The sequence below is a fragment of the Cognatishimia activa genome, from assembly GCF_026016445.1.
Classification (GTDB): Bacteria; Pseudomonadota; Alphaproteobacteria; order Rhodobacterales; family Rhodobacteraceae; genus Cognatishimia; species Cognatishimia activa_B.
In genome coordinates, this window is sequence record NZ_CP096147.1 from 115,539 (window position 1) to 346,224 (window position 230,686).

Sequence of the window (230,686 nt, forward strand, 5' to 3'; positions counted from 1 at the left end):
CGCTTTCTAAGCGAACGGACGGCGCAGCACTCGCCGACAAACCTCTTGAATTCGCCGGGCTTCCCCGGTAGCACACACAGTACTTTCGAATAGGCGCGCGGCGATTCGGTTTGCGCGCCGATTTTTTGTTCGGAAGCGGGCACAGGCGCCCACAGTTTTATAAGAATGTCGGCCTCGCGCCGAACGGACGGGAAAGAACGGTCATATGGCAAAGCGTTGGTACTCTGTTAGCGTCCTCTCAAACTTTGAGAAGAAGATCGCCGAGCAGATCCGCCAGTCCGCTGAAGAAAGCGGTCTTCAAGATCAGATCGAAGAAGTACTCGTGCCGACCGAAGAGGTCATCGAAGTACGTCGCGGCAAGAAGGTGACCACGGAACGTCGCTTTATGCCGGGTTACGTTCTTGTGCGCATGGAAATGAGCGACCAAGGCTACCACCTGATCAGCTCCATCAACCGCGTGACTGGCTTCCTGGGTCCACAGGGCCGCCCAATGCCAATGCGTGATGCAGAGGTTCAGGCGATCCTGGGCCGTGTTGCTGAAGGCGAAGAAGCTCCGAAGCTGATGATCTCCTTCGAGGTCGGCGAGAAGGTCAAAGTGAACGATGGTCCATTCGAAGGCTTCGACGGTATGGTCGAAGAAGTTGACGAAGAGAACCAGCGCCTGAAAGTGACCGTATCCATCTTTGGTCGCGAAACTCCGGTTGAGCTGGAGTACACGCAGGTTTCTAAAGAAGCGTAAGATCTTCGGAATGCCTAATATTGGAGCCGCCCATAGGGCGGCTTTTTTTTGTGATCCAACCTAGCGTTGAGAACTGATTAATCATGCTTGTTCGTCTTCAGGATGGCGGGTAGTGGATGCGCAAAATGGGGATGAATGTGATGAATAAAGTTCTTGGCTTGACCTTCGCAGCTTTGCTGCCGAGCGCTGCCTTTGCGGATCAGCCATATTTCGAGTTGGATTTTGGTGTTTCTAACGATTTTCGCGGTGGCGAGGCTCTAAATTCAAGCGGCGGCGGAGATGAGCTAGCAGAGTTCTCTCTCGTAAATCTCGATGGTCTTGCGGCGTTCTCACTTGATTCAGGTTTGCTGTTTCAGGCGGGTCTGAAGCTTGATCGAAACTTTGCCAACGCTGCATCAAGCACAATTGCGTCGACCGATGATACATATCGCTTGGGCTCGCAATTCTCCCTGCAGATCGGCCAGCAACTTGAGCGCCACTATTTTGGCGCCTATGCAGTTGTCGGCCGCGTTTCATTCAACCCCGATGATGATGATCAGGACGCCAATTTCCAGAGCTATGGTGTGCAGGGCGCGTGGTACGGGGAGGGGTGGTCCTTGTCTGCGAGCCTAGGTCGGTTGGACAGTTCCGCGGACAACCCTGAGACAATTTCGAATGCCTTTGTTGTCTCTGCGGCAGGAACCCATGATCTTGCACAAGACACGCGATTAACTGGTTCGATAACTCTTATGGATGGAGAGCAGGATATCGATTCAGGCAGCACACCTGATCCGGTTAAGTCTTTGCAGGTTGGATTTGAGATCGAACATATGGTGCGCGAAACCAGCTATGGCTCTTTGGCAGTCTATGGCGGTTTGTCGTTGATTAACGTATGGGAAGACAGCAGCAGCCTTTCAACAGATCACGTAAACGATACAATCCTGAGCGCAGGTATTCGTATGCAATTTGGCGCAAATAGTGCTGGCGCTTCGGATCGACGAAAATCACCGCCGCTGCCTGAGATGCTGCGCGCGCTCGGAGCCGTGCCTGCTGTCGACTAGGCAATCATTGTAAGCGAGGCCTAGTGCCTCGCTTTTTTCATTGCGTGACACAGATGTTTATGTAATTTCCTAAATTGGTAATTTTAAGTTACCAAATTGGAGGGATTATGCGTCTGTCAGATTGTCACAACTTTGGTGATTTCCGCCGCCTTGCCAAGAAGCGCCTTCCTGGGCCGATCTTTCACTATATCGATGGCGCAGCAGATGATGAGCTGACCTATCGTCGAAACACGACTTCCTTTGATGATGTGGATTTGGTGCCTAATGTTCTGGCAGGGGTGGAGAATGTCGACATGTCCGTTGAGGTCATGGGGCAGAAATTGGACATGCCAATCTATTGTGCCCCGACAGCATTGCAGCGGCTCTTCCATCATGATGGCGAACGTGCGGTGGGTAAAGCTGCGACCAAATACGGCACGATGTTTGGCGTGTCGTCTCTGGCCACCGTTACCGTTGAAGAAATCGAAAAGCTCGCGCCGGGACCAAAGATGTTCCAGTTCTACTTCCACAAGGATCGCGGGTTGAATGACGCATTGCTGGAACGCGCGCGGGCTGCGAATTTCCAGGTGATGGCGCTGACTGTGGACACAATCACTGGGGGCAACCGCGAGCGAGATCTGCGTACTGGCTTTACTTCTCCTCCCAAATTGACAGCCGCTTCGGCGCTTAGCTTTGCGATGCATCCTCAATGGGCGTGGAATTTCTTCACCAAAGAAAAGTTCGATATGCCGCATCTTTCTGGCCACGTCAGTGCTGGTACGAATTTGGCTGTTTCGGTTGGGGACTATTTCTCGACCATGTTGGACCAGTCGATGAACTGGGATGATGCCGAGAAGCTCTGTGCGCAATGGAACGGACAGTTTGCGCTGAAAGGCATCATGAGCGTTGAGGATGCGAAACGCGCGGTGGAAATCGGCTGTACAGGTATAATGGTCTCAAACCACGGGGGCCGCCAACTCGATGGCAGTCGCGCACCATTTGATCAGCTGGCGGAAATCTGTGATGCGGTTGGCGATAAGATCGACGTGATTTGTGAGGGCGGTATTCAGCGAGGCTCGCACGTTCTTAAAGCGCTGTCTGTGGGTGCAAAAGCCTGTTCTGGAGGGCGTATGTACTTGTATGCTTTGGCCGCCGCAGGGCAGCCGGGTGTTGAGCGCGTCCTTGGCAATTTCCGAACTGAAATTGAACGCGACATGAAGCTGATGGGTGTGACTTCGCTTGATCAGCTCTCTCGCGAAAATCTGCGCTGGCGATAACTCAAATCGAAATAGGAAGCGCGCAAAGACGGCGCGCTCCCTAATCTGTCACTGAACATTGAGCAGCTTCCCACGTCGCAGGGCGTTACTGTAACGCTCATCATGTTCCATTAACAGATCATGCACCCAATGATGCTCGGCTTCTGGGATATTGGGGAACAGGTGGTGAATGACGTGATAGGCGTCATTCTTTGGGTGGATCAGCAGACGATGAAGCCAGCCATCGTTGGTGAAGGTGGTTTCAAATTCCGTGTCTCCAGCCTCATAGTCATGCTCTTCGGTCTCTGCAATTGATCGAATGACAGGGAGGAACACCATCGCTGGGAGAACCCAAAAGATCACCCAGCCAAAGAGTGCCAGCGCCATGCCGACCTTGAGTTCGAAGCCCAGTCCGAGTGTCAGCAGAGCTGCCAAGGGCGCGACCAAAACGCAAAAATGCCATGTGATGAATAGCGTCCACTGATAGGCGGATTGGCTGCCGATCTCGCGGTAGTAAGCCGCGTTATAGCTGGGCAACCATGCAACGACGGCGCGGGCAATCTTCCAATGGGTCGACAAGTCGATGTCATTCACGCCCATGTCTGTGAAACGTTGCAGGCAGGGATCTTTGTGTGATCCATACTGGCCATGGTGAATACGGTGTGACTTCCAGTATTCTTTTACAGAGCTCAGCACAGGTGCACCGACAAACAGGTCCGCCAGAAAGTGGTTCAGCTTTGGTTTTGAGCGTACCCAGGTCAAATGAGACGCGTCATGTACCATGATTTCAAGACCACGCAACTGACGCGCGATCGCCACGCAGGCCACAAAATACGTGAAAATAGACGCGCCAAACTGGATCGGCACTGAGATATTCGCATTAAACAGAGCCAGAATGCCCGCGACGGTCAATGCCGCCACAGCTGGTATACTGGCAATTGTCAGCGTTGCTTCTCTGATGCGTGCCCAGGGTTTGCAGGCTTCGGCATCTTTCAGAGTTGCCCTAATGTCTGCACTCAGATGCTGGGTGTCGTAGCCCCGTTTGTACCGGCGCTCAGGTTTAATGGGTGTAGCCTCTTTGGGCATAGTATTAATACTTTGTGCCATGTGCTCAGGCGCATGGCGATCAGAACTCACAAAGTTCAATGGTCTCGTCCTCTAATTCGGAAGACTGAGCACATCTGCTATACCGCCATTGTGGCGTATGTTCTATTCGGACGTTGATGTGCTCAATCTGCCCCCAGGTTGAAAAGGCCCAGTCCGATTTAAGGCCTGACTTGTTTTACGCTTCAACCTAGCGCTGTGCCAAAATATTTTTGTAAAGCGTCTGATTGTGAGACTGAAAGGGCAGGGCAGTTTAACTCTTGCCAACGTATGACTTCGGGCGTATTCAGCGCGCTCATCGTCTTCGGGCGAGATTCTCTCGTGGGAGATTGAGGGATCGCGATCTCAAAATCGGACCACGCAACATAAACCGGACGACACGCGTGTCGTCTTCGTTGAAAGGAACAGCAGATGGCTAAGAAGCTTGCTGGTACTATGAAGCTGCAGATCCCTGCGGGCGCAGCGAACCCATCCCCGCCAGTTGGCCCGGCACTGGGTCAGCGCGGCATCAACATCATGGAATTCTGTAAAGCGTTTAACGCAAAAACACAGGACATGGAAAACGGCGCGCCGTGCCCAACCGTGATCACCTATTATCAGGACAAGTCCTTCACCATGGACATCAAGACGCCTCCTGCGTCTTACTACCTGAAAAAAGCCGCTGGCCTTAAGCCAGTCGGTAAGCGTAACCGTCCTCGTGGTGCGGAAGCACCTGGTCGTGAGGTCGTTGCCTCCGTAACCGTCAAGCAGGTTCGTGAAATCGCTGAAGCGAAAATGAAAGACCTGACTGCGAACGACGTAGAAGCAGCAATGCAGATCATCATGGGCTCCGCACGCTCCATGGGTATCGAGGTGAAAGGTTAAGTCATGGCTAAACTCGGTAAACGTACAGCAGCAGCACGCGAAGCTTTCGCAGGCAAAGATAACGTTTCTGTTGAAGAAGCAGTTGCTCTGGTCAAAGGCAATGCAACAGCGAAATTCGACGAAACTGTAGAAATTGCAGTTTGTCTCGGTGTTGACCCACGTCACGCAGACCAGATGGTCCGCGGCGTTGTAGGTCTGCCAAACGGCACAGGTAAATCTGTTCGCGTTGCAGTCTTTGCACGCGGCCCGAAAGCTGAAGAAGCTCAAGCAGCTGGCGCAGACATCGTCGGCGCAGAAGATCTGATGGAATCCATCCAAGGTGGCAACCTGGACTTCGATCGCTGTATCGCGACTCCAGACATGATGCCAATCGTTGGTCGTCTGGGTAAAATCCTTGGTCCACGCAACCTGATGCCAAACCCAAAAGTTGGTACCGTGACCATGGACGTGAAAGCGGCTGTTGAAGCGGCAAAAGGCGGTGAAGTACAGTTCAAAGCTGAAAAGGCTGGTGTTGTACACGCAGGCGTCGGCAAAGCGTCCTTCGGCGAAGACAAGCTGGTTGAGAACGTGCGCGCCTTCATGGACGCGGTTCTGAAAGCCAAGCCAGCTGGCGCGAAAGGTGCTTACGTTAAGAAGGTTGCACTGAGCTCCACAATGGGCCCAGGTGTTTCCATCGACGTGGACAACGCTGCAGCACAATAAAGCTGAAGCAAAAGCGAATTTAGAAAGGCGTCTGCGTAAGCAGGCGCCTTTTTTCTGTTCGAGTGCTGATTTTATGTTATTATGTCTTCGCGCTCGTTGATTTAGGCGCTTGGCAATGTGCAAATTGGCGCATGTTGCCACTTGCGCTATGCGTTAATCCAAACTAAATGATCCTGTACGAACCAGCGTGCGATTCTTCGTGCGCTGTTTTGTATTTCGTCCAAGACGGTGAGTGTGGGTTGCCCACTTAATTTCTTGCCTGAGACGGGAAAGACCAGATTAGCTGAGGATTTCCTCGGGTGATATTGGCTCAGCCCCGTGTTGCGGACCTGAACGCCGGGCTTTGTCCGGCAAATATGAGCCGGAGGACGTAAGTCTTCCAAATTTGGAGTGAAACTGTGGATAGAGCACAAAAAGAGAAAGTCGTCGAGGAACTCGGCCAAATCTTTGAAAGCTCTGGCGTTGTAGTGGTTGCACACTACGCGGGTCTCACTGTTGCTGACATGCAGAACCTGCGCGCGAAAGCGCGTGATGCAGGCGCTGCTGTTCGCGTTGCCAAGAACCGGCTCGCCAAAATCGCCCTGGAAGGAAAGCCTTGCGAAAGCATGAGCGAATACCTGACAGGTATGACTGTTCTGACCTACTCTGAAGACCCTGTTGCGGCTGCTAAAGTTGCGCAAGACTTCGCAAAAGAGAACGACACTTACCAAATCCTTGGTGGTGCCATGGGTGAGAACGCTCTGGATGTTGCCGGCGTTGAAGCCGTGTCCAAGATGCCATCTCGCGAAGAGCTTATTGCTACTATCGCAGGCATGCTGGGCGCACCTGCTTCCAACATCGCTGGCGCAATTGGCGCACCTGCTTCGAACATCGCGGGCATTCTGTCTACCATCGAGGACAAGGCAGAAGCTGCGTAAGCAACTTGAGAACCGCGTTTGGGTAATCGCCTAGACGTTGGAACACATATCTTAAACGGAAAGAGTCTTAAAATGGCTGATCTGAAAGCACTAGCAGAAAGCATCGTGGGTCTGACCCTGCTGGAAGCACAAGAACTGAAAACAATCCTCAAAGACGAGTACGGCATCGAGCCAGCAGCTGGCGGCGCCGTAATGGTCGCAGGCGCAGCAGGCGGCGACGCAGGCGCGGCAGCTGAGGAAAAAACTGAATTTGACGTAATTCTGAAAGCCGCAGGCGACAAGAAAATCAACGTCATCAAAGAAGTCCGCGGCATCACTGGCCTGGGCCTCAAAGAAGCAAAAGAGCTTGTTGAAGCTGGCGGCAAAGCTGTCAAAGAAGGCGTCGACAAAGCTGAAGCAGAAGACATCAAAGCGAAGCTGGAAGCAGCTGGCGCAGAAGTCGAGCTTAAGTAATCTAATCCGGGATTTTCCCGGAGTGATTAGTGAGCAGGGTGCGGATTTCCGTACCCTGCTTAACCTGTCTTAGAAAGACCCTTTTCTGTAAGGGGTTTTTCTAAGGCGAGTTACGGATCGGGTGGCCTCTGGTGGGACAGAGGCCGGGAATGGATCCAACTTGTCTGTCTCGAAAGGGAAAGGTGCCGGGGCCCGACGGCATGCTGACCCGATGAGAAATTGAAAGGTGTCATCGAACATGGCTCAAACTTTTCTTGGCCAGAAACGCTTGCGCAAGTATTTCGGCAAAATCCGCGAAGTGCTGGAGATGCCGAACCTGATCGAGGTTCAAAAATCCTCTTACGATCTTTTCCTTCGCTCCGGCGATGCAGATATGCCGCTGGACGGCGAAGGCATCAAAGGTGTGTTCCAATCGGTGTTCCCGATTAAGGACTTCAACGAAAACTCCATTCTGGAATTCGTCAACTACGAGCTGGAAAAGCCGAAGTATGACGTCGAAGAATGTATGCAACGCGACATGACTTACTCAGCGCCGCTGAAAGTCACTCTGCGTTTGATCGTGTTTGATATCGACGAAGATACAGGCGCGAAATCTGTTAAAGACATCAAAGAACAAGACGTCTTCATGGGCGACATGCCTCTGATGACACCGAACGGCACATTTGTCGTAAACGGCACCGAGCGTGTGATCGTTTCTCAGATGCACCGTTCCCCAGGCGTGTTCTTTGACCACGACAAAGGCAAAACACACTCTTCCGGTAAACTGCTGTTTGCTTGCCGCATTATCCCATATCGCGGCTCTTGGCTGGACTTCGAATTCGACGCAAAAGACATCGTCTTTGCCCGTATCGACCGTCGCCGCAAACTGCCTGTGACCACTCTGCTTTATGCACTGGGTCTGGACCAGGAAGGCATCTGTGACGCCTATTACGACACCGTTGATTACAAACTGGACAAGAACAAAGGTTGGGTCACCAAGTTCTTCCCAGAGCGCGTGCGCGGCACACGTCCTGCCTATGATCTGGTGGATGCAGCCTCTGGCGAAGTAGTCGCGGAAGCGGGCAAGAAAGTAACACCTCGCGCGGTTAAGAAACTGATCGAAGAGGGCGAAGTTACAGAGCTGCTGCTGCCTTACGATCAGATCGTTGGCAAATTCGTTGCGAAAGACATCATCAACGAAGAAACCGGCGCGATCTATGTCGAAGCTGGCGATGAGCTGACATTCGAATACGACAAAGACGGCGATATCATTGGCGGTTCCGTCAAAGAGCTGTTGGATGCGGGCATCACCGACATTCCTGTTCTGGACATCGACAACGTCAACGTTGGTCCTTACATCCGCAACACACTGGCGCAAGATAAGAACATGAACCGCGAAACCGCGCTCATGGATATCTACCGTGTGATGCGTCCGGGTGAGCCTCCGACCGTTGAAGCGGCGTCTGCGCTGTTTGACACTCTGTTCTTCGATTCCGAGCGTTATGACCTCTCCGCGGTTGGCCGCGTGAAGATGAATATGCGTCTGGCTCTGGATGCAGAAGACACTCAGCGTACCCTGCGCAAAGAAGACATCGTGTCTTGTATCAAAGCGCTGGTTGAATTGCGTGACGGCAAAGGCGACGTGGACGACATCGACCACCTCGGAAACCGTCGTGTACGTTCCGTTGGCGAGCTGATGGAAAACCAATACCGTGTTGGCCTGCTGCGCATGGAGCGCGCGATCAAAGAGCGTATGTCCTCTGTCGAAATCGACACTGTCATGCCTCAGGATCTGATCAACGCGAAACCGGCGGCGGCGGCCGTTCGTGAGTTCTTCGGCTCTTCACAGCTGTCTCAGTTCATGGACCAAACCAACCCGCTGTCTGAAGTGACGCACAAGCGTCGCCTCTCGGCGCTTGGCCCAGGCGGTCTGACCCGCGAACGTGCTGGCTTTGAGGTGCGCGACGTGCACCCAACCCACTACGGTCGTATGTGTCCGATTGAAACGCCGGAAGGTCCAAACATTGGTCTGATCAACTCTCTGGCGACATTTGCACGCGTCAACAAATATGGCTTCATCGAAACACCTTATCGTAAGGTTGTAGACGGTCAGGTCACCGACGAAGTGCACTATATGTCCGCCACCGAAGAGATGCGCCACACTGTCGCTCAGGCGAACGCGCAGCTCGACGGCGAAGGTCGTTTCCAGAACGAAATGGTGAACACCCGTCAGGCGGGCGATTACACCATGGCCTCAGTGAACAACGTTGACCTGATCGACGTATCACCAAAGCAGTTGGTTTCTGTTGCGGCATCCTTGATCCCGTTCCTTGAAAACGACGACGCGAACCGCGCTCTGATGGGCTCGAACATGATGCGTCAGGCTGTGCCTCTGCTACGCGCAGAAGCGCCGCTTGTTGGTACAGGTATCGAAGGCAAAGTTGCGATCGACTCAGGTGCGGCGATCCAGGCGAAACGCGCAGGTATCATCGACCAAGTTGATGCGCAGCGTATCGTTATTCGCGCAACCGAAGACCTCGAACTGGGCGACGCGGGCGTTGACATCTATCGTCTGCGCAAGTTCCAGCGTTCCAACCAAAACACCTGCATCAACCAGCGTCCGCTGGTGAAAGTAGGCGACAAGGTTGGCAAAGGCGAAGTGATCGCTGACGGTCCATCTACCGATCTGGGTGAACTGTCCCTCGGTAAAAACGTGGTCGTCGCGTTTATGCCTTGGAACGGCTACAACTACGAAGACTCCATCCTGATCTCCGAGCGTATCGCGCGTGACGACGTCTTTACTTCGGTGCATATCGAAGAATTCGAAGTCGCGGCACGTGACACGAAGCTTGGCCCAGAGGAAATCACCCGCGACATTCCAAACGTCGGTGAAGAAGCGCTGCGTAACCTCGACGAGGCAGGCATCGTTTACATCGGTGCGGACGTAGAACCGGGTGACATCCTCGTCGGTAAGATCACTCCGAAGGGCGAAAGCCCAATGACGCCAGAAGAGAAGCTTCTGCGCGCCATCTTCGGTGAGAAAGCATCCGACGTGCGCGACACATCTCTGCGTGTTAAGCCAGGTGACTTCGGTACTGTTGTGGAAGTGCGCGTCTTCAACCGCCACGGCGTTGAAAAAGACGAACGTGCGCTTCAGATCGAACGCGAAGAAGTGGAAGCACTGGCGCGTGACCGTGACGACGAGCTGGCGATCCTGGATCGTAACATCTACGCCCGTCTGCGCGATCTGATCATCGGCAAGGTTGCTGTGAAAGGCCCGAAAGGCGTCAAAGCGAACTCCGAGATCACTGAAGATCTACTGTCCATGCTGACCCGCGGTCAGTGGTGGCAGCTGGCTCTGGCAGAGGAAAGCGACGCACAGATCGTTGAAGCGCTGCACGAACAGTACGAAGCACAGAAACGTGCTCTGGACGCGCGCTTTGAAGACAAGGTCGAAAAAGTCCGTCGCGGCGATGATCTGCCGCCAGGCGTCATGAAGATGGTCAAAGTCTTCATCGCTGTGAAGCGTAAGCTTCAGCCGGGCGATAAGATGGCGGGTCGTCACGGGAACAAAGGTGTTATTTCCAAGGTTGTGCCTATGGAAGACATGCCGTTCCTCGCAGACGGTACACCTGTCGACTTCTGTCTGAACCCACTGGGCGTTCCGTCCCGTATGAACGTTGGTCAGATCCTTGAAACGCACATGGGCTGGGCAGCCCGTGGTCTGGGTATCAAGATTGACGACGCTCTGGGTGACTACCGTCGCACAGGCGATCTGACACCAGTTCGCGAAGCCATGGCGCTTGCTTATGGCGAAGATGTCTACAACGAAGGCATCGCGGGCATGGAAGAAGATCAGCTGATCGAAGCAGCGGGCAACGTGACCCGTGGTGTTCCAATCGCGACACCAGTCTTTGACGGCGCGAAAGAGGGCGACGTGAACGACGCTCTGGTCCGTGCTGGCTTTGACCAATCCGGTCAGTCCATCCTGTTTGACGGTCGTACCGGTGAACAGTTTGCACGTCCTGTGACTGTGGGTGTGAAATACCTGCTGAAACTGCACCACCTTGTGGATGACAAAATCCACGCGCGTTCCACTGGTCCATACTCGCTGGTTACTCAGCAGCCATTGGGCGGTAAAGCGCAGTTCGGTGGTCAGCGTTTCGGGGAAATGGAGGTCTGGGCTCTGGAAGCTTACGGCGCTGCATACACCCTGCAGGAAATGCTCACCGTCAAGTCGGACGACGTTGCAGGCCGGACCAAGGTCTACGAAAGCATCGTCAAGGGCGAAGACAACTTCGAAGCGGGCATCCCAGAGAGCTTCAACGTTCTCGTGAAAGAAGTCCGCGGTCTCGGCCTGAATATGGAACTCCTGGATGCGGAGGTTGAGGAATAAGGACCTCGGTCCTTCTTCCCTTCCACCCTTCCGCACGAATTTGAGGTAAACAAATGAACCAGGAACTGACGAATAACCCGTTTAACCCTCTGACACCGCCAAAAGTCTTTGACGAAATCAAAGTCTCCCTGGCGTCTCCAGAGCGGATCCTGTCTTGGTCTTACGGCGAAATCAAAAAGCCAGAGACCATCAACTACCGTACGTTCAAACCAGAGCGTGACGGTCTGTTCTGCGCACGTATTTTTGGCCCAATCAAAGACTACGAATGTCTCTGCGGCAAATATAAGCGCATGAAATACCGCGGTGTTGTCTGCGAAAAATGTGGTGTTGAAGTTACGCTTCAAAAAGTACGCCGTGAGCGTATGGGCCACATCGAGCTGGCAGCACCTGTCGCACACATCTGGTTCCTGAAATCGCTGCCATCCCGCATCGGCCTGATGCTGGACATGACACTGCGTGATCTGGAACGTGTTCTGTACTTTGAAAACTACGTTGTCATCGAGCCGGGTCTGACCGACCTGCAATACGGCCAGATGCTGACCGAAGAAGAGTACATGGATGCGCAAGACGCATACGGCATGGATGCCTTCACTGCCAACATCGGTGCGGAAGCGATCCGTGACATGCTGTCTATGATCGATCTGGAAGCAGAAGCCGAGCACCTGCGTGCGGAACTGGCGGAAGCGACAGGCGAGCTGAAGCCTAAGAAGATCATCAAGCGTCTGAAAGTTGTGGAATCCTTCCTGGAATCCGGCAACCGCCCAGAGTGGATGGTTCTGACCGTGATCCCAGTGATCCCACCAGAACTGCGCCCACTGGTGCCTCTGGATGGTGGTCGTTTTGCGACATCTGACCTGAACGACCTTTATCGTCGTGTGATCAACCGGAACAACCGTCTGAAGCGTCTGATCGAACTGCGCGCACCTGACATCATCGTCCGCAACGAAAAGCGGATGCTGCAAGAGTCTGTTGACGCTCTGTTTGACAACGGTCGCCGTGGCCGCGTGATCACTGGCGCGAACAAACGTCCTCTGAAATCCCTTTCCGATATGTTGAAAGGTAAGCAGGGTCGTTTCCGTCAGAACCTTTTGGGTAAACGCGTCGACTTCTCTGGTCGTTCCGTGATTGTGACCGGTCCTGAATTGAAACTGCATCAGTGTGGTCTTCCGAAGAAGATGGCGCTGGAGCTGTTCAAGCCGTTCATCTACAGCCGCCTTGAAGCCAAAGGCCTGTCTTCCACTGTGAAGCAAGCCAAGAAACTGGTGGAAAAAGAGCGTCCAGAAGTTTGGGACATCCTTGATGAGGTGATCCGCGAACACCCGGTTATGCTGAACCGTGCGCCTACGCTGCACCGTCTTGGCATTCAGGCGTTCGAACCGGTTCTGATCGAAGGTAAAGCGATCCAGCTGCACCCGCTCGTATGTTCTGCGTTTAACGCGGACTTCGACGGTGACCAGATGGCGGTACACGTACCACTGAGCCTTGAAGCTCAGCTGGAAGCCCGTGTTCTGATGATGTCCACCAACAACGTACTGTCACCTGCAAACGGTGCACCGATCATCGTTCCTTCTCAGGACATGATCCTGGGTCTCTACTATGTGACCATTGCACGTGACGGCATGAAGGGTGAAGGCATGGTCTTCTCTTCCGTGGAAGAGGTAGAGCACGCACTGGACTCCGGTGAAGTACACCTGCACGCAAAAATCCAAGCGCGTATCCCACAGATCGACGAGAACGGTCTGGAAGTGATGAAGCGCTACGAGACCACTCCTGGTCGCGTGAAGCTGGGTGCACTGCTGCCACAGAACGCAAAAGCGCCATTTGAGCTGGTGAACAACCTTCTGCGTAAGAAGGACGTTCAGAAAGTCATCGACACCGTCTACCGTTACTGCGGTCAGAAAGAGTCTGTGATCTTCTGTGACCAGATCATGTCCATGGGCTTCAAAGAAGCCTTTAAGGCCGGCATCTCGTTCGGCAAAGACGACATGGTTATCCCTGATGACAAATGGGGCATCGTTGATGACACCCGTGCGCAGGTGAAGGACTTTGAACAGCAGTACATGGACGGCCTGATCACTCAGGGCGAAAAGTACAACAAAGTTGTTGATGCGTGGTCAAAGTGTAACGACAAGGTCACCGACGCGATGATGGGCACCATCTCTGCGGCGAAGACCGAAGAGAATGGCGCTGAAGCAGAGCCAAACTCTGTTTACATGATGGCTCACTCCGGTGCGCGTGGTTCCGTTACTCAGATGAAGCAGCTGGGTGGTATGCGCGGTCTGATGGCAAAGCCGAACGGCGACATCATCGAGACACCGATCATCTCGAACTTTAAAGAAGGCCTGACCGTTCTTGAGTACTTCAACTCCACCCACGGTGCCCGTAAGGGTCTGTCGGATACGGCGTTGAAAACTGCGAACTCTGGTTACCTGACACGCCGTCTGGTGGACGTTGCACAAGACTGTATCGTTCGTATGGACGATTGTGGCACCGAAAACGCGATCACTGCGGAAGCAGCGGTCAACGACGGTGAGGTTGTCGCAACTCTGGCAGAACGTGTTCTGGGTCGTGTGGCCGCAGAAGACATCAAGCGTCCGGGCTCCGATGAGATCCTGGTGGCTGAAGGTCAACTGATCGACGAATTGATGGCGGATGCTATCGATGAAGCGGGTGTTGCTTCTGCACGCATCCGCTCACCTCTGACCTGTGAAGCGGAAGAGGGCGTCTGTGCCAAGTGTTACGGTCGTGACCTTGCACGCGGCACCATGGTGAACACTGGCGAAGCTGTCGGCATCATCGCGGCACAGTCCATCGGTGAACCTGGTACACAGCTGACAATGCGTACATTCCACATTGGTGGTGTTGCGCAGGGTGGCCAGCAGTCCTTCCAGGAAGCAAGCCAAGAAGGCACCATTCGTTTCGAAGGCACCAACGTGCTGGAGAACGCGAATGGCGAAACTCTGGTGATGGGCCGCAACATGAAGCTCGAGATCATCGACGGCAATGGCGACTCCCGTGTTACTCACAAGCTGGGTTACGGCTCCAAGCTGTTTGTCAAAGACGGTCAAAACATCGGTCGTGGCGACAAGCTGTTTGAATGGGATCCGTTCACACTGCCAATCATCGCTGAGAAAGCCGGTAAAGCGAAATACGTGGACCTTGTGTCCGGTATCGCTGTTCGTGACGTGACCGACGATGCAACTGGTATGACCCAGAAAATCGTTTCTGACTGGCGTTCCGCGCCAAAAGGCAACGAGCTGAAGCCAGAAATCATTCTGGTCGATGCAGATGGTGAGCCAGTACGCAACGATGCGGGCAACCCTGTCCACTACCCAATGTCTGTCGATGCGATCCTGTCCGCTGAAGATGGCCAAGAGGTTCAAGCTGGTGACGTTATCGCGCGTATTCCACGGGAAGGCACGAAAACAAAAGACATCACCGGTGGTCTGCCACGGGTTGCGGAACTGTTCGAAGCACGTCGTCCAAAAGACCACGCGATCATCGCCGAAATCGATGGTTACGTGCGCTTTGGCCGCGACTATAAGAACAAGCGTCGTATCTCGATCGAGCCAGCAGATGAGTCCATGGAGCCAGTGGAATACATGGTGCCAAAGGGCAAACACATCCCAGTTGGCGAAGGTGACTTCATCCAGAAGGGTGAATACATCATGGACGGTAACCCAGCGCCGCACGACATCCTGTCTATCATGGGTGTCGAGGCTCTGGCTGACTACATGATCGACGAAGTGCAAGAAGTTTACCGCCTCCAAGGTGTTAAAATTAACGACAAGCACATCGAAGTCATCGTGCGCCAGATGCTGCAGAAATGGGAGATCCAGGACTCTGGTGAAACCACGCTGCTCAAAGGCGAACATGTCGACAAGCAAGAGTTTGACGCTGCAAACGAGAAAGCAATTTCCCGTGGTAAGCGTCCGGCGAAAGGCGAGCCGATCCTGTTGGGTATCACTAAAGCCTCCCTGCAGACACGTTCGTTCATCTCTGCGGCGTCCTTCCAGGAAACCACACGTGTTCTCACCGAGGCATCTGTCCAAGGTAAGAAAGACAAGCTGGTTGGTCTGAAAGAAAACGTCATCGTGGGCCGTCTGATCCCAGCCGGTACCGGTGGTGCGACCCAAGCGGTTCGTCAGGTTGCGCAGTCTCGCGACAACGTGGTGATCGAAGCACGTCGCGAAGAAGCTGAAGCAGCGGCTGCCCTGGCGGCACCATCTGCGGATGACTTCGGCGCAGCGGATGTATTCGAAACTGCTCCGGTCGACACACCAGAGAGCCGTGAAGAGTAATCTTTGCCTCAATCAAATTAGAAAGCCCCGGCCAATGTGCCGGGGCTTTTTGTTTTCAGACACATATTGTGAACGCACCTATCAAGAAACGCGATTTGCCTTTTGGTCAAAAACAAGCAATCTCCGCCTGGTGGTAATGGAGCAGGTGAATGGCGGTAACAGATAACACGCGCGGTGCGATGTTCATGATAGCGCTGATGGCGGCCTTTTCATCTGGTGATGTACTGACAAAGATCATTCTAGTGGATGTACCTTTGCCGCAGTACCAAGCTTTGCGTGGCGTCCTATGCAGCGCATTGATCGCTTTGCTTGCTTGGCAACAACGCGCCCTCGTGCTGAACGTTTCCAAGCGTGATGGCAAATTGATGTTGATCCGAAGCGTGGCTGAGGTGATCGCCGCCTATCTGTTCCTCACCTCGCTCACATTGCTTCCGCTCGCGAATGCAACGGCGATCCTGCAGGTGCTCCCGCTGAGCCTCGCGTTATCAGCAGCACTTTTTTTCAAAGAACCGCTCGGTTGGAGGCGCCTGACAGCCATTTTGATCGGTTTTTGCGGGATGTTGCTGATCGTTAGACCAGGACCTGAAGGCTTCTCCAGCGGCAGTCTATATGCTTTGGCGACGGTCTTCTTTGTGACGATCCGGGATCTTGCTGCCCGGCGAATGTCAAAATATGTGCCGTCACTGACAGCTGCGCTTGCGATGTCCCTGGCCGTGACGCTTTACGGCTTTGTCGCCATGACCCAAACCGGATGGCAACCAATGACCTTCGAGATTCAAACCATGATCGCTGCGGCCGCTTTTTTACTGGGATTGGGTTATGTATTCTCGGTTTTGGCGATGCGGATCGGAGACGTCTCTTTTGTTGCGCCATTTCGATATACAGGCCTGATCTTTGCCCTAATATTCGGTCTCGTATTTTTTGATGAATGGCCCGACTTCCTCACCCTAATTGGTGCGGCCATCGTCGTTGGGACAGGCATCTTCACGCTTTATCGGGAGGCCAAAGTTAAATCCCGAAAATTGGAGGCTTAGCCAAAGGTGCTTCGGATCTGGTCACTATCAATAGCGAAGCGTTCTTTGAAATGCATCTCGCCTGAAAAATCCAATGGCTCTAGATTGACCCGTTTCACATTTGCCTTCTGGCGGGAGTCGTTAAAGTCGTTGTGACCCCGCACAAACATGTCTTCATCTGAAAAGGTCACCGTCGGCATCACTTGATTGAGCTTATTGTGGCTGAAATTCATAATAGTCTGGTCTACGTATGGGGCGACTGAAAGCCCAAGTGCCACACCGTAATAGGGCATGAAAGAGGGCGTTGAGAGCATGCCACTCGCTGTCGGTCGTGCCGAATACCCTCGGTTGAAGTCGATCCCAACTGTCGGAGCCTTTGCGAGCAGACCGCTGCAATCCGCAGCCGCCTCGCGGAAGCGTTCGACAAAGTTTACAGCAACCGCGTCGTCATCGTCATGACGAAACTGCAAACTTGGCAGGATTGAATTCTCGCGCAGATGTCGGTTGATCACGCGTTTCATCACCGGGCGATGTTTCGCAGGTTCCTCAGCGACGATTTTGGCTTGAGGCATATCGGCGATCATCGCTTCGAGTTGCGCGCGGTAATGGGACGGTAGACAGGTCCCAACGACGATCAAGAATTCGAAATTTTGATCCGTCTGTGCCTTTAAACCGGGCAGGGCGATGGTTTCGAATGTTCGCATCCGGTCATCCATGCGCTCCGGGGCATAAAGGTAGGCACGACGTTGTTCGATGCTTTCATGTTCAACTTGAAAGCCGCCATAGGCAGGATAGGAAAAGCGACAAAGCCCGATGACCTGCATGTCCTGACTGTTCAAAGTTGTGCCCTCAATGTCTGTTCGATAAATTGCCCAAAGAATGCCAGCGGGACAGGATAAGCGCAACAAAGATCCCTTCGCCCCTGCAGCCCGCATTTGTATCCTTTCTTTCCTTCTGAGATATGCGCATGGTGGCGCGGACGTTCCGTTCAGATGATAAGAGGCAGGTTATGGGCCAATTAAGTGAGTTTCCGGAGTTTAACCGCGCATACAACCGGACCTTTCAGCCGGGACGACTGACGATTGGCCTGATCAGCCCTTTAGAGGCCTACACAATTGGCGACGCGCCTACGATGGAGCGTCACATAGAGCGCGCGCAACTGGCCGAGAAACTTGGCTTTTCGGCGCTTTGGCTGCGCGACATTCCTTTTAATGTTCCTGCATTTGGCGATGTCGGTCAGATGCTTGACCCATTTGTTTATCTCGGTGCATTGGCAACGATGACGAAAGATATCGGGCTTGGTATCGCCAGTGCAGTCTTGCCTTTGCGCCATCCTGCGCATGTTGCCAAAGGTGCAGCGTCTGTCGATATGCTTTCTGGCGGTCGTATGCTTTTGGGTGTTGCGTCAGGGGATAGGCCTGAAGAATATCCAGCACTGGCGGCAGACTATGAGGGCCGTGCCGCGCGCTTTCGAGACAGCATCAACTATATCCGTGCCACCTTTCAGGATTTCCCAGAATTTGAAGGTCAACAGGGGCGACTGAATGGCCATATGGATATGCTGCCGAAACCGGATTCTGGACGTATTCCTTTGCTTATGACCGGCGGAGCTCAGCAGACCCCGGAATGGGGTGCCGAATTTGGAGATGGTTGGATGACCTATCCACGTAGGTTGGACGCGCAAGAGCAGGCCATTGATGCGTATCGCGAAAACGTTCGGGCAGTTTGTTCTTCAGATAAACCCGTGATGCAATCTCTCTACATTGACGTCATGGCCACGAATTCGGCACCCGCGCGACCAATTGCCTTGGGATATGCTGCTGGTACAGACTTTCTGCGTGATCACCTCAAGCAGCTCGAAGAGATTGGTGTAAACCACGTGGCGCTCAACCTGCGTTACAACAATGCAGATATTGAAGAGACGTTGTATCGCTTAGCGGAAGAGGTTTTGCCTCATTTCACTGCAGCGGTTTGATCACCAGCTTTCGGCAAATCAGAATTTTAAGCTTTGTATCGCTTTTCCTTCGCAATTTGGCCTTGACCCTGACGCTAGTGTCAAGCCGCTAGGCCTGTCTGCTCAACACGATTGAATCGTTCGCAGATAGGAGACATTGCGAGATGACACAAAGTAGTATTTGGCAAGATAAAGTGGCGATTGTGACGGGTGGAAGCTCGGGCATTGGTCGCGCTGCAGCTTTGGAGCTTGCCGAATTGGGCGCAAAGGTTTTGATCACCGGGCGCAATATGGAGCGGCTTTCGAGCGTTGCAGAGCTGTCTTCCTCTATTGAAGGACTTCAGATCGACAGCGCTGATCCAGACAGTGCAGAGCAGATCGTCAGTAAGGCCATGGCTTTATGGGGGCGGATAGATCTTGTGGTGAACAATTCTGGTGCGGGTCACCCGATGCCATTAGAAGCCTATGATCCGGCTGCAATCGTGAACATGTCAGAGGTCAATATCGTTGCACCGTCGCTTTTGGTGAAGGCAAGCTTTGAGGCGTTGAAAGAAAGTCGCGGCGCGATTGTGAATATTACCACTGCAGTTTCGCAAAATGCTGCACCGATGGTTGCGCATTACGGCGCTACAAAGGCTGCTTTGGAATACCTCACGCGATCTTGGGCGGTGGAACTCGCGAGTCATGGAATCCGCGTTAACGCGATTGCGCCCGGTCCGGTCAAAAGCGGAGCGCTGACCGGCATGATGGGATTGCCGCCAGAGATGGCTGCGCAGATCGAACAGCAGGAAGCCGAACAGGTGCCGTTGGAGCGTCGTGGTACTCCTGAAGATATTCTACCCTGGATCCTTCGCCTTGGAAGCTCGGCAAATGAGTGGCTGACAGGTCAAGTGATTGTTGTCGACGGTGGTTGGTCGCAGCGAGTGTAGTTCTTTGCCGGTCAGATATCATGTGTCTGACCGGCGCAATTCTTGAACCAAGACCACGGAGATCACATTTGATCTCTGCTGATGAAGGAATTTCCGAATGCAAGCCAAAGAAGCTGCCGAAAAGCTCGGCATCACACAGCGTATGTTGCGTCACTATGAAAACGAGGGCCTGATCGAGATTGATCGCTCTGAAAACGGGTATCGCCGTTACAGTGAAAGCGATCTGCGCAGAGCTGGTCGAATTCGTGACTTCATAGCGACAGGGTTCTCAACCCGCGAAATCAAATCGATGAGTGCCTGTTTGTCGGATGAAGGGGCAGGGCCGTGTGAGGGCGGGGTTATCAAAATGCAGGAAAAACTGGAGCATATCGAGCGACTGCAGGCTGACCTAGACGCGCGTAAGCAAGCTGTGCTTGACCGGATCGAAGAATTGAAACAAGGTCTGGCTGCGGAACCGCTTGAGCTTTAAGCCCGAGCAGGCTTCACTCCATTGGACACTTGGCATGCTGTTGACATGCCTCCCGACTCCCCCTATACGCGCGAACCATACGGCTAAGGGGAGATGTCCCTGTCGCCGCAATCAAAATTTCAGTGGCTAAGGTCCGCGCTACTTTGAAGCGTGCACCCTCTGGAAACTAACCGCGATGTTCGCCTCGGTACGGGAACATTTGCGGCTTTTGCGCTATGTGGACACACGCGGCGCAGCACATATGAGCGTATGGGGACACCCATGCATAAATGAGTTAGGAACGGGAAACCCCTATGCCAACGATCCAACAGCTGATCCGCAAACCGCGTCAGCCAAAAATCAAGCGCTCCAAGTCCATGCACCTGGAGCAGTGCCCACAGAAACGCGGCGTTTGCACACGCGTTTACACAACAACTCCTAAGAAACCGAACTCCGCGATGCGTAAAGTTGCGAAGGTTCGTCTGACCAACGGTTTCGAAGTTATCTCTTACATCCCAGGTGAATCCCACAACCTTCAGGAACACTCTGTGGTTCTGATCCGTGGCGGCCGTGTAAAAGACCTTCCGGGTGTCCGTTACCACATCCTCCGCGGTGTTCTGGATACCCAAGGCGTTAAAGATCGTAAGCAACGTCGTTCCAAGTACGGCGCGAAGCGTCCTAAGTAAGAAGGATATTTATAAATGTCTCGTCGTCACGCTGCTGAAAAACGCGAAATTCTGCCAGACGCAAAGTTTGGTGACCGCGTTCTGTCCAAGTTCATGAACAACCTCATGATCGATGGCAAAAAATCCGTTGCAGAAAAAATCGTTTACAACGCGCTGGACCGTGTTGAAAACAAAGTAAAACGCGCCCCTGTCGAAGTGTTCCACGAAGCACTGGACAACATCAAACCATCCGTCGAGGTTCGCTCCCGTCGTGTTGGTGGTGCGACTTACCAGGTTCCTGTTGAAGTTCGCCCAGAGCGCCGCGAAGCACTGGCCATCCGCTGGCTGATCTCCGCATCCCGTGGTCGTAACGAAAACACCATGGAAGAACGCCTGGCGGGTGAGCTTCTGGATGCTGTGAACTCCCGTGGTTCCGCTGTTAAGAAGCGCGAAGATACTCACAAGATGGCAGAAGCTAACAAAGCCTTCAGCCACTATCGCTGGTAATTCCAAAAGGTATTCTGACCAATGGCACGCGAATATACGCTTAATCACTACCGTAACTTCGGTATCATGGCGCACATCGATGCGGGTAAAACAACCTGTTCCGAGCGCATCCTGTACTACACAGGTAAGTCCCACAACATCGGCGAAGTGCACGATGGTGCGGCGACCATGGACTGGATGGAGCAGGAACAGGAACGTGGTATCACCATCACTTCCGCTGCGACCACCACTTTCTGGGAGCGCACAGAGGACGGCCAAACAGCCGACACTCCTAAGCACCGTCTGAACATCATCGACACTCCAGGCCACGTTGACTTCACCATCGAAGTTGAGCGTTCCCTGGCGGTTCTCGATGGCGCGGTTTGTGTTCTTGACGCAAACGCAGGTGTTGAGCCTCAGACTGAAACCGTTTGGCGTCAGGCTGACCGCTACTCCGTTCCACGTATCGTGTTCGTTAACAAAATGGACAAGATCGGCGCGGACTTCTTCAACTGCGTTAACATGATCGAAGACCGTACAGGGGCACGTGCTGTACCTGTTGGTATTCCGATCGGTGCAGAAACCGAGCTGGAAGGCCTGGTTGACCTCGTGACCATGAAAGAATGGGTCTACGAAGGCGAAGACCTTGGCGCATCTTGGGACAAACGTGACATCCGCCCTGAACTTCAGGACATGGCGAATGAGTGGCGTGAAAAGATGATCGAGACTGCTGTTGAGCAGGACGAAGAAGCAATGGAAGCGTATCTGGAAGGCGAAGAGCCATCCGTAGAAAAGCTGCGTGAGCTTCTGCGCAAAGGCACACTGGCTCTGGACTTCGTTCCGGTTCTGGGTGGTTCCGCGTTCAAAAACAAAGGTGTTCAGCCGCTCTTGAACGCTGTGATCGACTATCTGCCGTCCCCACTGGACGTTGTTGATTACATGGGCTTCAAACCAGGCGACGAAACAGAAACACGTGACATCGCCCGCCGCGCGGACGACGAAATGGCGTTCTCTGGTCTGGCGTTCAAAATCATGAACGACCCGTTCGTTGGCTCCCTGACATTCACACGTATCTACTCTGGTACGCTGAACAAAGGCGACACCCTGCTGAACTCCACCAAAGGCCGCAAAGAGCGCATCGGTCGTATGATGATGATGCACTCCAACAACCGTGAAGAAATCACCGAAGCATTTGCTGGTGACATCATCGCGCTGGCGGGTCTGAAAGACACTACAACCGGTGACACACTTTGTGCTGTCAACGACCCTGTTGTTCTGGAAACCATGACCTTCCCAGATCCGGTGATCGAGATCGCGGTTGAGCCTAAGACAAAAGCTGACCAAGAGAAAATGTCTCAGGGTCTGCAGCGTCTGGCAGCAGAAGATCCATCCTTCCGTGTTGAGACTGACCTGGAATCCGGTCAGACCATCATGAAAGGCATGGGCGAACTGCACCTGGACATCCTGGTGGATCGTCTGAAGCGTGAATTCAAGGTTGAGGCGAACATCGGTGCACCGCAGGTGGCATACCGTGAAACCATCGGCCACGAAGTCGAGCACACATACACCCACAAGAAACAGTCTGGTGGTTCTGGTCAGTATGGTGAAGTTAAACTCATCATCACACCAACTGAGCCAGGCGAGGGTTACTCCTTTGAATCTCGCATCGTTGGTGGTGCGGTTCCGAAGGAATACATCCCAGGTGTTGAAAAAGGCATCCAGTCTGTCATGGATAGCGGCCCTCTGGCTGGCTTCCCAGTGATCGACTTCAAGGTTGCTCTGATCGACGGTAAGTTCCACGACGTTGACTCTTCCGTTCTGGCCTTCGAAATCGCATCCCGTATGGCAATGCGTGAAGGTATGAGACTGGCGGGTGCGAAACTGCTGGAACCAATGATGAAGGTCGAAGTTATCACTCCTGAGGAGTATACCGGCGGCATCATCGGCGACCTGACATCCCGTCGTGGTCAAGTGTCTGGTCAGGAACCACGTGGTAACGCGGTTGCGATCGACGCATTTGTGCCTCTGGCGAACATGTTCGGCTACATCAACACCCTGCGTTCGATGTCTTCTGGCCGCGCGCAGTTCACTATGCAGTTTGACCACTACGACCCAGTGCCAAACAACATCTCTGAAGAAATTCAGGCGAAATACGCTTAACGGGGGCGGCGGGGAAACCCGCCCTACCCACCCACTGTAGGCCGGGCGTCTGCCCGGCATCCCCAAATAGGAGGCCATTATGGCTAAGGAAAAGTTTGAACGTTCCAAACCGCACTGCAACATCGGCACAATCGGCCACGTTGACCACGGTAAAACAACACTGACAGCGGCAATCACCAAGCAATTTGGTGACTTCAAAGCGTACGACGAAATCGACGGCGCACCAGAAGAAAAAGCACGCGGCATCACCATCTCCACAGCGCACGTGGAATACGAAACCGAAGCACGTCACTACGCACACGTTGACTGCCCAGGCCACGCTGACTACGTGAAAAACATGATCACCGGTGCGGCGCAGATGGACGGCGCGATCCTGGTTGTGAACGCAGCTGACGGCCCAATGCCACAGACTCGTGAGCACATCCTGCTGGGCCGCCAGGTTGGCATCCCTGCGATGGTTGTTTTCATGAACAAAGTTGACCAGGTTGACGACGAAGAGCTGCTCGAGCTGGTTGAAATGGAAATTCGCGAGCTGCTGTCTGAGTACGAATTCCCAGGCGACGACATCCCTGTGATTGCAGGCTCCGCTCTGGCGGCTCTGGAAGATCGTGACGACAACATCGGCAAAGAGAAAATCGCTGAGCTGATGGCGGCTGTTGACGAGTACATCCCACAGCCACCACGTGCGACTGACCAGCCGTTCCTGATGCCAATCGAAGACGTGTTCTCGATCTCTGGCCGCGGTACTGTTGTGACTGGCCGTGTTGAGCGTGGCGTGATCAACGTTGGCGACGAAATCGAAATCGTTGGCATCAAAGACACTCAGAAAACCACATGTACTGGTGTTGAAATGTTCCGCAAGCTGCTGGACTCCGGTGAAGCGGGCGACAACATCGGCGCGCTGCTGCGTGGTGTTGACCGTGAAGCGGTTGAGCGTGGCCAGGTTCTGTGTAAGCCAGGTTCCGTACAGCCTCACACCAAGTTCGAAGCAGAAGCATACATTCTGACCAAAGAAGAAGGTGGTCGTCACACCCCATTCTTCGCGAACTACCGTCCGCAGTTCTACTTCCGTACAACAGACGTGACCGGCACTGTTAACCTGCCATCCGGCACAGAAATGGTTATGCCAGGCGACAACCTGAAGTTCGACGTTGAGCTGATCGCACCAATCGCGATGGAAGCAGGTCTGCGCTTCGCGATCCGCGAAGGCGGCCGCACCGTTGGTTCCGGTGTTGTTTCCAAAATCACTGAGTAATTCCTGACGTCGTCAGAAATTATGAAAGGGCGTCCCTAGGGGCGCCCTTTTGCTGTTGATACTCTAAGTTTGTTCAATTGATATTAGTCTGAATTTAAAACCCAATAGGATTTAAAGTGCAGTTTTTAGAATGGTCTGTCGTCGGACTGCGTTCTGCAAAGTATGAGCTGGTAAACGTCGAACGCGGTATAACTATCACAATTTTCCCAATGGTTCACATCGCGGAACAGGCGTTTTACGACGCGGTTTATACTGATGCGGCAGAACATGACCTTGTTATTTTAGAGGGGATTGGCTCCAAGGTCGCGACGCGAATTACGCGTTCCTACCGTTGGCTTAAACCTGAGAAGTTAGGCATGGTGGTGCAACCGAAATTTCCAAAAGGCAACGCTCAAACAATTCTCGGCGACCTGCCAGGTGAAGACTTTGATGCAATCTGGAACGAAGCACCGTTACGAACAAGAGTGCTATTGGAATTGGGCGCAGGGGTGCTAGGAATTTGGAAGCGATTGACCGCAAGACGTTCGTCGATCGGGCGTAAGCTCAACTCAAATGATTTAAAAGACCGAGATTGGATAATGTCTTGGAATGAAGAGGTCGCAGCGGTTTTCAGTGCACTTAGCGAAACCCGAGATATGCACCTTCAAAAAACTATTTTTGAAGTTTTGGATGATGCAGAACCCATCCAGTCGATCGCTGTGATCTTTGGGGCGGCGCATATGGGGCCGCTTGTGCATTGTTTATCTAAAAATGGGTTTAATGTGTCTAGCAGTGATTGGTTGCTGGCCTTTAGTTCGTAGACCAAGTCGTAGTACGCGATAAGTACTCGCCCGGAACAAGGCGCGTAGCGCCGCCGGGCAGCGCCCGACCTCCCGCCGGGAGGGCGCTTTCGCAACCTCTCGCCATACGCATCGTCCGATCAAAAGCGGATAAATAAACTGCCCCACGAGAGTGGCTCGATGCCCACCCGAGGTCGGGCGCTGCCCGGCTTTGTTGAAGTGTTTTACGTCTGTATAGGCGGTTCGCGGGCTGCAAAATCTTTGACTTTGCGATCGACGAGAGCTCTGAAGCGTTTCACTCTAGGGTTGTGGCTTGTGTCGTGTTGATCGTGCCACTAGAAGTTCAACAACTAATTTTCGAACGAGGATACAATGAACAAGTTTATTTTGGTCGCATTGCTGTTGGCCGCTACGTCTGTGCAGGCTGGCTCCAAAGACAACATGCTAAACGTTTCTCATCACGGCGCGGAATTCAAAGGCAAAGCAGGACCAGGTTGGACCAACGAAGACCTGCAGAATAATGCGTTTGGAGCGCTATGCCCGAAGGGTACGCGAGTTACTAATTTGCAGATAACACGTAACAAAAAAGGTGTGGGCAAATTTACTGGAACTTGCGCAAAGTAACCGGGAATTGAGGGTGAATGGTGCGGGGTGATTTTCGGTTTCTTAAGTGCGTGAAATCACGCACCCTACGTTTGCCTTCGTGGTTAACGCATTCCAACCCCATCGCACTCAACAAACGCAACTGTTTCGCAACAAAACCCCTTGCCAGCAAGGCGTTCTAGCCGTATATCGCGCGAGTTCTCTTTAAGAACAGTGAGGCGGGGTGATTCCCGCCTTTTGGGTTCGATGAGGGTTTGCGGTGGTCGCAGGTCCTCCTCTCAACTCAGACGCCAATAAAGGCTGACGAAATGCAAAGTCAAAACATTCGCATTCGGCTGAAGGCATTCGATTACCGCGTGCTGGATGCAAGCACTCAGGAAATCGTAAACACTGCAAAGCGCACCGGCGCTGACGTACGTGGCCCGATCCCACTGCCAAACAAAATCGAGAAGTTCACCGTTCTGCGTGGTCCACACGTTGACAAGAAATCTCGTGACCAGTTCGAAATTCGTACGCACAAGCGTATGCTGGACATCGTTAACCCAACCCCACAAACCGTGGACGCGCTGATGAAGCTCGACCTGGCGGCTGGCGTTGACGTTCAGATCTCAGTTTAAGGGGTTCTGATATGCGTTCCGGTATTATCGCAAAAAAAGTGGGCATGACCCGCTTGTTCATGGAAGACGGCAAGCAGATCCCTGTGACCGTTCTTTCTCTCGACGGTCTGCAAGTTGTAGACCAGCGCACCAACGAGCGTGACGGCTACACAGCTGTTCAGCTGGGTGCAGGTTCCGCAAAAGCAAAGCGCACTTCCAAAGCCATGCGTGGTCACTTCGCAAAAGCGAAGGTTGAGCCTAAGCGCAAGGTTGCAGAATTCCGCGTTGACGAAGCAAACCTGATCGAAGTCGGTGCAGAGATCTCTGCAGAGCACTTCGTTGACGGTCAGAAAGTTGACGTTGCGGGCACATCTATCGGTAAAGGTTTTGCCGGTGCGATGAAGCGCCACAACTTCGGCGGTCTGCGTGCCTCTCACGGTGTTTCCATCTCTCACCGTTCCCACGGTTCGACCGGTCAGTGTCAGAACCCAGGTCGCGTTTTCAAAGGTAAGAAAATGGCGGGTCACATGGGTGCGGTACGCGTGACCACACAAAACCTGGAAGTCGTCAAAACTGACGCGGACCGCGGTCTTGTGTTCATCAAAGGCGCCGTACCTGGCTCCAAAGGTGGCTGGGTCACAGTGAAAGACGCCGTGAAAAAGAAACTGCCTGAGAACGTTCCGTTCCCAGCGGCTCTGAAATCTGCAGCAACTGAAGCACCAGCTGAAGAAGCGCCTGCGGAAGGTGGTGAAGCATGAAACTAGACGTCATCAAACTGGACGGCGGCAAAGCGGGTTCCGTTGAGCTGTCTGAAGATCTGTTCGGTCTGGAACCGCGTGCGGACATCCTGCACCGTGTTGTTCGCTGGCAGCGTAACAACGCGCAGGCGGGTACTCACAAGGTTAAGACACGTTCTGAAACTTCTTACTCCACCAAAAAGATCTATCGCCAAAAAGGCACCGGTGGCGCACGTCACGGTGACCGTAACGCGCCGATCTTCCGCGGTGGTGGCATCTACAAAGGCCCAGTTGTCCGTTCCCACGGCCACGACCTGCCTAAGAAGTTCCGCAAGCTTGGTCTGAAGCACGCCCTGTCCGCAAAAGCGAAAGCTGGCGAACTGGTTGTGATCGAAGACGCATCCGCAGAAGGCAAAACCGCTGCTCTGGCGAAACAGGTTGCAAACCTGGGCTGGAAACGCGCGCTTGTTATCGACGGTGCAGAAGCGAACGCAAACTTCAAACAAGCAGCTGCAAACATTGAAGGTCTGGATATCCTGCCAACAATGGGTGCAAACGTTTATGATATCCTGAAGCGTGACACTCTCGTGATCACCAAAGCGGGTATCGAAGCACTGGAGGCTCGACTGAAATGAGCGCGAAGGCAGAACACTACGATGTGATCCGCAAGCCGGTCATCACCGAGAAGGCCACCATGGCGTCCGAGAATGGCGCAGTGGTTTTCGAAGTGGCAATCGACAGCAACAAACCTCAGATCAAAGAAGCTGTTGAGGCTCTGTTTGGTGTGAAGGTGAAAGCTGTGAACACCACGATCACTAAAGGTAAAACCAAGCGTTTCCGTGGTACCATGGGTAAGCGCAAAGACGTTAAAAAAGCATATGTGACGCTCGAAGAGGGCAACACAATCGACGTCTCCACCGGTCTCTGATTGGTGCGCTGGTAAACTTTACGGAAGCCCCTGCGAGAGCGGGGGCTTTTGTTTTTCGAGCTTTGGACCAGATCGAATTTAGGTCGTCGCCATAAGGCCGCGTCGCTGAATACTAACACTAAGAAGCGGGCGCATGTTTGACCTAAACGCTACACCATCCACTGACTCAGAATCTGTCTCCGCCCGGGAATGGGCCAAGATACTGATTAAATACCGCACTCCGAATTTCTCGCGCAGCATGTTTGAGCTTGTCGTCACGCTGCTGCCTTTCGTTGCGATCTGGGCGGCAGCTTGGTGGGCCATGTCTGTCAGCTACTGGCTGAGTTTTGCCATGGCGTTGCTCAATGGTCCAATCCTCGTGCGGCTCTTTATTATCCAGCATGATTGCGGCCACCGGTCCTTTGTTGAGAACCGAGCCCTCGGCGATTGGATTGGCCGTCTGACTGGCGTGTTGACCGTGACGCCCTATGAGATGTGGCGCTACGCGCATGCGGTGCATCATAGCGGCTCCGGCAATTTGGACCGCCGTGGTCTGGGTGACATTCGCACGATGACGGTGCGCGAGTACAATGCAGCGGGCTGGATCGAGCAGCTTTACTACCGCATCTATCGCAACCCGATCATGACCTTCCTCATCGCCCCAGGGATTTTGTTTCTACTGGTGAACCGTTTGCCCTTTGGCTTTATGGATCAGCGTAAATTCTGGATCAGCGCCATGGGCAATAACCTTGGGATTCTGGCACTGCTTGGTCCGATCTATCTGGTTGGGGGCTGGGCGCCGATCCTGTTGATCTTCTTGCCGTCGACTGTTCTGGCCGCTTCGTTAGGCGTCTGGCTGTTTTACGTCCAGCACCAGTTTGAGCATACCCATTGGGAGAACGAACCCGACTGGGACATGCATGAAGCCGCGCTGCATGGCAGCTCGCATTACCTGCTGCCGCCAGTTCTGCAGTGGCTCAGCGGCAATATCGGCATCCATCACGTACATCACCTGAACAGCCGCATTCCGTTTTATCGATTGCCGGAAGTTCTGCGGGATCATGGGGATTTGGCCGTGGGTGCAGAGTTGACCATCCGGGAAAGCCTTGCGACGGCGAAGCTGCATCTGTGGGACGAGGAGGGCAAGCGGCTCTTGTCTTACAAAGAGGCGCGGGCTTTGGTGGGGTAAAACCCCATCCTACAAAAAGTTGGTAGGCCGGGCTTCAGCCCGGCTTTTTTATTGGCGGTGGTGGTGCCGGGCTGAAGCCCGGCCTACGATGCCAAACATTTGTTGGCGATATGGGCTTGTGTGGATGTAACGCCATCATGCGGTTCTAGCCAACGATGTGTTTTCCCATCTATGTAAAGGAATTCGACCCGAAATTGGCCGGTAATGCCGGCTTGTTTGCGACAGGGGGTAAGCTTCTCTGAGAATGCCCGGCGGCTCCCTTCGAAAGTGTATACAGGAACTTTTACGCGCAGTTTTTCTGCTGTGCTTTGGCTCTCGCCAGTAGAACCAGCAGGTCTCGTTAAGTTTGGTGCTAGGGGATTTGTATCGTTTGGTAGCGGTGTATAGCCGCCGCGTTCCCCACTGAGGTAAGCGTCAAACCCAATGGGTCTGCTGTTTTCGATGGCAGGCGGGACGCATCCGGCTAGGGTGGTGGCGACGAGGGCTGAGAGGAAAAGGCGCATGGTCAAAATCCGAAGGTTTGAAATTTCTTGGATTGGGTTTGGCCGCTCTATGTGGAGAATTTGAGCGAAGAATTTGTTGATTTGGAGACAGGGTAGGGTGCGTGATTTCACGCACCGGTATTGCGTTTGGCTTGGGCGGAGCGGTGCGTGTGAACACGCACCCTACGGATTGAAATTATCCAACGGTCGCGCCTTTTTTTGCGCATGTTGGTGGAAGCTTAGGTTCAGGGTGGCACCCCATGTCACACCCGATTTTCAAAAATGAACTTTGCCAGCATCTATCCGCACAACGTAAGCAAAGTCGAAAAGATAGATCGCAGCAAAGCGCAACTGGATGAAATCATTGCGTGGCTGACGGGATATGATGCGACAGGACTTGAAAAGGCTCTGTATGATGAGCGGGACTTTGAGGCGTTCTTTGCTGAACCGTCGCAGATGAACCGGAAGCGAGACTTGATCAAAGAGGCGGTCTGCGGTGTGCGGGATATGGAGATTGAAGACCCGTTGATGCGGGAAATCCGGAATTTAGATAGGCTGTTGGATGAGCTTGCCCTTGGAAAGAACTTTAATAACATTTTGCGAGGGTAAGGCGCGATAGCAGCTCTCTAATCTAGTTAGAGGCAACGTTACTCGATGTCTAATGTGCTGCGCCTGACAACCGGCTGCAGTCAGGCGTCTTGCGATGAGGGCTGTCTCGATCGGAAATGTAAGTACTTCTAGTAACTTCTCAGATTGTTGTTAAAAACGGTCAAATTATCAAAAAAGAAATATGACAGGCCAAGTACATGTGTGACAGCGCAAAATCCGAACTTGAGGCGAACGAAATAAGTCATTTGGATGCTAAAGCAAAAGCTGAAGTACGTGAATTTGCGTTGTTGGAATGGGGTAGCTGCCGAGATCAATTGAATGCACTTTTATCCGCAATCTGGCGGTTGGAAATTACAGTTATTTCCGGGTACGCAGTGTTCTACGCTTGGCTTCTAGGGAAGATGACCGGCAAGACAATCGGCTTTGATCCGACGGTCGTGCTTTTTGCGTCCACCGCATTCAGTATGCTCATATTTATACGATTGAAGGTCGAATATGGTATTCTGTTAACACTTGGTAACTATAGCAAAAAATTAGAGTCTTTTTTGTATCATAAGGTCGGTTGCGAAGCTCCAGAGTCTTGGGAGCATTACCTCAAAGAACACAGGCCCGATCGTCTTTGGCCTTGGGAGGTATTCTTTGTCTACTGGAACACTGGACTAATTTTCTTGTTACTTTTCTGTTTCAACTTGTTCATGTTTCTCTGGCTAAGCGAAGTTGATTTTTTGTCATTGTTCTGGCCGCCTGAACACGTGGGCGGATCTGTGGACGTGTAGTCCGGGTTCAGAATCTTTTTGAACGTGCGATTTTTATATGAACTGAAGGTAATGAAATACAGTCGGTATTTTGTTGCCACGCCCTCCAAACCCTGATACTTCGCGCGAGTGGAAATCGGCCTCAGATTCGTTCTGGGGCTGATTGCCTTTTATACCGGGACCTTCGGGGCCCTTCATACGGTCACCCATTCTTCCAAGATGGGGGGCTAACATCGCGGGTACCGGCACCTCATAAGGCCAGCCCGCATTGCTAAACGGAAGACAGTAAACATGGCACTCAAGTCGTATAAACCGACGACGCCGGGCCAGCGTGGGCTGGTTCTGATCGACCGTTCGGAGCTTTGGAAAGGACGTCCAGTCAAGTCCCTCACAGAGGGTTTGACCAAATCGGGCGGCCGGAACAATACCGGACGGATCACTTCTCGTCGTCGTGGCGGTGGCGCAAAGCGTCTGTACCGGATCGTTGATTTCAAACGGAACAAGTTTGATGTCGCGGCAACTGTAGAGCGGATCGAATACGACCCGAACCGGACCGCGTTCATCGCACTCGTGAAATACGAAGATGGCGAGCAAGCTTACATCCTGGCGCCTCAGCGTCTGGCTGTCGGTGATCAGGTCATCGCGTCTGCAAAAGCAGACATCAAACCAGGTAACGCAATGCCGTTCTCTGGTCTGCCAATCGGTACCATCGTGCACAACATCGAACTGAAGCCTGGTAAAGGTGGTCAGATCGCACGTGCAGCGGGCACCTACGCTCAGTTCGTAGGCCGTGACGGTGGCTACGCTCAGATCCGCCTTTCTTCTGGCGAACTGCGCATGGTCCGTCAGGAATGCATGGCAACCGTTGGTGCGGTATCCAACCCAGACAACTCCAACCAGAACTACGGTAAAGCTGGTCGTATGCGCCACAAAGGCATCCGCCCATCCGTCCGTGGTGTTGTTATGAACCCAATCGACCACCCGCACGGTGGTGGTGAAGGTCGTACCTCTGGTGGTCGTCACCCGGTTACTCCTTGGGGTAAACCGACAAAGGGTAAGCGCACTCGCAACAAGAACAAAGCGTCGCAAAAGCTTATTATCCGCTCGCGTCACGCCAAGAAGAAGGGACGTTAATCTATGTCTCGTTCAGTCTGGAAAGGCCCTTTTGTTGACTCTTATGTCCTCAAGAAGGCAGAAGCAGCTCGCGAAAGCGGCCGCAACGAAGTGATCAAAATCTGGTCCCGTCGTTCCACCATCCTGCCACAGTTCGTTGGCCTGACATTTGGTGTGTACAACGGTCAAAAACACGTACCAGTTTTGGTTTCCGAAGAAATGATCGGCCAGAAGTTTGGTGAATATTCACCAACCCGTACCTACTACGGTCACGCGGCTGATAAAAAAGCGAAACGGAAGTAAGTCATGGGCAAGGCAAAGAATCCCCGCCGCGTGGCAGATAACGAAGCAATGGCAAAACTGCGCATGCTCCGTACTTCCCCGCAAAAACTGAACCTGGTTGCTGGCATGATCCGCGGCAAGAAAGTTGAGAAGGCTCTGACCGACCTGACTTTCTCCAACAAGCGTGTCGCTCAGGACGTGAAGAAATGCCTTCAGTCCGCCATCGCCAATGCTGAAAACAACCACAACCTGGATGTGGACGAACTGATCGTGGCAGAAGCTTACGTTGGTAAGAACCTGACCATGAAGCGCGGTCGTCCTCGTGCACGTGGCCGTTTCGGCAAAATCATCAAGCCATTTGCTGAGATCACCATCAAGGTGCGTCAAGTAGAGGAGCAAGCCTAATGGGACATAAAGTCAATCCGGTCGGCATGCGCCTGCAGATCAACCGTACTTGGGACAGCCGCTGGTACGCGGACACCAAAGACTACGGCGATCTTCTGCTTGAAGACCTGAAAATCCGTGAGTTCATCAAAAAAGAGTGCAAGCAAGCTGGTGTTGCACGTGTGATCATTGAACGTCCGCACAAGAAGTGCCGCGTGACAATCCACACTGCACGTCCTGGCGTTATTATCGGCAAGAAAGGCGCGGACATTGAAGTTCTGCGTAAGAAGATTGCTGCGATGACCGAAAGCGAACTGCACCTGAACATCGTTGAAGTACGTAAGCCAGAGCTCGACGCTCAGCTGGTTGGCGAGTCCATCGCTCAGCAGCTGGAACGCCGTGTATCTTTCCGTCGTGCGATGAAACGTGCGGTTCAGAACGCAATGCGTATGGGTGCTCTGGGCATCCGCGTGAACGTTGCAGGTCGTCTGGGCGGCGCGGAAATCGCGCGTACCGAATGGTACCGTGAAGGTCGTGTGCCTTTGCACACTCTGCGTGCAGACATCGATTACGCACACTCCGAAGCGATGACACCTTACGGTATCATCGGGATCAAAACCTGGATCTTCAAAGGCGAGATCATGGAACACGATCCAGCGGCGCGTGACCGTAAAGCACAAGAACTCCAGGACGGCCCAGCACCTCGCGGTGCAGGCGGTCGCCGCTAAGGGAGATTTGAAAGATGCTTCAACCAAAGCGTACTAAATTCCGTAAGGCGCACAAAGGCCGGATCAAGGGCGATGCGAAGGGTGGTTCCACTCTGAACTTCGGTTCTTTCGGTCTGAAAGCGACCACTCCAGAGCGTGTCACTGCGCGTCAGATTGAGGCGGCACGTCGTGCGATGACCCGCCACATGAAACGTCAGGGTCGTGTATGGATCCGCATCTTCCCAGATGTGCCAGTAACTGCAAAACCTATCGAAGTTCGTATGGGTAAAGGTAAAGGCTCTGTTGACCGTTGGGTCTGCAAAGTCAAGCCTGGCCGCGTGATGTTTGAAATCGACGGTGTGTCCGACGAAGTTGCGCGTGAAGCGCTGCGTCTGGCCGCAATGAAGCTGCCGGTGAAAACACGCGTTGTTCTGCGCGAAGACTGGTAAGTGGTTGGTGGGGTGAAACCCCACCCTACGACGAGATTGACCTCCGGCGCGCAAGCGGCGGGGGTTTTTTATGGCCTGAAGAGAGGGCGGTGCGGCATCTATCTCACTCCGCTTAAACGACTGATACGTCGCTTAGAATTCTTTGGTAAGTGACGCGGTACAGCTTGTTGTTTTGTAGGTATACAGGTCGATATTTGACTGGTTAGAAGTGTGCTTGCAGGTTGCGACAGGGCTGAACCCCCAGATATTCCACTTAGCATTGCGTAATTGTATTGAGAGCTCAGCATAATTGTCCGCTCTTTCGTGGCTGAGCAGCGGGAAATCCTCATCGAATTTTCGTCGTCCGAAAGCGATTCGAGCATGGCTGACGACACCGGATGGAAAAACGTAACCGAGAGAGAGATGGAGCAGGCCTCCTCGATATTGGTTATGGGCCAGACCTGACAAGTTCCGCTCGAGCGCTGCGCCAAACGTAAGTGCTGTGCGCTGAGATAGAAGTTTCTGATATGACAGATGCAAATTGGTTTTCAGGCCGTTCCGATCTGGTTGTCCGGACACTTCGACATATTCTGTACTAACGCGAGTTTGAATGTCTGAATCTGAAGTCAGTCGCTTACGCCAATCAAGTTCAACACCGAAACCTGTTTCGCGAGGCAAGGAATCTGTCTCGGTTTGGTGCCAGTTTGGGCGAATGCTGATTTTTGAGAATTCGTCTTCGAACCGGTAGGATATCCCGAAATTTAGGTTTTCCTTCCCATTGGCCTGTTCAACAGAATATCGGGTTGCCGAAATCCCGATGTCGAATTCGATATTCGTATTAGCGCGTCTTAGAACTGAGTATTTGCCAAGCAAGATGGCTGTGAGGCCTATGCCTGACGTCTCGCGAGACGCATCATCAATGCGAATAGAAGTGGTCGGTGTATAGAATTCATCGGAAGAAGAGCCATTCACGATATTTGTAGACGGCTCTAACGCGAGTGTCAGCCCGAATGAGCCAGGGCGTTTGTTGCGAATTGTATTCATCATTGAAAGATAGCTTTGCCTAAGCAACGGGTCGCCATCTTGTCTTACAAGTTTTTGCAAATGTGCCTGTGCGCGTGAATATCGTTGGGCAAGGAACAGGGTGTGCGCAAGTTCTCGTCGAATAACAATATCAGAGGGACGGAGTCTTAGCGCCTTATCCAGAAAGTCGACTGCCTTATCTAGGTCGCCACTTAGCTTGTAAACACGGCCTTCAAATAGAAGTTTGTCCGCCTCTTCATGCGGGTTTTCCGCCAGCAACTCGCGCGCTTCTGAAATTAGCCCTTGGTTCATAAGGCCGGTTAACTCAGCCTCTAAGGGTTTGCTCAGTGAGATAGTATCACTAATCGCTGGCGTACCGTGCAACGCCAGCAATATAGCCAGCGTTGTCACTATCTTTTTAGAAGAGCGCATCTGCACTGTTGAAGATACCTTCTAGGTCTTCTGCAAGTGGCAACAGACTTTAGTCCGCCGTACCCACCAGACCGCCAGCCATGACTGTGTTACTGTCGGAACCGTGGAATGTTCCGATCACACCGTCCCTTCCGATTGAACCCGCAAGGTTGCCATTGATGCTTCCTCGCAAGGTCGAATACGAGTAGGTGGCGGTGACACTGCCGCCAACTGTGCTACCAGAAATCGTTCCGTTGACAGTCAATTCACTGTTGGAGCCAGTTAAAGTCCCAGCATCGAAATCAGCGGCAAGGCTCATCGAGCCTGTTTCGCTGCCTTGTACTCCGCTGATAGTGGTGCTTGTGCGGGACACATTGTCAATAACACCATATCTGTAGTTGGTGCTGTAGGTTCCGCTCCCGGATGTGCGAGCTGTCCCAACGCTAGGCGTTCCGGAAATACCGGCGGCAGCAACCATTTGACCTCTATCGCGGTCAACTCCAGTGACATAGGCGACAGTTCCAACACCAGCTGCTGAAACTGAACCATTCTGCTCACTGCTCAAAGATTCGTTTACTGTACCGCCCGAAACGCTCGAAATTCGAGATGTGGTGGGGGAACTTGCTACGCCTGCAACGCAAGCGCTTAACGTGGATGCTGCAAGCATAGCGATGGTGAATTTAGCCTTCATTAATATATCCTAATATCAGTTGAATATTTAAACGCTTTGCATTTAGCGCGTGATATCTATCTAATTTAGTGCCGTTTTGGTTGTGAGATTGAGTAGTGTCAAGCTATCCAGCGATTGTTCGCGTTGATTTCTTAATCAGGTGCTTTTTAGATCAAGGTTCAGGATTGAAATTGCTACTGTCCCATGATTGTTTGCACCTTGTGAACTAGGACGCATCCCATGGAAACCCTCACCCCTTACCTTGCCTATATCGCCGCGCTCGGTATTGCCGCCGTCATTCCCGGTCCAGGGATTGCCGCCTTAGTTGGGCAGGCGCTTGGGGGAAATCAGCGGGCGTCTTCGATGTTTTTGGCCGGGATCGCGCTGGGGGATGTGACCTATTTGACGGTTGCGGTCGTAGGATTGGCAGCGATAGCGAAAGCTTTCGCAGGGGCATTCATCATAATCAAGTTCCTCGGCGCGGCCTATCTGCTCTATCTCGCCTACAAATTCTGGACAAGCGACGCCGGGTTGACGCGTGTGCAGAAGGCAAAAAACCAATCAGACGGTGGGTCGTTTCTGGCGGGCTACTTTGTGACGCTCGGCAACCCGAAAACCATCGTGTTCTACCTTGCCCTGCTGCCCACGGTTCTGAACCTCAACAACGTGCATGTCGCCCAATGGGCGGTTCTGTCGGTGCTGACCATTCTTGTGATCTTCGCGGCGCTGGCGCCCTATATGCTGCTCGCGTCCAAGGCGCGGAATATGATGACTCAGCCCAAGGCGCTGAAGCGGCTCAATCGTTTTGCGGCAGCGTTTATCGGCGGGGCAGGGTCTTTGATCCTCGCCGAAGCTGCTCAAGCAGCCATTCGGCGCGCATAAGGAAAGAGCGGCTATTGCGCCGCTCTGATCACTCTACCCATTTGTAATTGAAGCTGACCGAGATGCGCTCGTCTTCGGCCATGTTCATCGGCACTTCGTGGCGCAGCCAGCTTTCCCACAAGAGAACGTCACCCACATTGGGCTCCATGTAAATGAAGTTCTTCATCTCGCGACGCGCGCCCTTCAGGCGGGCTGGGGCGCCCATCATCATTGCGTGACGCGGATCTTCGAGCTTTAGCGCGCTGGTGCCTTCGGGCATGGAGACATATGTCGTGCCGGAGATTACAGAATGCGGGTGAATGTGAGAACCGTGTGAACCGCCTTCGGGCAAGATGTTGATCCAGAGGTCTTCAAGCTCCAGTTTGCCTTCGCCCAGATCAAACTCGAGGTCTTTGGCGAAGGCCGTGACGTGTTGGTCCAGTACTTTTACCAGGTCAGCAAAGATCGGAAAGCGCCAGGGGAGGTCGGTGAGCGACGCATAGGATGTGTAGCCCGGGTAGCCCTGTTCTTCGCACCAGGCGTGGCCCGCTTCGTCGTCTTCAGCGATGACGATGCAGGAGGTCTCTAGTTCTTGCGCATCGATGCTTGGTTTGAATTCCGAAAGCGCGGCGCGGTAGAGGCGGGTGACGAAGAGTGATTCAATCTGTGACATGGCGTTTCTATAGCGCGCGGGGGCAGCGCGGAAAACCTTTGCATGACACGCATCTTTTAAAGCTGCTGAAATCGTGTGGCAGTAATGATGGGGCATGTTGCGACGAACGATTGATTTGCTCCTGCCTGCGCTGTTTCCGAGCTGGCGGTTTTTTAAACAGGTAGGGCCGTCTCCGCGCGTGGAATACCGCGTGCTCACGGGTGGGTGCGAAAGTGAATGGCGCGAAAGCCACCCGATCCCTGAGAATGTTGGGTTAAAGCGCATGGTGCGTCGGATGTTTTGGAACCCCGCAAGGAATACACAGCTTTATATGGTCTCCCTGTCTGAACGACTGGTGTCGGGGCTGGTGGAACACTCTGCGGCGGAACTGAACCGGTTGATTGCTGAGAAGATTGGCGAGCAGGATGGAGAGCTTCAGTTCCGACTGATGTTCATGGCGCCCGAAGGTGATCAAATCGTTGGGACTGTGGTCTATGAAAGCGAACCCGTGGCTTTGCAGGAGCTGCGCGTATGAGTTTTGACGCGATGATGCGGCTGACCGAAGTGATGCTGGCGCTGGTGATCCTGCAGACTTGTGTTGAGCACTACTGGATGGGCCGGGATCGGGTTTTGTTTGCCGCGCGGGCCTTGGCTTGTGTTTGGCTATTGGTGGGATGGCAGAGCGGCGGCGCTGTTGGCGCGCTTTGGATCACACATCTCATTCTGCTGCATCGGTTTGGCGGGCCTTATAATGGCGGCGCGGATAAGATGACGATGCTAATCACCACTTGCCTCGGCGCAGCGCATCTCTTTCCAGCGTGGCAAGAGCTGGCGATGGCTTATCTGGCGGTGCAACTGGTGCTGTCTTACTTCGTATCGGGCTATGTGAAACTTGTGAACCCGGAGTGGCGGTCGGGGCAGGCTTTGGTCGATGTGTTTCGCTTTTCGGCCTATCCTGTGTCGGAACGGCTGCGGGGCTGGGCGGATCAGCCAAGATTGCTCTGGTTGATGAGCTGGAGCGTGATTGGCTTTGAGGTGATTTTCCCGCTGACCCTGCTGCATCCGTTTGCACTACTTGGTGGGATGGTCGTGGCGGGGACCTTCCATCTCGCCAATGCGTTCCTCTTTGGCTTAAATCGGTTTTTCTGGATTTGGCTCTGCGCCTATCCAAGCCTAATCTGGTTTCAGGATCGGATATTCGGTTAACTTGTCATTTAGCTAATAAATATTGGGATTTTCCGATTCTTTTCCTTGCCCTAACCACGCGACACTCCTATAGAGGCGCATCTCACGGATTCCCGGCGACGGGATTCGCGTGTTTTGTTTTGGTCCACCAGATCAAAGGGTCACCCTGAACATATCGTCAGGCGCCCTCTGGTGTAAGAAAGGAATAGGCGACATGAACGCCAATGAACTTCGCGAGAAGTCCGCAGATCAACTGCGTGAAGAGCTCGCAAACCTGAAAAAAGAAAGCTTCAATCTGCGCTTTCAACAGGCAACCGGTCAGCTGGAAAACACTGCAGGCATCAAAGCGGCTCGCCGCAACGCTGCACGCGTGAAAACCATCCTGAACGAAAAAGCCGCGCAAGCCGCAGAATAAGGAGCTTTGAGATATGCCTAAACGTATTCTGAGCGGCGTTGTCACAAGCAACGCAAACGAACAGACTGTAACTGTTTCTGTAGAGCGTCGCTTTACACACCCAGTTCTGAAGAAAACCATCCGTAAGTCCAAAAAATACCGGGCTCACGATGAGAAGAACGCTTTCAACGTTGGTGACAAAGTCAAGATCATTGAGTGCGCACCAAAGTCGAAAACGAAACGTTGGGAAGTTCTGGAAGCTTAAGTCACACTTAGCTTCCCGGACGACTTAACAAAGTCGAAACCCTAGGACCAAATGGCACGCATCGCCGGTCCTAAAGGTCGGGAGAAACCACATGATCCAGATGCAAACAAACCTGGATGTTGCTGACAACTCCGGCGCTCGCCGAGTTCAGTGCATCAAGGTACTGGGTGGCTCCAAGCGTAAATACGCTTCTGTAGGTGACGTTATCGTCGTCTCAGTTAAGGAAGCCATTCCACGTGGTCGCGTTAAAAAAGGTGACGTCCGTAAGGCCGTTGTCGTACGCACCGCTAAAGAAGTTCGTCGTGAAGACGGTACAGCGATCCGTTTCGATCGCAACGCTGCAGTGATCCTGAACAACGCAGGTGAGCCAGTGGGTACACGTATCTTTGGCCCAGTTGTTCGTGAACTGCGCGCAAAGAACTTCATGAAAATCATCTCACTCGCGCCGGAGGTGCTGTAAGATGGCTGCTAAGCTGAAAAAAGGCGACAAGGTCGTCGTTCTGGCCGGCAAGGACAAAGGTAAAGAGGGTACAATCTCTTCCGTTGATCCGAAAGCAGGCAAAGCAGTGGTAGACGGCATCAACATGGCCATCCGCCACACCAAGCAAACCCAGACGTCTCAGGGCGGTCGCCAGCCTAAGGCTATGCCGATCCAACTGAGCAACCTGGCATTCCTGGACGCAAACGGCAAAGCAACTCGCGTTGGCTTCAAAGTAGAAGACGGCAAAAAAGTTCGCTACGCAAAAACCACAGGAGATGTGATCGATGCTTGATAACGCTGACTACACTCCACGTCTGCAGTCTCTGTACAAAGACAGCATCCGTGCCGCTCTGAAAGAAGAGTTCGGCTACAAGAACGACATGATGATTCCTAAGCTGGAAAAAATCGTTCTGAACATCGGTTGCGGTCGTGCGGCTGTGAAAGACTCCAAAAAAGCCAAATCCGCTCAGGCAGATCTGACTTTGATCGCTGGTCAAAAAGCGCTGACAACTGTTGCGAAAAACTCCATCGCTGGCTTCCGTGTTCGTGAAGGCATGCCAATGGGTGCAAAAGTGACACTGCGCGGCGAACGCATGTACGAATTCCTGGATCGTCTGATCACCATCGCGATGCCACGCATCCGCGACTTCCGTGGTGTGAAGCCATCCTTTGACGGTCGTGGCAACTTTGCCATGGGCCTGAAGGAACACATCGTCTTCCCAGAAATCGATTTCGACAAAGTCGACGAGAACTGGGGCATGGACATCGTAATTGCAACCAACGCTAAGTCCGACGCTGAAGCAAAGAGCCTGTTGAAAGCTTTCAACATGCCATTCAACGCTTAAGCGCGGGAGAGGATATCATGGCTAAAAAATCTATGATCGCACGCGAGAAAAAGCGCGAAGCTCTGGTTGCTAAATACGCTGCCAAGCGCGCTGAACTCAAAGAGATCGCAAACGACGAAAGCAAGCCAATGGAAGAGCGCTTCAAAGCGCGTCTGAAACTGGCGAAACTGCCACGCAACAGCTCTGCAACTCGTTTGCACAACCGTTGCCAACTGACAGGCCGTCCACACGCTTACTACCGTAAGCTGAAGGTCAGCCGTATCGCGCTTCGGGAACTTGGCTCCAACGGCCAGATCCCAGGCATGGTTAAATCTAGCTGGTAAGGAGAGAACATTATGAACGATCCTATCGGTGATATGCTGACACGCATCCGCAACGGTCAAATGCGCGGCAAGTCCACAGTGTCTTCCCCTGCATCTAAACTGCGCGGCTGGGTTCTGGATGTACTGGCTGACGAAGGCTACATCCGCGGCTACGAAAAGACGACTGATGCAGCGGGCCACCCGGCTCTTGAAATCAGCCTGAAATACTACGAAGGCACCCCTGTTATTCGTGAAGTGAAGCGGGTTTCTAAACCTGGCCGTCGCGTTTATATGGCTGTCAATGACATCCCAACCGTCCGTCAGGGCCTGGGTGTGTCGATTGTCTCCACCTCTAAAGGTGTGATGTCGGATGCAAACGCTCGTGCCAACAATGTTGGTGGCGAAGTGCTTTGCACAGTCTTCTAAGGAGAAGCTGAATGTCTCGTATTGGTAAGAAACCGGTCGAGCTGCCAGCAGGCGTTACCGCCTCTGTCTCCGGCCAGACGATCGAAGTGAAAGGTCCAAAAGCGACCCACAGCTTCACCGCAACCGACGATGTGACACTGGCTGTCGAAGAGAACGCAGTTACTGTGACTCCTCGCGGCAAGTCCAAGCGCGCACGTCAGCAGTGGGGCATGTCCCGCACTGTTGTTCAGAACCTTGTTACCGGCGTAACCGAAGGCTTCAAAAAAGAGCTGGAGATTGTTGGTGTTGGTTACCGTGCACAGATGCAGGGCAAAGTCCTGAAACTGGCGCTGGGTCTGTCTCACGACGTTAACTTCGAAGTTCCAGAAGGCGTTACGGTCACTGCACCAAAGCCAACTGAGATCATCATCGAAGGCACCGATCCACAACTCGTTGGCCAAGTCGCGGCAAACATCCGTGAATGGCGTAAGCCAGAGCCTTACAAAGGCAAAGGCATCAAATACAAAGACGAGTATATCTTCCGCAAGGAAGGTAAGAAGAAGTAAGGACCAGCAAAATGGCAAACAGCAAACGGGAACTGTTCCTAAAGCGCCGCCTGCGCGTCCGGAACAAACTTCGCAAGGTCAACGTTGGCAAGCTTCGCTTGTCCGTGAACCGTTCGAACAAGAACATCAGCGCACAGCTGATCGACGACGTTCAAGGTATCACCCTGGTATCTGCTTCCTCTCTGGAAAAAGATCTGGGCGTAGTTGGCAAAAACAACATCGAAGCAGCGTCCAAAGTTGGCGCGGCAATCGCAGAACGTGCGGTCAAAGCTGGCCACACCGAAGCGTACTTCGATCGCGGTGGTCGTCTCTTCCACGGCAAGGTGAAGGCTCTGGCCGACGCTGCGCGTGAAGGTGGCCTGAAAGTCTAATCGTTGCGGAGGGCGCCTCGGTGCCCTCCCGATGATCCGGGTCGGGTTGGTTGTGCCTGCCTGACACCAGGATTGGATTTAACGGCGCCGAACGCGCCAGAAATTAAAGGAATGCCAAATGGCAGAACGTGAAAATCGTCGCGGCCGCGGCCGTAAGCGCGAAGAGGAAACTCCTGAATTCGCAGATCGCCTGGTTGCGATCAACCGCGTCTCTAAGACCACCAAAGGTGGTAAGAACTTTGGCTTTGCAGCTCTGGTTGTTGTTGGTGACCAAAAAGGTCGCGTAGGCTTCGGCAAAGGTAAAGCGAAAGAAGTACCTGAGGCGATCCGCAAAGCGACTGAGCAAGCAAAACGCCAGATGATCCGCGTCCCTCTGCGTGAAGGCCGTACTCTGCACCACGACATCGAAGGTCGTCACGGCGCAGGTAAAGTCATCATGAGGACTGCACCTGAAGGTACTGGTATCATCGCCGGTGGTCCAATGCGTGCGGTATTTGAGATGCTGGGTGTGAAGGACGTTGTTTCTAAGTCCATCGGTTCTCAGAACCCATACAACATGATCCGCGCAACCATCGACGGTCTGAAAGGCGAAGCAAGCCCTCGCCAAGTGGCTGCTCGTCGTGGCAAAAAAGTTGCTGACATCCTGCGCAAGGACGAAGCACCTGCGGAAGCAGAAGCGTAAGGAGACCGGACAATGGCTAAAACTATCGTTGTTAAGCAAATCGGTTCCCCGATCCGTCGTCCAGCTGACCAGCGCGCGACTCTGATCGGTCTGGGTCTGAACAAGATGAACAAAACCCGTGAACTGGAAGACACACCTTCCGTACGTGGCATGATCAACAAGATCCCACACATGGTGAAAATCATCGAAGAAAAAGACTAAGTCTTTCTCGCTTAAGTGATTGAAAACGCCCTCGGATTTCCGGGGGCGTTTTCTTTTTTGAACTTTTTTCATTTTCTCGGGAATAAACTTGGATTGCGCGGCGTATGTCTTGTACCTGCACCACGCAGGGCAACCCATTAGGAGCCATTAGGAGCCCGCCATGACCCGTATTTTAATGATCACCGCCGCAGCTGTTTCCCTGTCTGCATGTTCCGCTTACGCCGCGGGCCACGCATCCTCGGATGTGAAAACCTCTGACGCAGGCTATTTCACAGATGGCCATGACATGACGCTTTATACATTCGACAAAGACGAAGCAGGTAAGTCAAACTGCTACGCGGGCTGCGCCAAAGCATGGCCACCTCTGCTGGTTGAAAGCGACAAACCGCTACCGGCTGGGTTCAGTGTAATCTCTCGTAAAAACGGCGATCAGCAGATCGCGTACAAGGACCAGCCTCTTTATCTCTGGATCAATGACAAGAAGCCTGGTCAAACCACGGGAGACGGCGTGAAAGGCGTTTGGCACATCGCTAAGCCTTAACTTACCTAATAACCGGCTGGTTTCCCCGAACCAGCCGGTCCATTCTATCTCCATCGATTGGTAAAGGTGTTTTCAGTGTCATTTGACAGCCAGCTAAAAGATGCGCTTCCGCATTTGTGGAGATATGCGTTTTCCCTGACGAGGGATCGGGCGATGGCCGACGACTTGGTACAAGACTGCGTTGAGCGTGCCATTCGCAAACGCAGGCTTTGGGATAAAGGCCAACCTCTGCGCCCATGGATTATGAAGATCTTGCTGAACGTCTTCAGAGATCGCTTTCGTGCCCGTAATCGATTGGCAGAAGTGCCCTATGACCCGGAATATAGCGGAAGCGTTGAAGATCGCAGTGTCGAAGATAGATCTGAGCTGAATGCTGTGATTTCTCGCATGCAGAGTTTGCCGGAAACACAGTTGCAGGCTCTGCAACTGGTTGCCTTCGGTGGATTAACTTACGCGGAATGTGCTGAGGTTCTAGCTGTCCCGACAGGTACCATCCTCTCGCGCGTGGCGCGTGCGCGCGCTAAACTGAACCAAGATCAATCTCAAGCCGCCCCTACACTCAGGAGTGTCACATGACCGACTTCAAAAACATCGAAGAACGTCTCACCGCTTATCTGGATGGTGAAATGAGCCCGGAGGAGCGCGCGGCATTCGAAGAACAGCTAGAGCAAGATCCTGCTTTGTCAGAGCGGGCCGCCTCGTGGGGGCAAACCGATGATCTCCTGCAGTCGTTGGTGCCGGCCCCGTCAGACACCCATATGCAGGGGCTTCTGACGGCCAATCAGACGTCAGAACCCCGATGGGCGAAACGCCATATTGCAGCGGCCCTTCTCACCTTCATTGTTGGCGGGGCGGGGGGGTATGGCATCAACCTGATGACAACACCAGATCCGCAGATTTTGGTGGTGCAAGCGACGATTGATGCTGCCGACGCGCACCGGTTGTTCACGGCAGAGGTACGCCATGCGGTGGAGGTCAGGGCGGATGAAACCGAACATCTGCAAACATGGCTGACCAAGCGTATGGGCCGCGAGATGACGGTGCCACAGCTTGAAGACCATGGTTTCAATTTCGTAGGCGGGCGCATGTTGCCTTTCGAAGGCAAGGCGGCTGCGCAATACATGTATGAAACAGCGGAAGGGGAACGGCTTACCCTGTTTATGGCGCGTACCAACGACGAGGCTCAAACGTCTTTCCGATTTTTGGAAGATCAAGACCTCAACACCATCCGCTGGCAGGAAGGTCCGTGGGTTTTTGTGGTCGTTGCGCCTGTTGAGAAGGAAAAACTCTCTCCAATCGCTGCCAAAATGCACGAAACGCTTATTTAAGCTGCAGTGCAGAAACAGCCATGCTGCACATGCATAACGGCCAGACCGTAATGTGCGTTGTTTGCGGTAACAGCGCGTTCTATCTGTGTGTCACGAGGAGAAACAAAGTGAAACTCACCGAGAAATAGGTCTCGGTCCTCTTTTAAGGAAACGTGAAAATGGCAAACGTAGCAACAACTTCTTACAACGCCATCAGCTTCGCAGACCGCATCCGCGCTGCATACGAAGACTTCAAAGCAGCACGCGCCCTGCGCAAGCAGTATGTCGAAACCGTTCGTGAACTCGAAGACCTGTCTGACCGTGATCTGGCAGACCTGGCGATCTCTCGTTACGATATCACTCGCATCGCTCGCGAGCACGTCTACGGCGCATAAGTCAGCCGAGACAAATTGGAATTTCACGCCTCCCAATCGGGGGGCGTTTTGTTTTTTGAGCAAATGAATATAGGCATGGTGCCAGAGAAGGTCTGTTGAAAGCCACTTGTCTCCGATGCTGCAAGCTGCGTGCCCATAGCCAATCGAGCTTCCAATAGTTAGAAGACATCATATGCAAGACTTTCAAGACGTTGAAAATCAGGATTTCAGTGTGGACCTCTTTTGGTCCATGCGTAGTCCGTACTGCTACTTTCTCATCGACCGATTGATCGAGTTGAGACGACAATACAACGTGAACATAGAATTCAAGGTGATCTATCCGATAGCAATCCGGGATCCGAATTTCTTTTCAAAGCGGGCTTCGAAACACTATCGATCCTATCATTTGCTGGATAGCTCAAGGGTCGCTGAAAGGCTTGAAATTCCTTATCGGCGTCCGATACCGGACCCAGTTGTTCAAGTTTTAGAAACCGGCAAAATTGCTAGCGAACAACCCCATATTCACTTGATTACGCGTCTTGCCCAACTGGCGGCAGAAGATGGAAAAGCGCTGGACTTCCATGATAAGATTTCCCGCCTGATTTGGAACGGAAAGACGGATGGTTGGAACGAAGAACACCATCTGGAACGCGCTTTGATGAGTGCCGGATTTAAACCTTCAGAAATGATCATTCGCGCCAATCAAGAAGCGCAACGTATTGATGCTGCAATCGATAAGAACCAGGCATTGCACGATGCGGCGGGCCATACTGGCGTACCGTTGTTTTCCTTTCGGGGAGAACCATTTTTTGGTCAAGACCGCTTCGAAGACCTAAAATGGCGGTTGCTGCAGGCAGGAGTTCAAAGCCAACATTAATTCCTGAACTTGTATGAGGCAGTTCTTTTACTGGGTGGTTGTGTCCGCACGACGAAAATAATGCTGCAACGCAAAGCAGGCATTTGATTCGCTGAACTGATCTACAGCTTTGTCTTTAAAGCCGGGTTTCACAAACCCTTCTGGCGAGGCCCTGCATCAATGCTTGATTCCCCAAAAGACTCCGCATATACGCGCGCAGTGGCTTTCATTTGCCACAGAATCACAAACCAAGAAAAGCCGTGTTTGGCCCGCTTACGCTTCAGGGGTCAGTTCCGGCAAGGAGAAGCGATATGAAACTGCATGAATTGCGTGACAACCCAGGTGCCGCCAAGAAACGTATGCGCGTTGGCCGTGGTCCGGGTTCCGGCAAAGGTAAAATGGGTGGCCGTGGTATCAAAGGTCAGAAATCCCGTTCCGGTGTTGCGATCAACGGTTACGAAGGCGGCCAAATGCCTTTGTACCAACGTCTGCCTAAGCGCGGCTTCAACAAGCCAAACCGCAAGGCATTCGCTGTTGTAAACCTGGGCCTGATCCAGAAATTCATCGACGAAAAGAAACTGGACGCATCCGCACCTATCACCGAAGAAGCACTGGTAGCTTCTGGCCTGGTGCGTCGCGTGAAAGACGGTGTTCGTGTTCTGGCAAAAGGTGAAATCACCGCAAAAGCCAACATCGAAGTCACCGGGGCGTCCAAATCCGCTGTTGAAGCTGTTGAAAAAGCAGGTGGCTCTCTGAAGGTCACTTCCGCGCCAGCGGCTGAATAAGAGGTTGTGAGCGCAGACACATGCGCTTACATACACTCTAGTTTTCCTATTTGACGCCGCCGGAGCTGGAAAACGCTCTTGGCGGCGTTGTCATTTGAAGAGAGATCCGAATGGTATCTGCAGCAGAGCAAATGGCGGCCAACACAAGCTGGGCCGCGCTTGGTAAAGCGACCGATCTTCGCAACCGCATTCTGTTCACCATCGCGCTTTTGATTGTTTATCGTCTGGGAACCTACATTCCGGTACCCGGCATTGACGCAAACGCGCTGCGTGAGTTCATGGAAGGTGCGGCGCAAGGCATCGGTGGCATCCTGACCATGTTCACCGGTGGTGCGCTGGGTCGTATGGGCATCTTTGCTCTGGGCATTATGCCGTATATCTCGGCGTCGATTATTGTTCAGCTTTTGACATCGATGGTTCCTGCGCTGGAGCAACTGAAAAAAGAAGGCGAGCAGGGTCGCAAGAAAATCAACCAATACACCCGCTATGGTACGGTTTTCCTTGCGACATTGCAGTCCTACGGTCTGGCGGTCTCTCTGCAATCCGGTGATCTTGTCACGAACCCAGGTACGTTCTTCCTTGTGTCCTGCATGGTGACACTGGTTGGCGGCACCATGTTCCTGATGTGGCTGGGTGAACAAATCACCGCGCGCGGCATCGGCAACGGTATCTCGTTGATCATTTTCGTTGGCATCATCGCTGAAGTTCCAGCCGCTCTGGCACAGTTCTTTGCCTCCGGTCGTTCCGGTGCGATCAGCCCAGCGGTTATCGTGGGCGTGATTGTTATGGTCGTTGCGACCATCGCGTTTGTGGTCTTCATGGAGCGTGCTCTGCGCAAGATCCACATTCAGTACCCACGCCGTCAGGTCGGTATGAAGGTCTACGACGGTGGTTCATCCCACCTGCCAGTAAAAGTGAACCCAGCCGGCGTTATCCCTGCGATCTTCGCGAGCTCACTGTTGCTGTTGCCAACCACGATTTCGACCTTCTCTGGCAACCAGACCAGCCCGATCATGTCGACCATTCTGGCCTATTTCGGACCTGGTCAGCCTCTGTATCTGCTGTTCTTCACAGCCATGATCGTCTTCTTCGCCTTCTTCTATACGTTCAACGTATCTTTCAAAGTGGACGAAGTGGCGGACAATCTGAAAAACCAGAACGGCTTTGTACCTGGCATCCGTCCGGGCAAGAAGACCGCCGAGTATCTGGAATACGTTGTGACGCGCATTCTTGTGCTGGGTTCCGGCTACCTTGCGGCAGTTTGTCTCCTGCCTGAGATTCTCCGTGGCCAATTGGCAATTCCTTTCTATTTTGGCGGGACTTCGGTACTGATCGTTGTTTCTGTGACCATGGACACAATCCAACAGGTCCAGAGCCATCTGCTGGCACATCAGTATGAAGGTCTGATTGAAAAATCGCAGCTGCGTGGAAAGGGTTCTAAGAAGCGCGGGAGAAAGGGAGCTGCTCGTCGATGAATATTATTCTGCTTGGCCCTCCGGGTGCCGGTAAAGGAACGCAGGCAAGCCATCTGGTTGAGACCCGCGATATGATCCAACTGTCCACTGGTGACATGCTGCGCGAAGCAAAAACCAGCGGTTCTGAGATGGGCAAGAAGGTTGCGGCCATTATGGACGCAGGCGAGCTGGTCACAGACGAAATCGTGATCGGTCTGATCCGCGAAAAGCTGGAAGGCAACAAGAAGGGTGGGTTCATCTTTGATGGTTTCCCACGCACTTTGACCCAAGCCGATGCTTTGGAAGAGCTGCTGGAAGAGACCGGTGAAAAGCTGGATGCTGTGATTGCGCTAGCTGTGAACGACGAGGTTCTGGTGGACCGTATCGTTGGCCGTGCAGCGGAAGCTGTGGCTGCTGGTGGTACAGCCCGTGCAGACGATAACGAGGAAAGCCTCAAGATCCGTCTGATGGAGTACTACAAAAAGACCAATGCGCTGATCGGCTACTACCACGCAAAAGGCAACCTGACCTGGGTCGATGGTCTGGCGGAGATCGACGCAGTGAAAGCAGAGATTGCAGAAGCGCTGGGTTAAGGTAGATCCAAGATAGTTTCAGAGAGCCCCGCGTAGAAATACGCGGGGCCTTTTTTCAGAGCGTTGGACACCCGGTGACCCCACCATCAACGACTAACTCCTGTCCCATCACAAACTGGCTTTCTTCTGAAGCAAGATACAGGACAGAAGGGACTACATCTGTGACCTGTGCCATCCGTCGCATCGGGATGCTCGCGGATACGGCTTCTTTGACCTGATCAAACGCTTCTCCTTCCAAGCCCATCTTGGCAAAGATGGGAGTCTCAGTAGGGCCGGGGCTCACGGCGTTCACACGGATACTACGCGGTGCAAGTTCTGTGGACAAAGTTGAAACGAGAGATTTGGCCGCTGCTTTGCTTGCTGAATAGGCGGCGGAATTGGGCTCTCCCATTTGGTTTGCGATCGAAGTTGTTAGGATGATACTCGATCCCGCGCTCATGATCGGTAGCGCCTCTTTGATCGTGTTGAGCACACCAAAGAAGTTCACTTCCATTACCCGTCGAAAGTGAGCCGTGTCTGTCGCATCAAGCGGCAGGAATTCGGCGATGCCGGCGTTGGCGAATAAGACATCAAGCTTCCCTTCGGAGATTTTTATCGTTTCAAAAAAATCTGCCAGAGAGTCTGGTTGGGTGACGTCGGCATGGATCGGGTGAATGTTTTGTTGATCCATGTCGGTCTGGAATGCCGTAGCACTACGCCCCGCTACATAAACCGCTCCGCCTTCTTTAGCGAATGCCTTTGCAGCTCCTAATCCAATACCTGAGGTGCCACCTGTAATAGCGATGGTCTTTGATTTAAATCGCATCTGTCTTCCCTTTGCGTTCGATAGAGTTGAAGTAGACGCGAAAAAATCATTGTTGAAATTGATGTTCCAAATCTCAATATTCGCCTGATGAATAATGTAAGAAACTTAAGAAACTTAGATCTGAACTTGCTGGTGATTTTTGATGCCGTTTATCGCGAACGCCATGTCACCCGGGCTGCTGAGCGCCTAAACATGTCGCAACCTGCCGTGTCCAATGCGTTGCACAGGCTTCGACACAGTTTAAAGGATGATCTGTTCATCAAGACGCAGCAGGGGATCGATCCAACGGAGCGGGCCCACAGGTTGGCGACGCCCATTAGGGCAATCTTAAAAGAGCTTGAGGAAGTGCTGGCTCATCAATCTTTTGATCCATTCGCCTCTGACGGTGAAATCACAATTGCAGCCGTGGACTATGTGAATATTGCGCTTCTGCCAGAACTCTTGACGGTGCTTTCAAAGAAAGCCCCTGGCTTACGTGTTCGCATGATGCCAACCCATGGCCGGTCCTATGATCTTTTAGACCGCGGTGAAGCTGATATTGCATTGGCTAGCTTTGACTCGGTGCCCTCGCGGTTTCGCAAAGAGACGCTCAAAATCGAAGATTATGTCTGCGTTGTAAGATCGGACCATCCGGTGTTGTCAAAAAGCTTTGACGCAGCGGCCTATGCAGGATTGGATCACATTCTGCAAAGCCCGAAGGGTGATTTGAAGGGCAGCACCGACAAGTCACTCTCAGAGCTTGGGCTAGAGCGGAAGGTGAAACTCAGCATCTCCAGTTTCGCGCATGCACCGGAGATATTGGTTTCGACCGATATGGTGTTGACCGCGCCACGCTCTGTCGCACAAACGCTGTGCAAGGACATGCGTTTATCGATGTGCCCTTGCCCGGTCGCCGTTGATGAGGCGGCTCAAAGATTGGACATGTTGTGGCACAATCGTCTTGGGTCGCGGCCTCTTGCTGAGTGGATACGGCAAGAACTTCGCAATCTTTGATGTCATGAGGGGTTTGCAACCACGCGCAACTATGGTGCACTTACGGCGTGAACGGGGAATAGACTATGACTGATTTTTTACTACTGGCCTTTGTCTTTTTGATTGCCGGGGTGGTTGCGGTGCCGATTGCATCACGACTGGGGCTGGGCTCTGTCCTCGGATATCTGATCGCTGGCATCGTGATCAGCCCAATCTTGGCGTGGCTGCATGTGGATGTGATCTCGATCCAGCACTTCGCTGAATTTGGCGTGGTCATGATGTTGTTTCTGGTGGGCCTGGAACTCGAACCAAAACTGCTTTGGTCGATGCGGGCCAAACTCTTAGGGCTGGGTGGCGGACAAGTGGGAATAACGGCTGCTCTGGTGATGGCTGTGGCCATGGCGTTTGGGCAACCTTGGACTGTGTCATTGGCCATAGGTTTGGTCTTTGCACTCTCTTCAACAGCGATTGTTTTGCAGACCCTTGGAGAAAAGGGGCTGATGAAAAGCGATGGCGGGCAGTCGAGCTTCTCGGTTTTGCTTTTCCAGGATATCGCGGTGATCCCAATGCTGGCTTTGGTGCCGCTTCTTGCGATGCCAGAAATCATGGAAGCGATGAGCCATGCAGCTGATCATGCTGGCGATCATGGCGGAGATGATCACGGAGATGGTCATGGGTCATCTATGAGCTTGGTTGATGGGCTGCCGGGCTGGGCCGTTGCGCTTGTGACGCTCGGATCCATTGCGGTTGTTGTTGGTGGTGGGATGTTCCTGACCAGTCCGATCTTTCGTTTCATCGCCGGTGCGCAGCTGCGGGAGCTGTTTGTGGCGACCGCTTTGATGATAGTGATTGGTATTGCACTGCTAATGTCTCTCGTGGGATTGTCCCCAGCATTGGGAACTTTTCTTGCCGGTGTGGTTTTAGCCAACAGCGAATATCGACACGAGCTTGAAAGTGACATCGATCCCTTCAAAGGCCTCCTGCTAGGCTTGTTCTTCATGACGGTCGGCGCAGGTATCAACTTTGGGCTGCTGTTTGATAACCTCGGAGCCATCGTTGGGCTGACTTTGGGTTTGATGCTTCTAAAGTCTGCAGTGCTACTCGCGCTTTCCTTCGTCTTCAAAATTCAGGGCGCCGACCGCTGGCTCTTTGCCCTGGGTCTTGCGCAGGCGGGTGAGTTTGGATTTGTGCTGCTGTCTTTCACCGTCGCAAATGCTGTGATCCCCGCGGAGCTTGCCGATCGGCTGTTGTTGATCGTGGCACTCTCGATGCTGCTGACACCGGCTTTGTTCATCATCTACGACAAGATCATCGCACCGCGATATTCGGATGCTGAAGAGCGTGAGATGGATGAAATCGCCGAACATAGCGATATTATCATTGCTGGTCATGGGCGTGTTGGCGGGATTGTCAGCCGTATACTTCGCGGGGCTGGGATGAACCCGACCGTGATCGATTACAGCTCCAAACAACTTGAGATGCTGAAGGCTTTCAATGTTCAGGCCTACTACGGCGATGCAACGCGACCTGATCTGTTACATGCGGCAGGCATTCATCAAGCGAAGCTTTTGATCATAGCCATCGATAACAAAGAGCAGACCACAGAACTGGTGCACTACGTCAAACACCACTACCCGGACCTTCATGTGGTCGCGCGTGCTGTGGATCGGAACCACGTTTACGATCTCTGGGCAGCAGGGTGCCGCGATATCATACGGGACACATATGATAGTTCGCTGCGCATGGGGCGGTCTGCCATTGAAGCACTGGGTTATTCTGCTGATCAGGCGACCCGCATGGTCGATGCGTTTAACGAGTTGGATCGCCGCAGCATGTTGGCGCTGGCCAATGAATATGATCCGGCGATTCCAGCCATGGAAAACGAGGACTACATGAACGCCGTGCGCGAGATGCAAGGGGATTGGCAAGCGGAATTGGAAACCAAGATGAAGGGGATCATGGCCGGGAAAACCTAGCCAGCGATCGGGAGAATGCGGAGGGCGCGCTTGTCGCCCTCCACTTTGCTTAGAAGTCGTATTTGACGCCGAAGCTGACCTTGTTAAGGGAAATCCGATTTGGATTAACCCGGCCTGTGCCGCCAGCGACTTCGGGGATGCCGTCAAATGAGACATCGGCAACTTGTGTGAATTCGGTGAAGACAGAGAATTGGTCGTTCACCGCGTAACGCGCGCCAGCACCGAAAGAGACCGCGCCTTCACGGCGAGAGTCTGTTCTGACTGGTGGAGCAAAAGTATAGGAATTGCGCAGGTCGAAATCCAAAGTGGTGTAGCCGACGTGACCGTACAGCGATAGTTTCGGAGCAACTTCGACACCTGCCAGAATGCGCGCACCGTAGCTTGCATTCAGGCTAACATCGGTCGCAAGAACGCCGACGATGTTTCGAGAGCTTGCGTCTTCGAAGTTATAAAATGCCTCCGCACCAAGAAAGAATGGCCCGTTGCCGATATTCCGCTCGTAACCCAGTGCAAGACCTCCTGAGAAATCGGTGGTTTCGGAAAAACCGACGCCTGCTGTGTCAGGGACCGGAAGCCCGGGGGTGGAGTCGTTGCGCTCTAGTGTGTGACCGCTGGTTGTCGCGCTGATATTACCGCTGATGTAAAACCCATCAGCCTGAGCAGTCGCTGCCGACAGGCCGAGCGCCACTGTTAGGGCGAGCCCCTTATGGATGTTCATTTCAAATCTCCAACTGTTTTGAATGTAAGAAATGGATGCGCCAACGCGGTGCGAAATGGAAATCACACAGCTTCAACTGAGTGTTGGAATTTTCATTGAAAATGCGTAGATTTAACTATCGAAAACGTGTCTCGCGCGTGAGCGGTTGATCGGCCCTTGACCCACTCCCAATTCCCCCGTATTGACCCCTATCTCTATTAGAGAATCAAATTCTTGTTTTTCGGGTCGCGCCCGCGAAACAGATCACCTGATCAGCTATAGCCCGATGGCCCTAAACGCCTCGGGCTTATGTTGTGAAAAAAGGTTCTGGAGCTACGGAACCGCAACAATGAAGGACTAAGACACTTGGCACGTATCGCCGGCGTTAACATCCCGACCCACAAACGGGTCCCGATCGCCCTTACTTATATCACTGGCATTGGCCACACATCCGCTGCATCCATCTGTGAAGCAGTTGGTATCGACGCCACTCGCCGCGTAAACGAACTGTCCGACGCAGAAGTTCTGGCCGTTCGTGAGCACATCGACGCAAACTACACCGTTGAAGGTGACCTGCGCCGTGAAGTTCAAATGAACATCAAACGCCTGATGGACCTGGGTTGCTACCGCGGCCTGCGTCACCGTCGTAACCTGCCGGTTCGCGGTCAGCGTACCCACACTAACGCTCGTACTCGCAAAGGTCCTGCAAAGGCCATTGCTGGTAAGAAGAAATAAGGGGGGCTGATTAGATGGCACGCGATAAGAGAGCGCCTAAGCGCAAGGAACGTAAGAACATCGCAGCTGGTGTTGCTCACGTGAACTCGTCGTTCAACAACACCAAAATCCTGATCTCTGACGTTCAGGGTAACGCGATTTCCTGGTCCTCTGCTGGCACCATGGGTTTCAAAGGCTCCCGTAAGTCTACCCCATATGCTGCTCAGATGGCTGCGGAAGATGCTGGCAAAAAAGCACAGGATCACGGCGTAAAAACTCTGGAAGTTGAAGTTCAAGGTCCAGGTTCCGGTCGTGAATCCGCACTGCGCGCATTGGCTGCAATTGGTTTCAACATCACATCCATCCGTGACGTGACCCCAATCGCACACAACGGCTGCCGCCCACCAAAGCGCCGCCGCGTATAATTCGAATTTTAGGTTCTGGGGCCGCGTGTTTTTCACGGCCCCAGTTCGTCATTTTGAAACCTCGGGAGTTGAACCCTGATTGATCATGGGGGTTTGACAGGAATGGAGGGACGCATGATCCACAAAAACTGGGCAGAACTGATCAAGCCAACCCAGCTTGAAATCAAGCCGGGCAATGATCCTGCACGCCAAGCAACTGTTGTAGCCGAGCCTCTGGAACGTGGTTTTGGTCTGACAATGGGTAACGCGCTGCGCCGCGTTCTGATGAGCTCCCTGCAAGGTGCGGCCATCACTTCCGTACAGATCGACAACGTTCTGCACGAGTTCTCTTCTGTTGCTGGCGTTCGTGAAGACGTCACCGACATCATCCTGAACCTTAAGCAGGTTGCTCTGCGCATGGAAGTGGAAGGCCCTAAGCGTCTTTCCATCAATGCAAAGGGTCCAGGCGCTGTGACTGCGGGTGATATCTCTGACTCCGCGGGCATCGAAGTTCTGAACAAAGATCTGGTTATCTGCCACCTCGACGATGGCGCGGACCTCTTTGTTGAGCTGACTGTGAACACTGGCAAGGGCTATGTCTCTGCAGACAAAAACAAGCCAGAAGACGCACCAATTGGCCTGATGCCAATCGATGCGATTTACTCTCCGGTCAAGAAGGTCTCTTATGACGTTCAGCCAACCCGTGAAGGTCAGGTTCTGGACTATGACAAGCTGACCATGAAGATCGAAACAGATGGTTCCATCACACCAGAAGACGCGGTTGCATTCGCAGCACGTATTCTGCAGGATCAGCTGTCCATCTTCGTAAACTTCGACGAACCAGAAGCGGCTGGCCGTCAGGACGAAGACGATGGTCTCGAGTTCAACCCACTTCTGCTGAAGAAAGTGGACGAGCTGGAACTCTCTGTACGTTCTGCAAACTGCCTGAAGAACGACAACATCGTTTACATCGGCGATCTGATCCAGAAAACCGAAGCAGAAATGCTGCGCACACCAAACTTCGGCCGCAAATCTTTGAACGAGATCAAAGAAGTGCTGTCCGGCATGGGGCTGCACCTTGGCATGGACGTCGAGGACTGGCCACCAGACAACATCGAAGATCTGGCAAAGAAATTCGAAGACGCATTCTAAGAGCGTCTTGATAAATTCTGGCGGGGCATGTAAATGGCCCGCCAAATGCTCGCAGGTAGCGAGGAAAACAAGGGCAATCCTGCCCCAAGGAGAGCGACCGACACGCATCGGAAGCCAGACAAAGTACCGGCCAACCAAGGCCACCAAAGAAGGATTGAAATTATGCGTCACGCAAAAGGCTACCGTCGCCTCAACCGTACACACGAACACCGCAAAGCGATGTTCGCAAACATGGCTGGTTCCCTGATCGAGCACGAGCAGATCAAAACAACCCTGCCAAAAGCAAAAGAACTGCGCCCGATCGTTGAAAAACTGATCACTCTGGGCAAACGCGGCGACCTGCACGCGCGTCGTCAGGCAGCTGCTCAGCTGAAGCAAGACAAGCACGTTGCGAAACTGTTCGAGGTGCTTGGACCACGTTTTGCAGAGCGTCAGGGTGGTTACATCCGCGTTCTGAAAGCTGGCTTCCGCTACGGCGACATGGCACCAATGGCGATCATCGAATTCGTTGAGCGCGATGCGGATGCAAAAGGCGCAGCTGACAAAGCACGTCTGGCCGAAGAAGAAGCGGCAGCAGAATAAGAATTCTGATCTTTATGATCACAAAAGCCCGCCAGTTTGGCGGGCTTTTTTGTTGGAGCTCCTAGCTTGATCCAACCAAGCCCCGCGCTTTTCGCCGCAAATGGCGTTCATAGATGATCCGGGCGACGATGTGCTTATATCCCCAGCTCGCGATAGGGCGAACGATGGGCCAGCCCCCAATACGTGCGACCAATTGATACCGAGGCATTTGCGACCAAAGCGCGAGGAATGCATCCCAGCCCACGAGCAGCTTGTCATCATGAATGACGTGTAAAAGCCGCGTCGCCTGATCTTCGGTGACGCCCCAGTCAGATAGATCGATTTTGTTCAAATCTTCAAAGCCCAGCGGCAGGTTTTTGGTATCCGCATAGGCTTCATAATGGCACATTTCAGCGCTGCAGACCGGGCAGTCACCGTTATAAAGAGCGCGTGTTTTTGCGGGTCCACTCATTTGAACATCCCTTTCATATCAAAGGTAATGCACCTGAGAGCTGGTGCAAGCACCTGCGGCGAATTGGTAAATATGAGCCCTTGAATAAGTCAGCAATGCTGTCTATTTCTTGCAGTCAGGGAGGCCAAATATTTCGCGTATGTGTTGCGCTTTTAATCAGGCTTCGTCATGTCCCGTTCCAGTTTTAAGCACCTGATTTCTTTCTATGACTTGCAGGGTCTGTGTTTTGGCATACTGTTAGCCTGCTTGGCTATGGTATTGCTCAAGGGGGCTGGTTTGGTCACGGGGCAAACAGCTGGCCTAGCGCTGCTGTTGTCTTACCTGACTCCTCTGGATTTTGGGTTGCTGTTCTTTTTGCTGACACTGCCATTTCTTCTGATGGGCTGGACGATGCGAGGAGCCGTTTTTGCGATGCGCACAGCCTTTGCAGTGATCAGCATTTCGGTTCTGGTGCCGTTCTTTAGCAAACATATTGAATTTGCATCCATCCACCCTTTAAGCGCAGCGATCTTTGGTGGTGTGACGGCTGGCATGGCTGTGATTGCTATGTTCCGCCACAATGCCTCTGCTGGCGGAATGACAGTTCTGGCGCTGCTAATTGAGCAAAGGATGGGGATCAAAACCGGATGGACCCAATTGAGCTTAGATTTCTTCATATTCGCTTGGTCTGCTTCGATTCTGTCCCCGGAAAATCTGATTTATTCTCTGATCGGTGCGATCACTATGAACCTGATGATTGCTTGGAACTTCAGAATTGAGCAAAGCGCCCCAAAATCGGCAGCCTAAACTTTAGTTTAGCTAAGTAAACAGAGGGTTCCGGTGAACACAGGCTTGACCTGTTAGGCCTCAGTGGACAGTAGTAAGAGCAAATTTGCTCCGTACACTTCACCCCTGAGGACATTCGATGCGCGTGAACCCGATTGGTCTTATTCTTACAGTTGTTGCGATCTTGCTGCCGATCATCTGGTTGCCTGGTTTGAAACACAAAGGAGATACCTTGGCGCTGTTCAGCCAGTACATGGGGATTGCGGCCTTGATCGCCATGGCGATCGTTCAGTTCATCTCGACGAGGTGGCGTCCGGTTGAATGGATTTTCGGCGGATTGGACCAAGGCTATGTCTTCCACAAATGGCTGGGTATCAGCGCGATGGCCTTCATTCTGATCCATGACACCATTGATGCAGAGATGAACCATCTGGGTGGTCAGAACCTACTGGAAGAGCTTGCGGAAACACTGGGAGAGTTAAGCCTCTACGGTTTGTTGATCCTTGTGGTGATCACCATTGCTACCTTCATCCCCTATCACCTGTGGCGCTGGACCCACCGATTGATGGGCTTCTTCTTTCTTGCTGGGGCGGCGCACTACCTGTTCATTTTGAAGCCGTTTCAGAATGGCGATCCGCTCGGGCTGTATACCTCGGCCTTTTGTGCCCTGGGCATCATCTGTTTCAGCTATCGCTTGCTGCCTGCGGGTATGCGCCCGACAAAGCGGTATTCTGTGGAAAACACGGAGGTGACCGGCAACGTGCTCGCCGTGACGCTTAAGCCAGAGGGGAGCCCATTGCGATATCGTTCGGGTCAATTTGCCTTCGCGAGTTTTCAAGGCTCTGAACCGCATCCATTTACGATTTCAAAAGCGCCAAGCGACGATGGCAGCGTCCGGATGTCGATTGCACGCTTGGGCGATTTCACCACCCGTTTGCATCGCAATCTGGAAGTTGGTTCCAGCGTCCGCCTCGAAGGCCCGTATGGCCATTTTGAACGTCGCAATAGCGGAGGCAAAGAATTGTGGATCGGCGCTGGCGTGGGTATTACCCCCTTCCTCGCATGGGCGAATGCGTTGAAGCCAGAAGATGACCACGCGCATTTGGTCTACTGCGTGAAATCAGAAGCGGCTGCAGCACATTTGGATGAACTAAAAGCGCTGGCAGCAGAAAAGGCGAACCTTACGTTGCACATTCACAGTTCGACAACTGATGGCCGCGCTGATGCCGACGGTCTTCTGAAAACCACGGGCGTAGATACGACAAAGCTTACCGTTGCATTCTGTGGCCCAAAGGCGATGCGACACGCACTAAAGGATGGTTTCGCCAAAAACGGCGTGTCGGGTCGCAAGTTCAAATATGAAGAATTTGAAATTCGCACCGGTGTTGGTCTGAAGAAGCTGGCCAATACGCTTTTCAATCGCGTCGCGCTCCCCGAGCAGATTAAGAAGCAAGTCAGCCGCTAGCCGTTGACCTACATTTGAAACACAACGGAGTGATGGGCTGTGCCCTTTACTCCGCTTGCATTCTAGTCCTTCGCTTCGCATATCGATGGTTTGAACGATTTCGGAGATTTCATGTTACGTGCTGCCCTGACCGCCGCAACTCTGACTTTGGCAAGCCTTGTGCAGGCCGAGACCAAAGTTCCCACAAGCCAAGCAGAAATTTCATTGGGTTTCGCCCCGTTGGTCAAAGAGGCAGCGCCTGCTGTTGTGAACATCTACGCCAAGCGCTTAGTGGCTGTGCGCGAAAGCCCATTTCAGGGTGACCCGTTCTTTCAAAACCTGTTCCGCGACTTCGGAACATCGCGACCTCAAGTACAGAATTCATTGGGGTCAGGGGTCATTCTATCCGCTGATGGGATCGTTGTTTCAAATTACCACGTCGTAGGCATGGCCACGGATATTCGTGTTGTTCTGAATGATCGTCGCGAATTCACAGCAAGTGTGCTGTTGGCTGATGAGGCCAATGATCTGGCCATTCTTCAGCTCAACGAGCCTGAATCCATGCCCTACTTGCCGCTGCGCGACAGTGACAGCGTTGAGGTAGGGGAGTTGGTCCTGGCCATCGGCAACCCGTTTGGCGTCGGGCAGACAGTTTCTAGTGGTATTGTATCTGGTTTGGCCCGCACCGGAGCTGCTGCAGGCACGGGACAGGGATATTTCATCCAAACGGACGCTCCAATTAACCCTGGCAACTCTGGAGGTGCGCTGATTGATGTGAATGGCGACCTCATCGGCGTTAACACACGTATTTTAACCCGGTCGGGTGGCAGCAACGGCATCGGTTTTGCGATCCCTGCAAACCTCGTTGCCGCATTTGTGGATCAAGCAAAGGCGGGCAATAAGCGATTTGAAAAGCCATGGGCCGGGGCAACAGGACAACCTGTTGATGCTGATATAGCCGAGAGCCTTGGGTTCTCACGCCCAGGAGGCATCCTGATCTCTGCGTTGCACCCTGAAAGCCCTTTTCTTGCTGCAGGGATTGCGCCCGGAGACGTTATCCTGGCCGTTGACGGGCAACCCATCACCAGTGGCGCTGAAATGATCTTTCGCATGTCTGTCGCGGGGTTGGGCGGTACGGCCGAAATCTCAGGAATTATTGGTGGACAACCAGACAAAGTGGAAGTTGCATTGATTGCGCCGCCGGAAGTGCCAAGCCGCGACACAGTTGTGACCTCACGCCGGTCAGTGTTGCCGGGGGTGGTGGTTTCCAACCTGAACCCAGCGCTCATTGCGGAACTCGGATTGCCGCTAAAAGAGGAGGGCGTGGTTGTTGAAGAACTGGGAGAGTTTGGTTCGCAGGTAGGGTTGCGTGTGGGAGATATTCTCTTAGCGGTCGACAATACACGTATCGAGGAACCAAAAAACGTCGAGGAGGCCCTTCAGGCGGCGTCAAGACGTGTCAGTATTACGGTCGAACGTGGCTCGCGTCGGGTGACTTTGCGCTTTAGACTGTAAGCATGAGTGATCTATTCGGAGATACGTCGCCAACTACGGCGGCGGATAATGCACCACGGCCATTGGCTGATCGACTGCGTCCACAATCTTTGGCGGATGTGATTGGGCAATCCCAAGTTTTAGGGCCTGAAGCACCATTAGGGGTGATGCTGTCTTCGGGGTCGCTGAGTTCATTGATATTCTGGGGGCCACCCGGAGTTGGTAAAACCACCATCGCGCGGCTTTTGGCGCGGGAAACCGATCTACATTTTGTCCAGATTAGCGCGATCTTCACAGGGGTGCCGGATCTCAAGAAAGTCTTTGAGGCTGCGAAAATCCGGCGTCAGAACGGTCAGGGGACTTTGCTGTTCGTTGACGAAATCCATCGCTTTAATAAAGCACAACAGGATGGGTTTTTGCCGCACATGGAAGACGGCACCATCTTGCTCGTAGGGGCGACAACCGAAAATCCCAGCTTTGAGTTGAACGCTGCGGTGCTGAGCCGGGCGCAGGTTTTGGTTTTGGAGCGGTTGTCGACTGAGGAGCTGGAGCGTTTGATGACGCGCGCAGAAGTCGAATTAGATGTGACATTGCCATTGGATGTCGCCGCGCGTGCCGCTCTTTTGGAAATGGCGGACGGTGACGGCCGTGCGTTGCTAAATTTGATTGAGCAGGTTGCGGCCTGGAAGACGGATGCCGACCTGACGCCAGATCAGCTGTCAAAACGGCTGATGAAGCGGGCTGCAAAATACGACAAATCGGGCGAAGAACATTACAACCTGATTTCCGCTCTGCATAAATCGGTGCGTGGATCCGATCCAGACGCAGCACTTTATTGGTTCGCACGCATGCTTGAAGGGGGGGAGGACCCTCGGTTTCTAGCCCGTCGCATCACACGAATGGCCGTGGAAGACATCGGGCTTGCTGATCCGCAGGCGCAGGCCGTCTGTTTGCAGAGCTGGGAGACCTATGAGCGCTTGGGCTCGCCAGAAGGGGAACTCGCTCTAGCGCAGGCTTTGGTCTATCTCGCGCTCGCTCCGAAATCGAATGGGGTCTATGTGGCCTACAAGGCTGCTCGGCGGGGGGCGAAGAAAACCGGATCAGAGATGCCCCCGAAACACATCCTGAACGCGCCCACGCGTTTGATGGAAGATCAGGGCTATGGGTCAGGCTATGCCTATGATCACGATGCCGAAGATGGGTTTTCTGGGCAGAACTATTTTCCCGATGGGATGGAGCGGCCTGAATACTATGCACCCGTTGAGCGCGGGTTTGAGCGCGATCTTAAGAAACGGGTCGAATATTTCGCGAAGCTACGCGCCAAGCGGAATGGAAGCACTTAGGGGCTTTGCCCCTTTGGCGTTGAAGCGCCATTCACCCCAAGGTATTTGCACAAAGAGAAGCATAGGGCGTTTCGCTTGACAAAGGCGCGGGCGCGGGTGAGAGACAGCCGATGTTTTTGAACCTTTTATATGTGGCCTTTGGCGGTGCCATGGGTGCTGTTTTGCGCTATGCGACGGGCCTTGGTGTTTTGCGCCTTGTGGGTCCGGGCTTCCCGATGGCGATCATCACTGTGAATATAATTGGTTCATTTTTGATGGGTGTCTTTGTGGTTATGGCGGCTAAGCGAGGGTTGACGCACCTCAGCCCGTTGATCATGACCGGATTTTTAGGTGGCTTTACCACCTTCTCGGCCTTTTCGCTGGAGACGGTGACTTTGGTTGAGCGTGGGGAAGGCGGGGCCGCATTGGTCTATGTATTGATCTCGGTGGTGGGGTCAATTTTGGCATTGGCGCTGGGCCTTTGGCTGGCGCGGGGGATTTGGGCATGAGCGGCGTACAGAATATCACGATTTCGGCGGATGATGCAGAGATGCGTCTGGATCGTTGGCTGAAGGCGCGGTTTCCGCAGCTAAACCAGATCCGCATCGAAAAGATGTGCCGCAAAGGTGAGTTGCGTGTCGATGGTGGGCGCGTGAAACCTGCTACGCGTCTGGCTGAGGGACAGAATGTGCGCGTTCCGCCATTGCCGGATAAGGCGCCGGAGCCGAGCGAACGCGGTGCTGCGAAGGTTTCTGCGGCGGATGAAAAGCTGATCCGCTCCTGCGTTATCTACCGAGATGATCATCTGATTATTCTGAATAAGCCCGCAGGCTTGCCCACACAGGGTGGGAGTAAGCAGACCCGCCACGTGGATGGGCTGAGTGAAGCGCTGAAGTTTGGCTATGAAGAAAAGCCGCGGCTGGTGCATCGCCTGGACAAAGACACATCCGGCGTTCTGGTTCTTGCCCGCACACGCAAGATGGCCTCTGAATTGACCACTGCCTTCCGTCATCACGCAACACGCAAAATCTATTGGGCTGTCGTGGCGGGTGTGCCGACGCCTTATCTGGGTGAGATCAAATATGGTTTGGTGAAAGCGCCGGGTCACGGGCGTCGTGGTGAAGGTGAAAAGATGATTGCCGTACATCCACGTGATGTGGCTGATACGCCGGGGGCGAAGCGCGCTATCACTCAATACGCTACGCTCTACCGCGTCGCGAGCCGCGCTGCTTGGGTGGCGATGGAGCCGATCACAGGTCGGACGCATCAGCTGCGTGCTCATATGGCAGAGATCGGGCATCCGATTATCGGAGACGGGAAATACGGTGGTTCTGGTCAAGAGAACCTTGGTGATGGTTGGGGTGCGCAACTGGGCGGAATTATTTCCAAAAAGCTGCACCTGCACGCGCGCACAATCAGTTTTGAGCATCCAGCGACGAAGCAGATCCTAACCATTCATGCACCATTGCCAGAACATATTGCCCATACGTTTGAAACCTTTGACTGGACGCCAGATATGGCGGCTGAAGACCCCTTTGAGGAACTGCAATGACGGATTTGCGTCTTGTAGTGTTTGATGTCGACGGTACACTTGTTGATAGTCAGAGCCATATTATGGCGGCTATGTCTGAGGCCTTTCGCGTGCAGGGGTTGGAGCTTCCAGATCGTGAGGCCATCTTAGGACTGGTTGGCTTGTCCCTGGATGTGTTGATGCCGCGACTGGCACCCGATCACGGTGCCGATATCCATGCGGCCTTGGTGCAGGGCTACAAAGACGCTTTTGTCACCATTCGCCAAGATCAGCCTGCGGCTGCGCATACACCACTATTTCCCGGCGCTCAGGATGTGTTGGATCAATTGCATGCGGTGCCAGAGACCCTTTTGGGCGTGGCGACGGGAAAATCACGACGCGGGTTGGATAAGGTGCTGGAGGCCCATGAACTGACGAAGCGTTTTGTGACCGAGCAGGTGGCGGATCATCATCCATCAAAACCGCATCCAGCCATGTTGCAGGCCTGTTTGGCGGAGACCGGGATTGCGCCTGCGCGCGCTGTGATGGTTGGAGACACGAGCTTTGACATGGAGATGGCGAAGGCCGCTGGCTTCTATGCGGTGGGCGTCAGCTGGGGCTATCATGAGCGCGCGGAACTCGGTGCTGCGGATGTGGTCATTGATCACTTTGAAGAATTGCACGATGTGCTGAAAGATTATTGGGGATAGGCATGGCCGGCTGGAATACCAAACGAAAATTCTGGAAAGAGACATCTGTTTCGCAAGGAGAAGATGGTTTCGCGGTTTTGCTGGACGGACGGGGTCTGAAAACGCCTGCTAAGACACCGGTTGTGGTGCCGACTGAAACAATCGCTCAAGCCATCGCGGCTGAGTGGGATGTGCAAGTTGAAGAGATCGATCCGCTGACTATGCCCGTCACGCGCTGGGCAAATGCGGCACTTGATAAAGTGGCGCTGCAACATGCCGAGGTTGCCGATATGCTGGCGGAATATGGCGGTACGGACCTTTTGTGTTACCGCGCTGATAACCCTCAAGAATTGGTAAATCGACAAGCCGAGCTCTGGGATCCGGTTTTGGATTGGGCTGCTGAAACTTTGGGCGCGCGCCTGGTTCCAGTGCAAGGGGTCATGTTTCAGTCCCAGGACGATAGCGCTTTGGAGCACTTGCGGACACGGGTACATGGCTTCTCCAACTTTGAAATGTCGGCTTTCCATGACCTGGTGTCGCTTTCCGGTTCGCTGATTCTCGGATTCGCTGCAGTCGAAAATTTGAGACCAATTGACGAGCTTTGGGCGCTTTCAAGGGTCGATGAGCTTTGGCAAGAAGAACAATGGGGACGCGATGAAGAGGCTCATGAACTCGCCGAAATCAAGAAAGCAGCCTTTGTCCAAGCCCACAAGAACTTCAATTTGTGTTTTAATTAAAAAGAGTTAAGGCGAATCTGCATGGTTTGTAGACGCCATTTAACTTATTGATCAAAATCCCTGATCCACCCCTTGACCTTTTTTGATGTTTCAAAGCAAACTGGATTGCGCTGATGGGGGCGAGACCCGACTTCAGCATTAAAAATGCCGATCGATAAAGATCGGTGCTCTGCTCCCAACGCGGGGCGGCAACTCAGGAAGAGGTAAATATGAAAAAATCCGTAATCTTTGGCGCGGCGACACTTGCTTGCATGTCTGCAGTCGCGGCCACAGCCGGTACCGTTGATGATGTAAAAGCACGCGGCAAACTGAACTGTGGTGTGGCGTCAGGTCTGGTTGGTTTTGCGACCCCAGATGCAAACGGCGAATGGGGTGGCTTCGACGTGGCGGTCTGCCGCGCGGTTGCAGCTGCTGTTCTTGGTGACCCTAAGGCGGTTGAGTTCGTTCCAACCACCGGTAAAACACGCTTCACCGCTCTGGCTTCTGGCGAGATCGATATGCTGGCGCGTAACACCACATGGACATTCTCCCGTGACGTTGACCTGAAGTTCACCTTTGTTGGTGTGAACTATTATGACGGTCAGGGCTTCATGGTTCCAAAAGAACTGGGCGTTTCCTCTGCGAAAGAGCTGGATGGCGCAACTGTATGTATCCAAACTGGTACAACAACAGAACTGAACCTGGCGGACTTCTTCCGCACAAACGGTATCAGCTATGAGCCAGTTCCGATCGAGACCAATGCTGAAGCACAGCAGCAGTATCTCGCAGGTGCGTGTGACGTTTACACAACCGACGCATCCGGCCTTGCAGCGACACGTGCAGCGTTTGAAAACCCAGATGAGCACGCGGTTCTGCCAGAGATCATCTCTAAAGAGCCACTGGGCCCACTGGTGCGTCACGGCGACAACGAGTGGGGCGACATCGTTCGCTGGACTCTGAACGCTCTGATCACAGCTGAAGAGCTGGGTGTGACATCTGCAAACGTCGCAGAGCTGTCCGCAGGTACAAACAACCCTGAAATCAACCGTCTGCTGGGTTCCGAAGGTTCCCTGGGCGAGATGCTGGGTCTGTCTGCTGACTGGGCGAAAAGCGCTATCATGGCGGGTGGTAACTACGGCGAAGTGTTCGAAAAGAACATCGGCGAGAACACCCCAATCGGCCTGGCGCGTGGTCTGAACGCTCAGTACACCGATGGTGGTCTGATCTACTCTCCACCATTCCGCTAAGAACTTAATGGCCTAGGGCGCGAGACTTCTCGCGCCCTTCGCTTTTTATTCGGTACGAATAACGTGGTCTGACCTCAGAGAATGCGCAGCAAATAGCGCTGAGGAGCAGATCAAAAACGGGGAACATCCTTAATGACCACTCTCACCGACCCTCCGAAGGAGTCGTTTCGGCTATCTATGCTGATTTACGACACCCGGTATCGCTCGGCGACTATCCAGGTTGTGGCACTGATGGGCTTTATGCTGCTTGCAGCTTGGTTGATCAGCAATACACTCACCAACCTAGAGACCCTTGGGAAACCGATTTCGCTGGCCTTTTTTACTGAGCCTGCGAGCTACGACATCAACCAACGTCTACTGGAATATGACAGCCGCGACAGCCACCTGCGAGCAGCCTTTATCGGTTTGCTGAATACACTGGTTGTTGCCGTTCTGGGCTGCATCACAGCAACCATTCTCGGTGTCCTTATTGGCGTTCTGCGCCTGTCCAAAAACTGGCTCGTCGCCCGCATCATGACCGTATATGTGGAAATGTTCCGCAACGTACCGGTTCTGCTGTGGATCGTATTGGCTATGGCGGTTTTGATTGAAAGCCTGCCTTCTCCGCGTGCCTTCCGGGGTGAAAACCCAGAAGCCACCATGAGCCTGTTTGATACCGTCGCAGTGACAAACCGTGGGGTATATATCCCAGAGGCACTTTTCCATAACTCCTTGGGCAACATCCACCTGTTCGGTCAAAGCTCTATGCGCTTTGACATCTCACTGGATCTTGTGGCGTTCCTTGTTGTTCTGATTGCCGGTCTGTTTGTTTCCAACAAGATCAAACAGCGCGCTGACAAAGTTCAGGAAGAAACCGGTGAGCGCCCAACCACGTGGTGGCAGCGACTTGCGGTTGTCTTTGTACCGATCGTGATCCTTCTGGCCATTCTGGGCTTCCATCTGGGGTATCCGGAGCTGAAAGGATTTAACTTCAGCGGCGGCACGCACATGCGGAACTCACTGATTGCGCTTTGGTTGGCTCTGTCGCTTTACACAGCGGCTTTCATCGCAGAGATCGTTCGTGGCGGTATTCTTGCCATCAGCCACGGTCAGACCGAAGCAGCCGGCGCATTGGGTTTGCGTCAGGGCCGCATCATGAGCTTGGTGGTCCTGCCTCAGGCACTGCGCGTCATCATCCCACCGATGATTTCCAACTATCTGAACCTGACCAAAAACTCGTCTCTGGCGATTGCGGTAGGTTACATGGACATCACCGGCACATTGGGTGGCATTACAATGAACCAGACCGGGCGTGAGCTTGAGTGTGTTGTACTTTTGATGGGGGTTTACCTGCTGATCAGCCTCTCCATTTCATTTGTGATGAACTGGTACAACAAACGCGTCGCATTGGTGGAGCGGTAATATGAGTGATAAATCTTTTGTCCGCACAGAAATGCTGCCAGAACTCGATCCTCCGGCGTCTACCGTAGGGATTGTGGGTTGGATGCGTGAGAATCTATTCTCAAGCGTTGTAAACTCCATTCTGACAGTCGTGTCTCTTGGCTTCATCTTCTACATTTTGGCCGGCTTGCTGCCTTGGATTTTCCAATCCGAATGGGGCGCAACCTCGCTGACCGAATGTCGTGAGATCTTTAACGAGAAATACGGCACTTCCCATGGTCACGCCTGCTGGGGTGTGGTGAACGACCGTTGGCTACAACTGCTTTACGGTTTCTACCCAGATTACCTTTACTGGCGCGTCAACCTTGCTTTGGTCCTGACCTTGGCGGCTTTGGCACCGATCTTGTTTGCTGAGAAAGCTCCACGTCAGATGATCTATCTGACAATGGCTTACCCATTCCTGATGCCTTGGCTTCTATGGGGCGGCTCTATCTGGGGTCCAATCTGTGCAGCAGCCGGCTTTGTTGTCATCTTCTTTGGCTACCGGTTCGTCACTAATATTGCAGGTAGTCTTGTTGGTTTGATCGTGTCTGTACTTGCTGGCATCATCTGGTGGATGTTCATCGCAGGAACAGTGGCATCTGGGCTGGAGTCGGTTCTGAACATCGGTATCGAAGCAGTTGAATCGCGTAAGTTCGGTGGCTTCATGCTGGCGCTTCTTTTGGGGATCGTTGCAATTGGTTGTTCACTTCCTCTGGGCATTCTTCTTGCGCTAGGACGTCAGTCCGACCTCCTGATCGTGAAAACAATCTGCGTTGGCTTTATCGAGTTCATCCGGGGCGTACCGCTGATCACTCTGTTGTTCGTGGCATCGCTTTTGTTGAACGTGTTCCTGCCACCTGGCACGAACTTCGATATCATCTTGCGCGTTATGATCATGATGACCCTCTTCTCCGCCGCTTATATGGCGGAGACCATTCGGGGTGGTCTGGCTGCATTGCCAAAAGGTCAATACGAGGGGGCTGACTCCCTTGGTTTGAACTACTGGCAGGCACAACGCCTGATCATCATGCCTCAAGCATTGAAAATCTCGATCCCGGGCATCGTTTCCAACTTTATCGGTATCTTCAAGGACACCACCCTTGTTTCGATCATTGGTCTGTTCGATGTGATTGGTCTGTCGACAGCGATCCGTGCTGACACCGCTTGGAACGGCATCTACTGGGAACTCTTCGCGTTTATCGCGGTGCTGTTCTTCATCGTATGTTTTTCCATGTCCCGCTATTCCATGTACCTGGAGCGCAAGCTTCAAACTGGTCATAAACGATAGGAGATCACGTAATGTCTGATCTACAATCCGACCGCACCATCGATCGCTCCAAAATGGAAGTGAGCGACGAGGTTGCCATCCAAATCACCAACATGAACAAGTGGTATGGTTCATTCCACGTGTTGCGTGACATCAACCTGACCGTCAATCGTGGCGAACGGATCGTTATCGCGGGCCCATCGGGCTCCGGTAAATCCACCATGATCCGTTGCATCAACCGGCTGGAAGAACACCAGCAGGGGCAGATTATCGTTGACGGAACAGAGCTGACATCTGACCTGAAGAACATCGATAAGATCCGTTCTGAGGTTGGCATGTGTTTCCAGCACTTCAACCTGTTCCCACACCTGACGATCCTGGAGAACTGTACTCTGGCGCCAATCTGGGTACGCAAAACACCTCAGAAAGAAGCCATCGAAACAGCGATGCACTTCCTTGAAAAGGTGAAGATACCAGAGCAGGCCAATAAGTACCCTGGTCAGCTGTCTGGCGGTCAGCAGCAGCGTGTGGCGATTGCCCGCTCGCTCTGCATGAAGCCACGGATCATGCTGTTTGACGAACCGACATCTGCGCTCGACCCGGAGATGATTAAAGAGGTTCTGGATACCATGATCGAACTCGCGGAAGAGGGCATGACCATGCTCTGCGTGACCCACGAGATGGGCTTTGCGCGTCAGGTTGCAAACCGCGTGATCTTCATGGACGCGGGCCAAATCGTGGAGCAGAACGAACCGGAAGAGTTCTTCAACAATCCGAAGAGCGAACGGACCAAACTGTTCCTCAGCCAGATCCTGGGTCACTAAGCCTAGTCAAAGAGATCAAAGAAAAGGCCCGCCACTTTGCGGGGCTTTTTTACGAGCGCCAGCTGCGCTTCCATCCAAGGCCAAGACACCAGAGCGTGGCAGCATATATCACCGCCAGAGCCACCTCGCTGGGATAACTGGAAAGATCGAGCAGACTTTTTGTCGGGTAACTTGCAAAGAGTGCCAGAGCCACCACCAGTGCCATGGCTACAGCAGGCGCATCTACCTTATGAATGGCCCTGCGTGCCAATGCGGCTGAGATCAGTGCAAAGACAATGCTGGCTTGAAGATCGGTCGTGTTGGTATTTTGTTGGGCCAAAAACATGACACCAATAATGCTCAAGATTATGACAGCGTGTTTGTTCATCTGGCTTCCAGAAGCTCTCTGGGAACGATGAAATCAACCACTTTTCCGGTGCCTGCTTCGATCTGCGACCAATCATGGATTTCAAAATCTATCACCGTGGTCGCACAGGTTGGATAGTCATAGAAACGATTGTGTTGGGGCGGAATGTCCACCAATTGCTCCGCGAAGTCTGCAATTCCTGGATTATGGCCGAGCATGAGCACCGTATCCACCGTTTCCTTCTTAAGCTCGACTAGCATGACCTTTGGGGTGGCGAGATAAAGGCTATCTTCGAAACGGGCCGGAGCATCAAAGTGCAGACCATAACATGTCTCTCGTGTGCGTTTGGCGCTGGAACTTAAGATTGCATCTGGCAGATAGCCATTTTCGCGCAGCCAGACGCCAATTGCTGGAGCGGACTTATAGCCTCGATTGTTCAGCGGTCTGTCAAAGTCTGCACCGGGGTGTTCCCAGCTGGATTTGGCGTGGCGGATCAGGATTAGTCGTTTGGTCATTCGCCGACAAAGGCCTTCATGTGAAATTCTGATTGCGCTTTTACTCTGCCAAAATTCTGCGAGACAGGGCAGCTTAATCTGACCTTACACCCTGAAAGACAGGCGCTTCCGACTTTGCTGCCTATATAGGTTTTGCAGGCGGCTACATCGTAGCCTGACGGCGTCAGGGCCTCGATGGGGCAGGCTGTCTTGCAGGGTTGGTTCACACAAGAGTCACAGGGGTTGTCATGAGGCAGGGGCAGATCATGGAACTCGGACAGGGCCAGGACCCCTCGGAAAGAGGTGAATAGCCCAGCTTTGTGGTGCACAAGAAGCCCTACGGGCGATTGATAACAGCTCGATTTCAGCGCCCATTGAATAAACGGAGGATAAGGCGGGCCATCAGAGGGAAAGTAGACTTTGCCGCCAAGCTTTTCCGCAACTTGTTGTAGTACGCGTTTGGAGAAACGATCCATTCCGTCAGGCAAACCGTCCAAATACTCCGGTTGTTGCGTGAAGTGGCTCCAGAACTCCGGTTCATCTGGTCCAATCATCAATGCGGTCTGATATCCAGTGAACCACTCATCATCGGGCGGGTGAAAACCACCCACAATGGTTAGTGCGTGTTTTTGAAGCGTGCTTTCAATCATTTTTTCTTGAATGGCAGGATTAAGGACCACCCCAGTTTGGATGGGCGGTCATCTTGCCACTGGAGACCTGTTATCATGTCATCATGCCCTGCTTCCGGCTGTGCAATATAGGTGCCGAACAGGCGATCCCATATCGACAAAGAGAACCCGTAGTTGCTGTCATGCTCATGACGATGCACGGAATGATGAACGCGGTGCATGTCAGGAGTGACCAAAACGCGGCGGATTGCGACATCAACAGGTAATGGAAGCCGAATATTGGCGTGGTTGAACATGGCGGTGCCATTCAGCAGGACTTCAAACAGGACAATCGCCAAAACGCTTGGGCCAAGCGCATAGACCAGCCCGATTTTCAAAAGCATCGAAAGCGCAATTTCTACGGGATGGAAGCGGATAGCGGTTGTCACATCCATGTCGCGATCCGCATGGTGAACGCGGTGAAGGCGCCAAAGGATCGGCACTTTGTGGGTGATTAAATGCTGAAGCCAGATCGCGAAATCAAAGACTAGAATAGCGAGTAAAACTTCAAGCCAAACAGGTGCTTCGAACTGGTTGAAAAGCCCCCATCCGTTGTTGCCTGCGTCGAGTGCCGCCCCGGCAGCCAGCGCTGGGAGGGCGAAGGCCATTACCTGAAGTGTGCCTGAGTTTAGAATTGAAATCGCCCAGTTCGTCACCCAACGCTTGGATCGTTTATGGACACGGGCACGGCGCGGGATGAGCCATTCAATGCTCGCTAAAGCAATGAAAAGCCCAAAGAAAACACCGAGGCGGATGACAGCTTCATTTTCCATGCACCAACAGTAGGTGCATGGTTTGGCAAGTCAAATGGCTTAAGCTCACTTTTGGGTCAGGCGTCGCCGCGGATCAAGGAGCCGGCACCGTGTTCGGTAAATAGCTCCAACAAACAAGCGTTTGGCGCGCGCCCGTCGAGGATAACGACCGCACGAACGCCGCCTTCGATGGCGTTCAAGGCGGTTTCAGTTTTTGGGATCATGCCCCCAGCAATCACACCTTTCGCGGTCAGATCTTTGATCTGCTGGGACGTGAGCTCTGTCATGACCTCACCTGCTCCATTTTTCACACCGGCCACGTCTGTCAAAAGCAGCAGGCGGTCAGCATTCAGTGACGCCGCAATTGCACCAGCTGCGGTATCGCCGTTGACGTTGAAGGTCTCTCCATCCTCTCCAGCACCAAGCGGTGCAATCACAGGGATGGTGTTTTTTGCAAAGAGGTCGTGCAGAACCTCTGGGTTCATGGCGTTTGGCGTGCCAACAAAGCCAAGTTCAGGATTTGTTTGCGTGCAGACCATTAGATTTGCATCTTTGCCAGACAGTCCAACGGCTTTGCCGCCCTGACGGTTGATCGCTTGAACAATTCGCTTGTTGACGGTGCCAGATAGGACCATTTCGACAACTTCAACGGTCGCCTGATCGGTGACACGCTTGCCGTTCACAAAATCAGATTTGATCTGCAGCCGGTCCAGCATCGCATTGATCATTGGACCACCGCCATGCACGACAACTGGGTGGATGCCCACCATCTGCATCAGCACAACATCGCGTGCAAATTCTTCCATCGCCTCATCACTGCCCATGGCGTGTCCACCAAGTTTGATGACAACAATCGCACCGGTGTAGCGCTGCAGATAGGGCAGAGCTTGAGACAGGGTGCGGGCGGTGGCGATCCAATCGCGGTTCATGTTTTGCTTCTTCATATGCTGGTCCTCTGGCTGCCCCTGTTAACGGGTTTGCCCAAGGTTGGCTATGGCTTTGAGGCCATCTTGTTTTCCGCGTCAGGTCAAATTCGCAATCAGCGCACGTAGGGTTGGAAGACCCCAGCCCTTTTCGCTGGAAGTAACAACAAGTTCTGGGAAAGCCGCTGGGTGTTTGGACAGAGCTTGGCGCACCTGATCCATCGTCTTTTCGCGGTCTTTCTCTTTCACCTTATCGGCTTTGGTCATCACGACCTGAAATGTTACAGCAGAGCTGTCCAGCAAAGACATGATCTCATCGTCCACGGCCTTCACACCGTGACGGCTGTCGATCAAAACAAAGGCGCGGCGCAGGCTCACGCGACCAGATAGGTAGCGCTTCAATAGCTTTTGCCACTTTTCGATAACCGGCAGAGGCGCGTTTGCAAAACCATAGCCCGGCAGGTCGACCAGATAGTGGCTTTCCGCGAGGGTGAAATAGTTGATTTCTTGCGTGCGACCCGGCGTGTTGGATGCGCGCGCAAGGCCCTTACGACCGGTCAAGGCATTGATCAAGCTGGATTTCCCAACGTTTGATCGCCCTGCAAAACAGACCTCTATCCGGTCATCTCCAGGCAGGCCGTCCATGGCGACCACACCTTTCAGAAAGTCGGCATTGCTGCCAACAAAAAGTTTGCGGCCTTTTTCGCGGCTTACATCGTCTGGTTCTTCGACCAGGGGGAAGGGGAGTTGCATCAGAGCACCTCAACAGTGTCGCCGCGCGCAATGTCACCGGCTTTGGTTACATAGGCCTTTACGCCGAAGTCCAGATGCCCAAAGTTGTCGCGCAGACTTTTAAGTGTGTCGTAGTCATATTGGCCGGTCAGGGGATCAACGGTTGTTGCTTTGCAGCGTTCGATCCGCTCACGGACTTCGAACTCTGCTGTGCCAACACGGATCGATTTGCCAACCAGATCAAATTCATCCCAGGGGGCCATACCATCCAGATGGATGTTGCCACGCCAGCGGTCCATCGACAGCTCTGCGTCAAAGGTCGCGCCAAGCGCTGCATTAGAGGCCAGATTCAGAAGGCTTATAGAAGGCCAGCTTGAATCGGTAAGGCCTACTCCAGGTACTTTCATAATGCCGGTCGATTGGCGCCGTTCGGCAGGCATGATCGGACGCACCCAATCCACGAATTTCTGTGCATCTTCATCTGGATCAAATGTCAGATCCCACAATTCTGGGTGGCTCAAGGTCACTTTACCCGAAGCCTCATCCAGCTTTGCGGTCAGCGCCATCAAATGTGGTGAGCTTGCGCCGCGTGAAAAGTTGATACACCGGGCCCATTCGGACCCATCTGCTTTGGTTGCTTCGTGGGTCACGGCCCAATGGCGATCCCAAGGCATGCACTTGCCTGCCTCTAGCGCAGCGCGCTCAAGCGGTTCGCGGCCATGAGCCTTGATTGGATGGCGCCAGAGGGCCGCGACCGAAATTGTCACTTTTCTTCAGCCTTCGACTTGCGTTTGAAACCAGATTTGATGTTGCCAAAAACATCTGGTTTGTAGCCGTGAATTCGCATGATCGAATATTGCTGAATGAAGGTGATCGTGTTGTTCGCAATCCAGTAGACGACCAGACCTGACGCAAAGGTGCCCAGCATGAACATGAACACCCAAGGCATCCAAGCAAAGATCATCTTCTGTGTCGGATCCGTTGGAGCTGGATTCAGCTTTTGTTGCAGCCACATAGAAACGCCCAACAGGATCGGTAGGATACCCAGCGAGAAGAAGGCGAAGATACCCAGATCAGGAACCGTGTAAGGCAGAGCACCAAACAGGTTGAAGATCGATGTTGGATCTGGTGCGGAAAGGTCTTTCAGCCAGCCCACCCAGGGTGCGTGACGCAGTTCCAGTGTGACGAAGATCACCTTATAGAGCGAGAAGAAGATCGGGATCTGCAGCAGGATTGGCAAACAACCTGCGGCCGGATTGACCTTCTCTTTTTTGTATAGCTCCATCATGGATTGCTGCAGCTTCTGACGGTCATCGCCTGCCTTTTCCTTCAGCTTTTCCATTTCTGGCTGCAGCTCTTTCATCTTGGCCATAGAGGCATAAGATTTATAGGCCAATGGGAAAACGATGATCTTAATCAAAACCGTCAGACCAATGATGGCCCAGCCCATGTTGCCGATCAGAGTGTTCAGCCAGTGCAGCACTGCGAACATTGGCTTGGTCAGGAAGAAGAACCAACCCCAATCAATGCTGTCCAGGAAGCCATTGATGCCGCCTTCGTTCTGATAGCTGCGGATTGCCGCCCAGTCTTTGGCGCCGGCAAAAAGTTGGCTATCAATAGTGACTGTTTGACCGTCAGCCAGTGTCTGTGTCGGCAGAACAGCTTCGGTTTGATAGATGTCGCGGCGGTCATCGTACTTGGATACAGACTTAAATGCGCTTGTTTGGGATGGGATTAGAGTTGCCATCCAGTAGTGATCAGTAAAGCCGATCCAGCCGTTTTCAGTGACCTGGGTGACTTCGGCTTTCGCGCCCTCTGAGGCATTAAAATCGTAGTCAGTCAGATCACCGTAGCTCGATTCTGTCAGCTCGCCATCGGACATGGCGATGAGGCCCTCGTGCAGAATGAAGAAATTCTTCAGATCCTGCGGCTCTCCGTGACGCGCGAGGATACCATAAGGCGCCAGTGAAACAGTGCCCGCGCCGTTGTTTTGAACGCTCTGTTTGATGGAGAACATGTAGTTTTCATCAATTGAGATCTCGCGCGAAAACACGAGGCCTGCTCCGTTGTCCCACGTCAGCGTAACCGGGCTGTTCTCTGTGAGGCGCGCCCCTTCTGCAGCAGCCCAAATGGTATTGGCACCGGGAACCGCGTCCAGGCCCAGGCCAGCGCCCGGCGCCCAGCCATAGAGGGCATAGTAGCTGCCTGCGGTACCGGTTGGGCGGAATAGGTGAACGATGTCAGAATTTTCGGCGAGTGTTTCGCGGTAGTTCTTGAGTGACAGGTCATCGATACGGCCACCTTGCAGTGAAATCGAACCCTTCAGCCGCTCGGTTTCAATGCTCAGACGAGGTGCATCTGTGACCTCAGCAACTTCAACAGTGTTGGGGGCAGTGGTCGCCGTCGCGTTCGCGACCGGCGTTGCCGCAACTGGTGTGTTTTCGGCTGTGGTGACTGCATTTGGATCTTCAGTGACGACAGGCTCTGGTGGGGGGAAGAAATAAAACCACCCGATGAGTACGAGAACGCTGAGCGCTGTTGCAAGAATAAGGTTCTTGTTATTGTCGTCCATTACGCAGGGCCACCTGTCTGTCTCAAGCCGCTTTGGGCAGCGGTTTGATGTATCTGTTGTTCGTCGCGATCACTTTCAAGCGCGAACAGCCCCAGAGGGGCTATGCAAAGAGATCGGTTCAGGGGAGGTTCAACAGAGGTCGACCGCAAAGGTCAAGAGGAATCGATGAATTGCCACCGGCGGAGGGCCGATAAGCGGCAAACTCAAGTTCCAAGCCCTCTTTGACCCAGTATTTCAGGTGGTTTTTGCAAACCCTGATAGTAGTTCTTCAACCAGGGAATCGTTTCAGAAAACGGCATTGGGCGCGCAATTCCATAGCCCTGCACATGTGTACATCCAAGCTGCGCCAGCATTGAATGTTCATTTGCGGTCTCCACCCCCTCGGCCAGAGTTTCGACCCCCAGTCTTTCTGCCATTGTGACAATTGCGGATACCAGTTTCTGTTGCTCCGCATCTTGATCAATCTGGATTATGAAGGATCGATCGATTTTTAACCGAGAGACCGCAAAGCGACGGATTGAACTGATCGAAGCATGCCCAGTGCCAAAATCATCAAGATCAACGTAGCAGCCAAGGTTGGCCAATCCATTTACGTTGCGGGCAATCGCTCCATCCGCCGTGCCGGCAATGACGGATTCCAAGACTTCAATTGAAAGTCTGGCCGGGGCGAGTTCAAACCGATCCAATTCCCAGTGGATTTTCTCTACCAGCATTGGATTGCGCAGCTCATCACCCGCGAAGTTTACGCCTACATGTGGAATGCGAAGCCCATGTCGATCCCATTCTTTCAGAGCCTCAAGGGAGTTTTTCAGCATATGGTCCGCCAAGCGTTCCAGTTGATTGGATCTTGTCAGCGCTTCCATAAAATGAACGGGGGCCAAAATGCCACGTTCCGGGTGCTGCCAGCGAGCAAGCGCCTCAAAGCCTGTTATTTCGCCTGTTTCAGTAGAGACCTGTGGCTGGAACCATGCATGAATCTGGTCGAGCTGCAGCGCGTTTGAAGCCTCTGTGCAAAGCTGCGCATGAGATCGATCCCGATTCAGGAGCTTTTTCGAATAGGCACGAATTGAGGAGGCACCGTTTCGATTGGCGTCCCGCAGGGCAATTTGGGCCGCCTTGTGCAATTCTTCAGCACCACCAGTATCGATTTGATCACTCCGGCAAAATCCGATGGAACAAGTGAGGCGCAGAGATGTGGCATCAATTGGGATCGGGCTTTCTACCGCTGACTTCAGTCGTGATGCGAGCTGAACACAGATTTCAAGATCCAAATGTCGCACAGGAGCCAGAGCAAACACATATTCGCCCTCATCGATCCGAGAAAGTCGATCATCTTCACGCATCGCGCGAAGTATACGTGCCCCAACTTTTTGCTGAATTTGTTGGGTTGCCACCTCACCGAATTTCGCCTGGAGTTGAGCAAATTCATCGATTTTGATCGAAAAACAGGCAAACCGGCGGTGATTGGTCGTCGCTTCCGAAGCCCATTTGTCCGCTTCTTTCTTTAATTCTGTCAGAGGCATCATCCCAGTAGGTATTTTTTCAAGCTCCTCCGATCGCCGATTTACCTGTCTGGCGGCGGCGATAGCCAAAACTGGAATGACTATCGTACATGCCATGAGCAGGGTAACGCCGCCAATCGAAAAGGCGCAGAGGCACAAAAAACTATATACGATGCCCAGCCACTCAGGCCGCCTTAAAAGCTCACGAAAGCTTTTGCTGCCGGAGTCACCCTCCGCAGACTTGCGTGTCCACATAATTCACCCTTTCCGCCAATCGGGGACTTCCGGAAAGGAGATTAATACAGGAACCTGAGTGCTTAATTAACGCAACATAGGAATGTCGTCGGAATTTTCGTCGAATTTTAGATTCTCGCGCGCCAATCCGACAAAATCGAAGATTTTTGGGTCCAGCATGTGGCTCGGGCGAATGTTCATCAAAGACCGGAACATCACCTGACGACGACCCGGGCTGTTCTTTTCCCATTGATCCAGGATTTGCTTCACCTGCTGGCGCTGAAGCCCGTCCTGGCTGCCGCAGAGATCGCATGGGATGATCGGGTAATTCATTGCCTTGGCGAATTTTTCGCAATCTTCTTCAGCGACGTGAGCCAGAGGGCGGTAAACAAACAAGTCTTTTTCTTCATTTACCAGTTTTGGCGGCATCGTCGCCAAACGACCTCCGTGGAAGAGGTTCATGAAGAAAGTTTCCAAGATGTCATCCCGGTGGTGACCCAGCACAACAGCCGAACAGCCTTCTTCACGCGCAATCCGGTAAAGGTTACCGCGACGCAGGCGTGAGCAGAGCGCGCAATAGGTTCGTCCAGCCGGGACCTTATCTTTCACAATTGAATAAGTGTCTTGATATTCAATCCGGTGTGGTACGCCCATTTTTTCCAAGAAGGCCGGCAGCACTGTGGCCGGGAAGTTCGGCTGACCCTGATCCAGATTGCAGGCGAGCAGATCGACCGGCAGAAGGCCGCGCCATTTCAGCTCATAAAGAACCGCAAGCAATGTGTAGCTGTCTTTGCCACCGGAAAGGCAGACAAGCCAACGCGCATCGCGTTCGATCATCCCGTATTGCTCAATCGCTTCGCGCGTATAGCGCACAATCCGCTTACGCAGCTTCTTAAAGCTGGCAGAGGAGGGCGCGCCGTGAAACAGAGGGTGGATATCGTCGAGATCATCATCAAGCATGGCCGCCCCTATGCCACCGAATAGCCAATAGGAAAAGGGGCAAAGCGGCTTTCACACTTTGCCCCAGTGTTAGCGTTTCAGATCCCAGAAGTGATCAATTGGATCGTGGGGGCGTTCGGGTAGGCCAATATCCCTCCGCATCCGGTTGTCCAAATGATCGGCCCTGGGAGGGCTGGGTTTGAAACGAACCACGGTTTTGATCGCCGTAGTCAGCAAGCGTCCGCGACCGAACTTATCGATCAGATTGGCTATTTCTTCATTCAAATCGGGGATAGGTTCATGAACTTCATCTTTTGTCATTGCTCTTCTCAACTCAATTTAAGGTTGACAAAGGCGCAGCTCTTTTGGCCTGGCCACGGCATTAAACCGAGGTCAGTTGTTTCCGCTGCGTCGAAGTCTTTCGACGTTAGACTCTGTCAGACCAAAGGCGGCGTGAAGGCTCCGAGAGTTCCGGAAGTCCAATGTCGCGGCGCAGATGATTGTTCATCGACACCACTGAATCAGGCGGTCGACCTTTGCCTTTCCAAAAGGTTTTCAAAATCGCGAAGAGGGCGCGTCTGCGGCCAAATCTTGCGATCAGGTAGGTCACTTCAAACGTCAGTTCTTTTCGGGCGTTATAAGAAACGGCTTGATTCATTGGTGTTTCCACGTGCAAAGCGACGTGGTCCTCTGGTTTTGTAAGTTTAATGCAAAGCCAACAGATCAAACGGACTCCGCCTAGGCGGGAGTTATCGATTGCTGGTCAGAAAGCGTTCAGAGTGGAAACCTTGATTTCCAGGCGGGGATCAGGCGTGATGCTGGGCCCAGCCGGCTCGGAGGCAAGTGGTCAGTGCATATTTCATGATTTGCCTCCTTTGTAGTGGTTGAACGTGTGCGCACACTAGCAGCGTGTAACGCTTCGCCAAGTAGGGAAATGCATACCCGTATTAGTTGTTGCGACTCAGCAACAATCCGAGTTCTTCACTTGGTCTTTTTTATCTGGAACGGGGTCATAGCCTTCTCCACCTAAGGGATGGCAACGCCCAATACGCCTGATTGTCAGAATGGTCCCTTTGACGGGACCGTGGTTCTCAAGCGCCTCAAGCGCATAGGCAGAACAGGTGGGTTGATACCGGCAATTGTGTCCAACCCAAGGGCTGAAGATCAGCCGATAGGCCCGAATGGGAAGGGCAATTATATGGGAGAGGGGACTCATTTGGATTTGGCTGCGCGTTTGGGACCTGGGCTATGCAGTTTGTTCAGTGCATATTTAAGGTCACCTTTGAGATCTTCAAAGGGTCGGGCAGCAGTCGTTTCAGCTCTTCCAATCAGAACATAGTCCCAGCCGGGCTTCCCAAGAATAGGGAGCAAAGCGCGCGCAACTTCTCGCATACGCCGTTTCGCGCGGTTGCGGGCGACCGCATTCCCAACTTTCTTAGAGCAGGTAAATCCCACGCGGATCTGATCAGATTGTTCTGTTTCGCCCTCGCGCCTTTTGCGAGCCTGCACCATCATTGATCCTACCCCTTGTTTGCGCGCGCGCGCGGCCAATAGGAAATCAGATCGTTTTTTTAATACCTGCAAACACGACGAAGCCGCCGGAGGTTTTTCCCTTCGGCTGGCGTTGCCATCCAATGGGGCCTCCGGCGGCGTCATGTCTTAATTCGCAGTGCTGCTGAGGCTTACGCGCTCAGAGACTTACGGCCTTGCGCGCGACGCGCGTTGATGATCTTGCGACCAGCTTTTGTAGCCATGCGCGCACGGAAGCCGTGGCGGCGCTTGCGAACCAGGTTCGAGGGTTGGTAGGTGCGTTTCATCGCTCCGTCTCCGTACTTTAGTTAAACGCTCCGCGACTCACATCGGGTGCGTGATCTATTCGAAGCCCTGCTAATAGGGGTGACATTTGGATAAGTCAAACGCCCAAAGAGAGTTTTGCAACAAATATATGGGGAATTCCCTTGATATGTTTCAAAACTGTTGGATTCGACCTGTCTCGATCACGGAACGCGTGAAGATCATCAACCGCGCGTGAAGTCTATACCGATTTATTGCAAGCGCCCGCATCTTGGGGGAAACCAAGTATGACGAAAGACAAGATATGAGCGACATGACCGACGTCACTAAAAGCGGATTTGCCAAGAACCTTCCTTTGATTGCCATTCTGATAGTGGCTGCAATCGGGGCATTCACACTGCGCGATTACCTGAGTTTTGAAACGCTTAGGGATAACCGAGAGGCCTTGTTGGCCTTCCGTGACGCGAATTTCGCATTGACGGTTGGTCTTTTTATGGCTGCATACATTGTTATTGTGGCTTTCAGCTTACCAGGCGCGACAATTGCCACCCTGACCGGCGGCTTTCTATTCGCAACCTTTCCGGGCGCTCTCTTTAATGTCACCGCGGCAACGATAGGTGCAGTGCTTATTTTCCTCGCGGCTCGGTGGGGTCTGGGAGAGAAGCTGGCTGCCAAGATGGAAGGCTCCGAGGGGGCGGTAAAGAAAATCAAAGACGGGATCGATGAAAACCAATGGTCGATGCTGTTTCTGATCCGTCTGGTACCGGCAGTGCCATTCTTTGTAGCAAACCTCGTGCCTGCATTGGTCGGCGTACCGCTGCGCAGATTTGTGATCTCTACATTCCTGGGTATCATCCCAGGCGGTGTGGTTTACACATCGGTCGGCGCAGGTCTGGGTGAAGTCTTTGAACGGGGCGAAACACCAAACCTGGGCATTATCTTTGAGCCTCAAATTCTGCTGCCAATTCTGGGCCTTTGTGCTTTGGCTGCACTTCCCATTGCCATCAAAGCCATTCGCGGCAAGTAAGGACATAATCCCATGAATAAGATTAAAACCGATTTGCTTGTCATTGGTGCAGGCTCTGGTGGGCTGTCTGTTGCTGCTGGTGCGGTCCAGATGGGCGCGGATGTGACCTTGCTGGAAGGTCACAAGATGGGCGGCGACTGCCTGAACTTTGGTTGTGTTCCTTCCAAGGCGCTGATTGCGTCGGGCAAGGCCGCTTGGGCCCAGAGCAACGCCAGTAAATACGGCATCGCGAATGTCACGCCTAAGGTGGACTATGCCGCTGCGAAGGATCACGTCGCGGATGTGATTGCCGAAATTGAACCCAACGACTCGGTCGAGCGTTTCGAGGGGTTGGGTGTGCGTGTCATTCAGGAATTCGGCGAGTTTATCTCTCCGACAGAAGTGAAAGCAGGCGACAACATCATCACAGCACGCCGAGTTGTGATCTCAACCGGGTCTTCGCCCCTGGTTCCACCAATACCTGGTCTGGACAGCGTGCCATTTGAAACCAACGAGACCCTGTTTGAGCTGCGTGAGCAGCCAGAGCACCTGTTGGTCATCGGGGGTGGTCCCATTGGCCTTGAGATGGCGCAGGCGCACCGTCGTCTGGGCAGCAAGGTGACTGTGATTGAAGGTCTTAAGGCGTTGGGCAAAGATGATCCAGAAATGGCCGCGATCGTGTTGGAAAACCTGCGTGCTGAAGGCATTGAGATCGAAGAAGATGCGCTGGCACAGGAAATACGTGGCACCGCCGGGGCCATCGAAGTTGAGACCAAGGATGGCCGTATCTTCAAAGGCACGCATCTATTGATAGCGGTTGGCCGCAAACCCAATATCGACAAGCTGAACCTCGAGGCTGCGGGCATTGAAACCTCGCGCACCGGTATTCAGGTCGATGCCGGGATGCGCACCACCAATAAAAAGGTCTACGCGATTGGCGACGTGGCTGGTGGGCTGCAGTTCACCCATGTGGCGGGCTACCACGCCGGTCTGATCATTCGTTCGGCTTTGTTCGGTCTGCCGGCCAAGGAGCGTACTGACCATATCCCATGGGCCACCTATACAGAGCCAGAACTCGCGCAGGTCGGACTATCCGAAGCGCAAGCGCGGGAAATCCATGGCGACAAGCTTGAGGTCGCGCGCTTTCACTTCAATCACAATGACCGCGCCATCGCCGAACGCAAAACCGCGGGCCTGATCAAAGTCATGGTTGTGAAAGGCCGCCCCGTCGGGGCTTCCATCGCAGGCTATCAGGCCGGTGAACTCATTAACCTCTGGGCTCTGGTCATCGCCAACAAACTGAAAATGAGCGCTGTTGCCAATATGGTTGCGCCTTATCCGACAGTCGGTGAGTTGAACAAACGCGCCGCAGGTGCATATTTCTCGCCAAGGCTGTTTGAGAACCCTAAGGTGAAACGCGTGGTTGGATTTGTCCAACGATGGTTGCCGTAAGAGTTAGGCGAGGGGCGATGTTAAAGACACTCTCAGGGCGTTTCCTGTTTCTGACCATCATCTTTGTGATGCTGGCCGAAATCCTGATCTTCGTTCCGTCCATTGCGCGTTTCCGCGAGGACTATTTGCTATCGCGACTTGAACGCGCACAGATCGCCTCGTTGGCTTTGTTGGCCGATGAAATGATTGACGAGGAGCTTGAGGCAGAGCTGCTTCGGAACGCAGAGGTCTACAACGTCGTACTTCGTCGCGATGAGGTGCGCCAATTGATGCTGTCATCCCCGATGCCAGCCCCAATCGATAAGTCTTTCGATCTCAGGGATCGTATGGCAACCAAACTGATAATGGACGCAATGGCGCGTCTGTTTAATCCTGAACCGGAAGTTATTCGCGTTATTGGCGCCCCGGTCCGCGATGCTGGTCTATTGATCGAAGTCACGATCTGGACCAAAGATTTACGCGCCGCGATGATTGATTATGGCCTTAATATTCTGCTGCTCTCTGCAGTGATCTCGATCTTTACGGCAACCCTCTTGTTTGTGGTTGTGCGGATGATCCTGGTGAAGCCTATCAAGGGCGTCGTCGGCTATATGCAAAGCTATGCAGCTGCCCCTGAAGACGCACGTCGTATCATCCAGCCAAGCGCAGGGGTTGTCGAACTGCGTGAAGCCGAAGAAGCGCTTCAAACTCTACAGACTGAATTGACCGCTTCCTTGCGTCAAAAGGAACGTCTGGCTCAGCTTGGCGGCGCCGTAGCGAAGGTCAGTCACGACTTGCGCAACATCCTGACATCAGCTCAACTTTTCACCGACCGGATTGAGATGTCAGAAGATCCCACCGTAAAGCGCATGGCCCCCAAACTTGTGAATTCCATCACACGCGCGGTGCATCTATGCGAGAGCACATTGGCCTATGGGAAAGCGGAGGAACCAGCGCCGCGTCTCACCGAAGTAAACCTTTCAGAACTCGTTGAGGATGTGCTCGCATCTGAACGTCTGGCGGTTGGTAACTTTGATCTGAGCCTCGCAGACAATGTGCCCAATGGCATGATGGTCCGGGCCGACTCAGAGCAGCTCTTCCGGGTGATCTCAAACCTTGTTCGCAACGCACGTCAGGCAATCGTGACATCAGGGAACCCCGCAGAGATCATGGTGTCTGCTGAAGAGCACGCTGAAAGCTGGAGCATTCAGATCAAAGACACCGGTCCTGGGCTTCCTCCCAAGGCGAAAGAACATTTGTTCCAACCTTTTCAAGGGGGTGCGCGTAAGGGCGGCACAGGCTTGGGGCTGGCGATTTCAGCGGAATTGATCAAGGGTCATGGCGGGATGCTCGAACTTTTGAGCAGTGACGACACGGGCACAAGCTTTGGGATTTGTTTGCCGAAGGGCGATATCGCAGAAATCTGATTTTTTTTGGATTTTGCTCTTGCGCCCATTTGGGGTTCACTTTAAACCGCCCCTCACACCGCGCTCTGGTAGCTCAGCTGGATAGAGTACTTGACTACGAATCAAGGGGTCGGGGGTTCGAATCCTCCCCAGAGCGCCATTAAAAACTTGTGAGACGTCAGATAACTTTGACCTTTGCGTCATAAACTGACCCAATTTCCCGATTTAATTTTCATTCAAGCGATTTCGTTTGATTTGACTTCCCTTTGAAAAATAAAGGCTATTTAGCAGGTTTAGACGCGGTAGACGCCTTCACCTGTAAATCTGCCATGTGGTGAACGCGGATGGCGGCGAGGCAAAGTTATTCGACAAATGCGCTGCAGCCCGCAGCACAATGCCTGAGGGCACGGTTTGGTCTGTTCTGGTTGCCTGGGGGCAGGTAGCGCCTTCGCCCTGACATCCAGGGACGTTTGGTTTGCCTAAAACCACGGGTTTTCAATGAGGAGAAGCGTGGCCACTGGTTCCACAACAATTGTTCAGAACGGCCCAGAGCAGACTTTCAGCTTACTCGTCGCTTGCTGCGGTCGCAGCCTGGATTCCCGACATTCGCCGCGAACGTAAATACTATAGTGTTTTGAATGTCAGTTCAGCGAGGCAAGGGATAAACGCCCGGCATAAAACCTTTGGTTTCGCTGGGCGAGTTTTTTTCACAGCTCAGTGGGCTGTGGACACCGGGGTAGCAAGCCTTGAGCCGACAACTTGCGCCACTGTCGCTGGGGTGCCGAGCTCTGCGTTGGGGGCCGGGCAATGCTCGACAGAGCAAGGCAGATAGTAGAGATCCGCTTCGGCTATGAAGGTGTCTGCGCCCTCCTGCATCTCGCCGCGGTAAACGGTGATATTCATGCCTTTTGGGGTACCCGTCGCGGCATCTGCCAGAAAGGCAAACATGCGGATTTCAAAGCTGTTGCCGTCGGCTTTGGTGAGGCTGGCCGGGCTATCGGTAAACTTCACGCCACCCGCGCCGAACATCCAGCCACCCACGATGTCGGCGGTGCCGCCCGTATCCACATTCATAATGTTCTGGTAGGCGCCGCCATCGGGCAGCACGCCGGTCACTTCGACAAACCAAGTGCCAACCAGTTGGTCGATAACAGGCTTACTGGTGTCAGCCGCATGGCTGGCCGTTGCGGTCGCCAGGGCGAACACGGTTGCGATTGATTTGAGGATTGAGAGTTTCATATTGGGGTTCCTTTTCAGGTTCAGGCAAAATCGGGAGTGGACAGGATCTGCCCATGCATGTCGCCGGTCACGGCGGCGAGATAGCTTTTGGCCGTGTCGACAGCAGACAGGCCGCCATCGGTGGGCAGGCCGAACAGTTCCATGCTCTCCTTAACGAAGATCGGCGAGACCACGTTCAGTCGCACAGTTTCTACTTCGGTGGCTGCGGTGCTGGTGAATGCCTCGATCGCGGCGCAGGACGCAGCAATAGCGCTTGTGGAAGGCATGGGGTTCTGAGCCGCAACACCCGAAGTCAGAGTGATAGAGCCGCCTGGCGTGACGACATCAAGGCCAAGGCGCAATACGTTCAGCTGGCCTTTCATCTGCGTGTCCACAGTCCGGTTGAAATCGTCATCGCTCATCGTGGCAAGCGGGGCCATCACCCCGTCACCCGCCACGCTGATGATCGCATCAAGCGGACCGGTCTTCGCAAATAGCGAGCGCAGGCTATCGGGGTCGGACATATCGACCTGAAGATCGCCTGATTTCCGTGAGGCGGTGTGGACCTCATGATCAGAGGACAAGGCATGCATCACCGCGCGTCCGATCACGCCGGACGCTCCAATAAGCAGAATTTTCATGGGATTACTCCAAAGGTAGGGCGTTCAGTGCCCGAAAGTTGTCGAGAATGTTTCGCACAACGCCTCTTTGGCGCGGTGCAGCATCGGTGTGCCGTGTGAGGGCAGCAGGTGTTGGAAGTTTAGCGCAGCGACCCGGTCGAATTCACTCGAATCCGGTGCGCAGTAACGCAGCCATTCGGGGCCGATACTGGCGGGTTTGAAAAACCCGGCCTGCCCCATGCGTTCGGCCGCGATCTCGCTGAAATACGCGTCTGGTTCGGCCCAGTTCTGCAGGCTGTCAGCCGTAATCAGAATGCCACCTTCGCGGTCAAGCAGGAACATGCCCTCCGGCAGCTTTGAGCTCTCGTAAGTGAAGAGCGACAGGCCCGGGACTGGGAACTCGCCATCCAACCGCAGGAGATGGTCAGGGACCAAACTGCCCTTGTGCTCCATGCCCTCAAGCGCCCAGAGTTTGGCCCCGTATCGCTGCACGTAAAACGGATCATCCAACCCGTTTTGTGCTCCGAGATGATAGCCTCCCAGTTTTACGATGTGCTCAACCTTGCCGAGGGTATCAAGCGCCGCCAGCCCATCGTCTGATAAGCGGATGGGGCTGATCAGGGTCAGCGCGTCGCGGTCGCGCAGGACGGTCATCGCGCGGCTGATCCGCATACCCGGCACCATGTCGACACTTCCGGTCACGTGAAAGATGTCAGGGAAAATCTCGGTGACCTCACCATGTGGTGTGGCGTGGGGGAATTCATACGGCATGACGTTCTCCTTCGGTTTGCGTGTTTTTCAAGTTCAGATACCAATCGGCCAAGGCGTGTCCGATCTCATACGGGTAATCCTCTTGCAGGAAATGGAGGCCTTCCCCCAGATCGACACTGGTCAGGTTTGGAAAATTTTCTTTGATCCAGACCACATCTTTCTGGCGGATCAACACGCCGGGATCGGCGTGGAAAAACAGCTTTGGAATGGGGGTTTCCGTGAGCCATTGCGAATAATCCGCCACTGCGCGCGAGATATGTTCGGGCTTACCCTCGACCGGCACGTCGCGCGGGAAGATGTAAACCGGCTTGCGGCTTTTGATCGTGGGAAACGGTGCGAGGTAGGCAGCCATTTCCTGTTGGCTCAGATCGCGCTTAATCCAATCGGGCAGCATGCGTTTCACGAAACTGTTCATAACGCCAAGCATCAGCCAGCTGGCGAAAGGCGCCCGGATCAAACGCATCAGCATCTTGTCGCTGCGCGCCATGGCTGCAAAGTCGATCTCGCGATGCATCGCCTCCATAAAGACGATGCCCTTGATCTTGTCGCGATGCAGATTGGCGAAATGAAACCCCAGACCAGAGCCCCAATCCTGCACCACCAGGGTGATATTGGTCAGACCCAAAGCCTCGATGAACCCTTCGAGATAAGCGTAGCTATCGTCGAAACCGTAAGAAATGTCGGGCTTGTCTGATTTGCCGAACCCGATCAGATCCACCGCAATGGCGCGGGCATGTGACGTGACATGGGGAATGATGTTGCGCCAGATGTATGAAGAGGCCGGATTGCCGTGGATAAAGAGGATGGGATCGCCGGTGCCCTCTTCCACGTAATGGATCTGGCTACCCAACACCTCTACAAACCGCGAGGAGAAAGGGAAGTCAGCTGAGATGGTTGCTTTGGTCATGTCGGATGTCCGTGTCTCTGTCGAATAGCACTGAAATACGCGCGCAATACGTCAGTAAAAAGCATAGCTTTCCGAACATCTTCGTCATAATTTTAGACCATGACGAATCTCGATCACCTCAATGTCGTTGCCACGATCTGCGACACCGGCAGTTTTCAACTGGCCAGCGAAAAGCTGAACAAGGCGCGATCTGCTGTCTCCTATTCGGTCAAGCAGGTTGAAGATTTCTACCAGGTACAGATATTCGACCGTTCCACATATCGCCCCACGCTGACACGTGACGGTAAAGCTCTACTCGCGCAGATCCGCCATTTGCTGGGTCAGGCCCAGCAGTTCGAAGAATTTGTGCGGGACCTGAAGGGAGAGGTAGAGAGTGAGCTGCGCATTGGTGTTAGCAGCAACTTCCCCATTCCGCGGCTAGCCAGGTTGCTCAAGGAGCTGAAGCGCGATTTTCCTTCAACCACCTTGCATCTGGAGATCGAAACGGCCTCAGGTGAACGGCAATTGATGGCTGAAAAGGTCGACATCGCAATATTCGCGGCTCCGACACGCAGCCCATTTATTGACTATCGAGACATTGGCCGGATGGATTTCCCTCTGGTTGCGTCTCCTGAGTTGATTGGTTCGGAACCGGACCTTGTGAGCAAATCCGCTCTGGGGCGCCATCCGCAAGTCGTTGTCAAATCCAGTGATGAAAAGGCACCGGATACCGGGTTAATGAGTGAAGCACCAAAGTGGTTTGTCACCGATATGCCTACCAAGAAAGACTTGATTTTGCAGGGGTTGGGATGGGGTCGTTTACCTGATCACATGATTGAAAGAGAAATCTCTAGCGGAGCTCTGCTCAACTTACCGACTCTTGGCGCGCTATCATTGCCGTTATGCCTAACCAAACGCGCCGAACACCACCTCGGGCCGGTGGGCAGACGGATCTGGGAAAGTTTATAGGTGTGAACATGGAGCGGGCTCAGTTGACCGATGTAGGTCGCTCACTGGGAAGTAGATCATTTTTCGGCCCTAAACGGCCATACGTGAAATTTGCGGCAAAGGACCGGTTTGAGCCCAAAGTGCATGATGCCGCGCACCGTACCAATGTCTGCATCGGTAGAGGGTCAGCGCGACTTAGATGAAATCACAGCAGCCGCGATAAACGACATCAGCATGGCCGTGCTGACCACTACCATCCCAATCATAAGACCAAGGTAGCTGCCAGTGATTGTCCAAGACAGCGCGGCCAGCGTCGGACCAAAAGCACTCAGAATAGCGATGGGAGTGTTCATCATCCCGTTGATCAGACCATATGAGCTCTTTGTCAGGAACTCCGGGACAGAAAGGCCTTTGACGATGGTCATCGTGCCCGCCGCCGCTCCGTAGGCGAGCGAGGCGACAATGAGGATGGGGTAGCTATGTGGAAAGAGGATCATGGCCAAAAATGCCAGTGGGAACATCGAGGCAATGAAGACCCCGACATAAGCGATACTGCGTGTCTTGAAGACCTTCATCAGCGCGCGACCTGCAACTTGCGCCGGTCCCAGCAGCGCCAGGATGAACACCGCGTCTTCACCTGACCAACCCCACTCGATCAGCATAGGATAGAGATGCGTCCGGAAGGACGTGGCCATGACCGAATAAAGCGCAAAGCAGATCAGCAACGCCCAGAATATTGGTTGCATGAGTGCCCATTTGGCATCCCGCTTCTGTGGCTCACTCTCTCCGTCGTCTTGGTCCTCAGTTTGCGTTCCCGTCCCAGACGGCAAGAAGGCATAGATCGGCGCACAGACCAGTACATTGATTGCCCCGAGAACCATAAGGGTCTGCCGCCAGTCCATGTAGCTCATCAAGAGTTCGATGAAGGGAATGAAGACGGTGCTGGCAAAGCCGCCCCAGAGTGTCAGCGTGGTGATGTAATCCCGCACCTTCGACTTGTCGAAATACTTCGCGATCACCGCAAATGTCGCACTGTAAAGCGTGGCCGATTGTAGAATCCCAAGTCCGGCTAGAACCGCATACAGCCAAAGCTGCGTTTGAGTTTGCGACCAGAGGAAGAACAGAACGCCCGCAAGGATAGCGCCGCCCGTCATGACATTCCGACCATGGCCATTGTCAATTGCAAGCCCGACCGGGACCGCTGTTGCAGCGGTAAAGAGCCAGCCAACGGTCATCGCGCCATATAGTTCGGATTTTGACCAGCCGAACTCTTCTTCCATGCCAAAAGCGATTTGGGGAAAGGCGTAATATAGCGTTCCAAACCCGCAAATTAGCGCAATGCCGATCAGGGACAGATAGGGAAAACTGAGCTTTGCCGGGCCGGATGATCCAGCCGGAGTATCAGGTGCAGATTGCATTGGTTTTGGCTCTTATGTCTGGCTGACGGGCCAGAGCCGAAGCCCTGACCCGCAGGTGTACCGTGATCGGTGACCGATTTAGTTCAGCAGCATTTCGAAGCACTTGCAGTGTTCGAACCGCAGCCCTGTGGACCACAGCAAGCCGCGCCAACTTCATTGGCGTTGGTGTGATCGAGCGCATCGGCTGGGATGCGCGTCGTGATCGCGGCGATTGCTGCCTCGTCACCTGCCTCCTGCGCCTTCTTCAGCTTCGCTTTGCGCTCGGAATACCGGTCAACCAAAAGCTCCTTGCGATCGCGAACCAGTAACGTGAACTTCACCAGTTCTTCCATCACATCAACAAGGCGCTCGTAAAAGGACGAGTCCTTGATCCGATTATTCTCATCGAACTCATTGTAGGTCCGCGCAATAGACGACTGGTTCGGGATCGTCAGCATCCGCATCCAGCGGCCCAGAATGCGCAGTTGGTTGACGGTGTTGAAGGACTGCGAGCCACCTTCGACTTGCATGATGGCCAGTGTCTTGCCTTGAGTTGGTCGCACAGCGCCGACGGAGAGCGGCAACCAGTCGATTTGGGTTTTCATCACGCCGGTCATGGCACCGTGGCGCTCTGGGGAACTCCAGACCTGCCCTTCGGACCAGATGACCAGATCGCGCAGTTCTTTTACCTTGGGATGGTCTTCGTCTTCGTCACTGACGAGCGGCAACCCGTGCGGATCAAAGGTTTTGACCTCACAGCCGAACTTTTCAAGGATGCGCGCGCATTCCTCGGTGACAAGACGGCTGAAGGAACGCTCACGCAAGGAACCATAAAGCAACAAGATGCGTGGCGGGTGAGAGGAAGGATTCGCAACTTCCATTTGCTCAAGAGTTGGGGTCTTCACAACGTCTTCAAGCAGGTGTGGTGTATCGTTAGTCATTGGTTCTCTTTCAAAAAATCGAGTTTTCGAAGTGTGTTCCGCCGCGCTGTTCGTCAGCCTGACGTTATCACTTGAACACATAGATACACCCTTTTCTCAATATCTCAAGACTTATTGAGTTGTTGAATTGAGAGACCTATAGTAGCAACTGTACGAAACCCCGCTTTGGAGGCATGAAACCGGTGGACGAACAGGTCGCTTTGAAAATGATGCAGGCATTGTCTGACTCAACGCGAGTCAACATCGTGCGCTTTCTTGTCCAGAAGCTTCCTGAAGGGGCTTCAGCCGGAGAAATCGCATCTCATGTCGATGCAACCTCTTCACGTGCCTCCTTTCATTTGAACACGCTGGATCAGGCCGGACTCGTCTCATCCGAGAAGCAATCTCGCAGTGTTATCTACACGCTCGATAGCGCCAAGATGGGTGGTCTCGTGTCATTCTTGTTGAACGATTGCTGTGACGGTCATCCTGATATTCTAGCTTGTTGCACAAGCGGAAAATCCTGCTGAACGCTCGCTTTTTGTTTACCACACAACTCCCAAAAACAACCAATCATCGCCATATATCTCAATAAGTCTTGATATGTTGAGGTGATGAGTTTATGTCCTCCCCAACCCGAGAGGACTTCCTATGCCATTTGAAATTGTCACCATCCCCTGTCTCGAACACAACTATGCGTTTCTTCTTCATGACGGTGAGAGCGACACGACAGTTGTCATCGACGTGCCAGAGGCCGCACTTGTTTCGGATGCCCTAAAGAGCCAGGGTTGGACCCTCACGCATGTTATGCTGACCCACCACCACGGCGACCACACTGGCGGTGTTGCCGAACTCCTGTCTGAGTATCCAGCAACGGTGATCGGGGGTGCTGCCGATGAACACCGGCTTCCCCTTCTTGATCAGGCTGTCTCTGACGGTGATGTCATCACGCTTGGGGCGGAAAGCGTCGAAGTGTTAGATGTATCGGGGCATACACGCGGACATATTGCTTACTATTTTCCCAAGACCGGAGCAGTGGCGACCGCCGACAGCCTCATGGCGCTTGGCTGTGGGCGCGTCTATGGCGACGGCCCCGAGCAAATGTATGCAAGTCTGCAAAAGCTGGCCGCCCTGCCGCCTGAAACGCTCGTGCTTTCGGGCCATGAGTTTACCGAAAAGAACGCCGCATTTGCCCTGACCATCGACAGCACCAATGACACGCTCATTGCACGCGCCGCAGAAGTGAAAGAACTGCGTTCCAAGGGCCAGCCCACGATCCCGACCACATTGTCCGATGAGCTGGCAACGAACCCCTTCCTGCGCTGCGACAATGCGCAAATCAGGCAAACATTGGGCATGGAAGACGCCACCTCTGTCGAAGTTTTTGCCGAGATCCGAGAACGCAAGGACAAATTCTAAAATGAAGCACCAACCCAAGGGAGAAAGAGAATGAGCCAAAGCTTGTTGAATACCTTCATTGCCGACTGTAACGGCGCATTAGAAAACAAAACCGAGCTTTCGGATGTTGTTGCCGTAATCGCGCCGCGAATGGCCAATCTGGTCAACCGCTCTGACGAGTTCTTAAAGCCGGAGCATTTCCAATCTGACCCTGATCACTACGCGCGCAATCTGGTCTATGAGGACACGAAATCGGGCCTGTCGCTTTACACTCTAGTTTGGAACCCGGGCCAATGGACGCCTGTACATGATCACGGCACCTGGGGCGTTGTGGGTGTCATTGAAGGCCAGCTTCAGGAACAGGGGTACATGCGGCTGGACGCTGATCAGACCGCCGACCGCAACGATGGGATAGACCTGCGCCGGGCCGGTCTAGTGCTGCTGACGCCGGGCGCAGTTTCAACTTTCGTTCCAAACCCGGATCACATCCATCAGACGGGTTGTCCGGAGAGCTTGCCGCGATGTGTTAGTCTTCATCTCTATGGCAGGGAAATGAACTCGTTCTTCTCTTACGATGTTGAAGCAGGCACCCGTGAGCTGATCGAGGTCGCCCATACAGAGACCCAATTGGGAACATGCGAATAAACCACCCATACGAGTTACTTCGACGTTGCGGTACTTGTCGCGTGTTGAGGTAATGGATCTCATCGGGCAAGTTGAGCTGTTACCCGAAGTACTTCCTGGAAAATCGGTTGCGCCGCTAAATGCGTTTTGCCGAGAGAAAGGTATTCCGTTAGCCCATGTTGTTGATCTCTGGCGCAAGGGCGAATTGGACGGCCTGCTTTGTCGGGTAGAGGGCGTGGGTTTGAATGCTGTCGAGGTGGATTGGGACGCAATTTGCCCTAGGAGGAAAGTGCAGCTCAATCAAGACCTCTCGTTGCCTGAGACTGCCCGATATTTAAAAATCAATGTCATCTCGATCCGGCACCTCCGCGATAAAGGGTTCCTTTCGCAGGTCCGCGAACGCAATCCAGATACTAACCATCAAAAGCACTATATTTCAAAAGCGAGTATCGAAGCCTTTGAAAGGGCATATGTAACGCTTGGGCAGATGGCGGCAAAGCAAAGAGTGGCCCCATTTCACCTCGCGCGCAAACTGGATATCGAAGGTGTTTGCCCCATACCTTGTGGTGGGGAACTTGTTCGAGTGTACTACAAAAGAGAAATTGGTTGGGATGGTTGAACAGGAGAGTAGGGGCCAATGATTAGGAAATCGGACGACGGTGTGGAGCACCCTGATCAGCATGCAATCGACGACTGGTTTCTCTATGGGCCACAAAACCAGCAGATCGAACCACTTGTACGTCAGCTAGCAGTTGAGCATGGGATGCGTCTAGCTGAAGTTGAGGATGTGATTGTGGCGGCACTTCAGACAAAATTGCGTGCTCTAAAGCCTTAACCCGAGATATTCGCTCACACGCCAGTTTAGTCTAATCGGGGGGGGCTGGCTTTTGGCTTTAGAAGTCTCGGTTAGGTCTTTAAGCAGCTCAGCAAAGGGACAAAAGGCTCCCGAGTGAGCCTGCAAAGCGCTGAGATGTTCGGGGTATTCAACTTTAAGGTTGTTAGCATAATGCCCCTTAGATGTTTCTCTAGTTCCGTTAAGACAAGTAATTCTGCTTTTGGTTGCATGATTTCTCTTTCAATCACCCTTGTCTGCGCGTTGTAATGTAAAATGCAGCAATTTTTAATTTGACTTTTGGAACGTTCCATATTTATTTTGCGCCCAATGGAACGTTCCAAAGGAGGATTCGCGAGATGGATTGGGGATTGATCGGAGCCAGCACAATTGCTGCTGAACACATGATCGGCGCGATCCGTGCTCAGAAGGGGCATGAGGTCACGTCTGTCCTGAGTTCAGGCGCAGATCGCGGTGCTTCTTATGCCGCCATTCATGGCATCAAGACCTCTACAACCTCTCTGGAAGAAATCCTGGCGGACGATCAGATTGGTGCGGTCTATATTTCGACCACCAATGAAAAACACCTCTCGCAAGCCTTGGCGGCCTTTGCGGCAGGCAAACACGTCATGTGTGAAAAGCCCTTGGCCATGTCAGCAGCCGACGCAGCGACGATGGTGAAAGCAGCGGCAGAAGCTGGCGTTGTGTTGGGCACCAATCACCACCTGCGTTCTGCCGGCACTCATCTTGCGATGAAACAGCTGATCACCGATGGCGTGATCGGTGAGGTATTGAGCCTGCGGGTGTTCCACGCTGGTCTGCTGCCTGAACACTTGCGTGGCTGGCGTCTTAGTGATCCTGCTGCTGGGGGCGGCGTGATCCCGGATCTTGTGGTGCATGATGCGGATACCGTTCGCTTTTACCTCGACGAAGACCCGAAATCCGTGGTCGCAATGGAATCGCATGGTTCGATGTCTCAAGGCGTTGAAGATGGTGCGATGTCTGTCTGGAAAATGCCGTCCGGCGTTCAGGTCATGACCCATGAAAGCTTTACCCATCCGTTTTCCCAATCCGGTTTGGAAATCTATGGCACCAAAGGATCTTTGGTCGCGCGCAATGTGATGACCCAATTGCCTGTGGGCGAGATCACTCTGACCACAGCCGCCGGTTCCCAACCGGTGACCTACAGTGATCATGGTCTTTATGACCGCACGATGGCGCAGTTTGCAGCCGCGATCGACGGCAAAGGCCAGCCATCTGCCACCGGTGTTGATGGTGTGAAATCCCTGGCCGTGGCTGAAGCCGTGAAACAGGCGGCGGTCTCTGGCCAAGCCACCAAAGTTGACTATTGCGGAGTGTGATCATGTCTAAAATTGTCTCTGCATCTGAAGCCGTGTCCCGGATTGAAGACGGGCAGGTTGTCTCTGTGTCCTCTTCTTCGGGATTGGGCTGCCCCGATCTAGTTCTGCAAGCCTTGGGGGAGCGGTTTGACGCAACGGGTGAACCCCGCAATCTGACCACGCTGCACCCGATTGCCGCAGGGGACATGTTTGGCATCAAAGGTATTGACCATATTGCCAAAGACGGCCTGCTAAGCCGCGTGTTGGCGGGTAGCTACCCTTCGGGCCCATCCTCCAAGGAAATGCCTGAAATCTGGAAGATGATCGTGGAGGACCGGATTGCGGCCTACAATGTGCCGTCCGGCATTATGTTTGACATGCACCGTGACGTCGCTGCACGCCGCCCGGGTGTGTTGACCAAAGTGGGCATGGAAACTTTTGCGGACCCGATCCGCGAAGGTTGCGCTATGAACGACAAAGCGGCGGAAGCGCCAATTGTGTTCCGTCAGGAGCTTGCAGGCGAAACCTGGCTGCATTTCCCCAACATCGTTCCAAATGTGGCCATCCTTCGGGCGACCACCGCAGATGAACACGGCAACCTGACGTATGAACACGAGGGTGCGTATCTTGGCGGACTGGAACAGGCCATCGCTGCACGTAATCATGGTGGTCTGGTGATTGCACAGGTCAAACGTGTCACCACTCATGGAAGTCTGAACCCACATGACGTGCGTGTGCCGGGCCATCTGGTGGATTTGATTGTGATCGATCCCGACCAAAAACAGACCACAGAAACACAAAATGATCCCGCGATTTCAGGTGAGATCATGCGCCCGCTTGATGGATTTTCCATCCCGGAGATGTCTGTCGAAAAAGTTCTAGCGCGCCGCGCTGCGCTGGAACTCAATGCAGGCCAGACGGCCAATCTGGGTTTTGGCATCTCAGCGCAAGTGCCACGTATTCTGATCGAAGAGGGGCAGGCGCAGGCGGTGACCTGGGCCATTGAACAAGGCGCCGTGGGCGGTGTCCCATTGACAGGGTTTGCCTTTGGCTGCGCGTCCAATGCAGATGCCTATGTACCATCACCTCAGCAGTTCACCTATTTTCAGGGTGGAGGCTTTGACGTCACCTTCCTGTCCTTCCTCGAGGTGGATGTCGAAGGCAATGTGAATGTTTCCAAGCTTGGTAAAAAACCTTACCTGACAGCCGGTTGCGGTGGCTTTGTCGATATTGTCGCCAATGCAAAGAAAATCGTTTTCTCTGGCTATTTCGAAGCTGGTGCAAAACTGGATATCACCGAAGATGGTCTGACGATTAGCCAGCCAGGCAAGTTCACCAAGATGGTAGAGCAAGTCGAGCATGTCACCTTCTCTGGTAAACGTGCTCTGGAGCTGGGGCAGGAGGTGATCTACATCACCGAACGCTGTGCGATGCGCTTGACGGAACAAGGATTGGAAGCCTTTGAAATCATGCCTGGAATTGATCCGGCGCGGGATATCGTTGCCGCATCCCACGGCCGTGTTCAGATCGCGGAAAACGCGACAGTGATGTCCATGGTGTTATTGCAGGAGGCCCCGATGGGGCTGTCGCTATGAGCCGCGTTGATCTGAAAATCGAAGGCGCGATTGCACACCTTCTGGTCTCCAATCCGACCAAACTGAACGCATTGACGCCCGATATGCTAGCGCAGCTCATAGCACATTGCGATGCGTTGGATGTGAATCCGGATGTGCGCGTTGTGTTGATTTCGGGCGACCATCCAAAGGCATTCTGTGTTGGGGCAGATATCGCTGCCTGGGCCAAGTTACCTCCCGCGCGTTTTGCGCGCTCCTGGGTGCGGGGCGGTCATCGTATTTTTGATCGTCTCGCCCGCCTTTCCAAACCCACAATTGCCGTTTTGAACGGACATGCTTTTGGTGGCGGCTTGGAACTGGCCACCGCCTGCGACATTCGCGTGATGGCGCCAAAAGCCCGCATTGCCCTGCCCGAAGCGCAGGTTGGCGTGGTGCCCGGTTGGTCCGGCACGCAACGGCTGCAACGTCTGATCCCGGAAGGTATTATGAAGGAAATGGCGTTGTTTGGACGCCAGCTAAGTGCCGAACGTGCGCATCAGATTGGGTTTGTGTCCGAGGTGGCAGATGATCCGATGTCTGTCGCATTGGACATGGCCGCAAGCGCGGCGAAACTGTCTCCACGCGCGACCGAAATCAGCAAAAACATGATCCATGCCGGCGCCGGTGAAGACAGCGCCGCAATGATCGAAGCGATTGGTGGTGGCCTGATTGCCACCTCTGACGACAAATCCGAAGGCGTCGACGCCTTCTTGGAAAAACGCTCTCCAGATTTCTCGGGAAAATGACATGACTGCTCACGATTACACCCTTATTGCCGCCAGCCAGTCGCCAGATGATGCGCTGAATGAAGTGCGCCATTTGGTTAATGGCGCTTGGATCGACAGCGCAGACGGGGCGACCTTTGAGCGCCTGTCTCCAGCGCACGGCACTCTGGTGTCTCGGATTGCACTTGGCGGCGCGCCTGAAACGGAAGCCGCCGTTGCAGCTGCGCGCAAAGCTTTCGACGAGCGCGTCTGGTCAACCATGTCCGGCAAAGATCGCGCGACAGTTCTGCTGAAGGTCGCTGATCTGATTGACGCAAACAGCGCGCGTATTGCGCGGCTTGAAGTCTTGGAAAGCGGCAAGCCGATTTCCCAAGCAGGAGCCGAGATCATGGGGGCGGCCGACCTCTGGCGTTATGCCGCTGCATTGGCCCGCACCCTGCATGGGGACAGCCACAATACGCTGGGCAGCGACATGCTGGGCGTCGTGTTGAAAGAGCCGATTGGCGTTGTTTCAATTATCTGCCCTTGGAACTTCCCGTTTCTGATCGTCAGCCAGAAGTTGCCTTTTGCCCTGGCGGCAGGGTGCACCTGCGTGGTGAAACCATCAGAACTGACTCCTTCAACAACCGCCATCTTGGGCGAGCTGCTGATCGAGGCCGGCATCCCTGCCGGCGTAGTGAATATCGTCCAAGGGTTCGGCGATCCGGTGGGCAGTATCATGACTACACATGAAGCCGTCGATATGGTCAGCTTCACTGGCTCAACGGCCGTTGGTAAAGCCATTGAAAAAGCCACCGCGGATACTTTGAAAAAAGTATCCTCCGAACTGGGTGGCAAGAACCCTCAGGTTCTTTTCCCGGATGCTGATCTGGACAGCGCGATCGACGCGATTGTGTTTGGCATCTACTTCAACGCGGGCGAATGCTGTAATTCTGGATCTCGTATCATCGTGCATGAAGACATCGCAGAAGAGGTCACACGTCGCGTTGTAGAGTTGAGCCGCAAAGTGCCGTTTGGTGATCCACTGCACCCCGATACCAAGGTCGGGGCGATCATTCACCAAGGTCATTTCGACAAGATCAGCAGCTATGTTGAAGATGCCGTTGCCGCTGGCGCGAAGGTTGAAATTGGCGGCGCTGCGCTATCTGTTGATGGCATGGATGGCGCATTCTTTGCGCCGACCGTGGTCAGCAACCTTACACCGGATATGCCCATCGCCCGCGAAGAAGTCTTTGGCCCGGTTCTGTCGGTTCTGACCTTCAAAACCATGGATCAGGCGCTCGATCTGGCGAATGGTGCTTCTTACGGTCTGTCCGCAGGGGTTTGGAGCGAAAATATCCATACTTGTCTGGAGTTTAGCCGCCGTGTTCAGGCTGGCACCGTTTGGACCAACACCTGGATGGATGGCTTTCCCGAAATGCCGTTTGGCGGCGTGAAAGAAAGCGGTCAAGGCCGCGAGTTGGGGCGCTACGGACTGGAAGAGTTTCTTGAAGTGAAGACCGTGCAAATGCGGATTGGCCGCACGCGCGCAAACTGGATTTGATCCGCAACGACGGATCAGAATTAACGCAAACTGGGAGGATACCATGCGTAAGACAATCCTGAAACTATCGACCGCTTTGGTCATTGGCGGCATGTCCGCAAACGTGGCAGCTGCCGGGGACGTTGAAGTTCTGCACTGGTGGACGTCTGGCGGTGAAGCTTCCGCTCTGAATGTGCTTAAGCAAGACCTGGAAGGTCAGGGCATCGGCTGGAATGACATGCCTGTCGCGGGCGGCGGTGGCGAAAGCGCCATGACCGTTCTGCGTGCCCGCGTCACAGCTGGCAACGCACCAACCGCGGTTCAAATGCTGGGTTTTGACATCCTGGATTGGGCCGGTGAAGGCGCTTTGGCTGACCTAAACGCTGTGGCCGAAGCCGAGGGCTGGGACGCGGTTGTTCCAGAAGCTCTGCAAGCCTTTGCCAAACACGATGGCAAGTGGGTTTCTGCGCCAGTGAACGTGCACTCCACAAACTGGGTCTGGGCCAACAAATCTGTTCTGGACGCCAATGGCATCGCTGTTCCGACCACTTGGGAAGAATTCGAAGCGGCGCTGGCGACCCTGTCTGCGGCTGGCGTGACACCAATCGCGCATGGCGGTCAGGCATGGCAGGAGGCCACCGTATTTGATGCCATCGCCATGTCCACCGGTGGTCCGGACTTCTACAAGTCTGCTTTCATCGATCTGGACGAAGGTGCCCTTGGGTCTGACACCATGGTTGAAGCCTTCCGTCGCATGGACGTGATCCGTGCAAACGTTGACGAAAACTTCTCTGGTCGTGATTGGAACCTGGCAACTGCCATGGTCATCAACGGCGACGCTGCGTTCCAGCTGATGGGCGATTGGGCGAAGGGCGAGTTCATCAACGCAGGCAAGGTTCCTGGTGAAGACTTTCTCTGCTTCCGTTTCCCTGGCACGGCGGATCAGGTGACCTTCAACGCGGACCAGTTTGCGCTGTTTGACCAAGGTGGCGATGTGTCATCTGAACAGGCATCTCTGGCGAGTGCGATCCTGTCGCCTTCCTTCCAGTCGGCATTCAACGTTGTGAAAGGCTCTGCGCCTGCGCGGACCGACGTAAGCGACGAAGCGTTTGACGCCTGCGGTAAGAAAGCAATTTCCGATCTGGCCACTGCGGCGGAATCCGGCAACCTGTTTGGCTCGATGGCCCATGGCCACGCAGCTCCTGCCAGCATCAAAAACGCGCTTTATGACGTTGTGACTGCTCACTTCAACGGTGAGTTTGATGCCGCAACTGCAGCGGAAGAGCTGGTCGACGCGGTTGCCATCGCAAAATGACGCTACACTAGGTTGGGGCCTGATGGCCCCAACCATTCCAAATACCAACCTAAGAGGGGGATGCTATGACAATGCAGATCACCGATCCTGCTGTCAGACGCTCGGCGGCAACAAAGCCCGATTTTCGAACCCGACTTCAAAACTGGATCCCGAAACTGGTGCTGTCACCGTCCTTGGCTCTGATTATCGTTTTTGTCTACGGGTTCATCTTTTTCTCGGTTTATCTTAGCTTCACCGACAGTCGCATCCTGCCAAGCTATGGTTGGGTGGGGTTTGAAAACTACGATAAGCTTTTCCGACTGCGCCATTGGGATATCGCGGTCAGTAATTTGGTCGTATTCTCAAGCCTTTACATTATTTTCTGTACCGTCATTGGTCTGCTGCTCGCGATCTTTTTGGACCAGAAAATTCGCGGCGAAAGTATCTTGCGCCCGATCTACCTCTATCCAATGGCGCTGAGTTTTATCGTGACCGGGACCGCGTGGAAGTGGTTCCTCGATCCGGGTATCGGCCTTGAGCACACCATGCATCTTTGGGGCTGGGAGAGTTTCAGCTTTGACTGGATTAAAAACCGAGACTTTGCGATTTACACAGTCGTATTGGCAGCTGTTTGGCAATCCTCGGGATTTGTGATGGCGATGTTCCTTGCAGGTCTGCGTGGCATCGACAATGAGATGCTGAAAGCGGCGCAGATGGATGGCGCCAGCAACTTCCAACTTTATCGCCGTATCATCATTCCACAGCTGCGCCCCGCCTTTCTGTCGGCCTTTGTGATCCTCAGCCACCTTGCGATTAAGTCTTATGACCTAGTGGTCGCATTGACCGGTGGCGGTCCTGGGCGTGCCACGGAAGTTCCGGCCACGTTCATGTATTCCTACACCTTTACCCGTAACCAAATGGGGATCGGTGCAAGCTCTGCTGTGATCATGCTGCTAACCATCGTCGCGATCATGGTGCCTTACCTTTACTCTGAATTGCGGGAGAAGAAATAATGGCTGTCGCAAGCTCTGATACTGCGATCCGCACTGGACGCATCACCCGCACCTTCCTCTATCTTGTCCTGCTGCTTTTTGCGCTGTTCTATCTGTTGCCCTTCGGCGTGATGGTGGTGAACTCGGTCAAACCGCTGTCTGAAATCACCGGCGGCAATATGATGGCATTGCCAAAAGTTTGGACCTTTGAACCCTGGCGCGAAGCCTGGGCCACAGCCCAGATCGGCGTTGAGCCAACCGGACTGCGCCCTTACTTCTGGAACTCCATCAAGATGGTTGTGCCAGCGGTTGCGATCTCGACCATTCTGGGGGCGCTGAACGGCTATGTTCTAACCAAATGGCGGTTCAAATATGACACGATGATCTTCGGCTTCATGCTGTTTGCCTGCTTCATTCCGTTCCAGATCGTTCTGATCCCTATGGCACGCGTTCTGGGCCTGACTGGCATGGCGGGTTCCACCCCGGGTCTGGTTTTTGTGCACGTCATCTTTGGTCTTGGCTTCACCACGCTCTACTTCAAGAACTACTATCAAGTTTTCCCAACTGAGCTGATCCGAGCGGCGCAGATTGATGGCGCTGGCTTCTTCCGCATCTTCCAGCGCATCTTGCTGCCAAGTTCCGGACCAATCATCGTTGTGAGCGTCATTTGGCAGTTCACAAACATCTGGAATGACTTCTTGTTTGGTGCATCCTTTGCCGATTTGGACAGTCAACCCATGACGGTCGCGCTGAACAACTTGGTGAATTCCTCGCACGGGGTGAAGCAATACAACGTCCACTTTGCCGGGGCCATTCTCGCGGCGCTGCCAACCTTGCTCGTCTACATCGTCGCCGGTCGATACTTCGTCCGTGGTCTGATGGCTGGATCGGTCAAGGGTTAAAGAAACCAAATACTTACACGCCGACGCCTTCGCGTCGGGTTCAATGAGATACAATTCAGGAGAAACCTCATGGGCTTTCTTGACATCAATAACGCCACCAAATCTTACGGAACCGTTGAGGTCCTGCACAATGTCGATATTCAGGTAGAGGAAGGGGAATTCCTCGTTCTGGTTGGCCCATCTGGCTGCGGAAAATCGACACTTCTGAACATGATCGCGGGCCTTGAAGACATCACCACCGGTGAGATTGCGATCAAAGGCACTGCCATGAACGGGGTGCACCCGTCCAATCGTAACATCGCCATGGTGTTCCAATCCTACGCGCTTTATCCGAACATGTCGGTTGGCCAGAACATCACATTTGGCCTGGAAATGCATGGCGTTCCGAAGGCAGAACGCGAGACGGCGATGGCCGAAGTGGCAAAACTGCTGCAAATTGAACCTCTGCTGGATCGCAAACCGGGCCAATTGTCCGGTGGTCAACGTCAACGTGTTGCCATGGGCCGCGCGCTGGTGCGGGATCCGGACGTGTTCCTGTTTGACGAACCACTGTCCAACCTCGATGCTAAGCTGCGCGTGGATATGCGCACAGAAATCAAAAAGCTGCACCAGAAACTGGGCACCACCATTGTCTATGTGACGCACGACCAAATCGAGGCGCTGACGCTCTCGACTCGGATTGCGGTCATGAACGGCGGTTATGTGCAGCAGCTAGGCACCCCGAAAGAGATCTATGACACGCCGGCAAACCTGTTTGTGGCAACCTTCATGGGCTCGCCATCTATGAACCTGGTGTCCGTCAAGATCGTTGAAACCGATCAGGGCATTGCTGCCGAGACCACAAACGGCCATGGCAAAACCATTCTGCTGCCGTTCCTGAACGCCTCTGCAGAATTGAAGTCTTATGCCGGTCAAACTGTCACTCTGGGCGTGCGCCCAGAAGCGCTGACCGATCCAGGTGGTGCTGATCGTGACGCAGCCAATGTCGTTGAGTTTGATAGCCGCGTTTTGGTAACCGAACCAGCTGGGTCCGACACCTTTGTGACCACGACGCTTGGCGGCACAGAATGCAACGCGCGGATGCGTGCAGACGTGCAGGTGCGTCCAGGAGACGATGTGCGGTTTGCCATCAATATGGACAAAGCTGTCGTTTTTGATCCGAAAACCGAGATGCGTATTTCCTAATGACGCAATCCGCGGATATCGTGATCATCGGCTCAGGGATGGGTGGCGCGACCATTGCGTCAGCGCTCGCTCCTTCCGGTCGCCGGATCGTTATCCTCGAGCGCGGCGAGGCCCTTGCGGATACGCCCGCAGCGCGGGATGATATCGCGATTTTCCGTGACGGGGTTTTCCGCCCTGAAGAAACCTGGCTGGATGGAAACAACCGGCCATTTAATCCCGGCAACTACTATGTTGTGGGTGGGAATTCTAAATTTTATGGCGCTGTGCTGCTGCGCTATCGCGCTGAAGATTTTCAAGAGATGCAGCACCTAGAAGGTGTCTCTCCTGCCTGGCCGATGTCCTATGAAGACTTGGAGCCTTGGTATCAGAAAGCTGAAGAGCTGTTTGAGGTGTCAGGTGATGCGTCGCAAGATCCCTCCGAGCCTCAGCATTCCGGATCATACCCCCATGCACCGATCGCCGATGAGGCCAGCATCTCCGATGTGCGCCGATACCTTAAGCGCGCTGGAGTGACCCCATCGTCGCTGCCTTTGGGTATAGATGTCGACGCTTGGTCCAATCGCGCGGCGACTCCTTGGGATGCCTATCCAGACACCACCGGCGCCAAACATGATGCACAGACGATTTCCCTGACGAAAGCAATGCAAAGCGCAAATGTAACCTTGGAAACAGGGTGTCTGGTGCAAGGTTTGGAAACCGGTCAGGATGGCCGCATTTCCAAAGTGATCTTTGTGCAGGGCGGCGTTGCGAAATCTGTAGCGCCTCAACAGGTTATCCTTGCGGCGGGTGCTGTGAATACCGCGGCCTTGCTTTTGAAATCCGCCAATGAAAACCACCCGACGGGATTGGCCAACCGGTCGGACATGGTCGGGCGCAATTTCATGAATCACAATTGCACGGCCGTCATGGCGATCCACCCGTTTCGGCGTAACACATCCATCTACCAAAAGACGCTGCAATTCAATGATTTCTACCTGTCTGGCGGCCCGCAGGATGCCCCTTTGGGCAACGTGCAGCTGCTGGGAAAGATTTCTGGAAACATCTTAGCAGCGCAATCTGGCTTACCGCTTTGGATGGCCAACCAAATCGCGCGCCACTCGGTGGATTGGTACGTCATGAGCGAGGATCTTCCACAGTTTGACAGCCGCGTCACCGTGACCAAAGGGCAGATCAAACTGGATTGGAAACGCACCAATTGGCGCACGCATGAGGCGCTGGTGAAACGTGCCAAAACTGTCTTCCGCAAAGCAGGCTATCCATTAGTTTTGTCACGTGCCTTTGATCGCCGCACCCCGTCGCACCAATGTGGGACCGCCCGCTTCGGGGTCGATCCAATGCAGTCTGTGCTCGACTTGCATTGCCGCGCACATGATCATCCAAATCTCTATGTTATGGATGCCAGCTTTTTGCCGACATCAGCGGCGGTGAACCCCGCACTGACCATCGCAGCACAGGCGTTGCGCGTCGGCGACCATATCAATCAAGAACGAAAGGCTGCTTAGATGATTTGGCATCTACACGGCTTGCATCGAGGAAAGTGACATGTCTCAGGGTTTTGATTTCATCATCATCGGCGGCGGTTCTGCGGGGTCGGTTTTGGCAGGGCGCCTGTCAGAAGATCCAGCAGTCAATGTCTTGCTGCTGGAAGCTGGTGGCAGTGACCGGCATCCGTTTTACCATCTGCCAGCCGGTTTTGCGAAGATGACGAAGGGGATCGGGTCCTGGGGATGGGACACGGTGCCTCAGAAACATATGCAAAACAAAGTGTTCCGCTACACGCAGGCCAAAGTGATCGGGGGTGGGTCCGCCATCAACGCCCAGATCTACACACGCGGCAACGCGCAGGACTATGACGACTGGCGTCAAATGGGCTGTGACGGTTGGGGCTATGAGGATGTACTACCGTACTTCCGCAAGGCCGAAGACAACGAGACCTACGAAAATCGCTACCATGGCAAAGGTGGCCCGCTTGGGGTCAGCGAGCCAAGCGCCCCCTTGCCGATTTGTGAAGCCTACTTTGATGCGGCAGCTGAGATTGGCATTCCTCGGAACATGGACATCAATGGCGAAAAACAAGACGGCGTCTGCTACTACCAGCTGACTCAACGCAATGTGCGCCGCTCTTCCGCAGCAATGGCCTATGTGGCGCCAAACAAACACCGCAAAAACCTGACCGTTAAGCTCGGGGCGCAGGTGAGGCGCATCATTGTTGAATTTGGCCGCGCAGTTGGTGTCGAGATGCTGAATGGCACAAAGCTGCATGCAGATCGCGAAGTGCTACTGTGTTCAGGCGCCATTGGCTCTCCGCGACTGTTGCAATTGTCGGGCATTGGGCCAGCGGATCATCTGCGGTCACTGGACATTGATGTAGTACAAGATCAATCCGAGATCGGCGCCAACTTACAGGACCATCTTGATCTTTATTGTATCAGCGAGCTGAACGGCCCCTTTAGCTACGATCGCTACGCGAAACCGCAATGGGCGGCTTATGCCGGGCTGCAATACCTCTTTGCTCGGAAGGGGCCGGTTGCCTCTTCGCTGTTTGAAACCGGCGGCTTTTGGTATGCCGATCCAGACGCACGTTCCCCGGATATTCAATTCCATCTTGGACTGGGCACCGGGATCGAACATGGGGTCGCAACAATGCCGCAGGGCGGAGTCACACTGAATTCCTGCTACCTACGGCCCAGATCGCGTGGCTCGGTGCGGCTACAAAGTGCTGATCCAGCCAAGGCGCCGCTGATCGACCCGAACTATTTGCAAGACCCGTTGGATCGCGAAATGTCGATCCGGGGCCTGAAGTTGACGCAGGAGATCTTGTCCCAATCTCCGCTGAGCAAATACATTATGGCCGAGCGCTTGCCCGGACCGGATGTGAAGTCCGACCAAGACTACTTTGACTTTATTTCGGAACACTCCAAGACCTCGCACCATTGTGCCGGAACGTGCCGCATGGGCGTTGACGATAATGCCGTTGTGGACACGCGTCTGCGCATGAACGGGATTGATGGTCTGCGCGTCGTCGATAATTCGATCATGCCAACAGTGATTTCCTCTAACACCAATGCTGCCGCAATCATGATCAGTGAAAAGGCGGCTGACATGATCAAAAGTGACCACAAAATGCAAATGGGAGAAGCCGCATGATCCGACATATTGTGCTAATAAAATTCAAACCAGAGATCACCGAAGACCGCGTTAAAGAGCTGTTTGAAGAATTGGCATCCGTGCAATCGCAACTGCCGGGCATGCGCGCTATTTCTAGCGGTCTCAGCGAAAGCCCCGAGAAAATGGAACGTGGTTTCATGCATGGGTTTGTAGCGGATTTTGCTGATTGGGATGCTTTGGAGGCTTATCAAGACAATGCCGACCATCAGACCCTGGGGGCCAAGCTGACCGAAGCGGCCGTCGGTGGCAAAGACGGGATTCTTTGTTTCGACTACGAATTTGAAGCGTAAGCCTTCCGTCGTGATTGCAACCTTGCAGCATGAATGAAATAGTCATGGGTTAACAATAGGTGAACTGGCGTAGGCATGGCAAAGAGCAGACCAACCATCATTGATGTTGCGAAAAAGGCGGGCGTGTCGAAATCAACCGTGTCGCTTGTTTTGCAGAACAGCTCGACCGTGCGGGAGGAAACACGCAAGCAGGTGCGCACAGCGATGCGGGATCTGGGCTACGTTTACAATCGCTCCGCAGCCAATATGCGCAAGTCAAATGCAGCTTTGATCGGCTTGGTGATCAATAACCTGCGCAACCCGTTCTTCACCGAGTTTGCGACATCCCTTCAAATGGCGCTTTCAGAGAAAGGCTATGCGGTGGTCATTGCCAACACTGATGAAAGAGCTGATCTGCAAGATCAGGTTGTCCTGTCGATGATTGAACATGGTGTTTCGGCTTTCATCCTGTGCCCAGCTTATGGCGACACTAAGGACACCTTTGATGCCATCGAGCGGGCAGGATTGCCTGCATTGCAGGTCTTGCGGCGCGTTGACGAAAGGGTTGAGACGTTCCCGTTCATAGCGCCAGATTACAGGACCGGAAGTGTGGCCGCGACGGAACATATGATCCGGGCTGGTGCCAAAAACATCGCCTTTATCGGAGGGCGAGCAGGGCTTTCCGTTACGGACGAACGCATGTCAGGGTATCTGGCAGTCCTTCAGCGGGAAGGACAGCAGCCCACTATCATAACCGGGGACTCAACTCGTGAATTCGGGCGCAAGACGGCCAGGGACATCCAGCAGAACCATCCGGAGCTTGATGCCGCAGTATGCTTCAACGATTTGGTTGCCCTTGGATTGAACAGCGGGATGCGCGAAGCGGGCAAGGCCGTGGGCAAGGATTTCTTGATCGTTGGTTTTGACGATATTGAAGACGCTGCGCAGGCCTATCCGGCCATTTCATCAGTCAGCTGCGGCATTGATGCCATTGGCAAACGGTCCGCAGAGACCATCGTGCACTGGATTGAACAGGGGAATGCACCGGTTGTGAAACATCGGACGCCGGTCGAACTTATTCTCAGGGACTCCAGCTAGCGGCATAACCCAACCCAAGACCTCCTGTGGAATGATTTCCAGGGCGCGTGACACGCGACCCGACCAGGTCATGCTGCGCGGGGGGTACCTAGACAATAGAAAGAAGGCGAGCCATGAGTGTATTTGACGAGATTGCCAAAATCGGGGTCGTTCCGGTCATCGTGCTGGATGATCCAGGTCACGCGCTGCCACTTGCGGATGCGTTGATCGCTGGCGGGCTGCCGATAGCGGAAATCACTTTCCGCACCGAGGCGGCAGCAAAGGCGATTTCGGAAATCACAATTCATCGCCCAGAGATGATTGTCGGGGCAGGCACCGTGCTGACAGAAGATCAGCTTGATGCAGCAGCGGATGCCGGTGCGCGGTTTGCATTGTCACCGGGCATAGACAAAGACGTGCTGGCACGTGCGGCCAAGCGCGATCTGCCTTTCGCCCCGGGCATCATGACACCCTCTGACTTGCAGCTGGCCCTGCGAGCCAATTGTAAGTTGGTGAAGTTCTTCCCCGCGATGGCCGCCGGAGGGCTGAAGATGCTGCAAAACATCGCTGGGCCATATTTGCACACCGGAATTGGCTTTAACCCAACCGGGGGTGTGTCACTGGACAACATGCAGGACTGGTTGTCTTTTGGGCCGGTCAAAGCCGTCGGAGGCAGCTGGATTGCCACGCGCTCTGATATTGCGTCGCAGAACTGGTCGCAGATCACGGCAAATGCCAAAGAAGCTTTGGAGCTTGCGCAGCACGCATAAACAAATTCGCCCCCGCCTTCGGAAAGGCAGGGGCAAAATTTGCGTTCTTGACCGCTGAAAACGCTAATTTTGGGTGAGCTTCGCCAGGTCCGGATTCGGGATTCGCGCTCCGAAATGCTGGATCACTTCCCCGGCGACCAGCTGCCCACGCCGGATGGCCTCAACTGGGTCGCTGCCCAGCAGTCGCGCGCTCAGATACCCCGCGTTAAAAGCATCACCTGCGCCGGATGTGTCTCGCAAGCTGGTGACCTCGGGGGTGGAAACCAGGTACGGCGTGCCATCGATCAACGCCGCGACAGATTCTGCGCCATTTTTAAGGACAACTTCAGACACCCCCGCCGCCGCAAACCTTTTGAGCGTGTCCTCTGGGGTTTGATCCCCCCAATTGGTCTGTTCATCGTCAAAGCTGGGCAGGGCGATGTCACATTGACCCAGGAACCTGGCGACGGTTTCTTGAATTTCAGTCTTTGAAGCCCAAAGACGCGGGCGAATATTCGGATCAAATGACACCCGAGTCCCTGCTGCACGGGCATCGCCGAGGGCTGCCAGTAGTGTCTCACGTGCTGCGTCGTTGAGGACGGCAAGCGTGATGCCACTCAGGTGGATAAGGCCAGCACCAATCAGTTGAGATGTCAGCCAGGCCTGATCTTCGGCAAGCCCGCGGGCCGCAGAGCTGTCGCGCCAATAGTGAAAACTACGCTCCACGCCATCAAGCTCTATCATATACATGCCCATGGTTCGCGCCGGGTCGCGGCCGATCATGGCTACGTCCAAACCGTCATTTTGCAGTTCCGAAACAAACGCATCTGATAGGGAATCCTGCCCCACCTTGGTGAGAAATCCGATGGACGACCGCCCATCAAGCAGCTGCGCCATCTGCCAGACGGTGTTGAACGTGTCTCCTGCAAAACGCTGCTTAAACATACCAGCGCCCATCGGAGCCATCTCGATCATGGCTTCCCCAATGGCGACGGCATTCTGGGATTGAAATTCTAACAAGGTTTAACTTTCTTTTTCGACGATGTCGTAGATCGCGCCGGTCAACCAAGCAGGCCAATCGCGTTCAAAAAACGCCTTTGCGTCTTCGTCAAACACCCGGTTTGGACGTTCGGACATCACCATCTGGGTGCCATCAAGATGCACAAGAACCTGCTTTTCTTTGTCCGCATCATTTTCAACACGGAAACGAACATCGCCCAGCGGTCCACTGCGCGCTTGGGGTAGGGCTGATCCTGCCGGGTCACACACGGCACGAGCGCCACGGCTACCGCCACCATTTGCGATGAAATGTTCAAGTGCGGCCAGCACGGCCTCGGAGGCCAACGCCATTTGCTGCCACTGCAGAACGCGCGCAATTTCGCTGGGGCGGTCATAGGTCAGCCCGGTGTCGCGAATGCGCGCGTTCAATGCGCAGGCTGCCTCAAAGGCGGTTTTCACCTCATCTTGCGTGCAGAGAATGCCCGCGTAATCGCTCATGCGGGCTTGGACTTCTTCACGCACGGATTTGGCGTCCAGAGTGCTGTCAGGTTGCAGCAAGGTTTTGATCTGATCGAGAACATCGGCCGCACTGCGCTCTAGCGCTGCGCCCTCCATCGGTGATCCCGTCTGGCTGGCGGCGATATGTTCGGCAACGCGGGTGCCAAACACTTGCCCAGCATTGAGCGCCGACCCTCCGGGGCGTGTGACGCCGTGGGTGCCTGCGGCCTCGCCAATGGCGTAGATCCCGGAAACATTGCTGCGGCCCCAGGTGTCAACCGCAATGCCGCCGTTCATATGCTGATTGTTCACCGCAAATTCCAGCGGTTCTTCTGCAATATCAATCTTATAGCGACGATAGAGTTCGATCGCGAGCGGGTTCATGTGGCGCAAACGGTCGATTGGCATTTCGTGCTCTGCACCGGCATTTGTCAGATAGGTGCGTACGTCCTCATCCAGCCGCTCCAAGCTGAATTCCAAGTCGCCAGGCACCGCAAGTGGGTTCCGGTTGAAATCCATAAAGACGCGGCGGCCCTTTTGGCTTTCCCGGAATATCGCCAGATCGACGAGGCTCGATCCAAAATCCAACATCCGCGTCGCATGGAATGGCCATTGGTAGCCCTTGCGGAACACGTTTGAGGCCAGCTCTTGTGTGGTCCGGTAGTATTCGGCCAGGAAATGGTGTTCTTCACCGGCGTCATCGACGGAATAGATATGCGGAATGACCTGCACATAGGTGCCAGACAGGTTCCATGGGAAACCTTCGCGGCGGGTACCGATCCCAAATTGGCTTTCGGTGATGTTTGTCAGCTCAAGGCCGCTTTCCAGCGCCATGCCCAGCGTGCCAAAACAACCATTTGGAAAAACGCTGTCTCGGTACAATTCACCGGGCCCGCCCGCTGCAATCACGCAGGACTTAAATTGGAAGAGCACAAGACCATAAGGGTTGGCGTCGGATTGCTCTTTGGCACGGATCGCCAGCAACCCAATGGTCTTGCGTTCATCCCCATGTCCTGAGGTCAGAATTTTGACCGCCGTCGTGCGGTTAAAGAAGGCCATGTTCTGATGGATCGCCTCTTTTGCCAAAACCTGCACCATCAAGCGTGATGTTCGAGGGCCACAGCTGGTGGCGCGCCCAATTTCGTCATGGTCTGTTTTGTACCGCAGCGTGCCGCCCAAATCGTCTTGCGGCAAAGGCAGACCAAGAAACTGCAAAGACGCCATGGCGCGCGCAGACCCGACGGCTTCGATATAAGCGGTGTCTTCATCCATCGCGCCACCAGCGCGAATGGCCCGCGCCATATCTTTGAAATTGTCACCCTGATCAGCGGTGTTTGCCGTGTGCAGCGTTTGTTTGTCAGAACCAGAGCAGGCAGATGTGCCGCCCCAGGCGCTTTGGCTGACAATGGCAACATCGACGTCGCGCCGCTTGAGTTCAACGGCGGCGCGCAGCCCGGCAGCGCCGCTTCCGACCACGAGGCTTTCACAGCGATACAGCGGCAAACGGTGGCCATCTATGTCGATGTGCGCGGGGAACTCCGGCTCGGGTTGAAGATGTGGCATCTCCACATCGGTGAGCGCATCAAGGATATGCTGAGGGATTGGCTGAGGCACGTTTAAGGTCCAATTTTAGGAGAAACAGCGATTAAGTCAGATCGACCCAGCTCTTTTTGCGTGAAGATTCCATGCAAGCGTCGACCATTTGGCAAATGTGGTGACCCGTTTCAAAGGTTGGCCACATGGGCTGGTTTGAAACGATGGACTTTACCACTTCGGCCACTTCGATGATCTTGCTTTCATTGTATCCAAGCGCAAAGTTCGGCAATGGCAGGAAGGATCGGAAGGTTTCGTTTTCCGGACCGACGTCAATTTCACGATAGCCACGGCGTCCATTGGCATCTTCGTTGGAATAAAAGCGGATCCGGTTCACCTCATCATAGGTGTACACCAGGCTGCCTTTGGTGCCATAAATCTCATAAGTCTGCATAAATTTTCGACCGGTCGCGATGCGGCTGAAATCCACAATGCCGCGGGCGCCGTTTTCAAAGGAACACAACAGGTTAGTTCCGTCAGGATTGGTGATGTCGGCCCATTCTTCTTGGCCGGTCAGCTTGGTTTCCTCGCCATAAGCCAAGCCGTCCACAACCGGACGTTTGTCAGTGACGATAAAGTTGTCTGCGATCAATGAGCTGACGCGGCCAACGAGGAATTCCATAAAGCTGAAGATGTGACTTCCTGTGTCTCCGACGATCCCGGTTGGGGCTAGCTCGCCGTTTGCCCGCCACATATAAGGTGCCAATGGATCACCATACATATCGATGTGCTGGCAGCCTTTGAACATCTTGATTTCGCCGATCTCACCCGCGTCGATGATTTCCTTCGCCAGATCATGTACAGGGTTGCGTGGGAAGGCATGGCCCACGCGGGTAATTACGCCTTTCGCTTTGGCGATATCAGCCAGCTCGCGCGCTTCGGCGGCGGTATCTGCCAGCGGTTTTTCACAATAGACATGTTTGCCAGCCAACAGCGCGGCTTTCGCAACTTCGTAGTGCAGGCTATCTGGCAGACAGATGTCGATCAGGTCGATGTCTGGGTCGGCAATGGCTGCCTTCCAATCGTTCAAGATCTTTGCTTCAGGCGCGCGGAATGCCAACTCTTTGGCGGCTTCGGGATTTGCCTCGACCAAAGCGACCACTTTGGCTGTGCCCGACTCTGCGCCTAGAAAATGCGGAAAGGTCTGATAGGCCATCGTATGAACCTTGCCCATCCAACCCGAAGCGCCAAGAACTGCGACCCTGACTTGCGTCATCTTTATATCTCCCAACCTAACTCTGGCATAATGTCCAAACCATCCGCATTGCTTCGCAAGGCAGGTCTTTTTGGATCGTTCCAGTTTGGATTGGTAGATATGTGGAACGTTCCAAATTGTCAACGGCTCGTTTAACGTGGGTTGGTAAATGGTGCTGGCGGACATGGTGTTAAAGTGGCCCTGGCTGTGGGCTTGTGACCGCGGAGTGTATTTGCTTGAGGGGAGCTTCCTGCTAACTTGGGTGGCTTTCGTAGAGCTCGATTGGCAAATCGTCTGGGTCAGCAAAGAAGGTAAAGCGCGCGCCAGTGAATTCATCCACCCGCAGCGGTTCGACCTCGACATTCGCAGCCTCAAGTTCAGCGACAGCTGCATCCATGTCTTCGACAGCAAATGCAATATGGCGAAGTCCGCAAGCTTCAGGGCGTGAAGTGCGTTCAGGCGGGTTAGGAAACGAAAACAATTCTAATTGACTACCGTCGGGCAGAGCGAGGTCAAGCTTCCAACTATCGCGCGATTGGCGATAGTTTTCCGCAATAACTTTGAAGCCAAGCAGGTCCACATAGAAGGCTTTGGACCGTTGGTAATCTGCGCATATCAATGCGGTATGATGAATTCGACTTAGCTTCAACTTGTTTGATTCCCCTTGTTAAAATCCAAACCTCAAAAATCAGAAACTCCTAGGCTATATTGTGAAGACTTGACCCGTTGCCTCGGATAGGTGCTTTCTATCCAGCTCAGTAAAAAATACTCTAGGAAAAAGACCGGTAAGGCAATATTGCTAAAAATGGGATTTTGTCGGTAGGGAGAAATTCCTTCATTTGATATCGGTTCGCGAATATCAAATATCGCCCTGACATTCAGGGCGCATAAATCCTATTTAAATGACTGCAATTCAAATTGGGTCAGAAATGCTTGACGTTTGGGTCAAAATTGAATGACGCTATTCATGAATTTCCTAAAGTTTTGGCAGGCAAAAGAGTCAAAGGCTTGTGACGTTCCACAAACATGTTGTACGTCAGACAACTTTGACCTTTGCGTCATAAACTGACCCAACACTCCCATTTCATGCTCCCGCAGGCTGTTTCAATTGATCTGACTTCCTTTTGGAAAATCAGGGCTGATTTGCAGGTTCAGTCGGCGAAGCCGCCTGTTCCTGCTGATCTGCCACGTGGCGAACGCGGGAGGGGGCGAGGCAATGCTATTCGACAGGGGTGGTGCGGCCCGCAGGCGCAGCCGAGGACACGGCCCTGTCTAATAGGGTTGCCCGAGGGATCGATGATTGGATTGCGTTAAGCGCATTAATCTCAAGTGGATTTGCATTTTGCTAGAATGATTTAGTGGCGATAGAATATTCGGATTATGAATTTGGAACTAGTCGCGCCGCCCAGAAATCACTATTGGAAAAGGCGAATGCATAGGGAGACGATCTGGCTACCGAGCAAGTTCCATTCCGCATTGTGGAACCTAGGTCGATCATGAACTAACATTCAAACTGGCCCACTTAGGTGGGGCTGATCAAGGGGGCGAGCTGTGTGTTCACATACTTTGTTGATTGAGGATAGATGACAACTTGGTTCTTTGGGGTTGGGCTAGGGGTGAAGGAGTGGCGATGATATCCCGCATTAAGCTCACTCAGTTGCGGACATATCTGGCGCTGCATAAAACGGGCAGTGTGACGGGTGCTGCCCATTATCTGAACCTAAGCCAACCTGCGGTCAGTCGTCAGCTTGCGTTGCTGGAAGAGGCCTTGGATATCCGGCTGTTTGACCGCAAGAGTGGCGGACGCATTGTTGCGACGCGACTTGGCGAGCAGCTTTTTGATGAGTTGGAAAGCACGCTGACAACGCTGGAAAACCTGGGCGACCTGACACAAGCGGTTGTGAACCATCAGATCAATCGTCTGAAAATTGTGGCCACCACACCAGTTATGAATTCAGAAATGTTCATCAAAAGCGTGGCGCGTCTGAGAGAGAGCCACCCTAGAACAATCATCGCTTTAGAACGAAGCCGACGAGAAAACATTGAAGCCCTTGTTGCAGGGCATCGCGCCGATATTGGATTGAGTGCGCTGCCACTTAGAGATCCGGCGCTGTCCTACTCGTCATTTCTGAGAACGGAAGCTGTAGCGGCAGTGTCCCGGGATGACCCGCTCAGTGAGAAGGAAGTTCTAACCAAATCGGATTTCCCAAGAGAGCGACTTTTGACCACACGTGCTGGGCGTCTTTTTGGCGGGCTTGGTAAACCAGAAGGGCCTTGGGAGAACCAGCCACCTCCGGCGATCGAAGTATTTTTGGTGCAGACAGGTCTGCGATTTGCCGCAGAGGGACTTGGCGTCGCTGTCTGCGATCAACTGACCTTCAGTGCTGACCCCACCGAAAACCTAGCCATTCTCAAGTGGCGCCCAAAGCTGCCCATCGAATATGCTTGGTTTACGGCCAAAGACAGGCATATGAGCCCGGCGTTGGAGAGTTTTACCAATTACTTGGCACTCGAAGCAGGTCTTTGGCAGGATCAATTTACACAGCAGTTTCCACAATTTGCCCAGTAACAAAGTGCCTGCGCAGTAAATATATTACAATTTGCTATCTTTCCGGTCAGTAATTCAATTTTATTATGTTTTGGATGAACGGTAGAAATTTCCTACGGACGAATCCGCCGGTTGGGAGGCCGCGGAGCTCTTGGAGGAGACACTCGTATGTTTATGAAAAAGATGATGGCGGCTGCGGCGGCGCTTGTGACAGGCTTTGCGGCGTTTACAGGGTCAGCTACTGCAGAAGACTGGCCAACAAAACCGATCACTGTGATCGTAACCTATGCCGCAGGTGGAAATGCGGATCTGCAAACACGCATCGAAGCCAAATATCTAGAACCTATTCTTGGGCAACCAATCAAAGTGGTGAATGTCCCCGGTGGGGGTCATATTCCTGGCGTTGTTAAATTTTTGAAAGAACCGGCCGACGGTTACACTTGGCTGCGCTTTGCGTCGCCGTCCACCGTCATTGGGCCACTGGTCAGAAATACGCCGTTTGATCCGGTCGAAGACTTTGTCCCAGCTTGGATGGCGACCCAGGGTTCTACGGTTCTGTACGTGCCAAAGGACAGCCCAATCCAAACCTTTGACGATTTTCTGGCAGCGGCCAGAGAAAAAGACCTCGTTATGGGCGTGAACAACATTGGCGCACCGCCGCATCTGTCTGCGGTTGCCCTGACGCAGTCCTTTGATACCAAATTCAAAATTCTTGCGATGAAAACACATGGCGCTGCATTGAATGCCATGATTGGCGGCAACGTTGATGTGGTCATCGCTCTGACAACACATGGCAAACAGTTCTCTGATGACGTGCGTGCCATTGCAATCTTGGACGAGCGTAAAGACTTCTTTGAGGCGCACCTGCCAGGTGTTCCAACACTTCCAGAAGTGTATCCCGACGTGCAGGTCGGCAATTGGATCAAATCCGGTCTGACCGCCAAGCAGGGCATTGATCCGGCGATTATCGACAAACTGGTAGATGCGACTCGTCAGGTGTTTGAGAACCCGGATTTTCAAGAGGAATATGCGGTCGTGAACACTTTGGTGCCGGTCTATGGAACCGAAGAAGTCATGGCTGACATCAAGAAAGGCATCGCGTTTTATACACCGATCCTTTCTGAACTCGGATTGCTGAAATCAAAGTAATATCATTGGGGCGCGTCGAGCGCCCCAACAATAACCAGATGTAGGGGAATGGTCATGTCAAACCGGCTGGCTAATATTCTGTTCAGTTTGGCGATCATTATCGCTGGCATTGTTTTCATAAAGATGGCCGCTGGTTTTGAGAACTTAACCGCCTTGGCTGGGGCGCAGGTTCCCACTCAGATGTTTCCAATCGCCGTGCTGTGCATTCTGATCTTCTGCTCAACGATCAACTTGGTGAAATATGTCATGCCCAATGGTGCAGCTGACGCCAATGATCAGCTGGATATGAACCTTGCGATGTTCATACGCGTGGCGTTGATCCTCGCGATTTTGATCACCACGATTGCGATTTGGGATCGGTTCGGTTTCTTACCTGCGTCTGTTTTTTCTTCTTTAACCATCGCTGTCGTTCTGCAAGTGCGTTCGCCCCTGATCTATCTGGGTCTCGCGCTTTACGGACCAGCAACCTGGGCGTTCTTCCGCTACGCCGTCGCCGTGAATATCTAGAGGGCTAGGACGTGGGATCTTTCGAAGCATTTGCATCGGCCGTAAGCCAATTGGTTGACCCGTTCAGCGTGGTTTTATTGCTGGGTGGTGTTCTATTGGGCACGATCATCGGAGTATTGCCCGGTCTTGGGGCACCGATCGCGATCACCATCGCATTGCCATTCACACTGTACATGGAGCCAGTGCCAGCCTTTGTGCTGCTCTTGGCGATCTATTCCGCCGCGACCTACGGCGGGTCAATCTCTGCGATTACGTTGGGAATACCCGGAACAGGATCGGCTGCGGCCACGGTGGAAGATGGACATAAGATGTTCAAGTCAGGCCGGGGCGGTGAAGCGCTTGGCCTTTCGTTGACGGCCTCGATCATTGGCGGATTGTTTTCAACAGTTGCATTGGCTCTCCTTGCACCCATGCTGGCGCGCATCGCGGTTGAGTTTGGACCGCTTGAGTATCTTGCGATCTCGGTCTTTGGCATCATCGTTGTTGTACGCGTTGCCGAAAAGAGCTTGGTCAAAGGCCTGGTCTCGGCCTGTATTGGGATTTGGCTGACAACCTGGGGCATCGACAATATCAGCGGTGCAGAGCGCTATATCTTCAACAACTACAATCTTTACGAAGGCCTGCCGTTTGTTGCGGTTCTGGTTGGGGTATTTGCGGTCTCCGAACTGCTAATGAGCTCAGAGCGCACGCTGCCGCCTGTCGACTTTGGTGCCAAAAGCTTGAAAGCGTCACTGCCTACTTTGGGCATCTTGAAAAAGTTCCGAGCGACCCTCGCGCGTTCCTCTGTCTTGGGGACTATTATCGGAATTCTGCCGGGCGAGGGTGCCGCGGTTGGTGCCTTCTTCAGCTATGCTGAGGCAAAGCGCCGGTCCGATACACCGGAGAAATTTGGAACAGGCATTCCCGAAGGTGTTGTGGCACCTGAGGCTGCAAACAATGCAACGGTTGGCGGGGCCTTGGTCCCAACGCTGACACTCGGGATCCCCGGAAGTCCGGCGGCGGCTGTTCTCTTGGGGGCCTTTTTGATCCAAGGACTCGCGCCTGGCCCCAAGCTGTTCTCCGAAGCGCCAGACCTGATGTATGCGATCTTCATCAGCCTGTTTGTCATCAACATCGTGATGCTGTTCACAGGGCTTCTGACGATCCGTGCCGCGGCCCGCATTATCACCATTCCACAACAAGTGATTGTCCCAACGGTGATGCTTCTCTGTCTGATTGGTGTCTTCAGTGTGAAAAACGATCTCTTCGGAGTGACTGTCCTAATCTGTGTCGGTGCCTTCGGCTATGTCTTGCGCAAGCTCAAATATGCGATCGCACCCTTCACGATAGGCTTTGTTCTTGGCCCGATTTTGGAGCGGTCCTTCCGCCAAAGTTATTTGCTAGGCGACGGCACTCTTATCGGTTTCTTTGAAAGCTGGATCGCAGTGTTGATTTACGGCCTCTTGGTGCTGACGGTCGCAGGTGGCCCGGTATTGAACTTCATTCGGAAACAGCGTGGCGCCGCTTCCAGTCGAGGTCAGAACAATGTTTGATCGGACTGAAAACGCAAAACGGCCCAACATCCTCTGGTTCTGTGCTGATCAGATGCGTCACGACACGATTGCGGCGCTGGGGAATACAGAAATCTCTACCCCGAATATCGACCGACTAGTACGCATGGGGACTGCGTTCGAGAATTGCTATGTTCAAAATCAGGTTTGCACACCAAGCCGTGCTAGCTTTCTGACGGGGCGGTATCCCGCTGCGCATCAGGTTTACCGCAACAACAACACATTCTTTCCGCCAGACGAAAAGCTTGTGACCAAAACGCTTGCTGACGCAGGATACGATTGTGGTTTGATTGGCAAGTTACATCTGTCCACTGCCACACGGTTAGAGGCACGAAATGACGATGGGTATCGCGTTTACGAGTGGTGCCAAAACCCGGGGTGGGAACGTGTCGAGGGATCAAACGCCTATTGGAATTGGCTGCGCGAGAAAGGCCATGTTCCAGAAGAGATTTTCCCTGATAAACCACCCTATCTTTCGACAAGTGTGCCCACAGAAATTCATCAGGCGGAATGGATCGCTGATCGTGCCATTTCCTTCATAGATGAAGAGCGGTCGGGCCCATGGCTCTTGAGTTTGAACCCGTTTGATCCTCATCCGCCGTTTGATCCACCGGAAGACCTTTATCAGAAATACTCTGAAGCTGATCTAACGCCCCCGCTGTTCAAGGAAAGCGACGTCGCCCATCAGCAGAAGTTCCGCAATGTTCGGAACCAGATGCGAGATGCGGTCAATCCGGTCTTAACTGAGCAGGAACGACAGCAATTCGCACCCAAACCGGGTGATCCGCTGGGTGCAAAACCGCCCAAGCGGTTTGATGGGATGGCCGTGAAGGCCGCCTACTACGCGATGATCGAAAATCTGGACAAGGCGTTTGGCAAGATCCTCGATCATCTGGAGCATCGAGGCTTGCTCGACAACACAGTGGTCATATTCACCTCTGATCATGGTGAAATGCTTGGGGACCATGGGCTGCTGTACAAAGGCTGCCGGTTCTTTGAGGGCCTTGTGCATGTTCCGCTGATCATGAGCGGACCCGGTATTGAGGCGGGGCAACGCCGCAAAGCCTTGGTTGAAACCATTGATATTGCGCCGACGTTGTTGGAATACGCGGGAATTGACCAGAGCCATGACATGCAGGGCTTGTCGCTTTCACCTGTTTTGGGCAAGGGCTTGGACTTCCACAAAGAAACGGTTGTGACGGACTTCAACGACAGCGTCGCGACCAGCGAGGCGAAGGATGACACACAAGCGTCGATGACCTTTGATGGTCGCTACAAACTTGTCGTCTACCATTCTCATCCCGGACTCGGAGAGCTTTTTGATCTGCAAGACGATCCCAATGAATTCACCTGCCGCTGGGATGATCCTGAATATCAAGGCCTCAAAGTTGAATTGCTGCAACGGCACATGGACAGAATGATGGGAACAATTTGTGCAGGCCCTGAGCGCGCACCAATGCCCAACATAGTACGCCCCGGCTAAGGAATGGATCCTCCCCACGATGCTGCCGGGCAAAAAAACCGAGCAAGGCCTGACTGCTTTGCTCGGTTTATATTTTGCAACTAACTTTGAAATAATCTGGGGAAGCGGGAATAGCCCCCCAAGCAGATTTCATCGATTTTTGGTGAGCTCAGAAAGCAGGGTCGGGAAATCATCCACATAGAGATCAAAGTCTGGGTTTGGCACGGGTTCTGGTGGTTCTTCGTCACCCCATTCGCGCGGGCGCCGAACAAAGGCCGTTTTGAACCCACAAGCTTTGGCGGCATTCAGATCAAAGTTATGCGCCGCGACCATGCAGATTTCTGAAGGTTGTAATTGCAGGAATTCCGCGCCGCGGTTGTAGACGTAGGGGGCTGGCTTATAGGCCCCGATAGCCTCACAGGAAAACACCGCATCCCAAGAGATATCGTTCGCACGTGCAGTGTCTGTGACAATGCGGAAACTAAGGATGGTCAACGGGCAACACAGGAAATGTTTGCGCAATTCACGTTGGACCTTGGGGAAATCAGGCCAGCATTGGAAAGCATGGGGCGCAACATAGGAAATGTAGTAGCGCTCCGCTTCAGTAAACATTTCCAATTGTTCGTCCCGCAGCAAGGAGTCCAGAGCATCACGGTGCCCATTATCAAAATTGTAATTCGGGTCAGGTTTTACACCAAACTCTTTCATGATTTTCAGAGACCTGCGACGAAGATCATTGGCAAGGCGTGGCCAGTCTCGCACTTGCCCATGTCGCTCACCAATTTTAGACAGGGCCTCTGTGAAACCTGTGTGCCAATCCAATACGGTTCCACCGGTATCGAATGTTAAAGCTCTGACTCTGCTGAAATCCATGGGTGTACCCTTTTGGTAGGACCAATATATAATTATGGTGTATTTGTATAGACCAGATAGCCTACCTTCTGACCAAGGAGGAGATACGGGAATCTGGACTGGTCAATTGCTGGATCACATCGGTCACACCACGTGATGCCTTTAAGACAACCGGTTTCACGCCCTCCATTTTGTCTTAAGGCTTATCCGGAAACGTACGGGAGTGATGCCGCCCTTGAAAGGAAAACGCGGCTCCCCACAAATGGATCTACAAAACACCCGAAATGGGCTGAGTTCAAACGGTTTCGGTCACCAACCTTGTGCGCAGGAAGGCTTGAACACCTTCAACGCTGCCCTCAGAACCATAACCGCTGTAGTCAACACCTCCAAATGGCGTTTCAGGACTGGCAATGTTAAAGGAGTTCAGACCAAGCATGCCCGCATTTATTTGATCAGCGATTGCCGCACTGGTTTTCTGATTGGTCGTGAAGGCATAGGCCGCAAGACCGAAAGGCAATCTATTCGCTTCTGCCAAAGCTTCCTCCAGATCGTGGAACGCAATCATTGGAGCAATGGGCCCAAAGGGTTCTTCTTGCATGATGCGCGCGCCGTGCGAGACGCGACCCAATACCGTTGGTGCGAAGAAGTTTCCGATGTTTCCGATCTGCTCGCCACCTGTCAGTAGCTCCGCTCCATTTGATTTAGCATCGTCGACGATTTCTTTTATGGCGGAAAGGCGGCGATCAGAGGCAAGTGGGCCCATGTTCACTCCGGCGATCAGGCCATTTCCAACAGTCAATTCCTTAGCATTTGCAACGAATTTCTCAACGAATTCGTCATAGACACGTTCCTGGATGATGAAGCGGGTTGGCGAAACACAGACCTGGCCTGCGTTTCTAAATTTACTGGCAACTGAGGCCGCGGCGGCTGCGTTAATATCACTGTCTTCAAACACCAAAACCGGCCCGTGGCCGCCAAGTTCCATGGTGCAGCGCTTTAGCGTGTCAGCCGCCAGTTTCAACAAGTGCTGGCCTACTGGGACGCTGCCGGTGAAGGAGACTTTCCGGGCCACTGGTGACGCCATCAAGTGGCTCGAAACCTCGGAGGGGACACCAAAAACGATATTGAGGACGCCCGGTGGCAGTCCAGCATCGAGAAAGGCTTGGGCAATCGCCGTGGCGGTGGCCGGTGTTTCCTCGCTGGGCTTGATGATGATTGAACAGCCAGCAGCAAGCGCTGCACCTACCTTTCGCATGAAGTTTAGAGCTGGAAAATTCCAAGCAATGAAGGCAAGTGCCGGTCCGACTGGCTCTTGAATGACTGTCTGACGCATATTGGGCAGACGAGAAGGGATTTGGCGCCCGTAGGTGCGTTTGCCTTCTTCTCCGAACCATTTGAGAACGCCGATTGACGCCCCTAATTCCTGATTGGCCTCGGCAATCGGCTTGCCCTGTTCCAGCGTTAGGATCATCGCAATTTGATCAGCTCGCCCGTTCAAAAGCGCGACTGCGCGATCAATCACCTGCTGTCGTTCCGCTGCAGGCGTTGCTCGCCATACCGCGAAGCCTTGTTGACTGCTTTCCAATGCATCGTCGAGATTTTGTTGCGATGCATGCTGAACGGTGCCCAGGATTTCGCCATCGGCTGGATTGAACACCGATTCAGACACATTGTCGGAGCCTTTGACCCATTCTCCGTGAATGAGCAGGTCGATAGATTGAGGATAGATGTCACGCGACATAGATTTAGATCCCAGAGTTAGTCAAAAAAAGAGGCCATCAGGTCCGGGTCCACTCCCAACCCGGGTTGGTCGGTGAGAGTGATAACTCCCTCCTGTGGACGTATCGGAAAGATGTCTTCGCGCAGCGGATTTGGGTTGCCATCCACTTCGAGAATACCGGGTTGGTTACTGGCGGCGAGCAGGTGTGCGGAAGCCGCGAGGGCGATGCCTGCACCAAGTGAATGCGGGCACATGGTGCTTCCTTGATTGGCTGCATGTCGAGCGACTTCCAAACATCCCGTCATGCCGCCCCATTTGCAGATATCGGGTTGAACAAAGTCTAGAAACCCGATTTCCGTTGCGGTCTTGTACTGTTCCATCGTGTCGTAGTTTTCACCACCTGCAATCTTCAGATTGTGGCGGGATTTGAGCTCTAACCAGCTTTCAATTGGGCTGTCCGCAGGTAAGGGTTCTTCGACCCATTTCGGAGAAAATTCTTCAATCTGCGTAAGGGCTTCGCGCGCCAACTGGAGGGACCAAGCCTGATTGGCGTCAACCATGAACTCATCCTGAGGACGCAACTGCTCCACGAGGTATTTTACGTTTTCCGTGTCACGTTCAGCGCTAAAACCAACCTTTAGTTTGAATTTTGTGTATCCTTCGGACTGAAGCCGCTGGACGGTGTGCACAACGCCTTCAGGGTTAATGCCGCTCCCGTAGACCTGCATTTTCGGAGAATTGCCGCCCAACACTTGATAGAGGGGTTTGCCTGCCCGCCGGGCTATCATATCCCAAATCGCTATATCCGCTGCCGCAATGGCCTGACAAATCGGCCCAACTTCACCGGTTTGCAATTTTAAGACGCGCAGCGATTTTTCCATATGCGCCAACGCGCTCTGTGGGGAAGTAAACTCTAGGTCTCTGATCCGAGGGGCAATCTCTGTCTCAAATAGTGCGGCACGATGCTCCGCGCCGCAGGACGGAAAATTGCACCAGATTTCGCCGTAGCCCTGAGTGCCAGATTGATCTGTGACCCTCACAAACACCGCTGGTCGCGATGTCATAACTCCGAAAGATGTCCTGACCGGCGTTTCCAGCTGGTGCCGTTTGACAGCAACCTCAAGCCGGGTGAGCTTAAACCCGAAATCGATTCTCATACGTTTGCTCCGCGCGCCATGATGCTCCGCATCAAGTCCGCAAAAGCGCTCGCGTCCTGACGGATGTCTTCTATTGCTTTGCCAGGTTGATAGAGATTCAGCCCCAATCCAAACCCAGTTGCCCCCGACGCCCAATAGTCAGGCATGTTGTGAGGGCCGACACTTCCGACCGGGACCAAAGTGACATCTGTTGGCAATACAGCCCGCATCGCCTGCACAACTTTGGGTGCAATGGCTTCGGCCGGGAAGAGCTTCAGGGCGTCAGCGCCGTGTTTCAGCGCAGCAAAACCTTCAGTTGGCGTTTGAATCCCTGGGCAATAATAAAGCCCACGATCTTTTGCTTCGCGTGCAACGTCTGCATCGAAATTTGGGGAAATAATGATGTTGCCACCTGCGCTGGCAACGTTTGCCACGTCTTCCTTGGTTAAGACAGTCCCGGCTCCAATCATCATTTTTTTTCCGAACTCGCTTGAGAGGTTTGCGATGCTATCCAATGCGCCGGGTCGGTTTAGGGGCACTTCAGCAACGCGAAACCCAGCGTCAAACAGGGTTTGAACGACTGGGACTGCGTCAGTCGCGGGCAATCCACGCAAGATTGCGATCAAAGGCATTTCGGCCAGGCAATTGTCTAGAGTCGGACGAGGCATTTATGTCTCCTTTTGCATCCAGCTCACAAAGGAGCGAATGCCGTCATTCAATGTAAAATTGGGTTCAAACCCGGTGTCGGATTTCAGTCGTTCGCCGACGAAAGGTGGTCGCGCGACGAGGGATTTTCCCCATGGTGCTGTTCCGCGTCCAAGGCGGATGCACGTTTGGGGAAGGATGCCTTCGATGATCCGAGCAATCGTATCTGCCGTTTCGCTTTGCCCCGACGTGAGATGGTATGTCGTGTGCCTAAGGGCGGGTGCGTTGAATGCTGCCAAAAGACCTTCGGCCGCATCATCAACATAGGTGTAGGTATTCGCCCAATCGCCGCCGCTGTTCAGATCAACACTTTCACTGTTCAGCGCTAGTCGAAGCAGGTCGGGTATCGGGTTCGCGCGCGGCGATTCTGGCACGCGTGGTGGCCCGTATACGCCTGTCAATCTGACACTGGCCGTCTCCAGCACAAAGCTGTCGTTGTACATGCTGACTAAAAGTTCGCCGCATCGTTTCGTCAGTGCATAGGTCTGCAGCGGCGAAGGCGGCGTGTCTTCTCGCAGTTCGCTCACATCCTTGCCAACGTCCTGAAACACCGATGCAGTTGAGGCAAAGATAAACCGCTTCCATTGCATCTCTCGACCCATTTCCAATAACCGCTGGGTGCCAGCGATGTTTACCTGACTAGCCAAGGTCGGGCTGCGCTGTGCGGCGGTTTCTGTGGAGATCGCGGCAAGGTGGATACAACCTGTGATACCCTCTACGTTTCTAAGATGTGCAATGTCATCTTCGCTTGCTAAATCAAGTTTCAGGTAGCGGACATGTTTCAAATCCACCGCGAGTTCGCGGTCGTTATCGGTGGCAACGGTCTCAATGCCTTTGGAATTGGCAATTTCAACCAATCGCCGACCGACAAGCCCATTTGCTCCTGTAACGAGTAGGGGCATCAGGCTGTCTCTTCTTTTAAGACTCTGCTGCGAACCCAAGGCCAAAGAAGGAACGCGAGGGTCAGAAGGAAGAAGCCTACCGCTATTGGGTGCTGGAAAAAAGCCCAGAAGTTTTCTCGAGACAGGACTAGACCCTGACGCAGCCCGACTTCAATGATCGGACTTAAGACATAGCCAATTACGACCGGTGCCAAGGGGAACCCATATACACGGAGCGAGAATCCAAGGAGAGCTGCGCACATGCAGATCACCAAGTCGAACCAACTGTTGTTCACGCTATAAGTACCAACCATGACCAGAACCACAATCAGGCCCATGAACAAAGGTTCAGGCACGCGCAGAATCCGCGTGAAAGCAGGGGCAAGAATGCGTGCCAGGATCAACATCGAGATATTGGCAAGCAGCAGGCAAAGCAAAATCGTGTAAACGACGTCGGTGTTTTCTGTGAACAGACGCGGCCCGGGGATGACGCCCTGAATAACCAAAGCGCCCAGCATGACGGCTGTTGACGCATCTCCCGGAACACCCAGTGCCAGCGTTGGCACCAATGCACCGCCTGTGGTTGCGTTATTGGCAGACTCAGCCGCGATGATGCCATCTGGCTCGCCGGTTCCGAACTTCTCACGGTTTGGGGATGTTCGCTTGGCCTCAACATAGCTGACCAAAGCGGCCGCCGTGGCGCCAACGCCAGGCAATGTTCCAATCCATGTGCCGATCAAGGATGATTTGATCAACAGCCAGATGCGACCTCGCCATTCTGAGAAAGGTGCCAGCGTAAACCCTGCCTTTGTCGAAACCTCTTCTGCCGGGGTGCGAATGGAAACACGCCACAGCACTTCAGAGAGGGCAAAGATGCCGACCAGCAAAGGCACAATTCCAATTCCAGATGAGAGTTCGAATATTCCAAAATCAAACCGAACATCTCCTGCCGCGGGATCCTGGCCAATCGTCGCGATGAACAATCCCAGAAGGCCCGAAAGGATGCCCTTGATCATGTTTCCTTTGGATACGGAAATGATGCAGGTGAGGGAGAAGATTCCAAGGGCGAAATATTCTACTGGACCAAAGACCAAGGCGAATTTGGCGAGTGGCGCAGCTGCAAAGAACAGCACTACAACTGAAATCATTCCGCCCACAAAGGACGCAATCGTAGCCCATCCCAACGCGCGATCCGCGCCGCCTTTTTGTGCCATTGGATAGCCATCAAGCAAGGTCGCGGCGGATTGAGGCGTGCCAGGTGTGTTCACGAGAATTGCAGAAATCGATCCACCAAAAATCGATGCGCCGTATACCGAAACGAGCAGCCCCAGACTGGTTGCCTGATCAAGGACAAACGTGAACGGTAGCAGGATCGAAAGTGCCAGAATGGTGCCAAGACCCGGCAGGGCTCCAATGACGATTCCAAGCGCGGTTCCTCCAAACACAGCCAGGATTGTGGTTGGGGCGGAAACGGCTTGGAGGGCAGCCAGGAAGTGTTCCATAAAAGTGAATCCTAGTCGTTAGATTTCAGAACGAAATCGGCATTTCAGGCAGGAAAATGTGGAGGAGGTTGGTGAATATCCACCAGATCGCAGAGGTCCCAACGATGGCAATCAAAGCCACGGTCAGCCGCGAGCGATAGCCGAGTGCAAATGGGAAACTGCCCAAAAACACCAGAGTGGCTGGGATGAATCCAATCACAAACATGGCTGTGACATACGCTGCGACCATTGCCCCACAGAGCAGGCTGCGACTGATCCGAATTTCAGCCAGGGAATGGCGCATTCGACCAAGAGCACTGCCTGCGAGCAGTGTTGCAGAGAAGAGAGTCATCATCCCAAACAGAATTTGGGGAAACAGCATCGGATTTTGAGATGGGGCCTGCGCCGATTGGCCTGCCATTGAATACACCATCAAAAAGACGGATGCGGCTAAGAAGCCGCACCCCCCTAGGTTTTCCTTGAGAAAGTTCATCATAGTTTTTCTCGTTTCGCGAAGTTTACTTCGCGCTCAGACCCATGCTTTCAAACAATTCGCCATTGGATGAGGACATTTCGCGGATGAAGGCTTCGTATTCATCACCGTCTTTGAAGACTGCCGGGATGCCGAGTTTCTCCATGGAATTTGAATATTCTGTAGATTCCACAACGGCACCACAGGAGGACCCCAACGCCGCGCGAATTTCGGGATCAAGACCAGCAGGTGCAACGATCCCGCCCCCAACACCGACTTGAACGTCGTAGCCAAGTTCCTTGGCGGTTGGCAGGTCAGGCAGAATTGGCAGACGCTCATCTGTTAGTGAGGCCAGCTTTTTCGCATCTTTCAGGCCAGCAACCGAAGGGCTAGCGAACATCATGGTCAAATGGCCACCAAGCAACATTGGGGTCGCTTTAGCGTCGCCCGCGCCACCAACGTGAGTCAGCACATTACCGCCCAAGAGGGAGTCAAAATACGCGCCAGCCAAGTGTGGGAAAGAACCAACCGCAGGGGATGCCCAAGATAGGGATTCAGGGTCTGCCTTTGCAGCATCCATCAGCTCGCCAAGGGAGTCATACTCGGAATCAGGTTTTACGTAGACCAGATAGGGTGCGTAAAAAGTGTGGCACACGAAATCAAAGGACTCGATGTTGTACGGCACTTTGCGCAAGTGAATTTGGTTGGCAATTGGCGCATAGGGAGAGAAAAGGATCGTGTGACCATCCGCCTTCGCTTTAGCAGCCTCGGCTGCACCAATGGTGCCACCACCGCCACCTTTGTTAACAACCACGATGTCGACGCCGAGTTTCTTTGATAGCTGATCTGCTGTTACGCGGGCCGCTGTGTCGGTAAGCCCGCCAGCTCCAAACGGAACGATCATGCGGATCGGCTTATCAGGAAACGCTTGCGCGGCTCCGACCGTCATCATGCATACCGCGCCGGCGACAACGCCGCGCGCAATTGATTTCAGACTGTTTGATTTGTTGGTCATTCCCAATCTCCGTCATTTCAGTTCGATCTCAGTCTGTGAAATCTTCCTTGACGGCACCTCCCGCTCGCTAAGAAAGCGATCTCACTAATACGAACATATATTCGTAATAGCGGAAACAAGTCAAATTTTTTGGTTAGACCAGATAAACATTAGCGCGAAATTGGATTAAACTCCAACAAAAACAGGATGATCGTGTTGGTCAGGCGGATTCATTGTCCGGTGTCCATCCGAGTGCTGCGGATACATTTGCTGCGGAGATGACCACTTCTTTGCCCCATTGGCGAATCTTGTCATCGTCTGCCCGGAAGCGTGGGGCGGAGATACCTAGAGCGCCGCGCAACGTGCCGCGAAAATCGCGAATTGCAGCAGCGACGCAGCGTACGTCAGGATTATTTTCGCCGTTGTCTATGGCGTATCCGCGGTCTCGTATGATTTCGATTTCCTGCCGAAACTCTGCCGCGCTTCCGATCGTTGTGTCGGTGCGTTTCTCATATTCCATGGAGTTTATGAGCCCTTCAGCTTCGGCGTCATTCATCGAGGCAACAATGGCTTTTCCCATGCTGGAACAATACATTGGGGAGCGGTCGCCAATAGAAGATCGCATGCTGATTGCCTTCGCGCTTTCTACGCGATCTGCGTAAATTATATGGCCGCCTTCTCTGGTGGCTGTATGCACATTTTCGCCAGAGAGATCTGAAAGGCGTTTCAGCTCAGAGGCGCCTGCATTGCGAATATCCAGATTGTACCAGGTCTGAAAAGACAGGCTCGCGAGCCGCATTCCGGAGCGATAGGTGTGTGTGTCAGGGTCAAATTGGACCATGTCTTCGTTTGTTAGGATCGTAAGGAGCCGGTGGCCAGTGCTCTTTGGAATGTCTGATTGCAGCATGATTTCGCTGAATGTCATCGGTTTTCCGGATCTCGCTAAAAGCTCCAGAATCGCCAGGCTGCGCGTGAGTGTTGTGCTGTTAAAGGTGCGTTTCGTCATTCTTATTGCTCTTTCATACCCCGAGAGGCGGCGGCTTGACTCAGGCTGCCGCGGTGCTATGTTCCGTCAAAACGAATTATAGTTCGTAATAGCGAAACTGGTAAATGTGCCACTTTTGCTCCAAGTCGATACCATAGCGGACCCAAGTGATGCAAATGCCCCCTGATTTAACAGTAGAACCAAACCAAAGACTAACGTGCGATGTTGTGGTTGTGGGTGGTGGTGGCGCAGGATTGCGCGCTGCACTAGCTGCATCACACGCAGGTGCGGATGTCATCGTCGTCAACAAGGGCAAAGTAACTTCGAGTGGTGCCACGGCTGTTGGCATCGCATCACATGCTGGATTTGCCGTCCCTGATGGGGCGGCTGACCCGACTGACAACCCTGATACATTCTTTGACGAAGTCATGGATGCGGGTGCCGGCTGCGCCGACCCAAACCTTGTTCGGACGCTCGCAGAGGATGCGGTATCAGCGGCTGAGAAACTTGAGGCCTTGGGTGTGGAATTTATGTCTGACCCGGAAACCGGAAAAACGCTGGTGAACCAGGGCGACTATGCTAATCGCGCGCGCAATCGAAAAATTTTTGGACATGGTAAATCGATAACGGTTGGCCTGAAACGCGAGCTTGATGTCACCGATACTCGCTTTCTTGAACATATGACGGTTGCCGATCTGACTTACGATGACAACGGAAGGATTTGTGGTGTTCTGTGTCTCTCCCATAATAACGAACTGATTGATATCACCGCCGGCGCCGTGGTGCTCGCAACCGGTGGCGCTGGTCAGCTTTTCGGCAAGAGTCTGATGCCGACCGACATTATGGGTGACGGTTACGGTTTGGGCCTGAAAGCAGGCGCTCGGCTCGCGAATATGGAATTCGTTCAGTGTGGGTTTGGACTGGTTGGTAGTATTCGTGGAATGGTTATGCCCTGGACCTGGTGGCTGGACCTGAAACTCACAGACCGCGAAGGCCGTTCCATTCTCGATGGCTATGTCCCGGCCGGGAAAACTGAAGCAGACCTATTCCGGGACAAGGCGCGCCATTACCCGTTCTCGACGATTGATTCATCCATGTGGATCGAAATTGCTGCCAAGAAAGCCTTGGATGAAGGCCGCCTGACAGAAGATGGCTTGATGGACATGGACATGACCCATGTTAAACATTCCGACTTCGAGCCCGGTACCATCGTTTCCCAGATGTGGCCTTCCACCAAGGATTGGTTCGCAGAGCGCAGAGTCGATGTCACACAGGAGCGCGTGCAAGTGGGCCTCTTTGGGCACGCAATTAATGGCGGCATCGTCATTTCCCCTGATGGCGAGACAGAGATTGATGGTTTGTTTGCTGTTGGCGAAGCGGCCGCGGGTCCGTATGGCGCCGATCGGCTAGGCGGGCACATGCTGCTGACCACGCAGGTCTTTGGGGAACGTGCAGGGCGGCGTGCAGCGGAAATCGCTCGGGTTCGTTCGCGTAAGCCAGGACGACCAAGGGCTGGTCCCAAGTTCAATGAAGCGGGTGCTTCTGTCGATGAAGTTCACGCTCGTATCAAAGCCACAATGGACCGTGATGTTCTCATCGTTCGCAGCGAGGCAACTTTGGAACGTGCGAGCCGTGAAATGCAAAACATTCGAGACGAGGTTTCAGAGCGCGGACTGGCAGCCAATACCATCAAGCATCAACACAAAGCGTTCTCCATCGAGAATTTGATCCTTTCAGGACAGGCATTGGTGGCTGCCGCTGCTCAGCGACGTGAAACGCGCGGGACGCATTATCGAGAAGATTTCCCGCACCAAGATCCAAACTCGGCACGTCCGATATTTGTCACCAATGCAGAAACCGGACCCTTCGCTGCGTTCGGCTCCTATAAAGATAAGAATTGAGAGACCAATGGCCCGTAAATGTATAACCGCCGCGCAAGCCGCTGAACTGGTTGGTCAAAACGACACTGTTGTTATTCATGGTTCCGGTGGTGTTTTAGTGCCTGACACAATTTTAAAAGCTGTCGAAGCGCGTTATCTGGAAACACAGGCGCCCGGAAATTTGAAGCTTGTCGTGCCCATCATCCCAGGAACCCGTGCTGAGATGAATGGGATGAACCGATTTGCGCACAAGGGTATGTTGCGTGAAATTATGGGCACCTGTTTTGACCCCATTCGTCATCCTGAATTGATCCGCATGATCAATGACGGTGAAATCGAGGGTTATGAGGCGTCGATCGGCACAATTGTTCACCTTTGTCGTGCAATTGGGTCCAATCAACCAGGTCATTTCACTCGTGCCGGGCTGGGGTCTTATCTTGATCCACGAGATCAGGGTGGTCGGATGAACGACCGCTCAGACAATCTTCCTGTTCGCGTCGAAGAGGTCGCTGGTCAAGAATATTTGTTTTACCCGTCTTTCCCAATCGATGTCGCCATTATTCGGGGCAGCACGGCCGATGAAGCGGGTAATATCAGTTTTGAAGATGATCCGAACACGCTCGGAGCTGTGGAGTATGCACTGGCAGCGCGGGCGAGCGGAGGCAAAGTCATCGTTCAAGTGAAACGTCTGGCGCGATCTGGTAGTCTGGACCCGCACAAGGTGCGCGTCCCTGCGGCCTTAGTTGACCACATTGTGGTTGAACCTTTCCAACAGCAGATTTCCGGGTTCAAACAGGACCCGCTGGCCGGCGTCGACCCGTTCTTGAATGGTCAACTCCGCATGCCTTTGGACGGTTTGCCGCCAATTCCGCAAACGCCGATGCGTATGGTTCTGCGCCGCGCGGCCTTGGAAATGAAGCGGGGACAGTCAATCAATCTGGGGCAGGGCATGCCAACCAACTTGCCACGCGTTGCATTGGAAGAAGGGGTACTGGATGACCTGTCATTTAACAATGAACATGGTGCTTTCGGCGGTCTGACAGCCGAAGGATATGTTGGAAACTTCCTGCCTGCAGTCAACGTTGAGGCGATCATGGATTCCTCGTTCACGTTCAACTACTACGACGGTGGCTGTTTGGATATGACCTACCTCGGCTTTGGTGAGGTTGACCAATATGGCAACATCAACGTCAACCGCTTTGGCAAACTGTGGAATGGGTCTGGCGGGTTTACCAACATTGTCGAAAAGACCCCGCAGGTGGTGTTTTGTGGCACACTGACGGCGGGCGGGCTGCAGACCGAATTTGTGGACGGCGAGCTGAAGATCGTTGTCGAAGGCCGTAACAAACGGTTTGTGCCCAAGGTCAGCCATATCTGTTTCAACGGTTCGCGTGCGCACGCAAAAGGCCAAAAAGCGCTTTATATTACGGAGCGCGCCGTATTCGAGCTGGGGCCTAACGGGATCGAGCTGATTGAAGTCGCCCCAGGCATCGATATCGAAATGCAGATCAAGCCATTCGTGGATTTTGATCTTCAGGTTTCTGAACATCTGAAACTGATGCCAATGGATGTCTTTAAGGATGTGCCGCTTAACCTTTCGCACCGGTTCGAGAAAACGGAGGCTGCTTAAATGGAGGCCCCGGTTTTTAAAACGCTTCTGGTTGAGGTGCGCGAGGAAGTCGCCCTTGTTACCCTAAACCGCCCTTGGGTCCTGAACGCGATTTCTACCCAGTGTAACCGAGAGATTATTTCGGCTATCGAATGGGCCGAGGACAATGACGAAGTTAAAGCGGTTATTTTTAACGGCGCGGGACGGGCTTTTTGCGCGGGCGCCGACGTTAAAGAAATCAGGGAATTCAAAAAGGAGTCCATTCGTCGATATATCGAGCTGGATTTTCGAACAAAGAACGCCGTCGCTGAATGTCGTAAGCCAACGATTGCTGCCATTCACAGCCATTGCGCTGGTGGCGGGTTCGAACTCGCGCTTGCTTGTGACATTCGGTTTGCAAGCGAGGATGCCTTGATGTCCTTGCCCGAAGTACGTCTGGGCGCGATGCCGGGTTCCGGTGGATTGCAGCGGTTGGCGCCAATTGTCGGTCTGGGCGTTGCAAAGGAAATGGCTTTTACCGGAAAGCCTGTCACTGCCGAACGTGCTGAGCGGATTGGTTTGGTCAATCGAGTAACGACGGCTGAGGTGTTGGAGGCTGAGGCTTTTGAATTTGCAAAAGAGCTGACCCAGATCAACCCGATCGCCATTCGCTGCGCAAAAGTGGCTTTGGAACCTGACCCACTGCCAACACGGGGTCAGGTTGGTGTATTCCATCAGCTATTTTCAACAGTTATCCGTGACGACCCTTGGTATTCAAATCAGACAAAGAAATTTGGAGCCTAAAATAGATGTTGAAATTGGTCGTAATGGCGACGGTAGGGGCTGATCTTTCGGCAAGACAACTGAAAAAGGTCGGCACCGGCTGAATAACGGCTCATACTAGGTCTCGTACACTGAACCAGCGATCCCAGGCGGTACGCTCCGGTACTTTGTCTCGGCGAATGATTTTGGTTCAGCCTAGGTCAGAATTGCTTGACGTTTGGGTCAGAGTTGAATGACGCGATTTGCGAATTTCCTGAGGTTTTAAAACTCGATTGAGTCAAAGGTTTGTGACGTTCAGCAAAAACAAATGTCAGATGTCATATGAAACTACCTTTTGCATCAGGTAGTGCCTTTTGTTTTTTTCAAAAATTCTGCGTCTAAACAAATTTCCGTTCGTGACAATTATTATTGATGAGATCCGCGAGAAACCGGGGTCGCCTAAATCAATCCGACACATTCACCCAGAGTATATATCCAGCTGAATTGAAGGTTGAATTGTGCTAAGTGCTCTAAATCCAGATGCACGTGCATATTTTTAGAAGGATTTAGAGACGAAAGAATATTCTGATTATGAACTGGGAATTAGTCGCGCCGCCCAGAAATCGCTATTAGACATTGCGTATGCATCTGAAGACGATCTGGCTATCGAACAAGCTCTATTCCGTATTACGGAAGCAAGGCGCATGAAAAAGTGCGGGATTTTGGAGTGGTTCAAACTAATCAATGACGAATAGGATCAGCACTTAAGGAATAGATCGAAGTATACTCTTCCGAGACGCTAGCTCTAGAAAGTGCACAAATCACGCAAACACAAATTTAGCCGGAATTCGTTTGTTGCAAACGGCCCAAAGCTGCCGTCTGTCAAAGACGAGACAAATGTCTGCTCACAACCAATTTCGGTCGTTTATCTGGCTTTGATGATGGTTCTTACCAATCCAAATAACTATTCGTAACGCACGATATCGCATTTATTATTTTCCTCCAGAGTGGCGATCAAGCTGGACAAATGTTTGCCGTACCTTTCCCATTTAGCGACTGAAGTGGTGTAAATTGGCTCGCGCACTTGTGTGATGCTCGCTGTGCGGATACGGCGTTTGGATTTGTGAGAATGCAGGCAAGCGTCTTCCCACTCCAATCCGCAGTGTTCTAGCAAAGATTGTACCTGTGATTCCCGATCTGCCACCAACTCTTCGTAGTTGATCGTGTGGAAAGCACGGGATGGAAGACTTGCTTCCCAATGGTTCTGAGCCTCCCTATCTGAACTGGTCCACCGCTATGTTTAGGAAACGGAGGACCAAGAATGACAAACAAGCGACCGAAGCCCGAGGAGATTGTCTCGAAGTTACGGCAGGTTGAAGTTCTGATGGGGCAAGGCATGCCTCGTCTGGATGCGATCAGACAGATTGGCGTTGTTGAACAGACCTGTTACCGCTGGCGCAAGCAATACGGTGGAATGGGCGTGGATCAGTTGAAGGAACTGAAGCGACTACAGAAGGAGAACGATCGGCTGAGACGAGCAGTATCGGACCTGACGCTCGACAAGTTGATCCTCACGGAAGCAGCAAAGGGAAACTTCTGAGCCCCGCTCGCCGTCGTGCCTGCATCGAACATGTGCGCCGCCAGTGCAAAGTATCTGAGCGCAGGGCCTGCCGTGTGCTGGGACAACATCGCTCGACACAGAGGCACGTCCCGAGGGGTCGTGCTGATGAAGAGCAGTTGGTTGCGGATATGATTGAACTGACCAGGCAATATGGTCGATATGGCTACCGTCGGATTGCGGCTTTGCTGAGGGAGGCGGGTTGGTCAGTCAGCGATGGGCGCATCGAACGACTATGGCGACGAGAGGGGCTAAAGGTTCCGCATAAGCAACCAAAGAAGGGGCGGCTCTGGCGGAATGATGGATCATGCGTGCGGCTGCGACCAGAGTATCGCAATCACGTCTGGTCCTATGACTTCGTTCATTGCCGGACAGATGACGGCAAGGTCTTCCGGACGCTGAACATCATTGATGAGCACAGCCGGGAATGCTTGGCGATCAAGGTAAAGCGGAAGTTGAACTCTGTAGACGTGATTGATGCACTGACAGATCTGTTCATCATGCGCGGGGCGCCTGCCTTCATCCGCTCAGACAATGGCCCTGAGTTCGTGGCTCAAGCTGTCCGGGACTGGATCGCGGCCGTGGGCTCCAAGACCGCCTATATCGAGCCTGGCTCACCCTGGGAGAACGGATACTGCGAAAGCTTCAATGGCCGGTTCCGGGACGAACTGCTCAACGGGGAGATTTTCTATACCCTGCGGGAAGCCCAAATCCTGATCGAAGAATGGAACCTCTCGGGACATTGCGATGCAATGCCCTGCCAGTCAGTGGAAAACACTACAACACAAAACGACCACACAGTGCATTGGGCTACCGCCCACCGGCACCAGAGGCCATCATCCCGATGGAAAGCAGGCCAATCATGCACTAACAATCAACTTGGACCAGTCAGATGAGGCTGCTCAAGGCTGTTCCTTTTTTGTTGGCGGGCAAGAAAACATAGACCCACTTACTGCTTGCGCAGTTGGGGTGGCACGATAGGTAATGAGAAAATTAAGGGCTAACGAATATAATTTGTCGTTTGCATCGAAAAATTCGATAGTGTTTTGCGAACAGACGTAAAGCGTAAGCAAACTCAGGGGTTAAACCTTGTTGTTGCGATGGGGCGCTCTAGTGAACCGCCTGCTCAACCACAAGCCGATTCATATAATATTCTGCCAGCGAGGTCCGCAATTTGTTGTTGCGTAAAGAAATAGCCAAAGGTTGCTAATGTCAGAGTGCCGTGATGGACCAAAGGCTAACAATGCAATAGCAATAAAAATGGACCACTTAGGTGGAGCTGATCATGTCGAGAAAAACTACTCTTCAGGTCCAAAAACTAAGTGATATTGAACCGCCAAAATCACACCGCGCAGGAAGAAAACGTCATGAATGCAAACCAAAGGCAACCCAGCGGCTATCTGACGTTCGAACAATTGGTTCCTGCTAACTGGCTTGATTTCAACGGGCACATGAATGAAGCCCGCTACACCGAAGCAGGCGCTCGCGCGACTGACAAATTTTTGGAAATCGTTGGGGCTGATGAGGTGTACGTGCGCCAAGGGCGAAGCTATTTCACCACAGAGACCCATGTGCGTTACTTGTCTGAGGTGCATCTGGGGTCGCGACTTCAGGTATTTACGAAGATCGTCAGTGCCGGTCCAAAGTCGCTGCATCTGATGCATCGCGTAATCGCAGACGAACTCTTGGAGCAGCCTGCAGCCAAGATTGAAACGCTTTTGCTGCATGTCGAAATGCAGACCCGCAAAGTTTCACAGGTCAGCGATACCGTTCGAAATCAAATTGAAAGCCTACTGCGAGAGCAGGGTGGACCTGACAATGACCCCTGTATCGGCCGATACCTTGGGCAGAGATAAACGGGGCCATTGTGATAAGGTCGCTAGCTCTGGTCGGAAAACAGAAATAAAATATTGTTTTAGGTAGCTTTGCAGCCCAAGCGCGTTGGGAGTTTTCATCGTTATTGGCCTTCCCTGAACGGGCGCTGCATTCAAAGCGATTGAATGGGCATCAATGGCGCGGATATCGGTGCCCTAAAATTCACGCATGAAAGCGGAAAAAGCTGCATCCAGCGACTAGACGTGATACATTAATTCGCCGGAACTTTAACATATTTAGCCATCATGCCTGACATCAATCGCCCGACCCAAATCTTGATGCTAGTGGCCCCTAGTTTCAACATTTCGGCCAGTATGAACTTTATCGACCCTCTGCGGGCGGTTAACTACCTTGAAGGCAGTGGTTTTTTCCACTGGCAGTTCGTCTCAGAAGCCGGTGGGCTATGTATGGCCAGTAATGGGGCGGAGATTGCGACCAAGGCATTGGCCGATGTGAACATTACAGAAGCAGATGTCGTCATCGTTTCCACCAGCTGGACACCTGAAGATGTTAGCACTCCAGCTTTGCTGGGAGCGGTGCGCGGCGCAATGCGAAACGGCAAACACGTCTATGGATTGGACACCGGTGCATTTGTATTGGCACATGCGGGTGTTCTGGAAGGGAAAATCGCAACTGTTCACTATGAACACATGGACGCATTTATCGAGCTATTTCCAGAGGTCACTCTGAGTGAGGATCAATACGTTTTTGATGGCCGCATTGCGTCATGTTGCGGCGGAACTGCTTCGGTGGACTTTGCAGTACGCATGATCCGAGAATTGCACGGCCCTGCAATCGCCAACGCGGCTGCAAGATACATTTTCCACACCGAATTTCGAAGGTCAGGGACGCCACAGAACCCAAGCCACTCGGAGCCGCTGGGCGTATCGGTCCCTGAAAAATTAAGACGCGCAATAAAAATCATGGAACAGCATCTAGAAGACCCTCTGAGTATCCCTGAAATCTGTTCCCAAATCGACTTGTCTCAAAGACAGCTCAGTCGCTTATTCGCAAAGTATCTCAATAAGACTCCTATTCTATACTATCGAGACATACGCCTTGACCGGGCACGTGGACTGGTGACTCAGACCACCATGGCCATCTCCGAGATATCCGTTGCAAGCGGCTTTGCCAGCCAAGTTCATTTCAGCCGAGCATATCGAGAACGTTTTGATCTATCTCCTTTGCAAGATCGCGGTGAGGGAAGAATCCCATTTGAGTTCCGCGCCTGGCCGATGCACCGGCGTGCTAAGTCCAAAGGGGGCGGCGAATAAAGTCAACTGAAAGGCTATCTAAGTTCAGTACCCAATCTACTTGAAGTTAGGCTTTGTATAACGCGCATACGCCAAACACTTTGAATGAAATTAGGTAAACCTGTGATGTCAGAGATTCTAAGCAAGAAAGATCTTGAAGCTATTTCGGTCGGGTACGACGAAAGCCCAAATAGATCACTTTCCCTGAATGCTGATGCTTATACCAAGCCAGAATGGTTCAAAGCAGACCTAGAACAGATCTTCGCCAAGACCTGGCAGTGGGTATGCCACGTTGAAAAACTGCGTGAACCTGGAAGCTTTGTAACGATCGACATAGCAGGTCATCCGATTGCAGTTGTTCGCGACCGGGAAGGCGTCTTGCGTGCTTTTTACAACGTGTGCAAGCACCGCGCACACGAGCTGCTGAGCGGTGAGGGAAACACCACTAGGATCATGTGCCCCTACCATGCATGGGTCTACAAACTGGATGGTCAGCTGGTACGCGCACCGCACACAGAAAACCTCGAGGATTTCAACGCCAAAGACATTTGCCTGGATAGCGTATTGGTCGAAGAATTCTGTGGGTTTATCTATGTGAACCTTGATTCCAAGGCGCAGTCATTGGTGGAAATGTCCGGCGATCTTGCCACTGAGATCAAGCATTGGGCACCTGATATCGAAGAACTTACATTTGCCCATCGGCTGACCTACGATATCAAGTCAAACTGGAAGAACGTCGTCGACAATTTCCTTGAGTGCTACCATTGCCCGACTGCGCACAAGGATTTTTGTGAGCTTGTGGATATGGACACCTATAAGGTGACGACCCATGGCGTTTACTCCAGCCATATGGCTGATGCCGGTAATACCGAAAACAGCGCCTATGATGTCTCAAACGCGACAGTACGTACCCATGCAGTGTGGTGGTTGTGGCCCAATATCTGCATCATGCGTTACCCTGGCCGATCGTCGATGATCATCCTGAACATCATTCCGGCTGGTCCAGATCGTACTCTAGAGACCTATGATTTCTTCTTGGAAGAGGAGACGCCAAACGAGGCTGAACTGGATACCATCCGTTACTTGGATGAAGTTCTTCAGGTCGAAGACATCAGCCTCGTAGAAAGCGTACAACGCGGCATGAATACACCGGCATTTTCGCAGGGCCGTATTGTAAATGACCCCGAAGGTTCAGGAAAATCCGAACATGCGGTGCACCATTTCCACGGCTTAGTTCTGGATGCCTACGCAAGGGCCACCGGATGATCCAATTTCGCAAAGTTGCGCAATACGAACCTCCCCCGGTTGGATGAGCCCGCAGGGCAGCTGCACTCATCCAGCCAAAAGGGAGAACCAGAATGACGAAACAACCAAATGTCGTAGATATCATGGCTGATCAGTTGGCACCGCGGTTTTGCGGTACTTACGGCCATCCGATTGCAAAAACTCCGCATATAGATGCGCTTGCGGCACGTGGCATGCGAATTGACACGGCCCATGATAATGCGTTTGAATTCCGGGCTACTGTGCCAACATTTGCGCAATACTTGATGCTATTGGCGCTTGGAGAGGCTGATCAGGGCGATCAAGCGATAGGCGATTATTGCGCCGAAATGACGCCTTGGCCTGTCTTCATGATCCGCCGGAGAGCCTTCAAGTATATTCATTGTGATGTGAACCCACCACAGCTCTCTGATGTTGCCAGAGATCCGATGGCAACTCGAAATCTCGCGCAGGACCCTGATCACGCAGCCACAGCCGAGGCTCTTTCAGTCGAGATAATGGAGCGCTGGGACAGCGCTCACCTGCGGACTGATATCAACGCAACTCAGAAATCACCCCGTGCATTGCATGCGGCAATGGACACCGGCGCCGGAATGCATTGGGACGACAACCCAACCTCAGACGCCAGTCAGCAAGATGTACGTAATCACATGGATTGGACGGTGGCTGCTGGTCGCTACCGTTTCTCCCACTAAAAGAAGGTCAACAACCATGAAACTTCAGGGAAAGAATGCCATGGTCACTGGCGGACGCGGCGGCATCGGTCGCGCCATTGTGGCACGTTTCTTGCAAGAAGGTGCAACGGTTTACTCTGCAGACTTAACGCCGCAAGGTTCATTGGAATCGCACGACGACGACGGCAGCCGGTTTGTGCAAATGAATGTCGCGGATGAAACAGCGGTTCAGGCTGCGATGTCAGAGGTTATGGAAGCCTGCGGCAAGCTGGATATCCTGGTTAACGCTGCCGGAATTGAGATCGAAAAAACCATCGAAGATACAACGCTTGAGGAATGGAACCGTTCCTTCGCTGTAAATTGCACCGGCACGTTTTTGACATCGAAATACGCTCTGCCTCTGATGCGTGCAGCGGCTGCATCTGGCACGTCAGCTTCGATCATCAACTTTGGCTCCTATGATGGCTTTATTGCTGATCCAGGTCTTGCGGCCTATTGCGCCACCAAGGGCGCCGTGCACGCACTGACCCGTGCTATGGCCTGCGATCATGGTCCCGAAGGTATCCGCGTCAATGCGATCTGCCCCGGATATATCGACACCCCAATGCTCCAAAGTTTCTTCACCGGTGAAGGTTCCGGTGGCGGAGGTGGCAATATCGATACGCTACAACAGGCTGTCCGTGACGTGCACCCAATGCGCACATACGGAACACCAGAAGATATCGCCAATTTGGTGAACTGGCTGGCTTCAGACGAAGCACGCTACGCGTCTGGCCAGCTATGGGTGCTGGATGGTGGGCTGTCCGCCCAGGTGCAACAGATGAAGCTGTAAGGAAGCAGAAATGGCCAAGCAAAAATCCGTAATTATTACCTGCGCTCCTACAGGCGGGATTCACACACCTACTATGTCCGAATACCTGCCGATCACGCCAGGTGAGATCGCAAGCGCCTCGATTGAGGCTGCCGAAGCGGGTGCGTCGATAATCCATCTGCACGCGCGGGATCCTGAAACCGGCAAACCTGATCCAAACCCGGATCTGTTCATGGACTTTCTGCCGCGGATCAAACAGGGCACCGATGCGGTGATGAATGTCACCACTGGTGGTGGTCTGGGCATGTCCCGCGAAGAACGCTTGCGCGCAGCGGTGAAAGCCAGCCCCGAGATGGCCAGCATGAATATGGGGTCGATCAACTTCGGCATCTTTCCGATGGCGCAGAAATACGACCAATGGAAACACGCATGGGAACCCGAATTTCTGGAGATGACGCGGGATTTCATCTTCCGCAATACATTTGCCGACATCGAATATGGTCTGAAAGAACTGGGGCAGGGGCATGGCACCCGGTTTGAATTTGAATGCTACGACCTTGGACACCTCTATAATCTGGCCTGGATTCGGGATCAGGGATGGATCGAAGGGCCCATCTTTGTGCAAATGGTATTCGGCATTCTAGGCGGCGTAGGAGCTGATCTTGATAACCTGATGCATATGCACACGATCGCCAACAAGCTATTTGGTGATGATTATGAATGGTCGGTTTTGGCAGCGGGTCGACATCAAATTCCATTCACCACACAAAGTACCCTATTGGGCGGCAATGTACGTGTGGGTATGGAAGACAGCCTGTACATTGGCCCGGGTGAAAAAGCCGTGTCCAGTGCTCAGCAGGTGCGCAAGATTAGAAATATCATTGAAAATCTTGGCCTAAAAGTTGCAACGCCCGCCGAAGCGCGCTCGCGTCTTGGGCTTAAAGGTGGCGATCAAGTCGCGTTCTAGTGGGGGATAACATGCAGAAGAACTTATTGATTAACGGCGAAATGGTCGAAGGTGCGGGCGCGCCGATTTCGGTATTGAACCCGGCGACCGGTGAGGAATTGGCTGCGATCAATGCTGCCAGCTCCGAACAGGTTGATGCGGCATCAGCGGCCGCTGAGGAAGCGTTCCAAACATACGGGCAATCAACACCCGCGGAACGTGCGGCACTACTGACAGATATCGTGTCGGTTCTGGAAGAAAATGCCGAAGATCTGGCCGCACTGGAAAGTTTGGATGTGGGTAAGCCGTGGCCTTCCGCGCTGGACGACGAAATGCCGTTGACCACTGATACCTTCCGCTTTTTTGCCGGGGCTGCACGCACGATGTCAGGCGTAGCAGCTAGCGAATATGTCGAGGGACATACGAGCATGATCCGTCGTGATCCCATTGGGCCAGTGGCTGCGATTGCCCCATGGAACTACCCTTTGATGATGGCCGCTTGGAAGCTCGCAGCACCTCTGGCAGCGGGCTGTACTGTGACTCTGAAGCCCTCACAAGTGACACCATTGTCGACGCTAAAAATGGCTGAGCTGATCCAGAATGTCGTGCCAAATGGTGTTGTTAACGTGCTTCACGGTGCAGGCAGCTCAGTTGGCGACCAGCTGATCAATGACTCACGCACCGAGGCTATTACCATTACCGGTTCAAACCGGACTGGTAGCGAAGCGATGAAAGCGGCTTCAAAACAGATCCGACACGTGCACCTGGAGCTGGGCGGTAAAGCACCGGTAATCGTATTCGAAGATGCTGATATTGATGCCGTAGCAGATATTGTGCGATATGGATCGTTTTTCAACGCCGGTCAGGACTGCGCTCAGCCCTGCCGGATCATGGTTGCAGACGCGATCTATGATAAGGTTGTCGCTGCAGTTGCAGATCAGGTTGGCCAAATCAAGGTGGGTGCACAGCGCGCCGAAGGCACTGAAATGGGACCAATTGTTTCCGCAGCGCAGCGCGACAAAGTCGCCGGTTTTGTGGAGCGTGCGCGCTCATCCTGCGAGGTTGTGACCGGTGGCAATATTATTGAAGGCCCAGGTTTTTTCTATGAACCGACGGTTCTGGCAAATGTTGCCCATGATGCCGAGGCCTTCTGTACTGAAATCTTTGGCCCCGTCGTCACCATCTCACGCTTCAGCGACGAGGTGGAAGCTCTGCGAGTGGCGAACACGGGCCACTTTGGTCTCGCTTCCTCTGTCTGGACTAAGGACACAGGCCGTGCCATGCGGATGACATCCAAACTGCGCTATGGCTTTACCTGGGTGAACACACATGGTGTGGCAACGCCTGAAATGCCTTGGGCAGCAATGAAGTCCTCTGGAACTGGGTGTGACATGTCCGTCTATGCTTTGGATGCCTATACGGCGGTTCGCCACATCATGATTGCACACAGGTAAAGTTCATGCAGCACACAGCAATTGTAACCGGCGGCAGCCGGGGTATCGGGCGGGCGATTGTCGATCGTCTAATCGCGGATGGCGCCAATGTTGTCACCTGTGGGCGCGGTGAGCGCCCGGCTGATCTGCCAGTCGCCGTGATCTGGCTGCAGGCGGATGTTTCCAAGGCAGTTGACGCGGCATCCTTGGTCAAGGCGGCGCGGGAACATTTCGGACCGGTCACGCTTTTGGTGAATAACGCCGGTGTTCAGGTCGAAAAAACTGTTGCGCAAAGTGACGATGATGACTGGGATCTGATCATGAACGTCAATTGCAAAGGCGTCTTCAACATGTGCCGGGCGGCTCTGGTGGATATGAGTGAAACCGGCGGCGTTATTGTTAACATCGGCTCGATTTCAGGAATGGTCGCGGATCCGTCCATGGCGCTTTACAATGCGTCTAAAGCTTGGGTCCATGGACTGACCCGTTCGATTGCTGTGGATCATGGTCCAAAAGTGCGCTGCAACGCGATCCGCCCGGGCTGGATTATGACAGAGATGGCCGAAGATGGCTTTGCGCTGGCAAATGATCCGCAAAAAGCCATGTCAGATGCCCTGGCGCGTCATCCAGTCGGCCGCTTTGGCGAACCAGAAGATATTGCCAATATGGTCGCATGGCTGGCATCCGATCAGGCGCAATATATCAGCGGTGAGTGCTTTACGGTGGACGGCGGCATGACCGCGGCATCCCCACTTAACCCAGGATTGTTCTGATGGCTGATAACAAACACACGACCTGCCTCGGTGGCGGGACAATTGGTGCGAGCTGGGCCGCTCTTTTTCTGGCTTCTGGCCGGTCAGTCGCGGTCTTCGATCCCTCGCCAGATGCTGAGAAACAAGTCCGCACCTATGTCGAACGCGCTTGGCCAGCACTCGTAGAGCTCGGTTTAGCAGACAATGGCGCACCTGGTACGCTGAGCTTTCACAGTTCAGCTGCGGCGGCTGTTGAAGGGGCAGGGTTTGTGCAGGAAAACGTGCCAGAACGTCTGTCGATCAAACATGCAACTTTCGCGGAAATCGAGCCGGTTCTGGAGAAAGATGCCGTCGTGGCCAGTTCTGCCTCCGGCCTGACGCTTAGTCAGATGCAAGGAGGTTGGCAGGATCCTGGTCGTCTTGTGCTAGGTCATCCGTTCAACCCGCCTCATTTGATCCCACTGGTCGAGGTCATGGGCAATGAACGAACACACGATGGTGTGGTCGAGGCAGCTGAAGCATTTTACAAAGCTGTTGGCAAAATGACGATCCGGGTGCGTAAAGAGGTGAATGGCCATATCGCCAATCGTCTTCAAGCTGCTATCTGGCGCGAGGCGATTAGCCTTGTTCAGAACGGTGTGGCAACCGTTGAAGATGTGGACAAAGCTGTCTGGGCGGGGCCGGGATTGCGTTGGGCTGCGATGGGACCAACCATGTTATTTAACCTTGGCGCTGGCGATGGCGGCATCCAGGCGTTTTGCGATCACTTTGAAGGAACGTTTAACAGCTGGTGGGATGACCTTGGCAATGCGCATCTGAATTCCGAAGTAACACAGACATTGGTAGAGGGTGTTGAAGAAGCATCAGCTGGTAAATCTGTTGCGGAGCTTGCCGCCGAGCGGGATGCACTCATCATTGCGATGCAAAAAGCAACCAGGACGCTGCGATGAGCACTGTCGAAAACGTAGTTGTCGTCGGCGACGGCCAGGCCGGGTTCTCAGTTTGCGAGGCATTGCGCAAGCAGGGCTATGCCGGTGGACTGACACTTGTGGGGGACGAAGGCGTTTTGCCTTATCAACGTCCACCTTTGTCTAAGGCTTATTTACTAGGGGAAATGGCGCTTGAACGCCTGTACTTCCGCCCGCAGTCTTTCTTTGATGAGAACGAAATTGCGCTTCGCCTCTCTGACTCTGCCTGTCGTATCGTTGCCGAAGAAAAGTCTGTGATCCTTTCCAGCGGCGAGGCCCTGCCCTTCGACAAGCTTGTGCTCGCTGTTGGTTCCAGTCCCATCACGCTGCCCGAAGCGATGGGCGGTGCTTTGAAGGGTGTGCATTATATACGCAATCTGTCAGATGCGGATGCATTGGCACAAACTGTGTCTCCAGGCCAATCCGTGCTTATTGTAGGCGGTGGATACATCGGACTCGAAGCAGCTGCCGTGTCCGCCAAACTGGGCATGCAAGTCACCTTAGTTGAGGCTGGCGAACGCATATTGGGGCGTGTTGCCTCATCTGAAACTGCCAACTATTTCCGAGAGTTACACAAATCCAATGGTGTCGAGATTCTGGAAGGCACCCAGCTTACTGCATTGAAAGGCACTGGGGGTTCACTCACCCATGCGGTGTTGTCAAATGGCCAACAAATGGACATAGGCAGCGCGGTTGTGGGTATTGGCATTCGCCCAAACACCGCTCTTGCCGAGACCGCTGGGATTGAGATCGAAAATGGCATATGCGTCGATGCAAATTGCGTAACATCTCATCCAGATATACTGGCAGTCGGCGATTGTGCATCGTTTCAGACGAATTCCAAAGAATACAAAAGGCTGGAATGTGTCGGTCACGCCATAGACCATGCGCACAACGCAGCGCGTACGATCCTTGGGAACACGGAAAACTATACCCCAAAGCCATGGTTCTGGTCAGATCAGTATGACGTAAAGCTCCAAATCGTTGGATTGTCCGATGGTTATGATCGCGTGATAAAGCGCAGCTCTGACGGCGCTGCGCTCTCGCATTGGTACTACAGCGGCAGCAAGCTTTTGGCAGTGGACGCGATGAACGATCCGCGCAGTTACATGGTGGCGAAACGACTGATCGAGTCAGGAAAATCGCCAGACTCCGATCTGGTGGCTGACCCCCAAACGGAAATCAAATCCCTGTTAAAAATGTAAATTAAGCCCGAGGTTTACCTCGGGCTTAACTCTGTTTGACCACGCAACTTTCTTAGTGCGATCCGAACTGCTTTTCGTGGCACAAGAGCCTGAAACACATCAGCCATATGTAGCTCGCCTACGGGTTTATACTCCCGTAGAACACAATACGATCTGTTGGCGTCGCCACCTGTACGTTCATTGGGTGCTCCAGAATTTCATCAACATCTGTGCCCCCGTTTTAGCTGATGCAAGACATCCGGTTCATCACCGATTGTAACTGCAATACGCGCGCTTTGGTGTTGCGGTGCCCTTTGCTTGCTATTCGCAGAAAGGGCACAGCTGGTTATTGCAAGAGATTTACTCCAATAGCTCGGCCAAATTGGCGCGTGCATCATCGCTCAACCAAGCAGACCATGTGTCTTTGTAGGTGGTCAAGAAATACACAGCAGCTTCTTCGAAGCTGGCGGAGTTGCTGTCCTGCCATGCAAGAACTTCACCCATTTGCTGGTTGGAGAAGGACATCTTGGTAAGGAATTCCACCACGGCAGGCTCACGGTCCTGCAGCGAAGGTGTGACTGCCGTCACTACTTTTGCCGTCGGATAAGCAGACGCAACCGGTGCTGCGCAATTTGGGTCCCCGTTACAGGTGTGCGCTTCTGCGTCGAATTCAGGGACTTCAATCTGAACCATCGGATATTTGCCCAAAACCGAAGTGGGTGCCCAATAGTACCCGAACCAAGGTTCTTGGTTGGCATAGGCTGCTGCAATTGCAGTCGCCAATGTTTCGCCGGAACCATGCTGGAACCGCTCGATGCCAGCCTCTTCCATACCAAGCGCCCGCATATTGTTGTGGTTTACAATGTCGCAAGCCCAACCTGATGGACAGTCATGAAACCGACCACCTACGAGTTCAGGATTCGCAAGAATGCCTTCGATGGTTTTAAGCTCCGGATGAGCTTCGACGGTGTAGGCCGGCAGCCACCACGCCTCAACACCACCATCCGCGAGTACGTGACCCAATTCCACTAGCTTACCTTCGGCACGCAGCTCTTCATAAACTGGGGAAGAGTTTGTCCACAATTCAGTCAGAATATCGGGTTGGCCGGTCTCTGCGATCGAGGTCATTGCTGGCGTGGTCGAGGAGGGGATCAGTGCGACCTCACAGCCGTAGCCGTGGGTCATCAGCACATTCGCGACATGCGTTACAACAGCCGACGATGCCCAGTCCATTTCGGTAATCGAAACCTGTCCGCAATCCGCGTGCGCCATTGACGTCATGCAGGTTAATCCGAGGGCTGCGAACCCTCCTTTGAAAGTCGTGTTCATTCGAGTTCCCTGTGATTATTTTGTTTTGGTGTAGGCCAGTGTTACACCCTGAAGATCGGCAAATTGATCAATTAGGACATCTAATGTGCGCAATTGGCCGCTTTCCTTAAGAACCAATGGTTCCAGAACTACATTGAACGAGTTCGTCACATCGCCATTACATTTTTATTCTGCAAAACCTGCATTGGTGAGTGTCAGCAAAGGTTGGGATCACCGAAATCGACGGCAAGCAATATTTCATCGCGACAGAAGAGCTTGTTACGGATGCAAAAAGGGCCTTTAGGAACCCCGACAATCCCGATCCCAAAACGAATTGGCAAGGCGCTCCAACTGCGGAACCTCTTGATCGGTTGACGATGGAACTTGCTATCCGGGACCTCAATGCGCAAGGGATTGCGTTCACGGATCACAAATTGGCCAATTTGGCTGTCGTCAAAGACCCTACCTCGCCAACGGGACGTCGCGTGGTATTTTTTGACACTGGTGGCATGATGCCAATGAAAGGCGCTGATGCTGCGGCAAGGGCCCGAAGCGCACGTACTGTACAAAGAAACTTTGATGCACCTAAGTCTGCCGCCAAAGACGCTCCGCATTCGCGTCGGTTTAATGCCTATGATGACAGTCGTTTTTGGGACAGGGTCGATGAAAGACCTTTCGGAAATACCTCCCCTGCAGGCGCGGCAACACCAGGCGGAAATTCACGGCGGTCCGAGTATTTCAAAATGAGCGAGATGAACGCTGCTGAGCTGCGAAACTATGTACGAAACTCACCTGAAATGATGGCTCAATTGAAAGCGGAAGGGCTTAGTTTAGAAAAGTTGGTGATACCGGGGCAATAGTTTCGCTCAACAGGCGATGAAATTCCAGTATGTTGAGCTGCAGTGCCGCGTTCAACAACCACAATGAATGGTCGATATGAGCTGGCCTGGTCTCACTTCCAGTCTGGCAGCCAAATGGCTTCCAACTGAAGTATGTATCAAACACGATGGATACCTTGTGAAACTCATTGGCACGCTTGTAGTTCTAAAACTTTTCACCTGTCCTTACGGTCGAGCCCGGAATCAAAGTGAAACCAACGTCATGTGAACGCCGTTGTGGCTCACCATTGATCTGAGAAAGCACCATCTCTGCCGCGATCTGTCCAATCCTTAAATGAGGGACCGAGGTTGATGTGAGGCGGTAGGGCTGAATGGATGCAATAGGCAGGTCACCCCAGCCCGCAATCCCAATATCATTTGGGACAGCGAGGCCGCGCTTTTGGCAGTAGTTCAACCCACCAATGGCCATGTTGTCGTTCTGATAATAGATGACTTCGATATCATCATGGGCCGCCAATAGTTGTTCGGTGCCATAGAAACCTGTGTAGAATCCAGGAGTGTCTTTTAGAAGCAGCTGTTTTTGAAGCGTGCCGCCTGAATCTTCAATCACCTTGTCATAACCCGCCAAACGCGCGCTTGCTGCGTTGGCTGTATCATGTGACGTGCCGACGTAGCCGAATTTCGTGTAGCCAAGCCCCGCAAGATAGCGCCCCATGCCGTAGCCACTGTCAAAATGGTTCAGACCGACAGACATATCCAAGGGGCTGGAGTTGAAGTCCCAAATCTCCACAAGCGGGATTCCAGCGCCTCTGAGCAATTGAATGGATTTCGGCGTATGTGACCGACCCGTGACGATCAGACCCGCAGGTTGCCAGGACAGAACTGTCTCAAGCCACTTCTCTTCTTGCTCCAAAGAATGGTCTGTCATGCCCAGCACGGTCTGATGTCCAAACGCGCCAAGTTTACGGTCGATGCCTTCTAATACCTGAGTGAAGATTTCGTTGCCGAGTTCAGGGATGGCGACGCCCACAAATGTGGACTTTTGATCGCCTGCAAAAACCGTCGCCAATCGATTCGGAACATAACCAAGGCGCTCAACCTCAGCCATGACTTTGGTTCGGGTATCTTCTGAAAAACCACCTTCGTCACGCAAAACGCGACTCGCGGTCATCTTAGAGACGCCAGCGGCCTTCGCGATCTGTGCGAGACTTACTTTGTTGTTTTTGCTTGTTTTATTTTGGTTTTTGCTCATGCACGTTACGCTTACGTTACGGGTAACTCTTTTTTGTTGACAGGCGCGTTAATCAGGAGAATGCTAGCGTAACGTTACGGGTAACTCAATGAGGATGTTGAGGAGCATCGAGTTACCTTTGCCACTTGGGAGGACATCGCGTGTTGGGCGCAATGCAGAACAATCTGTTTTTTGATGGCATTCAAAAACACTTTGGCGGCACTTATGCGCTGCGGGATGTGTCTCTGAATATTGAGCGCGGTGAGATAGTTGCTTTGCTCGGTGAAAACGGCGCGGGCAAGTCCACGTTGATCAAGATCCTTGGTGGCATCCACAAGCCTGATGAAGGCCGTGTTTTGATTGATGGTGACCCTTACGAACACCGACCCGGTGGGTTTGGAGAACGTCAATCGGTTGCTTTCATTCACCAAGACCTCGGCATGATCGAATGGATGACCGTCGCGGAGAACATTGCGCTCGCATTGGGGTATTCGCGAAAGGGTGGCTTGATCCGTTGGAAATCCGTTGAAGACTTCGCTCAACAGGCACTGGACAAGGTCGGCTGCGACATCGATCCGACAACCCGGGTTCAGGATCTGTCACGGACTGAGAAGTCTTTGGTGGCCATTGCGCGCGCACTCGCGGTGGATTGCGACTTCCTTGTTTTGGACGAACCGACTGCATCTTTGCCAGCCGACGAGGTTGAGCGCCTGTTTGAGGCTTTGCGTCCGCTGAAAGAGCAGGGCGTGGGGATGATCTATGTCTCCCACCGCTTGGATGAGATTTTCCAGATTGCGGATCGCGTCGCGGTTCTGCGCGATGGTGAATTGGTTGGCATGCGGGCCATTAGCCACACGACGCCGGAGGAGCTGGTTTATATGATTGTGGGGCGCAAGACCCGTCAGGTGTTGAAGCCAAAGGCAGCGCCCGGAGATGCCATTCTGAGCGTGCGCAACCTTCAGGTGGATGCGGCTGGACCAGTCGATTTCAGCCTGCATAGGAACGAGATCATTGGCCTTGTGGGCTTGCGCGGGGCAGGGCATGAACATGTATCCCGGGCGCTTTTTGGGTGCGAGCCGTTTTCGGGCTCAGTCGCGGTCAACGGACGTGCTCCAAATCTGAAATCCCCTCAAACAGCGCTGCAATCCGGCATCGGCTTGGTCGCGCGGGATCGCACTGCAGAATCCGTCGCGATGTCGTTGACGATCCGCGAGAACACATTCATCAACCCAGCCGCAGTCGGGCGGAAGCTGTTTTCCTTTATGAGCCCGCGCGATGAGACGGCCTTGGCTGAACACATTGGTTCCGAGGTTGCACTCTCGCCGAACGACCAAAGCATGTCGATTGAAAGCCTGTCAGGCGGCAATCAGCAGAAGGTTGTGATCGGCCGCTGGCTGGAAACCAAACGCGAGCTTTTGATCTGCGAAGATCCAACTGCGGGCGTCGATGTTGGCGCGAAAGCGGAAATCTACGCTCTCTTGAATACGGCCATCGAAGATGGCGTGGGCATTGTTGTGGTATCGACGGACTTTGAGGAAGTTGCCGCCATCTGCCACCGCGCCATTGTCTTCAGCCAAGGCAAAATCGCCGGTGAACTCTCTGGCACCGAACTGACAACTGAAAATCTGATCCAGGTCGCATCCGCGTCTAACGTGGCGACGAACTGAGGAACCACCATGCAATCGCTTGAATCCAACGCACTTGAACCAACCAAAGCAGAGCTGAAAAATGCCAGCACACGCACCCGCGCGATGCGATTGCTGCCAGTTTACGGCTTGGTCATTCTGACCGGACTATTGATCGTTCTATTTTCGATCCTTTTACCGAACACCTTCCCGACGGTTCTGAACCTTCGGGCGATCATCTCTGACAAGGCGATCATCGCGTTGCTTTCCCTTGGGGCGATGATCCCGATGGCCGCGGGTCGGATCGATCTGACCGTCGGCTATGGTATTGTTTTGTGGCACATTTTGGCGATTTCACTGCAGACGCTTTATGGGCTGCCTTGGCCAATGGCCGTTGCGATTGTTCTTATCTTGGGACTGTTCACCGGCTTCCTGAATGGCTTGCTGGTGGAAGTTGCGCAGATCGACAGCTTTATTGCGACGCTCGGAACCGGGACCGTGCTTTATGCGCTTGCGCTGTGGCACACGGGTGGTCGCCAGATGGTGGGGGCTTTGCCTGATAGCTTCTATGCGATCAACGGCACCTTCGTCTTTGGCCTGCCCATCACAGGTTACTACGTGCTCGGGATCACGATCGCCATGTGGCTGATCCTCGAATATACGCCCATTGGCCGCTATCTGTACGCAATTGGCGCAAACCAGCGTGCTGCGCAGCTAAACGGTATCCCGACCCGTAAATTTGTCATCGGTGCTTTCATGTCTTCTGGCTTCATCACTGCTTTCGCGGGCGTGCTGCTGGCTTCAAAACTGCGCATCGGTCAGGCATCCGTAGGACTGGAGTTCCTGCTGCCTGCACTCGTTGGGGCCTTCCTTGGTTCCACAACCATTAAACCCGGCCGCGTGAATGTGTGGGGCACCATTGTTGGTGTTGCCATCCTCGCTGTGGGCATCTCGGGTATTCAGCAATTCGGAGGCTCGTTCTGGGTCGAACCGATGTTCAACGGTGTAACCCTGCTGATTGCGATCGGCATTGCGGGTTATGCCCAACGGCGCAAAGGCGCCAAAAAGTGAACCAAGCATAAGGAGGAGATTATGCTTAAACGTTCCCTAATGGCGGTATCCACTGCCGCACTACTATCCGGTTTAGGTGTACCGGCTTTCGCAGAAACACCCTTTGACGGCCCAGCTTCAGGTCCAGCTGCAGCGGCAGGCAAGTCCATTGTTGTCGTAGCGGGTGATCTGAAAAATGGCGGTATCCTAGGTGTGACCAACGGCGTAGAGGAAGCTGTTGAGACCATCGGCTGGGATCTGCGGGTTTTGGATGGCGCAGGTTCGATCCAAGGTCGTACCGCGGCCATCGGTCAGGCCCTTGCGCTGAACCCAGATGGGATCATCATCAACGGTTTTGACGCGGTTGAACAGCAAGCGGCGCTGGAAGGCGTTGTCGGGGCTGGCATCCCTATGGTGGCCTGGCATTCGGGTCCAAAAATCGGCTGTGACGCACCGGGTGGCATTTTCGCGAATGTCTCTACCGATGCGATGACCGTGTCTGAAGTGGCCGCTGAATGGGCGATCAAAGATGCAGGTGACGGTGTAGGAGCCATCATCTTCACTGACAGCACATATCAGATCGCGATCGATAAAGCTGATCGTATCAAGGAGACCATCGAAAGCATGGGCGGTACGGTTCTGGAGTATGTCGATACGCCAATCGCCGATACTTCTTCCCGCATGGGACCTTTGACTACCAGCCTGCTGCAAAAGTACGGCGATCAGTGGACACACGCGCTGGCGATCAACGATCTTTACTTTGACTTCATGGGCCCAGCTTTGGCCTCTGTGGGCATTAGTAGCGCCGACGGCCCTCAAGCGGGGTCCGCCGGTGATGGCTCTGAAGCGGCGTTCCAGCGTATTCGCTCTGGCAACTATCAGACAATTACAGTGGCAGAACCGTTGAACCTTCAGGGCTGGCAGTTGGTCGACGAGCTAAACCGCGCCATCCAAGGCGAGGCCTGCTCGGGCTACATCACGTCACCTGCGTTGGTGACCCAAAAGGGTCTCGCCAAACTGGGTGAGAGCAACCAGTTCGATCCTGACAGCCCATATCGTCAGGCGTACTCCGCGATTTGGGGCAAATAAGCTTCAATCCCTCGGCGGCCCTTGGCGTCTTCCTGAGCAAGGGCCGCCACACAAACACAGATAAGTGCAGAGCACGAATTCGGGCACGCGCCCGGCATGGCGGAGCTTTGCCCAGCGGGAGAAGACAAATGGATCGTAAGTCACCAAATCGGACACTGAAGGCTGTTGCGCTTTCGACATGCGTAATAAGCGGTTTTGCAACGGCTTCGCTGGCAGAAGATGTTGTGAAAACACGTCAGGCCAGCATGGACCAAATTCGCATGGGGGCCGCAACCTTGGTCCCGATGATAAAAGGCGATGCAGAATTTGATGCGCAAGTTGCCGATCTTGCTCTGCGCATGACCTATGCCGGTGCGATGGCCTTTGAGGGTAAGTTCCCAGAAGGCAGCACATCCAGAGGTGCAAACCCAGCAATCTGGGAAAACAAAGCAGATTTCGATGCAAAGGTTCTTGATTTCATCGCGGACGCCGAAGCGGCGGTTGCTTTGAAACCAATGGATTTAGAGGCGCTAAAGGCTGCCTATCAGCCTCTGCTGAAAGACTGCGCTGCCTGCCACAAGGCTTACCGGATCAAAAACTGATCCGGCGAACAGAAAAGGAGATGCACTATGGCGGATCAACCCCTTGTGCAAATGAAGAATATTACGAAGCGTTTCGGGGGTGTGACTGCGTTGCAGGACGTGAATCTCGAAGCCTATGCCGGCGAAGTCCTCGCCATCGTTGGAGATAACGGGGCGGGTAAATCCACCTTGATAAAAATCCTGACCGGTGTGTACCAAGCCAGCGAAGGCGAGATCTTTCTGGATGGCAAACCGCTCGAAATGGCGAGCCACTCTGACGCAATCGATGTGGGTATCGATGCCGTTTACCAGACATTGGCTTTGGCAGATCACCTTACCCCAGCGAACAATATGTTCCTGGGCAACGAGCTGACCAAATCCGTGATGGGCATTCAAATGCTCGACAACAAACGCATGAAATCCGAAGCCACTCGGGTCCTGGATGAGCGTCTGGGTGTGCGCCTGCGGTCTATGGATGTGCAGACCGACAGCCTGTCGGGCGGTCAACGCCAAGCAGTGGCGATTGCCCGTGCGGTCTATCACGAAGACCTGCGCTTGCTGGTCATGGACGAACCAACGGCTGCGCTGGGCCCGCAAGAAACAGCGCGTACTCTCAAACTGATCAAAACCCTGCGCGAGCAAGGCCTTGCCGTGATCCTGATCAGTCACTCATTGGATGATGTGTTCGAGGTCGCAGACCGCGTTCACGTGCAACGCCGCGGCCGGGCCGTGGGTGTTGTGAAAACAGCTGAAAGCTCCGTGCAAGAGGTCCTTGGCCTGATTGTCGGCGCGCAAGACGTCGCGGCATAAGGAGATAAAACGATGGCTGCTGCTACAACAAATCTACCCGAAAAGACCTTTATGGACCGCTTAGAGCCCTATCTGGCTTTCATTGGCCCAATGGTCATGATCTTTGCGATCCTTCTGTTTATGGGGGTTGCGGAACCGGCGCGGTATTTCCGCCTGTCGAACCTGAACCTGATCCTGCTGGATGCGGCGCTTTATATGCCGATGGCGATGGCGATGACTTTTGTCATCACCCAGCGCGGGATCGACCTATCAATTGGTTCCATTGCTGCCCTGTCTGGCATCCTGATGGCCTTTCTGATCAAACAATATGGCTTCCCGGCCTATGTTGCGATCCCGCTGGCGATCCTGATGGGCGCCGTGATGGGCCTGATCAATGGTTTGATCATCACCCGCTTCAAAGTGCCTGATCTGATCGGTACTTTGGCGATGGACCTTGTCTATCGTGGGCTTGCGCTTGTGATCGCGAAGGGCCTTGTGCTGGCGCGTTTCCCGGATCTGCTGACGGACATTGGTCGCGGTCAAATCCCAGGCTTCATTCCTGTGCCTGTTGTGATCGGCCTGTTGACCATGGCGCTGGGCTACTGGGCGCTGACACGCACGCACTTTGGTCGTTACACGATCTCTATCGGTTCGAGCCCAGAGGCGAGTGAAATGACCGGCATCGCAGTCGATCGTCACAAGATCTACGCCTATGTGCTGATGGGAGCCTGTGCTGCGCTCGCTGGTGTCATGCTGACCGGTAAACTCAACGCGATCCAAGCGACATCTGCGCCTTACTTCAACCTGCACGTCATCGCGGCGGTGGTTGTGGGCGGTACGTCACTCTTTGGTGGCCGCGCATCCATGATTGGCTCTTTGGCAGGTGTTCTGCTGCTGTCCATGATGATCAACGCGCTTGTTACTCTGCGTATTGAGTTCTTCTGGCAGTCTGTTGCCTCTGGTGTTGTGATCGTCAGCTCTGTGGCGCTCTACACTTGGATGCAAAAGAAAGACCGTGATGGCGCACGTAGTCTGCTGGCTGGTCTGCGCACTACAGAAGCTCAAAAACTCATGAAATTCTCAGCGTTCTTGATTGGGATGCTGATCCTGTTGCTGGCCGTTGGAGCTGGACTGGCAACTGATCCGACGCCAAGCGGCTAAGGATACATAAGGTGGTGCGCCCGAGGTAGGAGCTCTGGCGCACCTGCAAGGCTCCACATTTTTCGCGAAAGGGAGGACTTACCGTGAAAACATTCAACAAACTACTACTGGCTACAAGTGCAATCTGCACCTTTTCCACAGTTGCAATGGCTGATGGTCACGCCAAATTGCCCCTGGTTGAACTGCCAGGCATCGAAGATCGTGACTATTGGGTGCCGGGCGAAGTGAACGCCGAAGGCAAGCTGGAAGCGATGCAGGCAGTTGTCGGCAGTGAAGCCGTCAAGTTCAGCGGCACGCAGGATAGCCCCATTCAAATCGCGCTGATCTACCCATCTGCGGATACATCTGACTTCTGGGCCCGCAACTACATTGCGATGACCAAGCGTCTGGAAGAGCTGGGTATCGAATTCGAAACAACCGAATTCGCGAGCCGCCAGATCGAGCATTCCTTGCAGTCCACTTACGCAAACCAAGTTGTTCAAGACGCGGACCTTTATGACTTCGTGATCTTTGGCCCGTCCGAATTGGCAATCCAGGCTGATAACATTGATAAAATGGCTCAGTCCGATGGCTTCTCGACCTTTGTTTGGGCATTCCACACACCTCTGAAGGACCTGAAGGCGCAGCCAGATGCATGGTTTGACTTCAGCTCTGCCGCAGGCGCGCTGACCATGTGCGATTATATGCTGGGCCGTCTGGGCAATGACGTCACCATGGCGATGAACCGCGGTATCCCAGGTATTACCGACAACCAGCGTTCCGGTGACTTCAAAGCTTGCGTCGAGGAGAAGGGCAACTGGACAACCGCCTATGAGCACTATGGTGAATACCAGCGTGAAGGCGGATTTGAAGGGACATCCCTGATCATGCAGGCATACCCAGAAGCCAAGATCATCCACAATGCGAACACCGCAATGGCGATGGGTTCCGTTGAGGCGCAAGTCGCCATGGGCAAAGAGAAAGAGATCTTCTCAACCGGTTGGGGCGGCACTGGCCTTGAGCTGGATGCGATCCGTCGCGGCGAGCTGGACGCAACCCCAATGCGCATGGGTGACGATGTTGGTGCAGCGACCGCGGAAGCGATCAAAGCGCATATGGAAGACCGTGCGGACGAGCTGCCGTTTGTCTTCCTTGGCCGCATCACCGTCGCGCATGACCAAATGTCTGCAGAGGAAATCGACGCTCTGGAACAAGAAGCATTCCGCTTCTCCGGAGTCGGCGCTCTCGAACGCTAAGGCAAGAATACCGGGCTGTTATGGCCCGGTATTCCCCAGAATTGGGATTGACCATCAATTTTGTGACCGGTAACACTGTGACCGGTCACACAGCAACCACCTAAGGAGATTCTCGTGGCGCAATCCATGATGCTCATCGAAAAATGCAGTCACTGTGTCAGCTGGTACGATATTGAAACTGGCGCGCTGCAGGGGCGTTTGGCTTTGCCGGATTACCCACATGAATTTGTTGTCGATGACGACTTTCACTACGCCTACGTCGGCCACTATGGGGTGCAGAACTCTGGCATTGATGGAATAGACGGTCGCTCGGTGATCGTTGTTGATATCCGCAAGCAAGAGATCGCACATACCTACGATCTAGGCGAGCACGCGCGTCCACATGGCATCGGCTTGGACGGGGAAGGGCGCCTTTATGTGCTTTCCGAATGGACGGGCCACCTATTGGTCAAAGAAAACCCACGTGCGTTCGATCAGGGCTGGGATCACATCACGCCGACAGGCGGCACGAAATGTCACCTCTTTGCCCTGACACGAAATGGGCGTACGGCCTATTCCATGAACCTGACATCCGGCGATGTCACCGTCTTTGACCCTTACGACAAATCGGTCGAACCGATCTCAATCAAAACCGGTGAGAAACCCGAAGGCCGCTGTCTGCGCGAAGACGCGGGCATCCTTTATACCTCGCAACGGATTTCTAACACCGTCGCCGTGATCGACACGGAGACCCTGGAGATCAAGCGCCAATTCCCGACACCTGATGATCCCTGCCGCATCTACTATGACGGTAAGCGCAATCGCCTTGTGACCATGAACCATTTCGGTGGGTCTTTCAGCGTCTTTGATGAAGCGACCGGAGAGATGCTCCACGAACAGAAAACGCCAGCAAACCCTCTTGCGCTTTGTATCGATGATGAGGCGGCCTTTGCCTATATCGCCATCGATTGTGAGCAGGTGCAGCGGTTTAACCTCGACACATTTGAGGTCGTTCAGACCTTTGACACCGGCAAAGAGCCAGACGTGATGGTCATCCTGCCGGACGGATTTTCAAAACATTGGGAGATGAAGGCATGACGAAGCCTCGTATCGCCATCGTGCCGGGTGACCCTTCCGGCATTGGGCCTGAGTTGATTGCCAAACTGGTGAACGACGAAGGCATCCTAGACGCTGCAAATGTGCTTTTGGTTGGTGACAGCCATCTTTGGCAGCAGGGTGCTGAACAGACTGATCTTGAGGTGCCGCTGAACACGATTTCTGAAGATGAAATCGCAGAGCAATCTGGCATTTCTCATCTGGAACAAGACACCATTGACCCAGCCGATATTCGTATCGCCGAAGTCACAGTTGCAGGCGGTACGACGTCTTTGCGCTGCCTTGAAAAAGCGTTGGATCTGGCGCAAGAGAGGCTGGTTGACGGCGTTCTCTTTGGTCCGTTCAACAAGGCAGCGATGACCTCCGCTGGATTGAACGCTGAAGACGAACACAAGTATATGGCTCGTTATCTGGGCTATGAAGGCTACCACTCTGAGATCAACGTTTTGGACGAGTTGATGACCACTCGCGTGACGTCGCACATTGGTCTGAAAGACGTTGCTGCGAATATCTCGGAAGAGGGCATTCTGAAGGCTGTCAATTTGGCGAATGATACGCTGCGTAAAGCGGGCAAGGCGCGCCCTAGTATCGCTGTTGCTGCTCTGAACCCCCATGCGGGTGACAACGGGAAATTCGGTCGCGAAGAGATCGATGTGCTGGAGCCCGCTGTCAATAAAGCGCAGGAAAAACAGATGGATGTGACAGGCCCTTGGCCGTCTGACACCGTTTTCCTGAAAGCAAAACGCGGCGAAGTCGATGCGGTTGTGACCATGTACCACGACCAAGGTCAGATCGCGATCAAGCTGATGGGCTTTGAACGTGGAGTCACCGTTGCAGGTGGCCTACCGATACCGGTCGCTACTCCCGCACACGGCACAGCCTTCGACATTGCCGGACAGAATAAAGCCAACCTCGGCGCGACGCGGCAGGCTTTCGACCTGCTGGTGCGCATGGCCAAGACACACCGCGCTGAACGCAGCGTGGCCTAAGGAGAAACCCTCATGACCAAGATTAAATCCGTCCGCACGCGCGTTTGGAACTGGACGGGGCCAACCGTGCCACCGACAGGCAATTTCTGCACTAACGCATCTGATGTGCTGTGGGACAAGGGTGACGCAATGTCGTCGTTCCGTTTCCACAACTGGCTGACTTGTGAGATCGAAACCGAAGACGGCACCGTCGGCATCGGTAACGCGGCACTCGCACCCACCATCGTGAAAAAGGCTATCGATAAATGGTATGCGCCGATGGTGATCGGCGAAGATCCGTTTGACTACGCTTACATCTGGGAAAAGATGTACCGCCGCTCCCACGCCTGGGGTCGTAAAGGTATCGGGATGACGGCGATGTCCGCCATTGATCTCGCGATCTGGGACCTGATGGGCAAGCTCTCCGGCAAGCCTGTGTTCAAGCTGCTTGGCGGCCGCACGAAAGAGAAAATCCCAGTCTACTATTCAAAGCTTTATGCTGGATCGATCGAGTCCATGCAGGCAGAGGCGGAAGAGGCCAAGAAGAACAACTACCAAGGCTATAAGATGCGCTTTGGCTGGGGACCGAAAGACGGCATGGCCGGCATGCGCGAGAATCTCAAGCGCGTTGAAGCTGTTCGCGAAGTGGTCGGCTATGACGTCGACCTGATGCTAGAATGCTATCAGGGTTGGAACCTCGACTACACCAAACGCATGCTGCCGAAGCTGGCCAAATATGAGCCGCGCTGGCTGGAAGAGCCGGTGATTGCGGATGATGTGGAAGGCTACCGCGAGCTTAACGCGATGAACATCGTTCCGATCTCTGGCGGTGAGCACGAATTCTCGGTGATTGGCTGTAAAGACCTGATCGAGAAGAAAGCCGTTTCTGTTCTGCAATACGACACCAACCGGGTCGGGGGCATCACTGCAGCACAGAAGATCAATGCCATCGCTGAAGCTTTCCAGCTGCCGGTCATCCCGCACGCAGGTCAGATGCACAACTACCACCTTACCATGGCGAACGCGAACTGCATGATCTCGGAATACTTCCCGGTGCATGACGTCGAGGTCGGTAACGAACTCTTCTACTACATCTTCGAAGGCGATCCCGACGCGGTCGATGGTTTCCTTGATCTGGATGACAATCTGCCGGGTCTGGGCATCACGATCAGCGACAAACACCTCGAACACTTTGAGATTGAGGAATAATCATGTCTGTCAGCTACACAGGAATTTGGCCAGTTGCGCCAACGCCGTTCCATGAAGATGGCTCGCTTGATCTGGAAGGCATGAAACGTGTTCTGGATTGTTTGATCGATCAGGGTGCAGACGGGATTTGCATTCTGGCGAATTTTTCAGAACAGTTTTTGCTGGCCGATGACGAGCGCGAAATCCTGACGCGTCTCTGCCTTGAACATATCGCCGGTCGTGTACCGGTGATTGTGACCACCAGCCACTACGCCACCAAGATTGCTGTTGAACGCGCGCAATTCGCCAAGGATTTGGGTGCAGACATCGTGATGATGATGCCGCCTTATCACGGCGCTTTGCTAAAAGGCTCACCGCAGCAGACCTATGATCAGTTCAAGGCTGTCGGCGAGGTTGGCATTCCGATCATGGTGCAGGATGCGCCACTCTCTGGTGTTGATCTGCCAGTGCCACTTCTCGTGAAGATGGCGCAGGAAATCGACATGGTGAAGCTCTTCAAAATCGAGTGCCCACGGGCGGCCAACAAACTGCGTGATCTGATCGCAGCGGGGGGTGATGCCATAGAGGCACCTTTTGATGGTGAAGAGGCAATTACGCTTCTGGCGGATCTGGACGGCGGTGCAACTGGGTCGATGACCTCAGGCATGATCGTGGATCAGATCAAGCCGGTGCTGACTCATTACTACGCAGGCCGCAAGGAAGAGGCGACGGCCGCCTATGGACGCGTGGCAATGGCGATCAATCACGAAAACCGACAATGCGCTTGGCTCAGCTGTAAGGCGGCGATGGTCGAAGGCGGCGTGATTAGGTCTGAAGCCAGCCGCCACCCGATTGAGCCACTGCATCCAGCCATCCGCAAACGACTGATTGACCTTTTGAAACCTCTGGACCCGATGGTCCTGAATTGGGGAAAATAACATGCTTTTTGGTAAAAACTTGATCGATGGGGCCTGGGTAGGCTCTGACGAATTAGCCGCGTCCCCTGATCTTGAGGGACAAAGTTTTGCTCAGGCGACAAGCGCGCAGGTGGATGAAGCCTGTCTCGCAGCTCGCCGCGACTTCCGTGCGTATAGCAGCACATCACGCGCGGATCGCGCAGCGTTTTTGCGCGCAATTGCAGAACAGATGGACGTTCTGGGTGATGAGATCACCCAAGCAGGCATGGCGGAAACAGGTCTGCCTGAAGCCCGTCTTGTGGGCGAGCGTGGCCGCACAACTGGACAGCTGCGCATGTTCGCCGATTTGATCGAAGAAACAGGGTATCTCGATATCCGCAAAGACGGCGCCCTCCCTGATCGGACACCTCTCCCCCGTCCTGATCTGCGCCTGACGCACAAAGCAATCGGCCCAGTGGTCGTATTTGGTGCGTCGAACTTCCCGCTGGCGTTTTCTACAGCAGGTGGCGATACGGCCTCGGCTTTGGCGGCGGGCTGCCCGGTGATCGTGAAAGGCCACGGTGCTCATGCTGGCACGGCTGAGCTGGTCGCGCAGGCGATTGCTAAAGCAATTGAACTGACAGGCATGCCGAAGGGGACCTTCCAGATGTTGCAGGGCTCTGGTCGCAAGGTCGGCAGTGCGCTGGTTCAGCATCCAGAGATTACTGCTGTTGGCTTCACCGGCTCGCTTGCTGGCGGTCGGGCGCTTTACGATCTGTGCCACGCGCGCCCATCCCCAATCCCGTTTTATGGCGAACTGGGTTCCGTGAACCCAATGTTCTGCCTGCCCGTTGCGATGGAAACCCGTGCCGCTGAGATCGGATCAGGTTGGGCGGCGTCGCTGACAATGGGGGCAGGGCAATTCTGCACCAATCCTGGTGTTGCTGTTATGGTGAAAGGCCCTCAGGCCGCCGCGCTTGAAGAAGCTTGTGTTGGTGCGCTGAAAGGCGTTGCAGAGCAGAAGATGCTGACCGATGGTATCCATGATGCCTTTGAAAAAGGTGTTCAAACCTTCAAAGAGCTCATGGTGGAAGTCGGCTCCTGTGGCACGGCCGCAGCGAAACGCTCTGCTTTGCCGGCGCTCTTCAAAGTGTCTGCGAAAGAGTGGATGGCAAACCATCAGCTGCAAGAAGAAGTCTTTGGCGCGGCGGGTATCATTGTTCTTTGCGAAGACGTTGCCGAAATGCAGGCCTTGGCTGAAACCTTGGAAGGTCAGCTGACAACAACGTTGCATTTGGATGAAGGCGATACGCCTTTGGCGGCGGGTCTTCTGCCAATCTTGGAAGAAAAGGCAGGCCGCATCCTTGCGAACGGGTTCCCAACTGGCGTCGAGGTCTGTTCGTCTATGATGCACGGCGGCCCATACCCGGCCAGCACCGATACGCGGGCAACATCTGTTGGTACTTTGGCAATCGTCCGTTGGCTGCGTCCGGTCAGCTATCAAAACATCCCAGAAGCTCTGCTTCCTGCGGAACTTCAGGGCTAAATGATCTGATTGTGACCGGGAACAAACTGCTCTAATCTCTGAGAAAATCGGAGAATAACAATGGGCAGCAAAACTCCCGGTCACAAACCCGTCACGATGCGCGACGTTGCAAAAGCGGCAGGCGTATCGCGGATGACAGTCAGCCGCGCGTTGAAAAAAGACAGTCCGATTTCAAAGGAAACGCGCGAACATATCCTGAAAGTTGTCAAAGATATGAATTATGTCCCCGACCAGATGGCCGGGTCACTGACAACAAAGAAATCGGGGTTTGTTGGCGTCCTTCTGCCCTCGTTGAACAACCTTCACTTTGCGCAGACCGTTCAGTCGCTGACTGAGGTTCTTGAAGAGCAGGGTTTGCAGCTGCTTTTGGGCCACACCGAATACAAGCCCGAGCGGGAAGAACAAATTGTCGAGACCATGCTGCGCAGGCGGCCCGAAGCCATGGTGCTGTCCTATGACGGTCACACAGAACGTACCGTTGAGCTTCTCCGTGACGCCTCAATCCCGGTAATCGAGATCTGGGAAAAACCCAAAGCGCCGATCGAACATACGGTTGGCTTTTCAAACGAGCAGGCTGCCTACGATATGACGCAGGCTCTGCTCGCGCGCGGCTTCAAGAACATCGTTTTCCTGGGCGAAAACGAAGATGACTGGACCCGTGGTGCAGCAAGGCGCAAGGGCTTTAAGCAGGCGATGCTGGAAGCAGGGCGCAACCCTGATGCAGAGATCCGGTTTGGGGCGCCACCATTGTCTATTGAAAACGGTGCCGCTGCCGTCGATCTGGTACTGAATGAATATCCTAATACGGACTGTGTTTTTTGTGTTTCAGACATGGCTGCTTTTGGTGTGCAAAGCCGATTGAAGGCGATGAAAGTGTCGGTGCCTGAGCAGATTTCTGTGGTTGGATTTGGTAACTTTGAGGTGTCGCGATTTGCCTCTCCGACCATCAGTACGGTCGTTGTGGACCCGGCGGCCATTGGTCAGGCGACCGGAAATCTGATCGTTGAACTACTTGGCCCTGAAGAGAATGCGCCCGAATCTGCGCAACATATCACTCTGCCTCCGACGATCGAGTTTCGCGACAGTCTGAAATCTTCTTAAATTAATTTGCTAAACCTCTGATTTGCATAATTTTAATTTACTATGTGACCGGTCACATAAGTGTTAGTGTGACCGGTAACAAGGCGGAGGAAGAATGCCCAAAATTCAGCTGGATAACCTCGTAAAACGGTACGGGGACTTCGAGGTTCTTCATGGAATCAATCTCGAGATGGAAGAAAACGAGTTCACCGTTTTCGTCGGGCCGTCAGGCTGCGGTAAGTCAACAACCCTGCGCATGATTGCCGGTCTGGAGACCGTTTCAGGTGGTGAGATTTACATTGATGGAAAACCTGTCAGCGGGCTTGAGCCAAAGGCGCGTGATCTGGCGATGGTGTTCCAGGATTATGCGCTTTATCCGCATATGGATGTGGCGCAGAACATGTCTTTTGCGTTGCGTCTGCAAAAAGCCCCAAAGTCCGAGATCAACGCCAAGGTCAAAGACGTCGCCAAGATGCTTGGCTTGACAGATTTCTTGCATCGTAAACCGGGTGAACTATCCGGTGGCCAGCGCCAGCGTGTTGCCATGGGCCGCGCCCTGACCCGCGACAGCAGCACTTTCCTGTTTGACGAACCGCTCTCTAACCTTGACGCAAAACTGCGTGGCCAGATGCGGGCCGAACTCGCGCTGATGCGCCAGCAGGTTCAGAAGAACATGATCTACGTGACCCACGACCAGATCGAAGCCATGACCTTGGCTGATCGGATCGTCGTGATGCACGGTGGCTACATTCAGCAGCAGGGCACACCTGAAGAGCTCTACAAACGGCCAGTCAACAAGTTCGTTGCAGGGTTCCTTGGCTCACCGCCGATGAATTTCCTTGATGCCGAGCTGACCGAGATAGACGGCAAACTGGTCGTCAAAGGCGCGGGGTTCCAGATCGCTCTGCCTGAAGAGCGCGCACATAACCTGCCGGCAGCGGCAAAAGGTCCAGTCACCGTGGGCATTCGCCCAGCCGACCTGACATACGCGCCAGAGGCAGCGGACGATCACAGCTTTGATCTTCAGGTTGTTGTCTCTGAATACATCGGCGCTCAATCGGTTCTGATCTGCGACTGCGCAGGCCAGAAAGTTGAGGTTGAGCTAAAGTCTGACACGCCAATCGCGCTGGGAGAACAGCTGCGGTTTGAGGTCAACACAGACGCCATTCATCTATTCGATCGCGAAACGGAGGCCGCACTTTAAGCGGCACAAAACAGCAGTGGAGGAGCATATGCTGAATACTATCAAGAAGGTAGGGGCGGGCGTCACAGCCTTGACCTTGTCGACAACTCTGGCCTTGGCCAATCCTTACGAAGAATACGCTGGTGAAACACTGGTTGTGAACTTCCCAGCACACCCGCATTTCGATGCGGTGATGAAGGTGCTGCCGGAATTCACCAAAGAGACAGGCATTCGGGTTGAAGTGGATCAGCTTCAGTACCTGAAAATGCGTGAAAAGCAGACGCTGGAATTGACAAAAAACAAAGGCGACTATGACCTGATCGCTTACGTGGTTTTCTCAAAGGCAGATTATGTCTATGCCGACCAGCTCGAGAACCTCGCGAAATACTTCATGAACCCAAAGCTGGCGGATCCGGGCTATGACGCAGGTGATTTGATTGACGGCTATGTCGGCAACATCGGTGTCGCAGGCGGTACAAAAGGCTATCTGCCAGGTCCAACTGGCTCTCTGTTTGGTATCCCATTTGGTTCCGAGACATCGATCCTTGGCTATCGTCAGGACATCTTTGATAAGCATGGTCTAGAAGTTCCAACCAACTATGACGAACTGCTCGATGTTGCGTGTAAAATTCCTGAGCTAGAGCCAGGCATGGGCGGTCTCGCCTCGCGTGCGGCCTCTGGTCACCACGCATCCCACGCATTCCTGCTGCATCTGGCACCTCTGGGTGGTCGTATCTTTGACGACAACTGGAATCCAATTGTGAACAACGAAGCTGGCGTGAAAGCGGCTGAAGCGCTGAAATCCATCGTCGATTGCGGAGCAGAGGGTGCTGAAACCTTTGGCTTTGCAGAGGCGGGTGCATCCTTCTTGCAAGGTAATTCCGCGATGTTCCTCGACTCCACCGTCTTCGCGGGTCAGGTGAACAACCCATCTAAATCCAAAGTTGTGGGCAAAGTCGCTTGGGCGCCTCATCCAGTTGGCACACGTGCTGGCTCTCAAACGGGTGGCTTTGGCATCGGCATCCCAGCGAATGCGCAGAACAAAGATGCAGCCTTCCTGTTGATGCAGTGGCTGACCAGCAAGGACGCCGACAAGATGATCGCCATCGCCGGTGGTAACCCATCTCGGTTCTCAACCCATGCCGATCCAGAGGTTCTGGCCGTGCACCCACACCTCGAAGTCTTCGGTGAAGCGCTGAAAAACGCAGATCCGGACTGGCGTCCGATTATCCCAGTATGGGGCAAGATCAACGCAGACATCGGTACATCCCTGTCTAAGGTTCTGACCGAAGATGCGGACATCCAAGAGGCGTTGGATGGCGTGGCAGCGCGCGCGCGCGACATCATGGAAGACGCAGGCTACTACACCTGGAACTAAGCTTCCTCCCTCTCAGGAAAATGGGTGCCGTGGCACGCTCTGCGGCACCCAATCAAAAAGCCAACCAAAGAATTGAAGGGCCTCATTCATGAGCGCTGTAGCAAGGGCCAATCGGCTCACCCCATACATGTTTCTTGCGCCTGCCGCCGTCGTGCTGGTTTTCGCGCTGCTCTACCCCATCGGGTATATGGTCTACGCCAGCTTTCTTGACTGGAGCCCAAGCCAACGTATTGGCGAAGCTGACTTTATTGGTCTGCGCAATTACGCAAACCTTCTTACAGACGCCGCTTTCTTGGAAAGCTTCTGGGTCACGATTAAATTTGCCGCCGTCGTGGTGACGTTGGAGATGATCATCGGGGTGGGTCTCGCGCTGCTGTTGGATCGCAACATTCGTGGCATGTCGCTTCTACGTACGATTTTCATCCTGCCAATGATGATCGCTCCGATCGTTGTGGGTCTGATGTGGCGGTATATGTATCACCCGACCGTTGGTATCTTTAACCGGACCATCAAAAATCTCGGTTTTGAACAGGGCATCCCTTGGCTGTCTGACAGCACCTGGTCATTCATCGCGGTTGTCATTGCAGACGTCTGGCAGTGGACCCCGTTTATTTTCATCCTCGCGCTTGCCGCGATGCAATCTCTGCCACGCTCCGCGCTGGAAGCTGCAGAGATCGACGGTGCCACCGAGTGGCAAAAGATCGTTCTGATCAAAATCCCGCTGATGATGCCGGTTCTAATTGTGACGCTTCTGCTGCGCCTGATCGATGCTTTCAAAGTGCTCGAAGTGATCATGGTTCTCACAAATGGCGGACCGGGTCTGTCGACCGAGATTGTCGCCCTGCGCATCTTCCGCACCGCTCAGGAATTCCAAGAGCTAGGTGAAGCAGCGGCCATGTCAAACCTTCTGCTCATCATGCTCATGGCGCTGACAATCGGCATGTTCATGTACACGAAATTTCAAGAAGCCCGCACAGCACGCATGCTGAAAGCGGCTCAAGCTGAGGACGAATAAGATGGCTGCCTCCACCGAAAAGCAAAATCCAGCGTTTTATGCGCTTTTGGCGGCCCTTGTGGTCATGTCCGTCGGACCAATTGCCTTGATGCTGGCGACCTCGTTCAAGATGAACGTCGATATCTATGATGAAAGCGTTTCAGCTTTCTTCTTCACGCCAACGATCAGTAACTACGAGACCGTGTTGTGTAATGTCCTGTGGTATGAACCCGCACATGTAGATTATTGCGATCCGACCTTCGGACGCGCCTTAGGAAATTCGCTTTTCGTTGCGATTGTTTCGACCGCATTGACGCTGGTGATCGGCTGTATGGCAGCCTACGCGCTGGTGCGCTTTAAGTTCATGGGCCGTGGCACGGTTTCGATGACCACCCTCATGATGCGCATGGTACCCCCGGCGGTCCTGCTTGTGCCTGTGTTCGGCATCTGGACCTTTCAATACGGCCTTGACCAGTCTCACATGGGGATCATCTTTGTCTACACAGCGATGAACCTACCGTTTGTGATCTGGATTTTGCAGAGTTTCATTGTCCAGGTGCCGATCCAGCTCGAAGAAGCTGCACGCATGGATGGCGCGAACCCGATCCAGGTCTTCTTCATGGTGGTTTTGCCGATCATCAAACCGGGCCTCGCAGCCGCAGCGATCTTTACCTTCCGCATCGCCTGGAACGAGTTCCTCTTGGCCAATGCATTGCTTGGTCGCTCGACCCGGACTGTGCCAGTCACCATCGTGAACTCGATCACCGAATACGACATCGACTGGGGTGTGATCATGGCGACCGGGATGTTGCTGGCCGTGCCTCCAATCATCTTCACCTTCGCAGCATCCCGCCAGATCATCACTGGCATGACAGCCGGAGCGGTCAAAGGCTGATGCTGGACTGGTTGCTCACTCCCATTGACCCAGCACGCGCTCATGAGGTTGGCTTTGCGGTTTCTTGGCACGCTCGGCTGATGACCATAGCATGGGGTGTTCTTGCCCCAAGCGCGGTGGTCGCCGCACGGTATCTGAAAGTGATGCCGGGGCAGGACTGGCCAAGAGAGCTTGATAACAAGACGTGGTGGCATTGCCACTGGGTGGGGCAGGTGCTGGCTTATGCGTTGTCGCTGCTTGGATTGGGTCTGATCCTGGGGGGCGGGGCCTTGGGCAATGTAAATGCGTTGCTGCATCAATGGCTTGGATATTCGGTTTTAGCCTTAGCAACACTTCAAGTCTTGTTGGGTGTCTTCAGGGGCAGCAAGGGCGGCCCAACGGCGCGTGCGGCTGACGGAAGTCTGAAGGGGGATCATTACGATATGACCCCTTGGCGTCTGAAGTTCGAGCTGCTGCACCGCATCTTTGGCTACATAGCACTTGTCATCGGAGCTGCGGCGATTGTCTCAGGTCTTTGGGCGGTAAACGCGCCACGTTGGATGTGGATCGTGATCGCCAATTGGTGGGTTGCTTTGCTCATCCTGTCGACGATCCTGCAACGGCGTGGACACGCGTTTGATACCTATCAGGCAATCTGGGGCCCGGACCCTGACCTGCCTGGCAATCGCATCCCCAAAACCGGTTGGGCGACGCGTCGCGAGGACCACCCAATCAAATCGATTTCTCAAGAAGGAGCTGACTAATGTTTGGTGTCATAGAGGGAACAGGATTTGAAGCCATTGAGCCTGAATTCAACGAATGCTTCATTGGTCACGCGCGCGTCGAACGCCTTTGGACTGGCGCACGCTGGTCAGAAGGGCCAGCGTGGTTTCCTGCGGGACGTTATTTGGTTTGGTCTGACATTCCTAACAATCGCCTGATGCGATGGGACGAAACCGACGGCTCCGTTTCAGAATTCCGCAGGCCTTCGAACAACACCAATGGCAACACGGTAGACGGGCAGGGGAGGTTGGTGTCTTGTGAACATCTAACGCGACGCGTTACCCGGACTGATTTTGATGGGACTGTCACTGTCATCGCCGATGCAGTCGATGGTTTACGTTTGAACTCGCCGAATGATGTGGTGGTGAAATCGGATGGCTCAATTTGGTTCACAGATCCCTCTTATGGGATCATGATGGATTACGAAGGCGAACGTGCTGAGAGCGAAATTGGTGCCTGCCATGTCTATCGCTGGGATCCAGAGACCAAGAGCATCAAGGCAGTCGCTACGGATTTTGTAAAACCAAATGGTCTCGCCTTTTCCGCAGATGAAAAGTTTCTGTTCGTCTCCGACACAGGTGGGACCCATGAAGTAGATGGACCAGCGCATATTCGCAAAATACCGCTTACTGAGGATGGCAAACAGCTGACGAAAGGGGCTGTTTTTGCCGATTGCAGTAATGGTTTCTTTGATGGGTTCCGCTTGGACCGCGCTGGGCGGATCTGGAGTTCCGCTGCTGACGGTGTGCACTGCTTGAACGCAAGCGGAGACCTGATCGGAAAGGTCCATATACCTGAAATCGTGGGAAATGTTTGCTTTGGCGGCAGCAAACTCAACCGGCTTTTTATTGCCGCGACTAGCTCGCTCTATTCGGTCTATTTGAACGTAAATGGTTTAAGGTGATCATGAAGCAACCAAGAACACGCTGCGCAAAGAACTCGAGTGGAATCGATCAAGAAATGTCACCTAGCTAACAAAAGCTTCTATGGTTTTGAAATCGACAGTCGCTGCCAAACTGACACTCGAAGCCTGAAAATACGCTATCGATCAGTTGGAAATCTTTTGCGTCACAAAAGGCAATGCTTGTGCGCGCTCGGAATAATATTCGTTCAAAATCAAATTCTTATTGTTGCTTTGAAGGGAGAACTATGTGGCGCTTCATGCCGATTGTTGAAGGTCAGACGAATTTGCCCTTTGCGTCATAAGCAGAACCAACATTTCCATTTCATGTTCCCGCAGACTGTTCCGAATGATCTGATTTTCTTTTCGAATAATCAGTGCTGATATTTTGTGAGAAACAAAAAAACAGCGGCACGACCAAGTGCAACTTATTGTTCTGCCAGAGAAAATAGTAATTTCATCCGCTGGCCTCGAATTCAACGGTTAGTGCGTTTCTCGTTTCACAACGTCGGCATCAAGTAAGACGGTTTCACCGACTTTATTAGGGTCTTCTAAACGTTCGGACAATAGGCGCACAATCGCTGCAACGGTTTCTTCTGTCGGGTTCCGCGCCGTGGTTAGGCGAAAATTTGGCCAATCGGACATCCTTAGGTCATCAAACCCGGTGATGGCTACGTCCTCTGGAACTCTTAAGCCCAGCTCTTGCCTCACTGCTGTGATCGCGCCTAGGGCTGTTTCATCGTTCGCGCACATAATGGCGTCGAGGTCATTCTTCTTCATAAGTGCTATCGCAGCTCGATAGCCGCCTTCATAGGAAAAATCCGCAGTTTCAGTATCGACAAACGCGAGCCCATTGTTCGCTAGTCCCGCCCTCGCTCCAGCTGGGCGTTCCTGCTTTGAGGCGCGATTAGGTAGGCCATCGATGTAAGCAATCTTTCTGCGACCGGTTTCAGCGAGCAAATTGGCCAAGGCGTACATGCCCTCAAAGTTTCTACAGCTCACTGAATCGACGTGTTCAGCATCCACTACGCAGCCGGAGAAAATTAGCGGGATTTGTAATTTGGCACAGGATTCGACGACGAATTCATCGACACTACCACCTCGCACAATCATGGCATCGACTGGGAAACCAAATATTCCATGCAAATTTGGCGTGTCGGAAATTTCTTGGCCACTGAGCACGATCGGCCATTTTCCAATTGCCACAAGTTCTTTGAGCAGGTGATCAACCAACTCGTGATCATAATGGCTGCGCATTTCACCTGCGACGACCGCTACAATGTTTGATTGAGTCTTTTGCAAGCCCGCTGCAAAGGCATTTGGCCGATAGCCAAGGTCCTGTGAAACTTTTAGAATTCGCGTTTTTTTGTCTTGGTCAAGATAGGCGCCGTCAGTGAAAGCTCGCGACACTGCCGATCGGGAGACACCTGCGGCTTTGGCAACATCTGTCGCTGTAACACGCCGCGGGCGAGTCGGTGTCACACTGTCTTCGTTTCGTCCCATACAAACGATTTCGCATACATCGTCTCACCCGTAAAGCGCCTTGGAATGTCACATAACATTCATAAAGGGTCACAATCCTGTAACGTAGCGCCGCTATGTGAACACGTGTGCAGGTTTGCGTGAGTCGCGCAGTCCTCAAGCAAGATTAATCCACAGGCCGTAACTGCTGCGGTCTTCACCTCTGGTATTCGGAGCTTACTATGAAAATCAACTTCGCACTCGCTGCGGCTGCCGCTTTCGGCCTGTCCGCACCAGCATTTGCTGAAACAGAAATCACTTGGTGGCACGCAATGGGCGGGGCCCTGGGTGAAACTGTAAATCAGATTGCGGCGGATTTTAACGCATCCCAAGACGACTACACCATCACCCCTATCTTTAAGGGTACATACGAAGAGACCCTGACAGCTGGTATCGCGGCCTTCCGTGCAGGTGAGCAGCCAAACATCATGCAGGTGTTTGACGCAGGCGCAGCAACTGTGATCGGCGCGAAAGGCGCAACAGTGGCAGTTGAAGACCTGATGAAAGACAATGGTGTTGAGTTTGACATCAACGACTACATCGCAGGTGTGCGTTACTTCTTTGCCGACAATGACGGCAAAATGATCGGCATGCCGTTCAACTCTTCCACGCCAATCATGTACTTCAACGAAGACGCGCTTGCGAAAGCCGGAGTTGAGGCGCCTGCAACTTGGGAAGAATTCGCTTCTGTCACAGCACCAGCTCTGAAAGAAGCCGGTTATGTGCCTCTGTCCCAGTCTCACCTGCCATGGATTTTCACAGAGAACTTCTTCTCTCGTCACGACATTCAGTTCGCTAACAACAACAACGGTTACGACGCGCCAGCGACCGAGATCAAAGTAAATCACCCAGCCATCAAAGCGCATTTCCAAGCGCTGGTTGATTGGAAAGATGCGGGTCTTTTTGAATGGTATGGCACTGGCTGGGGCGACAACGCGGCTCCGTTTGAAAACGGCGAAGTTGCAATGTGGCTTGGTTCCTCCGGTTCCTTCGGTGGCCTGCTGAAAAAAGTGGACTTCCCATTCTCCGCGGCGAAACTGCCTTACTGGGAAGCTGTGACTACAGAGCCTAAGCAAACGTTCATCGGCGGCGCAGCTCTGTTTGCGATGGCAGGCAAATCTGCAGAAGAAAACAAAGCAACTGCTGAGTTCTTCCGCTTCCTGACATCTGAGAACACTCAGTATTTCTGGCACCAGCAAACTGGTTATGTGCCGATCACTGAAGCAGCTTACGACGTTGCGAAGAAAGACGGCCACTATGACCGTTTCCCAGCGGCAGAAGTTGGCATCGAACAGCTGTCTCTGGAAGCAGGTGAGTTTACCAAGGGCTACCGCATGGGCTTCTACGTACAGATCCGCGACGTGATGAACCGTGAATACGGCCGCATCCTGACTGGTGAAACAGATGTGGATACTGCGTTCGAAGCAATCGAGGCAGAAGCCAACAAACTGCTGGCACGTTTCGCCAAGACCCAAGGCTAAGACTTAACTCCTGGCCGGTGGCTCGCCGAACTTTGGTGGGCCGCCGGTTCTTTTGTACTCGGAGACTTTAATGAAACGCGCAGGATTTGCGGTCACTTGGCTGCCCATGTTGCTGCTTTTACCGCAGCTCAGCATTATTGCCGTGTTCTTCTATTGGCCCGCAGCGCATGCGGTCCATTCTTCTTTCTTTCTGCAAGATCCATTTGGTTTTGGGTCAACCTTTGTCGGGTTGGATAACTACACCGATCTTCTGGGGAATGCGCAATATATGAAGGTTGCGGGTTTCACGGTTGTCTTCACGCTTCTTGTGACATTTTTCTCGTTGGCGATCGCGCTTTTGTTGGCGGTGAAGGCTGACACAGTTCTGCGTGGGGCGAAAACGTATCGCACGCTTTTGATGTGGGTTTATGCTGTTGCGCCGCCCGTGGCAGGCGTGATTGGTATTTTGATGTTTGACCAATCCCACGGTCCTTTGACCGAGTTTTTTAATTCCCTCGGATGGGAGTTCAAACTTGGCGTGAACTACAATGATACAGCTTTTGCAATGGTCGTTGTCTCTGTTTGGAAGCAAATTCCAGTCAACTTCATATTCCTGCTATCTGGTCTTCAGTCGATCCCAAAATCTGTGCGTGAAGCCGCGCTGATCGACAATCGATCCGCCTCTGGCCGCTTTTGGGATGTGACCTTCCCGTTGCTTGCACCGACTGGTTTCTTTCTGTTGATCATGAACATTACCTATTCGCTCTTTGACACATTTGGCGTGATCGACACGGTGGTAAAGGGCGAGCCTGGCAACAACCCGATGAGCCTCGTCTACAAAGTCTATGTGGATGGGTTCCGCGGCAATGACCTTGGCGGCTCTTCAGCTCAATCGGTTGTACTGATGGTGCTGGTGCTGGCGCTGACAATCTTCCAATTCCGCCTGGTTGAGCGGCGCATACATTATACGTGAGGACTGAAAATGACTGATACGTTAACGGCACAGTCTGCCGCGACACATGTGCGTCACCGGAAGATCAAATGGAACACCGTCTTTGATCACCTCGTGCTGATCGCCGGATCATTGATGATGATAGTTCCATTGGTTTTGGTGTTCCTGACGGCCTCACTGCCTGACACAGAGATTATCAAAGAAGGTCTTCAGTTTAAACTGGGCGACCAGCTTGGTCCGAACTTCCAGAAGGCAATGTTTGAGTCCAGTGGCTTCACCAATGAAAACACCGGCATGGTGATGTTGAAAAACTCCATGATTTTGGGGGTTGGCTTTGCGGTCGGGAAAATTGTTCTGGGGATGATGGCGGCCTATGCCTTGGTCTATTTCCGTTTGAAATTCGCGACCTTCGCATTCTGGATCATCTTCACCACGCTCTTACTGCCTTTGGAAGTGCGCATTCTGCCATCTTACGAGGTGATCCAAGGCCTTGGGCTGATGAACACCTATACCGGCTTGATTGTGCCTCTGATTGCTTCGGCAACTGCAACCTTCTTCTTCCGGCAATTCTTCCGCTCAGTTCCCGAGGAGCTGGTGGAAGCCGCGCGGATTGATGGAGCTGGTCCGGTCAAGTTCTTCGTCGATATTCTGGTCCCGCTAAGCCAGACCATGATCGCAGCGATGTTCATCATCATGTTTGTCTTTGGCTGGAACCAATATCTTTGGCCGACAATGATCACCACAGATGAGGGAATGTTCACCCTTGTGCGTGGGATTAAGCAGATCGTTCAGGATTTTGAAGGCTCAAACATTCCGGAATATGGACGTGCAAATCTATTGGCCATCATCGCGGTGCTGCCCCCGGTTGCCATCGTGGTCTTCTTCCAAAGCTGGTTCGTTAAGGGCCTGACGGAATCCGATAAATAAGGAAATCAGAAAATGGCAAATGTCATTCTGGATAATATTAAGAAAACTTACCCAAACGGGTTCAAAGCCGTACATGGCGCAGATTTCACAATTCAAGACGGTGAGTTCATCGTGCTTGTAGGCCCGTCTGGCTGCGGAAAATCCACGCTATTGCGTATGATCGCTGGGCTTGAAGACATCACCGAAGGCGCTCTGCATATTGGGGGCCGCGTTGTAAACGATGTGGACCCTGCAGATCGCGACATTGCGATGGTCTTTCAAAACTATGCGCTTTACCCCCATATGACTGTGGCCAAAAACATGGGCTATGGCTTGAAAAACCGCAAAATCTCACAGGAGGAGATTGATCGATCTGTTGCAAAAGCAGCAAAGGTCTTGAACCTGAGTGAGCTGATGGATCGCAAACCCAGCCAATTGTCTGGTGGTCAGCGTCAGCGCGTGGCGATGGGGCGCGCAATCGTGCGCAGCCCAGAACTGTTTCTGTTTGACGAACCTCTGTCCAACCTCGACGCAAAACTGCGCGGACAGATGCGCATCGAGATCCGCCGCCTCCAACGCGAACTGGGAGTGACTTCTATCTATGTGACCCATGACCAGGTCGAGGCGATGACAATGGCTGATCGAATTGTGGTTTTGAACGCGGGTCGTATCGAGCAGATCGGCACGCCTGCTGAGATCTATCACCGCCCGGCATCCACTTTTGTAGCCTCGTTTATGGGGGCTCCTCCAATGAACCTTGTAGATGCACAGGTCGAAAATGGTGTCGTTCGCATGGCCGATGGTGTGACCCTTGGTCAGACTGAGACCAATGAAAATGGACCAGTGACCTTTGGTATTCGCCCTGAAGACGTCGACCTCTCGGGCGAAGGCATCCCTTTGAATATTGAGATTGTTGAAGAACTCGGCGCGCAGCGCCTGCTGCATGGTCAGCTCAGCGGCCAAGACTTCTCAATTCATGTTCCAAAAGAAATTGGCGTCGAGCGTGGGCAACAGCAAGTCGGGTTCAAACCGGGCGCAATGCGGCTCTTTAGCAAGGAAACAGGGCGCGCACTATGATCACTGAAACAATAGCGGAGTTGCCGGCGGTGACTACGTCTCAGCGGGACCAGATTTTGGCCGCCCCGCGGACGCAAGCGGCGCACCGAGAGTTTTTAAACACTCTTCCTGCTATGAATACTGTAGAACTGGGCGGTCAACCCAAGAGTAGGGCGCTCCCAGAGACTTTTAGCATTGCGGCATGGAACGTCGAGCGTTGCCTTTTTCCAGAAGAAAGCGCTGAACACCTGCAAGACATCGCGCCGGATTTGGTTCTATTGTCTGAAATGGATCATGGCATGTCACGTACAAGCCAGGTCCACACCACGCGCGAATTCGCCTCACATATGGGGATGCAATATGCTTATGGTGTGGAATTCTTTGAAATGGGTCTTGGCGGTCCGACGGAACGTGAATTCTGTAGAGACGACTTCAACGAGCTAGGGTGGCATGGCAATGCCATTCTGTCGTCGGTTCCAATGCTTCGTACCGCAATGGTCCGTCTTGACCAAACAGGACATTGGTTTTGCGAAGCGAGCGGCGCAGATGATACAGAGCAGCCGCGCATTGGCGGGCGGATGGCTTTGCTAGCTGAGCTGCCGGTTCAAAACGGCACGATTACAGTGGTGTCGACACATCTGGAAAGCAATGCTGATGGTCCTTACCGAGAGCGGCAGTTTGAAATTCTGCTGAACGCAATTGACGACTTTGCGCCGAGTGGTCCAGTGCTGATCGGCGGAGATTTGAATACGGGCAATCACGTCCCTCCAGATTTCGACTGGCGGCAGGAAGGGCTTTTCGCCCTCTCCGAAAAGCAAGGGTATTCCTGGGATTTTACAGCACCGGGATACTCGACCCGCGCGAGCCTGATCTCGCCACATCCAGATCGGGTTATGAAGCTGGATTGGATAGCCGGCCGCGGATTCAACTGTTTGGATAAGGGCATCAAAGTTTCGCTTGGAAAAGACGAAAAACCATTGTCAGACCATGACCTCGTTTGGGCGAGGGTCGGACTAGTACCTTAGCTATTGTTACAGCTTTGGGACTTCTGCATGATGCTTCGGGTGCCGATGAATCTAGTTTCGGCAGTTCCACGACGGGCAACTTTGCCACGTCTCAACGCGGAGACAGCGTCTCCGCGTAAATGACTTTTAAGGGCTGTTCGCTTAACTTTTGCAGAGTCCGTTTATTTTGCGCGGCGCAGATATTCATAGCCATCGCAGCATTGGTCAATTTGCCCCCACAACCTTCGACCAATCGCAATCGAAACCGGGATGAGCGGGCAAAACGTAACTGATTAGACGTTTCTGACCTGCGTTAGGCGGCTAGGAATCCCCCATCTACAACAAGCTCTGTTCCCGTTACAAATGAGCTTTCATTTGACTATAGGAATAGCACCGCGTTGGCAATTTCACGTTCCTCCGCCAGCCGTCCCATTGGATACCGCGTCAACAGGATTTCTCGTAAGCCTTTGATCTTGCTGAATAACTCCTGCACCAATGGCGTTTCACAATGCCCTGGGTATACGAGGTTCACTCGAATTGACGACTTCGCATAGTCCAACGCCATGTTCCGTGAGAAGCTGACAAGCGCCGCCTTTGAGGCCGCATATGCACAGCTTTTGGTCTCACCGGTGAACGACGTAATTGATCCAGCAAGGACAATGGAACCACCTCCCGCTTTTTCCAAAAATGGGATGGTATGTTTGCAGGTCAGAAAGACGCCTTTTAAGTTGACCTGCATCACCTTGTCCCAGTCGTCTTCAGCCATGTCTACAGCTGTTCCGTTTGTTGTGATACCGGCGCATGCGAACACACCGTCTATTTTTCCAATCTGGTCTTGGGCGTTTTCCGCTGCTGCAAGAACACTTTCACCAGAGGTGACATCAACCTGTTGGGCACTTGCAGCGTATCCATCGGCGTTCAACGCGTCTGCGACTCTTTGTGCGGCATCAAGATTAATATCCGCGACAACAACCTGAGCGCCTTCTTCCGCGAGGCGACGCGCAGTCATCGCGCCCAAGCCCGAAGCACCACCGGTTATGAAAACGGATCGTCCGTTCATTCTCATTTTAAAGCCCTCAAAGCTGAATTTCACTGGGGTCAAACAACACGCGCCCCTCCTTGCCACCAACCAGTCGCAGAGTTTCTCCGGTTACATGCCCGCTCAGATGACTTGAAACCAGATAGGTCACGGCGTTTGCGACGTCTTCAGGAGTGGCGAACTTCCGTAGGCTCGCCGTTTGAAGGACTTTGATCATTTCATCCTTTGCTGTCAGCTTGGCTTCGATCATCCGAGTGCGCACAAATCCCGGGGCAACCAAGTTGACGCGCCCCTGCGGTGCAATTCGAATGATTTCATCCTTAAGGGTGGGCAGCAGTCCGCTGGTGAATGAGGCTTTGGCAGCAGAGTAGTCCGAATGCCCTGGTTGCCCCCAAACACCTGACATGGAACCGATAAGGACAACCGAAGGATCCCGTGGTGGAGTTGACGCGTTTTTAAGCTGATTGAGGTATCCACGCAGACTTAGGAATGCCGACGTCAAGTTGCGCTCAATGGTCGTGTTCCACTGTTCAAGCGACATGTCGGAAAGAGCAACTTGTTCCTCTTTTAAATATCCGGCATTGCAGACAAAATCGTGGATGACCCGATCCGCAGCCACGCGGGAAAACATGTCTTGCACCTCTTCCTCGACTGTCAGATCAGCCCGAAGGATGGTGGCACCATGTGTTTGGAATACCTGTTCGCCGGCGAGTGCCTCAACTCGATCTCTTGAAGAGTGATAGTGCAACAAAACATGTGCGCCCCCAGAAGCCAATTGCCGCGCAATCGCAGCCCCAATATCTCCCGATGCGCCAGTCACCAGTACGTTGCGACTGTGTAGTTTTGGATCCAATTTAGGCTTTCTTTTCAGGTTATCTGTTGTGATCTCATTTCTGGAGGACAGTGTTCGCCAGAAGCTGCCGAGCGCAGTTAGAAACGAGTTTCGCTAATCGCAAAGCACTTTTTGATGTAAATCGGTACATACCATTCGGTGCGAAGTCCCGCTTCCATCACAAAGGAGTCCCCAGCCCGAATAATCCGGGTTGACCGGTCATCTAAGTTGGTGACTTCCGCCTCGCCCTCAAGAATATGGCAGAATTCCGTGATGCCATCCATTGTTGCTCGAAACCGGCCAGCATTGCATTCCCAAATGCCAAATTTGGATCCGCTTTGGGTATCATTGCTGTAAAGCCAAACGCCTTGCTCTGCCTTTCCAGAGATCAAATTGGCGCTATCATCTTTAATGGTGCGCGCCACCTTTGGAGCATCAAATAAGATGAATTTAGGCTGTGCCGTTGTGTGGGTGAAGTTCTGAGCATTCATGAGGACCACTCCGAATTGTTTAGGAAAAGGACCGGGCTTTTTGAAAAGCCCGGCCTAGTTAAAGCTAATCCATTACACGGGAGATCAGCTTTGTATGTAGACCATATGAGTTTGAGTGAACTCATAGAGGCCGTGCTTGCCATCGGCACCTCCGATGCCGGACTTGCGAACACCTGCGTGGTAACCCTGCATGGCTTCAAAGTTGTTGCGATTGATGTAGGTCTCACCGAATTTCAACTCGCGGCAGGCCTGCATCGCAGAGTTGATGTCACGCGTGTAGATCGATGAAGTCAGGCCATATTCACTGTCGTTAGCGCGTGTGATTGCTTCGTCGATATCTTTCACAGTGTTGATTGGCAAAACAGGGCCAAAGACCTCTTTCTGCATAATCTCGCTGTCTTGAGCGCAATCGGTCAGAACGGTAGGTTGGTAGTAGTTGCCCTGACCCAAGTCAGCCACTTCGCCACCTGTAACAATCGATGCTCCAGCCGCTTTTGCGCGCTCGACCATTCCTGCGACCTTATCCAAACCGGCTTTGTTAATCATTGGTCCGTAGGCAACGCTGAAGTCTTCTGCTGGGTTGCCGAACTTTTGTTCGGACATTTTCTGAGACAGTTTTGCGACGAATTCGTCTTCGACACTGGCTTCCACGTAGACACGTTCTGCGCAATTGCAGACCTGACCGGAGTTAATGACGCGAGACGCAACAATCGCTTCTGCAGCCAGATCCAGATCAGCGTCCTTCAAGACAATCGCAGGAGCTTTGCCACCCAGTTCCAAATTCACTTTGGTGATGTTTTTGGCAGCTGCACCCATGATCCGAGAGCCGGTTTCTACGGAACCGGTGAAGCTCAGAAGGCCTACGTCAGGGTTTTCACAAAGCGCAGCACCCGCAACGGCGCCACGGCCATAAACCATGTTCACCACACCTTCAGGCATGTCGGTTTCTGCTAACAGATCCATAAACATGGCCGCGTTGTTTGGTGTTTCTTCCGACGGTTTCAACACGATGGTGTTGCCTGTCAAAAGGGCAGGCGCAAGCTTGCGTGCGATCAGGAAGAACGGGAAATTCCACGGCAGAATGCCACCAACAACCCCGATGGCCTGGCGGAACAGGAAGATGCTTTCGTTAGGGTTATCGGAAGTGACGATCTCACCTTCAAGACGGCGCGCCCATTCTGCCATGTAGTCAATGTAGTCAGCAGTGAAGTTCACTTCGACTTCCGCCAAACCCATGGTTTTGCCTTGCTCAGCCACGATGGCCTTAGCAAGCGCCGGCACGTTTTGACGAATTTTTGCTGAGATTTGGCGCAGATATCCGGCGCGCTCGATTGGTGCCTTTGCCTCCCAGCTCCTCTGGGCGGATTTAGCTGCTGCGATCGCATCGGCAACTGCCTCAGGTGAAGTTTCTGGAATTTCAGACAAGACCGCACCGGTCGCTGGATTGAGCACGGGGATTACGCCCTGCGCCTTTGCATCGACAAATCCGCCGTTGATGAAATTACGGTGTTGAATCGTCATTCTTTCCTCCCGATCCATACATAGTTCTATTATGCAGAACTAATCTATTGCAATGCAATACTCGATTCCAATTTTGATTCTGTCAACCGTGAACGAACCGCAACAAAAAAGGCGCGGTAAAGCCGCGCCTTAATCAAGATCCAAGACCACTCATCTGGTCTCGAGGTAATCCAATATTCGCATGAACCAGATAGCCGTACCCATGCCAAACATTTTACTACGCCTGAATGGGACGGTTTTGATTTTTGAAATGGGAAGGGACAATGAGTTAGCATCCGCACCCAAAACGCGTTCTGACAAGACGCGCCCCATCACCATCGACATCGCGACGCCACGGCCGTTGTAGCCAAGACCAGCAAGCAATCCGGGTTGCGGTTCGTGAAGATGAGGCAAGTGATCATCGGTGATGGCTATTCGACCACCCCATTGGTGGGTCCACTCCACGCCTTTCAACTGAGGATAGACACGCTCCGAATCTTTTTGAAGCCAGTCAAATCCCGACAGGGTTTCGCCTGGTCCCGGACGCCCCAGCCCTCCGTAAACCAGTCGATTATCTGGCTCACGGCGTGCATACATGATGACGCGCCGGCTGTCAGAGATTGTGTGGCCTTCCGGTAGGATCGAATTAATCACCGCATCGGGAAGCGGGGCGGTCGATATCTGGATAGGGGTCAATGGCACGATGCTTTTTGACAATCCCGGTAACAGATCATCTGAATAGGCATTTGTTGCCACAACGACCCAATCGGATTGAACGGATCCTTTAGGTGTCTTGGCGATCCACTTTTGACCGTTCTTAGCCAGTGACAGCACAGGGCTTTTTCCAAAAAACTGCGCTCCGCGTTCCGTTGCGGCTTTCGCCAATCCCTGTGCGAACATCTTTGGATGCACCGCGCCGCCCTTGTGGGTGATTACACCTGACAAGTATGATTTGGTTCCAGACAAGCGATTTAGCTCGTCTCCTTCAACCACCTCTGCGGTTGACCCATACGCACGCCAGTTCTCAATGTCTCTCAGTGAGGCGCGATGTGCTTTGGAACTATGGTTGACCCGTAGCCAACCCTTTTGGCGCGCCTGGCATTCAATCTGGTAGGTGCGCACGAGTTCAAAAAGCTCGTCAGCAGAGTTTAGGGACGCCTCTGTTACTCGCTCAAAATAGGTGTCACCAAGCAACTGGTGCAGTTGTTTTGGCGAGTTGAAGGGAAGAAGCGGGTTGACCTGTCCCCCGGTACGTCCCGACGCTCCCCAAGCCACATCCGCAGCATCTAAAACAACTACCTTTGTCCCAGCTGCCACCAAGTTCAGTGCAGTTCGTAATCCGGTGAAGCCCGCTCCAATAATGGTGACATCCGCTGATATTTGATCTTCCAAGGATGCATGTGGCGTATCGGGCGGTGCCGTGGCCTGCCACAACGATTGCTGAACCGGTGGTACAGGCGGAGTATTTTGAATCATCGGAATCTCATATTGCAGAACACGCCTATCAATATGTGAGACAATATGCTAATTGGTCAAGCCACAGTTTAACTCGATCGCCAACCAATGATCTTGGAAACTTCTTCAGCCGCTGCTTTCACTTTTTCAGATTGCGCGATGACATCGGCGGAACCGGCTGCCTGCTCAAGTGACCAGAGAGACATGCAGGCGACCACATCGTCCTGTTCGTTGAAAATCGGCGCGGCAATACCCGTAACCTGAAGCACTTCTTCTTTAACAGCGCGGCCATAGCCATTTGCTTTTGTTTCCCAGAGTGACCGATTAAGTTCCTCCGCGGACGTCAGTGTGAATTCCGTGAATTTTTCGTATTCAAGGCTTTCGAGCAGTTCTTGCTTTCTATTTTCTGACATAAACGCAAGAAACACTTTACCTGCAGCAGTGCAATGCAACGGGGCATGGTCACCGGAATGCGCCGCATATCGGACAGGAACATAGTCCGCTGTACGCAAATAAAGAATCGTCTGACCATCAAGAATGGATAAGGCAGCATTCATCTTTGTTGCTTCGCTCAAGCGATTCATCGGTTCTGCAGCGACTTGTTGTAGATCGATTCTTCGCCAAGCAGAACGCGCCCATTGATGTAACCGAGAACCGGTCCGGTAAGTTCGAGATGGCTTGTCGTATGAAATCAGCTCTTCACCTTGCAACACTGCGAGAATGCGATGGCAGGAGCTTTTCACAAACCCTGTGCGTTCTACAATCTCTGAAAAAGCAAGGGGTTGGCGTGCCTCGGACAGTATATCCATGACCGTCGCACACTTTGTGACAATGGAACTTTCAGTTGATCTGCCCATAATTCTCTTACTCCATCTACTGCAATGTAGAACTAGCGACACGCCTGCGCCTTGGCAACCGCGCTGCTTTTCTGAGCAAAAATAAAAATATTGACGCAGCTTCCCATGCCTGACTACTATCGATTTGCGGGACCAAAGTTCCGCAATGCAAGACAAATAGAAAGAGCTGCACACCGCAGAGTTGATCCAACAGGAGACAAAAATGAAAAAGCTGATGACAGCACTTGTCGCGGGAACCGCACTGAGCGCATCCATGGTGCCTGCACAGGCGCTCGACGAGATTACCGTTGCTTATTTCCTTGAGTGGCCATTGCCGATGATGGAAGCGAAAGCTTCAGGCGCATATGATGAAGCCCTTGGCATGAAGGTGAACTGGGTAAGCTTTGAAACCGGTACTGCAATGAGCGCAGCGATGGCATCTGGTGACGTTCAGATCGCGGTAAGCCAAGGTCTCCCACCTTTCGTTGTTGCGGCTTCTGCCGGTCAGGACCTTCAGATTGTTGACGTTGCGGTGACTTACTCTGAGAACGACAACTGCGTTGTTTCCACTGATCTGGAAATCGACAAGACCAATGCTTCCGAGCTGGCGGGTAAGAAAGTGGCAGTGCCTCTGGGCACAGCGGCACACTACGGCTTCCTGCGTCAGATGGATCACTTCGGTGTGGAGCTTTCCAGCTTGGACGTCGTCGATATGGCCCCACCTGAAGGTGCTGCGGCACTGGCGCAAGGCTCGATTGATTTCGCTTGCGGTTACGGCGGTGGTCTGACCCGCATGAAAGAACATGGCAACGTATTGCTGACAGGTGCAGAGAAGGAAGACCTCGGCATTCTGGTGTTTGACGTCACATCCACTCCGGCAGCCTTTGCAGCGGAAAATCCAGACCTGGTTGCGACCTTCCTAAAGGTAACAGCAGACGCAAACACACGCTGGACCTCCGGTGAAGGTGGCGAAGAAATGCTGGCGGTTCTTGCGAAAGAAGCTGGTATGGATCTTGAGGCGGCACGCGGCGCGATTGCGACAATGGGTTTCCCAAGCCTTGATGAACAGCTGTCCGCAAAATGGATGGATGGCGGTATCCAGACCTTCATGAAAGGTGTGGCAGACGTTTTCGTAAATGCGGGCAGCATCGGTGCTTCTCAGCCTAGCTACGAGACCAACGTCAACATCGAGACAATGCAAATCGCCAACGAAGGCTGATTTGACACTCAAGCGGAGCCGTCTCCCCCGGCTCCGCTACCCCTCACTCCCATCTTTTATTTCGAGGTCAATTTTTAAGACCTCCATCCATCCTTTCCAGGAGGGAATATGACAGGACTATCAATCGAGAACATCTCGATGCGTTTTGATTTGCCCGATGGCGGTCATGTCCAAGCGCTTCAAGATGTCAGCCTAGACTTGAAACAGGGCGAGCTCATGAGCGTGCTTGGCCCGTCAGGTTGTGGCAAAACCACGCTCCTCAATATCGTTGCCGGGTTTCTCGGCGCAACTTCAGGTCAAATTTCGCTGAACGGGCATCGCGTCGATGGACCCGACGCTGAACGCGGCATGGTCTTTCAGAAAGGCGCGCTGTTTGAGTGGATGAGCGTGCGTGACAACGTCAGCTTCGGTCCACGTATGGCTGGAAAATCCGAAAGCGATTACGGCGCAGAAGTTGATCATTTGTTGGAGGTCGTCGGCCTTAAAGACTTCAAAGAGAAAGCGATTTACGAACTTTCCGGCGGGATGCAGCAACGCGTGGCCCTCGCACGCTGCCTGGCCAACCATCCTGATGTGATCTTGATGGATGAACCTCTAGGTGCATTGGACGCGCTTACGCGTGAAAAGATGCAGTCCTTGGTTCTGAAGCTCTGGAAAGAAACTGGTAAGACCATCATCTTGATTACCCACTCTGTGGAAGAAGCTCTCTTGCTGGGTGAACGTCTCTTGGTGATGGCCCCAAGGCCGGGTCGCATTCATACCGAATACCGGCTGCCCTTTGCTGATCTTGGAGTTGGGCAAGATTTACGTGAAGTGAAAAAACATCCTGACTTTGCAGTAAAGCGCGACGAAATCCTCAGCATGATCTGGGATATGGAAGAAGAAATTATGGGCCGCTCGGAGGATGCAGCATGATTCCTATTCTGATTTATGCAGGTATCTTCATTGCCTCTTTTTTCATTGTGAAAGCCATTGCCGGTCAGGCGACAAAAAGTGGTTTCAACTCACTGAAAACCGTCACCTTCGGAGACGAAAGCGCGGTCACTTCTGATCGCACGGCCTCCGTTATTTCTATCCTGACTATCTTTGTGATTTGGGGCGCCTTCACCGGGTCCAAAATCCTGCCAGGCTTCCTGCACGCTCCAGGTCCTTTTGTAGGTGAGGCGACTTTTTCCTACACCGTCGAAGCCTCCGACGGCGCTCAGGACGACGCGGATGTAACCGTCCTGGTCTATGAGGGCACCCTGAAACCCGACGTTCCTGAAGTGGAAGCGGGTGATGGTTTCGCCAAGAATGACTCTCTTATTATCGCGGCTTACCGTAGCCAATTGGCTCGACTGGATCGCAATGATGAGCAAGGTAGAGATGAAGGGGCCAAAATCACTGCCGTGAACGGTCAATCCATCGCCCCGGGTGATGACATTCAAACCGACTTTGGTCGCGTAACAATGTCACAACGCGGGACCCTGAACATTGTGCCTGACACTGGTTGGCAGATGGAACCCATTTGGTTGCCTGCTCCCGAAGCAGTTTTTAGTCGCTTCGGTGAAATCATCAGCGAAGGTTTCCGCAACTACACTTTGGGTGAACACCTTGGATACTCGCTCTTCCGCGTTATTGCGGGCTTTGTCCTTGGCGCATTGGCGGGCATTCCACTGGGCTACGCTATGGGTCTGTCCAATTGGTTCCGCGGCTGGTTTGACCCAATCGTAGAATTTATGCGTCCTGTTCCACCGCTGGCATTGATCCCGCTTGTGATCATCTGGGCTGGGATTGGCGAGGCTGGAAAGATCATCTTGCTGTTCCTTGCAGCGCTCTGGATCATGGCGATCGCAGCACGGTCAGGTGTGTCAGGCGTGAATATCTCTAAGGTCCACGCGGCCTATTCACTTGGCGCTTCCAAAGCGCAGATCATGCGTCACGTGATCATCCCGAATTCACTTCCGGAAATCTTTACCGGTGCACGGGTTGCAATGGGGGTCTGCTGGGGCACCGTTGTTGCGGCAGAACTGGTTGCTGCGGAAAAGGGTGCGGGCATGATGATCATGGTGGCCTCGAGGTTCCAAAACACAGACATCGTGATCATGGGCATCATCCTGATCGGTGTGATTGGATTTGGCATCGACGTATTGATGCGCTGGGCTGAAAGAAAGCTTGTGCCTTGGAAAGGTCGAAGCTGAGCAATTGTGGCGGCCTCACGGCCGCCACGCATCCTTATATGCTGTTTGAGCGCATTGATGGATGGAAGACCATATCAACACAAGCATTTCCCAAATCACTTCGAAGAGCTGCAATCCGATCTTGCGCAAATAATGTACGCGGTATTTGCTGATGTCTCAATTGAACTTGAGCACAAAGTCGCATTTCGCGCCATTTATCTATCATTGGCTTCTTTGACTGAACTGACACACCATTTTCGCAATTTCAGCGAAGGATCAGTTTCAACCTTTAGAGCTTTTCCATGGGTGGTACTTTATTCAGGCGCTCACTTCAGGAAATTAAACCGATACGATAAAACACGTTGGCACTTTTGCCGAAGATCGCATCATGATGCATGTCTTCTGTGTTGTTTGCGTATAGATTGAACAAAGCATCGTAGCTGGAGGTTATTGAATCGACAGGGAAATTTGACCCAAACATGGTGCGTTCGGGCGTGAATTGCTCTATTACGGTATCAAGAATTGGACGAAGGCTTTTTTCTGTCCAATCATGTTCAAACATCCCAAGCCCTGAAAGTTTGCAGTACACATTTGGAAGCACAGACAGGGATTTAAGGTTTTCTCCCCATGCTTGGATTCCTTTGTCAGAGCGATCATATGGGGAGCCTGCGTGACACAGCGCGACTTTGGTGTTTGGCGCAGTGGATAAAACATCTGCAGTTTTCACCATCAATTCGGGCAGAAGCTGCAGATCAAAACTTAAGCCTCGATCTGCCAACTCTCTAAGCCTCTCTGCAAATAGCGGATTATCTAAAACCTCGTTCGTGCCAGTTTGCGCGTCCTCGCCCGGCGCCCGACCGATAATCTGACGAACGCCACGGACTGTGGAGAGGCTTTGTATCGCATCTAGCTGCGCATCTGCATCGGGGGCAGTTAAATCACAGAATGCGACTTGAACCATCGGCCAGAGAGGATTGGAATCTGCTATGGATTGAACCCAGCGTGCTTCTTCCAAAGGATCCGCTGCACCCACTTGAATATGCACGGATGCTTCGAAGCCATGAGCTTTGGCATCTGTTGTAAATTCATCCAGCAAATAGTTGCGTTGAATGGAAGCAGGATCACCGAAGAAACGAGGTTCCCCCTTTGCCATGAGCCAAGGGTAGTGAACGGCTGTCAAATCCCAGAGGTGGTGGTGTGCATCAATCCTCATCGTGTCGCCTCTTTGGGCGTTTCAATTCCCGTGCTGCGCTCCAAGATATCAACGCCTTGGCCTTTCCAGAAATGCAGTAGGTCGATGAAAATCCAGTTTTCCTTAAGCTTATCACCTTCGCGACGATAAAGATCGATCACACGAAACTCACCAGGTTTTCCCGTAGCCGGCATGCCCATGAAGCCGCCAGTTGGCGTGGCGACAAAGTTCGGCCAGCCAAAAAACGCACCAAAATGACCTTCACCAATCCGGCATAGATGCTTGGTTTTAGAGCGTTCGGAGAAGGATGCCCTGAAAGGACGAGAATGCTGATCCGCATAACGTGGAATGGTGTAGGTCGATCCAATCCCAGCTGGGCCCCACCAGAGCATGTCTTCATGCCAGGTGCGGCGGAGCTCTTCTTCGAGGGGCATTCCTGAATCCCATTGTCCAAGATCGCGCGCCATTTGTGCAATCACGTCCAATGTCTTTTGCCCCTCGGCAGGATCGTGATCACTAAAAAGAAGTCCGTTATGCATTAGAGGTCCAGGTTGCACGAGATGCGCACCTGTTTCGGGAGGGAAGGGGTTCTGGCCAGCTTGCATCATTAGATGGGGGATGTCGAAATACATCGCTGTCTCGGTGATCTTACCATCTTCGACCTTGTGAAAGGCTGAATAGCGAAGAAATGCGAGCTTGCCAGTTGGGCGAATGCCCAACCAGAGGCTATCAAAAAGCCCCATCAAATGACCCATTGAACACACCCAAACACCACCAGGTTCGGCATAGATGTTGTCACCAGCAAAAAAGATATCCAGGCGTCGTTGCATGCCCGAAAGGCTCTGTTTGAGGGGCTGCCAGAAGCGCTCTGCAACATCCTTTGAACCGCGAATCTCATTAAACGGATGGAACCCGCGCCAGAGCATGTCCTCTGAGCAAAATTCCGTGACAGCGCTAACAACCTCTGAAGGATGCGCAGTATCTAGCGCTTGATAGTAGTCAAGAACGAGTCGCTTTTGCTTTGTGAAGGACACGTTTTTTCCTTTGTTATTAGATGTTTGATTTGTGTTCAGCTTGTCGATGCCTCGCGAGCCACATTAATAATTGCATACGTATGCAAAAAAGTCTTGCCAGAAGTTACCCAGCAGCATTACCGTTTTGCAAACGTATGCAAAATCACCAAAAGAATCCATCAGGGGGATCACATGGCCGAAATTCAATTGCGCAACGTTGGCAAACGTTGGGGATCCTTTGTTGGTGTTGACAACTTTGATCTGACGATTGCTGACAAAGAATTTTTGGTTCTGTTGGGTCCATCAGGCTGCGGCAAAACCACTACAATGCGCATGATCGCCGGTCTTGAGGATGTCTCCGAAGGGGAGATCCTGGTTGACGGTAAGGTCGTGAACGATCTGGAGCCAAAAGATCGCGACGTGGCGATGGTGTTCCAAAGCTACGCGCTTTATCCAAATCTGAACGTCTATGAAAACATCCGCTTCCCATTGCGAGTTCGTGGCATTGATTCATCTACCCATGATGAAAAAGTACGTCGCGCCTCAGCAATGGTTGAACTGGATGACTTCCTGCATCGCAAGCCTGCAGAGCTCTCTGGCGGCCAGCGTCAGCGTGTGGCTTTGGCGCGTGCAATTGTGCGAGAGCCAAACGTCTTCTTGATGGACGAGCCGCTGTCCAACCTTGACGCTAAGCTGCGCGTATCAACCCGCGCTCAAATCAAAAACTTGAGTCACGAACTTGCAGTGACCACGATTTACGTGACGCACGATCAGATCGAAGCGATGACGCTTGCAGACCGTGTTGTTGTCATGAAGGGCGGGGTGGTTCAGCAGGTTGGTTCCCCTACCGACATATATGACAAACCGGCCAACGCCTTTGTCGCCAGCTTTATTGGCTCTCCTGCTATGAACCTTATGGATGGTGAGATGAAAGGCGGCACATTTACCGCAGACAATGTTGAGATCGCAGGTCTGGATGCACCTGATGGGCCATTGACCCTGGGATTTCGTGCAGAAGACGCTCAAGTCGTAGACAGCAAAGCTGAAATCAATGCTCCGATTTACACGATGGAACTTCTGGGCGACGCGACCATGGTGTCCGTTCGCATCGGAGGCGCGCTGATCTCGGTGAAGGCTGACAAAGCCTACCGCGCTGAGATCGATGACACCGTATCAATCCAAGTTCCAAAGGAACATTGCCATTTGTTTGACGCTCAAACAGGTGCGCGATTGGGGGGCTAACCCCCCTGCGAAACCCCGTGACTTTAAGCGGGAAATAAGGGTGCAGCCTTCGAAGATGCATCCAGAACCAACTAGGGAGAACTTGAAATGTTCATGAAGAAACTAGCACTTGCTGGAGGCATGGCGTTGCTTTCAAGCACAGCGGTCGCTGCCTGTGAAATCAACGCACGGGTGAATATCGTTGGTAACGAATTCCCAGCGATCCAAACTGTTGGCGCTGGCGCTTCCGAATGTACCGGTGGTGAAGTGTCCAAAAACCTGACTGCTGACCACCAGAAAATCAATCTGGCTGGTATGCAAGGTGACCCAGCTGAATACACATCTGCGATTGTTGCGAACTCCTCCATCGTTGCACTAATGAACGAAGACGTGATCCGTCCGCTGGACGATCTGGTCGCTGCGCATGGCGAAGGCCTTAAGAAAAACCAGTTGATCACCATCAACGGCAAAGTCATGGCGGTGGCCTTCATGGCAAACGCGCAACACCTTGTGTATCGCAAAGATGTTCTCGACCAGATTGGTGTTGAGCCTCCAAAATCTTACGAAGAGCTTTTGGAAGCAGCCAAGATGATCCGCGAAAAGGGCATCATGGAAAACCCAGTAGGCGGTGCCTATAAAGCAGGCTGGAACCTGGCGCAGGAATTCAACAACATGTTCCTCGGCTTCGGTGGTCAACACTTCGAAGCTGGTTCTGCAGTTCCAAGCGTGAACAGCGAAGCGGGCGTCCAAGCTCTGGAAATGATGAAGGCGCTATCTGAGTACATGAACCCAGACTTCCTGACACATGACTCCAACGCGACCAACGCAGAATACCGCGCGGGTAACGTTGCTCTCATGAACATGTGGGGCAGCCGTGCGGCTACGCTTGTAGAAGCAGATGGCGTTCCTCAAGAGGTTGTTGATGGTTTCGCGATTGCTGGCCCAATGACCGTTGGCGGTGGCTCCACACCTGCATCTACTCTGTGGTGGGACGGTTGGACCGTCGCGAAAAACGTCTCTGACGATGAAGCGTCATCTACCTTCAAAGCACTGACACACGCGATCCGCCCTGCAATTCTGGATGACGAAGAAACCGCGATCCAAGCAGTTTGGTTGATCGATGGCTACGACCCAACTCCAGCGGCTGAAGGTGTCTTTGCGGCGGCGCAATCCGGCACAATCCCTTACCCAATGCTCCCATTCATGGGCCTAATGCACACCGCGCTGGGCGCTGAACTGACAGACTTCATGCAGGGCAAAGAAAGCGCTGAGCAAGCTCTGAAAGACGTTGAAGCGGCTTACACCGCAGCAGCAAAAGAAAAAGGCTTCCTCTAAGAAGCCCGTCGTCGAGAGGGGGCTTTGGCCTCCTCTCAACACCCCTCTGACCTGCCGGAGCAGCCATGAAACATCGCACCTTCTTCTGGTTTTTCCTACCTACGGGCCTTGCAATGCTTTTGTTCATTGCCATGCCGTTGATCTCGATCATCTCGCAATCTCTGTTTGCACCTCATGAAGCGGTATTTGTCACAGTCGAAAACTGTGGACCGTTCGGATGTACGCAAGAAACCTCGATCGACCAGGAAGCCACCGCTGAATTGCGAGAATCTCAGCCAATGGGACGTTTCGTTGGGCTGGATGTGTATCTTGACCGAGGCCATCTCGCAGTTGCTGAGGTCGGTGAGGCATGGCGCACATCACCAACCGTCGGAGAGTTTTTCAGCACGATTTACAATCTGCCATTCTATCGTGCGATGGCCTTTACGCTGACATACACCTTTGTATGCACACCGCTTCTGATCGCACTGGGCTTTTTCATTGCGATTTCCGTGAATGCGCTGAACCGGCACTTAAAAGGCTTTGTCATCTTCTTCTCCTTGCTGCCGATGATCGTGACCCCGTTGGTTGGCTCTTTGATCCTGTTCTGGATGATCGACAGTCGCGGCGTCTTGGGGAATCTAATTTCTTACTTAGCGGACGATCCCGATCTATCGCTAAAGGCCTCTTCGCCGCTGATGTGGGTTTCTCTGATTATCTACGGGATTTGGTCTTCTGCGCCATTCGCCTTTGTTGTTTTCTATGCTGGTCTCCAGACCGTGCCACAGGACACGATTGAAGCTGCTCAGATCGACGGCGCGACACGCTGGCAGCAGATCCGATTTGTCACCATTCCGCACCTGATGCCATTGGTGACATTCGTGGCGCTCATTCAGCTTATGGATAACTTCCGCGTCTTTGAACCAATCGTGGGCTTTAGTGCTGAGGCCCATGCGACCTCGCTCAGCTGGATAATCTTCAACGACCTTGGAGGCGAAACCCAACAATTGTCGGCCGCAGCTACAACTTCGGTGCTGACGGTTATCGGTGTCGCCATTCTTCTATCGCCCGTGCTGGTACGTACATGGCGTGACTTCAAAGGACGGAGCTAATCATGTCGAGTGTTGCAACCCGTAAACCGCTGCCACTGAAAATTGCGCTTTGGGCCTTTGTTGTTGTCTGGTTGATGATGGCGGCCTTTCCATTCCTCTGGACGCTATGGGGCAGTTTCAAAGTCGAACTCGATTTCTTCTCCATTGCGGATTGGACCAATGCCCTGACCGGGGCGAATACCGAACGTACATATGGGTCACCCTTTACTGGCGTCGGCTATGAAGGTGCTTGGGCCCAAGAGGCCTTCTGGCGCAATGTGATCAACACCAGCTTCGTTTGTATCTTCGTAGTTTGTACCTCTCTGACGATCGGTACGCTGGGTGGATACGCACTTTCGCGCTCAGGTTACAAATACGTGTTTTGGCTGCTGATTATCGCTCTGATTTTTCGTGCGATCCCACCAATCACTCTGGTGTCCGGTTACCTACCTGTGTTCTTCCAATACAACGTCTGGGGCTACCTGCCGACTGCGATTATCGTTCTTGTGGCGATCAACCAGCCTTTTACTCTGTGGATGTTGCATTCCTTCTTTGAATCGATCCCGAAAGAACTGGATGAAAGCGCCAAAGTTGATGGGTGCACACAGTTCCAGGCCTTCCGTCGTGTGATCATTCCGGTGATGTGGCCAGGCGTCATCACAACTGGTCTCTTCAGCTTCCTCTTGGCTTATAACGACTTTGCTGTGACCCAGATGATCCTGAATGAAAACAATCGGACCATGATCCCAGCGATCAACGCCTTCCTCGGAACTACTCAGACCGAAGGCAATGTGATGTTTGCAGTGGCCGCTGTTGTCTCTGCGACCGCTCCGCTCTTTGTGATGGTTCTCTTTTTCCAGCGTCAGATCGTTTCCGGACTGACAGCAGGGGCCGTCAAAGGATGAGCTCGAACTCAAGACATGGCGCGATGGCGCGCCATCCTGCACTGAACAGGATGCCAAGGGATTTTCTGAAGTAAGGCGGGGTTTCCCCTCGTTCTACCCCTCTACTTCAATTCCCTTGGCATACTGAAAGGACAAACATGAAAGGCTCACGCCCAGAACAGGCCGTTCTGACAAAGGACACGGACCTGAGCAAATCTGAAGAAACCCGCGCTGTCATCGAAGGCATGGTCGACGGTCTGAACGATCACCGGATCGATGATATCGGTGAGTTTTTCAGCAAAGGGTTTCGCTGGATGGGCAACCAAGGCTGCGGCACAAAAACCGGGCTGAAGGAGTTTCAGGATAACTGGCAGCGTCCCTTCCAGGCGGCGTTCTCGGACAAGACCTGTATCGACGAAGCGCGCCTTTACATGGGCGAATGGGCGGCCGCCTTTGGCCGCCAGGAAGCCACCCACAGTGGCGAATTTCTGGGGATTGCCCCAACCGGCAAGCGGGTGGAAATCCGCTACATGGACTTCTGGAAAGTTGTCGACGGCAAGATCGTGGACAACTGGGTGAATGTGGACTTCGCCCATGTCGCCGCCCAACTGGGTGTCGATCTTTTCAATGGCCATGGCTGGGAAGCATTTGATCGTGGAGTGAAAGTGGCTCCACGTCCTGACAACTGAGGATCATTAGGATGACCATCGAATATCTGAAACGCGGCAAACCCGAAGCTGATCGTGCTGAAGACGACGCAAAAACCCGCGCAGTTGTGGAAGCCACACTGAAGGATATCGACGTACGCGGCGATGCGGCCGTTCGAGAATTGTCGGAGAAATTCGACAACTACTCTCCGGAAAGCTTCCGCCTGTCGCAGGATCAGATCGAGACGCTCATTGCATCTCTTTCTGACCGAGAACTGGCGGATATCAAGTTCGCGCAGGAACAGGTGCGCAACTTTGCCCAAGCACAAAGAGATTCGATGCTTGATATCGAAGTGGAAACGATGCCGGGTGTGATCCTGGGCCACAAGAACATTCCAGTGCAATCCGTGGGCTGCTATGTCCCGGGAGGTAAATTCCCGATGGTTGCCTCTGCCCATATGTCTGTGGCAACTGCCTCTGTCGCCGGTGTGCCACGCATCATCGCCTGCACTCCGCCGTTCCAAGGTAAGCCAAATGCGGCTGTGATCGCGGCGATGCACCTTGGCGGTGCGCATGAAATATATGTCATGGGCGGCATTCAGGCGATTGGTGCTATGGCGATCGGCACAGAGACCATTGATCCGGTCCACATGCTGGTTGGCCCAGGCAACGCCTTTGTTGCGGAAGCCAAACGGCAGCTCTTTGGTCGTGTCGGTATCGACCTCTTTGCAGGCCCGACCGAGACCATGGTTATCGCGGATGAAACCGCGGCGGACGCAGAGCTTTGCGCCACTGATCTACTGGGACAGGCAGAGCATGGCTATAACAGTCCTTGTGTGCTTCTGACCAATAGCAAGAAACTTGCGGAAGAGACCCTAGAAGAAATCGACCGCATTCTCGGTATTCTGCCAACCGCAGACACCGCACGCGTCAGCTGGGAAGAATACGGCGAAGTGATCGTTTGCGACACTTATGACGAGATGCTGGAAGTGGCGGATGACATTGCATCCGAACACGTTCAGGTCATGACCGATCGCGACGATTGGTTCCTTGAAAACATGACATGCTATGGAGCTCTGTTCCTTGGCCCACGTACCAATGTCTCTAACGGTGACAAGGTGATTGGGACCAACCACACACTGCCAACCAAAAAGGCTGGCCGCTATACGGGTGGTCTGTGGGTCGGTAAGTATCTGAAAACACACAGCTATCAGAAAGTCACCACCGATGAGGCGGCGACCCTGATCGGCGAATACGGCTCGCGTCTGTGCATGTTGGAAGGCTTTGTGGGTCACGCAGAGCAATGCAACATCCGCGTGCGCCGTTACGGCGGCATCAACGTGCCCTACGGAGAAGGTGCACCTTATCGGGACGCGGCTGAGTAAACCGCTAACACTAAGTGAAACCAATGGATCAACACAATCAAAACAAAGCGCTTTTGGCTCTGCTTAGGACGGCTTTGTATGATTTTGAACCATCTAAGGTTCAGGCGGCGATGGCTAATGTCATTGCCGCCGATGCGCTCGTGCGCCTTTGTCATCCATTTGGCGATGTGACGGGGCCAGAAGAGTTTTATGACAGCGCATTTGCAGGCTTGAACAAAGCCTGGCCCGATTTGGAACGCCGCGATTTCATCGTCGTCGCTGGACCAGATGATCAAGGTGCTGAATGGGTTGGATGCGGTGGGTATTACACGGGTACATTCTTGGCTCCATGGTTGGAAATCCCGCCAACCGGCCATCAAGCTTCCATGCGCTTTCACGAATTTTACCGTTTTGAGGATGGCAAAATCGCTGAGGTTCAAGCCATCTGGGATATCCCAGAGGTCATGATGCAAGCCAATGCCTGGCCGCTGGCACCATCTTTGGGCCGTGAATGGTTGGTACCGGGACCGGCCCTGCAAAATGGGCTTGTCGGTGCTCCTCGTAACGAGGAGGAAAGCAACGCTTCCTGTCGGCTGATCATGGACATGCTCAAACACCTCGTGCGGTACCCGTCGCAGGGTGGGCCTGAGGTTATGGAATTCGATCGGTTCTGGCACCCTAATGTCAGCTGGTATGGACCTGCGGGAATTGGTTCCGCGCGGGGCATGTCTGGGTTCAGAAACTGGCACCAAATCCCATTCTTGGCAGCGATGCCAGACCGCGGGCAGTACCAAGACGAAATCACCCATCACTTCTTTGGCGACGGCCCATATGCCGCTGTAACTGGGTGGCCCAATATGGCACAGACTCATTCGGCTGATGGCTGGCTGGGCTTGCCTCCTACCGGGAAAAAGATCACGCTGCGATCATTGGACTTCTGGCGGGTTGAGAACGGAAAAATCCGAGAAAACTGGGTGCTGGTCGATCTATTGGACGTTTACAAACAATTGGGCACTGATGTTTTTGCGCGTATGCGCGAATTCAACAAAGCCCGTAATTTGGGATCAATCACCGTGCCCACAGGAATGGATGCATGACCGAGCTACCTAAAACCCCATCCTTTGACCTTAGCGGTAAAAAGGTTCTTGTCACCGGCGCGTCCTCAGGTATTGGGCTCGGCTGTGCTGTGGCCGTAGCCGAGGCAGGGGCGCAGACCTATTGCGCGGCGCGCGGGGCGGAGCGGCTAAACGAGGCCGTGGCAGCGATGATTGACGCGGGGTACGAAGCTTATGCTTTGACACTGGATCAAGGCGACGTCACTGCGCTTTCAGGCGTTATGGCGCAGCATGCATTTGATGTTGTCGTCAATTCAGCGGGTATTGCGCGTCATAGCGCGTCCATCGACACCACTGAAGAAGACTATGACGCGGTTATGCATGTGAACCTCCGCTCTGCCTACTTCCTGTCCGCGCGCGCAGCCAAAGCGATGATCGCGGCTGGGAAGCCCGGCTCAATCATTCACATTTCCAGCCAGATGGGTCACACCGGAGGCATCGACCGCGCACTTTATTGTGCGGGTAAACATGGCCTTGAAGGTATGATCAAATCCATGGCCATGGAGTGGGGCAAGCAGCGTATCCGCATCAATTCGATCTGCCCGACCTTCATTCGCACCCCGTTTACCGAGCCGACTTTTGCGGACCCGGAGCGCGTGAATTGGATCATGAGCAAGATCAAACTAGACCGCGTTGGCGAGGTGGAAGACATTATGGGGGCGGTGCAATATCTGGCGTCGGATGCCTCTGCTATGGTCACTGGCACATCACTGCTAATTGACGGAGGTTGGACAGCCGGCTGATGAAGGAAAAGGTCACATCGCTTCAGGTGGCCCGTCGTGCAGGGGTCAGCCAATCGGCTGTTTCTCGTGTTTTCACGCCTGGAGCATCTGTGTCTAAAAAGACCGCTGAAAAGGTTCGCGAGGCTGCAAAGGATTTGGGCTATCGGCCGAATGTTTTAGCCCGCGCTATGGTCAAAGGCAAAAGCCGCATCATCGGGTTGGTTGTCGCCTACCTCGAAAACTTCTTCTATCCGGAGACATTGGAAAAACTGTCCAATGCTTTGCAGGAACAGGGCTATCACGTGCTGGTTTTCATGAGCAAACAAACGGCTCAGAACGTCGATGGCGTGATGGAGGAAATTCTCGATTATCAGGTGGATGGTATCGTAATGGCCTCTGTGGCCATGTCCTCAGATATCGCTTCGCGTTGTGCGCAAGCCGGTGTTCCCATTGTGCTCTTTAACCGAAGCCAGGACATTGAGGGTATTACTTCAATCACTTCGGACAATTATGCCGGTGGTCGAAAAATTGCGGAGTTCCTTGTGGCTGGTGGCCATGAGCGCATCGGCTATATCGCCGGTTGGGACGGAGCGTCCACCCAACGGGATCGTGAAGCTGGATTTCGAGCGGCTTTGCAAGATGCCGGGCGTGAAATCTTTTCGCGCACAGTCGGGGATTTTCACAGCGATAAAGCGCGTGAAGCAGCGCGAGAAATGTTCGATGTACCAGCCGATCAGCGCCCGGATGCAGTGTTTGTCGCCAATGATCATATGGCCTTTGCTGTGATGGATGTGATCCGCCATGATTTGGGCCTGCGCGTGCCCGAAGATGTGTCTGTCGTGGGGTATGACGACGTGCCGCCGGCCGCATGGCGAGGCTATGATTTAACCACCATGCGCCAGCGCGCAAATACGATGGTGGAAGAAACCGTGGATGCGCTAATGGAGCACATTCAATCACCAGAAACAGCTTGCCCGCGCAGGGTCGCCATCGATGGCCCGCTCGTGGTGCGAAGTTCGGCCCGTATTCCCGCGGGCTGGCCCAAAGATAAGAGTACGACATGAAGGGTTTCGATCCCAAGTTCAAAGACTTCCCGGATTATATAATCGGGATCACCAAGGAGATCTGGGAAGATCGTGGACTGGCCACGCTGCATGAATACTATGCCAAAGACATCGTTGTGCGCATGCCAGGATCGGTCTCGACGGGCAATCAGGGGGTCATCGGCGCAACCGCACAGACATTGGCAGAATTCCCTGATCGGACATTGTTTGGCGAAGATGTAATCTGGTCCGGTACTCCGGAAACGGGCATGCTGAGCTCTCATCGTATCCTATCAACGGCAACTCATCTGGGAGATGGCGCCTTTGGAAAGGCGACCGGGAAACCTCTGCGCTATCGTATCTTAGCCGACTGCCATGCAGTGAATAACGCAATTAATGATGAATGGTTGATCCGCGACAACAGCGCGGTCGTGCGCCAGATGGGCTGGGATCCGGTTGAGTTCGCCCGTGATCAGATCGCTCGCGAAGGCGGACCTGATGCCTGTGTGAAACCACTGACGCCTGCCAGCGATATCGAAGGGCCCTATAAAGGCACCGGGAATGACAATGAATGGGGTGAGCGCTACGCCGACATTTTGAACCGTATCATGTCAGCCGATTTCTCGGTCATCCCGCAGGAATATGACCGAGCAGTGCAAGGTGAGTATCCGGGTGGTGATACGGGCCATAGCTGGGGCGCTGTCGATCAGTTCTGGATGGGTTTGCGGGCTTCCTTCCCGAACGCGACTTTCAAGGTCGAACACCAGATCGGTCGCGACGATCCAATGATGCCACCTCGCGCTGCTATCCGTTGGAGCCTGCAAGGTAAACACGACGGTTGGGGGGTGTTTGGTGCGCCGACTGGTAAAGATGTTTACGTTCTGGGCATCAGCCATGCGGAGTTCGGTGCTTTGATTTCTGGTGAGCCTAAAATCCGTCGCGAATATACGCTGTATGACGAAGTGGCCATCTGGAAACAGATCCTGCTGCAAACCGGAGACCTATGATGGGCGCAGCCCTGACATATCAAACCCTGAACAAAGGGGTGCATGAAACCCGTGCTACGCGGCGGTTCCATATGTTCCGCCAAAGTCTGCGCTCTAGACGGTTGAACCTGCACCCGCCGGGATGAGGCGTGTCTCCATTTTGGAAACGCGCAACCATCTGAAATTCATTAGGAATACTGAAATGTCCAAATCATCCATTCAAAGCCGCATCGTTCGTTATGGTGAGCTGAAACCTTGTAAAACAGCCTTTATCGACGCTCACACACCGGGCAGCGATCAGAAAGAAAACTTCACCATTATCGGTGGGGGCGTCTCTGAAAGTCCAGACCAGCACGTCCATATCACCGACAAGATCGGCTTTAATATTGGTGCGGCAGGTCAACCTCCGAAATGCCGTAACTCTCTGCACTCCCATACAACTGCCGAGGTGTTTTTTGTGGCCAAGGGACGCTGGCGCTTCTTCTGGGGGCGTTATGGCACAGCGGGTGAGTTCATCGCTGAAGAAGGCGACATCTTTAACATCCCAACAGGCATTTTCCGCGGCTTTGAGAACGTAGGGCAGGACTATGGGATGATCATGTCCATGCTGGGCGGCGATGATGCTGGTGGCGGCGTGACATGGGCACCTCAGGTGATCGAAGACGCGCAAGCACATGGCCTGATGTTGGGTGACAATGGTGTGCTCTACGACAGCAAAAAAGGCGAAGAACTGCCGCACAATGTGCGTCCAATGCCACTGCTGACAGAGGAAGAACTCAAAGACTATCCAGAAGTGCCCGTCGAAGACGTCATCGGGTCTTATGTCGCGCGCTACTGGGATTTGATGGCGCTGTCCTCTAATAAACCTGCTGTTGTGATCGGCGAAAATGGCGTGATCAAGGATAAGCCAGGTTTTGAGGTCGACTTCCTGTCACGTGGCTCAAGCACATCAGACGTGGTGAAGGCCAAGAAACCCGTGGTCCTGATGCCTGCCAGCGGCCACTGGAAAGTGCGCGTTGAAGACGTTGAAACCACCATTTCAAGCGGCGACACGGTTCTGGTTCTGGACGGCGAAAGCTATTCGATTGAACCATCCATGACAGGCGACGCGGGTCTCTATCGCATCACCGCTACCGACGATCCAGCCGGCGCCACTTGGACTGGTAACTAAACGCAAGAAGGGAGAGCCCATATGGCCAAGATCCAAACATCCCATGTGGGCTCTTTGCCCCGCACCCAAGAAGTGGTCGATTTCATTTTCGCGCGTGAAAAGGAACAGCCCTACGACCAATCTGCGTTCGACAGCTGCATGACATCAGCCGTGTCTGAAACCGTACGCAAACAGGTCGAGGCGGGTGTTGATATTGTCAGCGACGGTGAAACCTCCAAGATTTCCTACGCGACCTACGTCAAAGATCGCTACACAGGTTTCTCCGGTGACAGCCCGCGTAATGCACCTGCGGACCTCAAGATGTTCCCAAGTTTTCTACAGCGCCTTGCGGATGACGGTGGCACACCGACCTACGCGCGCCCAATGTGCACGGGTGAGGTGACATCGAAGGGTACCAATGATCTTGAGAACGACATCAATAACCTCAAGGCCGCAATGGAGGCCCATGGCGCTACCCGTGGGTTCATGAATGCGGCGTCTCCAGGGGTTATTTCTCTGTTCCTGCAAAACAGCCACTACAAAAATCGCGAGGCTTATCTGGCGGCTTTGGCGGATGCCATGAAAGACGAATACGAGACCATCGTGGCTTCTGGTCTGGATCTGCAACTGGATTGCCCAGACTTGGCGCTGTCACGCCATATGCTCTTTGCTGACATGAGCGACGAGGAGTTTCTCAAGGTCGCCAATATGCACGTGGAAGCGCTGAACCACGCGCTGCAGAACGTGCCGTCTGACAAGGTCCGTGTGCACATCTGTTGGGGCAACTACGAGGGTCCGCATTGCTGCGACATTCCGATGGACAAGGTATTCACCACGCTGATGTCCACCAAGGCGCAGTATCTGCTCTTTGAAACCTCCAACCCGCGCCACGCCCATGAATGGGCCGTGTTCAAAGATCGCAAGGCCGAGATCCCGGATGATAAAGTGCTGGTGCCGGGTGTTGTGGATACAACCACCAACTTCATCGAGCACGAAGAACTAGTTGCGCAACGGATCGAACGATTTGTGGACATCGTGGGCGCGGATCGCGTGATCGCGGGCTCTGACTGTGGCTTTGGCACTTTCGCAGGCTTTGGGGCTGTCGAACCTGACATCGCCTACGCCAAGCTGAAAGCGCTGTCTGATGGTGCGGCTCTGGTATCGGAGCGCCTGTGACCCCAATCGTCTTTCTGCCGGGAATGATGTGTGATGCGCGGCTTTTTGGGCCGCAAATCAATGCGTTTTCTGGCCGGCATCCAGTCATGTGCCACCCTTTGGTAGGGCAGGACACGATCGAAAGCCTAGCCGCTCAAATCTTGGCAGCGTCGCCTCAGCGGTTCGCACTTGCAGGGTTATCCATGGGCGGCATCGTTGCCATGGAAATCCTGCGCCTTGCTCCCGATCGGGTGGAACGCGTGGCTTTGCTTGATACCAATCCGCTGGCAGAGAAAGACGAAGTTAAACGCGGTCGCATACCTCAGATCGAAGCCGCAAAGGCAGGAGAGCTGCGCCGTGTGATGCGAGACGAAATGAAACCTAACTATCTATCGGATGGTCCAAACCTTGGTGCCATACTTGATCTTTGCATGGCCATGGCCACTGATCTCGGCTCAGAGGTTTTTGTGGATCAATCCAACGCGCTTGCATCCCGTCCAGATCAGACAGAGACGTTGAAATCTTTCAACGGCCCTGCGCTGGTTCTGATGGGCGAAGACGATGCGCTTTGTCCTTTGGATCGCCATAGCTTGATGCATGAATTGCTGCCCCAAAGTCAGCTTGAGATCGTCAAAAAGGCAGGTCATCTGCCCACCCTTGAACAACCTGAACAGACCAACGCGGCCCTGCGCCGCTGGTTGGAGCGCTAATATGACACCATCTCTTCTAAAGTTGCTGCAATCCGTAGATACACCAACTGTCTGCAACGCCATCGAAGTAGCGCAGGGTAAACGCGGCTTTAACAATTTCACGCGCGGTACCATGCTCTGCTCAGCGCCAGAAGAGGGGGCCATCGTGGGGTTCGCGCGCACAGCAAAGATCGCTGCGGTGAATCCACCGACAGAGGCCCCCGAAGTGATCAAAGAACGCCGTATGGCCTATTACAAGCATATGGCCACCGGGGCTCGTCCGGCGATTACTGTAATTGAAGACATGGATTTTCCAGATTGCATCGGAGCTTTCTGGGGAGAGATCAACACGACAGTTCACAAAGGGTTTGGCATTGCTGGCACGCTGACAAACGGCGTCATGCGTGACCTCGGGGACGTACCGGAAGGCTACCCTGTCATTGCGGGGTCAGTTGGCCCAAGCCACGGGTTCGTTCATGTGAAAGAGATAGGAACGCAGGTCGAGATTTTCGGTCTAAATGTCAAAGATGGGGATCTTGTACATGCCGATCAGCACGGGGCGGTCGTGATCCCTGAGGACGTTGTGCCGAATTTGGAAGCCGCGATTAACAAACTGCTTTCGACAGAGGGCATCATCCTCGATGCAGCGCGGGCAGATGATTTCGACTTTGAAAAGTTCGCTGAAGCTTGGTCAAAATTCGAGCGCGCGCGCACCTGATGGAATTCTTTTCATGAAGCTGGCGTCTTTTCACTCGGTTTGAGATTTTACATTCTGGTTCGCTCAAAGAGGCACCAATATGGCCACTTCATCAAGGCTTAGGTGCAATCTGTGAATTTTTTAGAAACGATGACCCTCAGACATCGAATGGTTTTTTGAGGCCGCGACTTATTCAAATCCATTTAAAGAATAGGGTCGAAAGACCGCTCGAAATCGTCCTGATGAATCGTGGATCAGGCTGGGTTAAGACGGGTCCAAAGGTTGCCTGTCAAAATCAGTGTGACGCTTTGCCGCAATGCAGAAATAGTCGACTGTCTCACTCCGTTCATGTTGTTGGGAGTTGTTACACATACGCTGCGCGTTTGCTTGCGGGCTAACTCTACGTAAATACAACAAAAACACGGCGATTGAAAATTAATTTACTAATTTAGTCCGTTGGTATTTGTATATATTTACAATTCTGTCAAAGAATTTCCTCCGAGCCATTAATTATTCAGTTTCGCTGCCTAGAATGCGCCCAGCACTGTTTTTGAGAATGCCTCACCGGCGTTTTCAATTGCAGCATAGGGAGGAAAATTAGTGACACTTGATGATAATCAGTATGCCGCAGATCCGTCTGCAAATCGCAATTCAAAGCCCGAAGTAACGGCGGATGTCTATGCTTCGATGTATGGTGAATCCGTATCCAATCCGGAAGGATTTTGGGCGGAACACGGTCAGCGGATTGACTGGATCAAGCCGTTCACCAGGGTGAAGAACACATCCTTTGAACCGGGCAATATCGACATACGCTGGTTTGAAGACGGTACGCTGAACGCTTCCGCGAACTGCATCGACCGTCATTTGGCGACGCGCGGTGATCAGACAGCGATCATCTGGGAGCCGGATGACACATCCAAGCAAGACCCACTACACATCACCTATAACGACCTGCACCGGTCCGTCAGCAAGATGGCAAATGTTCTGAAGAACCTCGGTGTCAGCAGAGGCGACCGGGTTATCATCTACCTCCCGATGATCCCGGAAGCCGCCTATGCCATGCTGGCATGTGCTAGAATTGGCGCCATTCATTCCATCGTATTTGCCGGTTTCTCCCCGGACGCGCTCGGGGCGCGGATCAACGGATGTGACGCGAAACTTGTGATCACCGCGGACTTCGCCCCCCGAGGCGGACGAGAAACCCCTCTGAAATCCAACACCGACACAGCGCTCCTGCAGTGCAAAGACGACGTGAAGTGCCTCGTGGTGAAACGCACTGGCGGCCAGACCACCTGGACGGATCGGGACCACGATTACAACGCGCTGGCGGAAGCTGCATCTGACGAGTGCCCAGCCCAAGAGATGAACGCCGAGGATCCGCTGTTCATTCTCTACACCTCCGGCTCCACGGGTCAGCCTAAGGGCGTTGTGCACACCACGGGCGGCTACATGGTTTATGCGTCGATGACGCATCAGTACACCTTTGATTATCAGGATGGTGATGTCTTCTGGTGTACGGCTGATGTGGGCTGGGTCACCGGCCACAGCTACATCGTCTATGGCCCGCTGGCCAATGGCGCGACCACGATCATGTTTGAAGGCGTGCCAACTTTCCCAGATGCGGGTCGCTTCTGGGAAGTCTGTGAGAAACACAAGGTCAATCAGTTCTACACAGCGCCTACTGCAATCCGTGCCCTGATGGGGGCGGGCAACGAATGGGTTGAGAAATACGACCTGTCCGATCTGCGCGTGCTTGGTTCCGTTGGTGAGCCAATCAACCCGGAAGCCTGGAACTGGTACAACGAGGTTGTCGGCAAAGGGAACTGCCCGATCGTCGACACTTTCTGGCAGACCGAAACCGGCGGTCACATGCTGACGCCTCTGCCGGGCGCAACCGAGTTGAAACCTGGCTCTGCCCAGCAGCCGTTCTTTGGGGTGCAACCTGTTGTACTGGAACCGACTTCAGGTGAAATCGTCGAAGGCAACGGTGTTGACGGTGTTCTCTGCATGAAGGACAGCTGGCCGGGTCAGATGCGCACCGTCTGGGGCGACCACGAACGCTTCGAGAAGACCTATTTCAGTGACTACAAGGGTTACTACTTCTCCGGTGACGGTTGCCGTCGCGACGAAGATGGCGACTACTGGATCACCGGTCGCGTCGATGATGTGATCAACGTATCAGGTCACCGCATGGGCACCGCCGAGGTCGAAAGCGCACTGGTTGCACACGCGAAAGTGGCCGAAAGCGCTGTGGTGGGCTATCCGCATGACGTGAAAGGGCAGGGCATCTACGCCTATGTCACCCTGATGAATGGCGAAGAGCCCTCTGACGCGCTGCGCAAAGAGCTCGAAACCTGGGTTCGCACCGAAATCGGCCCGATTGCCAAGCCGGACCTCATTCAATGGGCACCCGGTCTCCCCAAGACCCGCTCTGGCAAGATCATGCGTCGCATCCTGCGCAAGATCGCTGAGGATGACTTTGGCTCTCTGGGCGACACCTCTACGCTGGCTGATCCCTCCGTTGTGGACGATCTGATTGAAAACCGCATGAACAAGGCGGACGCGTAGTGGACGGCGCGACGACACCTACAGCGGCGACTGTCTTGATTTTGCTTGGCCCTCCCGGGGCCGGCAAAGGCACGCAGGCGCGGATGCTGGAAGAAAAATTTGGGCTGGTTCAACTGTCTACCGGTGATCTGCTGCGCGAAGCCGTGGCGGCAGGTACCGACGCGGGTAAAGCCGCAAAGGCCGTGATGGAAGCAGGCGATCTTGTCAGCGATGACATTGTGATTGCCATTCTGCGGGACCGCCTGGAAGAACCTGATTGCGCCAAAGGTGTGATCCTGGATGGCTTCCCACGCACGACTGTGCAGGCAGACGCATTGGGCGCGCTTCTGGAAGAGCGTGGTCAGTCTGTGAATGCAGCCATCAGCATGGAAGTGCAGGACGCGGCCATGGTGGATCGCATTTCCGGCCGCTTCACCTGCGGGAACTGCGGCGAAGGCTATCACGACACATTCAAACCAACGGCAATGTCCGGCACCTGCGACAAATGCGGGTCAACCGAGATGAAACGCCGTGCCGATGACAACGCGGAAACTGTTGCGCAACGGCTTGACGCCTACCACGCCCAGACCGCGCCGCTCATTGCCTATTACGAACGCTCCGGTGCGCTGTCGCGCATCGACGCTATGGGAGCGATTGAGGAGATCGCTTCAAACCTGAGCCAAGTGGTGACGAAAGTCACCGCCTAATGGCTTACAAAAACAGACCTTTTAAGGGTCGGTTGGAAAAGGAAGGAGGGGCCATTCCATGTCCCAAAATGATGACAACAACGCGTATTGGGCCGCCAATATGCGTCTTATTAAGATCAGCCTCGTGATTTGGGCGCTGGTCTCTTTCGGGTTCGGGATTATCCTGCGCCCCATGCTGTCGGGAGTCACCATCGGTGGGTCTGACCTTGGTTTCTGGTTCGCCCAGCAAGGGTCCATCCTGGTCTTCTTGGCGCTGATTTTCTTCTACGCCTGGCGCATGAATGCCTTGGATCGTGAACACGGCGTAGACGAGGAATAAAACGATGGATCAGTTTACACTCAACCTGCTGTTTGTGGGCGCGTCCTTTGCGCTTTACATCGGCATCGCGATCTGGGCCCGTGCGGGTTCCACATCTGAATTCTACGCTGCGGGTCGCGGCGTTCACCCTGTCACCAACGGTATGGCGACAGCGGCGGACTGGATGTCTGCGGCGTCCTTCATCTCGATGGCGGGCCTCATTGCCTTCACCGGCTATGACAACTCTTCCTTCCTGATGGGTTGGACCGGTGGTTACGTTCTGCTGGCACTGCTTCTTGCACCTTACTTGCGTAAGTTCGGCAAGTTCACCGTGTCTGAATTTATCGGTGATCGTTTCTATTCCCCAACTGCACGTCTGGTAGCTGTGATCTGTCTGCTGGTGGCTTCCATCACTTACGTGATCGGTCAGATGCAGGGTGTGGGCATTGCCTTCGGTCGTTTCCTTGAAATTGACGCCTTCTGGGGTCTGCTGCTTGGTTCCTGTGTGGTTTTCGCATACGCGGTTTTTGGTGGCATGAAAGGTGTGACATACACTCAGGTGGCGCAGTACTGCGTTCTGATCACTGCTTACACTATCCCAGCGGTCTTCATCTCTTTGCAGCTGACAGGTACACCAATCCCGGCTCTGGGTCTCTTTGGTGAGCACTCTGCATCTGGCGAGCCACTGCTTCAGAAGCTGGACCAAATCGTCACCGATCTGGGCTTTAAAGAGTACACAGCGGCGCACGGTTCCACCATCAACATGGTTCTGTTCACCCTGTCTCTGATGATTGGTACAGCGGGTCTGCCACACGTGATCATGCGCTTCTTTACCGTTCCTAAGGTATCTGACGCACGTTGGTCTGCGGGCTGGACACTGGTCTTCATTGCGTTGCTTTATCTGACAGCTCCGGCTGTGGGTGCGATGGCGCGTTTGAACATCTCTGACCTGATGTGGCCAAACGGCACTGAAGGCGAGGCGGTCAGCGTAGAGCAGATCGAAACCGCGCCTGAATATGCCTGGATGGCGACTTGGCAGAAAACCGGTCTGCTCGACTGGGAAGACAAGAACGGCGACGGCAAGATCCAGTACTACAACGACAAGAGTGCTGATCTGCAAGCCAAAGCCGAAGCAAACGGCTGGCAAGGGAACGAGCTGACCAAGTTCAACCGTGACATTCTGGTTCTTGCGAACCCAGAAATCGCAAACCTGCCTGGCTGGGTAATCGGTCTGGTGGCTGCGGGTGGTCTGGCAGCAGCGCTGTCTACCGCCGCGGGTCTGCTCTTGGCGATTTCCTCTGCTGTGTCTCACGACCTTCTGAAAGGTCAGCTGACACCGAATATGTCAGAGAAGAATGAACTTCTGGCGGCACGTCTCTCCATGGCGGCAGCAATTGTTGTGGCGGTTCTGTTGGGTCTGAACCCTCCAGGCTTCGCAGCGCAAACCGTGGCCTTGGCCTTCGGTCTGGCGGCAGCCTCGATCTTCCCGGCGCTGATGATGGGTATCTTCTCCACCCGCATCAACAACTCCGGCGCGGTCGCAGGTATGCTGGCAGGTCTGGTTGTGACACTGCTCTACATCTTCCTGCACAAAGGTTGGTTCTTTGTTCCAGGCACAAACAGCTTCACAGATGCTGATCCGCTGCTTGGCCCAATCAAATCCACCTCCTTTGGTGCCATTGGTGCTCTGGTGAACTTTGTTGTGGCGTACTTCGTGTCCGGCGCGACCAAAGAAACACCACAAGAGATCAAAGACCTGGTTGAGAGCGTACGTATCCCACGCGGCTCCGGCGCAGCTGTCGAAGGTCACTAAAAACCACGAACACCGCTGCCCTTTGGTGGCGGTGTTCCCCCTTACACTTATCGAATTTGATCCTGCTCAACCTCAATTGACAGGATATGTGCCAGAAGGGCCAAGTGATGTCTCTTCCTACAAATCTGACTCAGTTTCTCGCATCTGTGCATCCTTACGACAGCTTGCCTGAACGTGATCTGACGGCCTTGGCACAGGCCTGTCAGGCGCAAGAATTCTCTGCCGAAGAGGTTGTTTACTCCGTCGGTGATACGGCGACGCACCTCTACATTATCGCGAGCGGAGAAGTTGAGATCACCGATGAGATCGGTGTGCAGCTGTCTTTGCTAGGTCCGCGCAACTCATTTGGCGAGCGCGCCTTGCTTCGCGGAGAATCCTCCAGCCGCACGGCTACGGTTGTTTCTGAGACAACGCTCATCGCCGTTCCGATGGACCAGTTTTATGCGCTGATCAAAGCGCACAGCGCGGTTGGCAAGTTCTTTGATCGCCGCCGCCCACCAGCGCCCGCGCAGACTGACCCGACCACAACGCCAGTGAAACGCTGGATGACACCAAACCCCGTGACCTGTACGCCGGACACGCGCATCCGAGATGCAGCCCGCATCATGCGTGAGCGCCACATCTCGACAATCTGCATCACAGATGGCGCGAATTTCTTAGGTCTGGTGACCCTGCGCGATATGAATGGTCGCGTGATAGTTGAAGGCAAAGACACCGCCGACGCGATCGCTGAGATTGTGACCGAGGAAGTCCTGACGCTTGCATCAGACGAATTGGTAACAGATGCATTGCATTTGATGGTGGAGCAGGGCGTCGGCAGCATTCCGATTTTGGACGACGGTCAGCTTGTGGGCATTATCACCAAAACCGATCTGACGCGGGCACAAGCCGTGACCTCGGCGGATCTGGTTGGGCGCATTGCCAAGGCTGAAACCGCTGAACAGATGGCAAGCGTGACCATTGAAATCCCGCAGTTGCTTGTGCAGTTGGTAGACGCCGGAAACCGGCACGAGGTTGTGACCCGGCTGATCACGGATATTGCCGATACAGCGACCCGGCGCTTGCTTGCATTGGCAGAAGAAAAGCTGGGCAAGCCTCCTGTGCCATATGTCTGGCTCGCCTGCGGCAGTCAGGGGCGGCAAGAACAGACCGGTGTATCCGATCAAGACAACTGCCTGATCCTGTCAGATGAATTTACCGAGGCTGACATGCCGTACTTTGCGGCGCTCGCCAAATTTGTCAGCGATGGATTGGAGACCTGCGGCTACTTCTATTGCCCCGGTGACATGATGGCGACCAACCCGCGCTGGTGTCAGCCGATTTCTGTCTGGCGAGACTATTTCCAAGGCTGGATCGCCACGCCAAATCCCGAAGCCCAGATGCTGGCCTCGGTCATGTTTGATTTACGGGCTATTGGTGGCGACGAAAGCCTCTTTGGTGATCTTCAGAAAGACACGTTGAAGGCTGCGGCTAAGAACTCGATCTTCACGGCCCATATGGTGTCAAACTCCCTGAAGCATCACCCGCCGCTTGGCCTGCTGCGCGGCTTGGCGACGATCCGGTCTGGCGACCACCGCAATCAATTGGACCTCAAACACAACGGGGTCGTACCGGTTGTCGATCTGGGTCGCATCTATGCTTTGGAGGGGCAATTGACCCAAGTGTCGACACGTGCGCGCCTGGAGGCCGGTGTGCGTCGCGGGTTGCTTTCCAAGTCGGGTGGCGATGATCTGCTGGATGCCTATGACCTCATCGCCATGACACGATTGAAACATCAGGCTGCTCAGATAAAGTCAGGTCAGAAACCGGACAACTACCTTGATCCCTCCGATCTCTCAGATTTCGAGCGCAGCCATCTGCGCGATGCTTTTGTGGTTGTCAAAACCATGCAGTCAGCCGCGGGATCAGGCAAAGGCGCGTTAGGATAGCCCATGTTTATTGAACTTATCGCAACCATCTTTGCTGGTATCGCCTGCGCGGGCGTGGCCATGGTGCTGAACATCCTGACCGGTCGACGACTGCCGAAATGGGTGATGCCGATTGCGGCTGGTGCGGGCATGATCGGCATGACGATTTCCAACGAATACACTTGGTTTGATCGCACTGCCGAACGCCTGCCGGAAGGCGTGGAAATCGCCACGATGATTCATGAAGAAAGCTGGATCCGACCTTGGACGAAGGTCTTGCCCTATACAAAGCGCTTTGTCGCCGTTGATATAGCAACGCTTCGTAAAAACGAAAACCTCCCGGCGCAGAGACTGGCTGACCTTTATTTCTTCGGGCGCTGGTCACCGGTAAGTCAAGCACCAATGCTGTTTGACTGCCAGAAGTCCCGATCAGCGCTACTGATTGATGGCGCAGAATTTGGTGCCGATGGAACGGTGACCAATGCAGATTGGCAAGCGATGGAGGCAGAAGATCCAATTCTAACAATGGTTTGTAAGGCCTGACCATGCTCGGACACCTTTCCCTTCGCTTTCGGATTTTCCTCTTCTTCGGTCTCATGGCCACCGGAGCTGTCATATTGGCGGGGGTAGCGTTGACATTCGCTTGGTCTCGGTCAGAGCAGGCGCTTCCAACCGCGCCCTTTACGACAGCCTTCTTTATATTTGCCTTTTTGAACGTGGGATTTCTAACGGGAATCTGGTTTCTCTTTGACGAGCATGTTGCGCGCCCAATTGATCAACTTTCAACCAATTTGCGTCTGCGTGCACAGGCCGGGGTCGATGCGGAAATCACCGATGAGTCTGCGCGGTATCTGGGTGATTTGGCCCCCGCAGCTCGCGCTGTCTCGCAGGCGATGGATGCGTCGCTGGAAGTTATCCAGTCGAATGTCTCTCAGGAAACCGTGCAGCTTCGAAAAGAACGGCAGCGCCTTACTGCACTGCTGAGTGAAATTCCTATCGCAACAATTCTCGTAAATGCGATGGGAGAGATTGTTCTTTATGATACGCAGGCCGCGGATATCCTTGCGCAGATCGCACCGCCACGCCTTAAGGCTCAATTGTCGGACTACTTTGACCCTGCTGCCATTGAAGATGCGAAATCCTGCCCGCAGAGCAGGGCTGGCAATTCATCATTTGCATTGCAGGATGTTCATCACCAAACAACATTCAATGCACGATTGAAGCCTCTGGGTGACGATGGCGATATGATCTTCATTGATCTTGAACGAGGCGTGACTGAAGCCGATAGTGCGCGCCCGCTCGTTTTCGATTTCGACCTGCTTGAAAGCCGGGCTGCGGCAGACCTTCAAAACACAGCGCTTTCAGACCTTTCGCTGGTAGTCTTTGATACGGAAACCACGGGGTTGTCGGTTAAAGAAGACGCGATTGTGCAGATTGCTGCCATTCGCATCCTTAACGGGCGCATCATCGAGGGGGAGCACATAGACGCCTACGTCAATCCAGATCGCGCCATTCCTGCCGCATCCACACGCATTCATGGGGTGACGGACGCGGATGTAGCGAATGCCCCGGATATCACTAAGGTAGGACTAGACTTCCACAAGTTCGCTCGTGATGCTGTACTGGTTGCCCATAATGCCCCCTTTGACATCGGGCTTTTGCGTCAACAAGAGCAACGGATCGGGGTCAAATGGGATCACCCTGTGCTCGACACGGTACTGCTATCGGCAGTGGTTTTCGGCACGACTGCAGATCACACGCTCGACGCTCTCTGTGAGCGACTATCGATCACAATTCCTAGCGAACTGCGCCACACTGCGCTGGGCGATGCCAAAGCAACGGCTGAAGCAGTCCTGAAACTCCTCGCGTTGTTGCAGGGCAAAGGAGTCACAACCTTCGGTGATCTTTTGCAGGAAACCCGACGGCATTCGCGACTTCTGAATGATCTCAATGAAGACAGGGTGATCGCTTAGCGCATCATCCTGCACGTGAGCGATTTAGTGCAAGTCTGATGTCAGGCAAGGTGAGGTAGGGGGCTGACCGTCCGATTTCCAGCCGTCCTGAAGCATTCAATGACTTCTAAGAAGGAAATTCGGATTTAGTTGGCATCACCTTTTGAGACAGCTCAACAAGTTCAATGACCGAGCCGATCTCCAGCTTTTCGAGGATGCGCGCGCGATGATGGTCCACCGTTCTAGGAGAGATATCCAACGCACGTCCAATCTCCTTGCTGGCGGTGTTGGATGGGTGCTCCATCATGAATACCGCAACTTCTTTTTCGCGGGACGTGAGGCGTTCAAATCGTTCTTTGGCATCGTTTTGTTCCGAAGCCTGCTGCCGCATCTGCTGGTCGCGTTCGAACGCCGCCTGAATGCAAGCGACGAGATCATTCTGACGGAAGGGTTTTTCCAGAAAGTCGATTGCCCCGGCTTTCATGGCTTGGACCGTCTCAGGGATGCCGCCATGGCCCGAAATAAAAATGACTGGAAGCGTAATTTCCGTCTCATTCATGTAGGATTGAAGTTCCAGCCCGTTGATCTCGGGCAGGCCATAGTCCAACACCAAACAGCCTTGTTGCTCTTTGTGGTACTGATCAAGAAAATGCCTTGCGGATTCAAAGGCGACAACCTTAAAGCCGCGCTTTGTGAGCGCGCGGGACAAAGTTGTGCGGACGTCCTCTTCATCATCCACAAGAAAAACCACTGATTGATCCATAGGTGTTTCCAAGCCAGTTACATAATGAGCAATTTACGGGGCATCTCTGGGAATGGTAAAGCAGAAGCTCGTATTGCCCGGTTCGTTTTCATCAAGCCACAATCTACCGCCATTAGTTTCAATGATCGTTCGGCTGATAGAGAGCCCCAGCCCCATTCCGCCTTCTTTACTGGTTTGGAACTGCTTAAAAAGCTTCACGCTTTCGGGAACACCTGGCCCAGTATCCGTGACACGAACTTTCAAAACATCGCCCTCAGCTTCTGCGTGGACGACGATTATGCGTTTTTTTGATTTAGCCGAAGTGATCGCTTCAATCGAATTGCGGATCAAATTGATCAGAACCTGCGCGATTTGAACGCGATTTCCATAAACAATTGGATTCTCTGCATGTTCATAAACCAGCGCCACATTCTGGTCTTCGGCTTCGTGACGCATCAGGCGTTTGGCCTGATCTAACAGCTCATTGAAATTAAACTGAATGACCCTGCCGCGATCTTTGCGGACAAAGCCTCGAAGTGCGCGCACAACCGCACCACCTTGATGGGCTTGCTCATCCAACTCGGCGAGAATGGCCATCAGGTCTTCATTGGGCTGCCCATTTTGCTTCGCCGTTGAAATCGCAGCATCTACGTTTTGGGTGATGGCTGTCAGAGGCTGGCTAAGTTCGTGCGCCAACCCGCTTGCCATTTGCCCCATGACGCTGACACGCGAAAAATGCGCGAGGTCGCGGCTGAGTTCCTGAACTTTGGTTTCAGATTCACGGCGCTGGGCTATCTCATTGATCAGTGTTTTGTTTGCCTTACTGAGTTCGCGATATGTTTTGGGAAGAGGGGCCTTGGCTGAGACCTCACCTTGCGAGACAAGCGCTGTTCGCACGGCGAAGGCTCTGACGGGCCGCAGGATCAGTTCAGCGATTGTCAGGCCCACCAATGCGGTCAATATCGAGATACCCGCTGCAATCCAAATGTTGCGAGCACGGTTCTTTTTGATCTCACCGATAAAGTCATTTTCAGGCGCGTAGACGGCCACAGTCCAAGGCAGGTCGACACCTGCAAGAGGTTCGAAGAGCCCAAGGTAGTTGTTGCGCCGGAAGGAGAAATTCGACGGAAGACCGAAGTTGGTGACAGCCCCACCTTCAAAGTTCGCAAAAGCCGCGCGAGACACGGCGTCATCGATATCATTGATATTGGCAAAGCTCAGTGTGCCGTCGTCATTGAGCACCTTGATCTGATTGGGGTCAGGATGCGCCAACACGCTGCCGTCTTGGTGCAGGATCACCGCTGCGCCGCTTTCACTGACCTGCAGTTCACTTAAGAAAACAGAGATGTCCGAGATCTCGATGTCGACGCCCACAACGCCTTGCAGTCCTTCGTTTTCAAAAACTACCGGTGCAGCCGTGGTGATGCCGGGTTGCTGAGACGTGAAGAAAATATACGGATTGGTCCAGATGCGCGTGTCGAGTGCACTTGCCTTTATGTACCAGGGTCGCGTGCGGGCATCATAAGGATCAAACGGGTCATTGTCCCGGGCGACGATTTCGTAGTCTTCGGTGCGCCAGATGAAATCCGTTTTGCGAACCCCATCCTCGATCGTGATGAATTTGGTGCGATAGGGTCCGGGGCCATCGCTTTTCATAACATAGACGAAATTGCCCTGTTCATCGCCATAGTTGATGCCTGCGACATTGGACTCTGTCTGAAGGAGCTCAAAGAAATAGCGCTCCATCGTGTCGCGGTCTGTGGTGCCCACCAGACCTGAATTCAGAACACGCCTTGCCTGTTCGGCCATTTCTCCGGCGGGCTCTAGGAACCGCTTTGTATGGTCCACTGCATTGCCGCCCGCACGTTCCATAAGGCCGCGGGCATGATCAAGGATCGCGCGTTCTGAGGACAGGTAAGAGGTCGTGACCACAAAAAGGATGGCAATGAACTGCAATCCGGCAAGGCTTATCGCCAGGACAAAGCCCAGCGAAAACCTTATGCCATCTTGCCTAAACCGGTATGCCAAGTGTTCTGATCACATCCCTAGGTCTGAGGTGACTTTATTGACGGCGGTCGAAAGCTTGCTCACCACCTCTTCGAGGTGGTGGGTTTCAGAAATGAAAGGCGGCGCAAGCAACACGTGATCCCCGTGCTTGCCATCGATGGTACCGCCCATCGGATAGCAAATCAAACCAGCATCAAAAGCTGCGGCTTTCACACGTGCATTAAACTTGAAGCTTGGGTCAATCACCGCTTTGCTCTCGCGGTCTGAGACGAACTCCATACCAACAAACAGTCCGCGTCCACGAATGTCACCGACATTGGGGTGTTGGCCGAACTCTTTATGTAGAAGATCGCGCAGCTGCTGCCCTTTCGCGGTGACATGATCGACGATGCCACCTTGGGTCAGCTTCTGAACAACTGCCAAGCCAGCCGCACAAGCGGTTGGGTGGCCAATATATGTGTGGCCATGTTGGAAAAAACCGCTGCCGTTTTTGATCGCATCAAAAATCTGCGCTGAACAAAGCGTCGCACCAATTGGCTGATAGCCCGCACCCAGACCTTTGGCGATGGTGCAGATATCTGGGCTGACCCCTTCCTGTTCCGCCGCAAAAAGCGTCCCGGTGCGGCCCATGCCGCACATGACTTCGTCCAAGATCAGCAGGACACCATAAGTGTCGCAGATTTCACGGATTCGCTTGAAATAGCCGTCCACCGAAGGCACAGCGCCCATAGTCGCGCCAACGACAGGCTCCGCGACGAAGGCCATGACTTGCTCCGCGCCTAAACGCAGGATTTCGTCTTCCAGCTCATTTGCGACCCGCTGGCCGTATTCAAAAGTGGTCTCGTCTTCGCAACGATCACGGTACTCGTAGCAAGGTCCAATATGGCTCACGTCAATGAGCAGCGGTGCAAACTGTGCGCGCCGCCACTCGTTGCCGCCGACGGCCAAGGCGCCCAGTGTATTGCCGTGGTAACTTTGACGTCGCGCAATGATTTTGGAGCGCTGGGGCTGGCCGATCTCGACGTAGTACTGTCGCGCAAGTTTCAGCGCAGCTTCTACAGCTTCAGAGCCACCTGATACGAAATAGACGTGTTCCAATCCCTGCGGCGCATGGGCGACCAATAGGTCTGCGAGATCTTCAGCGGGTTGCGATCCGAGGAACCCGGTGTGCGCAAATGCCATAGAATCAAGCTGTTGCTTGATGGCATTGATAATGTCCTGATCGCCGTGACCGAGACAGGAAACAGCGGCTCCTCCCGATCCGTCGAAATAGGCTTTGCCATCAGCATCATACAGGTAGACACCGTCGCCCTTCATGCCGATTGGGGGTAACTTGTTGGAATTCCTTGGGAAAACGTGGCTCATAGGTCCGATTCCATATTTTTTCCGGCATATGCAATCATTTTGGATAGGCAAATTCTATAGGTAGTGACGCGCATAGACAGAAAGGCCAGTCTCGGAGACCATTTTGGAGCGTGCTGTGCCAATACTCCTGCATTTGTTCATCAAATGCTGCGTAATTGCTGTTTGGGTAATTGGTACGAAGGAGTGGGAGGCAGCACGCAACCGACAACTGGGAGAGACATAAATGTCATATACAAAATTCAATACAGCGGCCGCTGCTGCCCTCGCGCTTGCTGTGTCCGCGCCTGCTGCTTTTGCTGAAGATTTCATCACCATCGGTACAGGTGGTGTCACCGGGGTTTATTATCCTACAGGTGGCGCGATCTGCCGTCTGGTAAACAAAGGCCGCAAAGAGCACGGCATCCGCTGCTCTGTGGAATCCACAGGTGGTTCCGTTTACAACATCAACACCATCCGCGAAGGCGAGTTGGAGTTCGGTGTCGCTCAGTCTGACTGGCAGTACCACGCTTACAACGGCACATCCAAATTCGAAGACGCTGGCAAGTTCGAAGGTCTGCGCGCTGTTTTCTCCGTACACCCTGAGCCGTTCACAGTTGTAGCGCGTGCAGACGCTGGCGTGACATCTTTTGACGACCTTAAAGGCAAGCGCGTCAACATCGGTAACCCAGGTTCCGGTCAGCGCGGCACAATGGAAGTTCTGCTGGAAGCAAAAGGCTGGACAACAGGCGATTTCGCTCTGGCAACTGAGCTGAAGGCCGCAGAACAGTCCGCAGCGCTTTGCGACAACCAGATCGACGCAATGGTTTACACCGTTGGTCACCCATCCGGTTCCATCCAGGAAGCGACCACAGCATGTGACTCCGTTCTGGTAAACGTTTCCGGCGCAGCGGTTGACGGCCTGATCTCCGACAACTCCTTCTACCGCTCTGCAACCATCCCAGGTGGCATGTACCGCGGCAACGATGGCGACACAGCAACATTCGGTGTTGGTGCGACTTTCGTGACTTCCGACGCAGTGTCTGAAGACGCGGTTTACACAGTTGTTTCTGCAGTCTTCGAAAACTTCGATGACTTCAAAAAACTGCACCCAGCCTTTGCAAACCTGAAGCCAGAAGAAATGGCGACTGCGGGTCTGTCCGCTCCGCTGCACCCAGGTGCTGCGAAGTACTACCGCGAGCAGGGCTGGATTGAATAACCCAGTTTGATCAAAACCAAGGAGAGGCGCCATTGGTGCCTCTCCTGTCCAATAAGCCTATGAAAAATAGGATATTCAGGGGGAATTCAAATGACGGATCAAAAGACCGAAGGCCGCGCGCTAAGCGAAGAAGAACTACAGGAGCTGGTTTCTTCATCAGACGCGGGCGCTCGCAACCCTGCGGGCCATGTTGGCACGTTCCTAGCCATAGTTGCGATTGTCTGGTCGGTATTTCAGGTCGTCCTGGCCTCACCTTTGGCCAATTATGTTCTCCCGGGTTCGGTCATTAACAACTCCCGTCAAATTCACCTCGCCTTTGCAATCTTTCTGGCCTTCATGGCCTATCCAGCACTGAAATCGAGCCCTCGCGATTACATCCCGGTCCAAGACTGGATTATGGCGATTGCTGGCTCTTTCATCGCGCTCTACGGATATTTCTTCTACCAAAAGATCGTCGACTCAGGCGGATTGGCCGATAACACCGACAAGTGGTTTGCTCTCGCCGGTCTGATCCTGCTGTTTGAAGCAGCCCGCCGCGCGCTTGGCCCAGCAATGGCGATCATTGCAACCATCTTCCTGCTCTATGTTTTCTTCGGCTCCTCCACCGTGGTCCCTGATGTGATCCGCTGGGGTGGCGCATCCCTGAAGAAGGCGATGAGCCACATGTGGATCACTTCTGAGGGCGTCTTTGGTATCGCGCTAGGTGTTTCCACCAAGTTTGTGTTCCTGTTCGTGCTCTTCGGGGCGCTTCTAGATAAGGCTGGGGCAGGTAACTACTTCATTAAAATGGCGTTCGGTGCCTTAGGGCATCTGAAAGGCGGACCTGCGAAAGCTGCCGTGGTTGGTTCTGCAGCCACCGGCCTGATTTCAGGGTCTTCCATCGCCAATGTCGTGACCACTGGGACATTCACCATCCCGCTGATGAAACGTGTGGGCTTTACGTCTGAACAAGGCGGCGCGGTCGAAGTGGCCTCCTCTGTGAATGGCCAGATCATGCCACCGGTTATGGGTGCTGCTGCCTTCCTGATGGTGGAATACGTCGGCATTTCTTACGTCGAAGTGATCACCCACGCCTTCCTGCCAGCCTCTATTTCCTACATCGCGCTGGTCTACATCGTGCACCTTGAAGCGGTGAAGCGGAACATGCCGGTCCTTGGTGATCGCGTTGTCTCCATGGGTAAAACCATCGGTGGTATGGCGGCCTTCTTCGTCGGTTTCGCATTGCTGTGCTATGGCGTGCAATACCCGGTCAAAGCCATCACCTCTGTGCTACCGGCATCGGGTCTGATCCTGTCAGCCCTCGTGTTCCTGACCTATGTCGCGCTGCTCTATCTGGCCGCGCAGGTCCCTGATTTGGAACCAGATGATCCGCACGCCAAAGAAGTGAAACTGCCGGTGGTTGGCGAGATCTACAAATCCGGTCTTTATTATCTGCTGCCGATCATCGTGCTGGTTTACTTCCTAATGATCGAACAGAAATCTCCGGGCCTCTCTGCTTTCTGGGCTACCGCTCTTCTGTTTGTCATTCTGCTGACCCAGCGTCCGCTAAAAGCGATCTTCCGCGGAGAAAGCGAGACCGTGGAACGGTTTAAAGATGGCATTGTCGACCTGCTCCAGGGACTGGTCGACGGGGCGCGCAACATGATCGGCATTGGCCTCGCAACTGCGACGGCTGGTGTCATTGTTGGCACTGTCACACTCACAGGTGTTGGGCAGGTCATGGCCGATCTTGTTGAGTTCCTCTCTGGCGGCAACCTCATCCTGATGCTGGTCATGGTCGGTCTACTTTCCCTTGTGTTGGGGATGGGGCTGCCAACAACAGCGAACTACATCGTTGTGTCCTCCCTCATGGCTGGGGTTGTCGTCGAACTTGGCGCGCAGTCAGGTCTGATCGTGCCTCTGATCGCGGTGCACCTCTTTGTGTTTTACTTCGGCATTATGGCCGACGTGACGCCGCCTGTCGGTCTTGCGAGCTTTGCGGCGGCTGCCGTGTCTGGTGGCGATGCCATCAGAACCGGTTTCACCGCCTTCTTCTACAGCCTGCGTACGGTTGCCCTTCCGTTTGTCTTCATCTTCAACACCGATTTGCTGTTGATTGATGTGACGCTAACCCAGGGCATATTGGTCTTTGTCATGTCGAGTATCGCCATCCTTGTCTTCACGGCAGGGACCATGGGGTACTTCGTCACCAAGAGCCGCATCTATGAAAGCGTCGCCATGATCCTCATCGCGTTCTCGCTTTTCCGGCCGGACTTTTTTCTGGACCGCATCCAACCACCATTCCAAGACATTGAGCCAACCGCTCTGGTGGAAGCTGTGGACTCGGCAGCTGCTGGCTCAGAGCTCAGGATCGTGCTCAACGGACCAGACTTTGACACGGGCGAGTTGAAAGACACCACGCTGGTGCTGGCGATCGACGAAACCCCTGCAGGCGAGCGAATGGATGCACTTGGGCTTCTTACTATGGAAGAAGATGGCAAGTTGCTTGTGGAGGAGCCTCTGTTTGGCACACCGTTTGCAAATACGCTGCAGGGATATGATTTCTATGCGGATGAGTCCGTGACGGTGAAGGAAGTCAAAGCACCATCTGATCAGATGCCAAAGGAGTTGCTGTTCATTCCGGGCCTCATTCTCTTGACTATGATATTCTTCCTGCAGAAAGCGCGCGCATCAAAACAAGGAGTTCCAGCATGAGCCGTTCTGTCCTATGTGCCGTCGACATTTCTAACCAAGGCAAAGATGACGCGGTTTTGAAAGAAGCCAAGCGTCTTGCTGATCTGGATGGCGCCCAGCTTGATGTGGTTACTGTCATTCCTGATTTCGGCAAAAGTCTGGTGGCGGGTTTTTTTGAACAAAGCCACCACGATAATGCGGTATCTGAGGCTAAATCTGCCTTGAAAGAACAGATCGTTGAAAGTCTCGGCGCAGATGCGGATTCCCGTGTCCGCCACGTTGTAGCGACTGGTACGGCCTATGAGGAAATCTTGCGGGTGGCCGATGAAACCAATTGCGGTTTGATCGTGATTGGAGCGCATAAGCCGAACTTTACTGACTATCTGCTTGGCCCTAACGCGGCACGCGTTGTCAGACACTCGAATTGTTCGGTACACGTTGTGCGTTAAGCAGGCGAACTGGAACGATGAAAGAAGATTTTGCGCCGATCAGCGACCAAGACTGGCCGTTTGAAATCACAGACATGCTGTCAGGCTTCGCCGGTGGACTGAACGTTTACCGCACCATGGCGCATCATCCTGCATTGCTTAGGGCCTGGTCTGATTTGCGCGAACATGTGGTCAATCAGACCTCGCTTGGCGCTGAACGCAGTGAAGTTGTTATCCTTCGCACGGGGATGCAGCTTGGCTCGTCCTACGAATGGCACCAGCATATCGTGCGTGGCCGCAAATCCGGCCTGAGCGACCTTCGTATAGCGCGTCTCAGCGGACCGCTTGATGCCATCACCGGAATGGATGCGCTACTCGCAGGCGGGGTTGATGAGCTTTTTGAACGCAAGTGTTTGTCGGAAAATACGTATACCGCTTTGAAAGCCGAAATCGGAAAGCACGGTATCCTTGATCTCATTGCAACAGTGGGCTTTTACTCGACGCTTGGGTTAATCCTGAATACCTTTGAGACGCCGCTCGATAAAGATATCGCCGACGAGCTTGCTAAGAAACCGTTGGATCGTTTCAGGTCCTAAAGGCGGGTTGCACGAACTTCCAAGCTCAAAATCTTTGAATCTTCTTGCTTGGCTTCTCCGAAGCTGAGTAACGCCTTTATATCGTGATTTTCCATCAGGCTTTTTTTCCGCGCGTAAAGTAAATATGCTGGTCTAAGTGCTGGTCCAGAACCAGCGCGGTCATCAGAGTGGCAAAAGGCGGAAAGATGGGCGGGACCAAGATTAAGAATATGGAGGAGTTCTCAGCCATTTGTGGCATCTCTCGGCCAACTCTATCCAAATTTTTCAACGATCCTGAAAGCGTACGGGCTTCTACGCGCAAGCGGATAGAAGAAGCGCTTGAACAGCATGATTACCAGCCCAACCTCTATGCGGTGAACCAGAACCGGAGGCTAACCAAGAATATTGGCATTGTTGTTCCTTATCTCGCGGATCCATTCTTTGCAAAGATCGCGCGTACTATCGAAGAACATATCTTTGAAACGGGATTTCGCCCAGTGTTGTTGGGGTCACATGGCAGCGCCGCATTGGAAATCGCAAATCTGGAAAACTTGCGCAGCATAAAACCTGCCGGCGTATTGCTTGCTCCCTTGGGTCGCGCTTCTGATCATGAGAAGCTTGAGGCATTCTGTAAAGACATACCGACCGTTCTATTTGACGCGAATATCGATACTATCGGAGAGGCTTTTGTCGGGTCCAATAACGAGCAAAGTATTGGCCTGATTGTTGATTATCTCTGCCGGACGGGGGAGCCTCCGAGTTTTTTCGAGATGAAATCTCCAACCAATCCGAACGCTTTCAAAAGGCGAAGTTCCTACATCTCTGCGATGGAGAAATTGGGTCACAGACCTCATTTGATCCAGGCTGAGGGGGAAGGCTGGGAGTTTGAAGAGATCGGTTTTCGCGAAGGTATGCGTGTGGTTCGTGACCGAAATCTGCCGACGAATACAATATTATGCAGCAATGACCGTCTCGCCATTGGTCTTTTGTCCGCAGCCTGTGAATCTGGGTTGCGAGTTGGCATTGGCGAAGGCTGCGAGCTGCGGGTTGCGGGGCACGACGATCACCCATTTTCAAGATATACCTGCCCAACTTTGACAACGGTTTCTCAAGATTATGAAGCTATCGCAAAGAAGAGCGCATCGGTTTTGCTTGAGATGATAGAGGCTGATGAACCATCCGATTCGCGAGGGGAAACACTGTTTGATGGGCGTTTGATCATGAGGTCTTCTGCGTAAAGGTCTGAACGGAAAAGTAAAATTCAAAAACTTTACGCGCGTAAAGAAAAAAATTGACGCAGGTTGCTATTGAGCGCTACCATTTCCTCAAGCATCTACTTTAGGGAGGACGAGGATGTTTAAAAAAGGCGCACTTCGCGCAGCAACCGCCATAACGCTGCTTGCAGCCGGTGGCGTATCTGCCGAAACACTGACAATTGCGATCGTGAACAACGGTCACATGATCAACATGCAGAAAGTCGCAGAAGCTTATACCGCCGAAACCGGCGTAGAACTGAACTGGGTTTCTCTGGAAGAAGGCGTTCTGCGTGAACAGGTCACCTCTGACACCGCAACAGGCGGTGGTCAGTACGACATCATCAACATCGGTATGCAAGAAGCTCCAATCTGGGGCGCAGCCGGTTGGATTGAGCCGCTGAACTTCTCTGCAGACTACGACGTGGACGACATTCTGCCTGCAATGCGTAATGGTCTGTCCCATGAAGGTACGCTCTATGCTGCGCCTTTCTATGGTGAAAGCTCCATGGTCATGTATCGCAAAGACCTGACCGATGCTGCTGGCGTTTCCATAGGCGACAATGACAGCTGGGATAATGTAAAGGCTGCAGCCGCTGCTATTCACGATCCAGACAACGGCGTTTACGGTGCCTGCCTGCGCGGTAAGCCGGGTTGGGGTGATAACATGGCGTTTATCACAACCGTCGTGAACTCTTTCGGTGGTGCGTGGTTTGACGCCGACGGCCGTCCGCAACTGGACAGCGCTGAATGGAACGCAGCGATCAACTTCTATGTCGATCTGTTAGGTTCTTATGGCCCTCCAGGCTCGGAAGGTAACTCTTTCAACGAAATCTTGGCGCTTTATAACGAAGGCAAATGCGGCATGTGGATTGACGCCACGATCGCGGCATCCTTCCTGGAAGTTGACGGCGTGGCATACGCGCAATCTCCAAACGCAGGCAATCCGGTTGGTGCGAACTGGCTGTGGGCATGGGCGATGGCGATCCCCGCGGGCTCTCCGAATGCTGAAGCCGCTGGCGACTTTATCGAATGGGCCACATCCAAGGACTATGTGAAAGCGGTTGGAAACCACCCTGAATTTGGCTGGGGCTCTGTGCCAACAGGTCAGCGAGCGTCGACTTATGCGATCCCTGAGTTCCAAGCCGCAGCTGGTTTTGCTGCCGCGGAACTGGCCGCGATCGAAAGCGCCGCGCCTGAAGCAACAGATCTGAAACCATATGTTGGTGTTCAGTTCGCCGCGATCCCAGAGTTCCCAGAGGTCGGCTCCGCCGTTGCTCAGGAAATGGCCGCAGCGCTATCCGGCGCGAAGTCCGTCGAAGATGCGCTGGCTGCTGCTCAAGGTGCAGCTGACTCGATCATGAAAGAAGCGGGCTACTACGACTAAAACAATCGAGGGCCCGGCAGGCATCCCGCTGTGCCGGGCCCATTACCAGACGTACCACAGGGTTTGCTAGATCGCCTTGGTACCGCCTAACATCCGAGCAATCGCAACCCAAACATCAGATGTGAAACGGAAAAACCGTTTTACTGAGAGGATAGGACCATGTCCGACAGAAAGCTCCCTCGACTTTTACAAAGCCCCGCAGTTCTGCTGCTTTTGATCTGGATGCTGATCCCTCTGGGAATGACGCTGTACTTTTCATTCATACGCTATGTGTTGAACAGCCTGCGCCGTCCAGAGTGGACATCACCAAGCCTCAGCAACTGGCGCGGCTTCGGAAACTACGAATTTGTTCTTAAATCAAAAGACTTCCTCTTCGCCATTCAGAACAGCCTATTCATCGTCTGCAGCATCTTGATCCTGACAGTCATTCTGGGTGTTTTGATCGCCGTTTTGATCAACAAGACATTCCCGGGGCAGGGCATTGTCCGAGTTCTTCTGATCTCACCGTTCTTTGTCATGCCTGCCGTGAACGCCGTTCTCTGGATCAATATGATCCTCGACCCGGTTCTAGGTCTACAAGGCATAGCCGTTGGCAGCATTAACGATCTGGTGGATACACTTCGCAATGCACCTTTGGTTGGCTGGTTCTTCTCACTTTGGCCGGAACTCGAACCGATTTCCTTTCGGGCGACACAGACCTCAGCCTATGCGGTTATCATCATGGTGACATGGCAGTGGACACCCTTTGCGGTCCTGATTTTCATGACCTCGCTGCAATCTGAAGACCAGCAACAAAAAGAAGCGGCTGTTCTGGATGGCGCGAGCCCATGGTCACAATTCCGGTTCCTGACCCTGCCGCACTTGGCGCGACCGATTGCGATTGTGGTCATGATCCAGGCGATCTTTCACCTCTCGCTCTATGCGGAAATCGAAATCGTTAGCCGCGGTAACGGCAACAAGAACCTGCCTTACCTGATCGGTGAATTTGCCAACAACAACATCGGGGCTGCCAGTGCCACAGGCATCTTCGCAGTCATCCTCGCCAACATCGTCGCCTTCTTCCTGCTGCGCATGATTGGCAAGACACTGATGGAATAAGGGACAGAACCAATGGCAATCGTTGCAAAACCCTCAAGATTTTCGAAATACGGTCGGCCCATGGTGGCCTGGGTCGTGGGGCTCTTGTTCTTCTTCCCGATCTTCTGGATGGTCCTGACCAGCTTTAAGACCGACGCGGATGCGGTGAAACCTGAACACCTGATCTGGTTCACACCGACGCTCGAAAACTACCTGAATATGACCGAGAACTACGACTATTGGCGCTTCGCCAAGAATTCGGTCATCACGGCAGTCTTCGCGACAGCATTCACCCTGGTCGTTGGCATTCCATGTGCTTATGCGATGGCCTTCAACCCAAGCCGGGCAACTAAAGATGTGTTGATGTGGATGCTTTCCACAAAGATGTTGCCAGCCGCAGCAGTGCTTTACCCCATGACCTTTCTGACCAAGTCAGCAGGCCTATTTGATACGCACTTCCTAATCATTCTGGTTCTCAGCCTGATTAACCTGCCGATCGCGATCTGGATGCTCTTCACCTATTTCAAGGAAATCCCGAAAGACATCATTGAAGCCGGTCAGATGGATGGTGTCAGCACCATGGGGGAGATCAAAGAGATCCTGATCCCCCTTGCTTGGGGCGGCATCGCAGCCACCGCACTTCTGGTGTTCATCTTCTGCTGGAACGAGGCCTATTGGACCGTGCGCCTGACCACGACCGATGCGGCAACGCTCTCCAAACTCATCGAAGGCAACCGGGCCCCTGAAGGTCTCTTTTTCGGACGCCTCTCTGCCGTATCAGCTGCCGCCGTTGGACCAATCGTTGTCCTCGGATGGTTCTGCCAGAAACAACTTGTCCAAGGCTTGACCTTCGGCGCTGTGAAATAAGGAAAGACAATGGGACGTATTCAACTCAAAAACGTGACGAAGAGTTTTGGTGACGTTCAGGTCATCCCGCCTCTTGATCTGACGATCGAAGACGGAGAATTCGCGGTCTTTGTCGGCCCATCTGGTTGCGGTAAATCCACTTTGCTGCGGATGATCGCAGGTCTTGAAGACCTGACCTCCGGCAACATCGAAATCGACGGTGAAGTGGCCACCGAGGTGCCGCCATCCCAACGTGGCCTTGCCATGGTGTTCCAATCCTACGCGCTTTATCCGCATATGACGGTGCGCAAGAACATTGGCTTCCCTCTGCGTATGGCAAAGATGGAACAGGCCGAGATCGACCAGCGCGTTGAAACAGCCGCCAAATCTTTGAACCTGATGGATTATCTGGAACGCAAACCAGCGGACCTCTCAGGCGGTCAACGTCAGCGGGTCGCTATTGGCCGGGCAATTGTTCGCGAACCTGCAGCCTTCCTTTTTGACGAACCACTGTCAAACCTCGATGCGGCTTTGCGCGTGGGCATGCGGCTAGAGATCGGCGAGCTGCATGAGCGGCTGAAGACCACGATGATCTACGTGACGCACGACCAAGTCGAGGCGATGACGATGGCGAATAAGATTGTTGTGCTGCGTGCTGGTGTGATCGAACAGGTTGGTTCTCCGCTTGAGCTCTATCATAGGCCTCAAAACGAATTTGTTGCTGGGTTCATTGGCTCCCCAAAGATGAATTTCGTCAAAGGTGCTGAAGCTGAAAAACACGGTGCTGCAACCATCGGTATCCGCCCAGAACACACCGATGTCAGTATGACCGACGGCGCTTGGAAAGGCCGCGTAGGCGTTGCAGAACACCTAGGGTCTGACACCTTCATCCACGTCCATGACACTGACCTGGCGGATATGCTGACGGTACGCGTCACCGGTGACATTTCTGTCAAACACGGCGATACCATTTTCCTGACACCGCAGGCCGACCAGATACACAAATTTGACGCACAAGGCCTGAGAATGTGATGGCATCTGCGGCACTAAATACGAATGGGGTTGTGCTTTGTGATGCGAACCTTTCGAGGCTCCCAGCAACAGTAGCACGCCCCAATTACGACCGGTCAGCCCTTCGTCCGGGTATTGTGCATATCGGCCTTGGCAACTTCCATCGCGCACATCAGGCTTGGTATATCCACCGTTTGATGCAACAGGGGCTTGCCGCTGACTGGGCTATCATCGGAGCGGGGGTACGCAATCAAGACCAAGTCATGCGTGACAGTCTGAGGTCTCAGGACCATCTGACGACGCTCATTGAGCTGTCGCCAGATGGGACATCAGCTGAAGTCATCGGATCAACGATCGATTTTATGCCAATTGAGGCCGGAAACGCCTCTCTTGTCCGGCAAATGGCTGATCCTGCCATTCGGATTGTGTCGCTAACGATCACTGAAGGTGGCTACTTCATGTCGCCGACCGAGAGTGGTTTGGATGTTGCACACCCTGATATCCAGTACGACATTGGTCATCCGGAACATCCAAGGACCGTATTTGGCGCCATTGTTGCGGCGCTGGCAGCACGTCGAGCATCGGGGTCGGGGCCGTTCACTGTGCTCAGCTGTGACAATCTTCGCGGAAATGGAGACATCGCGCGACAAGCGGTCTTGTCACTGGCTGAACAATTGGATGCTTCTCTAGCGGATTGGATTGAACTGACGTGCAGTTTTCCGAATTCCATGGTGGACTGCATCGTTCCCGCGACAGGTCCAAATGAAATTGCACTGGCTCAGAGTTTTGGCATCGACGATGCCGCGCCGGTTACACATGAAAGCTACCGGCAATGGGTCATTGAAGATGATTTTTGTGCCGGGCGACCTGACCTTGAAAAGGTAGGTGTCATCATTACACCAGAGGTCCATGCCTATGAGGCCATGAAAATTCGCATCCTCAATGCAGGCCATCAAGTTTTGGCCAATGTCGGTGAATTGATGTCGGTCGAGACGGTGGCCGAATGTATGGCTCACCCAGTCATTTCAGAGTTTTTCAACAAGGTCGAACACGAGGAAATTGCGCCATATGTGTCCCCAGTTCCGGACATGACCTCGACGCAATACGTAGGTTTGGTCGCCCAAAGGTTTTCAAACCCAGAAATTCGCGACACAACACGCCGCGTCGCCTTTGATGGATCGTCGCGGCACCCAGAATTCCTGTTACCGGTTATTCAAGACGCATTGGAAAGCGGGGGCACCATCGAAGGTTTGGCTTTGGTGGAAGCCTTTTGGGCCCGCATGTGTGCGGGGACAAGAGATGATGGGACCATCATCGAAGAGAATGACCCCAACTGGCACCGCTTAATGGATGCTGCAAGGGAGAGTGCAAAAAGGTCTAGGGCGTGGCTTGAGCAACAGCAGATTTACGGAGACCTGGCGGATAATCCCGTTTTTGAACCCGCATTTTGTCGTTGGCTCGATATGATTTGGTCTGATGGCTGTCTTGCGACATTGCAGGCGTACTTGGACGGGACATGAGACCTGTTTAAGTGTCTCTTCGCTCACTCGCCATAACTCCTCTCAATCCTGCACTGCAGTACGTATGCCTTCGACGAAGGGGCGGTAGATGTAACTGGCAAGCGTTGTTTCACGTGCTGAAATCAACAATTGCACTGGCATATCCTCTTGCAACGCTGCGGCGCTCATGGATGCGAGGATGTGCTCAATATCCTCAGATTGGATTTCAGCCCGTCCGGTGTAGGATACCGGGATTCCATGTTCATTCAGTGTGGCGCGCGGAGAAACGGCGACAACTCTCACGTCAATCTTGGGCATCGTGCGTTGTGGTAGGCTTGTTAAAATCAGCCGCCCCTCCATTCCGGGCTGCAATTGATCGATTTGACCAACTGGCACTTCAAAAGAAATATGCGGATGCGCAAGGGGTTGCGTAAGTGAGATCAGTGTTTCACCTCGCGCGGCGAAAGACCCCTTTGTTTTAAAAAAGATGTTCGAGACGATGCCTGCAGCCGGTGCCCGAACCACAGCTTCTTCAATTTTTGCATTTAGTTCGGTGATCTGTCTGCTGATCTCGTGCAAGCGTTTGACATTGGCATCCCGCGTGCGCATGAAGTGCTCGCGCGTTGATATACCGATCAGCTCTGCTTGATCCGAGGCACTGCTTTGTTGTCCTCGAAGCGAAATTAAACTGGCTCGATCTCCTTCGATATCTGCCTTCAATATCAGGGTTCTCTCAGTGAGGCTCTCGCGTTCTGTGACGCTGAGGTGCCCACTTTCAACGAGTTCTGATTGACGCTCCATTCTTTGCTGCATCAGATCAAGCTGACGCGTTGCGATGTCGATTTTTTTTGCGAGTGCATCAATTTGAAGACCAAGATTTCGAGCTTTTTGCTTTTGTTGTTGAACCTGAATCTCAGCTTGATGATGTCGTTCTAGGTTGGAGGCCCCGGCGGCCGTTATTGGTGCTAAGCTCGTTAGATCTTGGTGAGACAAAATGTGTTGGATGATCTGGTTTTCCTCTTGGAAGTCTCTTTGCGTTTGCTTCAAGCTCTCCCTCTGCGCAGTCTCTAGCGACACGTCCATCTGCAGTACGATTTGCCCCGCGTCGACCTGATCGTGCCTTGCCACAAAGACGTCCTGCACCGCACCTCCAAATGGGTGCTGCAAGTTGTAAGTTGGTTGCGACGATATGATTTTCCCTGACAATTGGAGCGTTGTTGCCAAAGGTGCAAAAACTGACCAAAGGAATGCAGCACTTAAGAAACAGATGACTGCGATCGCAGCTGTCCAAAGAGGGTTTAGGATCGACCTAGGTATGGAGGCTCTTTCGCTCAATTTATCCACTCACGTCCCTTGTCCGAAATGTCCGTATCTCCTGCTAAGGACACCGTGAAATGCGTGGCATCCTCACTATTTCGCACTTGGTATCGATCGCAAAGTTTGGAAATCCGGGCGAGGGCGGCCTCGTCTCTTGGAAGATCAGTTAAAAACACTTCGGACTTTCGCAGGTTCTCACGTGCGGAGGCCATCTTCTTTGCCAAGTCATTAGGTAGATCTTCAACCATGGAGATTTCACAATGTGTGTCATCCACAAAGGTAAAAACGAAACTCGCAATACGTGGCGTGTTTTTGCTTTGGTTTTGGCAGGCGATGCTGAATAGCTCGGCTGCAACGGCTTGTGCTTTTTGAGAAAACGCTTCGTCAGAGGATCGCGTGAATTGTGAGGCAACCCAATCCTTTAGATCATCTGAAGACGATTCCAAAATCGGCAATTCGATGCGACGCCCACCCAGCCCAAGGCGCGCCAGAACCTCTCTGCGAGGACCAAAATCGGCGACACGGCCGCGCTCCAGTCGGAGAACCTTATCGGCAAGCCCCATGATCCCGGAGCGGTGCAGGATCATGACAATAGTGGTGCCTTGTTCTTTCAGGCGCAGCAATGTTTGCGCCAAAGCTTTTTCACCTTCAGCGTCTAAAAGTGCGTTGGGTTCATCTAAAAAGAGGTATTGAGGATCGTCGTAAAGCG

General features: G+C 53.4%; 228 protein-coding genes, 1 tRNA gene and 3 pseudogenes (2 of these 232 only partly in view). 173 read left to right on the plus strand and 59 right to left on the minus strand.

From position 1 onward, the window contains the following. The 4 genes from secE to M0D42_RS00585 form a co-directional block, all read left to right on the plus strand. Positions 1–10 carry the 3' end of a preprotein translocase subunit SecE gene (gene secE, locus M0D42_RS00570; protein WP_265019682.1) on the plus strand. 185 nt of this gene lie to the left of the window's left edge, so 10 of the gene's 195 nt are visible here — the last part of the coding sequence; its start codon lies off the left edge, out of view; its stop codon occupies positions 8–10. 195 nt (positions 11–205) lie between these two features. Beyond that, on the plus strand, positions 206–739 hold the full coding sequence (gene nusG / locus M0D42_RS00575) for a transcription termination/antitermination protein NusG (RefSeq protein ID WP_058314177.1): 534 nt from the start codon (positions 206–208) through the stop codon (positions 737–739). 140 nt (positions 740–879) lie between these two features. Next, on the plus strand, positions 880–1,779 hold the full coding sequence (locus M0D42_RS00580; protein WP_265019683.1) for a hypothetical protein: 900 nt from the start codon (positions 880–882) through the stop codon (positions 1,777–1,779). 107 nt (positions 1,780–1,886) lie between these two features. Then, entirely contained in the window at positions 1,887–3,035 is a 1,149-nt protein-coding gene (locus tag M0D42_RS00585) for an alpha-hydroxy acid oxidase (protein WP_265019684.1), read from the plus strand. A 48-nt stretch (positions 3,036–3,083) separates the two neighbouring features. Here the strand turns inward: M0D42_RS00585 and M0D42_RS00590 are convergent, their stop codons facing one another. Next, the gene (locus M0D42_RS00590; RefSeq protein ID WP_265021071.1) at positions 3,084–4,151 is read right to left on the minus strand and encodes a fatty acid desaturase; all 1,068 of its coding nucleotides are present in this window, start codon (positions 4,149–4,151) and stop codon (positions 3,084–3,086) included. Between the two features lie 378 nt (positions 4,152–4,529). Between M0D42_RS00590 and rplK the strand changes: the two genes are divergently transcribed. The 7 genes from rplK (at position 4,530) to M0D42_RS00625 (ending at position 16,764) form a co-directional block, all read left to right on the plus strand. Further along, positions 4,530–4,982 carry a 50S ribosomal protein L11 gene (rplK, locus tag M0D42_RS00595; protein WP_265019685.1) on the plus strand — a complete coding sequence of 151 codons (453 nt, stop codon included), beginning with the start codon at positions 4,530–4,532 and terminating at the stop codon, positions 4,980–4,982. Between the two features lie 3 nt (positions 4,983–4,985). Next, positions 4,986–5,684 (plus strand): 50S ribosomal protein L1, encoded by a 699-nt coding sequence (rplA, locus tag M0D42_RS00600; RefSeq protein WP_265019686.1) that lies wholly within the window; start codon positions 4,986–4,988, stop codon positions 5,682–5,684. 398 nt (positions 5,685–6,082) lie between these two features. After that, positions 6,083–6,601, plus strand: coding sequence for a 50S ribosomal protein L10 (gene rplJ, locus M0D42_RS00605; protein ID WP_265019687.1), 519 nt, complete (start codon positions 6,083–6,085; stop codon positions 6,599–6,601). Between the two features lie 72 nt (positions 6,602–6,673). Beyond that, positions 6,674–7,054 (plus strand): 50S ribosomal protein L7/L12, encoded by a 381-nt coding sequence (rplL, locus tag M0D42_RS00610; RefSeq protein WP_265019688.1) that lies wholly within the window; start codon positions 6,674–6,676, stop codon positions 7,052–7,054. A gap of 238 nt (positions 7,055–7,292) precedes the next feature. Next, positions 7,293–11,429: a DNA-directed RNA polymerase subunit beta gene (rpoB, locus tag M0D42_RS00615; protein WP_265019689.1), complete on the plus strand. Its 4,137-nt coding sequence runs from the start codon at positions 7,293–7,295 to the stop codon at positions 11,427–11,429. A gap of 53 nt (positions 11,430–11,482) precedes the next feature. After that, a complete protein-coding gene (rpoC, locus tag M0D42_RS00620) occupies positions 11,483–15,730 on the plus strand; it encodes a DNA-directed RNA polymerase subunit beta' (RefSeq protein WP_265019690.1) in 4,248 nt (1,415 codons plus the stop codon). A 149-nt stretch (positions 15,731–15,879) separates the two neighbouring features. Continuing rightward, a complete protein-coding gene (locus M0D42_RS00625; protein ID WP_265019691.1) occupies positions 15,880–16,764 on the plus strand; it encodes a DMT family transporter in 885 nt (294 codons plus the stop codon). On the opposite strand, the gene M0D42_RS00630 is transcribed toward M0D42_RS00625, so the two are convergent. Then, positions 16,761–17,582 carry a putative rhamnosyl transferase gene (locus M0D42_RS00630; RefSeq protein ID WP_330221182.1) on the minus strand — a complete coding sequence of 274 codons (822 nt, stop codon included), beginning with the start codon at positions 17,580–17,582 and terminating at the stop codon, positions 16,761–16,763. The two genes, M0D42_RS00625 and M0D42_RS00630, sit on opposite strands and share 4 nt — an antisense overlap. 170 nt (positions 17,583–17,752) lie before the next feature. Here M0D42_RS00630 and M0D42_RS00635 point away from each other — a divergent pair, with 170 nt between their 5' ends. The 21 genes from M0D42_RS00635 (at position 17,753) to rplP (ending at position 34,232) form a co-directional block, all read left to right on the plus strand. After that, positions 17,753–18,718 (plus strand): LLM class oxidoreductase, encoded by a 966-nt coding sequence (locus M0D42_RS00635; protein ID WP_265019692.1) that lies wholly within the window; start codon positions 17,753–17,755, stop codon positions 18,716–18,718. A gap of 143 nt (positions 18,719–18,861) precedes the next feature. Beyond that, positions 18,862–19,626 carry an SDR family NAD(P)-dependent oxidoreductase gene (locus M0D42_RS00640; RefSeq protein ID WP_265019693.1) on the plus strand — a complete coding sequence of 255 codons (765 nt, stop codon included), beginning with the start codon at positions 18,862–18,864 and terminating at the stop codon, positions 19,624–19,626. A gap of 97 nt (positions 19,627–19,723) precedes the next feature. Further along, positions 19,724–20,095, plus strand: a complete 372-nt coding sequence (locus M0D42_RS00645) for a MerR family transcriptional regulator (protein ID WP_265019694.1) — start codon at positions 19,724–19,726, stop codon at positions 20,093–20,095. 293 nt (positions 20,096–20,388) lie between these two features. Continuing rightward, positions 20,389–20,760: a 30S ribosomal protein S12 gene (rpsL, locus tag M0D42_RS00650; RefSeq protein WP_009810698.1), complete on the plus strand. Its 372-nt coding sequence runs from the start codon at positions 20,389–20,391 to the stop codon at positions 20,758–20,760. A 15-nt stretch (positions 20,761–20,775) separates the two neighbouring features. Further along, positions 20,776–21,246: a 30S ribosomal protein S7 gene (gene rpsG / locus M0D42_RS00655; protein WP_265019695.1), complete on the plus strand. Its 471-nt coding sequence runs from the start codon at positions 20,776–20,778 to the stop codon at positions 21,244–21,246. A gap of 21 nt (positions 21,247–21,267) precedes the next feature. Beyond that, on the plus strand, positions 21,268–23,385 hold the full coding sequence (fusA, locus tag M0D42_RS00660) for an elongation factor G (protein WP_265019696.1): 2,118 nt from the start codon (positions 21,268–21,270) through the stop codon (positions 23,383–23,385). Positions 23,386–23,464: 79 nt separating this feature from the next. After that, positions 23,465–24,640, plus strand: a complete 1,176-nt coding sequence (tuf, locus tag M0D42_RS00665; RefSeq protein WP_265019673.1) for an elongation factor Tu — start codon at positions 23,465–23,467, stop codon at positions 24,638–24,640. Between the two features lie 116 nt (positions 24,641–24,756). After that, positions 24,757–25,440 carry a hypothetical protein gene (locus M0D42_RS00670; RefSeq protein ID WP_265019697.1) on the plus strand — a complete coding sequence of 228 codons (684 nt, stop codon included), beginning with the start codon at positions 24,757–24,759 and terminating at the stop codon, positions 25,438–25,440. A 351-nt stretch (positions 25,441–25,791) separates the two neighbouring features. Next, positions 25,792–26,043 carry a hypothetical protein gene (locus M0D42_RS00675; RefSeq protein ID WP_265019698.1) on the plus strand — a complete coding sequence of 84 codons (252 nt, stop codon included), beginning with the start codon at positions 25,792–25,794 and terminating at the stop codon, positions 26,041–26,043. A gap of 287 nt (positions 26,044–26,330) precedes the next feature. After that, positions 26,331–26,639 (plus strand): 30S ribosomal protein S10, encoded by a 309-nt coding sequence (gene rpsJ, locus M0D42_RS00680; protein ID WP_058313903.1) that lies wholly within the window; start codon positions 26,331–26,333, stop codon positions 26,637–26,639. 11 nt (positions 26,640–26,650) lie between these two features. Then, the gene (gene rplC / locus M0D42_RS00685; RefSeq protein WP_265019699.1) at positions 26,651–27,376 is read left to right on the plus strand and encodes a 50S ribosomal protein L3; all 726 of its coding nucleotides are present in this window, start codon (positions 26,651–26,653) and stop codon (positions 27,374–27,376) included. Further along, positions 27,373–27,990 carry a 50S ribosomal protein L4 gene (gene rplD, locus M0D42_RS00690; RefSeq protein WP_265019700.1) on the plus strand — a complete coding sequence of 206 codons (618 nt, stop codon included), beginning with the start codon at positions 27,373–27,375 and terminating at the stop codon, positions 27,988–27,990. The genes rplC and rplD overlap by 4 nt, the downstream gene beginning before the upstream one ends. Further along, entirely contained in the window at positions 27,987–28,283 is a 297-nt protein-coding gene (locus tag M0D42_RS00695) for a 50S ribosomal protein L23 (RefSeq protein ID WP_265019701.1), read from the plus strand. The genes rplD and M0D42_RS00695 overlap by 4 nt, the downstream gene beginning before the upstream one ends. 133 nt (positions 28,284–28,416) lie before the next feature. Beyond that, a complete protein-coding gene (locus M0D42_RS00700) occupies positions 28,417–29,451 on the plus strand; it encodes a fatty acid desaturase (protein WP_265019702.1) in 1,035 nt (344 codons plus the stop codon). A 764-nt stretch (positions 29,452–30,215) separates the two neighbouring features. After that, positions 30,216–30,542 carry a DUF2200 domain-containing protein gene (locus M0D42_RS00705; protein WP_265019703.1) on the plus strand — a complete coding sequence of 109 codons (327 nt, stop codon included), beginning with the start codon at positions 30,216–30,218 and terminating at the stop codon, positions 30,540–30,542. Between the two features lie 197 nt (positions 30,543–30,739). Next, the gene (locus M0D42_RS00710) at positions 30,740–31,318 is read left to right on the plus strand and encodes a hypothetical protein (protein ID WP_265019704.1); all 579 of its coding nucleotides are present in this window, start codon (positions 30,740–30,742) and stop codon (positions 31,316–31,318) included. A 270-nt stretch (positions 31,319–31,588) separates the two neighbouring features. Next, the gene (gene rplB / locus M0D42_RS00715; protein WP_058313896.1) at positions 31,589–32,431 is read left to right on the plus strand and encodes a 50S ribosomal protein L2; all 843 of its coding nucleotides are present in this window, start codon (positions 31,589–31,591) and stop codon (positions 32,429–32,431) included. Between the two features lie 3 nt (positions 32,432–32,434). Then, positions 32,435–32,713 carry a 30S ribosomal protein S19 gene (rpsS, locus tag M0D42_RS00720; protein ID WP_265019705.1) on the plus strand — a complete coding sequence of 93 codons (279 nt, stop codon included), beginning with the start codon at positions 32,435–32,437 and terminating at the stop codon, positions 32,711–32,713. Positions 32,714–32,716: 3 nt separating this feature from the next. Then, a complete protein-coding gene (gene rplV, locus M0D42_RS00725) occupies positions 32,717–33,097 on the plus strand; it encodes a 50S ribosomal protein L22 (protein ID WP_058313894.1) in 381 nt (126 codons plus the stop codon). Then, positions 33,097–33,804, plus strand: a complete 708-nt coding sequence (rpsC, locus tag M0D42_RS00730) for a 30S ribosomal protein S3 (RefSeq protein WP_265019706.1) — start codon at positions 33,097–33,099, stop codon at positions 33,802–33,804. Before rplV ends, rpsC begins: the two co-directional genes overlap by 1 nt. A 14-nt stretch (positions 33,805–33,818) precedes the next feature. Further along, entirely contained in the window at positions 33,819–34,232 is a 414-nt protein-coding gene (gene rplP, locus M0D42_RS00735; protein ID WP_058313892.1) for a 50S ribosomal protein L16, read from the plus strand. Positions 34,233–34,364: 132 nt separating this feature from the next. Here rplP and M0D42_RS00740 read toward each other — a convergent pair whose 3' ends face one another. Further along, a complete protein-coding gene (locus M0D42_RS00740) occupies positions 34,365–35,666 on the minus strand; it encodes a surface lipoprotein assembly modifier (protein ID WP_265019707.1) in 1,302 nt (433 codons plus the stop codon). 49 nt (positions 35,667–35,715) lie between these two features. Next, positions 35,716–36,336, minus strand: coding sequence for a transferrin-binding protein-like solute binding protein (locus M0D42_RS00745; protein WP_265019708.1), 621 nt, complete (start codon positions 36,334–36,336; stop codon positions 35,716–35,718). A 219-nt stretch (positions 36,337–36,555) separates the two neighbouring features. On the opposite strand from M0D42_RS00745, the gene M0D42_RS00750 reads away from it, so the two are divergent. Continuing rightward, positions 36,556–37,197 (plus strand): LysE family translocator, encoded by a 642-nt coding sequence (locus M0D42_RS00750; protein ID WP_265019709.1) that lies wholly within the window; start codon positions 36,556–36,558, stop codon positions 37,195–37,197. Positions 37,198–37,225: 28 nt separating this feature from the next. On the opposite strand, the gene M0D42_RS00755 is transcribed toward M0D42_RS00750, so the two are convergent. Further along, positions 37,226–37,849, minus strand: coding sequence for a TIGR02466 family protein (locus M0D42_RS00755; RefSeq protein WP_265019710.1), 624 nt, complete (start codon positions 37,847–37,849; stop codon positions 37,226–37,228). 94 nt (positions 37,850–37,943) lie between these two features. On the opposite strand from M0D42_RS00755, the gene M0D42_RS00760 reads away from it, so the two are divergent. The 21 genes from M0D42_RS00760 (at position 37,944) to M0D42_RS00860 (ending at position 49,435) form a co-directional block, all read left to right on the plus strand. Further along, on the plus strand, positions 37,944–38,363 hold the full coding sequence (locus M0D42_RS00760) for a hypothetical protein (protein ID WP_265019711.1): 420 nt from the start codon (positions 37,944–37,946) through the stop codon (positions 38,361–38,363). After that, positions 38,360–39,034, plus strand: a complete 675-nt coding sequence (locus tag M0D42_RS00765; RefSeq protein WP_265019712.1) for an HTTM domain-containing protein — start codon at positions 38,360–38,362, stop codon at positions 39,032–39,034. The genes M0D42_RS00760 and M0D42_RS00765 overlap by 4 nt, the downstream gene beginning before the upstream one ends. 193 nt (positions 39,035–39,227) lie before the next feature. Continuing rightward, complete coding sequence (rpmC, locus tag M0D42_RS00770; protein ID WP_058313886.1) at positions 39,228–39,428, plus strand: 50S ribosomal protein L29; 201 nt, start codon at positions 39,228–39,230, stop codon at positions 39,426–39,428. A gap of 13 nt (positions 39,429–39,441) precedes the next feature. Beyond that, entirely contained in the window at positions 39,442–39,672 is a 231-nt protein-coding gene (gene rpsQ, locus M0D42_RS00775; RefSeq protein WP_265019713.1) for a 30S ribosomal protein S17, read from the plus strand. Between the two features lie 91 nt (positions 39,673–39,763). Beyond that, complete coding sequence (gene rplN, locus M0D42_RS00780; protein WP_035248467.1) at positions 39,764–40,132, plus strand: 50S ribosomal protein L14; 369 nt, start codon at positions 39,764–39,766, stop codon at positions 40,130–40,132. Position 40,133: 1 nt separating this feature from the next. Further along, the gene (gene rplX / locus M0D42_RS00785) at positions 40,134–40,445 is read left to right on the plus strand and encodes a 50S ribosomal protein L24 (protein ID WP_265019714.1); all 312 of its coding nucleotides are present in this window, start codon (positions 40,134–40,136) and stop codon (positions 40,443–40,445) included. Then, the gene (rplE, locus tag M0D42_RS00790) at positions 40,438–40,998 is read left to right on the plus strand and encodes a 50S ribosomal protein L5 (RefSeq protein WP_265019715.1); all 561 of its coding nucleotides are present in this window, start codon (positions 40,438–40,440) and stop codon (positions 40,996–40,998) included. Before rplX ends, rplE begins: the two co-directional genes overlap by 8 nt. Before the next feature lie 17 nt (positions 40,999–41,015). Beyond that, a complete protein-coding gene (gene rpsN / locus M0D42_RS00795; protein ID WP_072791829.1) occupies positions 41,016–41,321 on the plus strand; it encodes a 30S ribosomal protein S14 in 306 nt (101 codons plus the stop codon). Between the two features lie 12 nt (positions 41,322–41,333). Continuing rightward, the gene (gene rpsH, locus M0D42_RS00800; RefSeq protein WP_265019716.1) at positions 41,334–41,726 is read left to right on the plus strand and encodes a 30S ribosomal protein S8; all 393 of its coding nucleotides are present in this window, start codon (positions 41,334–41,336) and stop codon (positions 41,724–41,726) included. An 11-nt stretch (positions 41,727–41,737) separates the two neighbouring features. Then, positions 41,738–42,271, plus strand: a complete 534-nt coding sequence (gene rplF, locus M0D42_RS00805) for a 50S ribosomal protein L6 (protein WP_265019717.1) — start codon at positions 41,738–41,740, stop codon at positions 42,269–42,271. A gap of 11 nt (positions 42,272–42,282) precedes the next feature. Then, positions 42,283–42,642, plus strand: a complete 360-nt coding sequence (rplR, locus tag M0D42_RS00810) for a 50S ribosomal protein L18 (RefSeq protein WP_265019718.1) — start codon at positions 42,283–42,285, stop codon at positions 42,640–42,642. A gap of 118 nt (positions 42,643–42,760) precedes the next feature. Next, positions 42,761–43,324, plus strand: a complete 564-nt coding sequence (rpsE, locus tag M0D42_RS00815) for a 30S ribosomal protein S5 (protein WP_265019719.1) — start codon at positions 42,761–42,763, stop codon at positions 43,322–43,324. A gap of 12 nt (positions 43,325–43,336) precedes the next feature. After that, positions 43,337–43,525, plus strand: a complete 189-nt coding sequence (gene rpmD, locus M0D42_RS00820; RefSeq protein ID WP_058313877.1) for a 50S ribosomal protein L30 — start codon at positions 43,337–43,339, stop codon at positions 43,523–43,525. Between the two features lie 160 nt (positions 43,526–43,685). Continuing rightward, positions 43,686–44,066 (plus strand): hypothetical protein, encoded by a 381-nt coding sequence (locus M0D42_RS00825; RefSeq protein ID WP_265019720.1) that lies wholly within the window; start codon positions 43,686–43,688, stop codon positions 44,064–44,066. Between the two features lie 75 nt (positions 44,067–44,141). After that, positions 44,142–44,642 carry an RNA polymerase sigma factor gene (locus tag M0D42_RS00830; RefSeq protein ID WP_265019721.1) on the plus strand — a complete coding sequence of 167 codons (501 nt, stop codon included), beginning with the start codon at positions 44,142–44,144 and terminating at the stop codon, positions 44,640–44,642. Next, positions 44,639–45,394, plus strand: a complete 756-nt coding sequence (locus M0D42_RS00835; protein WP_265019722.1) for an anti-sigma factor family protein — start codon at positions 44,639–44,641, stop codon at positions 45,392–45,394. The genes M0D42_RS00830 and M0D42_RS00835 overlap by 4 nt, the downstream gene beginning before the upstream one ends. Before the next feature lie 158 nt (positions 45,395–45,552). Beyond that, positions 45,553–45,768 (plus strand): DUF1127 domain-containing protein, encoded by a 216-nt coding sequence (locus M0D42_RS00840; RefSeq protein ID WP_265019723.1) that lies wholly within the window; start codon positions 45,553–45,555, stop codon positions 45,766–45,768. A 172-nt stretch (positions 45,769–45,940) separates the two neighbouring features. Next, positions 45,941–46,624: a 2-hydroxychromene-2-carboxylate isomerase gene (locus M0D42_RS00845; protein WP_265019724.1), complete on the plus strand. Its 684-nt coding sequence runs from the start codon at positions 45,941–45,943 to the stop codon at positions 46,622–46,624. A gap of 290 nt (positions 46,625–46,914) precedes the next feature. Further along, positions 46,915–47,388, plus strand: a complete 474-nt coding sequence (gene rplO / locus M0D42_RS00850) for a 50S ribosomal protein L15 (RefSeq protein ID WP_265019725.1) — start codon at positions 46,915–46,917, stop codon at positions 47,386–47,388. A 110-nt stretch (positions 47,389–47,498) separates the two neighbouring features. Then, positions 47,499–48,863, plus strand: coding sequence for a preprotein translocase subunit SecY (secY, locus tag M0D42_RS00855; protein ID WP_265019726.1), 1,365 nt, complete (start codon positions 47,499–47,501; stop codon positions 48,861–48,863). Further along, a complete protein-coding gene (locus tag M0D42_RS00860) occupies positions 48,860–49,435 on the plus strand; it encodes an adenylate kinase (protein ID WP_265019727.1) in 576 nt (191 codons plus the stop codon). Before secY ends, M0D42_RS00860 begins: the two co-directional genes overlap by 4 nt. Positions 49,436–49,490: 55 nt before the next feature. Here M0D42_RS00860 and M0D42_RS00865 read toward each other — a convergent pair whose 3' ends face one another. After that, complete coding sequence (locus M0D42_RS00865) at positions 49,491–50,240, minus strand: SDR family oxidoreductase (protein ID WP_265019728.1); 750 nt, start codon at positions 50,238–50,240, stop codon at positions 49,491–49,493. Between the two features lie 132 nt (positions 50,241–50,372). Here M0D42_RS00865 and M0D42_RS00870 point away from each other — a divergent pair, with 132 nt between their 5' ends. Together M0D42_RS00870 and M0D42_RS00875 are read left to right on the plus strand one after the other, a co-directional pair. Further along, a complete protein-coding gene (locus tag M0D42_RS00870) occupies positions 50,373–51,233 on the plus strand; it encodes a LysR family transcriptional regulator (protein WP_265021073.1) in 861 nt (286 codons plus the stop codon). Between the two features lie 65 nt (positions 51,234–51,298). Continuing rightward, a complete protein-coding gene (locus tag M0D42_RS00875) occupies positions 51,299–53,188 on the plus strand; it encodes a cation:proton antiporter (protein WP_265019729.1) in 1,890 nt (629 codons plus the stop codon). A 49-nt stretch (positions 53,189–53,237) separates the two neighbouring features. Here M0D42_RS00875 and M0D42_RS00880 read toward each other — a convergent pair whose 3' ends face one another. Further along, positions 53,238–53,906 carry an outer membrane protein gene (locus M0D42_RS00880; protein WP_265019730.1) on the minus strand — a complete coding sequence of 223 codons (669 nt, stop codon included), beginning with the start codon at positions 53,904–53,906 and terminating at the stop codon, positions 53,238–53,240. Positions 53,907–54,251: 345 nt separating this feature from the next. Here M0D42_RS00880 and rpsM point away from each other — a divergent pair, with 345 nt between their 5' ends. The 4 genes from rpsM (at position 54,252) to rplQ (ending at position 56,737) form a co-directional block, all read left to right on the plus strand. Then, the gene (gene rpsM / locus M0D42_RS00885; RefSeq protein ID WP_265019731.1) at positions 54,252–54,620 is read left to right on the plus strand and encodes a 30S ribosomal protein S13; all 369 of its coding nucleotides are present in this window, start codon (positions 54,252–54,254) and stop codon (positions 54,618–54,620) included. 14 nt (positions 54,621–54,634) lie between these two features. Continuing rightward, positions 54,635–55,024: a 30S ribosomal protein S11 gene (gene rpsK, locus M0D42_RS00890; protein WP_058313867.1), complete on the plus strand. Its 390-nt coding sequence runs from the start codon at positions 54,635–54,637 to the stop codon at positions 55,022–55,024. 114 nt (positions 55,025–55,138) lie between these two features. After that, positions 55,139–56,155: a DNA-directed RNA polymerase subunit alpha gene (locus tag M0D42_RS00895; protein WP_265019732.1), complete on the plus strand. Its 1,017-nt coding sequence runs from the start codon at positions 55,139–55,141 to the stop codon at positions 56,153–56,155. Positions 56,156–56,317: 162 nt separating this feature from the next. Beyond that, the gene (gene rplQ, locus M0D42_RS00900) at positions 56,318–56,737 is read left to right on the plus strand and encodes a 50S ribosomal protein L17 (RefSeq protein ID WP_265019733.1); all 420 of its coding nucleotides are present in this window, start codon (positions 56,318–56,320) and stop codon (positions 56,735–56,737) included. A gap of 61 nt (positions 56,738–56,798) precedes the next feature. On the opposite strand, the gene M0D42_RS00905 is transcribed toward rplQ, so the two are convergent. Then, complete coding sequence (locus M0D42_RS00905) at positions 56,799–57,188, minus strand: thiol-disulfide oxidoreductase DCC family protein (RefSeq protein WP_265019734.1); 390 nt, start codon at positions 57,186–57,188, stop codon at positions 56,799–56,801. 168 nt (positions 57,189–57,356) lie between these two features. Here M0D42_RS00905 and M0D42_RS00910 point away from each other — a divergent pair, with 168 nt between their 5' ends. From M0D42_RS00910 to M0D42_RS00965, 12 genes are all read left to right on the plus strand, one after another. Continuing rightward, positions 57,357–57,974 (plus strand): YitT family protein, encoded by a 618-nt coding sequence (locus M0D42_RS00910; protein ID WP_265019735.1) that lies wholly within the window; start codon positions 57,357–57,359, stop codon positions 57,972–57,974. Positions 57,975–58,092: 118 nt separating this feature from the next. Continuing rightward, the gene (locus M0D42_RS00915) at positions 58,093–59,418 is read left to right on the plus strand and encodes a ferric reductase-like transmembrane domain-containing protein (protein ID WP_265019736.1); all 1,326 of its coding nucleotides are present in this window, start codon (positions 58,093–58,095) and stop codon (positions 59,416–59,418) included. Positions 59,419–59,529: 111 nt separating this feature from the next. Then, complete coding sequence (locus M0D42_RS00920; RefSeq protein WP_265019737.1) at positions 59,530–60,912, plus strand: trypsin-like peptidase domain-containing protein; 1,383 nt, start codon at positions 59,530–59,532, stop codon at positions 60,910–60,912. 2 nt (positions 60,913–60,914) lie between these two features. Continuing rightward, the gene (locus M0D42_RS00925) at positions 60,915–62,234 is read left to right on the plus strand and encodes a replication-associated recombination protein A (RefSeq protein WP_265019738.1); all 1,320 of its coding nucleotides are present in this window, start codon (positions 60,915–60,917) and stop codon (positions 62,232–62,234) included. Between the two features lie 110 nt (positions 62,235–62,344). After that, positions 62,345–62,722, plus strand: coding sequence for a fluoride efflux transporter CrcB (gene crcB / locus M0D42_RS00930; protein WP_265019739.1), 378 nt, complete (start codon positions 62,345–62,347; stop codon positions 62,720–62,722). Then, the gene (locus tag M0D42_RS00935; RefSeq protein WP_265019740.1) at positions 62,719–63,765 is read left to right on the plus strand and encodes an RluA family pseudouridine synthase; all 1,047 of its coding nucleotides are present in this window, start codon (positions 62,719–62,721) and stop codon (positions 63,763–63,765) included. Before crcB ends, M0D42_RS00935 begins: the two co-directional genes overlap by 4 nt. After that, on the plus strand, positions 63,762–64,433 hold the full coding sequence (locus tag M0D42_RS00940; RefSeq protein ID WP_265019741.1) for an HAD-IA family hydrolase: 672 nt from the start codon (positions 63,762–63,764) through the stop codon (positions 64,431–64,433). Before M0D42_RS00935 ends, M0D42_RS00940 begins: the two co-directional genes overlap by 4 nt. Positions 64,434–64,435: 2 nt before the next feature. Next, positions 64,436–65,149 carry an ATP12 family chaperone protein gene (locus tag M0D42_RS00945; RefSeq protein ID WP_265019742.1) on the plus strand — a complete coding sequence of 238 codons (714 nt, stop codon included), beginning with the start codon at positions 64,436–64,438 and terminating at the stop codon, positions 65,147–65,149. A gap of 209 nt (positions 65,150–65,358) precedes the next feature. Next, a complete protein-coding gene (locus tag M0D42_RS00950; protein WP_265019743.1) occupies positions 65,359–66,375 on the plus strand; it encodes an amino acid ABC transporter substrate-binding protein in 1,017 nt (338 codons plus the stop codon). A gap of 132 nt (positions 66,376–66,507) precedes the next feature. Further along, positions 66,508–67,776: an amino acid ABC transporter permease gene (locus M0D42_RS00955; protein WP_265019744.1), complete on the plus strand. Its 1,269-nt coding sequence runs from the start codon at positions 66,508–66,510 to the stop codon at positions 67,774–67,776. 1 nt (position 67,777) lies between these two features. Further along, the gene (locus M0D42_RS00960; protein WP_265019745.1) at positions 67,778–69,085 is read left to right on the plus strand and encodes an amino acid ABC transporter permease; all 1,308 of its coding nucleotides are present in this window, start codon (positions 67,778–67,780) and stop codon (positions 69,083–69,085) included. Positions 69,086–69,096: 11 nt separating this feature from the next. Beyond that, a complete protein-coding gene (locus tag M0D42_RS00965) occupies positions 69,097–69,888 on the plus strand; it encodes an amino acid ABC transporter ATP-binding protein (protein ID WP_330221183.1) in 792 nt (263 codons plus the stop codon). Positions 69,889–69,937: 49 nt separating this feature from the next. On the opposite strand, the gene M0D42_RS00970 is transcribed toward M0D42_RS00965, so the two are convergent. From M0D42_RS00970 to rpmH, 15 genes are all read right to left on the minus strand, one after another. Further along, positions 69,938–70,255 carry a hypothetical protein gene (locus tag M0D42_RS00970; RefSeq protein ID WP_265019746.1) on the minus strand — a complete coding sequence of 106 codons (318 nt, stop codon included), beginning with the start codon at positions 70,253–70,255 and terminating at the stop codon, positions 69,938–69,940. Next, positions 70,252–70,749: a SixA phosphatase family protein gene (locus M0D42_RS00975; RefSeq protein ID WP_265019747.1), complete on the minus strand. Its 498-nt coding sequence runs from the start codon at positions 70,747–70,749 to the stop codon at positions 70,252–70,254. Before M0D42_RS00975 ends, M0D42_RS00970 begins: the two co-directional genes overlap by 4 nt. After that, positions 70,746–71,378: a ferredoxin gene (locus M0D42_RS00980; RefSeq protein WP_265019748.1), complete on the minus strand. Its 633-nt coding sequence runs from the start codon at positions 71,376–71,378 to the stop codon at positions 70,746–70,748. Before M0D42_RS00980 ends, M0D42_RS00975 begins: the two co-directional genes overlap by 4 nt. Further along, the gene (locus M0D42_RS00985) at positions 71,375–72,169 is read right to left on the minus strand and encodes a sterol desaturase family protein (RefSeq protein ID WP_265019749.1); all 795 of its coding nucleotides are present in this window, start codon (positions 72,167–72,169) and stop codon (positions 71,375–71,377) included. The genes M0D42_RS00980 and M0D42_RS00985 overlap by 4 nt, the downstream gene beginning before the upstream one ends. A 56-nt stretch (positions 72,170–72,225) precedes the next feature. Further along, positions 72,226–73,092 (minus strand): acetylglutamate kinase, encoded by an 867-nt coding sequence (gene argB, locus M0D42_RS00990; protein ID WP_265019750.1) that lies wholly within the window; start codon positions 73,090–73,092, stop codon positions 72,226–72,228. Positions 73,093–73,170: 78 nt separating this feature from the next. Then, positions 73,171–73,824: a ribosome biogenesis GTP-binding protein YihA/YsxC gene (yihA, locus tag M0D42_RS00995; RefSeq protein WP_265019751.1), complete on the minus strand. Its 654-nt coding sequence runs from the start codon at positions 73,822–73,824 to the stop codon at positions 73,171–73,173. Continuing rightward, positions 73,824–74,570: an MOSC domain-containing protein gene (locus M0D42_RS01000; RefSeq protein WP_265019752.1), complete on the minus strand. Its 747-nt coding sequence runs from the start codon at positions 74,568–74,570 to the stop codon at positions 73,824–73,826. The genes yihA and M0D42_RS01000 overlap by 1 nt, the downstream gene beginning before the upstream one ends. Next, positions 74,567–76,375: a membrane protein insertase YidC gene (yidC, locus tag M0D42_RS01005; RefSeq protein ID WP_265019753.1), complete on the minus strand. Its 1,809-nt coding sequence runs from the start codon at positions 76,373–76,375 to the stop codon at positions 74,567–74,569. Before yidC ends, M0D42_RS01000 begins: the two co-directional genes overlap by 4 nt. A gap of 203 nt (positions 76,376–76,578) precedes the next feature. Next, complete coding sequence (locus tag M0D42_RS01010; protein ID WP_265019754.1) at positions 76,579–78,132, minus strand: putative bifunctional diguanylate cyclase/phosphodiesterase; 1,554 nt, start codon at positions 78,130–78,132, stop codon at positions 76,579–76,581. A 66-nt stretch (positions 78,133–78,198) separates the two neighbouring features. After that, positions 78,199–79,071: a tRNA 2-thiocytidine(32) synthetase TtcA gene (ttcA, locus tag M0D42_RS01015; RefSeq protein WP_265019755.1), complete on the minus strand. Its 873-nt coding sequence runs from the start codon at positions 79,069–79,071 to the stop codon at positions 78,199–78,201. Between the two features lie 69 nt (positions 79,072–79,140). Beyond that, a complete protein-coding gene (locus M0D42_RS01020; protein WP_265019756.1) occupies positions 79,141–79,371 on the minus strand; it encodes a hypothetical protein in 231 nt (76 codons plus the stop codon). A 106-nt stretch (positions 79,372–79,477) separates the two neighbouring features. After that, complete coding sequence (locus tag M0D42_RS01025; RefSeq protein ID WP_265019757.1) at positions 79,478–79,708, minus strand: hypothetical protein; 231 nt, start codon at positions 79,706–79,708, stop codon at positions 79,478–79,480. 303 nt (positions 79,709–80,011) lie between these two features. Then, on the minus strand, positions 80,012–80,266 hold the full coding sequence (gene yidD, locus M0D42_RS01030; RefSeq protein ID WP_265019758.1) for a membrane protein insertion efficiency factor YidD: 255 nt from the start codon (positions 80,264–80,266) through the stop codon (positions 80,012–80,014). Continuing rightward, entirely contained in the window at positions 80,263–80,706 is a 444-nt protein-coding gene (rnpA, locus tag M0D42_RS01035) for a ribonuclease P protein component (RefSeq protein ID WP_265019759.1), read from the minus strand. Before rnpA ends, yidD begins: the two co-directional genes overlap by 4 nt. 26 nt (positions 80,707–80,732) lie before the next feature. Further along, the gene (rpmH, locus tag M0D42_RS01040; protein ID WP_037911188.1) at positions 80,733–80,867 is read right to left on the minus strand and encodes a 50S ribosomal protein L34; all 135 of its coding nucleotides are present in this window, start codon (positions 80,865–80,867) and stop codon (positions 80,733–80,735) included. Between the two features lie 281 nt (positions 80,868–81,148). Here rpmH and M0D42_RS01045 point away from each other — a divergent pair, with 281 nt between their 5' ends. From M0D42_RS01045 to M0D42_RS01060, 4 genes are all read left to right on the plus strand, one after another. Beyond that, positions 81,149–81,871 (plus strand): TVP38/TMEM64 family protein, encoded by a 723-nt coding sequence (locus tag M0D42_RS01045; protein WP_265019760.1) that lies wholly within the window; start codon positions 81,149–81,151, stop codon positions 81,869–81,871. Between the two features lie 12 nt (positions 81,872–81,883). Next, on the plus strand, positions 81,884–83,302 hold the full coding sequence (locus tag M0D42_RS01050; RefSeq protein WP_265019761.1) for a dihydrolipoyl dehydrogenase family protein: 1,419 nt from the start codon (positions 81,884–81,886) through the stop codon (positions 83,300–83,302). 17 nt (positions 83,303–83,319) lie between these two features. Next, on the plus strand, positions 83,320–84,708 hold the full coding sequence (locus tag M0D42_RS01055; RefSeq protein ID WP_265019762.1) for a sensor histidine kinase: 1,389 nt from the start codon (positions 83,320–83,322) through the stop codon (positions 84,706–84,708). 62 nt (positions 84,709–84,770) lie between these two features. Then, positions 84,771–84,847: transfer RNA gene (locus tag M0D42_RS01060), tRNA-Arg, on the plus strand. 554 nt (positions 84,848–85,401) lie between these two features. Here the strand turns inward: M0D42_RS01060 and M0D42_RS01065 are convergent. Genes M0D42_RS01065 through M0D42_RS01080 form a run of 4 tightly spaced genes read right to left on the minus strand, consistent with a single transcriptional unit; the run spans position 85,402 to position 88,203 of the window. Further along, complete coding sequence (locus tag M0D42_RS01065) at positions 85,402–85,926, minus strand: hypothetical protein (protein WP_265019763.1); 525 nt, start codon at positions 85,924–85,926, stop codon at positions 85,402–85,404. A gap of 20 nt (positions 85,927–85,946) precedes the next feature. After that, on the minus strand, positions 85,947–86,546 hold the full coding sequence (locus M0D42_RS01070) for a short chain dehydrogenase (protein WP_265019764.1): 600 nt from the start codon (positions 86,544–86,546) through the stop codon (positions 85,947–85,949). 24 nt (positions 86,547–86,570) lie between these two features. After that, positions 86,571–87,296 carry a hypothetical protein gene (locus tag M0D42_RS01075; RefSeq protein ID WP_265019765.1) on the minus strand — a complete coding sequence of 242 codons (726 nt, stop codon included), beginning with the start codon at positions 87,294–87,296 and terminating at the stop codon, positions 86,571–86,573. Then, entirely contained in the window at positions 87,286–88,203 is a 918-nt protein-coding gene (locus tag M0D42_RS01080) for a haloalkane dehalogenase (RefSeq protein WP_265019766.1), read from the minus strand. The genes M0D42_RS01075 and M0D42_RS01080 overlap by 11 nt, the downstream gene beginning before the upstream one ends. A 99-nt stretch (positions 88,204–88,302) precedes the next feature. Between M0D42_RS01080 and M0D42_RS01085 the strand changes: the two genes are divergently transcribed. Beyond that, entirely contained in the window at positions 88,303–89,151 is an 849-nt protein-coding gene (locus M0D42_RS01085) for a LysR family transcriptional regulator (RefSeq protein WP_265019767.1), read from the plus strand. A 164-nt stretch (positions 89,152–89,315) separates the two neighbouring features. On the opposite strand, the gene M0D42_RS01090 is transcribed toward M0D42_RS01085, so the two are convergent. Both M0D42_RS01090 and arsH read right to left on the minus strand, forming a co-directional pair. Continuing rightward, positions 89,316–90,548, minus strand: coding sequence for an MFS transporter (locus M0D42_RS01090; RefSeq protein ID WP_265019768.1), 1,233 nt, complete (start codon positions 90,546–90,548; stop codon positions 89,316–89,318). Between the two features lie 209 nt (positions 90,549–90,757). Further along, a pseudogene (gene arsH / locus M0D42_RS01095) lies at positions 90,758–91,468 on the minus strand (arsenical resistance protein ArsH); the annotation flags it as partial. A gap of 173 nt (positions 91,469–91,641) precedes the next feature. On the opposite strand from arsH, the gene M0D42_RS01100 reads away from it, so the two are divergent. The 18 genes from M0D42_RS01100 to M0D42_RS01185 all read left to right on the plus strand — a co-directional run bounded on the left by M0D42_RS01100 (position 91,642) and on the right by M0D42_RS01185 (position 109,158). After that, on the plus strand, positions 91,642–91,977 hold the full coding sequence (locus tag M0D42_RS01100; protein ID WP_265019769.1) for an ArsR/SmtB family transcription factor: 336 nt from the start codon (positions 91,642–91,644) through the stop codon (positions 91,975–91,977). Positions 91,978–92,098: 121 nt separating this feature from the next. Continuing rightward, a complete protein-coding gene (gloB, locus tag M0D42_RS01105) occupies positions 92,099–92,866 on the plus strand; it encodes a hydroxyacylglutathione hydrolase (RefSeq protein WP_265019770.1) in 768 nt (255 codons plus the stop codon). A 30-nt stretch (positions 92,867–92,896) separates the two neighbouring features. Next, complete coding sequence (locus M0D42_RS01110) at positions 92,897–93,490, plus strand: cysteine dioxygenase family protein (protein WP_265019771.1); 594 nt, start codon at positions 92,897–92,899, stop codon at positions 93,488–93,490. 52 nt (positions 93,491–93,542) lie between these two features. Then, positions 93,543–94,088 carry a hypothetical protein gene (locus tag M0D42_RS01115; RefSeq protein WP_265019772.1) on the plus strand — a complete coding sequence of 182 codons (546 nt, stop codon included), beginning with the start codon at positions 93,543–93,545 and terminating at the stop codon, positions 94,086–94,088. A gap of 18 nt (positions 94,089–94,106) precedes the next feature. Beyond that, positions 94,107–94,304, plus strand: a complete 198-nt coding sequence (locus tag M0D42_RS01120) for a hypothetical protein (RefSeq protein ID WP_265019773.1) — start codon at positions 94,107–94,109, stop codon at positions 94,302–94,304. 356 nt (positions 94,305–94,660) lie between these two features. Beyond that, on the plus strand, positions 94,661–95,662 hold the full coding sequence (locus M0D42_RS01125; RefSeq protein ID WP_265019774.1) for a Gfo/Idh/MocA family protein: 1,002 nt from the start codon (positions 94,661–94,663) through the stop codon (positions 95,660–95,662). Between the two features lie 2 nt (positions 95,663–95,664). Beyond that, positions 95,665–97,236 (plus strand): acyl CoA:acetate/3-ketoacid CoA transferase, encoded by a 1,572-nt coding sequence (locus M0D42_RS01130; RefSeq protein WP_265019775.1) that lies wholly within the window; start codon positions 95,665–95,667, stop codon positions 97,234–97,236. Beyond that, positions 97,233–98,000 (plus strand): enoyl-CoA hydratase/isomerase family protein, encoded by a 768-nt coding sequence (locus M0D42_RS01135; RefSeq protein WP_265019776.1) that lies wholly within the window; start codon positions 97,233–97,235, stop codon positions 97,998–98,000. The genes M0D42_RS01130 and M0D42_RS01135 overlap by 4 nt, the downstream gene beginning before the upstream one ends. 1 nt (position 98,001) lies before the next feature. Next, on the plus strand, positions 98,002–99,522 hold the full coding sequence (locus M0D42_RS01140; protein ID WP_265019777.1) for an aldehyde dehydrogenase family protein: 1,521 nt from the start codon (positions 98,002–98,004) through the stop codon (positions 99,520–99,522). 43 nt (positions 99,523–99,565) lie between these two features. Continuing rightward, positions 99,566–100,816 carry an ABC transporter substrate-binding protein gene (locus tag M0D42_RS01145; RefSeq protein ID WP_265019778.1) on the plus strand — a complete coding sequence of 417 codons (1,251 nt, stop codon included), beginning with the start codon at positions 99,566–99,568 and terminating at the stop codon, positions 100,814–100,816. A 71-nt stretch (positions 100,817–100,887) separates the two neighbouring features. After that, complete coding sequence (locus M0D42_RS01150; protein ID WP_419195967.1) at positions 100,888–101,808, plus strand: carbohydrate ABC transporter permease; 921 nt, start codon at positions 100,888–100,890, stop codon at positions 101,806–101,808. Then, positions 101,808–102,689, plus strand: coding sequence for a carbohydrate ABC transporter permease (locus tag M0D42_RS01155; RefSeq protein ID WP_265019780.1), 882 nt, complete (start codon positions 101,808–101,810; stop codon positions 102,687–102,689). Before M0D42_RS01150 ends, M0D42_RS01155 begins: the two co-directional genes overlap by 1 nt. Positions 102,690–102,758: 69 nt before the next feature. Continuing rightward, positions 102,759–103,874 (plus strand): ABC transporter ATP-binding protein, encoded by a 1,116-nt coding sequence (locus M0D42_RS01160; RefSeq protein WP_265019781.1) that lies wholly within the window; start codon positions 102,759–102,761, stop codon positions 103,872–103,874. After that, positions 103,874–105,376 carry an FAD-dependent oxidoreductase gene (locus M0D42_RS01165; protein ID WP_265019782.1) on the plus strand — a complete coding sequence of 501 codons (1,503 nt, stop codon included), beginning with the start codon at positions 103,874–103,876 and terminating at the stop codon, positions 105,374–105,376. Before M0D42_RS01160 ends, M0D42_RS01165 begins: the two co-directional genes overlap by 1 nt. Positions 105,377–105,416: 40 nt before the next feature. Next, on the plus strand, positions 105,417–107,021 hold the full coding sequence (locus tag M0D42_RS01170; RefSeq protein WP_265019783.1) for a GMC family oxidoreductase: 1,605 nt from the start codon (positions 105,417–105,419) through the stop codon (positions 107,019–107,021). Continuing rightward, positions 107,018–107,332, plus strand: coding sequence for a Dabb family protein (locus M0D42_RS01175; RefSeq protein ID WP_265019784.1), 315 nt, complete (start codon positions 107,018–107,020; stop codon positions 107,330–107,332). The genes M0D42_RS01170 and M0D42_RS01175 overlap by 4 nt, the downstream gene beginning before the upstream one ends. Positions 107,333–107,407: 75 nt before the next feature. Next, positions 107,408–108,409, plus strand: coding sequence for a LacI family DNA-binding transcriptional regulator (locus M0D42_RS01180; RefSeq protein ID WP_265019785.1), 1,002 nt, complete (start codon positions 107,408–107,410; stop codon positions 108,407–108,409). Positions 108,410–108,522: 113 nt separating this feature from the next. Further along, positions 108,523–109,158, plus strand: a complete 636-nt coding sequence (locus M0D42_RS01185; RefSeq protein ID WP_265019786.1) for a bifunctional 4-hydroxy-2-oxoglutarate aldolase/2-dehydro-3-deoxy-phosphogluconate aldolase — start codon at positions 108,523–108,525, stop codon at positions 109,156–109,158. Between the two features lie 63 nt (positions 109,159–109,221). Here the strand turns inward: M0D42_RS01185 and M0D42_RS01190 are convergent, their stop codons facing one another. The 4 genes from M0D42_RS01190 to M0D42_RS01205 form a co-directional block, all read right to left on the minus strand. Next, positions 109,222–110,157: a sugar kinase gene (locus M0D42_RS01190; protein ID WP_265019787.1), complete on the minus strand. Its 936-nt coding sequence runs from the start codon at positions 110,155–110,157 to the stop codon at positions 109,222–109,224. Between the two features lie 3 nt (positions 110,158–110,160). After that, entirely contained in the window at positions 110,161–112,248 is a 2,088-nt protein-coding gene (locus M0D42_RS01195; RefSeq protein ID WP_265019788.1) for an FAD-binding protein, read from the minus strand. A 31-nt stretch (positions 112,249–112,279) separates the two neighbouring features. Then, positions 112,280–113,443, minus strand: a complete 1,164-nt coding sequence (locus M0D42_RS01200) for a Gfo/Idh/MocA family protein (protein ID WP_265019789.1) — start codon at positions 113,441–113,443, stop codon at positions 112,280–112,282. 232 nt (positions 113,444–113,675) lie between these two features. Further along, complete coding sequence (locus M0D42_RS01205) at positions 113,676–114,071, minus strand: VOC family protein (protein ID WP_265019790.1); 396 nt, start codon at positions 114,069–114,071, stop codon at positions 113,676–113,678. 981 nt (positions 114,072–115,052) lie between these two features. Between M0D42_RS01205 and M0D42_RS01210 the strand changes: the two genes are divergently transcribed. The 5 genes from M0D42_RS01210 to M0D42_RS01230 all read left to right on the plus strand — a co-directional run bounded on the left by M0D42_RS01210 (position 115,053) and on the right by M0D42_RS01230 (position 120,659). Further along, positions 115,053–115,991 carry a LysR family transcriptional regulator gene (locus tag M0D42_RS01210; RefSeq protein ID WP_265019791.1) on the plus strand — a complete coding sequence of 313 codons (939 nt, stop codon included), beginning with the start codon at positions 115,053–115,055 and terminating at the stop codon, positions 115,989–115,991. Positions 115,992–116,138: 147 nt separating this feature from the next. Then, positions 116,139–117,119, plus strand: coding sequence for a Bug family tripartite tricarboxylate transporter substrate binding protein (locus M0D42_RS01215; protein ID WP_265019792.1), 981 nt, complete (start codon positions 116,139–116,141; stop codon positions 117,117–117,119). Between the two features lie 54 nt (positions 117,120–117,173). Next, positions 117,174–117,626, plus strand: a complete 453-nt coding sequence (locus M0D42_RS01220; protein WP_265019793.1) for a hypothetical protein — start codon at positions 117,174–117,176, stop codon at positions 117,624–117,626. Positions 117,627–117,637: 11 nt separating this feature from the next. Next, complete coding sequence (locus M0D42_RS01225; protein WP_265019794.1) at positions 117,638–119,158, plus strand: tripartite tricarboxylate transporter permease; 1,521 nt, start codon at positions 117,638–117,640, stop codon at positions 119,156–119,158. Continuing rightward, a complete protein-coding gene (locus M0D42_RS01230) occupies positions 119,151–120,659 on the plus strand; it encodes a sulfatase (RefSeq protein ID WP_265019795.1) in 1,509 nt (502 codons plus the stop codon). Before M0D42_RS01225 ends, M0D42_RS01230 begins: the two co-directional genes overlap by 8 nt. 129 nt (positions 120,660–120,788) lie before the next feature. Here the strand turns inward: M0D42_RS01230 and M0D42_RS01235 are convergent, their stop codons facing one another. From M0D42_RS01235 to M0D42_RS01275, 9 genes are all read right to left on the minus strand, one after another. Further along, positions 120,789–121,511, minus strand: a complete 723-nt coding sequence (locus M0D42_RS01235; RefSeq protein ID WP_265019796.1) for an HAD-IA family hydrolase — start codon at positions 121,509–121,511, stop codon at positions 120,789–120,791. A 274-nt stretch (positions 121,512–121,785) separates the two neighbouring features. After that, positions 121,786–123,231, minus strand: coding sequence for an NAD-dependent succinate-semialdehyde dehydrogenase (locus M0D42_RS01240; RefSeq protein WP_265019797.1), 1,446 nt, complete (start codon positions 123,229–123,231; stop codon positions 121,786–121,788). Positions 123,232–123,248: 17 nt separating this feature from the next. Then, positions 123,249–124,367, minus strand: coding sequence for a mandelate racemase/muconate lactonizing enzyme family protein (locus M0D42_RS01245; RefSeq protein ID WP_265019798.1), 1,119 nt, complete (start codon positions 124,365–124,367; stop codon positions 123,249–123,251). After that, positions 124,364–125,014: a 2-dehydro-3-deoxy-6-phosphogalactonate aldolase gene (locus tag M0D42_RS01250; protein ID WP_265019799.1), complete on the minus strand. Its 651-nt coding sequence runs from the start codon at positions 125,012–125,014 to the stop codon at positions 124,364–124,366. Before M0D42_RS01250 ends, M0D42_RS01245 begins: the two co-directional genes overlap by 4 nt. Further along, a complete protein-coding gene (locus tag M0D42_RS01255; RefSeq protein ID WP_265019800.1) occupies positions 125,015–125,953 on the minus strand; it encodes an NAD-dependent epimerase/dehydratase family protein in 939 nt (312 codons plus the stop codon). Then, complete coding sequence (locus M0D42_RS01260; RefSeq protein ID WP_265019801.1) at positions 125,953–127,434, minus strand: tripartite tricarboxylate transporter permease; 1,482 nt, start codon at positions 127,432–127,434, stop codon at positions 125,953–125,955. The genes M0D42_RS01255 and M0D42_RS01260 overlap by 1 nt, the downstream gene beginning before the upstream one ends. 25 nt (positions 127,435–127,459) lie before the next feature. Next, complete coding sequence (locus tag M0D42_RS01265; RefSeq protein WP_330221184.1) at positions 127,460–127,909, minus strand: tripartite tricarboxylate transporter TctB family protein; 450 nt, start codon at positions 127,907–127,909, stop codon at positions 127,460–127,462. Between the two features lie 22 nt (positions 127,910–127,931). Next, the gene (locus M0D42_RS01270) at positions 127,932–128,900 is read right to left on the minus strand and encodes a tripartite tricarboxylate transporter substrate binding protein (protein WP_265019802.1); all 969 of its coding nucleotides are present in this window, start codon (positions 128,898–128,900) and stop codon (positions 127,932–127,934) included. Between the two features lie 199 nt (positions 128,901–129,099). Next, positions 129,100–129,885, minus strand: coding sequence for an IclR family transcriptional regulator (locus tag M0D42_RS01275; RefSeq protein ID WP_265019803.1), 786 nt, complete (start codon positions 129,883–129,885; stop codon positions 129,100–129,102). 149 nt (positions 129,886–130,034) lie between these two features. Here M0D42_RS01275 and M0D42_RS01280 point away from each other — a divergent pair, with 149 nt between their 5' ends. Genes M0D42_RS01280 through M0D42_RS01290 form a run of 3 tightly spaced genes read left to right on the plus strand, consistent with a single transcriptional unit; the run spans position 130,035 to position 134,136 of the window. After that, on the plus strand, positions 130,035–131,765 hold the full coding sequence (locus tag M0D42_RS01280; protein ID WP_265019804.1) for an FAD-binding protein: 1,731 nt from the start codon (positions 130,035–130,037) through the stop codon (positions 131,763–131,765). A gap of 7 nt (positions 131,766–131,772) precedes the next feature. Further along, complete coding sequence (locus M0D42_RS01285; RefSeq protein ID WP_265019805.1) at positions 131,773–133,374, plus strand: CoA-transferase; 1,602 nt, start codon at positions 131,773–131,775, stop codon at positions 133,372–133,374. After that, the gene (locus M0D42_RS01290) at positions 133,375–134,136 is read left to right on the plus strand and encodes an enoyl-CoA hydratase/isomerase family protein (RefSeq protein WP_265019806.1); all 762 of its coding nucleotides are present in this window, start codon (positions 133,375–133,377) and stop codon (positions 134,134–134,136) included. A 922-nt stretch (positions 134,137–135,058) separates the two neighbouring features. On the opposite strand, the pseudogene M0D42_RS16030 reads toward M0D42_RS01290, so the two are convergent. Beyond that, positions 135,059–135,373, minus strand: a pseudogene (locus M0D42_RS16030) (sulfotransferase); the annotation flags it as partial. Between the two features lie 42 nt (positions 135,374–135,415). Here M0D42_RS16030 and M0D42_RS01295 point away from each other — a divergent pair. The 11 genes and pseudogenes from M0D42_RS01295 (at position 135,416) to M0D42_RS01345 (ending at position 146,913) form a co-directional block, all read left to right on the plus strand. Then, a pseudogene (locus M0D42_RS01295) lies at positions 135,416–136,583 on the plus strand (IS3 family transposase). 496 nt (positions 136,584–137,079) lie between these two features. Next, positions 137,080–137,568, plus strand: coding sequence for a thioesterase family protein (locus M0D42_RS01300; RefSeq protein WP_265019807.1), 489 nt, complete (start codon positions 137,080–137,082; stop codon positions 137,566–137,568). Positions 137,569–137,832: 264 nt separating this feature from the next. Then, complete coding sequence (locus tag M0D42_RS01305; RefSeq protein ID WP_265019808.1) at positions 137,833–138,861, plus strand: GlxA family transcriptional regulator; 1,029 nt, start codon at positions 137,833–137,835, stop codon at positions 138,859–138,861. A gap of 105 nt (positions 138,862–138,966) precedes the next feature. Then, entirely contained in the window at positions 138,967–140,106 is a 1,140-nt protein-coding gene (locus M0D42_RS01310; RefSeq protein WP_265019809.1) for an aromatic ring-hydroxylating oxygenase subunit alpha, read from the plus strand. Positions 140,107–140,198: 92 nt separating this feature from the next. Beyond that, positions 140,199–140,819 carry a hypothetical protein gene (locus M0D42_RS01315; protein WP_265019810.1) on the plus strand — a complete coding sequence of 207 codons (621 nt, stop codon included), beginning with the start codon at positions 140,199–140,201 and terminating at the stop codon, positions 140,817–140,819. A gap of 16 nt (positions 140,820–140,835) precedes the next feature. Continuing rightward, positions 140,836–141,630, plus strand: a complete 795-nt coding sequence (locus tag M0D42_RS01320) for an SDR family NAD(P)-dependent oxidoreductase (protein ID WP_265019811.1) — start codon at positions 140,836–140,838, stop codon at positions 141,628–141,630. 10 nt (positions 141,631–141,640) lie between these two features. Next, positions 141,641–142,576: a 3-keto-5-aminohexanoate cleavage protein gene (locus tag M0D42_RS01325; protein WP_265019812.1), complete on the plus strand. Its 936-nt coding sequence runs from the start codon at positions 141,641–141,643 to the stop codon at positions 142,574–142,576. 11 nt (positions 142,577–142,587) lie between these two features. Further along, positions 142,588–144,009 (plus strand): aminobutyraldehyde dehydrogenase, encoded by a 1,422-nt coding sequence (locus M0D42_RS01330; protein WP_265019813.1) that lies wholly within the window; start codon positions 142,588–142,590, stop codon positions 144,007–144,009. Positions 144,010–144,014: 5 nt separating this feature from the next. Then, entirely contained in the window at positions 144,015–144,761 is a 747-nt protein-coding gene (locus M0D42_RS01335; protein WP_265019814.1) for an SDR family NAD(P)-dependent oxidoreductase, read from the plus strand. Continuing rightward, entirely contained in the window at positions 144,761–145,690 is a 930-nt protein-coding gene (locus tag M0D42_RS01340; protein ID WP_265019815.1) for a 3-hydroxyacyl-CoA dehydrogenase NAD-binding domain-containing protein, read from the plus strand. Before M0D42_RS01335 ends, M0D42_RS01340 begins: the two co-directional genes overlap by 1 nt. Then, a complete protein-coding gene (locus tag M0D42_RS01345) occupies positions 145,687–146,913 on the plus strand; it encodes an NAD(P)/FAD-dependent oxidoreductase (RefSeq protein WP_265019816.1) in 1,227 nt (408 codons plus the stop codon). Before M0D42_RS01340 ends, M0D42_RS01345 begins: the two co-directional genes overlap by 4 nt. Before the next feature lie 339 nt (positions 146,914–147,252). On the opposite strand, the gene M0D42_RS01350 is transcribed toward M0D42_RS01345, so the two are convergent. Next, positions 147,253–148,221, minus strand: a complete 969-nt coding sequence (locus tag M0D42_RS01350) for an ABC transporter substrate-binding protein (RefSeq protein ID WP_265019817.1) — start codon at positions 148,219–148,221, stop codon at positions 147,253–147,255. A gap of 191 nt (positions 148,222–148,412) precedes the next feature. Between M0D42_RS01350 and M0D42_RS01355 the strand changes: the two genes are divergently transcribed. Then, positions 148,413–149,060: a hypothetical protein gene (locus M0D42_RS01355; protein WP_265019818.1), complete on the plus strand. Its 648-nt coding sequence runs from the start codon at positions 148,413–148,415 to the stop codon at positions 149,058–149,060. A 184-nt stretch (positions 149,061–149,244) separates the two neighbouring features. On the opposite strand, the gene M0D42_RS01360 is transcribed toward M0D42_RS01355, so the two are convergent. Beyond that, complete coding sequence (locus tag M0D42_RS01360) at positions 149,245–150,291, minus strand: LacI family DNA-binding transcriptional regulator (protein ID WP_265019819.1); 1,047 nt, start codon at positions 150,289–150,291, stop codon at positions 149,245–149,247. 140 nt (positions 150,292–150,431) lie between these two features. Between M0D42_RS01360 and M0D42_RS01365 the strand changes: the two genes are divergently transcribed. The 19 genes from M0D42_RS01365 to M0D42_RS01455 all read left to right on the plus strand — a co-directional run bounded on the left by M0D42_RS01365 (position 150,432) and on the right by M0D42_RS01455 (position 170,668). Beyond that, positions 150,432–151,937 (plus strand): sugar ABC transporter ATP-binding protein, encoded by a 1,506-nt coding sequence (locus M0D42_RS01365; RefSeq protein ID WP_265019820.1) that lies wholly within the window; start codon positions 150,432–150,434, stop codon positions 151,935–151,937. A gap of 9 nt (positions 151,938–151,946) precedes the next feature. Continuing rightward, the gene (locus M0D42_RS01370) at positions 151,947–152,966 is read left to right on the plus strand and encodes an ABC transporter permease (protein ID WP_265019821.1); all 1,020 of its coding nucleotides are present in this window, start codon (positions 151,947–151,949) and stop codon (positions 152,964–152,966) included. Between the two features lie 21 nt (positions 152,967–152,987). Next, the gene (locus M0D42_RS01375; RefSeq protein ID WP_265019822.1) at positions 152,988–154,034 is read left to right on the plus strand and encodes a substrate-binding domain-containing protein; all 1,047 of its coding nucleotides are present in this window, start codon (positions 152,988–152,990) and stop codon (positions 154,032–154,034) included. Between the two features lie 128 nt (positions 154,035–154,162). Beyond that, positions 154,163–154,615 carry a c-type cytochrome gene (locus M0D42_RS01380; RefSeq protein WP_265019823.1) on the plus strand — a complete coding sequence of 151 codons (453 nt, stop codon included), beginning with the start codon at positions 154,163–154,165 and terminating at the stop codon, positions 154,613–154,615. Positions 154,616–154,642: 27 nt separating this feature from the next. Next, a complete protein-coding gene (locus M0D42_RS01385) occupies positions 154,643–155,404 on the plus strand; it encodes an ATP-binding cassette domain-containing protein (protein ID WP_265019824.1) in 762 nt (253 codons plus the stop codon). 12 nt (positions 155,405–155,416) lie between these two features. Continuing rightward, positions 155,417–156,544 carry an ABC transporter permease gene (locus tag M0D42_RS01390; protein WP_265019825.1) on the plus strand — a complete coding sequence of 376 codons (1,128 nt, stop codon included), beginning with the start codon at positions 155,417–155,419 and terminating at the stop codon, positions 156,542–156,544. A gap of 83 nt (positions 156,545–156,627) precedes the next feature. Beyond that, a complete protein-coding gene (locus tag M0D42_RS01395; protein WP_265019826.1) occupies positions 156,628–157,779 on the plus strand; it encodes a substrate-binding domain-containing protein in 1,152 nt (383 codons plus the stop codon). A gap of 114 nt (positions 157,780–157,893) precedes the next feature. Then, positions 157,894–158,856: a YncE family protein gene (locus M0D42_RS01400; RefSeq protein WP_265019827.1), complete on the plus strand. Its 963-nt coding sequence runs from the start codon at positions 157,894–157,896 to the stop codon at positions 158,854–158,856. Next, positions 158,853–159,863 (plus strand): 4-hydroxythreonine-4-phosphate dehydrogenase PdxA, encoded by a 1,011-nt coding sequence (locus M0D42_RS01405; protein ID WP_265019828.1) that lies wholly within the window; start codon positions 158,853–158,855, stop codon positions 159,861–159,863. Before M0D42_RS01400 ends, M0D42_RS01405 begins: the two co-directional genes overlap by 4 nt. Positions 159,864–159,875: 12 nt before the next feature. Next, on the plus strand, positions 159,876–161,051 hold the full coding sequence (locus M0D42_RS01410; protein WP_265019829.1) for an L-rhamnonate dehydratase: 1,176 nt from the start codon (positions 159,876–159,878) through the stop codon (positions 161,049–161,051). A 2-nt stretch (positions 161,052–161,053) separates the two neighbouring features. Further along, positions 161,054–161,968: a dihydrodipicolinate synthase family protein gene (locus M0D42_RS01415; RefSeq protein WP_265019830.1), complete on the plus strand. Its 915-nt coding sequence runs from the start codon at positions 161,054–161,056 to the stop codon at positions 161,966–161,968. A gap of 1 nt (position 161,969) precedes the next feature. Next, a complete protein-coding gene (locus tag M0D42_RS01420; RefSeq protein ID WP_265019831.1) occupies positions 161,970–163,472 on the plus strand; it encodes an aldehyde dehydrogenase (NADP(+)) in 1,503 nt (500 codons plus the stop codon). 60 nt (positions 163,473–163,532) lie between these two features. Continuing rightward, on the plus strand, positions 163,533–164,573 hold the full coding sequence (locus tag M0D42_RS01425) for a LacI family DNA-binding transcriptional regulator (RefSeq protein ID WP_265019832.1): 1,041 nt from the start codon (positions 163,533–163,535) through the stop codon (positions 164,571–164,573). 94 nt (positions 164,574–164,667) lie between these two features. Continuing rightward, positions 164,668–165,756, plus strand: a complete 1,089-nt coding sequence (locus tag M0D42_RS01430; protein ID WP_265019833.1) for an ABC transporter ATP-binding protein — start codon at positions 164,668–164,670, stop codon at positions 165,754–165,756. 28 nt (positions 165,757–165,784) lie between these two features. Continuing rightward, positions 165,785–167,113, plus strand: coding sequence for an extracellular solute-binding protein (locus tag M0D42_RS01435; protein WP_265019834.1), 1,329 nt, complete (start codon positions 165,785–165,787; stop codon positions 167,111–167,113). Between the two features lie 88 nt (positions 167,114–167,201). Further along, a complete protein-coding gene (locus M0D42_RS01440) occupies positions 167,202–168,128 on the plus strand; it encodes a carbohydrate ABC transporter permease (RefSeq protein ID WP_265019835.1) in 927 nt (308 codons plus the stop codon). A gap of 1 nt (position 168,129) precedes the next feature. Continuing rightward, positions 168,130–169,002: a carbohydrate ABC transporter permease gene (locus tag M0D42_RS01445; RefSeq protein ID WP_265019836.1), complete on the plus strand. Its 873-nt coding sequence runs from the start codon at positions 168,130–168,132 to the stop codon at positions 169,000–169,002. Continuing rightward, a complete protein-coding gene (locus tag M0D42_RS01450) occupies positions 169,002–169,745 on the plus strand; it encodes a cytochrome b561 domain-containing protein (RefSeq protein WP_265019837.1) in 744 nt (247 codons plus the stop codon). The genes M0D42_RS01445 and M0D42_RS01450 overlap by 1 nt, the downstream gene beginning before the upstream one ends. Continuing rightward, complete coding sequence (locus M0D42_RS01455) at positions 169,745–170,668, plus strand: SMP-30/gluconolactonase/LRE family protein (protein ID WP_265019838.1); 924 nt, start codon at positions 169,745–169,747, stop codon at positions 170,666–170,668. Before M0D42_RS01450 ends, M0D42_RS01455 begins: the two co-directional genes overlap by 1 nt. Positions 170,669–171,148: 480 nt before the next feature. Here M0D42_RS01455 and M0D42_RS01460 read toward each other — a convergent pair whose 3' ends face one another. Then, entirely contained in the window at positions 171,149–172,147 is a 999-nt protein-coding gene (locus M0D42_RS01460) for a LacI family DNA-binding transcriptional regulator (protein WP_265019839.1), read from the minus strand. Positions 172,148–172,368: 221 nt separating this feature from the next. Between M0D42_RS01460 and M0D42_RS01465 the strand changes: the two genes are divergently transcribed. The 5 genes from M0D42_RS01465 (at position 172,369) to M0D42_RS01485 (ending at position 177,585) form a co-directional block, all read left to right on the plus strand. Further along, a complete protein-coding gene (locus M0D42_RS01465; RefSeq protein ID WP_265019840.1) occupies positions 172,369–173,667 on the plus strand; it encodes an extracellular solute-binding protein in 1,299 nt (432 codons plus the stop codon). A 70-nt stretch (positions 173,668–173,737) separates the two neighbouring features. Continuing rightward, positions 173,738–174,619 carry an ABC transporter permease subunit gene (locus tag M0D42_RS01470; RefSeq protein ID WP_265019841.1) on the plus strand — a complete coding sequence of 294 codons (882 nt, stop codon included), beginning with the start codon at positions 173,738–173,740 and terminating at the stop codon, positions 174,617–174,619. 9 nt (positions 174,620–174,628) lie between these two features. Next, complete coding sequence (locus M0D42_RS01475; protein WP_265019842.1) at positions 174,629–175,525, plus strand: ABC transporter permease subunit; 897 nt, start codon at positions 174,629–174,631, stop codon at positions 175,523–175,525. Between the two features lie 12 nt (positions 175,526–175,537). Next, positions 175,538–176,581 (plus strand): sn-glycerol-3-phosphate ABC transporter ATP-binding protein UgpC, encoded by a 1,044-nt coding sequence (gene ugpC, locus M0D42_RS01480; protein WP_265019843.1) that lies wholly within the window; start codon positions 175,538–175,540, stop codon positions 176,579–176,581. Then, a complete protein-coding gene (locus tag M0D42_RS01485; protein ID WP_265019844.1) occupies positions 176,578–177,585 on the plus strand; it encodes an endonuclease/exonuclease/phosphatase family protein in 1,008 nt (335 codons plus the stop codon). The genes ugpC and M0D42_RS01485 overlap by 4 nt, the downstream gene beginning before the upstream one ends. 358 nt (positions 177,586–177,943) lie before the next feature. Here the strand turns inward: M0D42_RS01485 and M0D42_RS01490 are convergent, their stop codons facing one another. The 6 genes from M0D42_RS01490 to M0D42_RS01515 all read right to left on the minus strand — a co-directional run bounded on the left by M0D42_RS01490 (position 177,944) and on the right by M0D42_RS01515 (position 183,780). Then, a complete protein-coding gene (locus M0D42_RS01490; RefSeq protein WP_265019845.1) occupies positions 177,944–178,624 on the minus strand; it encodes an SDR family NAD(P)-dependent oxidoreductase in 681 nt (226 codons plus the stop codon). A 16-nt stretch (positions 178,625–178,640) separates the two neighbouring features. Next, entirely contained in the window at positions 178,641–179,456 is an 816-nt protein-coding gene (locus M0D42_RS01495; RefSeq protein WP_265019846.1) for an SDR family NAD(P)-dependent oxidoreductase, read from the minus strand. A 77-nt stretch (positions 179,457–179,533) separates the two neighbouring features. After that, entirely contained in the window at positions 179,534–179,926 is a 393-nt protein-coding gene (locus tag M0D42_RS01500) for a cupin domain-containing protein (RefSeq protein WP_265019847.1), read from the minus strand. Positions 179,927–180,010: 84 nt separating this feature from the next. Next, positions 180,011–181,447, minus strand: a complete 1,437-nt coding sequence (aldA, locus tag M0D42_RS01505) for an aldehyde dehydrogenase (protein ID WP_265019848.1) — start codon at positions 181,445–181,447, stop codon at positions 180,011–180,013. A gap of 150 nt (positions 181,448–181,597) precedes the next feature. Continuing rightward, complete coding sequence (locus M0D42_RS01510) at positions 181,598–182,902, minus strand: NAD(P)/FAD-dependent oxidoreductase (RefSeq protein ID WP_265019849.1); 1,305 nt, start codon at positions 182,900–182,902, stop codon at positions 181,598–181,600. Positions 182,903–182,970: 68 nt separating this feature from the next. Next, positions 182,971–183,780, minus strand: a complete 810-nt coding sequence (locus M0D42_RS01515) for an IclR family transcriptional regulator (RefSeq protein WP_265019850.1) — start codon at positions 183,778–183,780, stop codon at positions 182,971–182,973. Positions 183,781–183,940: 160 nt separating this feature from the next. On the opposite strand from M0D42_RS01515, the gene M0D42_RS01520 reads away from it, so the two are divergent. From M0D42_RS01520 to M0D42_RS01530, 3 genes are all read left to right on the plus strand, one after another. Next, on the plus strand, positions 183,941–184,936 hold the full coding sequence (locus tag M0D42_RS01520; RefSeq protein ID WP_265019851.1) for an ABC transporter substrate-binding protein: 996 nt from the start codon (positions 183,941–183,943) through the stop codon (positions 184,934–184,936). 108 nt (positions 184,937–185,044) lie between these two features. Next, positions 185,045–185,851 carry an ABC transporter ATP-binding protein gene (locus tag M0D42_RS01525; protein ID WP_265019852.1) on the plus strand — a complete coding sequence of 269 codons (807 nt, stop codon included), beginning with the start codon at positions 185,045–185,047 and terminating at the stop codon, positions 185,849–185,851. Beyond that, positions 185,848–187,116 (plus strand): ABC transporter permease, encoded by a 1,269-nt coding sequence (locus M0D42_RS01530; protein ID WP_265019853.1) that lies wholly within the window; start codon positions 185,848–185,850, stop codon positions 187,114–187,116. Before M0D42_RS01525 ends, M0D42_RS01530 begins: the two co-directional genes overlap by 4 nt. 310 nt (positions 187,117–187,426) lie before the next feature. Here M0D42_RS01530 and M0D42_RS01535 read toward each other — a convergent pair whose 3' ends face one another. Continuing rightward, positions 187,427–188,308 (minus strand): amidohydrolase family protein, encoded by an 882-nt coding sequence (locus tag M0D42_RS01535; protein WP_265019854.1) that lies wholly within the window; start codon positions 188,306–188,308, stop codon positions 187,427–187,429. Beyond that, a complete protein-coding gene (locus M0D42_RS01540; RefSeq protein ID WP_265019855.1) occupies positions 188,305–189,321 on the minus strand; it encodes a nuclear transport factor 2 family protein in 1,017 nt (338 codons plus the stop codon). Before M0D42_RS01540 ends, M0D42_RS01535 begins: the two co-directional genes overlap by 4 nt. A gap of 171 nt (positions 189,322–189,492) precedes the next feature. On the opposite strand from M0D42_RS01540, the gene M0D42_RS01545 reads away from it, so the two are divergent. The 21 genes from M0D42_RS01545 to M0D42_RS01645 all read left to right on the plus strand — a co-directional run bounded on the left by M0D42_RS01545 (position 189,493) and on the right by M0D42_RS01645 (position 212,623). Beyond that, the gene (locus M0D42_RS01545; protein ID WP_265019856.1) at positions 189,493–190,542 is read left to right on the plus strand and encodes an ABC transporter ATP-binding protein; all 1,050 of its coding nucleotides are present in this window, start codon (positions 189,493–189,495) and stop codon (positions 190,540–190,542) included. A gap of 87 nt (positions 190,543–190,629) precedes the next feature. Then, positions 190,630–191,856 (plus strand): extracellular solute-binding protein, encoded by a 1,227-nt coding sequence (locus tag M0D42_RS01550; RefSeq protein ID WP_265019857.1) that lies wholly within the window; start codon positions 190,630–190,632, stop codon positions 191,854–191,856. 65 nt (positions 191,857–191,921) lie between these two features. Beyond that, a complete protein-coding gene (locus tag M0D42_RS01555) occupies positions 191,922–192,947 on the plus strand; it encodes a carbohydrate ABC transporter permease (RefSeq protein WP_265019858.1) in 1,026 nt (341 codons plus the stop codon). A 2-nt stretch (positions 192,948–192,949) separates the two neighbouring features. After that, a complete protein-coding gene (locus M0D42_RS01560) occupies positions 192,950–193,831 on the plus strand; it encodes a carbohydrate ABC transporter permease (protein WP_265019859.1) in 882 nt (293 codons plus the stop codon). A gap of 137 nt (positions 193,832–193,968) precedes the next feature. Beyond that, on the plus strand, positions 193,969–194,499 hold the full coding sequence (locus M0D42_RS01565) for an ester cyclase (RefSeq protein WP_265019860.1): 531 nt from the start codon (positions 193,969–193,971) through the stop codon (positions 194,497–194,499). An 11-nt stretch (positions 194,500–194,510) separates the two neighbouring features. Beyond that, positions 194,511–195,842: a histidinol dehydrogenase gene (gene hisD / locus M0D42_RS01570; protein ID WP_265019861.1), complete on the plus strand. Its 1,332-nt coding sequence runs from the start codon at positions 194,511–194,513 to the stop codon at positions 195,840–195,842. Positions 195,843–195,865: 23 nt separating this feature from the next. Continuing rightward, a complete protein-coding gene (locus tag M0D42_RS01575; RefSeq protein WP_265019862.1) occupies positions 195,866–196,918 on the plus strand; it encodes an ester cyclase in 1,053 nt (350 codons plus the stop codon). Further along, complete coding sequence (locus tag M0D42_RS01580) at positions 196,915–197,679, plus strand: SDR family NAD(P)-dependent oxidoreductase (protein ID WP_265019863.1); 765 nt, start codon at positions 196,915–196,917, stop codon at positions 197,677–197,679. Before M0D42_RS01575 ends, M0D42_RS01580 begins: the two co-directional genes overlap by 4 nt. Further along, positions 197,679–198,722 carry a LacI family DNA-binding transcriptional regulator gene (locus M0D42_RS01585; protein ID WP_419195953.1) on the plus strand — a complete coding sequence of 348 codons (1,044 nt, stop codon included), beginning with the start codon at positions 197,679–197,681 and terminating at the stop codon, positions 198,720–198,722. Before M0D42_RS01580 ends, M0D42_RS01585 begins: the two co-directional genes overlap by 1 nt. Beyond that, positions 198,719–199,708, plus strand: coding sequence for an ester cyclase (locus tag M0D42_RS01590; protein WP_265019864.1), 990 nt, complete (start codon positions 198,719–198,721; stop codon positions 199,706–199,708). The genes M0D42_RS01585 and M0D42_RS01590 overlap by 4 nt, the downstream gene beginning before the upstream one ends. Positions 199,709–199,889: 181 nt before the next feature. Further along, positions 199,890–200,858 (plus strand): cupin, encoded by a 969-nt coding sequence (locus tag M0D42_RS01595; RefSeq protein WP_265019865.1) that lies wholly within the window; start codon positions 199,890–199,892, stop codon positions 200,856–200,858. A 21-nt stretch (positions 200,859–200,879) separates the two neighbouring features. Then, positions 200,880–202,013, plus strand: coding sequence for a cobalamin-independent methionine synthase II family protein (locus M0D42_RS01600; protein WP_265019866.1), 1,134 nt, complete (start codon positions 200,880–200,882; stop codon positions 202,011–202,013). Then, a complete protein-coding gene (locus M0D42_RS01605) occupies positions 202,010–202,702 on the plus strand; it encodes an alpha/beta fold hydrolase (protein WP_265019867.1) in 693 nt (230 codons plus the stop codon). The genes M0D42_RS01600 and M0D42_RS01605 overlap by 4 nt, the downstream gene beginning before the upstream one ends. A gap of 1 nt (position 202,703) precedes the next feature. After that, positions 202,704–203,399: an RraA family protein gene (locus tag M0D42_RS01610; protein WP_265019868.1), complete on the plus strand. Its 696-nt coding sequence runs from the start codon at positions 202,704–202,706 to the stop codon at positions 203,397–203,399. A 579-nt stretch (positions 203,400–203,978) separates the two neighbouring features. Next, positions 203,979–205,946: an acetate--CoA ligase gene (gene acs, locus M0D42_RS01615; protein WP_265019869.1), complete on the plus strand. Its 1,968-nt coding sequence runs from the start codon at positions 203,979–203,981 to the stop codon at positions 205,944–205,946. After that, entirely contained in the window at positions 205,946–206,632 is a 687-nt protein-coding gene (locus M0D42_RS01620; RefSeq protein ID WP_265019870.1) for an adenylate kinase, read from the plus strand. Before acs ends, M0D42_RS01620 begins: the two co-directional genes overlap by 1 nt. 58 nt (positions 206,633–206,690) lie before the next feature. After that, on the plus strand, positions 206,691–206,951 hold the full coding sequence (locus tag M0D42_RS01625; RefSeq protein WP_265019871.1) for a DUF4212 domain-containing protein: 261 nt from the start codon (positions 206,691–206,693) through the stop codon (positions 206,949–206,951). A 4-nt stretch (positions 206,952–206,955) separates the two neighbouring features. After that, positions 206,956–208,743: a sodium:solute symporter family protein gene (locus M0D42_RS01630; protein WP_265019872.1), complete on the plus strand. Its 1,788-nt coding sequence runs from the start codon at positions 206,956–206,958 to the stop codon at positions 208,741–208,743. A gap of 107 nt (positions 208,744–208,850) precedes the next feature. Beyond that, positions 208,851–210,671 (plus strand): DUF294 nucleotidyltransferase-like domain-containing protein, encoded by a 1,821-nt coding sequence (locus M0D42_RS01635; protein WP_265019873.1) that lies wholly within the window; start codon positions 208,851–208,853, stop codon positions 210,669–210,671. Between the two features lie 3 nt (positions 210,672–210,674). Further along, positions 210,675–211,193 (plus strand): hypothetical protein, encoded by a 519-nt coding sequence (locus tag M0D42_RS01640; RefSeq protein WP_265019874.1) that lies wholly within the window; start codon positions 210,675–210,677, stop codon positions 211,191–211,193. Between the two features lie 2 nt (positions 211,194–211,195). Continuing rightward, a complete protein-coding gene (locus M0D42_RS01645; RefSeq protein WP_265019875.1) occupies positions 211,196–212,623 on the plus strand; it encodes a 3'-5' exonuclease in 1,428 nt (475 codons plus the stop codon). A gap of 106 nt (positions 212,624–212,729) precedes the next feature. On the opposite strand, the gene M0D42_RS01650 is transcribed toward M0D42_RS01645, so the two are convergent. From M0D42_RS01650 to M0D42_RS01660, 3 genes are read right to left on the minus strand one after another with little or no spacing between them, the layout of a single operon-like run. Next, positions 212,730–213,365 (minus strand): response regulator transcription factor, encoded by a 636-nt coding sequence (locus M0D42_RS01650; RefSeq protein WP_265019876.1) that lies wholly within the window; start codon positions 213,363–213,365, stop codon positions 212,730–212,732. Between the two features lie 33 nt (positions 213,366–213,398). After that, positions 213,399–215,372: an ATP-binding protein gene (locus M0D42_RS01655; protein ID WP_265019877.1), complete on the minus strand. Its 1,974-nt coding sequence runs from the start codon at positions 215,370–215,372 to the stop codon at positions 213,399–213,401. Positions 215,373–215,381: 9 nt separating this feature from the next. Further along, entirely contained in the window at positions 215,382–216,716 is a 1,335-nt protein-coding gene (locus M0D42_RS01660) for an aspartate aminotransferase family protein (RefSeq protein ID WP_265019878.1), read from the minus strand. Between the two features lie 223 nt (positions 216,717–216,939). Here M0D42_RS01660 and M0D42_RS01665 point away from each other — a divergent pair, with 223 nt between their 5' ends. The 10 genes from M0D42_RS01665 (at position 216,940) to M0D42_RS01710 (ending at position 228,681) form a co-directional block, all read left to right on the plus strand. After that, the gene (locus M0D42_RS01665) at positions 216,940–217,911 is read left to right on the plus strand and encodes a TAXI family TRAP transporter solute-binding subunit (protein ID WP_265019879.1); all 972 of its coding nucleotides are present in this window, start codon (positions 216,940–216,942) and stop codon (positions 217,909–217,911) included. Between the two features lie 90 nt (positions 217,912–218,001). Next, positions 218,002–220,605 (plus strand): TRAP transporter permease, encoded by a 2,604-nt coding sequence (locus M0D42_RS01670; RefSeq protein ID WP_265019880.1) that lies wholly within the window; start codon positions 218,002–218,004, stop codon positions 220,603–220,605. Further along, positions 220,602–221,033, plus strand: a complete 432-nt coding sequence (locus M0D42_RS01675) for a universal stress protein (protein WP_265019881.1) — start codon at positions 220,602–220,604, stop codon at positions 221,031–221,033. The genes M0D42_RS01670 and M0D42_RS01675 overlap by 4 nt, the downstream gene beginning before the upstream one ends. A 17-nt stretch (positions 221,034–221,050) precedes the next feature. Continuing rightward, positions 221,051–221,608 (plus strand): carboxymuconolactone decarboxylase family protein, encoded by a 558-nt coding sequence (locus M0D42_RS01680; protein WP_265019882.1) that lies wholly within the window; start codon positions 221,051–221,053, stop codon positions 221,606–221,608. A 185-nt stretch (positions 221,609–221,793) separates the two neighbouring features. Continuing rightward, positions 221,794–222,825: a LacI family DNA-binding transcriptional regulator gene (locus M0D42_RS01685; RefSeq protein WP_265019883.1), complete on the plus strand. Its 1,032-nt coding sequence runs from the start codon at positions 221,794–221,796 to the stop codon at positions 222,823–222,825. A gap of 115 nt (positions 222,826–222,940) precedes the next feature. Beyond that, entirely contained in the window at positions 222,941–224,227 is a 1,287-nt protein-coding gene (locus M0D42_RS01690; RefSeq protein ID WP_265019884.1) for an ABC transporter substrate-binding protein, read from the plus strand. 159 nt (positions 224,228–224,386) lie between these two features. Beyond that, on the plus strand, positions 224,387–225,325 hold the full coding sequence (locus M0D42_RS01695) for a carbohydrate ABC transporter permease (RefSeq protein WP_265019885.1): 939 nt from the start codon (positions 224,387–224,389) through the stop codon (positions 225,323–225,325). 12 nt (positions 225,326–225,337) lie between these two features. Further along, positions 225,338–226,171: a carbohydrate ABC transporter permease gene (locus M0D42_RS01700; protein WP_265019886.1), complete on the plus strand. Its 834-nt coding sequence runs from the start codon at positions 225,338–225,340 to the stop codon at positions 226,169–226,171. A gap of 9 nt (positions 226,172–226,180) precedes the next feature. Then, on the plus strand, positions 226,181–227,182 hold the full coding sequence (locus tag M0D42_RS01705) for an ABC transporter ATP-binding protein (RefSeq protein WP_265019887.1): 1,002 nt from the start codon (positions 226,181–226,183) through the stop codon (positions 227,180–227,182). Then, the gene (locus M0D42_RS01710; protein WP_265019888.1) at positions 227,182–228,681 is read left to right on the plus strand and encodes a mannitol dehydrogenase family protein; all 1,500 of its coding nucleotides are present in this window, start codon (positions 227,182–227,184) and stop codon (positions 228,679–228,681) included. Before M0D42_RS01705 ends, M0D42_RS01710 begins: the two co-directional genes overlap by 1 nt. A 42-nt stretch (positions 228,682–228,723) precedes the next feature. Here the strand turns inward: M0D42_RS01710 and M0D42_RS01715 are convergent, their stop codons facing one another. Further along, positions 228,724–229,803 carry an HlyD family secretion protein gene (locus tag M0D42_RS01715; protein ID WP_265019889.1) on the minus strand — a complete coding sequence of 360 codons (1,080 nt, stop codon included), beginning with the start codon at positions 229,801–229,803 and terminating at the stop codon, positions 228,724–228,726. 188 nt (positions 229,804–229,991) lie between these two features. After that, positions 229,992–230,686, minus strand: partial view of an ATP-binding cassette domain-containing protein gene (locus M0D42_RS01720; protein WP_265019890.1) — the 3' end only. It continues 1,381 nt past the right edge of the window; the window shows 695 of its 2,076 coding nt (coding positions 1,382–2,076); its start codon lies off the right edge, out of view; it ends in the stop codon at positions 229,992–229,994.

Coding starts and splice junctions, on each gene's coding strand:
- argB (WP_265019750.1), bottom strand. CDS start 73,092: ATGAAGAAGCAAAACATGAACCGCGATTGGATCGCCACCGCCCGCACC.
- M0D42_RS01125 (WP_265019774.1), top strand. CDS start 94,661: ATGGATTGGGGATTGATCGGAGCCAGCACAATTGCTGCTGAACACATG.
- M0D42_RS01025 (WP_265019757.1), bottom strand. CDS start 79,708: ATGAATCAAGCCGTTTCTTATAACGCCCGAAAAGAACTGACGTTTGAA.
- M0D42_RS01590 (WP_265019864.1), top strand. CDS start 198,719: ATGAAGGGTTTCGATCCCAAGTTCAAAGACTTCCCGGATTATATAATC.
- M0D42_RS01675 (WP_265019881.1), top strand. CDS start 220,602: ATGAGCCGTTCTGTCCTATGTGCCGTCGACATTTCTAACCAAGGCAAA.
- rpsL (WP_009810698.1), top strand. CDS start 20,389: ATGCCAACGATCCAACAGCTGATCCGCAAACCGCGTCAGCCAAAAATC.
- M0D42_RS01320 (WP_265019811.1), top strand. CDS start 140,836: ATGAAACTTCAGGGAAAGAATGCCATGGTCACTGGCGGACGCGGCGGC.
- M0D42_RS01485 (WP_265019844.1), top strand. CDS start 176,578: ATGATCACTGAAACAATAGCGGAGTTGCCGGCGGTGACTACGTCTCAG.
- rplL (WP_265019688.1), top strand. CDS start 6,674: ATGGCTGATCTGAAAGCACTAGCAGAAAGCATCGTGGGTCTGACCCTG.
- M0D42_RS01065 (WP_265019763.1), bottom strand. CDS start 85,926: ATGAAACTCTCAATCCTCAAATCAATCGCAACCGTGTTCGCCCTGGCG.
- M0D42_RS01075 (WP_265019765.1), bottom strand. CDS start 87,296: ATGCCGTATGAATTCCCCCACGCCACACCACATGGTGAGGTCACCGAG.
- M0D42_RS00945 (WP_265019742.1), top strand. CDS start 64,436: ATGGCCGGCTGGAATACCAAACGAAAATTCTGGAAAGAGACATCTGTT.
- M0D42_RS00950 (WP_265019743.1), top strand. CDS start 65,359: ATGAAAAAATCCGTAATCTTTGGCGCGGCGACACTTGCTTGCATGTCT.
- rplE (WP_265019715.1), top strand. CDS start 40,438: ATGCTTGATAACGCTGACTACACTCCACGTCTGCAGTCTCTGTACAAA.
- rpsJ (WP_058313903.1), top strand. CDS start 26,331: ATGCAAAGTCAAAACATTCGCATTCGGCTGAAGGCATTCGATTACCGC.
- M0D42_RS01135 (WP_265019776.1), top strand. CDS start 97,233: ATGAGCCGCGTTGATCTGAAAATCGAAGGCGCGATTGCACACCTTCTG.
- M0D42_RS01350 (WP_265019817.1), bottom strand. CDS start 148,221: ATGAACACGACTTTCAAAGGAGGGTTCGCAGCCCTCGGATTAACCTGC.
- M0D42_RS00935 (WP_265019740.1), top strand. CDS start 62,719: ATGAGCGGCGTACAGAATATCACGATTTCGGCGGATGATGCAGAGATG.
- M0D42_RS01390 (WP_265019825.1), top strand. CDS start 155,417: ATGGCTGCTGCTACAACAAATCTACCCGAAAAGACCTTTATGGACCGC.
- M0D42_RS01110 (WP_265019771.1), top strand. CDS start 92,897: ATGAGCCAAAGCTTGTTGAATACCTTCATTGCCGACTGTAACGGCGCA.
- M0D42_RS01545 (WP_265019856.1), top strand. CDS start 189,493: ATGGCCGAAATTCAATTGCGCAACGTTGGCAAACGTTGGGGATCCTTT.
- M0D42_RS01450 (WP_265019837.1), top strand. CDS start 169,002: ATGCTGGACTGGTTGCTCACTCCCATTGACCCAGCACGCGCTCATGAG.
- M0D42_RS01260 (WP_265019801.1), bottom strand. CDS start 127,434: ATGGAACACTTCCTGGCTGCCCTCCAAGCCGTTTCCGCCCCAACCACA.
- M0D42_RS01425 (WP_265019832.1), top strand. CDS start 163,533: ATGGGCAGCAAAACTCCCGGTCACAAACCCGTCACGATGCGCGACGTT.
- M0D42_RS01635 (WP_265019873.1), top strand. CDS start 208,851: ATGTCTCTTCCTACAAATCTGACTCAGTTTCTCGCATCTGTGCATCCT.
- ttcA (WP_265019755.1), bottom strand. CDS start 79,071: ATGCTTGATGATGATCTCGACGATATCCACCCTCTGTTTCACGGCGCG.
- M0D42_RS00700 (WP_265019702.1), top strand. CDS start 28,417: ATGTTTGACCTAAACGCTACACCATCCACTGACTCAGAATCTGTCTCC.
- rpsC (WP_265019706.1), top strand. CDS start 33,097: ATGGGACATAAAGTCAATCCGGTCGGCATGCGCCTGCAGATCAACCGT.
- M0D42_RS00955 (WP_265019744.1), top strand. CDS start 66,508: ATGACCACTCTCACCGACCCTCCGAAGGAGTCGTTTCGGCTATCTATG.
- M0D42_RS01510 (WP_265019849.1), bottom strand. CDS start 182,902: ATGATTCAAAATACTCCGCCTGTACCACCGGTTCAGCAATCGTTGTGG.
- rplN (WP_035248467.1), top strand. CDS start 39,764: ATGATCCAGATGCAAACAAACCTGGATGTTGCTGACAACTCCGGCGCT.
- M0D42_RS01710 (WP_265019888.1), top strand. CDS start 227,182: ATGGCATCTGCGGCACTAAATACGAATGGGGTTGTGCTTTGTGATGCG.
- rplK (WP_265019685.1), top strand. CDS start 4,530: ATGGCTAAGAAGCTTGCTGGTACTATGAAGCTGCAGATCCCTGCGGGC.
- secY (WP_265019726.1), top strand. CDS start 47,499: ATGGTATCTGCAGCAGAGCAAATGGCGGCCAACACAAGCTGGGCCGCG.
- rpoB (WP_265019689.1), top strand. CDS start 7,293: ATGGCTCAAACTTTTCTTGGCCAGAAACGCTTGCGCAAGTATTTCGGC.
- M0D42_RS01525 (WP_265019852.1), top strand. CDS start 185,045: ATGACAGGACTATCAATCGAGAACATCTCGATGCGTTTTGATTTGCCC.
- M0D42_RS01600 (WP_265019866.1), top strand. CDS start 200,880: ATGGCCAAGATCCAAACATCCCATGTGGGCTCTTTGCCCCGCACCCAA.
- M0D42_RS00925 (WP_265019738.1), top strand. CDS start 60,915: ATGAGTGATCTATTCGGAGATACGTCGCCAACTACGGCGGCGGATAAT.
- M0D42_RS01645 (WP_265019875.1), top strand. CDS start 211,196: ATGCTCGGACACCTTTCCCTTCGCTTTCGGATTTTCCTCTTCTTCGGT.
- M0D42_RS00915 (WP_265019736.1), top strand. CDS start 58,093: ATGCGCGTGAACCCGATTGGTCTTATTCTTACAGTTGTTGCGATCTTG.
- M0D42_RS00740 (WP_265019707.1), bottom strand. CDS start 35,666: ATGCGCTCTTCTAAAAAGATAGTGACAACGCTGGCTATATTGCTGGCG.
- M0D42_RS01550 (WP_265019857.1), top strand. CDS start 190,630: ATGTTCATGAAGAAACTAGCACTTGCTGGAGGCATGGCGTTGCTTTCA.
- M0D42_RS01490 (WP_265019845.1), bottom strand. CDS start 178,624: ATGAACGGACGATCCGTTTTCATAACCGGTGGTGCTTCGGGCTTGGGC.
- rplO (WP_265019725.1), top strand. CDS start 46,915: ATGAAACTGCATGAATTGCGTGACAACCCAGGTGCCGCCAAGAAACGT.
- rpsG (WP_265019695.1), top strand. CDS start 20,776: ATGTCTCGTCGTCACGCTGCTGAAAAACGCGAAATTCTGCCAGACGCA.
- hisD (WP_265019861.1), top strand. CDS start 194,511: ATGACCATCGAATATCTGAAACGCGGCAAACCCGAAGCTGATCGTGCT.
- M0D42_RS01380 (WP_265019823.1), top strand. CDS start 154,163: ATGGATCGTAAGTCACCAAATCGGACACTGAAGGCTGTTGCGCTTTCG.
- M0D42_RS01370 (WP_265019821.1), top strand. CDS start 151,947: ATGCAATCGCTTGAATCCAACGCACTTGAACCAACCAAAGCAGAGCTG.
- rplV (WP_058313894.1), top strand. CDS start 32,717: ATGGGCAAGGCAAAGAATCCCCGCCGCGTGGCAGATAACGAAGCAATG.
- M0D42_RS01170 (WP_265019783.1), top strand. CDS start 105,417: ATGTCTCAGGGTTTTGATTTCATCATCATCGGCGGCGGTTCTGCGGGG.
- M0D42_RS00585 (WP_265019684.1), top strand. CDS start 1,887: ATGCGTCTGTCAGATTGTCACAACTTTGGTGATTTCCGCCGCCTTGCC.
- M0D42_RS01255 (WP_265019800.1), bottom strand. CDS start 125,953: ATGCCCCTACTCGTTACAGGAGCAAATGGGCTTGTCGGTCGGCGATTG.
- ugpC (WP_265019843.1), top strand. CDS start 175,538: ATGGCAAATGTCATTCTGGATAATATTAAGAAAACTTACCCAAACGGG.
- M0D42_RS01685 (WP_265019883.1), top strand. CDS start 221,794: ATGGGCGGGACCAAGATTAAGAATATGGAGGAGTTCTCAGCCATTTGT.
- M0D42_RS01285 (WP_265019805.1), top strand. CDS start 131,773: ATGGCCCGTAAATGTATAACCGCCGCGCAAGCCGCTGAACTGGTTGGT.
- M0D42_RS01085 (WP_265019767.1), top strand. CDS start 88,303: ATGACGAATCTCGATCACCTCAATGTCGTTGCCACGATCTGCGACACC.
- rpsK (WP_058313867.1), top strand. CDS start 54,635: ATGGCACGCGATAAGAGAGCGCCTAAGCGCAAGGAACGTAAGAACATC.
- M0D42_RS01375 (WP_265019822.1), top strand. CDS start 152,988: ATGCTTAAACGTTCCCTAATGGCGGTATCCACTGCCGCACTACTATCC.
- tuf (WP_265019673.1), top strand. CDS start 23,465: ATGGCTAAGGAAAAGTTTGAACGTTCCAAACCGCACTGCAACATCGGC.
- rplQ (WP_265019733.1), top strand. CDS start 56,318: ATGCGTCACGCAAAAGGCTACCGTCGCCTCAACCGTACACACGAACAC.
- M0D42_RS01150 (WP_419195967.1), top strand. CDS start 100,888: ATGCAGATCACCGATCCTGCTGTCAGACGCTCGGCGGCAACAAAGCCC.
- M0D42_RS01555 (WP_265019858.1), top strand. CDS start 191,922: ATGAAACATCGCACCTTCTTCTGGTTTTTCCTACCTACGGGCCTTGCA.
- M0D42_RS00825 (WP_265019720.1), top strand. CDS start 43,686: ATGACCCGTATTTTAATGATCACCGCCGCAGCTGTTTCCCTGTCTGCA.
- M0D42_RS00865 (WP_265019728.1), bottom strand. CDS start 50,240: ATGCGATTTAAATCAAAGACCATCGCTATTACAGGTGGCACCTCAGGT.
- M0D42_RS01640 (WP_265019874.1), top strand. CDS start 210,675: ATGTTTATTGAACTTATCGCAACCATCTTTGCTGGTATCGCCTGCGCG.
- rplF (WP_265019717.1), top strand. CDS start 41,738: ATGTCTCGTATTGGTAAGAAACCGGTCGAGCTGCCAGCAGGCGTTACC.
- M0D42_RS00895 (WP_265019732.1), top strand. CDS start 55,139: ATGATCCACAAAAACTGGGCAGAACTGATCAAGCCAACCCAGCTTGAA.
- M0D42_RS01415 (WP_265019830.1), top strand. CDS start 161,054: ATGTCTGTCAGCTACACAGGAATTTGGCCAGTTGCGCCAACGCCGTTC.
- M0D42_RS01595 (WP_265019865.1), top strand. CDS start 199,890: ATGTCCAAATCATCCATTCAAAGCCGCATCGTTCGTTATGGTGAGCTG.
- M0D42_RS01090 (WP_265019768.1), bottom strand. CDS start 90,548: ATGCAATCTGCACCTGATACTCCGGCTGGATCATCCGGCCCGGCAAAG.
- M0D42_RS01100 (WP_265019769.1), top strand. CDS start 91,642: ATGAAACCGGTGGACGAACAGGTCGCTTTGAAAATGATGCAGGCATTG.
- M0D42_RS01535 (WP_265019854.1), bottom strand. CDS start 188,308: ATGAGGATTGATGCACACCACCACCTCTGGGATTTGACAGCCGTTCAC.
- M0D42_RS01405 (WP_265019828.1), top strand. CDS start 158,853: ATGACGAAGCCTCGTATCGCCATCGTGCCGGGTGACCCTTCCGGCATT.
- M0D42_RS00675 (WP_265019698.1), top strand. CDS start 25,792: ATGAACAAGTTTATTTTGGTCGCATTGCTGTTGGCCGCTACGTCTGTG.
- rpsH (WP_265019716.1), top strand. CDS start 41,334: ATGAACGATCCTATCGGTGATATGCTGACACGCATCCGCAACGGTCAA.
- M0D42_RS01690 (WP_265019884.1), top strand. CDS start 222,941: ATGTTTAAAAAAGGCGCACTTCGCGCAGCAACCGCCATAACGCTGCTT.
- M0D42_RS01165 (WP_265019782.1), top strand. CDS start 103,874: ATGACGCAATCCGCGGATATCGTGATCATCGGCTCAGGGATGGGTGGC.
- M0D42_RS01250 (WP_265019799.1), bottom strand. CDS start 125,014: ATGCCTCGTCCGACTCTAGACAATTGCCTGGCCGAAATGCCTTTGATC.
- rplP (WP_058313892.1), top strand. CDS start 33,819: ATGCTTCAACCAAAGCGTACTAAATTCCGTAAGGCGCACAAAGGCCGG.
- yihA (WP_265019751.1), bottom strand. CDS start 73,824: ATGCAACTCCCCTTCCCCCTGGTCGAAGAACCAGACGATGTAAGCCGC.
- M0D42_RS00975 (WP_265019747.1), bottom strand. CDS start 70,749: ATGACCAAACGACTAATCCTGATCCGCCACGCCAAATCCAGCTGGGAA.
- rplC (WP_265019699.1), top strand. CDS start 26,651: ATGCGTTCCGGTATTATCGCAAAAAAAGTGGGCATGACCCGCTTGTTC.
- M0D42_RS01290 (WP_265019806.1), top strand. CDS start 133,375: ATGGAGGCCCCGGTTTTTAAAACGCTTCTGGTTGAGGTGCGCGAGGAA.
- M0D42_RS01180 (WP_265019785.1), top strand. CDS start 107,408: ATGGCAAAGAGCAGACCAACCATCATTGATGTTGCGAAAAAGGCGGGC.
- M0D42_RS01050 (WP_265019761.1), top strand. CDS start 81,884: ATGAATAAGATTAAAACCGATTTGCTTGTCATTGGTGCAGGCTCTGGT.
- rplX (WP_265019714.1), top strand. CDS start 40,134: ATGGCTGCTAAGCTGAAAAAAGGCGACAAGGTCGTCGTTCTGGCCGGC.
- M0D42_RS01335 (WP_265019814.1), top strand. CDS start 144,015: ATGCAGCACACAGCAATTGTAACCGGCGGCAGCCGGGGTATCGGGCGG.
- yidC (WP_265019753.1), bottom strand. CDS start 76,375: ATGGACGACAATAACAAGAACCTTATTCTTGCAACAGCGCTCAGCGTT.
- M0D42_RS01530 (WP_265019853.1), top strand. CDS start 185,848: ATGATTCCTATTCTGATTTATGCAGGTATCTTCATTGCCTCTTTTTTC.
- M0D42_RS01235 (WP_265019796.1), bottom strand. CDS start 121,511: ATGGATTTCAGCAGAGTCAGAGCTTTAACATTCGATACCGGTGGAACC.
- M0D42_RS00985 (WP_265019749.1), bottom strand. CDS start 72,169: ATGGAAAATGAAGCTGTCATCCGCCTCGGTGTTTTCTTTGGGCTTTTC.
- M0D42_RS00635 (WP_265019692.1), top strand. CDS start 17,753: ATGGGCCAATTAAGTGAGTTTCCGGAGTTTAACCGCGCATACAACCGG.
- M0D42_RS01305 (WP_265019808.1), top strand. CDS start 137,833: ATGCCTGACATCAATCGCCCGACCCAAATCTTGATGCTAGTGGCCCCT.
- M0D42_RS00695 (WP_265019701.1), top strand. CDS start 27,987: ATGAGCGCGAAGGCAGAACACTACGATGTGATCCGCAAGCCGGTCATC.
- M0D42_RS01155 (WP_265019780.1), top strand. CDS start 101,808: ATGGCTGTCGCAAGCTCTGATACTGCGATCCGCACTGGACGCATCACC.
- M0D42_RS00980 (WP_265019748.1), bottom strand. CDS start 71,378: ATGATTGAAAGCACGCTTCAAAAACACGCACTAACCATTGTGGGTGGT.
- M0D42_RS01385 (WP_265019824.1), top strand. CDS start 154,643: ATGGCGGATCAACCCCTTGTGCAAATGAAGAATATTACGAAGCGTTTC.
- M0D42_RS01420 (WP_265019831.1), top strand. CDS start 161,970: ATGCTTTTTGGTAAAAACTTGATCGATGGGGCCTGGGTAGGCTCTGAC.
- crcB (WP_265019739.1), top strand. CDS start 62,345: ATGTTTTTGAACCTTTTATATGTGGCCTTTGGCGGTGCCATGGGTGCT.
- M0D42_RS01430 (WP_265019833.1), top strand. CDS start 164,668: ATGCCCAAAATTCAGCTGGATAACCTCGTAAAACGGTACGGGGACTTC.
- M0D42_RS00705 (WP_265019703.1), top strand. CDS start 30,216: ATGAACTTTGCCAGCATCTATCCGCACAACGTAAGCAAAGTCGAAAAG.
- M0D42_RS01410 (WP_265019829.1), top strand. CDS start 159,876: ATGACCAAGATTAAATCCGTCCGCACGCGCGTTTGGAACTGGACGGGG.
- M0D42_RS00840 (WP_265019723.1), top strand. CDS start 45,553: ATGGCAAACGTAGCAACAACTTCTTACAACGCCATCAGCTTCGCAGAC.
- M0D42_RS01560 (WP_265019859.1), top strand. CDS start 192,950: ATGTCGAGTGTTGCAACCCGTAAACCGCTGCCACTGAAAATTGCGCTT.
- M0D42_RS00640 (WP_265019693.1), top strand. CDS start 18,862: ATGACACAAAGTAGTATTTGGCAAGATAAAGTGGCGATTGTGACGGGT.
- M0D42_RS01610 (WP_265019868.1), top strand. CDS start 202,704: ATGACACCATCTCTTCTAAAGTTGCTGCAATCCGTAGATACACCAACT.
- rpsE (WP_265019719.1), top strand. CDS start 42,761: ATGGCAGAACGTGAAAATCGTCGCGGCCGCGGCCGTAAGCGCGAAGAG.
- M0D42_RS01345 (WP_265019816.1), top strand. CDS start 145,687: ATGAGCACTGTCGAAAACGTAGTTGTCGTCGGCGACGGCCAGGCCGGG.
- rpmC (WP_058313886.1), top strand. CDS start 39,228: ATGAACGCCAATGAACTTCGCGAGAAGTCCGCAGATCAACTGCGTGAA.
- M0D42_RS01175 (WP_265019784.1), top strand. CDS start 107,018: ATGATCCGACATATTGTGCTAATAAAATTCAAACCAGAGATCACCGAA.
- M0D42_RS01160 (WP_265019781.1), top strand. CDS start 102,759: ATGGGCTTTCTTGACATCAATAACGCCACCAAATCTTACGGAACCGTT.
- M0D42_RS01080 (WP_265019766.1), bottom strand. CDS start 88,203: ATGACCAAAGCAACCATCTCAGCTGACTTCCCTTTCTCCTCGCGGTTT.
- M0D42_RS01330 (WP_265019813.1), top strand. CDS start 142,588: ATGCAGAAGAACTTATTGATTAACGGCGAAATGGTCGAAGGTGCGGGC.
- rpsN (WP_072791829.1), top strand. CDS start 41,016: ATGGCTAAAAAATCTATGATCGCACGCGAGAAAAAGCGCGAAGCTCTG.
- rplB (WP_058313896.1), top strand. CDS start 31,589: ATGGCACTCAAGTCGTATAAACCGACGACGCCGGGCCAGCGTGGGCTG.
- M0D42_RS01265 (WP_330221184.1), bottom strand. CDS start 127,909: ATGATGAACTTTCTCAAGGAAAACCTAGGGGGGTGCGGCTTCTTAGCC.
- M0D42_RS01440 (WP_265019835.1), top strand. CDS start 167,202: ATGAGCGCTGTAGCAAGGGCCAATCGGCTCACCCCATACATGTTTCTT.
- gloB (WP_265019770.1), top strand. CDS start 92,099: ATGCCATTTGAAATTGTCACCATCCCCTGTCTCGAACACAACTATGCG.
- M0D42_RS01140 (WP_265019777.1), top strand. CDS start 98,002: ATGACTGCTCACGATTACACCCTTATTGCCGCCAGCCAGTCGCCAGAT.
- M0D42_RS01185 (WP_265019786.1), top strand. CDS start 108,523: ATGAGTGTATTTGACGAGATTGCCAAAATCGGGGTCGTTCCGGTCATC.
- M0D42_RS01455 (WP_265019838.1), top strand. CDS start 169,745: ATGTTTGGTGTCATAGAGGGAACAGGATTTGAAGCCATTGAGCCTGAA.
- M0D42_RS01310 (WP_265019809.1), top strand. CDS start 138,967: ATGTCAGAGATTCTAAGCAAGAAAGATCTTGAAGCTATTTCGGTCGGG.
- M0D42_RS01270 (WP_265019802.1), bottom strand. CDS start 128,900: ATGACCAACAAATCAAACAGTCTGAAATCAATTGCGCGCGGCGTTGTC.
- M0D42_RS01315 (WP_265019810.1), top strand. CDS start 140,199: ATGACGAAACAACCAAATGTCGTAGATATCATGGCTGATCAGTTGGCA.
- M0D42_RS01580 (WP_265019863.1), top strand. CDS start 196,915: ATGACCGAGCTACCTAAAACCCCATCCTTTGACCTTAGCGGTAAAAAG.
- M0D42_RS01665 (WP_265019879.1), top strand. CDS start 216,940: ATGTCATATACAAAATTCAATACAGCGGCCGCTGCTGCCCTCGCGCTT.
- M0D42_RS00580 (WP_265019683.1), top strand. CDS start 880: ATGAATAAAGTTCTTGGCTTGACCTTCGCAGCTTTGCTGCCGAGCGCT.
- M0D42_RS01020 (WP_265019756.1), bottom strand. CDS start 79,371: ATGACAAAAGATGAAGTTCATGAACCTATCCCCGATTTGAATGAAGAA.
- M0D42_RS00755 (WP_265019710.1), bottom strand. CDS start 37,849: ATGTCACAGATTGAATCACTCTTCGTCACCCGCCTCTACCGCGCCGCG.
- M0D42_RS01275 (WP_265019803.1), bottom strand. CDS start 129,885: ATGACGAAACGCACCTTTAACAGCACAACACTCACGCGCAGCCTGGCG.
- M0D42_RS01470 (WP_265019841.1), top strand. CDS start 173,738: ATGAAACGCGCAGGATTTGCGGTCACTTGGCTGCCCATGTTGCTGCTT.
- M0D42_RS01695 (WP_265019885.1), top strand. CDS start 224,387: ATGTCCGACAGAAAGCTCCCTCGACTTTTACAAAGCCCCGCAGTTCTG.
- M0D42_RS01625 (WP_265019871.1), top strand. CDS start 206,691: ATGTCCCAAAATGATGACAACAACGCGTATTGGGCCGCCAATATGCGT.
- M0D42_RS00940 (WP_265019741.1), top strand. CDS start 63,762: ATGACGGATTTGCGTCTTGTAGTGTTTGATGTCGACGGTACACTTGTT.
- M0D42_RS01245 (WP_265019798.1), bottom strand. CDS start 124,367: ATGAGAATCGATTTCGGGTTTAAGCTCACCCGGCTTGAGGTTGCTGTC.
- nusG (WP_058314177.1), top strand. CDS start 206: ATGGCAAAGCGTTGGTACTCTGTTAGCGTCCTCTCAAACTTTGAGAAG.
- M0D42_RS01325 (WP_265019812.1), top strand. CDS start 141,641: ATGGCCAAGCAAAAATCCGTAATTATTACCTGCGCTCCTACAGGCGGG.
- rpsQ (WP_265019713.1), top strand. CDS start 39,442: ATGCCTAAACGTATTCTGAGCGGCGTTGTCACAAGCAACGCAAACGAA.
- M0D42_RS01445 (WP_265019836.1), top strand. CDS start 168,130: ATGGCTGCCTCCACCGAAAAGCAAAATCCAGCGTTTTATGCGCTTTTG.
- M0D42_RS01680 (WP_265019882.1), top strand. CDS start 221,051: ATGAAAGAAGATTTTGCGCCGATCAGCGACCAAGACTGGCCGTTTGAA.
- rplR (WP_265019718.1), top strand. CDS start 42,283: ATGGCAAACAGCAAACGGGAACTGTTCCTAAAGCGCCGCCTGCGCGTC.
- aldA (WP_265019848.1), bottom strand. CDS start 181,447: ATGACGATTCAACACCGTAATTTCATCAACGGCGGATTTGTCGATGCA.
- M0D42_RS01630 (WP_265019872.1), top strand. CDS start 206,956: ATGGATCAGTTTACACTCAACCTGCTGTTTGTGGGCGCGTCCTTTGCG.
- M0D42_RS01280 (WP_265019804.1), top strand. CDS start 130,035: ATGCAAATGCCCCCTGATTTAACAGTAGAACCAAACCAAAGACTAACG.
- rpsS (WP_265019705.1), top strand. CDS start 32,435: ATGTCTCGTTCAGTCTGGAAAGGCCCTTTTGTTGACTCTTATGTCCTC.
- M0D42_RS01500 (WP_265019847.1), bottom strand. CDS start 179,926: ATGAATGCTCAGAACTTCACCCACACAACGGCACAGCCTAAATTCATC.
- M0D42_RS01115 (WP_265019772.1), top strand. CDS start 93,543: ATGGATCTCATCGGGCAAGTTGAGCTGTTACCCGAAGTACTTCCTGGA.
- M0D42_RS01045 (WP_265019760.1), top strand. CDS start 81,149: ATGAGCGACATGACCGACGTCACTAAAAGCGGATTTGCCAAGAACCTT.
- rpmH (WP_037911188.1), bottom strand. CDS start 80,867: ATGAAACGCACCTACCAACCCTCGAACCTGGTTCGCAAGCGCCGCCAC.
- M0D42_RS00905 (WP_265019734.1), bottom strand. CDS start 57,188: ATGAGTGGACCCGCAAAAACACGCGCTCTTTATAACGGTGACTGCCCG.
- M0D42_RS00760 (WP_265019711.1), top strand. CDS start 37,944: ATGTTGCGACGAACGATTGATTTGCTCCTGCCTGCGCTGTTTCCGAGC.
- M0D42_RS00845 (WP_265019724.1), top strand. CDS start 45,941: ATGCAAGACTTTCAAGACGTTGAAAATCAGGATTTCAGTGTGGACCTC.
- M0D42_RS01575 (WP_265019862.1), top strand. CDS start 195,866: ATGGATCAACACAATCAAAACAAAGCGCTTTTGGCTCTGCTTAGGACG.
- M0D42_RS00965 (WP_330221183.1), top strand. CDS start 69,097: ATGTCTGATCTACAATCCGACCGCACCATCGATCGCTCCAAAATGGAA.
- M0D42_RS00960 (WP_265019745.1), top strand. CDS start 67,778: ATGAGTGATAAATCTTTTGTCCGCACAGAAATGCTGCCAGAACTCGAT.
- M0D42_RS01300 (WP_265019807.1), top strand. CDS start 137,080: ATGAATGCAAACCAAAGGCAACCCAGCGGCTATCTGACGTTCGAACAA.
- rnpA (WP_265019759.1), bottom strand. CDS start 80,706: ATGACGCCGCCGGAGGCCCCATTGGATGGCAACGCCAGCCGAAGGGAA.
- M0D42_RS01520 (WP_265019851.1), top strand. CDS start 183,941: ATGAAAAAGCTGATGACAGCACTTGTCGCGGGAACCGCACTGAGCGCA.
- M0D42_RS00920 (WP_265019737.1), top strand. CDS start 59,530: ATGTTACGTGCTGCCCTGACCGCCGCAACTCTGACTTTGGCAAGCCTT.
- M0D42_RS01585 (WP_419195953.1), top strand. CDS start 197,679: ATGAAGGAAAAGGTCACATCGCTTCAGGTGGCCCGTCGTGCAGGGGTC.
- rplD (WP_265019700.1), top strand. CDS start 27,373: ATGAAACTAGACGTCATCAAACTGGACGGCGGCAAAGCGGGTTCCGTT.
- M0D42_RS01705 (WP_265019887.1), top strand. CDS start 226,181: ATGGGACGTATTCAACTCAAAAACGTGACGAAGAGTTTTGGTGACGTT.
- rplA (WP_265019686.1), top strand. CDS start 4,986: ATGGCTAAACTCGGTAAACGTACAGCAGCAGCACGCGAAGCTTTCGCA.
- M0D42_RS01660 (WP_265019878.1), bottom strand. CDS start 216,716: ATGAGCCACGTTTTCCCAAGGAATTCCAACAAGTTACCCCCAATCGGC.
- M0D42_RS01210 (WP_265019791.1), top strand. CDS start 115,053: ATGATATCCCGCATTAAGCTCACTCAGTTGCGGACATATCTGGCGCTG.
- M0D42_RS01435 (WP_265019834.1), top strand. CDS start 165,785: ATGCTGAATACTATCAAGAAGGTAGGGGCGGGCGTCACAGCCTTGACC.
- M0D42_RS01120 (WP_265019773.1), top strand. CDS start 94,107: ATGATTAGGAAATCGGACGACGGTGTGGAGCACCCTGATCAGCATGCA.
- M0D42_RS01010 (WP_265019754.1), bottom strand. CDS start 78,132: ATGTGGACACGCAAGTCTGCGGAGGGTGACTCCGGCAGCAAAAGCTTT.
- M0D42_RS01465 (WP_265019840.1), top strand. CDS start 172,369: ATGAAAATCAACTTCGCACTCGCTGCGGCTGCCGCTTTCGGCCTGTCC.
- M0D42_RS00880 (WP_265019730.1), bottom strand. CDS start 53,906: ATGAACATCCATAAGGGGCTCGCCCTAACAGTGGCGCTCGGCCTGTCG.
- yidD (WP_265019758.1), bottom strand. CDS start 80,266: ATGAGTCCCCTCTCCCATATAATTGCCCTTCCCATTCGGGCCTATCGG.
- M0D42_RS00765 (WP_265019712.1), top strand. CDS start 38,360: ATGAGTTTTGACGCGATGATGCGGCTGACCGAAGTGATGCTGGCGCTG.
- M0D42_RS00910 (WP_265019735.1), top strand. CDS start 57,357: ATGTCCCGTTCCAGTTTTAAGCACCTGATTTCTTTCTATGACTTGCAG.
- M0D42_RS01340 (WP_265019815.1), top strand. CDS start 144,761: ATGGCTGATAACAAACACACGACCTGCCTCGGTGGCGGGACAATTGGT.
- M0D42_RS01360 (WP_265019819.1), bottom strand. CDS start 150,291: ATGAGCAAAAACCAAAATAAAACAAGCAAAAACAACAAAGTAAGTCTC.
- M0D42_RS00625 (WP_265019691.1), top strand. CDS start 15,880: ATGGCGGTAACAGATAACACGCGCGGTGCGATGTTCATGATAGCGCTG.
- M0D42_RS01145 (WP_265019778.1), top strand. CDS start 99,566: ATGCGTAAGACAATCCTGAAACTATCGACCGCTTTGGTCATTGGCGGC.
- M0D42_RS00970 (WP_265019746.1), bottom strand. CDS start 70,255: ATGAACAAACACGCTGTCATAATCTTGAGCATTATTGGTGTCATGTTT.
- M0D42_RS00645 (WP_265019694.1), top strand. CDS start 19,724: ATGCAAGCCAAAGAAGCTGCCGAAAAGCTCGGCATCACACAGCGTATG.
- M0D42_RS00860 (WP_265019727.1), top strand. CDS start 48,860: ATGAATATTATTCTGCTTGGCCCTCCGGGTGCCGGTAAAGGAACGCAG.
- M0D42_RS01700 (WP_265019886.1), top strand. CDS start 225,338: ATGGCAATCGTTGCAAAACCCTCAAGATTTTCGAAATACGGTCGGCCC.
- M0D42_RS01240 (WP_265019797.1), bottom strand. CDS start 123,231: ATGTCGCGTGACATCTATCCTCAATCTATCGACCTGCTCATTCACGGA.
- M0D42_RS01670 (WP_265019880.1), top strand. CDS start 218,002: ATGACGGATCAAAAGACCGAAGGCCGCGCGCTAAGCGAAGAAGAACTA.
- fusA (WP_265019696.1), top strand. CDS start 21,268: ATGGCACGCGAATATACGCTTAATCACTACCGTAACTTCGGTATCATG.
- rpoC (WP_265019690.1), top strand. CDS start 11,483: ATGAACCAGGAACTGACGAATAACCCGTTTAACCCTCTGACACCGCCA.
- M0D42_RS01215 (WP_265019792.1), top strand. CDS start 116,139: ATGTTTATGAAAAAGATGATGGCGGCTGCGGCGGCGCTTGTGACAGGC.
- M0D42_RS00875 (WP_265019729.1), top strand. CDS start 51,299: ATGACTGATTTTTTACTACTGGCCTTTGTCTTTTTGATTGCCGGGGTG.
- M0D42_RS01650 (WP_265019876.1), bottom strand. CDS start 213,365: ATGGATCAATCAGTGGTTTTTCTTGTGGATGATGAAGAGGACGTCCGC.
- M0D42_RS01220 (WP_265019793.1), top strand. CDS start 117,174: ATGTCAAACCGGCTGGCTAATATTCTGTTCAGTTTGGCGATCATTATC.
- M0D42_RS00750 (WP_265019709.1), top strand. CDS start 36,556: ATGGAAACCCTCACCCCTTACCTTGCCTATATCGCCGCGCTCGGTATT.
- M0D42_RS01565 (WP_265019860.1), top strand. CDS start 193,969: ATGAAAGGCTCACGCCCAGAACAGGCCGTTCTGACAAAGGACACGGAC.
- M0D42_RS00835 (WP_265019722.1), top strand. CDS start 44,639: ATGACCGACTTCAAAAACATCGAAGAACGTCTCACCGCTTATCTGGAT.
- M0D42_RS00745 (WP_265019708.1), bottom strand. CDS start 36,336: ATGAAGGCTAAATTCACCATCGCTATGCTTGCAGCATCCACGTTAAGC.
- M0D42_RS01055 (WP_265019762.1), top strand. CDS start 83,320: ATGTTAAAGACACTCTCAGGGCGTTTCCTGTTTCTGACCATCATCTTT.
- M0D42_RS00710 (WP_265019704.1), top strand. CDS start 30,740: ATGTGTGACAGCGCAAAATCCGAACTTGAGGCGAACGAAATAAGTCAT.
- M0D42_RS01130 (WP_265019775.1), top strand. CDS start 95,665: ATGTCTAAAATTGTCTCTGCATCTGAAGCCGTGTCCCGGATTGAAGAC.
- M0D42_RS01230 (WP_265019795.1), top strand. CDS start 119,151: ATGTTTGATCGGACTGAAAACGCAAAACGGCCCAACATCCTCTGGTTC.
- M0D42_RS01475 (WP_265019842.1), top strand. CDS start 174,629: ATGACTGATACGTTAACGGCACAGTCTGCCGCGACACATGTGCGTCAC.
- M0D42_RS01070 (WP_265019764.1), bottom strand. CDS start 86,546: ATGAAAATTCTGCTTATTGGAGCGTCCGGCGTGATCGGACGCGCGGTG.
- M0D42_RS01200 (WP_265019789.1), bottom strand. CDS start 113,443: ATGACGCAAGTCAGGGTCGCAGTTCTTGGCGCTTCGGGTTGGATGGGC.
- rpmD (WP_058313877.1), top strand. CDS start 43,337: ATGGCTAAAACTATCGTTGTTAAGCAAATCGGTTCCCCGATCCGTCGT.